This is a genomic window from Marinobacter salinus, assembly GCF_001854125.1.
Classification (GTDB): domain Bacteria; phylum Pseudomonadota; class Gammaproteobacteria; order Pseudomonadales; family Oleiphilaceae; genus Marinobacter; species Marinobacter salinus.
In genome coordinates this window covers 3,556,340-3,787,025 of the sequence record NZ_CP017715.1, presented here as the reverse complement: position 1 = coordinate 3,787,025, position 230,686 = coordinate 3,556,340, and the positions used below count along the sequence as shown (strand labels likewise).

Annotated in this window: 202 protein-coding genes (2 of these 202 cut by a window edge); 100 read left to right on the top strand and 102 right to left on the bottom strand. The window is 57.1% G+C overall.

Annotated features, from left to right (window positions below; genetic code table 11):
- From BKP64_RS17450 to BKP64_RS17435, 4 genes are all read left to right on the top strand, one after another.
- Positions 1 to 43, top strand: the final stretch of a protein-coding gene (locus tag BKP64_RS17450) for a TRAP transporter small permease subunit (protein ID WP_070972933.1). The gene continues 503 nt to the left of window position 1, outside the view; the window shows 43 of its 546 coding nt (coding positions 504-546); its start codon lies beyond the left edge, outside the window; its stop codon occupies positions 41 to 43.
- Positions 40 to 1,335 (top strand): TRAP transporter large permease, encoded by a 1,296-nt coding sequence (locus BKP64_RS17445; RefSeq protein WP_070972931.1) that lies wholly within the window; start codon positions 40 to 42, stop codon positions 1,333 to 1,335. The genes BKP64_RS17450 and BKP64_RS17445 overlap by 4 nt, the downstream gene beginning before the upstream one ends.
- Before the next feature lie 231 nt (positions 1,336 to 1,566).
- Positions 1,567 to 2,880: an SAM-dependent methyltransferase gene (locus BKP64_RS17440; RefSeq protein WP_070972929.1), complete on the top strand. Its 1,314-nt coding sequence runs from the start codon at positions 1,567 to 1,569 to the stop codon at positions 2,878 to 2,880.
- Entirely contained in the window at positions 2,880 to 4,004 is a 1,125-nt protein-coding gene (locus BKP64_RS17435; protein ID WP_070972927.1) for an NAD(P)/FAD-dependent oxidoreductase, read from the top strand. The genes BKP64_RS17440 and BKP64_RS17435 overlap by 1 nt, the downstream gene beginning before the upstream one ends.
- 44 nt (positions 4,005 to 4,048) lie before the next feature.
- On the opposite strand, the gene BKP64_RS17430 is transcribed toward BKP64_RS17435, so the two are convergent.
- Together BKP64_RS17430 and BKP64_RS17425 are read right to left on the bottom strand one after the other, a co-directional pair.
- On the bottom strand, positions 4,049 to 4,522 hold the full coding sequence (locus BKP64_RS17430) for a Dps family protein (RefSeq protein ID WP_070972925.1): 474 nt from the start codon (positions 4,520 to 4,522) through the stop codon (positions 4,049 to 4,051).
- A 170-nt stretch (positions 4,523 to 4,692) separates the two neighbouring features.
- Positions 4,693 to 6,135 (bottom strand): dihydrolipoyl dehydrogenase, encoded by a 1,443-nt coding sequence (locus tag BKP64_RS17425; RefSeq protein ID WP_070972923.1) that lies wholly within the window; start codon positions 6,133 to 6,135, stop codon positions 4,693 to 4,695.
- 169 nt (positions 6,136 to 6,304) lie between these two features.
- Here BKP64_RS17425 and BKP64_RS17420 point away from each other — a divergent pair, with 169 nt between their 5' ends.
- The gene (locus BKP64_RS17420; protein ID WP_070973758.1) at positions 6,305 to 6,976 is read left to right on the top strand and encodes a LysE family translocator; all 672 of its coding nucleotides are present in this window, start codon (positions 6,305 to 6,307) and stop codon (positions 6,974 to 6,976) included.
- Here BKP64_RS17420 and BKP64_RS17415 read toward each other — a convergent pair.
- Positions 6,921 to 7,973, bottom strand: a complete 1,053-nt coding sequence (locus BKP64_RS17415) for a 3-deoxy-7-phosphoheptulonate synthase (RefSeq protein WP_070972920.1) — start codon at positions 7,971 to 7,973, stop codon at positions 6,921 to 6,923. The genes BKP64_RS17420 and BKP64_RS17415 overlap by 56 nt on opposite strands.
- Positions 7,974 to 8,327: 354 nt before the next feature.
- On the opposite strand from BKP64_RS17415, the gene BKP64_RS17410 reads away from it, so the two are divergent.
- The gene (locus tag BKP64_RS17410) at positions 8,328 to 9,140 is read left to right on the top strand and encodes a secretin N-terminal domain-containing protein (protein WP_227515456.1); all 813 of its coding nucleotides are present in this window, start codon (positions 8,328 to 8,330) and stop codon (positions 9,138 to 9,140) included.
- A gap of 3 nt (positions 9,141 to 9,143) precedes the next feature.
- On the opposite strand, the gene BKP64_RS17405 is transcribed toward BKP64_RS17410, so the two are convergent.
- The gene (locus BKP64_RS17405; RefSeq protein ID WP_070972918.1) at positions 9,144 to 9,641 is read right to left on the bottom strand and encodes a DnaJ domain-containing protein; all 498 of its coding nucleotides are present in this window, start codon (positions 9,639 to 9,641) and stop codon (positions 9,144 to 9,146) included.
- Positions 9,642 to 9,898: 257 nt separating this feature from the next.
- Between BKP64_RS17405 and BKP64_RS17400 the strand changes: the two genes are divergently transcribed.
- The gene (locus BKP64_RS17400; RefSeq protein ID WP_070972916.1) at positions 9,899 to 11,002 is read left to right on the top strand and encodes an efflux RND transporter periplasmic adaptor subunit; all 1,104 of its coding nucleotides are present in this window, start codon (positions 9,899 to 9,901) and stop codon (positions 11,000 to 11,002) included.
- Entirely contained in the window at positions 11,002 to 14,040 is a 3,039-nt protein-coding gene (locus BKP64_RS17395) for an efflux RND transporter permease subunit (protein ID WP_070972914.1), read from the top strand. Before BKP64_RS17400 ends, BKP64_RS17395 begins: the two co-directional genes overlap by 1 nt.
- A gap of 43 nt (positions 14,041 to 14,083) precedes the next feature.
- On the opposite strand, the gene BKP64_RS17390 is transcribed toward BKP64_RS17395, so the two are convergent.
- Complete coding sequence (locus BKP64_RS17390) at positions 14,084 to 15,037, bottom strand: AraC family transcriptional regulator (RefSeq protein WP_227515455.1); 954 nt, start codon at positions 15,035 to 15,037, stop codon at positions 14,084 to 14,086.
- A 130-nt stretch (positions 15,038 to 15,167) separates the two neighbouring features.
- Entirely contained in the window at positions 15,168 to 16,850 is a 1,683-nt protein-coding gene (locus BKP64_RS17385; protein WP_227515454.1) for a putative bifunctional diguanylate cyclase/phosphodiesterase, read from the bottom strand.
- Positions 16,851 to 17,072: 222 nt separating this feature from the next.
- On the opposite strand from BKP64_RS17385, the gene BKP64_RS17380 reads away from it, so the two are divergent.
- The 5 genes from BKP64_RS17380 to BKP64_RS17360 all read left to right on the top strand — a co-directional run bounded on the left by BKP64_RS17380 (position 17,073) and on the right by BKP64_RS17360 (position 22,720).
- A complete protein-coding gene (locus tag BKP64_RS17380; protein WP_070972909.1) occupies positions 17,073 to 18,710 on the top strand; it encodes a methyl-accepting chemotaxis protein in 1,638 nt (545 codons plus the stop codon).
- Between the two features lie 48 nt (positions 18,711 to 18,758).
- Entirely contained in the window at positions 18,759 to 19,073 is a 315-nt protein-coding gene (locus BKP64_RS17375) for a DUF3301 domain-containing protein (protein ID WP_070973755.1), read from the top strand.
- Positions 19,074 to 19,197: 124 nt separating this feature from the next.
- Positions 19,198 to 20,118 carry an esterase/lipase family protein gene (locus BKP64_RS17370; RefSeq protein ID WP_070973754.1) on the top strand — a complete coding sequence of 307 codons (921 nt, stop codon included), beginning with the start codon at positions 19,198 to 19,200 and terminating at the stop codon, positions 20,116 to 20,118.
- Between the two features lie 7 nt (positions 20,119 to 20,125).
- Entirely contained in the window at positions 20,126 to 21,238 is a 1,113-nt protein-coding gene (locus tag BKP64_RS17365) for a lipase secretion chaperone (protein WP_070972907.1), read from the top strand.
- An 81-nt stretch (positions 21,239 to 21,319) separates the two neighbouring features.
- The gene (locus BKP64_RS17360) at positions 21,320 to 22,720 is read left to right on the top strand and encodes a sensor histidine kinase (RefSeq protein ID WP_070972905.1); all 1,401 of its coding nucleotides are present in this window, start codon (positions 21,320 to 21,322) and stop codon (positions 22,718 to 22,720) included.
- On the opposite strand, the gene BKP64_RS17355 is transcribed toward BKP64_RS17360, so the two are convergent.
- Positions 22,689 to 23,339 carry a response regulator transcription factor gene (locus BKP64_RS17355; RefSeq protein WP_083329252.1) on the bottom strand — a complete coding sequence of 217 codons (651 nt, stop codon included), beginning with the start codon at positions 23,337 to 23,339 and terminating at the stop codon, positions 22,689 to 22,691. The genes BKP64_RS17360 and BKP64_RS17355 overlap by 32 nt on opposite strands.
- A gap of 216 nt (positions 23,340 to 23,555) precedes the next feature.
- Here BKP64_RS17355 and BKP64_RS17350 point away from each other — a divergent pair, with 216 nt between their 5' ends.
- The 3 genes from BKP64_RS17350 (at position 23,556) to BKP64_RS17340 (ending at position 27,240) form a co-directional block, all read left to right on the top strand.
- Positions 23,556 to 24,893 carry a substrate-binding domain-containing protein gene (locus BKP64_RS17350; protein WP_227515453.1) on the top strand — a complete coding sequence of 446 codons (1,338 nt, stop codon included), beginning with the start codon at positions 23,556 to 23,558 and terminating at the stop codon, positions 24,891 to 24,893.
- A 170-nt stretch (positions 24,894 to 25,063) separates the two neighbouring features.
- Positions 25,064 to 26,359 (top strand): pyridoxal phosphate-dependent aminotransferase, encoded by a 1,296-nt coding sequence (locus tag BKP64_RS17345; protein ID WP_070972901.1) that lies wholly within the window; start codon positions 25,064 to 25,066, stop codon positions 26,357 to 26,359.
- A gap of 56 nt (positions 26,360 to 26,415) precedes the next feature.
- Positions 26,416 to 27,240 carry an inositol monophosphatase family protein gene (locus BKP64_RS17340; protein ID WP_070972899.1) on the top strand — a complete coding sequence of 275 codons (825 nt, stop codon included), beginning with the start codon at positions 26,416 to 26,418 and terminating at the stop codon, positions 27,238 to 27,240.
- 15 nt (positions 27,241 to 27,255) lie between these two features.
- Here the strand turns inward: BKP64_RS17340 and slmA are convergent, their stop codons facing one another.
- From slmA to BKP64_RS17295, 9 genes are all read right to left on the bottom strand, one after another.
- Positions 27,256 to 27,849, bottom strand: coding sequence for a nucleoid occlusion factor SlmA (slmA, locus tag BKP64_RS17335; protein ID WP_070973752.1), 594 nt, complete (start codon positions 27,847 to 27,849; stop codon positions 27,256 to 27,258).
- Between the two features lie 90 nt (positions 27,850 to 27,939).
- Entirely contained in the window at positions 27,940 to 28,749 is an 810-nt protein-coding gene (locus tag BKP64_RS17330; protein ID WP_070972897.1) for a thiazole synthase, read from the bottom strand.
- A gap of 83 nt (positions 28,750 to 28,832) precedes the next feature.
- Complete coding sequence (gene thiS, locus BKP64_RS17325; protein WP_070972895.1) at positions 28,833 to 29,033, bottom strand: sulfur carrier protein ThiS; 201 nt, start codon at positions 29,031 to 29,033, stop codon at positions 28,833 to 28,835.
- Between the two features lie 46 nt (positions 29,034 to 29,079).
- Positions 29,080 to 29,451: a DUF423 domain-containing protein gene (locus BKP64_RS17320; RefSeq protein WP_070973751.1), complete on the bottom strand. Its 372-nt coding sequence runs from the start codon at positions 29,449 to 29,451 to the stop codon at positions 29,080 to 29,082.
- A 28-nt stretch (positions 29,452 to 29,479) separates the two neighbouring features.
- Positions 29,480 to 30,280 (bottom strand): symmetrical bis(5'-nucleosyl)-tetraphosphatase, encoded by an 801-nt coding sequence (locus BKP64_RS17315; RefSeq protein ID WP_070972893.1) that lies wholly within the window; start codon positions 30,278 to 30,280, stop codon positions 29,480 to 29,482.
- Positions 30,273 to 31,106 carry a 16S rRNA (adenine(1518)-N(6)/adenine(1519)-N(6))-dimethyltransferase RsmA gene (rsmA, locus tag BKP64_RS17310; RefSeq protein ID WP_070972891.1) on the bottom strand — a complete coding sequence of 278 codons (834 nt, stop codon included), beginning with the start codon at positions 31,104 to 31,106 and terminating at the stop codon, positions 30,273 to 30,275. The genes BKP64_RS17315 and rsmA overlap by 8 nt, the downstream gene beginning before the upstream one ends.
- The gene (gene pdxA / locus BKP64_RS17305; protein WP_070972889.1) at positions 31,103 to 32,113 is read right to left on the bottom strand and encodes a 4-hydroxythreonine-4-phosphate dehydrogenase PdxA; all 1,011 of its coding nucleotides are present in this window, start codon (positions 32,111 to 32,113) and stop codon (positions 31,103 to 31,105) included. The genes rsmA and pdxA overlap by 4 nt, the downstream gene beginning before the upstream one ends.
- Entirely contained in the window at positions 32,110 to 33,453 is a 1,344-nt protein-coding gene (locus BKP64_RS17300; protein WP_070972887.1) for a peptidylprolyl isomerase, read from the bottom strand. Before BKP64_RS17300 ends, pdxA begins: the two co-directional genes overlap by 4 nt.
- Before the next feature lie 61 nt (positions 33,454 to 33,514).
- A complete protein-coding gene (locus BKP64_RS17295) occupies positions 33,515 to 35,836 on the bottom strand; it encodes an LPS-assembly protein LptD (RefSeq protein WP_083329327.1) in 2,322 nt (773 codons plus the stop codon).
- A 253-nt stretch (positions 35,837 to 36,089) separates the two neighbouring features.
- Between BKP64_RS17295 and BKP64_RS17290 the strand changes: the two genes are divergently transcribed.
- Genes BKP64_RS17290 through BKP64_RS17280 form a run of 3 tightly spaced genes read left to right on the top strand, consistent with a single transcriptional unit; the run spans position 36,090 to position 38,576 of the window.
- Positions 36,090 to 37,127, top strand: a complete 1,038-nt coding sequence (locus tag BKP64_RS17290; protein ID WP_070972885.1) for an aminoglycoside phosphotransferase family protein — start codon at positions 36,090 to 36,092, stop codon at positions 37,125 to 37,127.
- A 5-nt stretch (positions 37,128 to 37,132) separates the two neighbouring features.
- A complete protein-coding gene (gene murU, locus BKP64_RS17285) occupies positions 37,133 to 37,813 on the top strand; it encodes an N-acetylmuramate alpha-1-phosphate uridylyltransferase MurU (protein ID WP_070973749.1) in 681 nt (226 codons plus the stop codon).
- A 4-nt stretch (positions 37,814 to 37,817) separates the two neighbouring features.
- Positions 37,818 to 38,576 (top strand): co-chaperone DjlA, encoded by a 759-nt coding sequence (locus BKP64_RS17280; protein ID WP_070972883.1) that lies wholly within the window; start codon positions 37,818 to 37,820, stop codon positions 38,574 to 38,576.
- Positions 38,577 to 38,588: 12 nt separating this feature from the next.
- On the opposite strand, the gene BKP64_RS17275 is transcribed toward BKP64_RS17280, so the two are convergent.
- Positions 38,589 to 39,521 (bottom strand): DUF3530 family protein, encoded by a 933-nt coding sequence (locus BKP64_RS17275; protein ID WP_157755438.1) that lies wholly within the window; start codon positions 39,519 to 39,521, stop codon positions 38,589 to 38,591.
- 135 nt (positions 39,522 to 39,656) lie between these two features.
- On the opposite strand from BKP64_RS17275, the gene rpe reads away from it, so the two are divergent.
- From rpe to trpC, 6 genes are read left to right on the top strand one after another with little or no spacing between them, the layout of a single operon-like run.
- Complete coding sequence (gene rpe, locus BKP64_RS17270) at positions 39,657 to 40,343, top strand: ribulose-phosphate 3-epimerase (RefSeq protein ID WP_070972881.1); 687 nt, start codon at positions 39,657 to 39,659, stop codon at positions 40,341 to 40,343.
- Positions 40,340 to 41,029, top strand: a complete 690-nt coding sequence (locus tag BKP64_RS17265; protein WP_070972879.1) for a phosphoglycolate phosphatase — start codon at positions 40,340 to 40,342, stop codon at positions 41,027 to 41,029. Before rpe ends, BKP64_RS17265 begins: the two co-directional genes overlap by 4 nt.
- Before the next feature lie 31 nt (positions 41,030 to 41,060).
- Positions 41,061 to 42,548, top strand: coding sequence for an anthranilate synthase component I (gene trpE, locus BKP64_RS17260; protein WP_070972877.1), 1,488 nt, complete (start codon positions 41,061 to 41,063; stop codon positions 42,546 to 42,548).
- A 15-nt stretch (positions 42,549 to 42,563) separates the two neighbouring features.
- Positions 42,564 to 43,142: an aminodeoxychorismate/anthranilate synthase component II gene (locus tag BKP64_RS17255; protein WP_070972875.1), complete on the top strand. Its 579-nt coding sequence runs from the start codon at positions 42,564 to 42,566 to the stop codon at positions 43,140 to 43,142.
- A 32-nt stretch (positions 43,143 to 43,174) separates the two neighbouring features.
- The gene (trpD, locus tag BKP64_RS17250) at positions 43,175 to 44,203 is read left to right on the top strand and encodes an anthranilate phosphoribosyltransferase (protein WP_070972872.1); all 1,029 of its coding nucleotides are present in this window, start codon (positions 43,175 to 43,177) and stop codon (positions 44,201 to 44,203) included.
- 12 nt (positions 44,204 to 44,215) lie between these two features.
- Positions 44,216 to 45,037 carry an indole-3-glycerol phosphate synthase TrpC gene (gene trpC / locus BKP64_RS17245; RefSeq protein WP_070972869.1) on the top strand — a complete coding sequence of 274 codons (822 nt, stop codon included), beginning with the start codon at positions 44,216 to 44,218 and terminating at the stop codon, positions 45,035 to 45,037.
- Between the two features lie 53 nt (positions 45,038 to 45,090).
- Here trpC and BKP64_RS17240 read toward each other — a convergent pair whose 3' ends face one another.
- The 5 genes from BKP64_RS17240 to BKP64_RS17220 all read right to left on the bottom strand — a co-directional run bounded on the left by BKP64_RS17240 (position 45,091) and on the right by BKP64_RS17220 (position 49,003).
- The gene (locus tag BKP64_RS17240) at positions 45,091 to 45,702 is read right to left on the bottom strand and encodes a DUF4202 domain-containing protein (protein WP_070972868.1); all 612 of its coding nucleotides are present in this window, start codon (positions 45,700 to 45,702) and stop codon (positions 45,091 to 45,093) included.
- A gap of 47 nt (positions 45,703 to 45,749) precedes the next feature.
- Positions 45,750 to 46,415 (bottom strand): glutathione S-transferase family protein, encoded by a 666-nt coding sequence (locus BKP64_RS17235; protein ID WP_070972865.1) that lies wholly within the window; start codon positions 46,413 to 46,415, stop codon positions 45,750 to 45,752.
- 37 nt (positions 46,416 to 46,452) lie between these two features.
- Entirely contained in the window at positions 46,453 to 47,070 is a 618-nt protein-coding gene (locus BKP64_RS17230; RefSeq protein WP_070972863.1) for a glutathione S-transferase family protein, read from the bottom strand.
- A 96-nt stretch (positions 47,071 to 47,166) separates the two neighbouring features.
- Complete coding sequence (locus tag BKP64_RS17225) at positions 47,167 to 47,901, bottom strand: alpha/beta fold hydrolase (protein ID WP_070972861.1); 735 nt, start codon at positions 47,899 to 47,901, stop codon at positions 47,167 to 47,169.
- A gap of 1 nt (position 47,902) precedes the next feature.
- Positions 47,903 to 49,003 carry a M14 family zinc carboxypeptidase gene (locus BKP64_RS17220; RefSeq protein ID WP_070972859.1) on the bottom strand — a complete coding sequence of 367 codons (1,101 nt, stop codon included), beginning with the start codon at positions 49,001 to 49,003 and terminating at the stop codon, positions 47,903 to 47,905.
- Positions 49,004 to 49,297: 294 nt separating this feature from the next.
- Between BKP64_RS17220 and BKP64_RS17215 the strand changes: the two genes are divergently transcribed.
- The 10 genes from BKP64_RS17215 to modC all read left to right on the top strand — a co-directional run bounded on the left by BKP64_RS17215 (position 49,298) and on the right by modC (position 58,831).
- Positions 49,298 to 50,275 carry an ABC transporter substrate-binding protein gene (locus BKP64_RS17215; protein WP_070972857.1) on the top strand — a complete coding sequence of 326 codons (978 nt, stop codon included), beginning with the start codon at positions 49,298 to 49,300 and terminating at the stop codon, positions 50,273 to 50,275.
- 106 nt (positions 50,276 to 50,381) lie between these two features.
- Positions 50,382 to 51,416 (top strand): ABC transporter permease, encoded by a 1,035-nt coding sequence (locus tag BKP64_RS17210; RefSeq protein WP_070972855.1) that lies wholly within the window; start codon positions 50,382 to 50,384, stop codon positions 51,414 to 51,416.
- Positions 51,417 to 51,426: 10 nt separating this feature from the next.
- Positions 51,427 to 52,485 (top strand): quaternary amine ABC transporter ATP-binding protein, encoded by a 1,059-nt coding sequence (locus BKP64_RS17205; RefSeq protein WP_070973747.1) that lies wholly within the window; start codon positions 51,427 to 51,429, stop codon positions 52,483 to 52,485.
- A 179-nt stretch (positions 52,486 to 52,664) separates the two neighbouring features.
- A complete protein-coding gene (locus BKP64_RS17200; RefSeq protein ID WP_227515450.1) occupies positions 52,665 to 53,420 on the top strand; it encodes a substrate-binding periplasmic protein in 756 nt (251 codons plus the stop codon).
- 95 nt (positions 53,421 to 53,515) lie between these two features.
- Positions 53,516 to 54,283 (top strand): glutathione S-transferase family protein, encoded by a 768-nt coding sequence (locus BKP64_RS17195; RefSeq protein WP_070972851.1) that lies wholly within the window; start codon positions 53,516 to 53,518, stop codon positions 54,281 to 54,283.
- A 99-nt stretch (positions 54,284 to 54,382) separates the two neighbouring features.
- Entirely contained in the window at positions 54,383 to 55,354 is a 972-nt protein-coding gene (locus tag BKP64_RS17190; protein WP_227515449.1) for a sterol desaturase family protein, read from the top strand.
- Entirely contained in the window at positions 55,317 to 56,267 is a 951-nt protein-coding gene (locus BKP64_RS17185) for an alpha/beta fold hydrolase (RefSeq protein ID WP_070972847.1), read from the top strand. The genes BKP64_RS17190 and BKP64_RS17185 overlap by 38 nt, the downstream gene beginning before the upstream one ends.
- Positions 56,268 to 56,325: 58 nt before the next feature.
- Positions 56,326 to 57,054 (top strand): molybdate ABC transporter substrate-binding protein, encoded by a 729-nt coding sequence (gene modA, locus BKP64_RS17180; protein WP_083329326.1) that lies wholly within the window; start codon positions 56,326 to 56,328, stop codon positions 57,052 to 57,054.
- 20 nt (positions 57,055 to 57,074) lie between these two features.
- Positions 57,075 to 57,752 (top strand): molybdate ABC transporter permease subunit, encoded by a 678-nt coding sequence (gene modB / locus BKP64_RS17175; protein WP_070972845.1) that lies wholly within the window; start codon positions 57,075 to 57,077, stop codon positions 57,750 to 57,752.
- Positions 57,749 to 58,831 carry a molybdenum ABC transporter ATP-binding protein gene (gene modC / locus BKP64_RS17170; protein WP_070972843.1) on the top strand — a complete coding sequence of 361 codons (1,083 nt, stop codon included), beginning with the start codon at positions 57,749 to 57,751 and terminating at the stop codon, positions 58,829 to 58,831. The genes modB and modC overlap by 4 nt, the downstream gene beginning before the upstream one ends.
- A 73-nt stretch (positions 58,832 to 58,904) precedes the next feature.
- On the opposite strand, the gene crp is transcribed toward modC, so the two are convergent.
- On the bottom strand, positions 58,905 to 59,546 hold the full coding sequence (gene crp / locus BKP64_RS17165; protein ID WP_007153756.1) for a cAMP-activated global transcriptional regulator CRP: 642 nt from the start codon (positions 59,544 to 59,546) through the stop codon (positions 58,905 to 58,907).
- Between the two features lie 275 nt (positions 59,547 to 59,821).
- Between crp and BKP64_RS17160 the strand changes: the two genes are divergently transcribed.
- From BKP64_RS17160 to BKP64_RS17145, 4 genes are all read left to right on the top strand, one after another.
- Complete coding sequence (locus tag BKP64_RS17160; protein WP_070972841.1) at positions 59,822 to 60,244, top strand: OsmC family protein; 423 nt, start codon at positions 59,822 to 59,824, stop codon at positions 60,242 to 60,244.
- 261 nt (positions 60,245 to 60,505) lie between these two features.
- Positions 60,506 to 61,300: an adenosylmethionine decarboxylase gene (gene speD / locus BKP64_RS17155; protein WP_070972840.1), complete on the top strand. Its 795-nt coding sequence runs from the start codon at positions 60,506 to 60,508 to the stop codon at positions 61,298 to 61,300.
- 154 nt (positions 61,301 to 61,454) lie between these two features.
- A complete protein-coding gene (locus BKP64_RS17150; RefSeq protein ID WP_070972837.1) occupies positions 61,455 to 62,057 on the top strand; it encodes an FMN-dependent NADH-azoreductase in 603 nt (200 codons plus the stop codon).
- Positions 62,058 to 62,095: 38 nt separating this feature from the next.
- Entirely contained in the window at positions 62,096 to 62,941 is an 846-nt protein-coding gene (locus tag BKP64_RS17145; RefSeq protein ID WP_070972835.1) for a pirin family protein, read from the top strand.
- 6 nt (positions 62,942 to 62,947) lie between these two features.
- On the opposite strand, the gene BKP64_RS17140 is transcribed toward BKP64_RS17145, so the two are convergent.
- Positions 62,948 to 63,814: a phosphoribulokinase gene (locus BKP64_RS17140; RefSeq protein WP_070972833.1), complete on the bottom strand. Its 867-nt coding sequence runs from the start codon at positions 63,812 to 63,814 to the stop codon at positions 62,948 to 62,950.
- A gap of 20 nt (positions 63,815 to 63,834) precedes the next feature.
- On the bottom strand, positions 63,835 to 67,602 hold the full coding sequence (locus tag BKP64_RS17135; protein ID WP_070972830.1) for a DUF1631 family protein: 3,768 nt from the start codon (positions 67,600 to 67,602) through the stop codon (positions 63,835 to 63,837).
- Positions 67,603 to 67,782: 180 nt separating this feature from the next.
- Between BKP64_RS17135 and BKP64_RS17130 the strand changes: the two genes are divergently transcribed.
- On the top strand, positions 67,783 to 68,853 hold the full coding sequence (locus tag BKP64_RS17130) for an aminopeptidase (RefSeq protein WP_070972828.1): 1,071 nt from the start codon (positions 67,783 to 67,785) through the stop codon (positions 68,851 to 68,853).
- Here BKP64_RS17130 and argA read toward each other — a convergent pair.
- The 7 genes from argA to coaBC form a co-directional block, all read right to left on the bottom strand.
- Positions 68,827 to 70,134: an amino-acid N-acetyltransferase gene (gene argA, locus BKP64_RS17125; protein WP_070972825.1), complete on the bottom strand. Its 1,308-nt coding sequence runs from the start codon at positions 70,132 to 70,134 to the stop codon at positions 68,827 to 68,829. The two genes, BKP64_RS17130 and argA, sit on opposite strands and share 27 nt — an antisense overlap.
- A 31-nt stretch (positions 70,135 to 70,165) precedes the next feature.
- Positions 70,166 to 71,335, bottom strand: coding sequence for an acetylornithine deacetylase (gene argE, locus BKP64_RS17120; RefSeq protein ID WP_070972823.1), 1,170 nt, complete (start codon positions 71,333 to 71,335; stop codon positions 70,166 to 70,168).
- A gap of 27 nt (positions 71,336 to 71,362) precedes the next feature.
- Positions 71,363 to 72,613: an acetylornithine deacetylase gene (locus BKP64_RS17115; RefSeq protein ID WP_070972821.1), complete on the bottom strand. Its 1,251-nt coding sequence runs from the start codon at positions 72,611 to 72,613 to the stop codon at positions 71,363 to 71,365.
- 24 nt (positions 72,614 to 72,637) lie between these two features.
- A complete protein-coding gene (gene argB, locus BKP64_RS17110) occupies positions 72,638 to 73,534 on the bottom strand; it encodes an acetylglutamate kinase (RefSeq protein ID WP_070972819.1) in 897 nt (298 codons plus the stop codon).
- Positions 73,535 to 73,580: 46 nt separating this feature from the next.
- Positions 73,581 to 76,214: a phosphomannomutase/phosphoglucomutase gene (locus tag BKP64_RS19700; RefSeq protein WP_070972817.1), complete on the bottom strand. Its 2,634-nt coding sequence runs from the start codon at positions 76,212 to 76,214 to the stop codon at positions 73,581 to 73,583.
- A gap of 101 nt (positions 76,215 to 76,315) precedes the next feature.
- Complete coding sequence (gene dut, locus BKP64_RS17100) at positions 76,316 to 76,777, bottom strand: dUTP diphosphatase (RefSeq protein ID WP_070972815.1); 462 nt, start codon at positions 76,775 to 76,777, stop codon at positions 76,316 to 76,318.
- A gap of 36 nt (positions 76,778 to 76,813) precedes the next feature.
- Positions 76,814 to 78,016: a bifunctional phosphopantothenoylcysteine decarboxylase/phosphopantothenate--cysteine ligase CoaBC gene (gene coaBC / locus BKP64_RS17095; RefSeq protein WP_070972813.1), complete on the bottom strand. Its 1,203-nt coding sequence runs from the start codon at positions 78,014 to 78,016 to the stop codon at positions 76,814 to 76,816.
- 190 nt (positions 78,017 to 78,206) lie between these two features.
- On the opposite strand from coaBC, the gene radC reads away from it, so the two are divergent.
- The 3 genes from radC to rpmG all read left to right on the top strand — a co-directional run bounded on the left by radC (position 78,207) and on the right by rpmG (position 79,500).
- Positions 78,207 to 78,881, top strand: coding sequence for a RadC family protein (radC, locus tag BKP64_RS17090; RefSeq protein WP_070972811.1), 675 nt, complete (start codon positions 78,207 to 78,209; stop codon positions 78,879 to 78,881).
- A 215-nt stretch (positions 78,882 to 79,096) separates the two neighbouring features.
- Positions 79,097 to 79,333 carry a 50S ribosomal protein L28 gene (gene rpmB / locus BKP64_RS17085; protein WP_070972809.1) on the top strand — a complete coding sequence of 79 codons (237 nt, stop codon included), beginning with the start codon at positions 79,097 to 79,099 and terminating at the stop codon, positions 79,331 to 79,333.
- 11 nt (positions 79,334 to 79,344) lie between these two features.
- Entirely contained in the window at positions 79,345 to 79,500 is a 156-nt protein-coding gene (rpmG, locus tag BKP64_RS17080) for a 50S ribosomal protein L33 (protein ID WP_008173465.1), read from the top strand.
- A 69-nt stretch (positions 79,501 to 79,569) separates the two neighbouring features.
- Here rpmG and BKP64_RS17075 read toward each other — a convergent pair whose 3' ends face one another.
- From BKP64_RS17075 to BKP64_RS17065, 3 genes are all read right to left on the bottom strand, one after another.
- Positions 79,570 to 80,430, bottom strand: coding sequence for an endonuclease/exonuclease/phosphatase family protein (locus tag BKP64_RS17075; protein WP_070972807.1), 861 nt, complete (start codon positions 80,428 to 80,430; stop codon positions 79,570 to 79,572).
- Between the two features lie 62 nt (positions 80,431 to 80,492).
- The gene (locus tag BKP64_RS17070) at positions 80,493 to 81,128 is read right to left on the bottom strand and encodes a thiol:disulfide interchange protein DsbA/DsbL (protein ID WP_070972805.1); all 636 of its coding nucleotides are present in this window, start codon (positions 81,126 to 81,128) and stop codon (positions 80,493 to 80,495) included.
- Between the two features lie 162 nt (positions 81,129 to 81,290).
- Positions 81,291 to 81,899, bottom strand: coding sequence for a c-type cytochrome (locus BKP64_RS17065; RefSeq protein WP_070972804.1), 609 nt, complete (start codon positions 81,897 to 81,899; stop codon positions 81,291 to 81,293).
- A 174-nt stretch (positions 81,900 to 82,073) separates the two neighbouring features.
- Between BKP64_RS17065 and yihA the strand changes: the two genes are divergently transcribed.
- Positions 82,074 to 82,715 (top strand): ribosome biogenesis GTP-binding protein YihA/YsxC, encoded by a 642-nt coding sequence (gene yihA, locus BKP64_RS17060; protein WP_070972802.1) that lies wholly within the window; start codon positions 82,074 to 82,076, stop codon positions 82,713 to 82,715.
- Between the two features lie 209 nt (positions 82,716 to 82,924).
- On the opposite strand, the gene BKP64_RS17055 is transcribed toward yihA, so the two are convergent.
- On the bottom strand, positions 82,925 to 83,575 hold the full coding sequence (locus tag BKP64_RS17055; RefSeq protein WP_070972799.1) for a TetR/AcrR family transcriptional regulator: 651 nt from the start codon (positions 83,573 to 83,575) through the stop codon (positions 82,925 to 82,927).
- A gap of 181 nt (positions 83,576 to 83,756) precedes the next feature.
- On the opposite strand from BKP64_RS17055, the gene BKP64_RS17050 reads away from it, so the two are divergent.
- The 5 genes from BKP64_RS17050 (at position 83,757) to BKP64_RS17030 (ending at position 88,301) form a co-directional block, all read left to right on the top strand.
- On the top strand, positions 83,757 to 85,202 hold the full coding sequence (locus tag BKP64_RS17050) for a coniferyl aldehyde dehydrogenase (RefSeq protein ID WP_070972797.1): 1,446 nt from the start codon (positions 83,757 to 83,759) through the stop codon (positions 85,200 to 85,202).
- A 29-nt stretch (positions 85,203 to 85,231) separates the two neighbouring features.
- Positions 85,232 to 85,867, top strand: coding sequence for a hypothetical protein (locus BKP64_RS17045; RefSeq protein WP_070972796.1), 636 nt, complete (start codon positions 85,232 to 85,234; stop codon positions 85,865 to 85,867).
- Between the two features lie 26 nt (positions 85,868 to 85,893).
- Positions 85,894 to 87,486, top strand: a complete 1,593-nt coding sequence (locus BKP64_RS17040; protein ID WP_070972794.1) for a GMC family oxidoreductase — start codon at positions 85,894 to 85,896, stop codon at positions 87,484 to 87,486.
- A gap of 72 nt (positions 87,487 to 87,558) precedes the next feature.
- Positions 87,559 to 88,035, top strand: a complete 477-nt coding sequence (coaD, locus tag BKP64_RS17035; protein WP_070972792.1) for a pantetheine-phosphate adenylyltransferase — start codon at positions 87,559 to 87,561, stop codon at positions 88,033 to 88,035.
- A 17-nt stretch (positions 88,036 to 88,052) separates the two neighbouring features.
- The gene (locus BKP64_RS17030) at positions 88,053 to 88,301 is read left to right on the top strand and encodes a YfhL family 4Fe-4S dicluster ferredoxin (protein ID WP_070972789.1); all 249 of its coding nucleotides are present in this window, start codon (positions 88,053 to 88,055) and stop codon (positions 88,299 to 88,301) included.
- A 45-nt stretch (positions 88,302 to 88,346) separates the two neighbouring features.
- Here the strand turns inward: BKP64_RS17030 and BKP64_RS17025 are convergent, their stop codons facing one another.
- The 5 genes from BKP64_RS17025 to BKP64_RS17005 all read right to left on the bottom strand — a co-directional run bounded on the left by BKP64_RS17025 (position 88,347) and on the right by BKP64_RS17005 (position 94,429).
- Positions 88,347 to 89,636, bottom strand: a complete 1,290-nt coding sequence (locus BKP64_RS17025; RefSeq protein WP_099092567.1) for a DUF945 family protein — start codon at positions 89,634 to 89,636, stop codon at positions 88,347 to 88,349.
- A gap of 13 nt (positions 89,637 to 89,649) precedes the next feature.
- Positions 89,650 to 91,791: a polyphosphate kinase 1 gene (gene ppk1 / locus BKP64_RS17020; RefSeq protein ID WP_070972785.1), complete on the bottom strand. Its 2,142-nt coding sequence runs from the start codon at positions 91,789 to 91,791 to the stop codon at positions 89,650 to 89,652.
- A 67-nt stretch (positions 91,792 to 91,858) separates the two neighbouring features.
- Positions 91,859 to 92,875: a porphobilinogen synthase gene (gene hemB, locus BKP64_RS17015; RefSeq protein ID WP_070972783.1), complete on the bottom strand. Its 1,017-nt coding sequence runs from the start codon at positions 92,873 to 92,875 to the stop codon at positions 91,859 to 91,861.
- 142 nt (positions 92,876 to 93,017) lie between these two features.
- Entirely contained in the window at positions 93,018 to 94,055 is a 1,038-nt protein-coding gene (locus tag BKP64_RS17010) for a lipase secretion chaperone (protein WP_227515448.1), read from the bottom strand.
- A gap of 152 nt (positions 94,056 to 94,207) precedes the next feature.
- On the bottom strand, positions 94,208 to 94,429 hold the full coding sequence (locus BKP64_RS17005; protein WP_070972781.1) for a hypothetical protein: 222 nt from the start codon (positions 94,427 to 94,429) through the stop codon (positions 94,208 to 94,210).
- Between the two features lie 274 nt (positions 94,430 to 94,703).
- Between BKP64_RS17005 and BKP64_RS17000 the strand changes: the two genes are divergently transcribed.
- The 4 genes from BKP64_RS17000 (at position 94,704) to panP (ending at position 99,449) form a co-directional block, all read left to right on the top strand.
- Positions 94,704 to 95,336: a TetR/AcrR family transcriptional regulator gene (locus BKP64_RS17000; protein WP_070972779.1), complete on the top strand. Its 633-nt coding sequence runs from the start codon at positions 94,704 to 94,706 to the stop codon at positions 95,334 to 95,336.
- Positions 95,337 to 95,338: 2 nt separating this feature from the next.
- Positions 95,339 to 97,039 carry an isovaleryl-CoA dehydrogenase gene (locus BKP64_RS16995; RefSeq protein ID WP_070972776.1) on the top strand — a complete coding sequence of 567 codons (1,701 nt, stop codon included), beginning with the start codon at positions 95,339 to 95,341 and terminating at the stop codon, positions 97,037 to 97,039.
- Positions 97,040 to 97,142: 103 nt separating this feature from the next.
- On the top strand, positions 97,143 to 97,580 hold the full coding sequence (locus tag BKP64_RS16990; protein WP_227515447.1) for a DUF503 domain-containing protein: 438 nt from the start codon (positions 97,143 to 97,145) through the stop codon (positions 97,578 to 97,580).
- 192 nt (positions 97,581 to 97,772) lie between these two features.
- Positions 97,773 to 99,449 (top strand): pyridoxal-dependent aspartate 1-decarboxylase PanP, encoded by a 1,677-nt coding sequence (gene panP, locus BKP64_RS16985; RefSeq protein WP_070972774.1) that lies wholly within the window; start codon positions 97,773 to 97,775, stop codon positions 99,447 to 99,449.
- Between the two features lie 55 nt (positions 99,450 to 99,504).
- Here panP and BKP64_RS16980 read toward each other — a convergent pair whose 3' ends face one another.
- Together BKP64_RS16980 and BKP64_RS16975 are read right to left on the bottom strand one after the other, a co-directional pair.
- A complete protein-coding gene (locus BKP64_RS16980; protein ID WP_070972772.1) occupies positions 99,505 to 99,771 on the bottom strand; it encodes a hypothetical protein in 267 nt (88 codons plus the stop codon).
- 97 nt (positions 99,772 to 99,868) lie between these two features.
- A complete protein-coding gene (locus BKP64_RS16975) occupies positions 99,869 to 101,428 on the bottom strand; it encodes an inorganic phosphate transporter (protein ID WP_070972770.1) in 1,560 nt (519 codons plus the stop codon).
- A 204-nt stretch (positions 101,429 to 101,632) separates the two neighbouring features.
- On the opposite strand from BKP64_RS16975, the gene BKP64_RS16970 reads away from it, so the two are divergent.
- From BKP64_RS16970 to BKP64_RS16960, 3 genes are all read left to right on the top strand, one after another.
- Positions 101,633 to 102,730 (top strand): GGDEF domain-containing protein, encoded by a 1,098-nt coding sequence (locus BKP64_RS16970; protein WP_070972768.1) that lies wholly within the window; start codon positions 101,633 to 101,635, stop codon positions 102,728 to 102,730.
- Between the two features lie 86 nt (positions 102,731 to 102,816).
- Complete coding sequence (locus BKP64_RS16965) at positions 102,817 to 103,263, top strand: flavodoxin (RefSeq protein WP_070972766.1); 447 nt, start codon at positions 102,817 to 102,819, stop codon at positions 103,261 to 103,263.
- A gap of 144 nt (positions 103,264 to 103,407) precedes the next feature.
- Positions 103,408 to 105,915, top strand: coding sequence for an EAL domain-containing protein (locus BKP64_RS16960; RefSeq protein WP_227515446.1), 2,508 nt, complete (start codon positions 103,408 to 103,410; stop codon positions 105,913 to 105,915).
- A gap of 4 nt (positions 105,916 to 105,919) precedes the next feature.
- On the opposite strand, the gene BKP64_RS16955 is transcribed toward BKP64_RS16960, so the two are convergent.
- From BKP64_RS16955 to BKP64_RS16945, 3 genes are all read right to left on the bottom strand, one after another.
- Positions 105,920 to 106,774: an acyl-CoA thioesterase gene (locus tag BKP64_RS16955; protein WP_070972763.1), complete on the bottom strand. Its 855-nt coding sequence runs from the start codon at positions 106,772 to 106,774 to the stop codon at positions 105,920 to 105,922.
- Between the two features lie 135 nt (positions 106,775 to 106,909).
- Positions 106,910 to 108,064: an FAD-dependent oxidoreductase gene (locus tag BKP64_RS16950; RefSeq protein WP_070972762.1), complete on the bottom strand. Its 1,155-nt coding sequence runs from the start codon at positions 108,062 to 108,064 to the stop codon at positions 106,910 to 106,912.
- Positions 108,065 to 108,082: 18 nt separating this feature from the next.
- Positions 108,083 to 108,250, bottom strand: coding sequence for a rubredoxin (locus BKP64_RS16945; protein WP_048496576.1), 168 nt, complete (start codon positions 108,248 to 108,250; stop codon positions 108,083 to 108,085).
- A gap of 281 nt (positions 108,251 to 108,531) precedes the next feature.
- Here BKP64_RS16945 and BKP64_RS16940 point away from each other — a divergent pair, with 281 nt between their 5' ends.
- The 5 genes from BKP64_RS16940 (at position 108,532) to phoR (ending at position 112,759) form a co-directional block, all read left to right on the top strand.
- Positions 108,532 to 109,089 carry a hypoxanthine-guanine phosphoribosyltransferase gene (locus tag BKP64_RS16940; RefSeq protein WP_070972760.1) on the top strand — a complete coding sequence of 186 codons (558 nt, stop codon included), beginning with the start codon at positions 108,532 to 108,534 and terminating at the stop codon, positions 109,087 to 109,089.
- Entirely contained in the window at positions 109,070 to 109,651 is a 582-nt protein-coding gene (locus BKP64_RS16935) for a chorismate--pyruvate lyase family protein (RefSeq protein WP_070972758.1), read from the top strand. The genes BKP64_RS16940 and BKP64_RS16935 overlap by 20 nt, the downstream gene beginning before the upstream one ends.
- Before the next feature lie 81 nt (positions 109,652 to 109,732).
- Complete coding sequence (gene ubiA / locus BKP64_RS16930) at positions 109,733 to 110,620, top strand: 4-hydroxybenzoate octaprenyltransferase (protein WP_070972756.1); 888 nt, start codon at positions 109,733 to 109,735, stop codon at positions 110,618 to 110,620.
- A gap of 76 nt (positions 110,621 to 110,696) precedes the next feature.
- Complete coding sequence (gene phoB, locus BKP64_RS16925; protein ID WP_070972754.1) at positions 110,697 to 111,389, top strand: phosphate regulon transcriptional regulator PhoB; 693 nt, start codon at positions 110,697 to 110,699, stop codon at positions 111,387 to 111,389.
- 53 nt (positions 111,390 to 111,442) lie between these two features.
- Entirely contained in the window at positions 111,443 to 112,759 is a 1,317-nt protein-coding gene (phoR, locus tag BKP64_RS16920; RefSeq protein WP_070972752.1) for a phosphate regulon sensor histidine kinase PhoR, read from the top strand.
- On the opposite strand, the gene BKP64_RS16915 is transcribed toward phoR, so the two are convergent.
- Positions 112,760 to 113,614: a response regulator gene (locus BKP64_RS16915; RefSeq protein ID WP_070972750.1), complete on the bottom strand. Its 855-nt coding sequence runs from the start codon at positions 113,612 to 113,614 to the stop codon at positions 112,760 to 112,762. It abuts the gene before it with no gap.
- Between the two features lie 320 nt (positions 113,615 to 113,934).
- Between BKP64_RS16915 and BKP64_RS16910 the strand changes: the two genes are divergently transcribed.
- From BKP64_RS16910 to BKP64_RS16900, 3 genes are read left to right on the top strand one after another with little or no spacing between them, the layout of a single operon-like run.
- Positions 113,935 to 115,110 carry a lytic murein transglycosylase gene (locus BKP64_RS16910; protein WP_418287598.1) on the top strand — a complete coding sequence of 392 codons (1,176 nt, stop codon included), beginning with the start codon at positions 113,935 to 113,937 and terminating at the stop codon, positions 115,108 to 115,110.
- Between the two features lie 6 nt (positions 115,111 to 115,116).
- On the top strand, positions 115,117 to 116,145 hold the full coding sequence (locus BKP64_RS16905; protein WP_070972746.1) for a metal-dependent hydrolase: 1,029 nt from the start codon (positions 115,117 to 115,119) through the stop codon (positions 116,143 to 116,145).
- The gene (locus BKP64_RS16900; protein ID WP_070972744.1) at positions 116,145 to 116,831 is read left to right on the top strand and encodes a pseudouridine synthase; all 687 of its coding nucleotides are present in this window, start codon (positions 116,145 to 116,147) and stop codon (positions 116,829 to 116,831) included. Before BKP64_RS16905 ends, BKP64_RS16900 begins: the two co-directional genes overlap by 1 nt.
- Positions 116,832 to 116,840: 9 nt before the next feature.
- Here BKP64_RS16900 and BKP64_RS16895 read toward each other — a convergent pair whose 3' ends face one another.
- Both BKP64_RS16895 and pbpG read right to left on the bottom strand, forming a co-directional pair.
- A complete protein-coding gene (locus BKP64_RS16895) occupies positions 116,841 to 117,320 on the bottom strand; it encodes an asparaginase domain-containing protein (RefSeq protein ID WP_070972742.1) in 480 nt (159 codons plus the stop codon).
- A 21-nt stretch (positions 117,321 to 117,341) separates the two neighbouring features.
- On the bottom strand, positions 117,342 to 118,286 hold the full coding sequence (pbpG, locus tag BKP64_RS16890) for a D-alanyl-D-alanine endopeptidase (protein WP_070972739.1): 945 nt from the start codon (positions 118,284 to 118,286) through the stop codon (positions 117,342 to 117,344).
- A 225-nt stretch (positions 118,287 to 118,511) separates the two neighbouring features.
- Between pbpG and BKP64_RS16885 the strand changes: the two genes are divergently transcribed.
- Positions 118,512 to 121,106 (top strand): EAL domain-containing protein, encoded by a 2,595-nt coding sequence (locus BKP64_RS16885; RefSeq protein ID WP_070972737.1) that lies wholly within the window; start codon positions 118,512 to 118,514, stop codon positions 121,104 to 121,106.
- A gap of 11 nt (positions 121,107 to 121,117) precedes the next feature.
- Here BKP64_RS16885 and ilvD read toward each other — a convergent pair whose 3' ends face one another.
- Positions 121,118 to 122,794: a dihydroxy-acid dehydratase gene (ilvD, locus tag BKP64_RS16880; protein WP_070972735.1), complete on the bottom strand. Its 1,677-nt coding sequence runs from the start codon at positions 122,792 to 122,794 to the stop codon at positions 121,118 to 121,120.
- Positions 122,795 to 122,993: 199 nt separating this feature from the next.
- Here ilvD and BKP64_RS16875 point away from each other — a divergent pair, with 199 nt between their 5' ends.
- Complete coding sequence (locus BKP64_RS16875) at positions 122,994 to 125,411, top strand: phosphoketolase family protein (RefSeq protein WP_070972733.1); 2,418 nt, start codon at positions 122,994 to 122,996, stop codon at positions 125,409 to 125,411.
- 86 nt (positions 125,412 to 125,497) lie between these two features.
- Here the strand turns inward: BKP64_RS16875 and BKP64_RS16870 are convergent, their stop codons facing one another.
- From BKP64_RS16870 to ald, 3 genes are all read right to left on the bottom strand, one after another.
- Positions 125,498 to 126,109 (bottom strand): Yip1 family protein, encoded by a 612-nt coding sequence (locus BKP64_RS16870; RefSeq protein ID WP_070972731.1) that lies wholly within the window; start codon positions 126,107 to 126,109, stop codon positions 125,498 to 125,500.
- Positions 126,110 to 126,287: 178 nt separating this feature from the next.
- Positions 126,288 to 126,860, bottom strand: a complete 573-nt coding sequence (locus BKP64_RS16865) for a glutathione S-transferase family protein (RefSeq protein WP_070972729.1) — start codon at positions 126,858 to 126,860, stop codon at positions 126,288 to 126,290.
- A 23-nt stretch (positions 126,861 to 126,883) separates the two neighbouring features.
- Positions 126,884 to 128,002 carry an alanine dehydrogenase gene (gene ald, locus BKP64_RS16860; RefSeq protein ID WP_070972727.1) on the bottom strand — a complete coding sequence of 373 codons (1,119 nt, stop codon included), beginning with the start codon at positions 128,000 to 128,002 and terminating at the stop codon, positions 126,884 to 126,886.
- Between the two features lie 155 nt (positions 128,003 to 128,157).
- Here ald and BKP64_RS16855 point away from each other — a divergent pair, with 155 nt between their 5' ends.
- A complete protein-coding gene (locus tag BKP64_RS16855; protein ID WP_070972725.1) occupies positions 128,158 to 128,961 on the top strand; it encodes a dienelactone hydrolase family protein in 804 nt (267 codons plus the stop codon).
- A gap of 60 nt (positions 128,962 to 129,021) precedes the next feature.
- On the opposite strand, the gene BKP64_RS16850 is transcribed toward BKP64_RS16855, so the two are convergent.
- The 6 genes from BKP64_RS16850 to cysZ form a co-directional block, all read right to left on the bottom strand.
- Positions 129,022 to 129,717 carry a lysophospholipid acyltransferase family protein gene (locus tag BKP64_RS16850; RefSeq protein WP_070972723.1) on the bottom strand — a complete coding sequence of 232 codons (696 nt, stop codon included), beginning with the start codon at positions 129,715 to 129,717 and terminating at the stop codon, positions 129,022 to 129,024.
- A 172-nt stretch (positions 129,718 to 129,889) separates the two neighbouring features.
- Complete coding sequence (locus tag BKP64_RS16845; RefSeq protein WP_008172950.1) at positions 129,890 to 130,096, bottom strand: cold-shock protein; 207 nt, start codon at positions 130,094 to 130,096, stop codon at positions 129,890 to 129,892.
- Positions 130,097 to 130,356: 260 nt separating this feature from the next.
- Entirely contained in the window at positions 130,357 to 130,737 is a 381-nt protein-coding gene (crcB, locus tag BKP64_RS16840) for a fluoride efflux transporter CrcB (protein WP_070972721.1), read from the bottom strand.
- Positions 130,738 to 130,903: 166 nt separating this feature from the next.
- On the bottom strand, positions 130,904 to 133,354 hold the full coding sequence (locus BKP64_RS16835) for an acyl-CoA dehydrogenase (protein ID WP_070972719.1): 2,451 nt from the start codon (positions 133,352 to 133,354) through the stop codon (positions 130,904 to 130,906).
- 130 nt (positions 133,355 to 133,484) lie between these two features.
- Positions 133,485 to 136,346, bottom strand: coding sequence for an RNA polymerase-associated protein RapA (gene rapA / locus BKP64_RS16830; protein WP_070973743.1), 2,862 nt, complete (start codon positions 136,344 to 136,346; stop codon positions 133,485 to 133,487).
- Positions 136,347 to 136,363: 17 nt separating this feature from the next.
- Positions 136,364 to 137,113, bottom strand: a complete 750-nt coding sequence (gene cysZ, locus BKP64_RS16825) for a sulfate transporter CysZ (protein WP_070973742.1) — start codon at positions 137,111 to 137,113, stop codon at positions 136,364 to 136,366.
- Positions 137,114 to 137,210: 97 nt separating this feature from the next.
- Here cysZ and BKP64_RS16820 point away from each other — a divergent pair, with 97 nt between their 5' ends.
- Positions 137,211 to 137,615: a VanZ family protein gene (locus BKP64_RS16820; RefSeq protein WP_070972717.1), complete on the top strand. Its 405-nt coding sequence runs from the start codon at positions 137,211 to 137,213 to the stop codon at positions 137,613 to 137,615.
- A 430-nt stretch (positions 137,616 to 138,045) separates the two neighbouring features.
- Here the strand turns inward: BKP64_RS16820 and BKP64_RS16815 are convergent, their stop codons facing one another.
- Entirely contained in the window at positions 138,046 to 138,699 is a 654-nt protein-coding gene (locus BKP64_RS16815; RefSeq protein WP_070972715.1) for a class I SAM-dependent methyltransferase, read from the bottom strand.
- Between the two features lie 138 nt (positions 138,700 to 138,837).
- Between BKP64_RS16815 and mnmH the strand changes: the two genes are divergently transcribed.
- The 5 genes from mnmH to BKP64_RS16790 all read left to right on the top strand — a co-directional run bounded on the left by mnmH (position 138,838) and on the right by BKP64_RS16790 (position 143,441).
- Positions 138,838 to 139,941: a tRNA 2-selenouridine(34) synthase MnmH gene (mnmH, locus tag BKP64_RS16810; protein ID WP_070973741.1), complete on the top strand. Its 1,104-nt coding sequence runs from the start codon at positions 138,838 to 138,840 to the stop codon at positions 139,939 to 139,941.
- 145 nt (positions 139,942 to 140,086) lie between these two features.
- Complete coding sequence (locus tag BKP64_RS16805) at positions 140,087 to 140,920, top strand: mechanosensitive ion channel family protein (protein ID WP_070972713.1); 834 nt, start codon at positions 140,087 to 140,089, stop codon at positions 140,918 to 140,920.
- Between the two features lie 169 nt (positions 140,921 to 141,089).
- Positions 141,090 to 141,644, top strand: a complete 555-nt coding sequence (locus tag BKP64_RS16800) for an aminoacyl-tRNA deacylase (protein ID WP_070972711.1) — start codon at positions 141,090 to 141,092, stop codon at positions 141,642 to 141,644.
- Between the two features lie 85 nt (positions 141,645 to 141,729).
- Positions 141,730 to 143,025: an FAD-dependent monooxygenase gene (locus tag BKP64_RS16795; protein ID WP_070972709.1), complete on the top strand. Its 1,296-nt coding sequence runs from the start codon at positions 141,730 to 141,732 to the stop codon at positions 143,023 to 143,025.
- A gap of 50 nt (positions 143,026 to 143,075) precedes the next feature.
- Positions 143,076 to 143,441, top strand: a complete 366-nt coding sequence (locus BKP64_RS16790) for a histidine triad nucleotide-binding protein (RefSeq protein ID WP_070972707.1) — start codon at positions 143,076 to 143,078, stop codon at positions 143,439 to 143,441.
- A gap of 16 nt (positions 143,442 to 143,457) precedes the next feature.
- On the opposite strand, the gene phoU is transcribed toward BKP64_RS16790, so the two are convergent.
- The 5 genes from phoU to BKP64_RS16765 form a co-directional block, all read right to left on the bottom strand.
- On the bottom strand, positions 143,458 to 144,180 hold the full coding sequence (phoU, locus tag BKP64_RS16785) for a phosphate signaling complex protein PhoU (protein ID WP_070972705.1): 723 nt from the start codon (positions 144,178 to 144,180) through the stop codon (positions 143,458 to 143,460).
- Between the two features lie 33 nt (positions 144,181 to 144,213).
- Entirely contained in the window at positions 144,214 to 145,101 is an 888-nt protein-coding gene (pstB, locus tag BKP64_RS16780) for a phosphate ABC transporter ATP-binding protein PstB (RefSeq protein WP_070972703.1), read from the bottom strand.
- An 11-nt stretch (positions 145,102 to 145,112) separates the two neighbouring features.
- Entirely contained in the window at positions 145,113 to 146,387 is a 1,275-nt protein-coding gene (pstA, locus tag BKP64_RS16775; RefSeq protein WP_070972701.1) for a phosphate ABC transporter permease PstA, read from the bottom strand.
- Positions 146,380 to 147,768, bottom strand: a complete 1,389-nt coding sequence (gene pstC, locus BKP64_RS16770) for a phosphate ABC transporter permease subunit PstC (protein WP_070972700.1) — start codon at positions 147,766 to 147,768, stop codon at positions 146,380 to 146,382. Before pstC ends, pstA begins: the two co-directional genes overlap by 8 nt.
- Before the next feature lie 134 nt (positions 147,769 to 147,902).
- On the bottom strand, positions 147,903 to 148,946 hold the full coding sequence (locus BKP64_RS16765) for a substrate-binding domain-containing protein (RefSeq protein ID WP_070972698.1): 1,044 nt from the start codon (positions 148,944 to 148,946) through the stop codon (positions 147,903 to 147,905).
- A gap of 196 nt (positions 148,947 to 149,142) precedes the next feature.
- On the opposite strand from BKP64_RS16765, the gene BKP64_RS16760 reads away from it, so the two are divergent.
- Positions 149,143 to 149,547 carry an acyl-CoA thioesterase gene (locus BKP64_RS16760; protein ID WP_070972695.1) on the top strand — a complete coding sequence of 135 codons (405 nt, stop codon included), beginning with the start codon at positions 149,143 to 149,145 and terminating at the stop codon, positions 149,545 to 149,547.
- Positions 149,548 to 149,550: 3 nt separating this feature from the next.
- Here BKP64_RS16760 and BKP64_RS16755 read toward each other — a convergent pair whose 3' ends face one another.
- From BKP64_RS16755 to BKP64_RS16745, 3 genes are all read right to left on the bottom strand, one after another.
- Positions 149,551 to 150,543, bottom strand: coding sequence for a dihydroorotate dehydrogenase-like protein (locus BKP64_RS16755; protein ID WP_070972693.1), 993 nt, complete (start codon positions 150,541 to 150,543; stop codon positions 149,551 to 149,553).
- Positions 150,536 to 154,129, bottom strand: coding sequence for a pyruvate:ferredoxin (flavodoxin) oxidoreductase (nifJ, locus tag BKP64_RS16750; protein WP_070972691.1), 3,594 nt, complete (start codon positions 154,127 to 154,129; stop codon positions 150,536 to 150,538). Before nifJ ends, BKP64_RS16755 begins: the two co-directional genes overlap by 8 nt.
- 82 nt (positions 154,130 to 154,211) lie before the next feature.
- Positions 154,212 to 155,381 (bottom strand): MFS transporter, encoded by a 1,170-nt coding sequence (locus tag BKP64_RS16745; RefSeq protein ID WP_070972688.1) that lies wholly within the window; start codon positions 155,379 to 155,381, stop codon positions 154,212 to 154,214.
- Between the two features lie 187 nt (positions 155,382 to 155,568).
- On the opposite strand from BKP64_RS16745, the gene BKP64_RS16740 reads away from it, so the two are divergent.
- Positions 155,569 to 156,585 (top strand): permease, encoded by a 1,017-nt coding sequence (locus tag BKP64_RS16740; RefSeq protein ID WP_070972686.1) that lies wholly within the window; start codon positions 155,569 to 155,571, stop codon positions 156,583 to 156,585.
- A 40-nt stretch (positions 156,586 to 156,625) separates the two neighbouring features.
- Positions 156,626 to 156,868, top strand: coding sequence for a thioredoxin family protein (locus BKP64_RS16735; RefSeq protein ID WP_070972684.1), 243 nt, complete (start codon positions 156,626 to 156,628; stop codon positions 156,866 to 156,868).
- A 69-nt stretch (positions 156,869 to 156,937) separates the two neighbouring features.
- Here the strand turns inward: BKP64_RS16735 and arsJ are convergent, their stop codons facing one another.
- From arsJ to BKP64_RS16720, 3 genes are read right to left on the bottom strand one after another with little or no spacing between them, the layout of a single operon-like run.
- Positions 156,938 to 158,131: an organoarsenical effux MFS transporter ArsJ gene (gene arsJ / locus BKP64_RS16730; protein ID WP_070972682.1), complete on the bottom strand. Its 1,194-nt coding sequence runs from the start codon at positions 158,129 to 158,131 to the stop codon at positions 156,938 to 156,940.
- A 1-nt stretch (position 158,132) separates the two neighbouring features.
- Positions 158,133 to 159,137 (bottom strand): ArsJ-associated glyceraldehyde-3-phosphate dehydrogenase, encoded by a 1,005-nt coding sequence (locus BKP64_RS16725; RefSeq protein ID WP_070972680.1) that lies wholly within the window; start codon positions 159,135 to 159,137, stop codon positions 158,133 to 158,135.
- Between the two features lie 45 nt (positions 159,138 to 159,182).
- Positions 159,183 to 159,947: a metalloregulator ArsR/SmtB family transcription factor gene (locus tag BKP64_RS16720; protein WP_070972678.1), complete on the bottom strand. Its 765-nt coding sequence runs from the start codon at positions 159,945 to 159,947 to the stop codon at positions 159,183 to 159,185.
- A 90-nt stretch (positions 159,948 to 160,037) separates the two neighbouring features.
- On the opposite strand from BKP64_RS16720, the gene arsH reads away from it, so the two are divergent.
- From arsH to BKP64_RS16705, 3 genes are all read left to right on the top strand, one after another.
- A complete protein-coding gene (arsH, locus tag BKP64_RS16715; protein WP_070972676.1) occupies positions 160,038 to 160,760 on the top strand; it encodes an arsenical resistance protein ArsH in 723 nt (240 codons plus the stop codon).
- Between the two features lie 10 nt (positions 160,761 to 160,770).
- Positions 160,771 to 161,841, top strand: coding sequence for an ACR3 family arsenite efflux transporter (arsB, locus tag BKP64_RS16710; protein ID WP_070972674.1), 1,071 nt, complete (start codon positions 160,771 to 160,773; stop codon positions 161,839 to 161,841).
- 129 nt (positions 161,842 to 161,970) lie between these two features.
- Positions 161,971 to 162,768, top strand: coding sequence for an undecaprenyl-diphosphate phosphatase (locus tag BKP64_RS16705; RefSeq protein ID WP_070972672.1), 798 nt, complete (start codon positions 161,971 to 161,973; stop codon positions 162,766 to 162,768).
- Between the two features lie 231 nt (positions 162,769 to 162,999).
- On the opposite strand, the gene uvrD is transcribed toward BKP64_RS16705, so the two are convergent.
- The gene (gene uvrD / locus BKP64_RS16700; protein WP_070972670.1) at positions 163,000 to 165,165 is read right to left on the bottom strand and encodes a DNA helicase II; all 2,166 of its coding nucleotides are present in this window, start codon (positions 165,163 to 165,165) and stop codon (positions 163,000 to 163,002) included.
- Between the two features lie 237 nt (positions 165,166 to 165,402).
- Entirely contained in the window at positions 165,403 to 166,854 is a 1,452-nt protein-coding gene (locus BKP64_RS16695; RefSeq protein WP_070972668.1) for an NAD-dependent succinate-semialdehyde dehydrogenase, read from the bottom strand.
- Positions 166,855 to 167,026: 172 nt separating this feature from the next.
- On the opposite strand from BKP64_RS16695, the gene BKP64_RS16690 reads away from it, so the two are divergent.
- Positions 167,027 to 168,040: a histone deacetylase family protein gene (locus tag BKP64_RS16690; protein WP_070972666.1), complete on the top strand. Its 1,014-nt coding sequence runs from the start codon at positions 167,027 to 167,029 to the stop codon at positions 168,038 to 168,040.
- 4 nt (positions 168,041 to 168,044) lie between these two features.
- Here the strand turns inward: BKP64_RS16690 and thiI are convergent, their stop codons facing one another.
- Positions 168,045 to 169,499 (bottom strand): tRNA uracil 4-sulfurtransferase ThiI, encoded by a 1,455-nt coding sequence (gene thiI, locus BKP64_RS16685; RefSeq protein WP_070972664.1) that lies wholly within the window; start codon positions 169,497 to 169,499, stop codon positions 168,045 to 168,047.
- Positions 169,500 to 169,642: 143 nt separating this feature from the next.
- Between thiI and ppnN the strand changes: the two genes are divergently transcribed.
- Positions 169,643 to 171,016: a nucleotide 5'-monophosphate nucleosidase PpnN gene (gene ppnN, locus BKP64_RS16680; protein WP_070972662.1), complete on the top strand. Its 1,374-nt coding sequence runs from the start codon at positions 169,643 to 169,645 to the stop codon at positions 171,014 to 171,016.
- Between the two features lie 36 nt (positions 171,017 to 171,052).
- Here the strand turns inward: ppnN and BKP64_RS16675 are convergent, their stop codons facing one another.
- Complete coding sequence (locus BKP64_RS16675; protein ID WP_070972660.1) at positions 171,053 to 171,385, bottom strand: c-type cytochrome; 333 nt, start codon at positions 171,383 to 171,385, stop codon at positions 171,053 to 171,055.
- Between the two features lie 218 nt (positions 171,386 to 171,603).
- Here BKP64_RS16675 and BKP64_RS16670 point away from each other — a divergent pair, with 218 nt between their 5' ends.
- Positions 171,604 to 172,707 (top strand): enoyl-CoA hydratase/isomerase family protein, encoded by a 1,104-nt coding sequence (locus BKP64_RS16670; protein WP_070972658.1) that lies wholly within the window; start codon positions 171,604 to 171,606, stop codon positions 172,705 to 172,707.
- A 4-nt stretch (positions 172,708 to 172,711) separates the two neighbouring features.
- Here BKP64_RS16670 and BKP64_RS16665 read toward each other — a convergent pair whose 3' ends face one another.
- From BKP64_RS16665 to BKP64_RS16655, 3 genes are all read right to left on the bottom strand, one after another.
- Positions 172,712 to 173,356, bottom strand: a complete 645-nt coding sequence (locus tag BKP64_RS16665) for an ankyrin repeat domain-containing protein (RefSeq protein WP_335628354.1) — start codon at positions 173,354 to 173,356, stop codon at positions 172,712 to 172,714.
- 121 nt (positions 173,357 to 173,477) lie between these two features.
- Positions 173,478 to 175,631, bottom strand: coding sequence for a tRNA(Met) cytidine acetyltransferase TmcA (locus BKP64_RS16660; protein WP_070972654.1), 2,154 nt, complete (start codon positions 175,629 to 175,631; stop codon positions 173,478 to 173,480).
- Positions 175,631 to 176,008, bottom strand: coding sequence for a DUF2237 family protein (locus BKP64_RS16655; protein ID WP_070972652.1), 378 nt, complete (start codon positions 176,006 to 176,008; stop codon positions 175,631 to 175,633). Before BKP64_RS16655 ends, BKP64_RS16660 begins: the two co-directional genes overlap by 1 nt.
- A 187-nt stretch (positions 176,009 to 176,195) precedes the next feature.
- Between BKP64_RS16655 and BKP64_RS16650 the strand changes: the two genes are divergently transcribed.
- Both BKP64_RS16650 and BKP64_RS16645 read left to right on the top strand, forming a co-directional pair.
- Positions 176,196 to 178,517, top strand: a complete 2,322-nt coding sequence (locus tag BKP64_RS16650) for an ATP-dependent helicase (protein ID WP_070973740.1) — start codon at positions 176,196 to 176,198, stop codon at positions 178,515 to 178,517.
- A gap of 159 nt (positions 178,518 to 178,676) precedes the next feature.
- Positions 178,677 to 179,873 carry an OmpA family protein gene (locus tag BKP64_RS16645; protein ID WP_070972650.1) on the top strand — a complete coding sequence of 399 codons (1,197 nt, stop codon included), beginning with the start codon at positions 178,677 to 178,679 and terminating at the stop codon, positions 179,871 to 179,873.
- Between the two features lie 39 nt (positions 179,874 to 179,912).
- Here BKP64_RS16645 and BKP64_RS16640 read toward each other — a convergent pair whose 3' ends face one another.
- The 3 genes from BKP64_RS16640 to BKP64_RS16630 are packed head-to-tail and all read right to left on the bottom strand — an operon-like array spanning position 179,913 to position 183,260.
- On the bottom strand, positions 179,913 to 181,133 hold the full coding sequence (locus tag BKP64_RS16640; protein ID WP_227515442.1) for a methyltransferase: 1,221 nt from the start codon (positions 181,131 to 181,133) through the stop codon (positions 179,913 to 179,915).
- A gap of 1 nt (position 181,134) precedes the next feature.
- On the bottom strand, positions 181,135 to 182,409 hold the full coding sequence (locus BKP64_RS16635) for a D-amino acid dehydrogenase (RefSeq protein ID WP_070972646.1): 1,275 nt from the start codon (positions 182,407 to 182,409) through the stop codon (positions 181,135 to 181,137).
- Positions 182,410 to 182,426: 17 nt separating this feature from the next.
- Positions 182,427 to 183,260: a polyphosphate kinase 2 family protein gene (locus BKP64_RS16630; RefSeq protein ID WP_070972644.1), complete on the bottom strand. Its 834-nt coding sequence runs from the start codon at positions 183,258 to 183,260 to the stop codon at positions 182,427 to 182,429.
- 129 nt (positions 183,261 to 183,389) lie between these two features.
- On the opposite strand from BKP64_RS16630, the gene BKP64_RS16625 reads away from it, so the two are divergent.
- The 3 genes from BKP64_RS16625 to BKP64_RS16615 all read left to right on the top strand — a co-directional run bounded on the left by BKP64_RS16625 (position 183,390) and on the right by BKP64_RS16615 (position 187,089).
- Positions 183,390 to 184,199, top strand: a complete 810-nt coding sequence (locus BKP64_RS16625) for a TatD family hydrolase (protein ID WP_070972642.1) — start codon at positions 183,390 to 183,392, stop codon at positions 184,197 to 184,199.
- Positions 184,196 to 185,404 (top strand): HD-GYP domain-containing protein, encoded by a 1,209-nt coding sequence (locus BKP64_RS16620; protein WP_070972640.1) that lies wholly within the window; start codon positions 184,196 to 184,198, stop codon positions 185,402 to 185,404. Before BKP64_RS16625 ends, BKP64_RS16620 begins: the two co-directional genes overlap by 4 nt.
- Positions 185,405 to 185,472: 68 nt before the next feature.
- On the top strand, positions 185,473 to 187,089 hold the full coding sequence (locus BKP64_RS16615; RefSeq protein WP_070972638.1) for a Na/Pi cotransporter family protein: 1,617 nt from the start codon (positions 185,473 to 185,475) through the stop codon (positions 187,087 to 187,089).
- On the opposite strand, the gene BKP64_RS16610 is transcribed toward BKP64_RS16615, so the two are convergent.
- The 8 genes from BKP64_RS16610 to BKP64_RS16575 form a co-directional block, all read right to left on the bottom strand.
- On the bottom strand, positions 187,059 to 189,338 hold the full coding sequence (locus tag BKP64_RS16610) for a diguanylate cyclase domain-containing protein (protein ID WP_099092566.1): 2,280 nt from the start codon (positions 189,336 to 189,338) through the stop codon (positions 187,059 to 187,061). The two genes, BKP64_RS16615 and BKP64_RS16610, sit on opposite strands and share 31 nt — an antisense overlap.
- A complete protein-coding gene (locus BKP64_RS16605; RefSeq protein ID WP_070972636.1) occupies positions 189,335 to 190,294 on the bottom strand; it encodes an ABC transporter substrate-binding protein in 960 nt (319 codons plus the stop codon). Before BKP64_RS16605 ends, BKP64_RS16610 begins: the two co-directional genes overlap by 4 nt.
- 101 nt (positions 190,295 to 190,395) lie before the next feature.
- Entirely contained in the window at positions 190,396 to 191,304 is a 909-nt protein-coding gene (locus BKP64_RS16600) for a LysO family transporter (RefSeq protein ID WP_070973738.1), read from the bottom strand.
- Between the two features lie 28 nt (positions 191,305 to 191,332).
- Positions 191,333 to 191,704, bottom strand: a complete 372-nt coding sequence (locus tag BKP64_RS16595) for a PA4575 family protein (RefSeq protein WP_070973737.1) — start codon at positions 191,702 to 191,704, stop codon at positions 191,333 to 191,335.
- Positions 191,705 to 191,722: 18 nt separating this feature from the next.
- Complete coding sequence (locus BKP64_RS16590) at positions 191,723 to 192,043, bottom strand: DUF2288 domain-containing protein (RefSeq protein WP_070972633.1); 321 nt, start codon at positions 192,041 to 192,043, stop codon at positions 191,723 to 191,725.
- A gap of 87 nt (positions 192,044 to 192,130) precedes the next feature.
- Positions 192,131 to 192,544, bottom strand: coding sequence for a response regulator (locus BKP64_RS16585; protein WP_070973736.1), 414 nt, complete (start codon positions 192,542 to 192,544; stop codon positions 192,131 to 192,133).
- Positions 192,537 to 193,709: a response regulator gene (locus BKP64_RS16580; protein ID WP_070972630.1), complete on the bottom strand. Its 1,173-nt coding sequence runs from the start codon at positions 193,707 to 193,709 to the stop codon at positions 192,537 to 192,539. The genes BKP64_RS16585 and BKP64_RS16580 overlap by 8 nt, the downstream gene beginning before the upstream one ends.
- A gap of 3 nt (positions 193,710 to 193,712) precedes the next feature.
- Entirely contained in the window at positions 193,713 to 195,404 is a 1,692-nt protein-coding gene (locus BKP64_RS16575; protein WP_070972627.1) for a diguanylate cyclase, read from the bottom strand.
- 95 nt (positions 195,405 to 195,499) lie between these two features.
- Between BKP64_RS16575 and BKP64_RS16570 the strand changes: the two genes are divergently transcribed.
- From BKP64_RS16570 to BKP64_RS16560, 3 genes are read left to right on the top strand one after another with little or no spacing between them, the layout of a single operon-like run.
- Entirely contained in the window at positions 195,500 to 197,296 is a 1,797-nt protein-coding gene (locus BKP64_RS16570) for a sensor histidine kinase (RefSeq protein WP_070972625.1), read from the top strand.
- Positions 197,283 to 200,114: a PAS domain-containing protein gene (locus BKP64_RS16565; protein WP_070972623.1), complete on the top strand. Its 2,832-nt coding sequence runs from the start codon at positions 197,283 to 197,285 to the stop codon at positions 200,112 to 200,114. The genes BKP64_RS16570 and BKP64_RS16565 overlap by 14 nt, the downstream gene beginning before the upstream one ends.
- 21 nt (positions 200,115 to 200,135) lie before the next feature.
- Entirely contained in the window at positions 200,136 to 202,058 is a 1,923-nt protein-coding gene (locus tag BKP64_RS16560; protein WP_070972621.1) for a sensor histidine kinase, read from the top strand.
- Here the strand turns inward: BKP64_RS16560 and acnA are convergent.
- The 3 genes from acnA to BKP64_RS16545 form a co-directional block, all read right to left on the bottom strand.
- Complete coding sequence (acnA, locus tag BKP64_RS16555; RefSeq protein WP_070972619.1) at positions 202,045 to 204,804, bottom strand: aconitate hydratase AcnA; 2,760 nt, start codon at positions 204,802 to 204,804, stop codon at positions 202,045 to 202,047. The genes BKP64_RS16560 and acnA overlap by 14 nt on opposite strands.
- 143 nt (positions 204,805 to 204,947) lie before the next feature.
- On the bottom strand, positions 204,948 to 206,462 hold the full coding sequence (locus BKP64_RS16550; RefSeq protein ID WP_070972617.1) for a methyl-accepting chemotaxis protein: 1,515 nt from the start codon (positions 206,460 to 206,462) through the stop codon (positions 204,948 to 204,950).
- 164 nt (positions 206,463 to 206,626) lie between these two features.
- A complete protein-coding gene (locus BKP64_RS16545; RefSeq protein ID WP_227515601.1) occupies positions 206,627 to 208,345 on the bottom strand; it encodes an ABC transporter ATP-binding protein in 1,719 nt (572 codons plus the stop codon).
- Positions 208,346 to 208,594: 249 nt separating this feature from the next.
- Here BKP64_RS16545 and BKP64_RS16540 point away from each other — a divergent pair, with 249 nt between their 5' ends.
- On the top strand, positions 208,595 to 210,049 hold the full coding sequence (locus BKP64_RS16540; protein ID WP_070972613.1) for a hypothetical protein: 1,455 nt from the start codon (positions 208,595 to 208,597) through the stop codon (positions 210,047 to 210,049).
- Between the two features lie 112 nt (positions 210,050 to 210,161).
- On the opposite strand, the gene BKP64_RS16535 is transcribed toward BKP64_RS16540, so the two are convergent.
- Positions 210,162 to 211,607, bottom strand: coding sequence for a rhomboid family intramembrane serine protease (locus BKP64_RS16535; protein WP_070972611.1), 1,446 nt, complete (start codon positions 211,605 to 211,607; stop codon positions 210,162 to 210,164).
- A 326-nt stretch (positions 211,608 to 211,933) separates the two neighbouring features.
- On the opposite strand from BKP64_RS16535, the gene BKP64_RS16530 reads away from it, so the two are divergent.
- The gene (locus BKP64_RS16530) at positions 211,934 to 212,380 is read left to right on the top strand and encodes an OmpA family protein (protein WP_070972609.1); all 447 of its coding nucleotides are present in this window, start codon (positions 211,934 to 211,936) and stop codon (positions 212,378 to 212,380) included.
- 57 nt (positions 212,381 to 212,437) lie between these two features.
- On the opposite strand, the gene BKP64_RS16525 is transcribed toward BKP64_RS16530, so the two are convergent.
- The 5 genes from BKP64_RS16525 to BKP64_RS16505 all read right to left on the bottom strand — a co-directional run bounded on the left by BKP64_RS16525 (position 212,438) and on the right by BKP64_RS16505 (position 216,673).
- Entirely contained in the window at positions 212,438 to 212,842 is a 405-nt protein-coding gene (locus tag BKP64_RS16525) for an MAPEG family protein (protein WP_070972607.1), read from the bottom strand.
- Between the two features lie 2 nt (positions 212,843 to 212,844).
- Entirely contained in the window at positions 212,845 to 213,087 is a 243-nt protein-coding gene (locus tag BKP64_RS16520; RefSeq protein WP_070972605.1) for a GlsB/YeaQ/YmgE family stress response membrane protein, read from the bottom strand.
- Positions 213,088 to 213,194: 107 nt separating this feature from the next.
- A complete protein-coding gene (locus BKP64_RS16515) occupies positions 213,195 to 213,893 on the bottom strand; it encodes a lysophospholipid acyltransferase family protein (RefSeq protein WP_070972603.1) in 699 nt (232 codons plus the stop codon).
- A 48-nt stretch (positions 213,894 to 213,941) separates the two neighbouring features.
- On the bottom strand, positions 213,942 to 214,535 hold the full coding sequence (locus tag BKP64_RS16510; protein WP_070972600.1) for a class GN sortase: 594 nt from the start codon (positions 214,533 to 214,535) through the stop codon (positions 213,942 to 213,944).
- Positions 214,532 to 216,673, bottom strand: a complete 2,142-nt coding sequence (locus BKP64_RS16505) for a marine proteobacterial sortase target protein (RefSeq protein ID WP_070972598.1) — start codon at positions 216,671 to 216,673, stop codon at positions 214,532 to 214,534. The genes BKP64_RS16510 and BKP64_RS16505 overlap by 4 nt, the downstream gene beginning before the upstream one ends.
- 191 nt (positions 216,674 to 216,864) lie before the next feature.
- On the opposite strand from BKP64_RS16505, the gene pdsR reads away from it, so the two are divergent.
- Genes pdsR through BKP64_RS16490 form a run of 3 tightly spaced genes read left to right on the top strand, consistent with a single transcriptional unit; the run spans position 216,865 to position 220,932 of the window.
- The gene (gene pdsR / locus BKP64_RS16500) at positions 216,865 to 217,566 is read left to right on the top strand and encodes a proteobacterial dedicated sortase system response regulator (RefSeq protein WP_070972596.1); all 702 of its coding nucleotides are present in this window, start codon (positions 216,865 to 216,867) and stop codon (positions 217,564 to 217,566) included.
- A 3-nt stretch (positions 217,567 to 217,569) separates the two neighbouring features.
- Positions 217,570 to 219,609, top strand: a complete 2,040-nt coding sequence (locus BKP64_RS16495; protein WP_070972594.1) for an ATP-binding protein — start codon at positions 217,570 to 217,572, stop codon at positions 219,607 to 219,609.
- A gap of 15 nt (positions 219,610 to 219,624) precedes the next feature.
- Positions 219,625 to 220,932 carry a DUF3422 family protein gene (locus tag BKP64_RS16490; RefSeq protein WP_070972592.1) on the top strand — a complete coding sequence of 436 codons (1,308 nt, stop codon included), beginning with the start codon at positions 219,625 to 219,627 and terminating at the stop codon, positions 220,930 to 220,932.
- A gap of 49 nt (positions 220,933 to 220,981) precedes the next feature.
- On the opposite strand, the gene BKP64_RS16485 is transcribed toward BKP64_RS16490, so the two are convergent.
- A complete protein-coding gene (locus BKP64_RS16485) occupies positions 220,982 to 221,653 on the bottom strand; it encodes a THxN family PEP-CTERM protein (protein WP_070972590.1) in 672 nt (223 codons plus the stop codon).
- 173 nt (positions 221,654 to 221,826) lie between these two features.
- On the bottom strand, positions 221,827 to 222,600 hold the full coding sequence (locus BKP64_RS16480; protein WP_070972588.1) for an ATP-binding protein: 774 nt from the start codon (positions 222,598 to 222,600) through the stop codon (positions 221,827 to 221,829).
- Between the two features lie 129 nt (positions 222,601 to 222,729).
- On the opposite strand from BKP64_RS16480, the gene trxC reads away from it, so the two are divergent.
- From trxC to cysK, 3 genes are all read left to right on the top strand, one after another.
- Positions 222,730 to 223,170 carry a thioredoxin TrxC gene (gene trxC, locus BKP64_RS16475; protein ID WP_070972586.1) on the top strand — a complete coding sequence of 147 codons (441 nt, stop codon included), beginning with the start codon at positions 222,730 to 222,732 and terminating at the stop codon, positions 223,168 to 223,170.
- Positions 223,171 to 223,240: 70 nt separating this feature from the next.
- Positions 223,241 to 226,168 (top strand): transporter substrate-binding domain-containing diguanylate cyclase, encoded by a 2,928-nt coding sequence (locus BKP64_RS16470; protein ID WP_083329247.1) that lies wholly within the window; start codon positions 223,241 to 223,243, stop codon positions 226,166 to 226,168.
- 39 nt (positions 226,169 to 226,207) lie between these two features.
- The gene (cysK, locus tag BKP64_RS16465) at positions 226,208 to 227,179 is read left to right on the top strand and encodes a cysteine synthase A (protein WP_070972584.1); all 972 of its coding nucleotides are present in this window, start codon (positions 226,208 to 226,210) and stop codon (positions 227,177 to 227,179) included.
- 38 nt (positions 227,180 to 227,217) lie between these two features.
- Here cysK and BKP64_RS16460 read toward each other — a convergent pair whose 3' ends face one another.
- Positions 227,218 to 228,531, bottom strand: a complete 1,314-nt coding sequence (locus BKP64_RS16460) for a glycerophosphodiester phosphodiesterase family protein (protein ID WP_070972582.1) — start codon at positions 228,529 to 228,531, stop codon at positions 227,218 to 227,220.
- A 93-nt stretch (positions 228,532 to 228,624) separates the two neighbouring features.
- Positions 228,625 to 228,882: a YdcH family protein gene (locus BKP64_RS16455; RefSeq protein WP_070972579.1), complete on the bottom strand. Its 258-nt coding sequence runs from the start codon at positions 228,880 to 228,882 to the stop codon at positions 228,625 to 228,627.
- Positions 228,883 to 229,330: 448 nt separating this feature from the next.
- On the opposite strand from BKP64_RS16455, the gene BKP64_RS16450 reads away from it, so the two are divergent.
- Both BKP64_RS16450 and BKP64_RS16445 read left to right on the top strand, forming a co-directional pair.
- Positions 229,331 to 230,044 carry a glutathione S-transferase family protein gene (locus tag BKP64_RS16450; RefSeq protein ID WP_335627846.1) on the top strand — a complete coding sequence of 238 codons (714 nt, stop codon included), beginning with the start codon at positions 229,331 to 229,333 and terminating at the stop codon, positions 230,042 to 230,044.
- Positions 230,045 to 230,158: 114 nt separating this feature from the next.
- Positions 230,159 to 230,686 carry the start of a P-loop ATPase, Sll1717 family gene (locus tag BKP64_RS16445; RefSeq protein WP_157755437.1) on the top strand. Its footprint extends 993 nt past the window's final position, so only the first 528 of its 1,521 coding nucleotides appear in the window; it begins with the start codon at positions 230,159 to 230,161; the stop codon falls past the right edge of the window.

Sequence of the window (230,686 nt, the reverse complement as noted above, 5' to 3'; positions counted from 1 at the left end):
GAAAAGCTACGAAGTGGAGCACAGCGGGGAGGGCCTGGCATGATCGGTCTAATCATGTTTGGGGCGGCACTCATCATGCTGATGCTGGGCTTCCCGGTTGCCTTTACCTTTGGCGGCGTCGCGCTCTTCTTTGGCGTTTTCTCTGAAGGCATGGATCTTTTCGCGTTCATGCCCTATCGCATCATGAGCGTGATGCAGAATACCGTGCTGATGGCGGTTCCTCTGTTTATCTTCATGGGCGTTGTTCTCCAGCGCACCAAGCTGGCTGAACAACTGCTGACATCCATGGGCCGCCTTTTTGGCGGGTTGCCAGGTGGTCTCGCCATCTCAACCGTTCTGGTCGGGGCATTGCTGGCAGCATCAACCGGGGTGGTGGGCGCCAGCGTTGTTGCCATGGGCCTGATTTCCCTGCCCGTGATGCTCGCACACAAGTACGACAAGCGCCTGGCCACAGGCAGCATCTGCGCAGCGGGGACTTTGGGACAGATCGTGCCGCCGTCCATCATCTTGATCATTCTGGGCGACGTACTGGGTCTGCCGGTCGGGGATCTGTTCAAGGCAGCGGTCTGGCCGGGCATCGTGCTGATCGGCCTGTACATTATCTACATTCTGGTCATGACCCGCCTGAGGCCGGAAACCGCGCCAGCGATGCCGGAGGATCCAACGAGATCCCGCAAGCAGGAAGTCGCCTCTGCACTGCTCGCCATTATTCCTCCGCTCGCTCTGATCGTTGTTGTTCTGGGGTCAATCTTTGCGGGTATTGCAACACCTACGGAATCTTCCGCGCTGGGCGGAGTAGGCGCGGTTGTTCTGGCCATTATTTACCGCCAGTTCTCGTTCCGGATGGTCTGGGACAGCGCCAAGGACACCGTGAAGGTCACCGCCATGGTGTTCGCGATCCTGATCGGCGCCACCGCATTCTCCATGGTATTCAGCTATACCGGTGGCGACTATATCCTTGAAGGCTGGCTGCATGCGTTACCTGGTGAAAAGTGGGGATTCATCATTCTCGCCATGCTGGTCATTCTGGTGCTCGGGTTCTTCATCGACTTTGTGGAGATTGCCTTCATCATCGTGCCGATTCTGGCGCCGGTGGCAGAAGCCATGGGTATCAACATGCTCTGGTTCGCCATTCTGATCGCCATGAACCTGCAGACGAGCTTTTTGACACCACCCTTTGGTTTCTCGCTCTTCTACCTGAAGGGGGTGGCCCCGCCGAACGTTAAAACGACGGATATCTACAAGGGCATCATCCCCTTTATCCTCATACAGATACTGGTGCTGGCACTCATTGTGATTTTCCCGGAGTGGTTCGGGATGAGTGCCACGTACTGATCTTCTGAAAACCGGGCCCCGAGCCCGGTTTTTTTTATCTGCCCATTCTCGCTCTTTCCGGTTTCTGCCTTTAGGCTCATGGCTATCCTCGATAAGCCGCTAACCTGACAAAATCCAATCGTTTTCTATACTGAACAAATAGTCGACGATTCTCAGATCAGTATTCGGTGACGTCAGGGCGTCATCCGTAACAGTGACGTTGAGGTTAAGGCAAAAAGGAGAGCACGATCCATGGATCAGAGTACTGCCCAAAAATCCACGCAGGCCGAACGTGAACATAAGCCTCACGTATTGACCTTGCCACTGGAACAGACCCGGACAGACAGAAACCCTCACAGCTACGAACGCTGGCTCGTCGCCAAACTGATGAGAATGGCAGGGTCGCCGCCGGTGAGATTCCGGTTGTGGAACGGCGAATTGATTGACATCGGGGATCAGGAGGCCCGGTTCACCATACACCTCAGTGATCCCAAGGCTCTCTATTCACTGGTCACCAATCCCAACCTTGCCTTTGGCGACTTGTACAGCGCAGGGCGACTGGAAGTAGAGGGTGACTTGCCCGATCTGATGGAAACCCTGTACCGGGCGGTCCATGCTGCACGGCAAAAATGGCCGAAGTGGCTCGAGGCCCTCTGGCGAAATCACAATCCACGCCCCACCGGAATTGCTGAAGCAAAGGAAAACATTCACCACCATTACGACCTGGGCAATGAGTTCTACCAGCTCTGGCTGGACCATGCTGCCATGCAGTATACCTGCGCCTATTACGAACGGCCCGAGCTGACTCTGGAGCAAGCGCAGCTTGCCAAGCTGGAGCACGTGTGTCGCAAGCTAAGATTAAGGCCCGGCATGACCGTGGTTGAGGCCGGCTGTGGATGGGGCGGGCTGGCTCGATATATGGCCCGGCATTATGGCGTCAGAGTCGACGCTTACAATATCTCAAAAGAGCAGCTCACCTATGCCCGGGAACAGGCCCGCAAAGAAAATCTGGACCAGCTTGTCAACTTCATTGAGGACGACTACCGCAACATAAACGGTCAGTACGATGCCTTTGTGTCCATTGGCATGCTAGAGCATGTCGGAAAGGAAAATTACCTGGCACTGTCCGAGCTGATCAAGCGAAGCCTCAAACCCGATGGCATTGCACTCTTGCACAGTATCGGCCGCAATCGCCCTATGCTGATGAATGCCTGGATCGAAAAACGCATTTTCCCGGGCGCCTACCCGCCCAGCATCGGAGAGTTCATGGAAATCTGCGAGCACGGTGACTTCTCCGTTTTGGATGTCGAGAATCTCCGGCTTCACTATGCCCAGACACTGACGCACTGGATGGAGCGGTTCAGCAGCAATGAAGAGGAAGTCTCGACAATGTACGACGAGCACTTCACCCGCGCCTGGCGCATGTATCTGGCTGGTTCCATTGCGGCGTTCAGAGCCGGTTCGCTGCAGCTGTTCCAGGTGGTCTTCACTCACGGAGACAACAACCGGTTGCCCCAAAACCGTCAGGACCTTTACGCCTTTCCAGCGGCACCGGAGGAGGCCTGATGGAATATTATGACCTCATCATCGTCGGCGCCGGTCCGGCGGGTTCAACCCTGGCTCACGCTCTGAAAGACAGCGGAAAACGAATACTGATCATCGACAAACAGGACTTCCCCCGGGACAAGACCTGCGCCGGCTGGGTCACACCGGCGGTGATGGAAACGTTGCGCATTGATCTCGACGATTACGGCAACAGCCGGACACTTCAGCCGATCCGCCGGTTCCGGATTGGCATGATGGGGCAACCGGCCGTGGAAAACGACCACGGCGATATCGTGAGCTATGGCATTCGCCGCTGCGAATTTGACGCGTATCTGTTGGATCGGGTCGAGGCCCCCAAACAGCTCTCCACTCCCGTCAGGTCCATTGTTCGAAAGGGGGCAAACTGGATAGTCAACGACACCTGGGAAGCGCCCCTCATCGTGGGAGCCGGAGGACACTTCTGCCCCGTCGCCCGACTCCTGGGAGAGGGCCCCGGCAGTCACGAAACCGTGGTGGCAGCGAAAGAAGTTGAGTTTGAAATGACACCCGAGCAGGCAGCAACCTGTCAGGCTCGTGGTGACACACCCGAGCTCTGGTTTTGCAGGGACCTCAAGGGCTACGCCTGGGTATTTCGAAAGGGCAACTACCTGAACATCGGACTGGGCAGGGAAGACAATCACAAGCTGACCGCACACCTTCAGGCCTTTGTGGATGAAATGAAGGCCACAGGCCGAATTCCCCCAGACCTGCCAGGCCGGTTCAAGGGCCACGCGTACCTTCTGTATGCGCACGCAGAACGGCCACTGCTGGATGACGGAATTATGCTGATCGGTGATTCTGCCGGGCTGGCCTATACCCAGAGTGGCGAGGGTATACGACCTGCGATTGAGTCAGCCTTGATGGCGGCCGACGTGATAGAACATGCCCCCGACTATTCCGCCTCCGCCCTGCAAATATACGGAGATGCCATTGCCGAACGATTCGGCAACCGGGCAGGCGACACAGAACAGGGCTGGCAGGTACCGGACTGGGTCAAGACGCCACTGGCCAGTGCCCTGATGCGCTCACACTGGTTCACCCGAAAGGTGGTGACGGAGAAGTGGTTCCTGCATCAGGAAATACCTCCAGTAAGCCTGGCGGTATAAAAAACCGGGCTTGTTGCCCGGTCAGATCTACTGCTTCGACCAGCTTAGTGGCCGAGGTAACTGCGATACATCCACACCGTCTTTTCCTGCTGGGAAATATAATCGCTCATCAGCGCCACAGTGCCTTCGTCTTCCGCTTCACCAGCGAGGCTCAGCAGTTCACGCTGTTTGCCAATCAACTTGGCAAAACTTTCCACAATGTTTTCCATGGCTTCCTTACCATCGGAAACGTCCTTCCGCTCGGGCACTTCGGAACGCTCAATATAGGTGCTGTAGGCGTGCGCAGGACGATGGCCAAGAGTGAGTACCCGCTCGGCAATTTCGTCGATTTTCAGTAGCAGGTCATCGTAGAGCTCTTCAAATTTCACGTGCAGCTCGAAGAAGTTGTCACCCTTAATGTTCCAGTGGTACCCACGCACGTTCATATAAAAGATCTGGTAGTTGGACAGCAGATCGTTCAGCGAATCGGCAAGTTTTGCCGTCTTTTCGGTATCCAGACCAATAAAGTTCTTACCCATTGCGCGTCTCCTTGACAGTTTAGGGATTCAATATGTTTCTACTTTAGGGCATTCAACCAAGCATCGGGAAGTGTAGTTAGCCAATCCTTTTAATAGTTATTGGTTATTGATTTTTAAATCAATATTTAAACAACCGAAATTACGGGGTAACCTACTGTTTATTAAAGCTATTAAACACCGGGTCCGCAATCGGTACACCCCTCTTCAGGTGCCGGACCAATGCTGAGGTTACGGCTCAGGTCTTTCAGGGCGGTTCTCAGCCCCTCCTCGATCACCGGATGGTAAAACGGCATTTCCAGCATTTCACTTACGGTCAGTCGCCGCTGGGCCGACCACGCCAGTAAGTGGGCAATATGTTCCGCCGCCGGGCCAAACATTTCCGCGCCCATGAACAAGCCACTGCCGTGCTCCCCATAGACTCTGAGCAGGCCTCGGTTCCGACCAATCACACGACTCCGCCCCTGGTCCTCGAAGGACACCTCACCAACCGCGAAGCAGCCATGACAGCTCTCATCCACCTGGTGAATGGTCATCCCGACTGTGGCGATCTGCGGGTCGGTAAAGACCACGGCCAGAGGTGTCCGGCGCAGACCGGTCCGCACCTCCGGATAGGAGGCTGCGTTGTCGCCCGCAATCCTCCCTTCGTCTGCGGCCTCATGCAGGAGCGGCAGACTGTTGTTGGCATCACCGGCGATAAAAATATGACTCTGGCCGCAACGCAGGGTGTAAGGATCAAACAGCGGGAGCCCCTCCTCGTCCAGCTCAATGTCAGTGTTCTGAATATCAAGCCCGTCGACATTCGGCTGCCGTCCGGTCGCCGCCAGCAGATAATCGAAAACCTCGGTTTTTTCGCCGGCACCGCCATCCACGAACGTAACGGCCACGCCGTCATCAGTCCGCTCAACTCTTTTTACATCCGCATCCGGATCCAGCGGAAACTCCTCGTTAAAGGTTTTCAGCGCATAGTCCCGGATAGCGTCATCCTGAATCGGGCCAACCGCGCCGCCAACGCCGAACATCCGCACCCGGACCCCGAGTCGGCTCAGAGCCTGCCCCAGTTCCAGGCCGATCACGCCGGGGCCGAATACCGCTACCGAGTCCGGTAGGGTGTGCCAGTCGAAGATATCGTCATTCACCACCAGCCGATCCTTGGCTTCTTTGAGAAAACCGGGAACCTTGGGCCGGGAGCCGGTCGCAATAATAATGCGCCGGGCGTGAACCTCTACATTGTTACCAACCTCAAGGTGATTCGGCCCAACGAAACGGGCATGGCCCATGAGACGATGTTCCTCGGGGAATTTTTCAACGGAGCGAATCACCGAACCCACAAACCGGTCCCGTTCGGCCCGCACCCGCTCCATCACTCGCTTGCCATCAATGTTGACTCCGCCGGCCGAGACACCAAAAAGCTCACCAAGCCGCATCTGATGGGCGTTCTCCGCAGCCGCAATCAGAAGTTTGCTGGGCATGCATCCGACTCTGGCGCAGGTGGTTCCGTATTGGTCGGCTTCAATCAGCACCACCTTGTTGGTGACCTTTCGCACACGTTGGTAAGCCACCATACCGGCTGTTCCAACGCCGATAATGGCAACGTCTGCTTCTCGCTTATCCATACAACAGCCTCCTGGGGCATTCCCGGCCCACGGGAACAGGGGAAGATTCAGTGGGGCGTGACCTCATTATAGAACCCGTAACAAGTTTCATCCGCCCGTGAAAAAACCGTGGATTCAGCCTATGCTGTCAGACTTTTCCAATGACGGCGAACCTGGCGGAGACGAAAGCATGCACAATTACTGGCCGGAATTTCTGACGGTCGCGCTGGTTCACTTACTGGCTGTCGCAAGCCCGGGGCCGGATTTTGCCGTGATGCTCAGGCAAGCGCTTAGCCAGACTCGAAACCACGCTCTGTTGACGGCCACCGGCATCGGCCTGGGCATACTGGTACATGTGGGCTATTCGCTGCTTGGCATTGGCCTGCTGATCCAGCAATCCATCGTCCTGTTCAGTATTCTCAAGGTTATGGGGGCACTGTACCTCACATGGATTGCCGTCCAGTGCCTGCGAGCCCGGGCCAGTGGAGTGCATGTAGAAGCGGGGCCCCGCACAAGCCAATCCGGTTTTGCCGCTTTGCGCCTGGGGTTTCTGACCAATGCCCTTAACCCAAAGGCAACACTGTTTTTCGTTTCCCTGTTTTCCGTGGTGATCAGCCCCGGCACGCCCACCGCCCTGCAAGCGGGCTACGGCGTTTATATGGCACTGGCTACCGGAATCTGGTTCGCCATGGTTGCCATCTTCTTCACTCTTCCGCGGGTACGCAGGGGCTTCAATCGTTTCGGCCACTGGCTGGACCGGATAATGGGCGGCGTTCTCCTGCTGCTAGCCGGCCAACTGCTTCTGTCTACAGTGAGCGGATCAGAGCCTCTGTCTGATCCCAGCCCAGGCATGGATCAGTAATGGAGCAGCCATAACGCAGATCCTCACCATCGTCCTGGCGACCCGGCTCCAGGAAGCTTTCCAGCATTAGCCCCCGAATGTGTTGATTCCCGGCATGGCGCTGTGCCACCACTTTCCTGGCAATATCCAGCTGTCGCTCGGCCTGCTTGCAGGCATTATCATGGCTGCAATCCACCATTACCGCTGTGGACAACCCGGCATCGGTCAGGGTAGCGACCGCTTCCTCAATGCTGGCGGCATCGTAGTTGGTGATGCCCCGCCCGCCTCGCAGAACCAGATGTGTGTCGGGGTTGCCCCGGGTGGTAATCATCACCGGCGCACCGGTCGCGGACACACCAAGGTGATGGTGAGGATGGCTGGCCGACTTCATGGCGTTGGTGGCAACCGCAATGCCGCCATCGGTACCGTTCTTGAACCCGGTCGGCATTGGCAGACCGCTGACCATTTCCCGGTGAATCTGGGACTCGGTGGTACGGGCACCAATGGCGGTCCAGCTCACCAGATCGCCAAGGTAATCCATGGCAAACGGACTCAGCGCTTCGGTGGCCAGGGGTAGCCCCATCGCCGCCAGATTAAGGAGCAGACGACGGGAACGGCGCAGCCCCTCCTTCAGATCTCCGGTGCCGGCGCGCTCCGGATCGTAAAGCAACCCTTTCCAGCCAACAGTCGTACGGGGTTTCTCCAGATAGGCACGCATGACAATCAGGAACCGGTCGCTGACGGCATCCGACAGCGTTTTCAGCTTCTCCCCGTATTCCAGGGCCGCCACTTCGTCGTGGATGGAGCAAGGCCCCATCACGATCAGCATTCTGTCGTCACGACCGTGCAGAATTTGCCGGATCGCCTGCCTCTGTTCATCCACTTGCCCAGTGACAAAATCACTCGCTGGCATCTCCTGTTTGAGCTCCGCCGGCGAAGGCAGAACGACTTCCTGCCGGTGCAGAGCCAGAGACCCGGCATTCTGGTCAGTCACTTCAGTGTTCAAGGGCATGTTCATGTCAGTGTTCCCGTTTCCCTGCGTCAGAATCAAAAAAGCCCCGGCTGGGCTACCAGTCGGGGCTTTTTGAGTCCGGTGGCAGCCTGGGTTCTCTGCCGGGCTGCCTTCCTCGTTGTTCGTCGATGAAGATCTTACGGGCGGCCCGGGCTCTGGCTAAAATAAAAGCCATAACCAAACCACCAAGAAAACACAGCAGCAACCCTCACCGTCGATTTTTCACCGAAAGCTTGCAGAACATTCAATTGACAGGTCGTGTGTGTGGTCTTCATGCTTTCCAATATATACCTATGGTTTTGAACTTGGCAACCCCGTTGTCCGGACTTTTTCAAGTCAACAGCTGGGTCAGGAGCAGAAATGACACTGAAAGAGTCCTCTTACCTCTGGCGTGACATGAGCATCCTGTCACAGGCTCTGGCCCTGATACTGGCGCTGTGTCTGTTCCCCGCCGGCGTCCTCGCACAGACTGAAGCGCGGGTCTACGAGTTGCAGAATCGGCCGGCTGTCGATGTGGCCGGACAAATCCGTGAACTTTACCAGAACGCTCCTGTGACAGTGACAGCCCGGGGGCGACAAGTGGTGGTCCGGGGCGACGAACCGTTGCTGGACGAGATCGGAAGGCTGATTACTGCCATGGACGTTGCCCCCGCGCAGCTTCGAATCACGGTTCGATCCCGGGAAAACAGCGGTGGCAAACGCTCCGGCACCGGCGTTTCCGCCTCGGAAAGCCGGGTCGGCGTAACTGTCGAGCGCAAAGTGACCAGCACCAACAACACCCGCCAACGAACACTGGTGGTTCAGGATGGCCAGTCCGCACACATTACCTCTGGCCAGATTCGCACTCTTCCGGTGGCCATTCGGGGCGGTCGTAATCCAGCGGCCATTCTGGAGCAGGTTGAAACCCGAAGCGGCTTTCTGGTGAGCCCACAGGTTATTTCCGACCGTGCCGTTGAACTGAACATCGTCTCTTTCGAGGAGGACCCGGCGTCCCTTCCGGGCTATGAAACGGAAGCCGTGGTTACCATTCGCAGGGTGGAGCCCGGCCAATGGGTATCACTGGGCAAGACATCCACACAAGCGAGTGGCCAGCAGTCGGGCATCACTTACCACGTCAATAGCAACCGCGCCGAAAACCGGAGCTTCGAGGTGAAAGTCGACATACTGCCGTAAACCCTAGCCCCGGTATTTTTGGAGCAGCACGCTCTTGGCCTCATTGATCTTGGCGGCGAGGTAATCATTACCTCCGCGGTCCGGATGCAGCTTCTGGATCAGCCTCCGGTGAGCCGTTATAACCTCCTGTTCGCCGCAACCCTTCTCGACACCAAGCACTTCGCACGCTTCCCGCTCAGACATGTTGCCGTGGGAAGCCGCCCGCCCCGCCTGATTTTCTGTGCCGGGTTCCCGCTCCGAACCCATGCCGACGTGTTGCCGAAACATGGGTACATACTTCAGCATCGCCGGAAGTTTCCGCAACAGGGGAATCAGCGCTGCAACGGCTGCAGTAAGCACATGCACCCGGCCTGTCAGCACCATGAATAGAAGAAGAGCACCCCCGCCGACCAGTATTATCTTCCAGATCGCGGATTTCTGGCCCTCAGGCGTCAATGCTCCCCACTTCTTTAAAACGATAAAAACGGCAGCCGCCAGGGCAATACCGAGAATCCAATGCATGGGTTGATCCTTAGCGAAGGTTCGGTCGTAATTCTGTCACTTTCCCCGATCAAAATACCAGCATCGTTCATGGCGCATCAAAATAGCCGAGAAAAGGGTTAAACCCTTGAACATCCTACGCAGAAATACTGACAAACCGGTGACAAGCCCTATCAGATTTTTATAGGATGCTATGTTTTACGGAAGACACATAGTTATCAGACCTCGAAGGTCCGTTGCACTGAACCAGAAAAACCCCGATCCCCAGGACCCGAATTATGCGCACAGCTTCCCGCTTCCTGATCGTTATTATTTTCCTTGGCGTCGTCCTTGGTGGCATTTTTGGCTACAAATTCTACCAGTTCGGCCAGATGGAGGAGATGATGGGCCAGCCGCGCCCACCGACCCAGATCTCGGCAGTCACGGCTCAAACCGAGCTGTGGACACCGGCTATCAAAGCGGTTGGAAGCATTGAAGCCGTCAACGGTATTGAGGTTGCCAATGAAGTACCCGGCGTCATCGAAACCATCAATTTTGAATCCGGCGACACCGTTAAACAGGGTGACGTGCTCATCCGCATCAATTCCGCGATAGACCAGGCGGCTCTTCGCACCCGCCGGGCCGAGGCCCAGCTGGCTGAACAGGAATTCAAGCGGGTCTCGGATCTGCTGCCCAAACGGGCTGTTTCCCAGTCCCAGTATGATGAGGTCAAGGCTAACTTCGATGCCGCGAACGCCCGCGTGAACGAGGCGGAAGCCCAGCTGAGCAAGAAGGTTATTCGCGCGCCTTTTGATGGCAGGCTGGGCATCCGCATGGTGGATCGTGGCGAATACATTCCGACTGGCACGCCCATTGTCGAAATCAACATGCTTGATCCGATCTATGTTGATTACACCCTGTCGGAAAAAAATCTGCCGGATGTGGCAACTGGCTACCCGGTCGTTGCGACCGTCGCTGCAGTACCCCAGCATGGTTTTGAAGGCACGGTCAGCGCCATCAATACCTCGGTGAACCCGCAAACCCGCACGGTACGGATCCGCGCTACCCTGAGCAACGAAGAGAACCTGCTCCGCCCGGGCATGTTCGCGACGGTGATGACCCGCCAGCCCAGGGACAACGAAGTGGTGACTGTGCCGCGCACAGCAGTTTCATATAACACCTATGGCGATTTCGTTTTTGTCGTCGGCGAAAACGATCAAGGCACCCAGGTTGTCACCCGGCGTTCTGTCAGCACCGGCGAGACCCGCAACAATCGGGTTGAGATCCGCTCTGGTCTGAGCGAGGGTGAGACCGTCGTGGCCAAGGGCCTGTTACGCCTGCGAGCCGGTCAGCCCGTTGAGATCCAGGACGATTCCGGGAAGCCGCAAGAGGCGTCTGAATAATGCGATTTACCGACATATTTATCCACCGGCCGGTTCTGGCGACGGTGGTCAGCCTGCTCATCCTGCTGCTCGGTGCCCGGGCCGCCATGGAAATGGAAATCCGCCAGTACCCTGAGCTTGAGAGCACCACGGTGACTGTCACCACAGCCTATCCAGGCGCCAGCTCGGACCTGATCAAGGGCTTCATCACCACACCGCTTCAGCAGGCGATTGCCGAAGCCAGTGGCATCGACTACCTGACCTCCACCAGTTCCCAGGGCGCCTCCACCATTACAGCCAAAATGGTGCTCAACTATGACGCCAATGCGGCACTAGCCGAAATTCAGGCCAAGGTTGCCAGCCAGCGAAACGTGCTTCCTGCGGAAGCTCAGGACCCGGTGATCACGTCCACCACCGGTGACTCCACGGCCCTGATGTACATTGCCTTCTACAGCAGCGAACTGGACGTGCCCCAGATTTCCGACTACCTCACACGGGTGGTTCAGCCCAAACTGCAGGCGCTGTCAGGCGTTGGTAAAGCCGACCTTATCGGTCGCAAGTTCGCGCTCCGGGTCTGGCTTGACCCTGAACGACTGGCTGCCGTCGATATGACTCCGCCAGAAGTGGTTGCCAAGCTTCGTGCCAACAACTATCAGGCAGCAGTAGGCAACACCAAGGGTCAGTACACCGAGATCAGCATGACCAGCGATACCGACGTCGCCGACCCCGACCAGTTCCGGAACCTGGTGGTCAAACAATCAGGCAGCACCCAGATACGCCTGCAGGATATTGCCCGCGTTGAGCTGGGCTCTGAATCCTACGACCAGCTTGCCCTGTACAAAGGCGACCCTGCGACCTACGTCGCCATTGAACTGGCACCCGGCGCCAACCCCCTGACCGTCGCCGGCCTGGTCAAGGACGCTCTGCCCGACATTGAGAGCCAGCTGCCCTCCGGCCTGAATGTACGCCTCGCCTACGATGCGTCCAACTTTATTGAAGACTCTATCAATGAGGTCATCAAGACCCTGCTGGAAGCGCTGGCAATTGTGCTGGTGGTGGTGTTCCTGTGTCTGGGCTCTATCCGCGCCTCCATCGTTCCGTCCGTGGCGGTGCCCCTGTCACTGGTCGGAGGTGCCTTCGTGATGCTGATGTTCGGCTTCTCGCTGAACCTGCTTACCCTGCTGTCGATGGTTCTGGCTATTGGCCTGGTGGTCGACGACGCCATCATCGTGGTCGAAAACGTCCACCGCCACATCGAGCAGGGGGAGTCCCGTTTTGATGCCGCCATCAATGGCGCGCGGGAAATGGCCGTGCCAATCATCGCCATGACCACCACCTTGGTGGCGGTGTATGCACCAATCGGTTTCATGGGCGGCCTTGTCGGCTCCCTGTTTACCGAATTCGCCTTTACCCTGGCGGGCGCGGTGGTAATCTCGGGAATTGTCGCGCTGACCCTGTCACCCATGCTCTCAGGCCTGGTACTAAAACCCCACGGCAATCCGGGAAGGTTCGAAAGCCTGGTGGAGCGCAGCTTCAATGGCGTGTCCAACGGCTACAAGAAGGCCCTCAGCTCGCTGATGGAAACCAAGTCTGTGGTCATCTTCTTTGCACTCGTGGTGCTGGGCTCAATTTACTTCATGACAATGATGAGCAAGAGCGAACTTGCACCAACCGAAGACCAGGGCATCCTGTTCTATCAGGGCCTCGGCCCTCAAACAGCGACTCTGGATTATCTGCGGGAACACGGTGACGAAATCCAGAACCGGATGTCGACACTGCCCGGGTACGAAGAGGACTTCATGATCATCGGCTTCACCGGACCGAATGCGGTGTTCGGTGGCTTCAAGATGGCGCCCTGGAGCCAGCGGGATATTTCCCAGTTCGAGGCCCAGCCCCAGCTGGATGCGGAGCTCAAGAACGTGACCGGCCTCCAGACTGCCGTGTTCCCCAGGCCTTCCCTGCCCGGGTCCGGTGGCGGCCTGCCGTTCCAGTTCGTCATCACCACCGGCAATACTTACGAGCAGCTGAACCAGGTTGCCGACCAACTGCTGGGCAAGGCCATGGGCAGCGGCAACTTTATGTTCCTGCAGAAGTCGATCAACTTCGACCGGCCGGTCACCCGCATCAACGTGGATCGGGACCGGGTCGCTGATCTGGGATTATCGATGCAGGACGTTGGTCAGGCCCTCTCCAGCATGCTCGGCGGTGGCTACATCAACCGGTTCAGCATGGAAGGCCGTTCATACCAGGTAATTCCTCAGGTTGACCAGCAGTTCCGCCTGGACGCCCAGGCCCTGAACGATTACTACATCCGCACCGGTTCCGGCGAACTGGTCCCTCTGGGCAGTGTCGTCAGCTTCAGCCACGACATTGAGCCATCCACCCGCACCCAGTTCAACCAGCAGAACTCACTCACTCTACAGGGCGTAGTAATGCCGGGTGTCGCTGCCGGAACTGCCATGGACTTCATGGAGCAGACCGCCGATGAGACGCTCCCCCAAGGCTTCAGTTATGACTACACCGGCCAGAGCCGACAGCTGGCGACCCAGGGCAGTGCACTGGTTGTGACTTTCTTCCTGTCGCTGCTGGTAATCTACCTGGTTCTGGCAGCGCAGTTTGAAAGCTGGAGGGATCCACTCATCATTCTGGTGTCCGTGCCCATGTCGGTAGCGGGTGCCATGGCGTTTATTGTGCTTGGCTTCGCCACCATGAACATCTACACCCAGGTGGGGCTGATTACCCTGATTGGCGTGGTCTCCAAAAACGGCATTCTGATCGTGGAATTCGCCAACCAACTGCAGATTGAGAAAGGCCTGAACAAGGTCAACGCAGTTATTGAAGCCGCCGCGATCCGGCTGCGCCCGATCATCATGACCTCCCTCGCGCTGATCTTCGCCATGGTGCCGCTACTGATTGCCATTGGCCCCGGTGCGGAAAGTCGCTTCGCCATTGGCCTGACCATCAGTGCCGGCCTGGGTATCGGTACGCTGTTCACCATCTTTGTGTTGCCGGCGTTCTATATCCTGCTGGCCAGGGACCACAACAACGCGGCGCACTAACTGCGGATAGAAGCCCGGTCACCGAAAGGTGAGCCGGGCTCTATTATTTGGTGACTTCTGAAACCGCTGCGCGGTCCTGTGGGGACTTTGCATCCGCGCACAAATTCCGACGCCACTGCACGGTTTCACTCGGCAGTTCCCCAAAGTGTTCCCGGTAAAGTGCAGCGAACCGACCAAGGTGTGAGAAGCCTTCGTCGGCCGCATAGGTCGAAATGTGTGGGATGTCGCACGTGCAGTCCACCAGTCGCCACCTCACCCTTATAAGCCGGTAGCGCTGGAACAACCGATAAGGCGTCATCCCGGTTTCCCGCTTCATCAGATAATACAGATTCCGTTCGCTCACCCCGCAATGAGCGGCCAACCCCCTGAGATCAAACTCCCATTCGGGGTGCTGTCGGAACCTGTCCAACACCCGAAGCAGCCGGCGATCAAGTTTCAGACATTCCGGAATGTGCCGTCTCCCGCCGTTTCCAAGCAAGGCGCCGAGGCTCCTGAACAGCTCCGTCGTCAATGCCCGGGCATGCTGATCATTGAAGAAAAAGCCGGCCTTGAAGAGATAGTTGTCAACCAGATGGCGTATCTCGGAGATTAGCCTGTTGGGCTCGTCACCAACCGGAGCCGGCACCACTCCGGGTGCCGGCTTGAGAATAATCACCTGACTTTTTTCACCCAAACGAAGACGGGGGCGATTCCCTGCGTGCATGATCAGGAGCGGGCTCACCGGCCACCAGGAATGGTCATCCCAGGAAGCTTCGACATGACCTTCTACTGGCACAACCAGAACCGGCCCTTCCGCCTGACAACCTGAAATATCCATATCCTGGCTGGCATAAAGGCAGGCAATCCGGCCTCCTTCGACGTCAATTGCAGATAGGGCTCCAACCCTCGCCTGGTTGCCAGCGACATGGCACTCAATACTCGCGCACCCTAAAAGCAGACGGACTGCCGACAACCATTCCCGAGAGGATGCATGATTCAATCGGAGATACGATTGCAATTCGAGCTCTGGCGTTTCGACGGGCATAGGGTTCAACGCGTGAAAATGGACCCACACATGTAAGCAATCTAACCATATTCCAATAGCCACATATTGCAGAACCCCAGAAATCAACCCATTAATTGTCGTGTCATTGACACGTGTCAAAAAATAGCAACTTTATAGCATCCCAGGTCGCTGGCCTGGCCATCAGAAATCCTTGCCCACGGTGACATTTGAGATCGTTAAGCATCCGATACTGAGCCCCGTTTTCGATGCCTTCAGCGACCACCTCAAGCTCAAGAGCATCGGCAATACCAAGGATCGCCGAGACAATCCGTGAGTCAGTACCTACGCCTCCGAGACGCTTGATGAACTGTCGGTCGATCTTCAGGACATGTACGGGCAGGGTGTGCAGGTAAGCCAGTGAGGAATAACCCGTCCCGAAATCATCCACCGCCACGCTCACTCCCTGGTCACCAAAATCCCGCAGTCGGGCCAGGCACTCCGCAGACAAATGCATAAGGTGAGTTTCCGTAATCTCGATCTCCGGCAACCAGCAAATCTGACGAATGCGGGCAAACAGGACATCAAGCAACTGCTGCAGGCGTGAATCGGAAATTTGACGGGCGGATATGTTGATCGCCAGTCTGAGCCCGGAAGGGAGCCCCTCCGCGGCTTTTGGAAGATCCGCCAGAATGCAGCGAACAAGGTGTTCCGTCAGCTCATGAATATGCCCGCGTTGCTCTGCAACAGGCACAAAGTCCGCAGGTGACACAGCGCCGAACTCGGGGTGATGCCATCGCAAGAGTGCCTCCAGCCCCGCCATTTCGCCCGTCGCCAGCTGATACTGGGGCTGGTACACCACACTGAATTCATGCGGTGCGGTTTTCAGGGACGCGACCAACGCCTCCGATAGCCGCTGTTTATAATGCCCCTCCTCCGTGTCCGCGGCGCTGTACATCCGGTGGCAGGCCCGTCCCGCCATCTTGGCCATATGCATGGCACGATCGGCATTCTGGAGCAATTCACTGCCGGTCTGACCATGCCGCGGGAAAAGGGCCGCACCAACAGACGCCGAAAGGAAATATTCGCGTTTGTCCACTACAACGGGAGCCCGGAAAACCTGAGTCGTGCGTTGACAGATACCTTCCAGCTCTTCTGCCGAATTCAGTTCAACGATTGCGGCGAATTCATCGCCGGACAATCGAGCCACTACGTCACTAGCCCTCAGCACACTCCGGATGCAAAGCGCCGCTTGCTGCAAAACACTGTCACCACGCTGGTGACCATGAAGATCGTTGATTGACTTGAAAAAATCGAGATCGATAAAAAGCACGCCGAATGTACTCTGACTGGCCTCTCGCTGGGAAACCCGGGCTTTGAGAAACTCCTGGAACAGGGAACGATTAGGCAACTCTGTCAGAGGATCATAATAGGCAAGGGAGGCAAGTCGCTCGTTGCCGGCAGCGATATCACCCACATCCATGAATACGCCGACAAAAAAGCGCTGGGCATTGAACTCAACGGGATAAATTGTGAGCCACTGCGGGTAGGTTTCCCCACTCTTCCGTCGATTCCAGATCACCCCCTCCCACCGGCCATTATCATTGAGGCCTTGCCACATCACCCGATAAAACTCCCGGGAGTGCAAACCTGAACTCAACACGGAGGGTGCCTGACCAATTACCTCTCCCGATTGATAGCCAGTTACCGTGCGGAACATATGATTCACATAGGCAATTCTCGGTTCCGTAGTCGCCAGCATAATGGCACGGGGGTGATTATCCACCAGTGCCTTGAAGTTTTGTTGTTGGATTACCTGCACCGACATCTCACTCCTCTATCCCTGAACGTGAATCGACCCGCCCAATTCAGGATAAGCAGGAAATGTCGCCAACCTAGCCATATATTGCAAAACCGCTGATAAATGCGACGAAAGAACGAGAAAGCGGAATAAATGCCCTCTTTTTGCAATATCTGGATACTCGGGACGCACAATCCGGCCAATAGTGATTGTCACTACAATCAACGCACGGCGTCAGAAGGACCTTCCATGCGACGGAATGAACCTGTCACCCGGAAAGAGCAGACATACCCAGAGCACTACCACCTGATTACAACCACCGATATCAAAGGCCGGATAACAGCTGCCAATGAAGAGTTTGCGGAAGTCGCAGGATTCGAAGTGGATGAACTGGTCGGCCAGCCCCACAATCTGATCCGGCATCCCGACATGCCCCCGGGCGCTTTCGAAAATATGTGGCAAACCATAAAAGCAGGCGAATCCTGGCGGGGGATCGTAAAAAACCGATGCAAGAACGGCGATCATTACTGGGTCGACGCTTTTGTGACTCCCATTCGCAAGGACGGCCAGATAGTTGAGTTCCAGTCGCTCCGCACCCGGCCGAGCCGGGATCAGATTGAGCGGGCGGAGAAAGTTTACTCGGCCTGGAATCGTGGCCAGGTGCCCCGTCGCTATCTGGCCACAAGCCCCTCCCTGACCTGGAAACTCAGTTGTCTTTATGGATTACTGGCTGCCAGCCTCACCATATTCGGCCTTTCCGAGCTCACAGTGCCTCACATGATCGTTATGCAGGGACTGGTTTTCGCGGTCTTTGCCACTTTGTTCTGGCTCACCCGCCCGATGATGAAAAGCGCCCGGGAAGCCTGCTGCGAAGCGCATCCGGCGCTGCCCTGGATCTATACCGGAAGACGGGACGAAGGCGCCTGGATAGAGTTTGACCGGCAGAAGCGTGACGCCACACTCCGGGCGGTCTCCGCCCGAATGCACGCCAATATCGGCTCCCTGCATGGCCGCAAGCAACGAACGGTTGAGTGGGTTTCCAACTCGGTTACCAGTATCCGCAGCCAGCAGGATGATATTCAGCACATCACACGAGCCTTTGAGGAACTCGCACAAAGCGTTCAGCGCGTCAGCGAGCTCACTACGCGCACTCATGATGCGACCCGCAATGCCGGGGAATCCGGCAGTCAGTGCAGGCAACAGATGAACACAATGAACACCTCACTCTCCGGGCTGCAGGAACAACTATCTACAGCCAATAAGCGCATGGGGATCCTGTCTGAAAAAAGTGATGCTATCGGCGTTGTCCTTGAAGTTATCTCCGACATTGCAGAACAAACCAATCTGCTCGCGCTGAATGCCGCAATCGAGGCAGCTCGGGCTGGTGAGTCAGGACGGGGATTTGCCGTGGTCGCCGACGAGGTTCGTGGTCTGGCAAAGCGGACTCACGAATCAACCCGTAAGATCGATGAAATGATTGACGCACTCCAGAAAGAAACACACGGCGTGGTCAGCGTAATCAATGAAGGGGTCACTTCCTGCGAAACAACGGCCACAATGGCAGTGCATGCCAGTGAGGCACTGGAAGCCACCATGAAAGACGTCGACGTAATTGCCAGCTGTGCCCATGAGGTCGCAGGCGCGACGGAAGAACAGTCAGCCCTGAGCACGCAGGTGGAAAGGCAGGCCGAACGACTTATGGAGCTTGGCAATCAGTCCGTCCAGAGCAGTGAAAGTGCCCGCGAGGAATCCGAGCACCTGGGCAATAATGTAGATCAGGCCCAGTTGCTGACAAGCCATTTTCTGCAGATGCTCATTGACAAGCTGATACCGGGTCACCCGTCACGGAAAGACACCCGGGCACGATTCCCCGGACCGGTCCAATAAGGTAGGCTGGCGCTCCACCTCAACTTATTGTGGAAGATTGCCGATATCGTGACTCTGGGAAACTTTTTCTGGCTGTTTCTGGCCGGCTTTGCCATTTGGTATTGGTGGCGGGCCAAAGCTATCAAGGATTTTGTCCTGCAAGCCGCCCGCAAGTACTGCAAAACGATGGATGTGATGCTGCTTGACGACGCGGTCTACCTCCGCGGGCTCTGGTTCAAGCGCGACTCGGAAGGAAGGCTTCGGGTCTGGCGCCGCTTTCTCTTCGACTTCACATCAACGGGAGAGGAGCGTTATACCGGTCGCGTGATCATGCTTGGCCAGCGCATTCTCCACATGGAACTGGAACCTCACCGCTTTTCCTGATCAACCTCGCCCAAATGGGCGATATCCCGCCCGGACTTTCACGCGAATAATCACCAACGCATTAACGACCAATGGCCGCCACCATCGCGGCCGCCTACAAAAACAACAGGAGTTAATCATGCGTATTCGATCCATCGCAACCATTGCGCTGGGGCTTGTCATGCTGTCTGCCTCATTCGTCACCCACGCCGGCTACACCCAGACCCGGTATCCGATTGTACTGGTCCACGGTGTTACCGGATTCAATACCATCGGTGGCCTGGTCAACTATTTCCACACCATTCCATGGAACCTGGAGCGCAGCGGCGCGCGGGTTTATTCCGCCAGCGTCTCGTTTGTGAACAGCAGCGAGCAAAGGGGCCAGCAGCTGGCCAACTACATAAACGGCCTGGGTCACGTCAAGGTAAACCTGATGGCCCACAGCCAGGGCGCACCAACGTCGCGGGTCACGGCGTCACTCATTCCACACAAGATAGCCTCCATCACCTCAATTGATGGCGTTAACAAGGGCTCAAAGGTAGCGGACGTTGTTCGGGGTATTCTCCCGCCCGGCAGCTATGTGGAAGGTGGCGCGCAAACCATTGCCAACGCCCTCGGCGGCCTGGTGAACGCCCTGTCTGGCGCCGACAACCCACAGGATGGCGTTGCCGCCCTCGAAACCCTCACCACCCGGGGCACCACCGACCTTAACGACGCTCTCGGCTGGAAAGGTGTGAATCGCTCTTCATGTTCCGGTACCGATGAGAACGTCTGGATCAATGGCAACCGCATCAAGTTCTTCTCCTGGACCGGCCGCGCCGTCTGGACCAACCTGCTGGACATCTCCGACCCGTTCCTCGGCATTACTGCCCTGGCATTTGGCAGCGAGCCCAACGATGGCCTGGTTGGCGTTTGCGCAACCAAGATGGGGAATGTCATCGGAACCCACTACGACATGAACCATGTCGATGCGATCAATCACCTGTTTGGTGCCCGCTCGCTATGGACGAATCCGGTATCGCTCTACCGCTCCCAAGCCAACCGTCTGAAAAACCGCGGTCTGTGAGGCTGGCATGAGACATCGTCAGCTCCGGTATCGTCGATGGCTCGCCGCAACCGCACTGTCGGCCATTATGGCCGGCGGTGCGATGTGGCTGTATCCGGCCAGCAACGAACCCACACCCCTTACCGATCGCGTACAGGGCAATACCGTCGGGGCGGCAACCCAGGATACGGGTCTGAAACAGCAGACCAAACCCGATGCGGTAGCTCTTCCAGACGACCGCAACATGGAGCCTCTCAATATTGCTTCGAATACACCGGCCTCCCTTGGGCCGGATCCGTTCGCAGCTTCACTCGAAGGAACGGACATCGACGGCGCCCTCAAGGCCGATGCCAACGGTGAACTAATCGTAGATATTGAGACCCGGGATTTCTTCGATTATTTCCTGAATGCCGTTGGCGAAGTGTCACCGGAAGAGGTTCTGGAGCGCATCCGGACACTGGCCGTCACCAGCCTCCCAGCCCCGGCTGCAGAGCAGGCGATGGCGCTCCTGGACCAGTACCTTCACTACAAGCAACAGGCTATGGCGGTGGAGAGTACGCCCCTTGATTCGGCCCGGCAAAATGACCCGGCCTACCAGCAGGAAATGTTGCACAAGGCGTTTAACGATCTGAAGCAGCTCAGGCAGACCATCTTCAGTCCAGAGGCCCATCGGGCGTTTTTCGGCCTTGAAGAAGCCTACGGTGAGTATACTTTAGCCACGCTGGAGATTGCCCGCAGGACCGACTTGTCCAGTGAAGCCAAGACCTCACTGGTAGCGTGGCATCGGAACCAGTTACCGGAGCAGCTGCAACGCACCGAACGGCATCTTATGGAGAGCAATCAAGAGAGCCTGCAGCGAACAGAGATCATGGAAGCGGCAGACTCTCCAGAAAGCGCGGGGCAGAAGCTCATGGATCAGGGCATGTCCCGGGAGGCCGCTACCAGCGTGACCGCTTACTTGCAGGAACAAAAGCAGTTCGAGGCTCGTTATGAGCATTACCGCAAGGCTATCGCCCAGCTGAGAGACTCGGGGCTGGCGGAACCGGACCTGGCTGCCCAGCAGGCTCAGCTTCTGAACCGGCACTTCCCGGACTCCAAACAGCAAACCTGGGCCCGACTAAAGATGCTGGGAAGCAATTAGTCAGAGTGTGCGCCCACTCCCGCCATTACCCGGCGGGACACTTTAGACTGCTGAATGTCACCAAGCGGCATGTGGGCTTGCATGGATACCCAGATCATCAGAGTGCAGCAATCAGCCGGGTTCCGGCGACTGCGGTTCGGACCCGAACTCGAGCCGGGCTATCGAGGACTCAGAGCTGCCGCAATCCGTGATCGGGCCCGACTGGTTTCGGCCGCGGCCCTGCTGATTTTCGGAATCTTTGTGCTGCTGGACCTGGCCACGCTGCCGCCAGACCTGGCCAGGGTAACTGTCACCATAAGATTGTCAGTTACCTGCCCCGTCATTGCCCTGGTATGGTGGCTGTCCTATGGCCAGTGGCCGAACGATCGGGTTTTCGAGCATCTGTACACCCTCGCCTACCTGGCCGGCGGGCTCAGTGTTGTCGCAATAATTGCCGCCGCGCGTCTCCGGGACTTCCCGCTGCCCTACGAGGGCATGCTACTGATGCTGATGTTCGGCTACTTCGCCATGGGCCTGCCGTTTTTCGGGGCGACCTTTGCCTCGGTCCTGATCATTGCCTCGTATCTGGTCACCGAACTGGCAACCGGCCGGACGCCCGGTGTGGTCATGGCCAACCACTTTTTCGTGCTCACTGCCAACAGCATTGGCATGATGGGGGCCTGGCTAAGCGAGTACCGCCACCGGGCGCATTTCCTTGACCAGCAGTTGCTTGATCAACTGCACCAAGCCTCCGCAGAGGAGAGTGAGCGGAAAAGCCACCTGATTACCGTTGCCAGTCATGATCTTCGCCAGCCTCTGAACGTCATTGGCTTGACGCTCCAGAATCTTTCCGGGGACGGGCTCACCACCGACCAGCTAAACCTTGTACAACGCCTCCAGAGAACCGTCAGTCACTTTCAGCGGCTTTTGGGGAATGTTCTGGATATCTCGCGCATCAACGAGGGAATGATTCGCCCGGAGAACGACGTTTTTGAGCTGGAGCCGTTACTGAAACAACTGGTAGAACTCACGGAAGATCACGCCGCCGTTCAGGGCTTCCATGTGTTCGTGGCAGATTGCACGGCAGGCACCCGGGTAGTGGCAGACCCCCAACTCCTGTCACGGGTTCTGCAGAACCTGATCGTCAACGCAGTTGATCACAGCGGTGGTGATCAGGTTCGACTTTCAACAAGACGGATGGGAATGATGGTCCGTATCCGTGTTCACGATAATGGAACCGGCCTTAATGAATCGCTGCAAGGTACTGTGTTCCAGCCTTTCGTCCGGGGTGGTGGCAAGGGCCGGAACATCTCCGCTGGCCTGGGGCTTGGCCTTGCTATCGTCAAAGAACTGACCGGCATGATGAATGGTGATTGCGGTGCAAGATCCAGGCCCGGCACCGGCACGACATTCTGGATTGATGTCGTATCCGCTGACACTCCGGCGACAACCAATGCGACCACCCTACCAACTAAATCCAACCCATCTGTCGGGCCTGACTGACGCATTCAGTGCGATTATGGACCCCCAGATGGGTAAAAATCGCTTTCAAATGAGTCTTCACCGTGTGCTCGGTGAGACCGAGACTTTGGCAGATTCGCTTGTTGGGGAACCCCTGGGCCAGCAAAGACAGGACCTCCAGTTGCCTGGGTGTGAGCGCCATGGCCTGATCGGGAGATCTCGCACAGCCGGGGAAATACTCTCCACCCCGGCTGATTGTTCTGAACATGCCAGCAAGCGCGGCCCTTCCCGCCGATTTTGGCAGGAATCCGCGCGCACCCGCGGCCCTCGCGGCCCGCACCGTCGGTTCATCTTCTGAGCTGGAAATAACCACCGCGGGGATTGGCAACTCTCTGGCAGCAATCCGGGGCAACAACATGAACCCGGTTTCACCCTGCAGCGAAACATCCAGCAAGACCAGATCAACGTAATTCGGCCTCGACAATACCTCAAGGGCTTCGTCGACCGAATCGGCCAGGTCCACCGAGGTGGCCAACATGGCTTGCGTTATAAGCTCCGCCAGCCCCTGCGAGAAGAGCGGGTGGTCATCGACAATCAAGACCCGGCGTAAGGGCAGTCCCTGATCGCAAGGGGCATAGCCCATACCGCTGGCTTGGGGCATAAGATGGCTCATTCCTGACCGCGCATTTTGTGTATTTTTGTTACTGCGGACTAGCCACTATAAGGCAGTAAACCCTGCGGCACTGCGGCCTGCTTAACAGTTTTCCCGAATAAACTGAAACGCATCAGTAACCGCAAGCATCAACTGAAATATTACTGTCACATTTCTGTCGCATTCTTTGCCAACGCTAACTAATTGTTGTTACGAGGTTTTAGGATGAAACAGAGCCATTTCCCCCTGGCTATTCGCATTTTCTTGGTGTGGACTCTCACGGTAGGGCTGTGGCTCCCACAGGCTCACGGTGAAGGTATGGAGATCCACGGATCCAACACCATCGGCGCAACTCTTGCGCCCATGCTCGTCGAAGGCTATTTCCACAGCATGGGCATCAGTCCGGTCAGCACGCGCAGCAATGGCAAGGAAAACGAAAAAATTCTGACCGGTAAACGGGCCGGCACACCGATCCGCTCTTTAGTCGCCGCGCATGGCTCAAGCACCGGGTTCAAGGCCCTTTACGCAGGTCATGCCGATATCTGGGCCTCCTCCCGCCCCGCCAAACCAGCGGAAGTGGAACAAATAGCCGGGCGCGCAAATCTGAACGACGCCGACAGCGAACATGTTATTGCCATCGATGGCCTTGCTATTCTTGTGCATCCGTCCAACCCGGTGAACCAGCTAAGCATTGAGACGCTGGGCAAGATTTTTTCGGGCCAGATACGTAACTGGTCTGAAGTTGGCGGCACAAACAAAGCTATCAGTCTCTATGCGCGGGATGACCGTTCTGGAACCTGGGACACGTTTAAAAGCCTCGTGCTTGGCAAGCAGTTTGCCTTGGACAGCTCTGCCCAACGCTATGAATCCAATGACCAACTCTCCGACGATGTCAGCCGGGACCCGACAGGAATCGGCTTTGCCGGTCTGGCGTCCGTCCGTGACAGCAAGGTGCTCGCCATATCCGATGGCAATGCCCCTGCCCTCAAACCAGACCAGCTGACCGTCGCCAGTGAAGATTACCCGCTCGCCAGGCGCCTGTTTATGTATACCGCCGGGGATTCGGCCCCGCAGCAGGCGAGGGACTTTATTGAGTTTGTTCTGGGCTCTGAGGGTCAGGCCATTGTTTCCGAATCAGGGTTCATTTCCCAGAACCCGATCGCCGTCAAGCCGGACTTTGACACGGGTGTGCCCGACACGTTCAGGCGACTGACACAGAACTTTGAAAGACTGACCGTCAACGTCCGATTCTCTGAGGGCCGAACCAAACTGGACAACAAAGCTCGCCGGGATCTCCTGCGCATCGCAGACTACCTGAAACGGGAAAAGCTTTCGGCTGACGACCTGATGCTTATCGGTTTTGCCGACCTGCAGAGCAATGAACTCAGAGCGCAAATGATTTCGGAACTTCGCGCCTTGTCAGTCCGCAAGGCACTGGAGGACTTAGCGATCAATAACGTTGCCTATACTGGCTATGGCCATTACATGCCTGTGGGGAGCGCCGGTGGCAATAATGGCCAGCAGAGGAATGGCCGCGTGGAAATCTGGGTACAGCGTCGATGACCCGGCTGAAGGGTCCGGCGGAATCACCTGCGATCCACAACTTTGAAACATGGGTCTGGTCCCACTAAAGTTGGTCGTTGGTATTCGGCAATCACTTATCCCTCGCCCGGTCACAGATATGTTTCTGTTTTCTATACTGGATCATTACATCCAACCGACAGACTGGGCCAATGGACATAAACACCGATCACCGTTACGCAATTAACCTGAACGTTCGGGGAATTCAGCCCTCAGCGACCCTCCGCATTAATGAGCTCAGCAACCAGCTCAAATCCGAAGGCAAAGACATCATCAAACTGGGACTCGGGCAATCGCCTTTCCCGGTACCTGATCGCGTAGTGGAAGCTCTAAGGCAACACGCCCACGAGAAAGACTACCTTCCGGTTAAAGGTCTCAAGGGCCTGCGCGAAGCCATCGCCGGTTATATCAATCGCAGTGAGCGCATGCGCTCCAGCTGGGAAGATGTGCTGATAGGCCCGGGCTCCAAGGAGCTGCTCTTTATTCTTCAGCTGGCCTACTATGGCGATCTGCTGATCCCTCGGCCAAGTTGGGTGTCCTATGCGCCCCAGGCCCGGATCATTGGCCGTTCGGTACACTGGCTGCCTACCCACGCCGAGAACAACTGGCAGCTTACGGCCGAGGAACTGGACATCATCTGTCGGGATGATCCGTCACGGCCGCGCATTCTGATCCTCAACTATCCCTCCAACCCGACAGGATGCACCTACACCGACGACCAGTTGCTGGCAATTGCCAACGTAGCACGCAAGTACAAGCTGATCCTGCTATCGGACGAAATCTACGGGGAAGTGCACTTCGACGGCAAACACAAGTCGATCGCGCGCTATTATCCGGAAGGCACCATCATCTCTACCGGGCTGAGCAAATGGGCAGGAGCTGGTGGCTGGCGCCTGGGGGCGTTCATCTTTCCGCCAGAGTTGCGGCCGCTACTCGATGCGATGGCGATTATTGCCAGCGAAACCTTTACCTCCACCAGCGCACCGATCCAGTACGCCGCCATCTCGGCCTTCGAGGGCGGCGAAGATATCGACCATTATCTGGTGCAATCCCGCCGGGTACTCAAGGTCATTGGCGAATACGTGCACCAGCGCCTGACAGACATGGGCGCTGTGGTACAAAAGCCGGAAGGCGCGTTTTACCTGTTCCCGGACTTCTCAGGCTTCCGGGACCGGTTGGCAAAGAAAGACGTGAAAACCAGTCAGGCATTCTGCCAGGCACTGCTTGAGAACACCGGCGTGGCCATCCTCCCGGCCAGTGATTTCGGGTTTGTACCGGATCATCTGGCTGCGCGCCTGGCGTTCGTCGATTTTGATGGAGCGGGAGCCCTGAACCTGGCCGGTGGCGACCATGCTGAAAGCGAGCTCGGTGATGACTTTGTCCAGCAGGCGTGCCCACGCCTGGTCAAGGCCATGGACAAGATGCAGGCATGGCTGAACAGCCTCTGACCCGGCCGTGTTAGACTGGTGCCCTCACTCTTATCAGAGACTTCACTGGGGGCGCCGTGTCCGATTCCGTTTCTCTCCGCGACATTACCGATTTTGCCGAAACCCTGGCCCGCGAGGCTGGGGAACTGATCCGCCGTGAGCGTGACGAAAATACCCTGCGAACGGATTATAAGCAGCAGACCGAGCTGGTGACCCACGCTGATGTGATGGCCGATGAATTCATCACTGACGCCATCCGGAAACGCTTCCCGGATCACCGCATCCTGTCGGAAGAAACCATGCCGGATCTCAGCCAGGCCGAAGAACTGGAAACGCCTCTTTGGGTCGTCGATCCCATTGACGGTACGGTAAATTACGCCTACGGCCACCCCCAGGTGGCGGTCTCCATTGCCTACGCCGAGAAAGGCAGAGTCCGGGCCGGCGTGGTTCATGCACCCTTCCCCGGTGAAACTTTTCGCGCCACCAAGGGCGAGGGTGCCACCCTCAATGGCAAGGCAATTGAGCACAGTGGCGCGACCGTGCCCCGCGATTCCCTGTTTGCTACCGGCTTCCCCTACACCAAGGACAATCTGGAACCCCTGGTGCGCCGCCTTGACGCCATGATCCACCAGTGCCGCGACCTCCGCCGCATCGGCTCCGCCGCTCTGGACATCTGTTGGGTAGCCTGCGGCCGGCTGGACATCTACTACGAAAACGTCAGCCCCTGGGACTTCGCCGCCGCCCGCCTGATTGCCCTGGAGGCGGGCGCCACCGCCGGGCACTTCGGCAATGTGCCCGACGGCTATCCAGCAGATCTTTATGGTCGCGACATCCTGATTTCAGCCCCAGCCATCTGGGAACCCGTCCGGGCTATTCTTCGGGCGGCTTCCGGGTATGAGTGAAGTCTGAAATGGGCCTCAAGAGCTAGCCCATAAGCCCTCGGCCACCAACCCCCAGCTCTCTTCAAAGTCCGTGGACGGCAGGCGCGAAAACGAAGACCGGACAAACCGCTGAATCCGCCCCTCAATGAAGACCAGCACAAAGTCGGCGCCCCGTGCGGCACTGGTCCTAGGCCGCAAACCCTGCCGAATCTCGCCTTCTTTCAGAGCCTGCCGGACCTGGGTTTCAAGGCGCTCGAAGAACTGTGATGCCCGCTTGCGCAAAGCCTCATTTTCGCCCATCAAAGCGTCACCTGTCAGAACACAACACAGCCCGGGATTGCGCTCTGCAAACACCAGAACCAGATTTACCAATTGCTGCAGTCGGACTCTCACGTCTTCCTGCTCCTGAAGGATCACCTGGCACCGGGAGAAGACCGCTTCCTCGGCAAACTCGATGAGGGCTTCAAACATTTTTCGCTTGCTGGGAAAATGGCGGTATAGAGCCGCCTCGGTCACGCCAACGGACTTTGCCAGTCCGGCGGTGGTAATGCGGGCTCCCGGATCTTTTTCCAGAAGTTCCACAAGGGAGTGAAGGATCGCTTCTCTGCGGCTCGGTTTCTGATCGGTCATGACAGGACTACAGCGCTCTGATTTGTCGTTTTCGGGGCCGGTCATCTGGTGCCAGCCCTCGTTTATTCGTTGTCGGGATTGTGCCCCAGATCAGAAGAAGGTGCCATCAATAGGGGATGAAGCACTGGCGTACGGCTTTTTGGGCATCCGGCCAGCGAGATAGGCCTCACGGCCTGCTTCAATCGCAAGCCGCATGGCATGGGCCATCCTGACCGGATCCCTGGCGGCGGCAATGGCGGTGTTCATCAGCACACCATCACAGCCGAGCTCCATGGCGATGGTTGCATCCGACGCCGTACCTACGCCGGCATCAACCAACACCGGCACCTTGGCATTTTCAACGATCAGACGAATGTTGTAACGATTCTGAATGCCGAGACCCGAGCCAATCGGAGCGCCCAGAGGCATGATCGCAACACAGCCCATGTCTTCAAGGCGCTTGGCCAGAAGCGGGTCGTCCGAGCAATAAACCATCACCTTGAACCCATCCCTGATCAGCTCTTCCGCCGCGACCAGAGTCTCGGTCATGTTCGGATAAAGGGTCTTCTCTTCCCCGAGCACTTCAAGCTTCACCAGGTCATGACCGTCAAGGAGTTCCCGGGCCAGTTTACAGGTCCGCACCGCATCCTTTGCCGTGTAGCAACCCGCTGTATTTGGCAGGATGGTGTAATGATCGGGAGAGATCACGTCCAACAGGTTCGGCTCATCCGGGTTCTGTCCCAGATTGGTTCGGCGTACCGCCATGGTGACGATCCCGGCGCCACTGGCCCTTATAGCATCACCGGTCTGCGCCAGGTCACGATACTTTCCAGTACCGACCAGCAGTCGTGACTCGTATACACGGCCAGCAATTTCAAGGGGTTTGTCTTCGGGAAGCATAATCTCGGGGGTCTCGCTCATAACGTTCCTGGAATTGTTCGGTTGTATTAGCGGAAAGCTCTGGAATAGGCCGAAATCGTCCGGATCCGGCCTCGTTTTCAGACTCAGCCGCCACCAATGGCGTGGACCACTTCGACCCGGTCGCCTTCGTGGAGACTAAATTCAGGATGCTGACTACGGGGTACGATATCTTCGTTTACCTCCACGGCCAGCCGCTTTCCCGCCAGAGTCATCTTTTCAATGAGGGTCACAATAGTCGCTCCAGCCGGGAGCTCCATTGCATCACCGTTTACCTGCACCTGCATAAACTGTCTTTACCTCTGTTTTTTTAGCGCGACGGGCAAACCACCGCTATCGCTGCCATCCGGCGGCAGCCACTAACATCGCCCAGCCAACCATGAAACATACACCACCCAACGGGGTAATCGGACCTGCCCAGCGGATCTCTGTAAGCACCAGAACATAAAGGCTGCCACAAAACAGCAGTATACCCGCCAGGAAAAAACCGGCGGCCAGCCCAAGCAGTCGGCGATTCAAAGCCAGCCCGGAAAGAAGAGTTACCAATACCAATGCAATGGCGTGATACATCTGATAGCTGACTGCCGTTTGAAATACCTCAAGGCTTCGCTCACTGACAGCACCCCGGAGCCCATGTGCACCGAAGGCTCCAGCCATCACCGCAAGCAAAGCCAATGCCGCACCCAGAACCAGGGGTGCCCGCATCAGGCCGGTTGAACCAGTGTCTACGCGTTCAGCAGTCACAGTGGATCTTCTCTCCGGTATCCAGGTTCATGATGGTCAGAACTCCGCCCCAGACGCAGCCAGTATCCAGCCCGACAAATTGATCATTGCCCGTTATGCCTTCGAGCGCTGCCCAATGCCCGAACACAACCCGGACACTGTCCTGTCGCGGGAACCGGAACCATGGGGCGAATCCTTCAGGCGCCTTATCCTCAGACTCCTTGGTCGTCAGCTCCAGTGTGCCGTCTTCGGCGATGAAGCGCATCCGGGTGAAATAGTTGGTGATGATTCGCCAGCGATCCATGCCGGCAAGCGTCTCTCGCCAGCATTCCGGGTGGTTACCGTACATCCGGGCAAAGTATTCCCCGGCATCATCACCGGCAATCACCGTTTCCACTTCCCGGGCGTAGCTCATGGCTCGATCAACGCTCCAGATATGGGGAAGACCCGCATGAGCCATGACCAGATTGCGCTCGGAGTCGTGGATGCACAGGTGCTGCTGGCGTAACCAGGCAATGAGCTTGTTGTGGTCCGGCGCATCGAGAATATCCGACAAAGTATCTTTCTTGCGCGTCTGGTGCCCTCCCAGCGCTACCGCCAGCAGGTGAAGATCGTGATTGCCCAGCACCACCACTGCGGAGCTGCCCAGGCTTTCGATGTAGCGCAGGGTTGCCAGTGATGCGGGGCCCCGGTTGATAAGATCACCCGCTACCCAGAGGCGATCCCTGGACGGCGAGAAATCGACCTTGGCAAGAACATCCCGCAAACGATCGTAACAACCCTGAATGTCGCCAATGGCGTAATCAGTCATTACCTGCCTCGTTGTTACTGCTCTCTCTTACTTTTTGATCCACCAGCAGGTCCGCAATCCTGACAAAGTCAGCGAGGCTGAGGTTCTCGGGCCGCAGGCCGTCATCAATCCCCAGGCCCTGCAGCTGGTCAACGGTAACCATACCACCGAGTGCCTTGCGCAGCGTCTTGCGTCGGGCATTGAACGCGGTACGAACCACGGCCTGAAGCGTACTGAGGTCTTTGGCCGGGTACGGCAGGGTTTCATGGGGCACCAGGCGGACAATCGCGGAATCGACTTTCGGAGCCGGGCGGAAAGCACCGGGGCCCACTTCAAACAGAGGCTGAACTTTACAGAAATACTGGGCCATGATGCCAAGCCGGCCGTAATTGTTGTCGCCCGAGACCGCCGCCAGCCGCTGTACCACCTCTTTCTGCAGCATGAAGTGCATGTCCTGCACCACACCGGCCTGGGACAAAAGGTGAAAAATCAGCGGCGTAGAAATATTGTAGGGCAGGTTCCCGATGATGCGGAGGCGTTTGCCATTCTCCACCAACTGACTGAAATCGAACTTCAGTGCATCGGCCTCATGGATACGGAAATCCGGGTAGTTGAAGAACTTGGTCCGCAAGACCGGAATCAAGTCACGATCCAGTTCAACGACCTGGAGTTTCGGATTGATCGCCAGGATTTCCTCAGTGATCGCACCCAGGCCGGGGCCGATTTCCACAATAGCATCATCCGGCTTCGGATTGATTGCCCGGACAATGCGCTCAATCACACCGGGATCATGGAGGAAATTCTGACCAAATCGTTTTCGGGCCTGATGGCCGGATTTATTGCTCACGGGCGATTCTCTTGATTAGCGGCTTTCCGGCACCGGGCCATTTGTGCACCTACGCGAATGGCGGTGTGCAGGCTGCCGGCATCGGCCCTGCCAGTGCCGGCAAGATCCAGCGCAGTGCCGTGGTCAACCGAGGTCCGGACAATGGGAAGCCCCAGGGTGATGTTGACCGCACGGCCGAAGCCCTGGAATTTAAGTACCGGCAAGCCCTGGTCATGGTACATGGCCAATACGGCGTCGGCGTCATTCAGCCAGTGCGGTGTGAAGAGTGTGTCGGCCGGCAACGGTCCGGTCAGGCGAATGCCTTCCTGCCGAAGCCTGGCCAACGTCGGCTCAATAATCTCGATTTCTTCACGGCCCAGGTGTCCACCCTCCCCGGCATGGGGGTTCAGGCCCGCCACCAGGATATGTGGCCGCTCAATGCCAAAAAAGGTTCTCAGATCGGCCGCAAGAATCCGGGTGACCTGAGTTATCCGCTCAGGGGTGATAGCTGCCGAAACATCCTTCAGGGGTAAGTGAGTGGTTACCAGTGCCACTCGCAATTCGTCTGTTGCCAGCATCATGACCACACGGTCAACACCGCAGAGTTCCTGCAGAAACTCGGTGTGGCCGCTGAAAGGAATACGCGCTTCGTTGATGACTCCCTTGTGAACAGGCGCGGTCACCATGCCGTCAAACTCACCATCCAGACACCCCCGGGCAGCCGTTTTCAGGGTCTCAAGCACGTAATGACTGTTAGCCGGCTCGAGCCTGCCGGCGTCCATACTGACACAGCCGTCTACAGACAGGACCGACAGACAACCTTCGCGAGTCTCGGGTCGCTGCCCCGGCTGCCAGTCGCACAGCTTGACATCAAGCCCCATAGAGGCAGCTCGCGTTGCCAGCAGGGCCTTGCTGGCAACTATGACAATGCCCGTCTCGCGCGGCCGGGCTGCCAGACCAAGGCACAGTTCCGGACCAATGCCGGCCGGTTCGCCAGCGGTCAGGGCCAGGGTTACCAGACCACTCATGAGTTATCGTTGGCTCCTTGGGAAGCCTCTTCCTGGGCGTACTCACCCTTGAACTCCACAAAGGCTTCGTCGCGAATTTCCCGTAACCAGTTCTGCAGTTCGGTTTCGAACTTCCGGCGATAGATGGCCTGCCGCGCCTCTGACTGTTTCACTTCACCGCTTATATCTTTCTGCCGGCGCTCCTGCACTTGCAGGATATGCCAGCCAAACTGGGACCGGAAGGGCCCTCGGATCTGGCCAATATCCGCTTCCAACATGGCTTGCTCAAAAGCAGGCACCATCTGCCCCCGGCTAACCCAACCAAGACTGCCGCCATCGGAACCCGAAACCGGGTCATCCGAGTATTCCCGTGCCAGCTCGGAAAAATCGGCACCGTCCTTCAGCTGTTGGTAAAGGTCCCGGATCTTTTCCTCAGCCTGCGCATCGGTCACCGCTTCGGACGGGCGAACCAGAATATGACGCACCTTATGCTGCTGAATGACTTTCTTTTGCTCGCCTCCGCGCTTATCCATGACCATCACAAGGTGGAACCCGCTGTTGTTTTCCAGCACGCGCGAAGGTTCGCCAACGGTCAGTTCCGGGACGATCGGAGCAACCAGGGACGGCAGTTGGCTCTCGGACCGCCAACCCATGTCGCCGCCTTCCAGGGCATTACTGGCATCGGATTCAGCCACAGCAACTTCCCGGAAATCCCGACCATTGGCAATTTCCTGCCTGAGGTTCTCAGCCTTTTCGCGGGCAGCGGACACCGCAGTGTCGCTGGCGGGATCGTCGGTTTCGATAAAGATATAAGCAAGCCGGTATTCAGGATTATTGCCGCCACGGGCTTCCTGTGTACTCAGATAGTTCTCTACCTCGCGGTCGGTGACTCGCACACGGTTGCCGACCCGGCGCTGTTGAACCCGGCTGGTCAGCATTTCATTGCGTATCTGCTCGCGTGCCTGGCGGTAAGTAACACCTTCCGCGGACAACTGTTGCTCGAACTGAGCCAGCGTCAGGCCATTGCGCTCGGCGATATTGGTCATGGTCTCATTCAGCTCGTTATCGCTGATGCGCATGCCCATTTTTTCTGCCATCTGGAGCTGGATAGACTCGGTAATCAGCTGATCAAGCACCCGTTGTTCCAGAAGCTGACGTGGAGGCAGACCCGTGCCCTGGGCACTCAGCCTGGTTGTAATGGTGCTGACCCTGGTTTCAAGCTGAGTCTGAAGGATGACGTCGTCGTCCACGATGGCGACGACCTGGTCGAGTAGCTTGCGCTCCGCCTGCACGGTCAGGGACAGGGTAACTGCCACAACCATCAGCAACGTTTTTACAGCATGGCGAAGAGTCGCCTTCATAAACACCTCTTGATAATAAGTAAGCTGCGGGCATGATGTCCGCGGTTAGTCCTGAGACAGATCAGGGAGTTCCAAACCGGCGACGTTCCCGCTCATCAAAACCGTAGATAGCCTCGGAGATCCGGGCTGACGAGCCACCGCTGCCCCCCAGACCCTTGAGCTGGATCTGGAAGAGCAATCGGCTGTCCAGTTCCTGGTCGTCCGTCAGGTAGTTCTGATGCACCACCTGCACACTCCAGCAACAGTTGTTGTATTCGATACCCGCCAGCGACCCTACCGTTCGGTCTAGCCGTGAGTCGTGTACCCAGCGGCCTATCAGGCTAACACGATCCGTAACCGGGAAAACCGCCGCCACATCCGACTGTTCCAGCTCTTTCCTGCTATAGGTGTGGCCCACACTGGCAAGGTACCGGTAATCCTCCGAATGAAACACCAGCTGGCTTCGCCCTTCCTCGGTGTCACCGGTTTCGGGGTCCCACAAACCGGACGAGCGGATTTCCAGAGTATCAATCGGACTCAGGACCACCTCACCCGCCAATGGTGAGCGGCTACGGGTACTTGCGCCCTCACCGAAGAGGCTGACTTCGCGATCTTCGAAATACTGCACCTGACCAAGACTGAATCTGGCCCGTTCGGCCCCGCTGACAAGATCATTGATACGGCTGGTAAGCGCCACCGTCAACTGGTTGGTATCACCAACCCGGTCACCGCCGGTAAAGCGGTCAGGCTGGAACAGCTGATCAAAGCGAAAGGTCTGTATGTCCGTATCGAAGTTCGGAATGTCGTTCTGGTTGGCGTCTGCGTCTGCCCACGCATAATACAGCCTCGGCTCCAGGGTCTGATTGTAGGGCACATCGAACAGGCTGGACTGGCGATCAAAAAAGAGACCATTGTCCCACTCCGCCACCGGAACTGTTCGATCAAAACTGCCATCCCCGAGGGTGTAATCCTCCAGTTCGTAACGGGTGTAATCCAGACTGACCGACGGCCGGCTGAAGCCCCAGACAGTGCGCAGAGGTAGCGCCAACTCGGGAATAGTACGCAGGCGCTGACCATTGGCCCGATCAAGACCGGTGAGGTTTTCGTTGTCCCGGTAGAACATGGTGTACTGGCTCTCGACACCCGCCTCCAGCCAGCCCAGTTCCGTGACACCACCGTACAGAATTTCGGGCAACTGGGCGTATGGCTTGTCCACATCAGCGATCCGCTCAGGAACCGTCTGGTAATCGTTCAGATACGTTTCAAAGTATTGCTGGTTATCCTGATAACGTACTCCGCCCTTGCGTTGCAGGTGGGTTGTCTGATTGATTTCGAGACTGCGGTTCAGGTCGCCCAGATAATCCTCGTCACTGACCGCCGAGAAGTCACCATAGCCTGTCCAGCCCGCGCTAAACCGGGCGCGGGTCGAGGTATCGAGCCCCCAGCGCTCTCCTTGTTCCCCCGGATTTTCCTCAGCATAGGCGGAATCGTGCCCGATGTAGCCAACCTGCAAAACCGTCTCACCGAAACGACTCAGGTATCGGCCCTCCGCTTCATTAAAGAGCCCTCGGCCGTGGATATACTGCGGCGTCAGGGTGGCATCGTAATGAGGGGCAAGGTTCAGGTAGTAGGGCGCGGCCAGGAATGCGCCACTGCCTGCACTGGAGGAACCAAACTGGGGATACAGAAAACCCGTCTTGCGCCGGTCATCGATGGGAAAACTGGCCCAGGGCCAGTAAAAAACGGGAACGTCCAGTATCTCAAGCCGGACATGCCTGGCAGTGCCGTATCCTTCTGCACGATCCAGTTTGATGTCCGATGCCACTAACGCCCAGTCATTTTGCTGCGGACCACAGGTGGTGAGCATCCCGTCGCGTATCATTACCCTTTCATCGGCCAGCCTTGTCAGTCTGTCAGCACTGCCACGCATCTCTGGACCATGAAGCAGAAAGGTCGCGGTATTGATGTCAAAGCGTCCGGAATCAACGTTGTAATCAGCACGCTCACCGGTCAGCAGGAAGCCATCGCCTCGGCTGACCAGGGGACCCTGCACCGTAACCGCCCCATCGGCCTGGTTGTATCGGGCTTCAGAGCCTCGCACCTGAAAGGCGCCCTGGCGAAGCCGGACGTCGCCCTGGAGATACAGTTCCCGATCAATTTCATATCGGGCATTCAGACCGGAAGCTTCCAGTGGCGCCTGCTGACCCTCACCAGCGCCGAACACGCCTCCGACACCGTCAACCTCTCCGGATGGAAGGTAACCGCCTTCGCAGAACACCGGCAACGAGTCGCGCACCTGTGCCGGCAACTGGGATTTAGGACGCCAGTCAATTTCGGCTGCTGTCGGGGGCGACTCAGCCCGGACCTGCATCGCCACCAAGCCGAACGCTCCCGCCATCAACATCGAACCCAGCCGACGCTGCAACCGGCTGACCGGCAGATGCTGAGGACAATCGGAAGTGGGCACAGTGGCAGATTCCTGTTCCGGATGAATGGTTGGGCGGCTCTGATTTAACAGGCGACTAGTTTACACGTGCCCCCCGAGGTTGTTAACGGAAACTCCGCTGCAAAACCGTTTTACCCTCTTTATACTCCTCTGCTAACTTTCGCTGTCAGCCCCCAACCATTTTTTCTTTATCAGGATAGTAATCGGAACCATGGACATCCGCCTGCGTTTGCTGACCGAGTGGGTCAGACAGTTCCCCGGCTTTGAACAGACGAACGTCGAGCCCGTCTCCGGCGACGCCAGTTTCCGCCGCTATTTCCGGGTCAGCCGCATCGCTGCCAATGGTATGCCGGAGTCTTTCATTGTGATGGATGCACCTCCGGAGCACGAGAACTGTGGACCGTTTGTGGCCATCGCCCGGCACTGGCATCAGCATGGTGTCGCCGTTCCGGATATCCTGCAGCAAGATCTGGCCCAAGGTTTTTTGTTGATTGAGGATTTTGGCGATCAGCTCATGCTGGGACAGCTTAACGGCAACACGGCAGACACGCTCTACCGTGGAGCGCTGAGCGAACTGATTGCCATACAGCAGCTCAGCTCCCCGGTAGATTATCCGCTACCCCCTTATGATACAGCCCTGCTGGATCGTGAAATGGCACTGTTCCCGGACTGGCTTCTGGAGCAGTACCTTGGCCTGGACCTCAGCAACACTGAACGCGCGCTTCTGGATACGACATTTGCCATTCTCAGAGAGAGTGCCCTGGCGCAGCCGGAAGTGACGGTGCACCGGGACTACCATTCCCGGAACTTGCTGATCAGAGCCGGGTCGGACCGCCCGGGTGTCATTGATTTCCAGGACGCCGTAACCGGCCCCGTCACCTATGATGCAGCTTCCCTCCTCAAGGACTGTTACATCGAATGGCCGGAGGAACAGGTATGCCAATGGCTGGAGGTCTTCCGGGAGGGAAGCATACAGTCTGGCCTGCACCGGGCGGACAAGGAAACTTTCCGCCAGTGGTTCGAACTCATGGGGATGCAGCGCCACCTCAAGGCCGCCGGGATTTTCGCGCGCCTGGCACTTCGCGATGGTAAACACGGTTACCTGAATGACATTCCCCGTACCGTGGGTTACCTGTTGACCGCCAGCAGCAGACAACCGGCATTGCGCCATTTCCACGAATGGCTAAGCGATACGGTCATGCCTGAGATCACGCACCGTATTGGCCCCGCACCGGATCGGGAGCAATGACACCGTTGAGAGCGATGATTCTTGCAGCCGGCAAGGGCGAACGCATGCGGCCGCTGACTCTGACCAAACCTAAACCGTTGCTCAGTGCCGGCGGCAAGCCGCTGATTGTCCACCACCTGGAGCACCTGAACCGCGCCGGTTACCGGGAGGTGGTGATCAATCATGCCTGGCTCGGGGAGCAGATCGAGTTCACCCTGGGCACCGGGAGCCGATTTGGCCTGTCTCTCCTGTATTCCCCGGAGGGCGAACCCCTTGAAACCGCCGGAGGTATCGTACGGGCCATGCCATTACTGACCGAGACTGCATCCGACTGGTTTCTGGTAATCAATGGCGACATCTGGACTGACTTCGAGCTGGCCCTGCTAACACCTCCGCAGGAGGGAGACGCTCTCCTGGTGATGACCGATAACCGCCCACACCACCCGGAAGGTGATTTTCATCTGCAGCAGGATGGTCAACTTACGGAAGAGGGGCCGGATAAACTGACCTTCACCGGCATCAGCCTGTTGAATCGCCGCCTGTTTGAAGGGCTGGACGACCAGGCTGGAAAGCTGGGCCCTGTTCTGCGCTCAGCCATGGCGCAAGGTCGTGTCTCGGGGCTCTATCACCCCGGCGAATGGGTGGACGTCGGAACGCCGGAGCGGCTCCGGCAGCTGGACCAGGTTCTCAGAGCCCGGGAGCACTGACACCATGACCGAAAGCTCAGGACAGCCAACATTACCCGCCCGACTGGATGCCGAGTTCTCAGGCCTGCTCCGGGAACTGTCCGCCTGTGGCCATCAAGCAGTCACACTCCTGGAGCGTGCCCACCTACCCCGCTCATGCCGGCACCCACTGTTCTTTTTCCTGGGCTACATTGCCAAGGCCGAGGGCCGTGTTACCGAGGTTGATATCGGATACGCCGAGGCACTGATCAAGGCGCTTAAGCTTTCCTCAAGACAGCGACGACGGGCAATCGAATGGTTCCAACAGGGAAAATCGGCAGAAAGCATCCCGGCCATGCGAGGTCTCTCACTCAGGCTCTCTCAGTGGCTCCGACCAGCGCCCGCTCTCAGGCTGGCGGCTTGCCTGTGTCACGCGGCCCAACTCAACGGCCGACCGGCCAAACAGCGCAGGTATCGGTGCGAGGATGCCATCGCCCAGATGGGTCTGCCAATCTCGATAAGCGACGATATTTTTGAAAGTTACGCGTGCAAGGTATGGGCACCGCAGGCGGAACAGTTCGCCAGGCCCGAAAGTTATGAGCAGGCATGTGCGTTACTGGGGGTCACACGACGTGATGCACCGGATATGGTCAAGCGGGCTTATCGCAAGAAGGTCTCCGAGTGCCACCCTGACAAACTGGCACAGCAGCAAATCAGCGCAGTCGAGCGAGCTACTGCCAAGGAACGATTACTGCGTTACCAGCAAGCGTGGGAGCTGATCAAACGGCATCACACAATACGATGATAGCCGTCCGGGTTACTGAGTTTTCAGCCAGCCATTTATCCGGCTGGCCAAAGACTGTCCATCCTGTGCAGAAAGCGGTTGATGCAACGCTGCGGGCTGATGTACGAAATTTTCCAGGCCTGCGCGCAGCAGGTTGAGCGCCCACTGCCGGCCCGGCGCGCTGTCCACCGACACAGAATCATAAAGCTCCAGCAAAGGGGGCGCATTGCCCTCACCCAGCCTGGACACCAGAGTGGCCTCATCCCGGGGATAAAACACCGGAGCCACCCAGATCATTGCCCGGAGATTCTGCTGGACCTCAGACAGTGCAACAAGGTGATTGCTGGCGCGACCAATCCCCACCAGTGCAACCTTTCCGTACTCCCGATCAGCCAGTTCCGTAACGCCTGCTTCCAGTACCCGGCGGACCCGGTCTCGGTAGGCGGCCTCCGCCCCGCCTTCGGCGCTCTCAGATTCCATAACATCAATCATTACCGAGGAGGCTTCACCATCGCCGGGGCTCTTCTCCACCACCTCCGGCGGACGCTCCAGCAACCTCTGGATCGTTGGCGAAGGCGCGTCCAGACCCACCGTCAACACCGCCCACCCTCTGTCAGCGAGGTGTTCGGCCAGACTCCCGGACACACCTGAGGCGGCTGTCTCACCCGCATCCGCCAAAACCAGCAGGGCCCCTTTGGCAGGCAGCTCCCGCTCAGGATGAAACAAGCCGAGCGCACGATCACCCTCCTCCAGGTCCAACCAAACAGCGGCGTCGGGATAGGCGCGACTTAACGCCAACTCACCCAGCCCGGTTGAAACACCGGACCGCTCTTGCGCACCAGTGGCTGTGCCCGCAAGGCCTTTTGCTGACTCCTCCTGGGCCCAGGCGCCGGACCACGCAAACCAAACCCCCAGTAAAAACACCAGGCACCTGCCCTTACTCAGATCAATACCGACTCTATACACAGTTTCTGACTCTTTGGCTGCGAAAAAAACGCTCCGAACTGTTAGACTAGCACTCGTTTTTTCTATGCGGCACGGACCGCTGCTGGCCACGACATTATCAACCGATTCGCGCGCAAAGTAATTGAGAGAGCCATCATGAACCCTTACCTGATTGCCCCATCCATCCTGTCCGCTGACTTTGCCCGACTGGGCGAAGAAGTCGATAACGTACTTGCCGCCGGCGCCGACGTTGTTCACTTCGACGTGATGGACAATCACTACGTACCGAACCTGACCATCGGCCCCATGGTCTGCGAAGCTCTGCGCAAGCATGGTGTGACCGCGCCGATCGATGTACACCTGATGGTGTCACCCGTCGATGACCTGATTCGCATGTTCATTGACGCCGGCGCCAGTTACATCACCTTCCACCCGGAGGCCAGCAACCACATTGACCGGTCACTGCAGCTGATCCGCGAAGGCGGCTGCAAAGCCGGCCTGGTGTTCAACCCGGCGACCCCGCTGCACTACATGGACCATGTCATGGAAAAGCTCGACATGGTACTGCTAATGTCTGTCAATCCCGGCTTTGGTGGCCAGAAGTTTATTCCGGGCACTCTGGACAAACTGCGCGAAGCCCGTAAACGCATCGACTCCAGCAACTTTAACATTCGCCTCGAAATCGATGGCGGCGTCAAGACGGAGAATATCCGGGAGATTGCCGAAGCGGGCGCCGACACCTTCGTAGCCGGTTCTGCGATCTTCAATACCGACGACTACAAGGCCACCATTGATGCCATGCGCGAAGAGCTGGAGCAGGCGCGCAAGGTGATCGGCCAATGAGCCTGACTGGCCTGTTCAGCCCACGCTGGCCAGGTGTCGCCCTGTTTGACCTGGATGGCACCCTGGTCGACAGTGCACCTGACCTCGCCGCTGCGGTGGATCAGATGCTCGAACAGCTGGGCCGGTCTACGGCGGGTATCAATCAAGTACGCCAGTGGGTGGGCAATGGCGCCAGCGTTCTGGTGCGGCGCGCCCTGGCCGGGCAAACCGACTGGGAACCGGCCCGACCTCAAGACGAGGCCCTGTTCAAAGACGCCCTGGCGATCTTTTACCACGCCTATGGGCAGATCAACGGGCGGCACTCTATCGTGTATGACGGCGTGGAAGCCTGTCTCGGCAGACTGGCGGAGCATGGCTGCAAACTGGGAGTAGTGACCAACAAGCCCGAGCAGTTTGTGGCGCCACTTCTGGAACAGATGGGCCTGGATCACTGGTTCGACATCAGCATCGGCGGCGACACCCTGCCCGTGAAAAAACCGGATCCCACGCCTTTGTTACATGCCATGGAAGCCCTCGGCGGCACCCGGGGCACGACCGTAATGGTGGGTGACTCCGCCGCCGATATCAATGCGGCACTGGCGGCGGGTGTGCCTTGCGTGGCAGTCCGCTACGGGTATAACTTTGGCCAGCCGGTTGATGCCCTTGGTGCAGACGCGGTTGTTGATTCACTGGCCGAGCTTTTGTAAAGATGCAGATCAGACTTCAGGAAACCGAAACATGACACCCGAGCAATTCCGCGAGCTCGCCCAAGCCGGCTTTAACCGTGTGCCCGTCTACCGCGAGGTGCTCGCCGATCTGGACACGCCCCTCAGTACCTACCTGAAACTGGCCAGTGGGCCATATTCCTATCTGTTCGAATCCGTACAGGGCGGCGAGAAATGGGGCCGGTATTCAATCATTGGTTTGCCCAGTCATGAGGTTCTGAAAATCTTCGACCACCGAATCGAGGTCCGGCGTGGCGGCGAACTGGTGGAGGAGGCCGAGGTAGAGGACCCCCTGGCATTTGTGGAACAGTATCAGGCCCGATTCAATGCCCCGGATCTGGAGCAGCTGCCAAGGTTTAACGGCGGCCTGGTTGGTTACTTCGGTTATGACACCGTGCGCTACATCGAAAAGCGCCTGCGCAAGAGCTGCCCACCGGACAAAATCGGCACGCCAGACATTCTGCTGATGGTGTCGGACGAGATCGTCGTATTCGATAACCTCAGGGGCAAGCTCCACCTGATAGTGCATGTAGACCCCTCTGTTGAAGGTGCCTATGACTACGCTCAGGCCCGGATTGATGAGCTGGAAAAGCGCCTGCACCGGCAAACAGCAGACGCTCCCCGCACTCCGGAGCACCTGCGCGGCAAAACGGTAGACGAAAGTGACTTTGTCTCCGGCTTTACCCAGGACAGGTTTGAGGCCGCCGTCGGCAAGATCAAGGAATACGTGCTGGATGGTGACGTGATGCAGACCGTGATCTCCCAGCGCATGTCTATCCCCTTTGAAGCGCCGCCGCTGAATCTTTACCGGTCGCTGCGGGTGCTCAACCCATCGCCTTACATGTACTTCCTGGACCTGGACGACTTCCACATTGTCGGTTCTTCGCCGGAAATCCTGGCTCGGGTGGAAGACGAGGAAGTGACCGTCCGGCCCATCGCCGGGACCCGCAAGCGGGGCGCCACCGATGCCGAAGACAAGGCTCTGGAAGCCGAACTGTTGGCGGATCCTAAAGAGATCGCCGAGCACCTGATGCTGATCGATCTGGGCCGAAACGACGCCGGCCGGGTCTCGGAAACCGGCACCGTTCGGCTGACCGACAAGATGATCGTGGAGCGTTATTCCCACGTCATGCACATTGTCTCCAACGTCACCGGCCGCCTGAACGAGAACACCAGCTGCCTTGACGTGCTCCGGGCCACACTGCCCGCCGGCACCCTGAGTGGCGCGCCCAAGATCCGGGCCATGGAAATCATCGATGAGCTGGAGCCGGTCAAACGCGGTGTCTATGGCGGAGCAGTCGGCTATCTGTCTTTTAACGGCAACATGGACACGGCGATCGCCATCCGGACAGCGGTGATCAAGGACAAGACCCTGCATATCCAGGCCGGTGCGGGTGTGGTGGCAGATTCAGTTCCCCGCCTTGAGTGGAAGGAAACCATGAACAAAGGCCGCGCAATTTTTCGCGCAGTTGCCATGACCTACAACGATTTTAACCACTGAGGCGGGGGAAAGATTATGTTACTGATGATCGATAACTACGACTCCTTCACCTACAACGTGGTGCAGTACCTGGCGGAACTGGGTGCGGACGTGCAGGTGTACCGTAACGACGAAATCACGGTGGAGGAGATTGAGGCGCTGAACCCCGAGCGACTGGTGATATCTCCGGGGCCCTGCACACCAAACGAAGCTGGCATCTCCATGGCCGCGATCCGACACTTTGCGGGCAAGCTCCCCATCCTCGGAATCTGTCTGGGCCATCAGGCCATCGGACAAGTCTACGGCGGTGACATCATCCGGGCCGGGCGTGTCATGCACGGCAAAGTATCACCGGTGTACCACAAGGATACCGGTGTCTTCCGAGGGCTCAACAACCCCCTGCAGGCAACGCGCTATCACAGCCTGGTCATCGACCAGACAACCCTGCCGGACTGCCTTGAGGTCACCGCCTGGACCCGTAACGACGACGGCTCCGTAGAGGAAATCATGGGCGTGCGGCATAAGACCCTGCCCATTGAGGGCGTGCAGTTCCACCCCGAATCCATCATGACCGAACAGGGGCATGAACTGCTGCGCAACTTCCTGCGAAGCTGAATCAGCCAAAAACAAGCCAGAGGCCGCACAACATGGACATGAAAGAAGCTCTGAACCGGATTGCCTCCAACCTGGACCTTTCCCGGGACGAGATGAAACAGGTGATGCGTATTGTCATGAATGGCGAAGCCACCGATGCACAGATCGGGGCGTTTCTCATGGGCCTGCGGCTAAAAAGCGAAACCATCGACGAGATCACCGGAGCCACCGAAGTCATGCGTGAGCTGGCGACCGGTGTCACCGTCAATGCCGAACCGCTGGTTGACATCGTGGGCACTGGCGGCGACGGCGCCAACCTGTTTAATGTCTCCTCCGCGTCCGCCTTCGTGGTTGCCGCCGCCGGCGGTTACGTGGCAAAGCATGGTAATCGCGGCGTGTCCTCCAAGAGCGGCAGCGCCGACCTGATCGAGAAAGCCGGCATCAACCTCAACATGACCCCGGAGCAGGTCGCCCGCTGTATAGAGCAGATCGGCGTCGGTTTCATGTTTGCCCCGGCCCATCATGGCGCCATGAAGCATGCCATTGGGCCGCGAAAAGAACTCGGCTGCCGCACCATCTTCAATATCCTCGGACCAATGACCAACCCGGCCGGGGTCAAGCGCCAACTGTTGGGCGTGTTCACCCGAGACCTCTGCCGCCCCATGGCGGAAGTGCTTCAGCGCCTGGGCTCCGAGCACATCATGGTGGTCTGCTCGAAAGATGGCCTGGATGAAATCAGCCTGGCCAGCTCCACACATGTTGCTGAACTGAAAGGTGGCGAGATCACCGAATATGACATCACACCCGAAGACCTGGGCATCAAGAGTCAGTCCCTCGTCGGCCTGGCCGTGGAGTCATCCGAAGACTCCCTGAACCTTATCCGTGCCGCCTTCGGTCGCGGGCATGATGAGATGGCGGAGAAGGCCCGTGACCTGATTGCGCTGAACGCGGGCGCAGCCATCTACGTAGCCGGGCTCGCAACCACCCCGAAAGCCGGTGTCGATATGGCGCTGGATGCCATGGGCTCCGGGCTTGCTGCCGGAAAGATGTCCGAACTCGCCGATTTCTCACAGTGCTTCTGAGCGATACAGACAATGACTGACCGACACAACGACAGAACGCCCACCATCTTGCGCAAGATCGTTGAGCGCAAATGGGAAGAAATCGCCGATCGCCGGCCCGGCACCCCATTGCCCGAGCTCAAGGCACGGGCTGGCGACCAACCGCCGGCCCGCGGCTTCGCCGCGGCTATGCGCCGTCACATCGAACGACAGCAACCCGCGGTTATTGCCGAAATCAAAAAGGCATCCCCCAGCAAGGGCATCCTCCGCGATCCGTTTGAGCCGGCCGTCATCGCAGAGAGCTATGAACAAGGCGGCGCAGCCTGCCTGTCCGTGCTGACCGACAGGGACTTTTTCCAGGGCAGCGAGGCCTACCTGGCCGCTGCCAGGAACGCCTGCAGCCTACCGGTGATTCGCAAGGATTTCATGGTTGACCCATACCAGGTCTACGAGAGCCGGGCCATCGGTGCCGACTGCATCCTGCTGATCGCTGCCTGCCTGACCAGAGACCAGATGCAGGAAATGGAAGGCATTGCCCACGAAATCGGGCTGGACGTGCTGGTGGAGGTCCACGATGGCGAGGAAATGGACGACGCGCTGACTCTGAAAACACCCCTGGTGGGCATCAACAATCGCAACCTGCACACGTTCGACGTATCGCTGGATACCACCTTCGATCTGCACGAGCGTATAAGTGCCGACCGGCTGACCATCACCGAGAGCGGCATCATGACCCGGAGCGACGTGGGCACCATGACCTCCCGGGGTATTTACGGCTTCCTGGTTGGCGAGTCGTTCATGCGAGCCGCCGAGCCCGGCACGAAGTTACGGGAGTTGTTTTTCCCCGAGGACTGACTCTCAAGCTGGAGCGAGTCAGCGGGCAAGGCCTGACTTGCACGTAAAAATCATTACTCCGGTTCCGCCAGAGCCTCCTGCAACAATCCCAACAGATGCGCAGGCATGCCCTCGGCCAGCTTCAGAGCTGCCTCATGCCCCCGAGGCGACATCTTGCCCCAGGTCCGGCGCACAATCCGCAGCCACTTTTCCCGGTCGTAGTCCGCTTTCTGCTCGTAGAACTGCGCAAAATACCGCTCCAGAAAGACCATACAGGCCACGTCTTCCAGCAGCTGGGTGTCGGCATCGTTACGCAACTCCCGTTTGGTCAGGATGGTTTCCGTCTTCTCACACTGGCCGGCATCGTAACCACACTCTGCCATGATCTCTGCAGCCCGGCGGCCGTGCATGCGACCACAGGCCTGACGCCACTGGTAATAGGCTTTCCGGCCCTCTTCATAGTCACCCCGCGGCATAGTCCAGCGTTCGATGTGCTGGGCCCGGCAGGCAATCTGCATGTGTTCGGAAGGTTTGGTCTCAAGCGCAAACAGCCAGCGGGTCATATGCAAACTGTAGGCATACTCCCGCGGCAGCGATTCACCGTTAACGGTTTCCCGGTTTGGGTCGGCCCGGTTTGCGCAATCAATTTTGTTCAACGCACAGTTCAGCTGTGCCGAGGCAGTCATGCTCTACTCCTGCCGATCAGTATCGATATCACGGGTATTCCTGGCACTTATCGCGTCACCATCGTTTGCGCGTGTTTTACCAGATCGTCCGGATTCTCTACCCGCTCGGGCTTGCGAACCCCCGCCTGACAGCCGGGGCGGGCCCAAAGCTCGTCAATCCAGCGGTTCAGATGCGCCAGACCCTCCACCGAGGCGCCGGACCATTTGTGGGTGCGAACCCAGCACCAGTTGGCGAAATCGGCAATCGTGATCTCGTCTCCGGCGAGGTACCGGGATTCCGCCAGGCGACTGTCGAGAACCTCAAACAGGCGGCGACATTCGTGCTGGTAACGATCAATGGCTGGCTGGATCTTCTCCGGAAAGTACCGGTAGAACACATTCGCCTGGCCCATCATGGGGCCGACCCCACCCATCTGGAACATCAGCCACTGCAGGGCACGCGAACGCACATTCGGATCACGGGGGTAGAACTGATCATACTTCTCCGCCAGATACACCATGATGGCGCCGGACTCGAACACGACAAAATCGTCGTTGTCCCGATCCACGATGACCGGAATACGGCCATTGGGGTTCATCGCCAGGAACTCCGGCGTTTTCTGTTCACCCTTGGACAGGTCAACGGGAATCAGGTTGTATTCAATGCCCATTTCCTCAAGCAAAACGGACACCTTGTGCCCATTCGGGGTCGGCGAGGTATACAAATCAATCACGGGTATCTCCTGGCAGGCAGTTCATAGATTGACAATATCAGACCTGCGCCGACGGGCGCGATTTGATGCGATCGTACCAGGCCTGCAGGTTGGCCTGTTCCGGCTTGATGCGGATATTGATAACCCGGGCAAAAGCGATGGTGGTAAAAGCATTGATGTCTGCGGCCGTGAAACGGTCGCAACAAATGTATTCCTTGCCTTCGAGGTGTTTATCGAGGAACTCCATGAACTTCTCGACATTCTTTCCACACTCTTCCCCCCACTCAGCGATCGGATTCATTCGATCCTTGAAATAGCCGCTGGTGTGCTGAAAACACATACCGGTGGGCATAAAGAAAAACAGCTCTATCCACCGCAGCCACTGCTCCAGCTGGGCTTTTTCCAGCGGAGTATCGCCTAACAGCGTCGGTGTACCGGGATAGCTTTCCTCGAAGTAGCGACAAATCGCCATGGTTTCGGCGATGCAGGTGCCGTCATCCAGCTCCATCACTGGCACTTTCTTCATCGGGTTCCGGGCGACAAATTCCGGTGTCAGGTTTTCACCCTTCTGCAAATCAATTTCAATGAATTCGGCCTTATCCAAAAGCCCCTTTTCGGCCATGAACATGCGGACACGACGGGGGTTTGGGGCGGTTTTGGTCTCGAAGATTTTCATTATTGCAGCTCCGTTCCGGGTAGATGTTCGACAACGACGTGTAAAAGACAAGTCCGAAGCCTGCCCCGAACAAAGAGTTGCGTCAAGCAACCAACATTAGCGGATCAGCCATTCGGCCAGCTGATTGAGTATCCACTCAGGCTCGTCCAGCACCAGATCATGCCCGGCATCCGGGTGCAGCTTCAGGGTCCACTGCCAGCGCTGCTCCAGGGCAGAACTGCACTTCCAGTGCACCAACCGGTCTCCACGACTTGCCAGGAGAAGTGCATCGGTCATCGGTCGCTTCGCGCCCGGCCGGAAACGGGTTGCTGCCGCCAGCTGATTGAGGGCATTGCGCCTGCTGACAGGGCGCTGTCGCTGAATACGATACCACTGCTTGGCCAGTCCCAGGGGCACCTCCCGATTGGACGTCAGACGGAGGATATCTCTTTCCCGATCAAACAACTCCCGGCAACTAATCAGCTTGAAAATCCGCGGCCAGCTCGCCGGACGCACCCTCTGCCAGGGTGGGCTAAACCCAGAGCTGGCATTGATCAGAACCAGGTTCTGGATTTCTCCTGTGGATGCGTGCTGGGCCCAGTCCAGCGCTACCATTCCCCCCATGGACAAACCCAGAAGGCTGAACGGCTTCGGAATATGCAGCACCTGTCGGCGCACTGCTTCCCGAATACCGGCAATAGTGTCCGGGCTGGCTTCCCGAAAGTGCACCCCCGTGCCCGGCAGATCCACGGCGTGAAACCGGTGGCTTGGAAACGAGGCTTGAAGCCGGCGCGGGAAATCGCCCCAATGGGCCTGTTCGCGGGTGAGCCCCCGCAGCAGAATCCAGTCCATGTTAATGAGAGTCCCGGTACCAGTGCATTATGGCGGCTTCTCTGAGCATGGACTCCTCTTGACCGACCGGCAACCAGTTTTCATGACTCGCCGCGGCATTCACCAGGAAATCAATCCAGGTCAGATGACTTCGCAGAACGCGTTTGTGGCGGTGTGGCGCCAATGGGTTGAACAAACCGTCCAGTCTCAGCAACTGCCGGGGGCGTTTGCGAATCCATCGCCAGGACCCCATTTCCAGGGTCAGGGGCAGAAATACTCCGCTATTCTCACGATTGATTTCCTTATAGAAGTAGTCCCAGAGATCACCATGGGTCAGGTAGTGTCGGGACTGGGGCTCGAAACGGTAATCGTGATTGGGGTACGCTTTTTCCCAGGTCAGTTTGAGCGCCATCATCGACTCAATACGGCGCATGGGTCGGCGGCGATACGCATAGGGAAACCAGATCTGATCCTGCCAGCCGAAACCCGAGTGACAATCCAGCGCCACGCTGAACGGGCGACCAGGAAGCAGCTCCCGAATAACCGATTCAAGCACCTGATTTTCGGGCTCCATACCCTGCTCCGGATCGCCCGTATACCAGGGCAGTTTCGACGACAGTCGCTGGCCGCCCAACATAAACGCACTGCGATCCTGAGCCGTAATCGGAGCGTTACGCATCAGGTCCACGCCCTGGGGGTTACTACGCTGATTCAGATACATGCCGCCGGGATTGAGAATGGGCAACACCGTGATCCTGACCTTCTTCAGCAGCTGCCTCAGGCTCTCGTCCCAACGTGTCCTGGCAAGAACCGACTCCAGCCAGGCCATGACAACCTGACTGCCAATCCGTTCCAGGCCGTGAACGCCACCCACCAGCAGCACCGCCGGAACATCGGGACTGCTGGAGCCGATATCGGCACGATAGATTGGCAACGAAAGCCCCCGGAGCGGAATGCGTCCCACCACGGAAGCGGTCACCAGCTCCGGTGCTTCGGCGAGAATCCGCTCAAGCTGAACCATCTCGGGGAGAAACGAACGCAGCAGCCGACGCTGCGAACTATCCCGGGTGGCCTGCTCTGCCGGAATGGCAGCGTGGGGTGTCAGTGTTCGCAATTCGGCCATGTCAGACTCCTGCCCTAAACGGACGGAGTTTAGTTCCGAAATGCTACAAAACAGTGACGATTCTCTGCAATGCATGCCGAAATAATGTAGCCAGACACGTCATATAAATTGCCGCGCACTTGTAACTCTGCTCAGGATCCTTATGCTGGAATATAAATAGTGACGGAGAATTCATCTTTTGATGCTTATTAGCTCGTGCCGATCAAGGGTAACTCTTCACAAGATCTGTATGGATCACATCTACGTAATAACCGACATTCCTGTAAATACCTAACTCAAACTGGAGAAGTGACTATGCGAAAGCTTACGTCCTCTGTTTTGCTGTGCGCCGCCGCTGCGGCCGCACCAGCTATCGCCCAAGCCGACGAATGTGGCCAGGTCTCAATTACCGAGATGAACTGGGCCTCTGCCTCCGTTGTGACCAACGTGGCCAAATTCATTATGGAGCAGGGCTACGGCTGTGAAGTCAGTGTGGTGCCCTCCGACACCGTGCCCGCAGTGACCTCTGTTGCTGAAAATGGCGAACCGGACATTGTCACGGAGCTGTGGCTCAACTCCACCGGTGAGGTCTACAAGCGCCTGGAAGCAGAAGGCAAAGTAGAGCGTCTCGGCGAAGTTCTGACGCCCGGTGGCGTTGAAGGTTGGTGGCTACCAACTTATGTGGTTGAAGAGCATCCGGAACTGAAGACCATCGAAGGCATCATGGCAAATCCGGAGCTGGTCGACGCACAGTTTAACAACTGTCCTGATGGCTGGGGCTGCCGCATCGTCAACGACAACCTGATCCAGGCCCTGAACCTGGAAGACTCCGGCATTGAAGTCTTCAACCATGGTTCCGGCGAAACACTGGCCTCCTCCATGGCCTCCGCCGTAGGAAAGGGCGAGCCCTGGTTCGGATACTATTGGGGCCCGACCGTCCCGCTGGGCAAGTTCGATATGACTCGCATTGATCTCGGTGAATACAACGCAGAGGCGCATGCAGCCAACCAGAACCAGGATAATGACAACCCTCAGGTCTCGGACTTCCCGGCCGCACCGGTCCTGACATCGGTAACCACCGACTTCAAGGATCGGGAACCCGAAGTAGCGGACATGCTGAGCAAGATGACTTTCAAAACCGGCACAATGAGTGCGGTACTTGCCTGGAAAAGTGACAACAATGCCTCTGCTGAAGAGGCCGCGGTTTACTTCCTGAGCAACAACGCCAATACCTGGAAGGAATGGCTCAACGATTCAGCCCGAGCCAAGCTCGCGACCATCCTTGGCGGCTGATTCTTTCCACGTAAAACAGGGCCGGTACCGGCCCTGTTTGTTTTCACTCCTCATTAATCCGATGTCCGTTGACCTGGCGGAGATACGCGCAGGAACCTGACAAATCATGGCTACTTACGATTTTGTTTTCTCCTCACTCGGTCTGAAAGACTGGTGTTCCGCGGGCACAAGTGACGCCCCCATGTCGATGGCGCAGCTGCTGTCGAAAACAAAGGGCGAGCAAGACACAGAAACCTCCATCTGGGATGTGCCATTTCCCTCCATGGATGCTCTCAATGAAGCCTGCCCTGCCTTCCCCCAGTCACGGGAACTGACCAAAGGTCTCGAAGAGGGGTTCCTGGCGATCAAGGACAACCTCAGCGTGATTCTTGATCCCATCACCCAGCCATTGAGCTGGGCACTCGATGGCACACTCTATGGCATGCTGAGTGCGCCCTGGTGGATCGTCATTCCACTTCTTCTGGCTGTGGTCTACTTCGTCAGCAAATCCTGGAAGTTGCTCGGGTTCGTCGCCGTCAGTTTCGCTACGCTGGCCTTTATCGATTATTACGAATATGCCATGCAGACGCTGGCCATCATTTTTGTCTGCGCTTTCCTTTGCGTATTGCTGGGGGTCCCTATCGGCATCGCCATGTCCCGGAACGACATGATGCAACGGCTGACTATTCCGGTGCTGGATATGCTGCAGACGCTTCCCCCGTTTGTATACCTGATTCCGCTGATTTTCCTGTTCAGCGTGACCGAATCGAAGCTCTACGGCATCGCCATCATTCTCTATGCGATTGTCCCTGTTATCCGCCTGACCAACCTTGGCATCCGGCTGGTCGACAAGGACGTCATTGAGGCCGCCGACGCCTTCGGCATGACTCCCAGGCAGAAGCTGTTCAAAGTCCAGATTCCGCTGGCACTGCCCAACATCATGGCGGGTGTAAACCAGACTATCATGATGAGCCTGGCCATGGTCGTGATCGCATCCCTGGTCTCTGCGCCCGGGCTTGGCGTTCTGGTTCTGCGTGGCATCAGGAATCTGGAGCTCGGTGTCGGCCTCGTTGCCGGACTCGGCATCGTTATTCTGGCGGTTATCCTGGACCGGGTAACCAAAGCTTCTCTGGCACGTATCAATGCCGCCCAAAAGCAGTGAGGACAGACACGTGGCACGAGACATAAAGCTTTCAATCAAGAACCTTTACAAGATTTTCGGCCCCACGCCCGATGTGGCACTGGAATATGTGCGAAAAGGCATGGGCAAGGCAGAGCTGCTTGAAAAACAGAACCATGTTCTGGGCCTCCGGGACATCAATGTCGATATGCGTGACGGTGAGATCACCGTCATCATGGGCCTCTCCGGGTCGGGCAAGTCGACGCTGATCCGTCACCTGAACCGGCTGATCGAACCGACGGCCGGTGAGATCCGGTTTGATGGCGAGGATGTGCTTAAGTACGACGAGGAGCAGCTGCGCACGCTTCGTCGCGAACGCATGTCGATGGTCTTTCAGAAATTTGCCCTGCTTCCGCACAAAACGGTGCTGGAAAATGCCGGAATGGCGATGGATGTCCGCGGCTTCAAAACAGGCGACTTCGAGAGCGAGGCCAGAAAATGGCTGGCTCGGGTGGGCCTGGAGGGTCAGGAAAACCAGTACCCGCACCAGTTGTCGGGTGGCATGCAGCAGCGTGTGGGAATTGCCCGCGCACTGGTTTCCAACTCACCCATCATGCTGATGGATGAGGCCTTTTCAGCTCTTGATCCACTCATCCGTTCGGACATGCAAAACCTGCTGCTTGAGCTTCAGGAAGAGCTCAAAAAGACGATCGTGTTCATCACTCACGACCTGGATGAATCGCTGAAGCTCGCTGACCATCTGGTCATTCTGAAAGACGGCGGAGTGGTGCAGCAGGGAGACCCCCAGGAGATACTGCTCAATCCCAACGATCCTTATATCGTCGATTTTATCAGCGATATCAACCGGGCCCGAGTGCTCAGGGTGCGTTCGGTCATGACACAGCCCGACCAGGACGGTATCGAGTATGCGGGAGACATCTCTGAAAAAGACAACCTGGAATCCGTCCTTTCACGATCCAAAGGGGATACCACGCTAACCTTCCGGGTGGTGCGTGATGGTGAACAGGTGGGAATGCTGGGCATGAAGGAGCTGACCCGGGCACTTGTCCCAACAGAGGCGTCAGCAGACAAGGCCAGCAGAACAGACTGACCTGGCCTGACAGCATACAAACTCATGAGTTAGGGCTATAGTTAGGGAGCGGTCCAGTGAAATGACAAACCGGTTCCCTCCACATGTCAAGAACATGGCTCTTAGGCTTAACTCTGCTTCTGGCGGCATGCACGCCGTCAGAAGATCCGCCTCCGGCTGTCCCCGAAACTGTGTCCCGGATGGCCGATGCGGAACCGGTCAGCGCAAAAAGCCGCGAAGAGTCAGATCGTCGCAACAAGATCACCATTGCGGCAGACCCCTGGTGCCCTCACAATTGTGACGCCGGGGCCGACCGTGAAGGCTACATGATTGATATTGCGAGGGAGGCCTTTGCCCTGGCTGAACTCGACATCGTGTATGTCAACATGAGCTGGGCAAGAGCACTGCAACAGGCAAGCGACGGTTACATTGATGCAGTCGTAGGAGCGTTTGTCGGCGACGCCCCGGAGTTTGTCTTCCCGGATGAGCCCACCGGGTATTCCCAGATCTTCCTTTACACCCACCCAGACAGCAGCTGGACCTGGCAAGGGGCTGAATCCCTCAGGCATCAGACACTCCTCGCCATCAATGGTTACTCTTACTCTCCGGAACTGGACAACTACATAACGGCGCATCAGAACAACCCGGAGCAGGTCTGGATCATTTCAGGCCCCTCGCCGCTGGATCGCGCCATTGAACTTCTGCACCAAGGCAGGTCCGATGTTTTCCCGGAAGACCGGCACGTCATGACCTGGGAGCTTAACCTTCTGGGTCAGCGCAATGCACTTCGAGTGGCCGGCCAACTCAAGAAGGCCCCCGTTTATATTGCGTTTTCACCGGCCAATCCGGCGGCCTCCGAGCTCGCCAGTTTATTATCGGAAGGGACCCGTAAGCTTCAGAGGTCCGGACGCCTGGAGCAAATCCTTGCCCGCTACGGACTGTCATGGTCGAACTGAAACGCGTCATATAGCTGAACTGACAGAGCGTCGCGCCGGACTTCTTATCCTGCTCATTCAACATTATGCTGGAACACCGAAATCAGGAGACAACCATGGCCCTCAAGCTCTACCAGTTTGCCATTTCCCATTATTGTGAAAAAACGCGTTGGGCGCTCGATTTCAAAGGACTCAGTTACGAAATGGTGACCCTGCTCCCGGGCCAGCATGTTAAAACGGTCCGGAAACTAACCGGTGGCCGGACATCGGTTCCGGTCCTCGATCACAACGGCCATATTGTTCAGGGGTCGGCTCTGATCATAGACTACCTCGACGAAACCTTTCCGGACCGGCCACTGACCCCCAGCGATCCCGATGCCCGGGAGCGGGCTTTAGCGTGGGAGAAAAGACTGGATGACGAGGCTGGACCGGCCATCCGCTGCTATTCCTACCACCATTTTCTGAAACGCCCCAAAGCCGTCATCCCCATGCTGGCTGCCGGCACGCCGTTCTACAACCGGATTGCGCTGAGCCTGACCTTCAGCCGGGTAGAAGAGCTTATGCGTGACTGGATGAAGATCAACGAAAAAACGGCGAGCCGGTCCCGGGAAGTCATGGAAGACCTGTTGACGGAACTGGCAGCCGCATACAGTGAGCGACCCTTTCTGGAGGGTGGTACGTTTACACGCGCGGACCTGACTGCGGCGGCTCTGTTCGCGCCCATGTTCCAGCCCCTCGAATATCCGGTACCCTGGCCCAAGAGCAGCAAAATCCCCAACGAAATCAAGGCCTGGCTGGAGCAGTGGCAGCCGCAACTTGAAATGCTGTCCCGACTCTACAGGGATCACCGAAAAACCCCTGATGCCGGTAGAGCAATGGCGTAAATCGCCAGTGCTGATGGCGGAAAGCGACAAATGAAACAGCGGCCAACCATGCCACAATATGTCCTGAACAATAACAATTCTGACAGGTAACTTGTGGCTATGATTGACATGCTCCTGGCCGTCCTTGAGAACAGCGGCTTACTGGAACTCTGGGATACTGTCTCGCCCTGGCTGGCACTGGACGAACGGCAGCTGATCTTTGTTTTCGCGACACCGGTATTCGTCGTCGTTACAGTCTGGGAGTATGTGAGGATACGCCACAACCCAAAACTGATGGACACCCGGGAAGCTCTCCGGAATTTCGCGCTTGGGGCGGGGTATCAGGTCACCGAGCTGTTGTTCGCGGGCATCATCGCGTTTCCGGTCTATGCGCTTTGTTATCACTACCGGTTGCTTGAGCTGGAACTGAACTGGGCAACCGGCTTTCTGACCTTCCTCGGCGTCGATTTCTGCTTTTACTGGATGCATCGGGCCAGCCATCGAGTGCGCTGGTTCTGGGCCGCCCACGTTGTGCACCATTCCTCCGAGCGTATGAATTTCTCTACCGCCATGCGTCAGAACGCTACCAACATTTTTAATGGCATGTGGATGTTTTACCTGCCCTTGGCACTGATCGGCTTCAACCCTGTCTGGATCGGGGTAGCCTATGCCCTGTCACTGGTCTATCAGTTCTTCATCCACACCACGCTGATTGGTCGCCTTCCCGGCTGGATCGAACTGATCTTCAACACCCCCAGCCACCACCGGGTTCATCACGGCCGCAACCCTGGTTATATTGACCGAAACTACGGCGGCACCCTGATCATCTGGGACCGCCTGTTCCGGTCATTTGTCGACGAGGATGCCAGGGAACCGCCCGATTACGGTATTACCCGCCCGGTGTCATCAAACAACCTGTTTGTGCTCTGGACCCACGAATACGTGGACCTGTTCCGCGACATGGCGCGCCCAGGCGGACTATTGTCACGACTCAAGCACCTTTGGAAGCCGCCGGAATGGGAACGCCCGGAACCAACAGATTCAGGAAAGTCGCATGCACGAACACCCGTTAACACTGATCAGCCAGGATGATCATAGTATTTCTGGCACTGCCTTCTGCCCGGAAACCCCAGGCACCGTTCTGGTTGTCTCCCACGGGATGGCGGAACACGCCGGTCGCTACACCGACTTCGCACGCTCGCTGGCACACCAGGGCATTGCCGTCGTTACCTTCAACCACCGGGGCCACGGCCCCGAATGCCCCAAGGGTCAACTCGGCCATTACAGCGACCACAATGGCTGGGGCAAGGTAACCGACGACCTGTACCGGATTATGCTTCACACCCGGGAACGTTTTCCGGGCATACCGCTCGTACTTCTGGGGCACAGCATGGGTTCTTTCATCGCCCAGAGTTGCATCCAGGCGCATGGTGATTCGGCAGACGCCTTGATTCTCAGTGCCACCAACCGCATTCACCGCCCTCAATTGCTGGCCTCCCGGACATTAATTAAAGGAATCCGAAAGCTCTATGGTACCCGCCATCAAAGCCCGACTATTGCCAGAATGACTTTTGGCAAGTTCAACCGCCTGTTCCAGCCAAACCGAACCGAATGCGACTGGCTTAGCCGGGATACCACCCAGGTCGACCGATACATAGCGGACCCTGCCTGCGGATTCGAGTGCACCACAGGGCTGTGGCAGGATTTTGTTCAGGGTATGCTGGGGATAGACCCGACCCGGTGGCGCAAGGACCTTCCCGTCCATCTGTTTGCCGGCACGGATGACCCGGTGGGTGAAATGGGCAAAGGCATTACCCGTCACTTCCAGGCAATCCGGGACGCCGGCGTTCAACAAGTCACGCTTCGGTTGTTCACGGGTGGGCGGCATGAAATGCTCAATGAAACCAATGCCGACGAGGTCCGCAGCTACATTCAGTCCTTGTGCGAGCCCCTGGCTCAACGGCATGATGAACGAGTCACCGGAAACACGTTAGAAACCACCTGAACAACCAGAGGCGTCGCCCTTGCCATTTCTGAACAGACAACGTGCTCCCATTGCAGTTATGGTTTTTCTCCTGGGCTTCAGCAGTGCCACACGTGCAGCCGATGTCCGTCTTGCGATTGCTGCAAACTTCACTGATACCGCCCGAAAACTCATCACGGCCTTCGCTGACGAGAGCGGGCTAAAAGCGTCTCCCAGCTTCGGATCCACCGGCAAGCTCTATGCCCAGATACAAAACGGAGCCCCGTTTGATGTCTTTCTTGCAGCCGACAGCCACAGACCGGCGCTGTTGGAGAAGAGTGGTCAGGGAGTAGCCGGCACCCGATTTACCTATGCCACAGGCAAACTGGTGCTCTGGAGCCCGCAGCGCAACACATTTGATAGGCCCGAAGACTGGCTGGCATCGACAGGGTTTACGAGACTCGCCATTGCCAACCCGAAAACCGCTCCCTACGGACTGGCGGCCCAACAGGTGCTTGCCGGCCTCAATCTCTGGGAACCTCTCCAGCAGAAACTGGTGCGAGGTGACTCCATTGCCCAGACCTTCCAGTTTGTGGCCACGGCCAACGTCCAGGCCGGCTTTGTTGCACTTTCACAGGTTCAGGCCTGGGAAAGTTCAGGCGGATCCCTATGGCTTATCCCCCAGAACCTGTATTCCCCTATTGATCAACAGGCTATCCTGCTGTCTCATGGTGACGGAAATGACGCGGCTCGCCAGTGGCTATTGTTCCTGCAAAGCAAAACGGCCAGGAGCATCATTGAAAGATACGGTTATGAAACCCAACGCTGATCGGTAACCTGGTCGATATCATGCATGCATATTGGGAGCCTGTGTGGCTCACGCTCAAGCTTGCCGGTTGCACCACGGCCCTGCTCCTGGTGATCGGCACGCCCATAGCCTGGTGGCTGGCAAGAAGCCAGCACTGGCTGAGGCAGCCTGTTGCGGCCATCGTGGCTCTGCCACTGGTATTGCCGCCCACCGTTCTGGGCTTTTACCTCCTGATTCTGATGGGCCCCGAGGGCCTTGTCGGCAGGCTGACAGAACAGCTGGGGCTGGGTCTGTTACCCTTCACCTTTGAAGGCCTGGTGATTGCCTCCATCATCTATTCACTGCCGTTTACCGTCCAGCCACTGCAAAACGCCTTTCAGGCAATCAATGAGCAACTTCTTGAGGTCGCGGCCACCCTGCGAGCCTCCCCCGTGGACCGTTTTTTTTCGGTGGTGGTGCCACTGGCTCGCCCCGGCTTTCTTACCGCCTGCGTGCTGACGTTCGCGCATACCATTGGCGAGTTTGGCGTGGTGCTGATGATTGGCGGCAACATACCTGGCGAAACCAAGGTTCTCTCCGTGGCGATCTATGATCACGTGGAGTCCCTGGAGTACACCCAGGCTCATTGGCTCGCGGCAGGCATGGTCGTTTTCTCGTTTGTTGTTCTGGTGACACTGTATTCACTCAATGGTCGGTTACAGTCAGGGATGGTCAAATGACTACGTCACCGGGGATACATGCGCGCTTCCAGTGCCACTTCGATCGCTTTCATCTGAATGTCAACCTGAAGCTGCCCGGTAGCGGACTCACTGCCCTGTTCGGTCATTCCGGCTGCGGCAAGACGACCCTGCTGCGCTGCATGGCGGGCCTTCAGGTGGCGACAGGAGCCATGTCCGTCAATGGTGACGAATGGCAGAGCGATTCCTCCAGCCGTCCCGTCCATCAGCGCCCTCTGGCCTATGTGTTTCAGGAGACAAGCCTGTTCCCCCACCTCTCCGTAAGACGAAACCTGATGTACGGCTATCGAAGGGTCCCGCAGGCGGAACGCCAGATTTCGTTCAATCAGGCGGTAAACTGGCTGGGGCTCGCCAACTTTCTGGAGCGTATGCCGGCAAAGTTGTCGGGGGGAGAGCGCCAGCGTGTGGCCATTGCCCGAGCATTGCTAACCAGCCCCAACCTGCTGCTGATGGATGAACCGCTGTCTGCGCTGGACCAGACCAGCAAGCGGGAGATCATGCCCTACCTGGAAGCCCTGCGGGACAATCTAGCCATTCCCGTAGTCTATGTCTCTCACTCCAGGGCAGAAGTCGCAAGGTTGGCGGATCACATTGTGATGATGGATAACGGTGCCGTCGTCGCCCAGGGTCCCCTTCAGGAAATTCTCGCAAGGACCGATCAGCCATTTGGTCTGGAGGAAGATGCCGGGGTCATTATCGAAGCGGTAATCACTGAGAGGGATGATCAATGGCATCTGTACCGCGCGGATTTCAACGGTGGCCACCTTTGGCTCCGCGCAGACCAGGGCATGGAACCCGGGCGACGGGTTCGTCTGCAGGTGTTGGCTCGGGATATCAGCCTTGCCCTCCGTGAACAGACCGACCAGAGTATTCAGAACCTGATTGCCGCCAACGTTGACAAAATCGCCTCAAACCTTAGACCGGGAACCTCCATGGTCCGCCTGGTGGCCGGGACAACGCCATTTCTGGCCCGCCTTACCAGTCGGGCCGTCCACAACCTGCCCATCAAGCAAGGCCAGCGTGTCTGGATGCAGATTAAATCGGTAGCGATCGTGGACTGACAGAAGCCCGGGGGACGCGAAAGGCCGCTGGTTCAGCGGCCTTTAGGGGAGATCAGGAGAGCATCCGCGAAACTTAACGGGTGCCGTAAACCACCATGGTTTTGCCCTTGACCCGCACAAGCCCCTGGTCCTCCAGGGTCTTGAGCACCCGGCCTACCATTTCACGGGAACAACCGACAATGCGGCCGATCTCCTGTCGGGTAATCTTGATCTGCATGCCGTCCGGATGAGTCATGGCGTCCGGCTCCTTACACAGATCCAGCAGCGTGCGCGCCACTCGCCCGGTCACATCAAGGAAAGCCAGGTCTCCAACCTTGCGAGTGGTCTGCCGCAGTCGGGACGCCATTTGCTCGCCAATGAAGTAAAGCACCCTGGGATCCTGCTGGGCTATCTCACGGAATTTGGTGTAGGAAATCTCCGCCACCTCACACTCGGTCTTGGCCTTTACCCACGCACTGCGGGAGTCCATGTTGTCGAACAGGCCCATCTCACCGAAGAAATCGCCGGCGTTCAGGTAGGCCATGATCATCTCGCGACCGTCATCATCTTCGATGATAACCGTGACGGAACCCTTGACGATGTAGAACAATGAATCGCTCTTGTCACCCGCGTAGATAATGGTGCTCTTGGCTGGGTAACGGCGGCGATGACACTGTGAAAGGAAATAGTCGAGATGCTTGGTCTTCTGCTCAACCGGCTTGACGATAGTGGCCATAATGCGAGTCGTGCCTCCTCAAATACTGGCGGGTTCCGATGATTGTTATGCACCCGGTTTTCCCTGCGGGTTCGTTCATTTTTATTCACAAACACCGCAACTTATAACAAGAAGCCCTGATTTGGGCAACCGGAAAGAGTATACAAGATGTATCCGGATCCGCTGAGGGACAGCTGTCCGATCCGCCCGACTGTGCTAGCATCCGCCCTCATCACCCTGTATCGGTTGCCGGTGTCTTCCGGCTCCCGGGCACATTGACTCGGAGATCAAACGCGATGAAAGCAACCGTTGACTGGACCGGCAATGCCAGCTTCAAGACCACCAGCGGCAGTGGCCACAGTGTCCAGCTGGATGGCCCACCAGACCACGGTGGAGAAAACCTCGGGCCACGCCCCATGGAAATGATGCTGATGGGTCTGGGTGGCTGTTCTTCGTTTGATGTTATGAGCATTCTCAAAAAAAGCCGACAGGACGTTACGGCCTGCCATGCGGAACTGGAAGCCGAGCGCGCTGATGCCGTGCCAGCGGTGTTCACGCGGATCCATCTGCACTTTATTGTCACAGGCCACAACCTGAAAGAAAATCAGGTCAAACGGGCCGTCAGCCTGTCAGCCGAGAAATACTGCTCGGCCTCGATCATGCTTGAGAAAGCCGGCGTGGAAATCACCCACAGTCACGAAATCCGCGACGCCCAGTAAGCCGGATGGAATCAAAGCCGTGAGCTGTCTCCCGGTGCCTCCACAGAGCCTTGCCTGACAGCCGGGAGGCGACAGCAATCAGGGATGCTAAAATGTCGTGGCGAAAACTATCCAAGGTCACTTTCGGTGTGCATAATACGCACCCTCTCCGCCGGTCTGCGCAAAAGGTGAACAACCGGGTCAGTAGTCGGTGGCGGCCTCAGCAGAGCGCGTAACGGCAGTTCTGCAGTCATTCATCTCCATATCCCGGAGGGGCTGAGCATGGAATCCAAACTCCAGCTGCACGGTTTTAACAACCTGACCAAATCCCTGAGCTTTAATATCTACGATATCTGTTATGCGCAGACCGAAGAACAACGCGAAGCTTACATCGATTACATTGACGAGATGTACAATGCCGAGCGTCTGACCCAGATCCTGACCGATGTGGTCAAGATTGTCGGCGCTAACGTGCTCAATATTGCCCGTCAGGACTATGAGCCCCATGGTGCGTCAGTCACCATGCTGATCGCCGAGCATGAATTGACCAACGGCGAGGAGCCGGATAACGAAGAGTCGCCTGGCCCCCTGCCAGACACCATCGTGGCCCACCTCGACAAGAGCCATGTCACGGTGCATACCTACCCGGAGAGCCACCCTCACGACGGTGTCAGCACCTTCCGGGCAGATATCGACGTTTCCACCTGCGGCCTGATCTCGCCACTCAAGGTTCTGAACTACCTGATTCACAGCTTTGACTCTGACGTTGTCACCGTGGACTACCGTGTGCGCGGCTTTACCCGCGATGTGGACGGCACCAAGCACTACATTGATCATGACATCAATTCGATTCAGAACTACCTGACCGAAGATACCCAGAATGCGTATCAGATGATTGATGTAAACGTGTACCAGGAAAACCTGTTCCACACCAAAATGATGTTGAAGAACTTCAAGCTGGACAACTACGTTTTTGGTGTCAACGCCAGCGATCTCGACCCTCAGGAGGCACAATCCATCGAAGACCGCCTGCGCCGGGAAATGCTCGAGATCTTCTACTCCCGGAACGTGGAATAACCCGCCCCGGAACAGGCTTGCCGCGCCCTTCGGGCGCGCGCTCCTGCCATCATCAAATAATCTGAACAATCTTTCCAAGATTCTCCGATTTCATCTTTGCCGCCCGTGCAGTTCAATACCTCCCTATCAAACGATTTTCCCGGAGGCATTGATTATGAATAACGTACTCGTCATCACCGCAAGCATCTTTGGCCAGGATGGCCAGTCCTCTCAGCTGGTCAGGAAGACCCTCGCTCAGCTTCGTAACATCCATGGTGAATTCCAGACAACCTATCGCGATCTGGCAGCCGAGCCTGTCCCACACCTGGACGCATCCCGATTCGGAGCCTTCCTTGCCAGCGCCGACGACCGGGACGGCGACCAGCAGCGCGTCGTCGATTACTCAGATTCACTGATAGAAGAGATTGAAAACGCGGACGCCATTGTCCTCGGTGTACCCATGTACAATTTCGGCATTCCTTCGGTCCTGAAAGCCTACTTTGACCACATTGCCCGGGCCGGCCTGACCTTCCGTTATACGGAAAACGGGCCCGTCGGCCTGCTGGCGGATCGTCCGGTTTATATTCTGGCCGCACGCGGAGGCATTTACGCCGGCACCCCGAACGACTCGCAGACGCCGTATCTCCGCTCTTTTCTCGGCTTTATCGGCCTGAAGGATCTCCACTTTGTGTACGCTGAAGGCCTGAACATGGGCGACGAGCAAAAAGAGAGCGCGCTTCAGGACGCCAGTGCCAATATCGAAACCCTCACCGCCTGAACTCGCGGTCCTGCATCCTTTGTGAAAGGAGATCAGTCATGACAGAACGTACTCTCAGGCAAGTCATACCGGGTGCTGAGACATCCGACGGGGCGGGTGTTCGCATCAAGCGCTCGCTGGGGCAGCATCCATCGGCACGACTGGACCCTTTCCTGATGCTGGACGAATTCGGATCCGCCGATGCTGCAGATTATATTGCCGGCTTTCCTTCCCATCCTCACCGTGGCTTCGAAACCGTGACCTACATGATCGAAGGCCACATGCTTCATGAGGACCACCTGGGTAATCGGGGGGATTTACGCAACGGTGGCGTGCAGTGGATGACCGCCGGTCGGGGAATCATTCATTCGGAGATGCCCCAACAGGAAGAGGGCGTCATGCGCGGCTTTCAGCTCTGGCTGAATCTGCCTGCTGCCGAGAAGATGACCGACGCGGGCTATCGCGACATCCAGCCCGAGGACATCCCTGACATCGCCTTTGCCGGCGGCCGGATCAAGTTGATCGCCGGCACACTGGTGATCGAGGATAACCTCCACCAGGGTGCGGTGACCGGGCACAGTACCCTGCCGCTCTATGCGGACGTCCACCTGAAAGCCGGCAGCCAGATTACCCTGCCGGTGCCGGTAACCCATAACGGCATTCTGTATCTTTACGAGGGTGCGGCAAGCCTGGGCGACAGCCCTCTGCAACCGAATGCCGCCAGTGTCCTCGAAGATGGTGACCACATTCGTGTTGCCGCCGGGCCAGAGGGCGCGCGCCTGCTGTTGATCGCGGGTAAAGCTATTGGCGAACCAATCGCTCAGTACGGTCCGTTTGTGATGAATACACGTGAGGAAATCGAGCAGGCATTGCAGGATTATCGGAACGGCCAGCTTACTGCGTAGAAGTCGTCAGGCAAAAGGCTTTCTGGCCATCAGGCGCTGGACCATGGGTCGCACCAGCAGATCCATGGCCAGCGCCATTTTTGTACCGGGTATCACCAAAGTGTCATGACGGGACAGACTGCTGTTGCCGATGACCTGGAGCAGGTATGGAAAGTCTACCTCGGACGGGTCCCGGAAGCGGATTACCAGCATGCTCTCATCTTCCGTCGGCACGTCCCGGACCACAAATGGATCGGACGTGTCCACCAGGGGAATGCGCTGGAAATTGATGTGCGTGTGGGAGAACTGCGGCACGATGTCGTGCACGTAATCGTCCATCCGGTTAATGATGGTCTCCACCACGGCTTCCTGGCTGTAGCCCCGCTTGTTGGTGTCCCGATGGATCTTCTGGATCCACTCCAGATTGACGATTGGCACCACACCAATCAACAGGTCCACATACTGGGCAATGTTGTAGGCATCGCTGACCACGCCCCCGTGCAACCCTTCGTAAAAGAGCAAGTCGGTGTCGGCCCGCAGCGGCCCCCACGGCGTGAACGTGCCGGGCTTGTGACCAGCAGCCACCAGCGCCCGGTCTTCGTCATGCACATACTGCCGATAACGACCATTGCCGGTGTGGCCGTAGTCGTAAAACAGGGCTTCAAGCTTATCAATATGGTTGGCGGCCAGAGCAAAGTGGTTACGCTCGCCAAACTGGCCTTTGGCTGCCAGCCGTGCCATCTGCTCCCTGTTATAGCGGTGAAAGCTGTCACCACTGACCATCGCTGCCTGCAGCCCTTCACTGGCAAACATTCGACTGAAGATCTGGCCGGTTGTGGTTGTTCCGGCGCCGGAAGAACCGGTGACAGCAATAATCGGGTGGCGCTTGGACATAACAGGAATTGGCCCGAAGTTCAGGTGAGACTATCAAGTAACCGGGGTTTCTCGATGACGAAGCCCTGAGCATAATCAACACCCAGTTGCGTCAGCATATCCAGAATATCCCGGGATTCAACCTTGGAGGCAATGACTTCCCGTTTCATGTAATGCGCCATTTCCACCATCGACTGGACCATGGCACGATCCGTTTCACTGGTGGTCAGCTGCCCTGTAAACGCACTGTCTATCTTGATCAGATCCACCGGCAGTGCCCGCATGAACTGGAATGAACTTGGGCCGCTGCCGAAATTGCCCAGACAGAACCGACAGCCCAGCTCCTTCATTTCCAGAACAAAGTCAGCAACCGCTTCCACATCGTTAATGGCAGAAGCTTCCGTGAGCTCGAACCAGAGCCGTTCGATGGGCGCTTCTTTCTGGCTTAGCTTTTCATAGATAAATTCCAGCAGAGACTGGTCATTCAGGGAGTAGCCGGACAGGTTAATACAGATTCCACCGAGGTGACGCGGATCGGGCGCCTTTTCCTGCAGCCAGTCGAGCATATGCCCCACTACCCAGCGGTCCACCGCCTGCATACGATCGTACCGCTCCGCCATTCTGACGAAATCCCGACCGGTTATGAGGGTGCCAGCATCATCGTACATGCTGATCAGCACCTCATACTGGGGAGACATGGAGGTTCCGGCGTGCAGCGGGATTATTTTCTGACACCGCAGCAACATGCGCTCTTCGTTCAAATCGCTCAGGCCAGCCACCTTGGCAGCAATCTGTTCCTGGCGCGACTGATCCCCCGCATCCAGCGAGTATTCGGCAACCTTTCCATGCCCCTTTTGTTTGGCGGCGGCCAGCGCCTGCTCTGAGGCCCTCAGCCAGCGCTCAGCGCTAACCAGGGCGGGCAACTCAGGCACCACGCCAGCGCTGGCGGACAGCTGGTAACTGCGGCCATCGAAAGCGAATTCCGCATCCTCAATGGCTTTGATCAAGCCGTTAGCAACCTGCAGTGCATTTTCGGCCGGAACCAGCATGGCAAACTCGTTACCAGCCAGGCGGGCCAAGGGCATGCCGTCCTCGACATGAAGGGCTAAAATATCCGCCACCTTTTTAAGGGTCGCATCGCCGGCCTGATAACCGGCCGTGTCATTCAGCAACCGGAATCGGCGCAAGTCCAGCCTTACCAGCGCTCGCTCATCCTCATGCCGGGCCAACTGCTGATCCAGCATGCGTTCGAACTCGCGGCGCCCCAAAATCCCCGTCAGCTCGTCGTGTGTCGACGCCCACGACAACTGATCGTAAACCTTGCTGACCATCCGATCGATACTCTCATCAACCAATGGCCGCTCGTACTGGCTATCCGGAACAATGATGCCTTTCCGCATCTGTCGGGCCAAAGCCTCGAGCTCAAGCTCCACCACACGCATGCCCTGATGGTTCACGAATACGAACCGACTGAAACCACGGGCAATCCACACCAGCCGGATATACTGTGGCTCCTCCGGCTTTTCCTGGTCCCTGAGCCAGTCACCGGTACGCAGTTGCTGGACCCGGTTGATCCAGCGCTGAAGGCTGCGCTGTTCGCGCTCGGACACAACCTTTTTGTCTTTCTTTTCAACCGGTACCGCTGGCACCTCCACCAGCTCGGGAGATTTATCAGGACTGCGTACCAGAAACTGTTTTAACTCGTCCCGGATCTGGGAAGACGGCATGTGATTGCTCGAAATAGAAGCCAGGCCATCCTGAATAACTCGTAGCAGTTCCGGCAGATTGATGTTGCTGTCCGGATCATCGGCAAACGACAAAAGGGAATCAATGACTGCAAGGTAGTCACCCCAGAGCTGGCTATCCGGCCCCTGGCGAATCCAGGTCAATGACAGCAGATCACGCCAGCCCCCATCAAGCAGACTCAGAACGGCCTTGGGAACCTTCCTGCCAGCCAGCTTCTGATTCAGAACTTCAGTAACTGCTGCCTTGGACTCGGCGACTTTCTGCGCCCCCTCGGCCGCAGCGGTGACCCGTTCCACGTTTCGTCGATACACCAGGTTTTGGCGATCAATCAGGGAATCGAGCTCCTGCACTGTCTGCTCAAATACTCCGGTATCCTGCTCAAAGTCCGTGGAGATACGCTGAACCAGCTCATCCACTCTTCGCTGCACAACCGGGTTGATTCGACCACCTTTGACACCCAGCTGTGCAAGCCGATTCATAACGCCACGCACCGGGCTGTCCTGATCATCAAAAAAAGCAGGATCTCGCATCACCACTTTCAGAACGGGGACCTCCAGTTGCCGCATCCGCTCCTGGGCGTATTCGCTGAGCTTAGGGCTCTCAACCACAGATCGGAAGAAGCGGTCCACGACATCCAGCGTACCCTGCTGCTCTTCGTCCAGTTTGTTATCACCATGCTCACGAACCTTCTCTACCACCCGCTCCTTGAGGGGGGCTATCGCCACTGACGGATCCGCAGCCTGCACCTGCAGTTGCTGAAGTTCTCGCTGAAACTCACCGGCGGAGATTGGCCTGGCATTGGGAGGGAACGGGACGGGCTCGGAGTCGCCCCGGGCAGCTCGGCTGGCAGTCAGGGTTCCGAGCAGGTTGCGAACAGTGGCAAAGGCGGTTTGGGCCGCTTGGGCATAACCACGAAATTCTCCACCGGCACGGCTCCCCCTGGCCCGGCCGGAACTCTCAGCGCCGGTCTTTTTCTGTGCCGCCACTTCCGGTTTTTCTTCCCGGGCGGACGCCTTTTTGGCCGGTCCGGATTCGGTCGCGGCCTCTGCCTTGGATTCCGTTTTTGTGGCCGCCTTGTCACTGAGATATTTGCTAAGGTCAAGATCCGGCAACACGCCATGCCGGATCAGAATATTGTTGAGCTCTTGATACAGCGGCCCAAGGTGTTGCAAAACACTTTGCTCAAAAACCTTCAGGCAGACCTTCTCCACTTCCCTTGAGGCCTTGAGCTGATTCAGACCGGCATGGAAGGACTCGCAAACGAGGGAGGGGCCAAGCGGATTGTGGTGGCCAGTAGCATTGGCGACGCCGAGATTATCCAACCGCAGTTTTAACTGAAGCAGATCTCCACGGTACTGAGTGTCTGCCTTGGTGACCATGACCCGGATCGTGAGCCAGTCCTCGAACTCCCCTTTGTCCACCACGGAAAGCTCAGAACCGGGAAAGCCTTTCGGGGCTGGTTTCAGGGGTGATTCAAGGGTGCGAGCCATCTGGTGCCAGATGACGCGCTGGCGCGCCTGGAGCTGACCCGAGGCGTCCATAAGCTCATTAGCCAGTTGATCATTTGGAGCCTTCTCGGCGGCTTTTTTAAGCCCTGCCACCATTTGCACCAGGCAGTCACCCATCAATGGTTCAATGAACTGGATAACGGCCTTTGCACATTGATGCAACACAAACTGGACGCGATCACTCGGCGCCTTCAGGGAGGAGCGGTCCTGATTACGGGAACCACCGCACTGCTGCAGCATGGCGTCCACCGCCTGGGGGTTGGGCCGCGTAAAGTTGACGCCCATGGCGCCATCAATGCGACGAACAATACTGACATGCAGCTCGTGGCGACGCTGCCCGTCAAGGCTTCGAAAGCGCACCAGAAGTTCTGACGGGTTGCCTTTGGCGAGCGCACGGTCCAGCTTGCGGGAGGTCTCGCCAGAGTAGCGGACAAACAGCCCCTCAGCACAGAAGTCCGCAATCTGGCAAGGCCAGGTTTCACCGCCGCCCAGATCGATCTGGGCGGCCAGTTTGATGGCTTTGCGGGGGCTGGTACGACGCTCTCTCGGATCCATGAACTACCTGATATTTCGCAAAGCCGGAACAAACGGATGGCAACATTCAACACTGCCCGACTTACATCCCTGAAAACGGTGACAGCTGTCACCTGCTACTGTAAAAACCATATCTGTAATTCTGTAATATAGCCGCCTGATTCCGACAGACAACCAACCTGATAATAACATTCCGCCGCCATGAGACAGCTTAGTCAGATATATCTTCTTTTGCTACTGGTATCAGGCCTTAACGGATGTACGACCATTGGCTACTACAGCCAGGCCATTGACGGTCATATGTCACTGATGCTGGCTGGTGAGCCAGTGGACGAACTCATTTCCTCCAACACCGTTTCTCCAGAGCTCCAGCGCAAGCTCCTCACCGTCCGGCGGGCCCGGTTATTTGCCGTCGACACGCTCGAGCTGCCGGCGGGAGGCGCGTTTACCGATTACGTGGAGCTCGACCGCCCCTGGGTTGTGGTCAACCTGATCGCCGTACCGGAGTTTTCACTGGAGCCCCACCGATGGTGCTACCCCGTTCTTGGCTGTCAGGCCTATCGAGGTTATTTCAGTCTCAAGGACGCACAGCGGGAGCAAGCGGCATTCAGGGAGGACGGTTACGATACCTTTATCGGCGGCGTAAGCGCCTATTCCACGCTCGGGTGGTTTGATGACCCTGTCCACTCCGGTTTTACCCGCCTGTCCGAGGAGCGCATGGTGGCACTGATGTTCCACGAACTGGCTCATCGAGTGATTTACATTGACGATGACACCGCCTTCAATGAAAGCTTTGCCACGGCGGTTGAACTGGAAGGCCTGCGACTCTGGCTAACGCTGGAAGGCAATTCTGCCGCCTTTCAGCGCGCACTTGAACGACTGCAACAGCGAGACCAGACAGTGGCACTGGTCCAAAAGGCCACCAATGAGCTCGCACAACTCTATCGCCAGCAGGAGAACCTGCCCCTCCAACAGCTTCGACAACGCAAATCGGACATACTGACAACTCTACTCCGAAGCTACAACCAGCTTTCAGAGCATTGGAACCAGCCTGGGCCTCTGGGACGGAGCCCGGCTGCGCTGAACAACGCAAACCTTGCGCTGTTCCAGCAGTATAATCAGTACGTCACGGGATTCCGTCAGCTACTGCGGGATAACGGAGACAACTTTCCCGCCTTCTATCGATCTGTCGCGAAGCTTTCCGAGAAGCCTGCGGACGAGCGCATACGTGCACTCAATACGCTGTCAGAGAGGTTTGAAGAATACCTTTGAATTACGCTGGCTATTGTATGATGCCAGCTTCGGGCCCGGCAACGCATTGACTGTGGAAGGCAGAAATCCACGCTCCCGAAACCAGTGTTCAGCCTGTGTCGTGAGCACGAACAGCTTCTGAACCCCCTGCCCGCGAGCCAGTTTCTCCACCATCGCCAGAATCTCGTCACCTCGACCCCCACGACGATAATGCGGATCCACAGCAAAGCAGGAGAGCTCTCCGGCGCCTTCATCAGGATAACTGTAGAGGGCCGCACAGCCGACAATGGTGCCGTCACGTTCCACCACCACAAACCGGTCAATCTCGGTTTCCAGCATCTCACGGGACCGACGCACCAGGATACCCTGTTCTTCCAGAGGCTGGATCAGCTCCAGAATACCCCCTATATCCTCGGCTTTCGCTTGCCGGATCTGTTCGTAATTATCACCACTGACCAGAGTGCCCGAACCATCACGGGTGAACATTTCTTCCAGCAGCGCGCCATCCTTCACATAACTGATAATATGCGCACGTCTTACTCCCTTCACGCAGGCGTCACAGGCCGCCTGCAACAACGACGCATCATGGCCTGTTACAGTTCCTGCCGCTAACCGCTCGGAGGCCTGGCGAGCGGTTAGCTCGCGAACCAGAGTGCCGTCCTCATCCACCAGTCCCTGATCATCGATAAAGACCATCAGCTTTTCCGCCTGCAGCGCTGCCGCCACCTGGCTACCCACATCTTCATAGGAAAGGTTGAACGCGTCGCCAGTGGGGGAATAGCCCATCGGAGGCAACAGAACAATATGCCCCAACTCCAACAGTTTCTCGATGCCGGCAACATCAACACGCCGAAGCTTGCCGGTATGGCCAAAATCAATGCCGTCCAACACTCCCACCGGTTTGGCCGCAACGTAGTTCCCGCTACTGACCCTGATCCGGGCATTGTGCATCGGTGAATTCACCAGCCCCATGGACAACTGGCTTTCCAGGTAGGCCCGTAACCCGCCAGTGGCTTCCATAACCATCGGCAGGTGGTTTTCCGGAGTAATCCGCAAACCTCGGGCAAACGACGACTCGATGCCCGCCTGATCCAGGCGCGACTGTATCTGCGGGCGTGCCCCATACGCCACCACCAGACGCACCCCGAGGCTACTCAGCAGCGCGATGTCATGCACAATATTAATAAAATTCCCGTGCTCAATAGCGTCTCCGGGAATTGTCAGTACCACCGTTCGCCCACGATGGGCATTGATGTAAGGGGAGGAATGGCGGAACCCATGCAGCCAGTCGTTTGATTTCAACCCTGTCTCCAAGTCAGTCGTTACAAGCAGTTTACAGGCAAAATTGGCGGATCAGGCCCTTGAGGATTCTAACCGTTGGTTCCAGCTGCGAGAGCTCCAGAAACTCGTCCGGCTGATGGGCCTGATCAATCGATCCCGGCCCCATGACCAGAGTCTCAAGCCCCAGCTTCTGTAACCAGGGAGCCTCGGTCGCGAACGCCACCGCATGAGCAGCATGCCCTGTGAGCTTCTCACAGGCCTTGACCAAAGCAGCGTCAGCCGGCGTCTCAAACGGAGGAACGCCATCAAACAGCGGCTCGAATACCATGGACAGCTCTCGCCTCTCGGCAACCGGCTGGACCTTCTCCAGAATCGCTTGCCGCAGCGACTCCATATTCATGCCCGGTAAAGGCCTCAAGTCAAAATGCAGCTCACATTCGGCACATATGCGGTTCGGGTTATCACCACCGTGGATACATCCCGGGTTCAGTGTCGGTACCTGAACTTCAAAGTTCGGATTGCGGTACTTTTCCTGCCACTGGGCGCGCAGGTTCAGCAGCTCTGTCAGCGCTTCATGCATTCCTTCAATGGCATTGCGGCCCAGCGCCGGGTTCGAAGAATGGCCGGACTGGCCCTCAAATTTCAGGCGCTCCATCATGATACCTTTGTGCATACGCACCGGTTTCAGGCTGGTGGGCTCGCCAATCACCGCATAACGGGCTTTGGGCTTGCCGGCGTCGGCCAGTGCCCGCGCTCCATTCATGGAGCTTTCTTCGTCGGCAGTCGCCAGAATAATCAGCGGCTCCTTCAGTTCCTGGCCGGCAAACTCTCTGGCCGCATCAATGGCAAGTGCGAAGAAACCTTTCATGTCGCAAGTGCCCAGGCCATACCAACGGTTATCCCGCTCGGTAAGCGTAAACGGGTCACTTTGCCAGCGCTTGTCATCAAACGGCACAGTATCCGTATGGCCGGAAAGCACCAGCCCCCCGGGGCCAGTGCCCAGAGTGGCAATCAGGTTGTACTTGCCCGGCATACCCGGCACTTCCATGATTTCGGTCCGGAACCCCAGGGGTTCCAGCCATTCCGCCAGGACTCTTACCACCGCCTCGTTGCTATGATCCCAGTCGGCGGAAGCGCTACTGATAGATGGCAGGGAAATGAGGCGAGCGAGCATATCCTTGATGCCAGGCACCGCCGCGGTATTAACTGCGGACTGCGACATAAATTCCTCTCAGACCCCCACTAAGGGTCATTGCGTGCGGCCGCGCCGCCAAACCTCGAATTTGGCAATGGCGCGCTGCAACATAGGATAAGCCACTTCACCTCCGGCAACCACTCGGGCCACCTCAAACTCGCGATCACTGACACTCACCAGGCGCCCTTCCACCACGTTGTCGTTGGAGAGCGTTACTCGAACCTTTCGCCCGATCCAACTACCGGCATTCTCCAGCGTGTCAGCGTACCAGCCTTCAACCTCAGGGTTCTCCCGGGGCGCAATCGGCTCAAGAGCCTCCTTTGAAGTTTGCGGGGCAACCGTAGCCACCTCCTGCAAATACACATCGGGCACCACGGCACCATTATATTCAACGTTCCAGCCAGAACCCGAAGCCTCGCTGGCAGAGGCGTAAACCGGAATACCAAAGGCCGGTGCACCTGGCTGAATTGCCGCGGTAAGCTCCCCGCCCTCCAGCAGCCACTGCCGATACAGGGCCAGCAACTGCTTACTGGCCATCAACCCCCGGGCTTCGAGCCCCTGACGAAATGCATTCAGAGCCCGACCAGCCCACTCTGGCGGCTCAAGACCTGCCTCCCGGGCACAATAGGCCGCGACCCGCCGCATCAATCCGCCGTCACGGAGCGTGACATGCATGGGCTCAGGAGAGCTGGCCAGGGTGTTATCAGGCTGGCCGGGATCCAGGCGGCCCCCAGGCCAGTCCATATCAATACTGCCGGTACCGGCAGTGCTGAGCTCCGCATGAAGACCATCCGGACTCTGGCGAAGCATAAACTCTCCGGCAAGACCGGTAATACCCATGCGCATCAGGTCACCACTGCCAATCTGCTGTCGGGGATCCGGTGCGCAGGAAAGAACAAAGACCGCAGGTTCACCCTCACGGTCGTCGCCATCGGCGGTTACCCAATTACGAAACATAGTTGCTTCAAGCAGGAGCCCAAGCCCCTCGGCCTGAAACTTCCAGTTACCAGGCAGCCGGGCGGGATCAGCAAGTGAGGTCAGCAAGTCAACGGGTGATCCGGCGTCAAATTCCATCCGGCCAATTTCAAGCGGCCGGTTCAGCCGGAAGTCCTGCCAGCTGCTGCCAGCCAGCACCAAATGGCCGTCGATACCTGAGCTGATGGTCCCTCGCTGGAGAACCCCCCATGCATCAAGCGCCGTTCTCGCCTCGGCCAGACGCTGGTTCGCCAGCCACCAGACCGAGGCTTTAAAACCCACGAAACCGATAAGAACGAGAACGATCAGCATTGTTAGCAGGCGCTTCATCCGGGAACTCCTCAGGCAGCGCCGTCAGTTTCGAGATATCAGGGTACCGACACCCTCATCGGTGAAGATTTCCAGCAAGCACGCATGGGCAACCCGGCCATCGATGATGTGGGATGTCCGCACACCGTTTTCAACGGCGTTCAGGGCACAACGTATCTTAGGCAGCATGCCGCCATGGATGGTGCCGTCCTCGATCAGGTCGTTGACCTGCTGTGCGGTCAGCCCCGTCAAAACCTTGCCCTCTTTGCTCTTCAGGCCAGACACGTTCGTGAGCAGAATCAGTTTCTCTGCCTTCATTGCCTCGGCCACCTTCCCGGCAACCAGATCCGCATTAATGTTGTACGAGGCGCCATCAGGGCCAACGCCAATCGGCGCAATAACCGGAATCACATTGCTGCGGGTCAGCATTTCAATCACGTCTACGTTCACACTGGCGACCTCGCCGACATGACCGATATCGATAATCTCAGGGCGCTCCAGCTCCGGCGAACGATCAAACACTTCCAGCTTTCGGGCACGAATAAGGTTGGCGTCTTTGCCGGTCAGCCCAACCGCTGTACCACCCTGGGCATTGATCAGAGACACAATTTCCTTGTTAACCTGCCCGCCAAGAACCATTTCAACAACGTCCATGGTCTCTGAGTCGGTCACACGCATGCCGTTAACGAATCTGGACTGAATGTTCAAACGCTCCAGCAGTTCCCCGATCTGAGGACCACCACCATGAACCACAATGGGGTTGATGCCCACCAGTTTCATCAACACAACATCGCGGGCGAAGCTACTCTTCAGATCTTCATTCTCCATGGCGTTACCGCCATATTTGATCACCACGGTCTTACCGGTAAACCGTTGAATATAGGGCAGACCCCGGCTAAGAACTGAAGCCACCTGCATTGCTGTTTCACGATCCAGCGCCATGTTGTTGCCTTAATAATCCGTAGTTAAAACGTTAAATAACCAGCGATCAGAAAGTCGCTGTAATATCGGGAGCCACTTTCTTCAGCTGCTCCCGGAACAGATCTTTTATCCGCTCCAGCGCCTCTTCGGTCTCTGCCTCAAACCTCAGAACCAGCATAGGCGTGGTGTTGGACGCCCTGCATAAACCCCAGCCATCGGCATAATCAACGCGAATCCCGTCAATGGTGCTGGTATTGCCATCACCAAAGTCACCACTCTGACCAAGACGCTCTATGATTGCGAATTTGCTGCTCTCGGTCACTTCGACATTCAGCTCCGGGGTACTGATGTCCTCCGGGAAGTCTTCAAACACTGCCTCGCTGTCTCGGTCTTCAATACCCAGAATCTCCAGCAGGCGCGCGGCTGAGTATAGCCCATCATCAAACCCGTACCAGCGCTCACCAAAGAAGATATGGCCGCTCATCTCACCGGCCAGCAAGGCACCGGTTTCTTTCATCTTCGCCTTCATCAGCGAATGCCCCGTTTTCCACATGATCGGGCGGCCACCCGCCTCAGAGATCACACCCGCAAGACGGCGGCTGCATTTGACGTCGTAAAGCACATCCGCTCCGGGATTTCGGGACACCACATCGCGAGCGAAAAGCATCAACAGCCTGTCCGGCCAGATTATCTTGCCCGTATTGGTGACGACACCCAGGCGGTCACCATCTCCATCGAACGCCAGCCCCAGGTCAGCGCCCTCTTGTTTCACCTTGGCGATCAGATCCGCCAGGTTGGCGGGTTTACCAGGATCCGGATGATGATTCGGGAAATCACCGTCCACGTCACAATAAAGGGGCACTACCTCACAGCCCAGCTCTTCCACCAGCATGGGCGCGAGTTCGCCCGCGATACCGTTGCCGGCATCGACCACCACCTTGAGGGGTGCGGCAACGGCGATATCGCCGACAATACGGTCAAGATAAGCGCGACGAACATCTTCCGACGACTGACCGCCCTGACCACTCACGAAATCGCCGGTTTGGGTGCGCTGGTAGAGTTTCTGTATAGCCTCACCAGAAAGCGCTTCACCGCCCAGCATGATTTTGAGGCCATTATAGTTGGCGGGGTTATGACTGCCGGTCACCATAACGCCGGAGCCTGTCTCGAGAGCATGAGTGGCAAAATAAAGCACCGGCGTAGGTACGGCACCCACGTGAATGACATTGCAGCCAGTACTCATGATACCTTGCGCCAGGGAGTCGGCCAGCTCAGGACTGGAGTGACGCCCGTCATAACCAATACAGAGCTCAGTGATACTCCGCTCCATGGCTTCCGAGCCAATAGCCCGCCCGATGATCCGAACAACATCCGGCGAGAGGCTTTCATCCACAATGCCACGGATATCATAGGCGCGGAAAATATCCGGAGACAGCTCAACCTGGGGCAGGTCCATTTCTTCGACCTCGGGCGTACCGCCACTACCAGATACCGCGCCATCTCCACTGCCAAAGCCCAGTACATCTTCGTCGCCGTCCAGCATGTCAATATCCGGCATATCCTTGTCCTGGAACAGCGGCTCCTCCGAGTCGGCAGCCGAAGACTTATTGGCCGCGCGCTGCTTTGGCTTGGCCGTTCCAGCCGCTTTGACAATTCGCTTTTCGACGACCTGGGAAAGCCGGAACAACACCTCACCGGTAGAGGCGATCATGTCCCATCGAAACGCCGGAAGCTTTACCCGTTCGCCGCCAAACACCTTGTGGGACCACTGAATCAGAGCCGTCACATCTTGCCGCAGGCCGCGTTGGGCCCCGCTGAGCAAAACCCAAACAACAATTGCAGCGACCAGTGCCGGAACACCAACCAGCAAGGCGATCATGACAATATCCACTGGCGGTGCCAAAGACCTTGCCGGGGTGTAGGCCACCGACCAGTCGGGGTTAGACAATGAGCGGGTTTCGGCTGCCCCCGATGCACTGCCGTTACTGACCACGGTCTTCGCCGCGCCAGAGACAGTCTGGACAAGTGCCAGCTGGCCGCCAAGCCGGGAATTGACCACCTGCAGCAATGGCCGCAACTGCGTCGCATCAAACACCACCAGCAGGCTGCCAACTACAGCATTGCTGACGGGATTACGAACCGCTGTCGCCATCTGGAGAAACCAGCGGTTATCCCTCGGGAAGGCGTCCGGATGCTGGGCCTGACCGGTTTCCGCCTTTCGGGCCAGCTCAAGACCGGCAAAACCAAGAAGCGAATCACCGCTGGCGGCCCTGGGAACCATCCGGTAGGGGAACAGGTGCACGCTCTCTATACCGGGCAAAGCATTGGCCAGTACCCCTTCTGCCGTCACAATTCCACTGCTGTCAGACACCGCATTAATGACACCAGGCCGGCTCGCAAGACTGTTTACACTGCTTTGCATCAGCTCCAGATACTGGTTGAGCCTGAGGACAGCGGCGTCAGCCTCAATCGCTTTCTGAACCTCAAACTGCTCTCTGGCCGACGGTTGAACGACCAGAAATTGAATCAGGGCAGCAGCGATAACACCAGCCAGGACAACCACCAGTGCCTGACTGCTAGCCACGGAATTCAGACGTTTCAGCTTGGGGCCCGCAGCCTTTGCTTTCCCGGTTTTTGCCCCTTTCCCGACGGGTTTCTTATCACCGGACGTGTCGGAAGTCTTCTTCTTACCCAGCTTCATAGTCCATCCTGCAGTCGTATTTTTTCGGCCCGGACAAGGCATTTATCCGCAAAGTATCAAAGTATAGACGCCGGCCAAAGGTTATGCGTGGCCGGAGACTGTCACTGCGAACCTGTTGAACCAAAACCGCCCTCACCGCGCAGGCTGGCATTGAACTCTGAGACAACCTCAAAATCCGCCTGAACGACCGGTACCAGCACCAGTTGGGCAATGCGCTCGCCAATCTCGACAGTGAAGGTGGTTTGGCCCCGGTTCCAGCAAGAAACCATCAGCTCGCCCTGGTAATCCGAATCAATCAGCCCGACAAGGTTCCCCAGCACGATGCCATGTTTATGGCCGAGGCCGCTTCTTGGCAGGATCATGGCTGCCAGAGACGGATCGTCAATGTGAATGGACAGGCCGGTTTTTATCAGCCGGGTATCGCCCGGCTCCAAAGTCAGCGGCTGATCCAGGCAAGCTCGAAGATCAAGGCCCGCGGAACCGTCCGTCGCATAGGCGGGAAAAGCGATCTGGTTTCCGATGCGGTCATCCAGCACCCGCACCTGCAGTTTTTTTCTGGTCATGAACTGTCCTTTTTGAAATGGTTCAGGGGCAACGGGTCAATCCGCAGCCCTGTCCAGGTGCTCGCCAATCAACGCAACAAGGCGCGCAGCGATCTGTTGTTTACTGTCCGGCCCGATAGCTTCCTGACCATCAGGCCAAAAAACAGTGACCACATTATTGTCACTATTGAAGCCCATTCCCGGCGTGGACACGTCATTTGCCACAACCATCTTCAGCTTCTTGCGCTGCAGTTTTTCAGTAGCGTAACGAGCAACATCGCTGGTTTCGGCAGCAAACCCGACGGTAAAGGGCGCGTCCTCGCGGGCAGCAATGGTGGCAAGAGTGTCAGGATTGCGCACCAGCGGCAGGGACATCTGCTCACTGGATTTCTTGATCTTGTCGCCGGCACAGGTTTCCGGGCGGTAATCTGCAACGGCAGCCGTCGCAACAAAAAGGTCACAACCCGCATCCACAGCAACCGCAGACTCACGCAGCATATCCTCGGCGGTCAAAACGTTACGAACCTCAACCCCCACCGGAACCGGAATATTAACCGGACCACTGATCAGAACCACTGTTGCTCCGGCATCGCGAGCGGCGGCAGCGACGGCGTAGCCCATTTTCCCGGAGCTGTGATTGCTGATGTAACGAACCGGGTCAATGGGCTCACGGGTGGGACCAGCGGTAATAACAACCCGCTTGCCCGCCAGCGGTCCGTGACCATTTTCATGGTCAATAAGCCCCGCCAGTACCGCCGGCTCCAGCATTCTCCCCGGCCCGGTATCACCACAGGCCTGCTCCCCCTGATCCGGTCCCCACAGGCTGACCTGGGGATCGGCCTGCAGCAGCTCAATATTCCGCCGGGTACGATGGTTCCCCCACATCGCCTGGTTCATGGCCGGAGCAACAGCAATAGGCGCTTCCGTGGCACAGCACAGGGTCGTCAGCAGGTCATCTGCCATGCCTTGGGCCAGCCGGGCAATAAAATCGGCTGATGCCGGAGCGATCACGACCTGATCCGCCCATTTAGCCAGCTCAATGTGCCCCATCCCCGATTCCGCCTCAGAATCCAGCAGCGAGGTGCGCACCGGTTCACCACTGAGTGCCTGAAAGGTTAATGGGGTAACAAACGCCTCCGCACCCCGTGTCATCACGACCCGCACACTATGCCCCGCCTTCTTGAGGAGGCGGACCAGTTCCGCGCTCTTGTAGGCAGCGATGCCACCGGTTATCCCCAGCAGAATTCGTTTGGCGGCCATACAGGCTCCGTATCATTGCAAAAAGAAAGGCGTATAAGATAACACGGTCCGACAGAGCAGACAGCCTGCCAACCCTCCCGGGACGTTTACCATTTGTTTCTTTTTAAAGTAACCTTTGTAACTGTGAGACACAGATCGCGGCGCAGGATGCGCCATGGAATCGCCAGACCCCCTACGCAAGGAAGCCCGAATGCCCAATCCCGAATGGCCCACGGACGAACGTCCGCGGGAACGCTTACTGAACCATGGGGCGCCGACCCTCTCCGATGCCGAACTCCTGGCAATCTTCCTGCGCACCGGCACCGCCGGTGTGCCCGTGATGGCGATGGCCAGGTCATTGATTGATGACTTTGGCGGCCTCAGAGGGCTAATGACTGCATCCCAAAGCCGATTTTGCCATGTAAAAGGGCTTGGCACCGCCAAATACGCTCAGGTACAGGCCGCCATGGAAATGGCGAGGCGCGTCATGGACGAACCCCTGCGCCAGGGTGACCCGCTGCGCTCACCGGAAGACACCCGTCGCTTTCTGACCAGTCGCCTAGGCACTTTCCCCCACGAGGTATTCGCAGGCCTGTTCCTCGACAACCGACACCGTATCATCCACTACCGGGAGCTGTTTCGCGGCACCATTGATGGCGCCGCGGTTTACCCCAGAGAAGTGGTACGCCAGGCACTGGAAGATAATGCTGCAGCGGTTATCTTTGCCCACAACCACCCCTCCGGCGTCGCGGAGCCCAGCCAGGCAGACATTTCCCTCACCCGCAGACTGAAAGACGCACTCGCCCTTGTCGACATCAGGGTTCTTGACCATATGGTTGTGGGGCACGGTGAGGTAATATCACTGGCTGAACGGGGGCTAATGTAAGTGCCTGGACGCCACCGCCAAAAAACTGGCCAAATTCCCAACAATTTTTTGCGTTGGGGGTCTGGTTCTGGTATAAAAGCGTCCCTTTCTGGCGGCGTCTGGCAAGCAGCGTTCAGTTTAGAGGCGCGAACAGGAGCGTAAATGCTCCTTAGCAACCAGAGACGCATTTAAAACGAATTCGTATATTAAGACCATTGCTCAGGTCGGAGGCAAGTATGTCCAGAGTTTGTCAGGTTACCGGTAAGCGTCCGGTCACCGGTAATAACGTTTCCCACGCGATGAACCACACTCGTCGTCGTTTTCTGCCGAATCTGCAGAACCACCGTTTCTGGGTTGAATCCGAGAAGCGTTTCGTGAAGCTGCGCGTATCCACCAAGGGCATGCGCATCATCGACAAAAATGGCATTGACGCTGTGCTGGCAGACCTTCGTGCCCGCGGCGAGAAATTTTAAGGAGCCGCATCATGCGCGAGAAAATCAAGCTGGTATCTTCAGCAGGCACTGGTCACTTCTACACGACCAAAAAGAACAAGCGTAACACTCCGGAAAAGATCGAGATCAAAAAGTACGATCCGGTTGTCCGCAAGCATGTTGCGTACAAGGAAGCCAAGATCAAGTAATCATTGATCTTGCATCCAAAAAAACCCGGCCATGTGCCGGGTTTTTTATGTCTGACTCAAAATACAAATCTAAAAGGTTTCCAGATATCCCTTGGGCAGCGCCACATCCAGGGCAATTGGCAAGTGATCCGATACCGGATAACTCACCACTTCCGAGCGCCGGATTTCCAGCGAAGGACTGACCAGAATATGATCCAGCGCCTTCTCGGGGCGCCAGCTCGGGAAACTGTGCGCCGTATCCGGCAGCGGAACAAGATCCGTTTCCTTCAGCGGCGTCTGCGTCAGCAACTCCTCCGCGTGATTGTTCATATCACCCATCAGCACGACGTGCCGATAGTCCGCTATCTGCTCCCTGATATAGCCCAGCTGCCTTTGCTGTGCTGCCTTGCTGAGCGAGAGATGCATAAGCACGAGCACCAACGGATCATCTGCGGAACCGTAGCGGGCGATAATTGCACCGCGTCCGGGAATAAGGCCTGGCAATTTGTGCTCGGTAACATCCAGCGGACGAAAACGGCTCAGAAGACCATTACTGTGCTGGGCAATCTGGCCAAGGTTTCGGTTAAGCTGCTGGTACCAGTACGGAATGCTTGCCGCTTCGGCAAGGTACTGCACCTGATTGATATAGCCACTACGCAGACTGCCTCCATCACACTCCTGAAGAGCAATGACGTCGTAATTGCGAATCAGGTGGGCGATACGATCAAGATTTTCGATCCGGCGACGGTGGGGCAGAATGTGCTGCCAGCTTCGGGTCAGATAGTGGCGATAAGAGGCGGTGTGGATGCCGACCTGAATATTGAAAGTCAGAAGGCGAATGTGACGATGGGGCTCGAATTCCGGCACATGATCCGACCCTGAGCAGGCTCCACGTGGTTCATTGGCCGACCTGACAATACCAGTAAGCTGTTTTCGGATTCGTTTGTACATATCGCCGGCCCCATCGCGCCTCCGGGTGCCCGCCACAACCAGGCGGCAGGCACGCAGTCTTACTATTCTCCTGTTCCACGCTCCTTGGCAATGAGGTAATCAACGACCTCCAGAACAGCCTCATGACCGCCAGCCATGGAGGCGCTCACCTTGTACTTGCCATTAACCAGCATAGTCGGTACGCCAGTGATTCGCGCACCGCGGATTTTCGATTGCGCCTGTTGCATACGGGCGTTCACACCAAAGCTCTCGTAATTCTGAAGAAACGCTTCAGCGTCCACGCCATAGTCGGCAACGAAATCTGCCAGCGCTTCCGGCGTATTCAGCGGGCGCCGCTCGCCGGCCAGGGCGTCGAAAAGAGCATCGTGGACCTTGTCGAGCTCTCCCATGGCCTCAAGGGCATAGTATGTGCGAGCGTGAGGTTCCCAGGACCGGCCAAGGGCCGCAGGCATCATTACAAAACTCACGTCATCAGCCAGACCTTTTTCCCAGGCCTCGACAATTGGCTTGAAGGTGTAGCAATGGGGGCACCCGTACCAGAACACCTCGGCCACTTCGATCTTGCCGTTACCGTCTGTACGCACCGGTGTATCCAATACCTGGTAGTGCGTTCCCTCTTCCCAGGTCTCAGCACTGGCGGGTGCGCCAAGCGCGAAAACTGCTGCCAGGAAGGCCACCTTTCCGAGTGTTCTGATCATTAAGCATCTCCGGTCTCGTGAATTCGTAAGTGTGAGGGATTATGACTCAGGCAACCCGGAAAGTTCCATACAAGCTGCCAAAAGAGACGGTTACAGACCGTTAAGCAATAAAAAACCCCGCATCTCGCGGGGCTTTCTGAGGCACCATCAAGGTCCAGTCTTTCAGTTCAGGCCGGACACGTAATTGGCAACGGCTTTAATCTCTGCATCCGTCAGCTTTGCAGCCACGTCCATCATGATGGCCGCGTTGGCACCAGCCGCCCGGGTTCCGTCACGATATGCCTGCAACTGCTTGGTCACGTAATCCGCATTCTGACCACCCAGACGCGGGTAGCCGCCCGGCTCGTTGCCAAGGCCCTTGGGGTTATGGCAGCCGGCACACGCAGGCACGCCCGAAGCCATATTGCCACCCCGGTAGAGTGCCGCTCCCTGATCGATCAGATCAGGGTCAGCCTGGCTGACAACCATATCCTGGCCATCAAAATAGGCCGCCAGATCCTGCAACTCCTGGTCAGACTTGCCGTCCAGGAGACCGGTCATTTCGGGAATCGCACGATCACCCGATTGAATGGCCACCAGCTGATTATGTAAATATTTTTCGCCCAGGCCCGAAAGCTTGGGATAGGCACCCATGATCGGCTTCTGGCCACCCTGACCATGACAACCGGCACATACCGCTGCGTTCTGTTCGCCCGCTTGAGGATCTCCTGCCCCGTGAGCCATCGCTGTGAGGCTAACACCGAGAACAACTCCTGCGATCAGTTTTTTCATGCTCGCTCCGCTTCTCTCATCTTAAAGGTATTCTTCGTTATGCAGCCGGCAGGCGCTGACCAGTCAGGCTCAAAACCGGGGCTGACAGCGGTCACGCGCAGCGCGCCGCCCGGAATTGGTGTAGCATTATACATTAATCCCTGATAACTGAAATCCAAAGGAAAGCCAACCACTGTGGACCCTGATCTGACTCAAAAAACCATCTCTTTTAACAGTGCCCGTTTCCTGATCAGCGCTTCCAGGTTAGACGAGTGCCCGCCGGATTTCGGCGCTGAAGTTGCCTTTGCCGGCCGCTCCAATGCCGGAAAATCCAGTGCGATGAATGCGATCACCGCCAACGGCAAGCTGGCCCGGACGAGCAAAACGCCGGGGCGTACCCGCCTGATCAACTTCTTCTCACTCAACCGCGAAGGCTGCCGCCTGGTTGATCTGCCGGGCTACGGCTACGCCAAGGTCTCCCGGGACATGAAGGACGACTGGCAACGGCACCTGGGGCATTACCTGAACGACCGACGCTGCCTGCGCGGCCTCGTGCTGGTGATGGATATCCGCCACCCGCTAACCGAATTCGACCAAATGATGGTGGAATGGTGTGAACATAACAACCTTCCCCTGATGATTTTGGCGACCAAGGCAGACAAACTGAAATTCGGCCAGGCCAAGACCGCCATGCTGGGCATCGCGAAAAACCTGAAGTCGTTCTCGTGCGTTGAACATCTCATTATGTTTTCAGCCACCTCAAAGCAAGGTGTTGAGGACTGCCGTGCGGCACTGACAGATTGGCTGGAGGCAGAAGATACCGAAGAGACGCCCTGAAAAAGGACAAAAAAAACCGGTCTGCCAAAGAACAGACCGGTGAAACGTCAGGGTTTGCGACGTGCTAAAACCTGAGAACTCACTCAGGAGACGCAAGGAATGTCCGGATTCCCAACGTCACCAAATAAGACCGGCCTGTTCGGGCAAAGTTCCCCAATCGATCACATTTTAATCAACTCTACGCCAATGGAGGACGTTGAAACGCCCTTTTACCCCGGCAAGGACGGTCGGTACTTTTCTCTCAGAGCCATAACCTGCTCTCGATAATCCGCCATCAGATAAGGAATCTCGAGTGTCAGAACCTGATAAATGCCCTGCTTCAGCTCATCCAGTGTGGGGTTGGCGGAATCTTCACTAGCGTGTGCGGTTTTCAGGTACGCCATCCAGTTGGTAATAACCAGCCAGACATTGAGCGACATTGCGGCACGAAGATCCTCCGGCTGAGCCTCGATAATGCCCGCTTCCGCCAGCTTCTCGAAAATACGGCTGATGGCAGCCAGGCACCGGTTGGTAAAGTCCCGGTAGTCCCGACGCAGGCGCTGATCACTATCCAGCAGATACTCCAGATCACGGTGAAAAAACCGGTAACTCCACAAGCCGTCAAACACCGATTCCAGATAAAACGTCATGTCTTCCAGCGTCATTGACCGGTCTTCCGGAATATCCAGGTAGAAGTCCACCAGCTTTTCATATTCCAGGAAAATCTCGTAAATGATGTCCGACTTGTTACGGAAGTGGTAGTACAGGTTGCCCGGCGAAATCGCCAGGTGGGCGGCAATATGATTCGTGGTTACGTTGCGCTCCCCGCGCTCGTTAAACAGCTCAAGGCTGGAGAGCAGAATTTTATCTCTGGTTTTCATAGACTCGCCGGCATTTGTTTTTCGCGGATGCGAGGATGGCCCGATAGGCCAGCGGACCTCACTTGACTACTTAGAGTATATACTCTAATAATACCCCATAGCGCAAATTGAGCATTTTTTCGCCACCACACAACAACAGGTTGCCGGCCAGATGAGACGGTGCCGTATAAGGGAGAACACCATGGGAGCCACTGTCGTCCAGCTTACCGAGAGCAAAAAGCAAATCCAGCACACCCACAGGGTCTTCGACGATCAGAAAAGCGCATTTCGCAACAATCCGATGCCGTCCCTGACCGAACGACAGGAAAACCTGAAGCGATTAAAGCGAGCCCTCCTGACCAACCAGGACCGACTGCTGGAAGCTATTGATCGCGATTTCAGTTGCCGCTCCCGGGACGAGTCCCTGATCGCAGAGGTTATGCCTTCCATTCAGGGCATCAACTACACCCTGAAAAACCTCAACGACTGGATGAAGCCTTCGAAACGCCATGTCTCCCTGCTGTTTCAGCCAGCCAGCAACAAAGTCCACTATCAGCCCAAGGGTGTTGTCGGGGTGATAGTGCCCTGGAACTATCCGCTCTATCTCGCCGTCGGACCGCTGGTGGCTTCGCTCGCCGCTGGAAATCGCACAATGATCAAGATGTCTGAATACACGCCTCACACCTCGGCGTTATTCAAGGAAATCATTGAGGCCTCGTTCCCGGAAGAACTTGTGTCGGTCATTACCGGGGAGGCGGACGTCGCCGCAGACTTCTCTTCCCGGCCCTTTGACCACCTGCTGTTTACCGGCTCTACCTCAGTCGGAAAACTGGTCATGCGCGCTGCGGCAGAGAACCTGACACCGGTTACACTGGAACTGGGCGGTAAATCACCGGCCATCGTATCGCCGGATGTTCCCATGGAAGACGCGGCCCAGCGCATCGCCTTCGGCAAGGCCTTCAATGCCGGCCAGACCTGCGTTGCCCCAGATTACGTGCTCTGCCCGGCCGACCGCACCCAGGCGTTCGTCGACGAGTTCCGTACCCGCTTTTCGGAAATGTACCCGAGCCTGCGTGACAACGATGACTACACCGCAATCATCAACGAGCGGCAATATGAGCGGTTGCAGAGCTACATTGAAGATGCCCGCACCAAAGGCGCCGAAATCATCGAGATAAATCCGGCGCGGGAAAACCTGAAGGACGGCACCCGAAAGATTCCCCTGACGTTGATCCTGAATACCACACCGGACATGAAAGTGATGCAGGACGAGATCTTCGGCCCACTGCTACCCGTTGTCAGCTATGGAGGTCTGGACGAAGCGATTCACTACATCAACGACCGCCCACGGCCACTGGCGCTGTATTTCTTTGGCTATGACAGAGCCGAGCAACAGCGTGTGGTGGACAAGACGCACTCCGGCGGCATGTGCATTAACGATGCACTGATGCATGTTGCTCAGGATGATTTGCCTTTCGGCGGCATCGGCGATTCCGGCATGGGCCACTATCATGGCCGGGAAGGCTTTTTGACCTTCTCCCACCACCGGGCCATCTTTGCCAAACAGAAGTTCAACAGTGGCAAATTTGTGTATGCACCGCACGGAACCGCAGCCCACAAGATGGTATATAAGTTCTTTATTCGTTAACTCTGGTCAAACAATAACAAGAGACCACCATGATCGACGATCAAGCCAACTCACATACCGATGGGCTCACCAATACCGGCCGCCGCAACTTTCTGAAAACCGGGATGGCCGGTACCCTTTTCCTGGGCACCGTCAGTATATCTGCCAGCCTGAGTGGCTGCGCCACAGCCCCTGCCGGCCGGCTCAGTGCCGTTGGCACCCGCATGGATGCCCGTTACCGGTTCCGTTTTCTGACCCGGGAAGACATTCAGCTCTTCGAGGCCCTGCTCCCTGCCATCATTGGCCCCGGACTTCCGGAGCAACCCCTGGCGCGCCGGACGGCGATCGCTTCCAGCATTGAGCGTATTGATTCCGGCATCTATAATTTCGGTCCGGCCAACCAGCGCGAACTTCGCCGCTTGTTCGACCTGCTCAATTTCGGACTGACCCGCGTAACCATTGCACGGGTCTGGTCAAGCTGGCCGAATGTCACTACCTCTGAGGCAGACGCCTTCCTGGAGCGCTGGCGTACCAGTAGCCTCGGGCTGTTCAACAATGGCTACATCGCCCTTACCAAAATCAGCAATGTGGCCTTCTATGGCCACAGGGACCAATGGCATCTCTCGGGCTACCCGGGGCCGCCCCAATACGCTGTCGAGGCCCTGCCCCAGTTCAACAACGCCTGACCCCACGCCGATTTACGGAGCCAACCATGTCGTTAACCGATCGTATTGCCCAGGGCCTTGCATCAGGCTGGAAAGTGACTGACGGCGCTACCCTGACCGAGAACCAGACCCACGAGGCAGACGTGGTTGTTGTCGGCACCGGAGCGGGGGGAGGCACCACCGCAGAAATCCTGGCAAAAAGCGGTCTGTCGGTGATTCTGGTAGAAGAAGGACGGCTGTATTACCAGAAAGACTTCAAAATGGATGAACTCACGTCCTACGCCAACCTTTACCAGGAAGGCATGAGTCGGGTCACCAAGGATGGCGCCATCGCCATACTGCAGGGTCGCTGTGTCGGCGGATCCACCACCGTCAACTGGACATCCAGCTTCCGCACTCCTGACGAGACCCTGACCTATTGGTCAGAAAAATTTGGTCTGGACAACCTGACACCGGATGCCATGGCTCCCTGGTTTGAAGGGCGCGAAGAGCGGCATTCCATGGCACCCTGGCAAGTGGCCCCCAACGTCAACAACGACGTCCTGCGCCAGGGCTGTGAAAAGCTCGGCTACAAATGGCAGATCATTCCGAGAAATGTTAAGGGCTGCTGGAACCTTGGTTACTGCGGTGTCGGCTGCCCCACCAATGCCAAGCAGGGGGCCCTGATGACCACTATCCCCGGCGCCCTGGACAACCAGGCCCGGTTATTCCACGGACTTCGCGCCGAACGCCTGGTAATGAATCAGGACCGAATTGAGCACCTGCAGGCGAGCGCCATGAACAGCGATGGCGTCGAGCCGTCCGGAGTGACAGTCACCTTGAAGGCTCGCCATTTTGTGGTGGCGGCCAGCGCCATCGGCTCGCCGGGGCTGTTGCTACGCTCGGAGATTCCCGATCCCTTCCGGAGGATTGGCAAGCGGTCGTTCATCCATCCTGTCAATGCCACCGTCGCGCAAATGCCCGAAAAAGTAGATCCGTTCTATGGTGCACCCCAGTCGATCTATTCCGACGAGTTCAACTTCAAAAACGGCGTTAATGGACCAGTCGGATTCAAGCTCGAAGTACCGCCCTTGCATCCGGCAATGTCTTCCGGGGTCATTCCTGGGCACGGGCGAGCCCAGATTGACGCCATGACCGGCCTGCCCTGGACCCAGTCCGTCCTTGCCCTGATCCGGGACGGTTTTCATCCGGAGAGCCCAGGCGGCACAGTATCGATCAGGGACGACGGTAGCCCGATGCTGGACTATCCGGTGACAGATTACCTCTGGAAGGGTTTAAGGGAAGCTTTCTACACCATGGCCGAAATCCAGTTTGCCGCTGGTGCGAAAAAGGTACGACTAGTGCACCTTGACTCCGACTGGTACGACAACTGGGCAGACGCCAAAACTGCCATCGCCAATATCGCCATGGAGCCCCATCGCGTTCGCTTGTTTACCGCCCACCAGATGGGTGGCTGCGGCATGGGATCCGATCCGGAGAATTCAGTGGTGAATGGCTTTGGCGAGCACCACCACGTGAGCAACCTCAGCGTTCACGATGCCTCCATCTTCCCGACCAGCATTGGCGCCAACCCCCAGTTGTCTGTCTATGCGCTGGCAGCGAGAAACAGTTCCCGACTGGCTCACCGTTTGGGCCGTTAATCATCAGCCCATAACCTACAGAAAACCGGCGAATGCTGATATTCTAGGCGCCTGTAAAGAAAGGAGCTGTGCATGTCGAAAGTCATCTACCCGGGCACCTTCGATCCTATTACCAACGGCCACACCGACCTTATCGAGCGTGCCGGCCGCATGTTCGACGAAATCGTCGTTGCCATTGCCTATAACCCGAAGAAGCAGCCCCTGCTAAATCTCGAAGAACGCTGTGAACTGGTTCGCCAGGCTACTGCCCACATACCCAACGTCAGCGTTACCGGCTTTAGTAACCTGCTCGCAGACTTTGTGCGTGAACAGGGTGCCACCGTGATTCTCCGTGGCCTGCGCGCTGTCTCTGACTTCGAGTATGAGTTCCAGCTGGCCGACATGAACCGCCGACTGGCCCCGGAAGTGGAAAGCGTCTTCCTGACACCCGCTAACCACCTGTCCTACATCTCTTCGACCCTGATTCGGGAAATTGCGTCACTGGGTGGAGATGTCTCGGAATTCGTCGACCCCGCCGTAGAGGCCGCACTGAAACAGAAGTTTAACTGAGCCCGAGGAAACAGCAGATGGCCCTGATCATTACTGACGAGTGCATCAACTGCGACGTCTGTGAGCCCGAGTGCCCCAACGAGGCAATCTCGGCGGGTGACGAAATCTACGTGATTGATCCGAATAAGTGCACCGAGTGCGTCGGGCATTATGATGAGCCCCAGTGCCAGCAAGTGTGCCCGGTGGATTGCATCCCCCTGGACCCGGCTCACGAGGAAAGCAAAGAGCAGTTGATGGAAAAATACCACCGACTGACCGGAAGCTGATTAAAAAAGCCCCGCAGAGGCTCTTTTATCGCTCGAATCCAGAAGCTAGAGCAACGGAGGGAGAGGAATCTCGACACCGTTTATATCCACCATGAGATCCCTCATGGTGGCCTTCATCTCCAGTCGGCCTCCATCCTGAACCAGCAACCCCTGTTTGACCATGGGTGCCAGCTGCATCCTCAGTTCCGGATAATTCTCAGCCAGTGCCACAGGCAGGCTCAGGTTCATCTCACCCGTCAAGCGCTGCATCACCATCAGCATGCCCGCCTTCTGCTGCCCGGTAAGCTCCGGGTGGCGGATCACTGCATTGCCTTGCACTTCGCCTTCAGGTGTTGCCAGGATCAGCTCGGGGAACCCGATGGAAAAACCCGCAGCGGCAAGATCCCGCACTGACCTGTTCACCTTCTCCATGGCAGCCAACTGTTGCTCCGGTTGCACAGCACCAGTGGTTTCCTGCTGAAGCGCTATGGCCTGCAATTCAGACATACCCTCAGTGACGTCGTTCCAGCTTTGTACATCCAGATTATCGAGAGACAGCACTAACCGGTGAGGGCCGTAACTCTGGTTTTCCCGGGCAACCTCTTGCACGTCAATCGCTGCCCTGGAATCCAGCCGCGCGCCTCCATCCCTTGCCTCGCTGGTGCTGGTCAGGCCGAAACCGCGAAGGGTCAAGGCGTTGCCATCGGTCAGTGCGACTGTCGCAGAACCGATTTCCAGCTCTCCATTTCCGGTCCAAAGACCGCCAAGCAGATGTGCCATTGTCTGCTCCATATGGATATCGGAGATCCGGATATCCATATCAGGTCCGGAAAGGCTGACCGCCGGCCATACCAGAAGCGCCTCGGCGGAAGACCCCGAGTCACTGATTTCCACCCTCGCCAGCCCACCACTGGAGTTCAGGGACTCTCCGGTTTCGGTATCGGTAATGGTCATAACCGGAGCAACCAGCTCGACAATCGCCGTTCCCCATATCCGCGTTTCAAGAGTCAGCTTTGGCAGTGCATCCGGAAACCAGTCCACACCCTCCGGAGCCCAGCCCCCGGCAGGTTCAAAATCGAGCAGGCTGCCAGTAACTCCGTGACTCACATAGCCACGATAATCGACCTTATGGGGCTCACCGGTCTCAGGATTCACGATCCTCAAAGACCCTTTCAGCTCGGCTCCGAGGAAGCCCCGGCGATACTCCCCGGTCTGAAGCTGGACAAATGGCTGGGCGCTATTCACTTCCTGTGTCACGGCCTGCCACTGTTGTTCTGTAACATACCCCACGGCCCAGGGCATGGCACCCGCTACAACCAGCACACCGGCTCCAGCAATCATCCATCGTTTCTGCAAGGGTTCTCTCCGTTCAGGTTTTACCGGTTAACCGCTCAAGCAGCACCAGTTGCGAAGCCAGTCGATCTTCACCTTCAGCAGGCTGATTCTGGACATAGCTGCCATCCGGGTGCAGCACCCAGGACTGGCAGTTGTCCGCAAGATAGGTATCCAGATCCTCACGGACCCGCGCCAGGAGGGCGGGATCCTCAATCGGAAAGGCAGTTTCGACGCGGCTCAGCAGATTGCGCTCCATGGCATCCGCACTGGAACAATACACATCCGGCCGGCCATTATTTCCGAAATAGTACACCCGGGTGTGCTCAAGGAAACGACCAATGATGGACCGTACCCGGATGTTATCCGAGAGCCCCGGCACTTCAGGCCTCAGGCAACAGATTCCCCGAACGATCAGGTCGACCTTCACGCCGGCCTGCGAGGCCCGGTAAAGTGCCTTGATAATTTGGGGCTCCGTCAGCGCGTTGAACTTGAAAATAATCCGGCCTTTCTCGCCAAACCCGGCTTCCCGGTCAATCAGGCTTAACAGGCGGGAGTGCAGGGTGAACGGTGAATGGAAGAGTTTTTTGATCTTCAGCGCCTTGCCCATTCCCGTCAACTGCTGAAACAGCTTGTTGACGTCATCGCCAATGGACTCGTCACAGGTCATGAAACTATAGTCGGTGTACAACCGGGCATTGCCAGCGTGATAATTGCCCGTGCCGAGGTGCACATAACGGCGCAGCCGCCCTTCCTCGCGACGCACAATAAGAATCATCTTGGCGTGAGTCTTGTAGCCTACCACCCCGTACACCACGATCACCCCGGCCTCCTGCAGACGGCTGGCCAGCTCCAGGTTTTCCGCCTCGCTGAAACGCGCCCGCAATTCAATAACTGCGGTTACTTCCTTGCCGCGCCGGGCCGCATCTGCCAGCGCTTCGACAATTTCGGAGTCCGCGCCGGTCCGATAGAGCGTCTGGCGAATGGCCAGCACCTGCGGATCCTTTGCGGCCTGTCGCAGCAGATCGACCACCGGACTGAAATTTTCATAGGGGTGCAAAAGCAGGATCGGTCTCTTGCGGATGCTCTCGAACATCGAATCCTTGCTGCGAATCTGCTTGGGAATGGATGGTGAAAATCCGGAATAGGTCAGGTCCGGACGATCGACCAGACCACTTACTGCCATCAGCCGCGTCAGATTAACCGGGCCATTAACCTGATATAAATCACGTTCGGTCAAACCAAATTCGGTCAGCAGAAACTGCATCAGTTCTTGCGGGCAGTTGTCCGCCACCTCCAGACGAACGCCATCGCCAAAGCGACGACTCAGCAGTTCACCACGGAGGGCCGACGCCAGGTCTTCCAGATCGTCTTCCAGCTCAAGGTCGGCATTCCGGGTCAGGCGGAACTGGTAACAGCCCTTGACTTCCATGCCCGGGAACAGCTCATCGGCGTGGGCGTGGATCATCGATGACAGAAACACCAGATTTTCACCGCCCTCACAGATGTCATCGGGCAGGCGCACCAGCCGGGGCAGAGAGCGAGGGGCAGGTACAATTGCCATGCCAGTTTCCCGGCCAAAGGCATCTTTACCATCCAGCTCTACGATGAAGTTCAGGCTCTTGTTGACCAGTCTTGGGAATGGATGAGACGGATCCAGCCCAATGGGACTGACCACCGGCAGGATTTCGTCGTCAAAGTAGTTCCTGACCCATTCCGCCTGGGCCGGGGTCCACTCCCTACGACGAACGAAATGAATGTTTTGCTGCTCCATCTCCGGAATCAGGACATTATTGATGATGTCGTACTGTTCGTGGATGTAATCGTGGGCAACCCGGCTGATTTCCGCCAGCGCCTGCTCAGGCATCATGCCGTCCATGCCCACGGTTTCACGACCGTATTTCATCTGCTGGCGCAAGCCGGCAACGCGGATCTCAAAGAATTCGTCCATGTTACTGCTGAAAATACAGCAGAAGATCAGGCGATTGATCAGCGGATGCGTGGTGTCCAGTGCCTGCTTGAGCACACGATAATTGAACTGGAGCTGACTCAGCTCCCTGTTGAAATAATTCTCGCTGGCGTCAAGGTTCACCTCCTCCCCCGTCGGCGGTATATCTACCGGGGCGGGAACGCTATGTTCACCCTCCGCTGTCAGGCTTTTCACTGTTTCCGTCGTCATGATCCCTCAATTCCAGTCGACGCAGCACCGGCCGAACCCCGGCACTGCTTGAATACCATTTTCCTGCTCAGTACTTCCGCTGTCGCATCAGCCGAGCTGCACGCACCGCAAAATAGGTCAGAATGCCATCGGCGCCGGCGCGACGCATGGCCATCAGGCTTTCCATCATCACCGCGTCACCGTCCAGCCAGCCATTCTCGGCAGCGGCCATGTGCATGGCATACTCGCCACTGACCTGATAGACAAAGGTGGGCACCTGCAGCTCTTTCTTGACCCGGTAGACAATATCGAGATACGGCATACCGGGCTTGATCATCACCATGTCTGCCCCCTCGGCCAGGTCCATGGCTACCTCATGGATGGCCTCATCGCTGTTGGCCGGGTCCATTTGGTAGGTCGACTTGTTGCCCTTGCCCAGGTTACCGGCGGATCCGACTGCATCACGAAAGGGTCCGTAATAACTGGATGCATACTTGGCAGAATAGGCCAGGATCCTGGTATTCACATAACCCGCCGACTCAAGCGCCTCGCGGATGGCGGCAACGCGACCGTCCATCATGTCAGACGGCGCGACTATATCAGCGCCCGCATCCGCATGAGACAGGGCCTGGTTAACCAATGCCTCCACGGTTACATCGTTCAGTACATAGCCGTCATTATCGATGATGCCGTCCTGACCATGTGTCGTGAACGGATCCAGCGCCACATCAGTGATCACACCCAGTTCAGGCTGAGCTTTTTTCAGTGCGCGGACTGCCCGCTGAGCCAGGCCGTCGGAGTTCCAGGCTCCGGATCCGGAGAGGTTCTTCTGTTCGGCCGGCACAACCGGAAACAGTGCCACTGCCGGAATACCAAGCTCCACCAGCTCAGCCGCCTGCTCGACCAGAAGGTCAATACTCAACCGTTCAACACCAGGCATGGACGGCACTTGTTCTCTCTGTTTATCCCCGTCCAGGACAAAAACCGGATAAATCAGATTGTCCGGCGTCAGTTGATGCTCCCGTACCAGGCGGCGCGAAAAATCGCTCGCGCGGTTGCGGCGCGGACGGGTAGCGGGGAAAGCGCGGGGAGTCGGACTCGACACAGATAACCTCCTGGTAACACGACAGGGAATTCAATGGATGATGGCTGCGCCCAAAAAGGCGCTCTGTACCCCCATCATACACTCCTGAAGCCGCCGGATGCAGACTCCCCCATCAGCATAGGAACAGCGTATGACAAGATGGTTACCGGATGGAATCGAGCGCCTTGGCCCGAACTTGTTCAGTCTCGCTAAAATGCTGGCCCCGAAGGTGACCGATGGCAGCCTCAAGCTCCGGACCAGCCAGCCCGGACATCATCAGTTTTTTGCGGTCTTGAGAATACGCTTGCCAGCGCTGATCCCAGGCTTGTTGCTCTCGCTCCAGTTCGGCAAGGCGTTTTGCGGTATCCGTGCCGAAGGCCTGTTCTCGCCAGGCCTGGAGAGCTTCCGGGTTATCCGCCATCTCCCTCCGGGCCTGCTCATAATCGGCGAAGCGCCGGGTTTCCTTGCGCGCGGCCCTCAGAGGCTCCGGCAACGCAGCTTCCGCCCGGGCCAGGGCTTCTTGTTTCTGCTGTTTGCTTAACGTGTCATTGCCGGCAATACGCAGTTTCTCGATCTGGAAACGGTCGACAGCCTCTTCCTGGGCGAAAAAAACGTCTGCGGTTTCGCTGTCGAGCCACGAACGACGCAAAGCCTGAATCTCTTCCATTCGTTGCTGCATTTCAATGGGGGACAACCGGGTACTGTCACCAAAGGCTGACTCAAGATCGGATACCGCGAGTTTGTAATCAAGGTAAGCACCGAGTGTCTCCAGCGCCTGACTCCGGGCCGGCTCCTCAAGAATCGATAACGTGCTTTCAATTCGGGCAACCAGCTGTTGCAGAGATTCCTCACCCAGCGCGGACAGGTAGTACTCGAACATCTGCCGTAGCTCCGCCGTCGGAATCAGGGCGCCGCTGCTATCCACTTTAGCCCATCCCGCGGGCACGGACGTGCCTGAAAGCGACTTCGGCAACCGTCTGGGCGGCGCCGCTTCATTGACCTTACCCACCAACATGGAAGGTTGCTCAACCGGCGCGACCGGTTTTGCACCCCGATCCGGTGTAGCCGGTTTCACAGCGACCGACACCGGTGCCTGTGGCGACTCACTGGCCGGGCCTCCTGACAGCAACCAGAAAACAGCAACCGCTGCTATTATCAACGGGATGAAAATCAACGGCCTGGCAAGCGTTTTGAAGGTCACAGAAAGTCCGGATATGTCAGTGGCTTACTCCGCGTCAGGGCAGCTCCGGACACGGTAACGTTGCACGAGAATAAACCAGGGCGGCAGGGACTGCCGAGAACGACGTCAAAAACAGAACCGGGACACAAGGTCCCGGCCTGTTCCGACCCAAATCAGAGGGAACGGTTATTGAAGCCCACATCCACCTTGCGGGAAGGATCAGAGCGGAAGGAGGTGTCTACCTCCTGAATCCTGCCACCCTGAACCAAAAAGGCTTCGATATCCGCTTGCAGCTGCGCACGCACCCGTGCACGACCGGCAACAGAATGAGTGTCATCACTGTCGCCGCCCCAGCTCCCGGACTGTTCCAGATTGCTTTCGTCGAATTCACTCATGGCCTCTTCTCCATCAACGAAAACAGTGTCATTGAGTGCCGTAACCCCGCCGGGCGACTACACTCCGTCTCGACGAATGGCCGTCGATGGCATCGTCTTGGCGTCTTTATAATCCGGTTTTCGTGGTGACGCTATTTCCCGGCAACACCTTTTTTGTGTTTTTTTGTAACCGTTTTTAAGTTTCTGAATTTTAATGGCAAAATAAGCCAACAGGGAAAAGATGCTGAATTGACACAAAGAATGAATAATGATTCACTACTTATAGGGGGCCGGTATGGCCTATCGTGAAACCGAGAAAATGCGTCAACGCAAGGCCCAGGCGCGACAACGGATAATTGACTGTACCTTCGAATGCGTTGCCGAAGGTGGGTTCCGTAGTGCGCGGATCACACGGATAGCAGGCCTGGCCGGCGTCGCCACGGGCACAATCTATCGGCACTTTGAGTCACGGGAAGACCTCTTTGCCGAAGTATTCAGACTCGCGACACAGCGAGAGGTGAACAAAGTTGCGGAGGCGCTCACCACAACCGGAAATGCAACAATCCGGCTGGAGGCCGCCCTCCGCCAGTTCGCCGAGCGAGCCTTGCGAGGCCCGATGATGGCCTGGTCACTGATCGCCGAGCCAGTCGACCCAAAAGTCGAAGAAGAGCGACTGGCCTACCGGAAGGCCTACGCGGACCTGTTCGAGCAGGCAATCCTCGAAGGTATTGATGAAGGGTGTATTCCCGATCAGAACGCCCGCCAGAGCAGCACCTGCCTGGTCGGTGCCATTGCGGAAAGCCTGGTGGGGCCGTTATCACCGACCCAATCCGGCCAGGCATCCAGAAATTTGAAAGACAACAATGATTTACTGGTCGGCACCATCATTCGCTTTTGCATGCAGGGACTGACCGGCACAAGGAGATGAACATGAAGCCAGGGCAGCTTTACCCCGAAACCTCCACGAGTTCAGCCGAAGACCGTTACCTGGCGACCACCCACGAGGTATTCAACCAGCCCCCTGCCCTGGAGAACTACAATCTCTTCGACCAGGACACGGCTCTTCAGGAAGCCACAAACAGAGAGGGCGCCACCGCCGCAACGGATGAGTTGAGGCGGTTTGGTGCACTCGCCGGTACCGCAACAACCATTGATCTGGGTTTCCGCGCCAATAACAACAAGCCGGCTTTCAGCCCCAACGACCGGTTCGGCCATCGCATTGACGAGGTGGATTTTCATCCTGCCTATCATGAGCTGATGAACATCGCCCTGGAAAACGGCCTGCACAGCAGCCCCTGGACCCACCCGGGCACGGGCGCCCATGTGGCCCGTGCCGCCAAGTACTACATGCACTCCCAGGTAGAGGCGGCCCATTGCTGCCCGGTCACCATGACCTTTGCGGCCATTCCGTCCATCCGGAAACAGCCGGAACTGGCAAAGGCGTGGGAGCATCGTATCCTGGCCAATAGCTACGACCCCCGCAATGTTCCGGATAGCCAGAAAGCCTCGGTCACTATTGGCATGGCCATGACTGAAAAACAGGGCGGCAGCGACGTTCGCGCCAATACGACCAAAGCCTGGCCAGTCGGAGCGGAAGGGCCGGGTCAGGCGTATGAACTTGTTGGTCACAAATGGTTTGTGTCTGCTCCCATGTGCGACGCTTTCCTTGTGCTGGCGCAGACGCGCGGCGGCCTGTCCTGCTTCCTGATGCCCCGCTGGCGCCCGGATGGCAGCAAGAACCCCTGGCAGGTTCAGCGCCTGAAAAACAAAATGGGCAACGTCGCCAACGCCTCAAGTGAGGCAGAGTTACGCGGTGCGCTTGCCTGGATGGTCGGAGAGGAGGGCCGGGGCGTTCCCACCATTATTGAAATGGTCGCCATGACCCGTTTCGACTGCATGATCGGCAGTTCCGCCGGCATGCGTCAGGCCGTGGCTCAGGCCACACATCACTGCCGCCACCGCAGCGCTTTCGGCAACCGCCTGATCGAACAGCCGCTGATGCAGAACGTTCTCGCCGACCTGGCGCTCGAAAGTGAAGCCGCGCTCGCTTACACCATGCGCATTGCCCGCGCTCTGGACAACCAGGACCGGGAACACGAACGCCTGCTGTCCCGCCTTGCCACCCCGGTCGGCAAATACTGGATCTGCAAACGTGCTCCGAACCACGCCTACGAAGCCATGGAATGCATCGGTGGCAGCGGCGTAATGGAGGACTGCATCATGCCCCGCCTGTTCCGGGAGTCACCGGTCAACGCCATCTGGGAAGGCAGCGGCAACGTCCAGTGCCTCGACACCCTTCGAGCCCTGCAAAAAGAACCGGAAACCCTGGACGCCTTCTTCCACGAAGCTGCCGAAGCAAAAGGCGCCGACCGCCGCTTTGACCAGTTTCTGGCCCAGCTTCAGCACGACTTCGCCGATATCAGCGATTTCCAGTACCGGGCGCGCAATCTGGTCGACCGAATGGCCCTGACCATGCAGGCCTCCCTGCTGCTTCGCCACTCGGACAAAGCCGTGGCAGACGCGTTCTGCGCCTCACGTCTGCAGTCGGGAGGCGGCATGAACTACGGCAACCTGCCCTCAGCCACCGATCCGGTAGCCATTATCAAACGGGCAACGCCTGTAGTAGGCTAGCAAAGGCGTCCTCAGGGTCATTATCGAACCAGCCCTGCGGACACCAACTGAACTGTTCGCGAACCGGCGGAAACGGGCTTTCCAAAACTGTGCGGAGCCATGGATGGCGGAGCCCAAGCGCCACATGGATGTGCCGCAAGGAGCGTGTTTTGGAAAGGCCGTTTCCGCCGGTTCCAGCACCAAAGCCGGAACATCCATGTCTGAAGCTCTGAGAAAACTGCTTAAAGAAGGCAACACGCCTCAACAAACCGCTATCACGCCCCACGTAGGTGTCCTGACCCTGCATTTCCAGCTTTATGGCTGCGAAGACCTCAAAGCCAAACGCAAGGTCTTCACAGCCCTGAAGGCCGTCTGGGGCAAGGAATCCGACCTGGCCGTGGCGGAAACAGCCGATCAGGACGCCCTTGATTGCGCCACCTGGACCATCGCCGCCCTGGGCACTTCCTCCCAGCAGATCACCCAGCGCCTCGACCAGGTGGAGAAAGCCATCCAGGATCGGGTCGATGCTGCCATACTGGATATACACCGGGAAATTCTCTGACCCCCGAAACGCACCGGGATGGGGCCTGTAGCGTAACGCTTCACCACGCCGTATACTACGCCCCCTCAGGGATGCCAATACGCCTGCCAGCGACAGGCGGCCAGTTTTCGATGCCGGACACCTATTCCGGCTGTATCCGTTTGGGCATCCGGAGCCGGCCCTGCGGATGACCACTTATTATGTGTGGTGCCTATGACCGGAAAGAAAAAATCCGCTCAGGCCTCAGTCGAGGCCATGTATCGCGTGTTCACGGTGCCAGAGGCGCCGGAATCGACGCTGAGCCGGATCGACCAGAACATCTCCAGCAATCTTGCAGGGTTCCTGCAGGAGCATATTGTCGCGGTTGAACGGGATCTGTCGGACGTCGAGAAAGACTTCTCCGACTATGCGATCCCTGAAAAACCCGTGTTCGTGTCCGAGCAGGCCCAGTTTCTCCTGGATAAGCTGGTCGCCAATTCCGTTCATACCGCCTCCCCCGCATTTATCGGACACATGACCTCGGCACTGCCGTATTTCATGCTGCCTTTGTCCAAGATCATGATCGCGCTGAACCAGAACCTGGTGAAGACGGAGACGTCCAAAGCGTTCACCCCAATGGAACGGCAGGTCCTGGGCATGATTCACCGCCTCGTGTACGAGGAAGATGGCGCCTTTTACCGAAAATGGATGCACAACCCCCGCTATGCCTTGGGCGCCATGTGCTCTGGCGGCACCATTGCCAACCTGACGGCACTCTGGGTCGCACGCAACCGCGCCTTCCCGGCCGAAGGCAGTTTCCGCGGCCTGCATCAGGAAGGCTTGTTCCGGGCCCTGAAATACTATGGCTACGAAGGTGCGGCGATCGTGGTATCCCGCCGGGGCCATTACTCCCTGCGCAAAGCCGCAGATGTACTCGGCTTGGGCCGGGAGTCTCTGGTGCCGGTAGAGACGGACGATGAAAACCGCATCCAGCCCGACGCCCTGCGCGACAAGTGCCTGGAACTGCAGCGCCAGAAGATCAAGGTCATGGCGATCTGCGGGGTGGCCGGCACCACCGAAACCGGCAACGTAGACCCGCTCGACGGAATGGCGGACATCGCCCGGGAATTTGGCGCCCATTTTCATGTAGATGCAGCCTGGGGCGGCCCGACCCTGTTCTCCCGAACCCACAAGCACCTGCTGCGGGGCATCGAGAAGGCCGACTCGGTCACCTTCGACGCCCACAAACAGCTTTATGTGCCCATGGGCGTGGGCCTTGTGGTCTTCAAGGACCCTAGCCTCGCCAGTGCGGTCGAGCATCATGCCCAATACATCATCCGGAAAGGCTCGCGGGACCTGGGCAGCACGACCCTGGAGGGTTCCCGTCCGGGCATGTCCATGCTGATTCATTCGGGGCTGAAGATTCTGGCTCGGGAAGGCTACGAGATTCTGATAGACCAGGGCATCGAAAAGGCCCGGACCTTTGCCGGGCTAATTGACGCAGAACCAGACTTTGAACTGGTTACCCGGCCAGAGCTGAACATCCTCACCTACCGCTACTGCCCGGAGAATGTCCAGCAGGCCCTGGCCATAGCGGACCCTTTGCAGGCGGAGAAGCTCAACACCTGCCTGAACCGCATCACCAAGTTCATCCAGAAAACCCAGCGGGAGCGGGGCAAGGCTTTCGTCTCACGGACGCGCCTGGAACCGTCCCGCTACTACCACTTCCCCTGTATCGTTTTCCGGGTGGTGCTGGCAAACCCGCTGACCACGAGGGAGATTCTGACGGACATTCTGGCTGAGCAGCGGGAACTGTCAGCGGAAGAAGGGATTCAGGACGAGATGAGCATTCTGCACCAGATGGCCGATGCGGTACTGAAGCAGCACCAGCCAGGTGCCAGACAGGCCTGAACTGAAGTAGGCCTGTCTGTGTAAAACTGCAAGGGAGGCAAACTTGGCGGCAGCCTCAGTAAAGCGCTTCTTCGTCGTCCAGCACTTCGTGGATGATATCGAGGAACATATGATCCGCCTCACTCCAGCTCTCCGGAATCCGGATGGTAGTGTTCGCGCTGATTTCCCGGGCAATGATCTCGTTAGCATTCGGCTCATTGCGATGCTTCCGGGCAATCTCCATGGATTTGACGGCGATCGTCGGCTCGCTCAACACCTTCTTGATGAACACTCGCAGCTCATCGATCATCTTGGCCTGACGGCTCTCAACAGATGTACTCATACTTCATTCCCCGGAAAAATGGATGCAAGGGGGGTCAAGGACCCCACATTACCAGAATAGTATGGCCAATATGGCTGGTTGCAACCAGCCATAGGAATCAGATCAGCAAACCGCGCAGCGTGAAGAACAGAATTGCCGCCATAATGGCAGAGGCGGGCACAGTGACAATCCAGGCCGCCGCAATCTTTACCAGGTGAGAACGTTTGACCATCTCTTCCCGATAGATTTTTTTCAGACGCTTGCGCTCGGATTTCGACAGGGGTACCTGTTTTTTCTTCTTGGCCTGTTGGAGCAGACTTTCCATTTCCTCCACGGACGCATTGCGGAAGTCGTCCAGGAAGGGCCTGAGGCGCTCCTGCTCGTCCGGGCCATGATGCTCCATGATCTTGTGCAGTTGGGTTGCATAATTGGACTTCAGATACTCTCTCAGGAACCCGACTCCAAACACGCCACCAATGGCGATATGAGTAGAACTCACGGGCAAACCAAGCTGAGAGGCAAGAATGACGGTCAGGGCCGCCGAAAGCGCCACGCAAAATGCACGGGTTTTATCCAACTCGGTAATTTCGCTACCTACAGTCTTGATCAGACGCGGGCCAAACAGCATCAGGCCTACCGCCAGCCCCAGCGCGCCAACCATCATGACCCAAAGAGGAATGCTGGCAGACGTCACCACACTTCCCGATGACAACGCATCATTAATGGCGGCCAACGGCCCGATAGCATTGGCCACGTCATTGGCGCCATGGGCAAAGCTCAACAGAGCCGCCGCAAAGATGAGAGGCCAGGTGAACAGTGCACTCACGCCACTCGGACTGTTTTCCATGGTCGCCGCGCGGCGGTTTACCATGGCTCGAACCACCACAAAAACAACGGCGGCCGCTGCCAGGCCAACCAGGGAAGCCTCAAGAAAATCCACCTTGACGATTTTCTTTACGCCCTTGACCATCAGGTAGGTACCAAAAGCCCAGGCCATGATCGCCACCAGCCAGGGCACAAAGGTGCGTGCTGCCGGCACAACATCCTGCCGATAAAGCACTGACTTTTTGATCATCAGCAGGAAGAGAGCAGCGAGAGCGCCCCCCAGAACCGGAGAAATAACCCAGCTGGCGGCAATCTTTCCCATCACAGCCCAGTCTGCAATTCCCCAACCACCAGCCGCAACGCCGGCGCCGAGCACACCCCCTACGATGGAGTGTGTTGTGGAAACAGGGGCGCCCATCCAGGTAGCCAGATTGAGCCAAAGCGCGCCAGCGAGAAGAGCCGCTGTCATCAGCCAGACAAAGGCCGGCCCGTCCCCAAGTGATGACGGATCAATGATGCCACCCTTGATGGTGGACACCACTTCCCCGCCTGCAATCAAGGCTCCGGATGATTCAAAGATGGCAGCCAGAACAACCGCTGCCCCCAACGACAGCGCACCGGAACCGACCGCAGGACCAACATTGTTGGCCACGTCGTTGGCCCCGATATTAATGGCCATGTAGCCGCCAATAACGGCGGCTGCCATAAGCAGCATGCTATTGGGTGTTCCTTCGCTGAAAGCACCAACGGTCAACCAGATGCCGAGGAGAAACAGAAGGCTGATCCCGACCCTGTATCGCTCCGTGGAAGGGCTGGTAAGGATAGTGTCCAGAAATCCGCTTGAACGGGCCATAACAGATAAGGTCTCGTTTGGTCTGAGTGGGATAACGATCGGAGTAACGCGCCGCAACTATAAAATCTTTGACATAAAATTGAAACAATAGGCCCAGAATGCGATCAAGTCACACAATTACACCGAAGGGATGCAAAGCCACAGGGAATTGACTCATAATCCCGGAAAGAGTGTCAAAACTACAAGAATTCGCACAAGGCTCCCATGACCGTAACGACCTCAACCAGTCATCAGGCAGCTGGCGCGCGCGAGGAGGCACAGGTTTCCCGACTGCTGACCTGGCTTTCGATAATGGCCATCAGCTTTCTTATCGGCATCGGCAGCAAGGCCTGGTTCGCAGGACACCATACCCATGCCTGGGTGCTCTGGTCCTTTGTCCTCCTGGTTGCCGCCAACATGGCTTACTTCGCCAAAAGCGGTAATCGCTCCCGGCAAATAGGAGGGCTGCTTTCGGTCGTAGGGCTTCTTTTCATGTATCTGATTGCGTCGGGCGGAGAAAGCAACACGGGACCCCTGTGGTTTTATGTATTCCCACCGCTGCTTTTCTTTCTGACCGACCTGAAAACCGGAACCGCAGTCCTGCTGTTCTGCTACCTGATTGCAGTAATCGTGTTCCAGTTTCCGGGGTTGCCCCTGATCACCGCCGAATACAGTATGGATTTCAAGATCCGGTTTTTTGCCACACTGACCTTCGAGTCCATTCTGTGCTTTGTCCTTGAGGCGAGCAGACTGAAAGCCCGGAATGAGTTGGTTGAGCTGGCGGAAAACCACGAATACGCAGCCAAAACGGATGAGCTTACCGGCCTGTCCAACCGGCGCGACATGCAAAACCGGCTGCTGAGTGAATTCTCCCGCTACCAGCGTTCCGGGCACCACTTTTCCATTGTTCTGATCGATCTGGATCTGTTTAAAAGTATTAACGACCAGTTCGGTCACGATGCCGGCGACGATGTACTCCGGACATTCTCGGCACTGATGCAAACCATCATTCGTCAGACAGATATCGCAGCACGCTGGGGTGGTGAGGAGTTTCTTATATTGTTGCCCGACACATCCTTGCTTCAGGCCCTGACTCTTGCCGAGCGGCTGCGATCAGAGACTGCCAGAACGGTATTTTCATTCCGGGACTCAAGGCTGCCAGTGACCATTAGTGCTGGTGTCTGCTCAATCGCCAAGGCCTGCTCGGTAGATGACCTACTCAAACAGGCCGACGTCAACCTTTACAGCGCCAAAGAAGCCGGCCGTAACCGCATCGCTCCGCGCGTCCGAAGCCATATCGCGAACGAGGCCGACCGGGCCTGAACTTGAGTAACCCGTTGCCTGCCATTATGATCGGTCGTCAACTTCCCCCTGCAACAATCGGGGTATAACAGGCGGACGGAAATAACATGACAGGCATACGCATTCTGGTGGGCAGTGTTTATGGTGGCGCGCTGGTGACTGCCCGGGAAATCAAGAAAAACCTTGAGTCCGAGGGGCACTCGACCACGGTGCTCGAAAATCCGGTACTGGAGGACATAACCAGCAACGATGATGCTCTCCTGGTATGCACGTCTACCACCGGGCAAGGTGAAATCCCACCCAACCTGCTGCCATTTTACGCCACCCTGCGAGACCAGTTACCCCAGCAACCGGGTCGGCCCTTCGGCATCATTGTCCTGGGCGACAGCTCCTACGGCGATACCTTCTGTGGCGCAGGAAACCTGATGGAAGAGGCGCTCTATGAAACGGCGGCCAGGAAGGTCGGTAGTACCCTGAAAATTGATGCCCTGGAAACCATGGAACCGGAGAGCGAGGCGTTGCCCTGGGTCAGGGATTGGCTTGGGCAGCTGTGACGCAAAGTAACACAAAGCGCACAAACATCGGCTGTTGACGCTTGAGCCACCATTGGCGACACGCCATAATCGGGGTCATAACGAAAAAAACGGTGTCCAGTGAACCGATCCCCTTGGTCCAGGCTTCTGATAGCTGTAATTCTATTGTCAGGCCTCTCCGCCTCATGCATCGGGGCAGAGGTTTCCTATACTCCTGACATCGATTTTATCCGGCAAGCCCCTGATGAAAACCTTACCTATGAGGAGGCCTTCGCGTCTGATCGATGGCAGGCGTTAACGTCGAACAGCCCCAATTTCGGTTATATCCGGGACACTCTCTGGTTACGGATCCAGGTCGCCGGCCCTGCCTCAATCAACCTCCTGGAAGTCCGGTATTCGCAGCTGGACAAGCTCACGTTCTACCTGCTGGAGGACGGCCAACTGGCCCGACGCGTCATAACCGGGGACCAGTATCCGTTCAGTCAGCGCCCGATTCTCCACCCCCATTTCCTTTTTCCATTCGAACGCAAGTCTGGTCACGACTACCACGTCCTGCTGGAAGTCGAAACACAGGGAGCCATGCAGATTCCGCTGCGGTTGTGGAACGCACAGTCGTTCTTCGAAAGTTCTTTGACGGAAAGCCAGCTGCACGCGGTCTACTATGGCATTCTGATTACTGTTATCTGCTTCAATTTGTTCATTTTTGTTGCCCTGCGAGAGCATGTGTATCTGCTGTATGTGCTTTCTACACTGGGGTATCTGCTTCTTATCGGCAGCCTGAATGGCACAACCTTCCAGTTGTTCTGGCCTGGCAGCCCCGCCACACAGAATCAGGCGATGCTGCTGACGGTGCCGTTCGCGATGCTGTTCTCGCTTCTGTTCTCGCGATCCTTTCTCAAACTCAAAGCCACAGCACCGGCACTCAATCGGCTGGTCCTGTTTACCATTAGCCTTAATGCCATCGTCGCACTTATTACCTTTTTTACCGATTACAGCACCGGCAGCCGCCTCACCGTGGCACTGGCCATTCCAAGCTGCCTGTTGCTAACAGCACTTGGCCCACTGCAGTGGGTTCGCCGGAATCCCCAGGCCGGCTACTACACTCTGGCCTGGGGGGCATTGACACTGGGCAGCGCCATTACCGCTGCCAGCAAGTATGGCTTCCTCCCGAATACCTTCATCACCATGTATGGCATGCAGATCGGGTCTGCGCTTGAGGCTATCCTGCTCACTCTTGCGCTTGCGGCACGTCTCTACCAACATCGACAGGATAGAGTAGAGGCCCGGGAAGCGGAGCTCCTGGCGATGGCGGCGAGGCGTTCAGCCGAGCTGAAACTGATGGATCACGCCCTGCATAACCCATTAACGGGATTTCCGAACCGCGCCAGCTTTGAAATGATGCTCAACGATCTGATGATGCGATGTCCGGATAAGCGCTATGCCGTAGGCATCATCCACCTGAGCAACCTCCAGTCTGTGACCAAGACGCTGGGACATAGCAACAGTGACCGCGTCCTTGAGCTGGCGTCCAAACACTGCAACACCGTGATTCGCGATATCCCCGGCGCCATTCCAGTGGAACAGAACGACACCAGGAGCTTCTTTCTGGCGTCTCTGGATCCACAGACCTTTGCCTTTGCTGTTGATGCCGACCTGGGCGAAGCTGCCCCCCGGGCCATCATCCGGGGGCTGGACGACCTCCACTACCCAATTGAGTACCTCGGCATGCAAGTGCCTCTGGACCCCCAGGTTGGCATCGCGGTTTTCCCCGAGCACGGGACGGACGCCAACACTTTGATACGCAGGGCCGCCATTGCGGAGAGTTCAGACCATGCTCGGGAGCGGGGCATGGCCTATTACAAGCCTTCGAGGGACTCCTACAGCGCTGATCGCCTGACCTTGGTGTCGGAACTCCGCCATGCGCTCCAAAACAACGATCTTGCGTTATTCCTGCAACCCAAACTGTCGCTGAAAACCGGGCAAGTCGTCGGCCTGGAGGCCCTGATTCGCTGGCCAGAGCGAGCACAAACGGTTCGGCCAGACGAAATCGTGATTCTTGCCGAGCAAACGGGGCTGATCAACCCCCTTACCCGCTGGGTTCTGGAGCAATCTCTGAGTCTGCGAACACGATTGATGGAGCACGGGTGGGAGCTGGGCATGTCGGTAAACATTTCTCCCAACAACTTGAGAGAACCGGATTTTCCGCTTTTTGTGCAGCGACTGATGAGTCGATTTCACACCCACGAGGGCACTGTCACCTTTGAGGTGACTGAAACCTCAATGATGCAGGATCCAGCCAACTCGCTGACGGCACTCAATTCGCTCAGCGCCGCTGGTATCCCAATATCCATAGATGATTTCGGCTCCGGCTACTCCTCACTGTCTTACATCAAACAACTTCCGGCCAGTGAAATAAAAATAGACAGGTCACTGGTCTCGGACCTTGCCAGTCAGTCGGAATACCGTGTGATTGTCCAGACCACCATCGACATGTGCCACAGCCTAGGTTACCAGGTGGTGGCCGAAGGTGTCGAAGATGAAATCACAGCTGAGCTTTTGCGGGACATGGGCTGCGACATGATCCAGGGGTATCTGCTCACGCCACCACTGCCTTTTGATGAAATGCTTGACTGGCTACGTGATTCGGGTAGCCAGCAACGGATGCTGGGCTGACAGGTCAACGCTGACGGATCAGTGCTTCTTGCGTGGTGGACGCCACCAGCACGCCGTTCTGATTGAAAAAGTTACCTCGATTGAACCCGCGCCCTGCAGACGCACTGGGGCTGTCCTTGTCGTAAAGAAGCCATTCGTCCATTCGAAATTCGCGATGAAACCAGATCGCATGATCAAGGCTGGCCACCTGCAGATTTCGGGTATTGAACGTCACGCCATGAGGGTTGAGAGACGTTCCGAGAAAATGAAAATCAGAGGCGTAAGTCAGCAGGCACTGATGCAGAACCGGATCATCCGGCAGCTGTCCCTGGGCCCGGAACCAGCTCTGCTTGTGGGGCGGTCGTTTTTCGGGCTTGAAGGGGTTCACCGGATCCACCGGACGAATCTCAATAGGCCGGTCCCGAGTCAGGGACTTCCGCATTTTCTCGGGCGCGTGTGGGGCGATAAGTTTGCCCCATTCATGCTCGGACTTCAGAGTCTCAGGGGCCGGGGCATCCGGCATTTCGAACTGATGCTCGAAGCCCTCTTCCTCGACCTGGAACGACATGGAGCCGGTCAGGATTTCCTTGCCAGCCTGACGGGCAATAACCCGCCGAACAGAAAAGCTACCGCCGTCACGCACCCGCTGAACCTCATAATCGATAGGCATGCTGTGGTTGCCAGGGCGGAGGAAATAGGCGTGCAGAGAATGACATGGCCGGCCCTCCACGGTTCTGCTGGCAGCCATCAATGCCTGACCCAGAACCTGGCCACCGAACACGTTAGGAAAACCCAGGTCTTCACTGTCGCCCTGAAAATGATCATCACCAATAGGCGAAAGATCCAGCAAATTCACCAGCTTTTTAGTTACCTCAAGCATGCCTGCTCCTGTCAGTTCGTTAGCACACGAATGAGTTTTCTACCTCAAGCCGGATATTTTCGCAATGAAAAGCAACGAAGGTACAGCCAGATCAGCCCCCCCGAGAGGTACGGGGGACAATCTTGAAGACGGACATCAGCCATGGATAGGCGGCACTTCTTTTGACAGTGCCTGTTTTTCAACCGCGAAACGGCCCGTTACCGCGAAACCGAGAATTTCACCGTTCCCGTTGAGAAAAAGCGCTTTCACATCGGTACCGTCCTGCTCCACCTCCCAGCGACCATCGGCCTCGGGTGGTGGCGGACAAACGGCCGCAGGACAGCAGGGCGTCTTGATCATTACCGGCATTGTTCCGTAGCTAACCTCAGTGCGCTCTCCAGTCAGTGTTTTCGCCAATGCCCGGGCACAGGCCATCAAAGGCAGAACATAAAGCAGTACATGACCATCCACCTCGGCGCAGTCGCCCATGGCGTAGATATCTCTTGCCGAGGTCTCCAGAGCACGATTGACTACGATTCCGCGCCCGGTTTCGATGCCAGCTGCTTCCGCAAGCCCAATGCGAGGGTGCAGGCCAACTGCAGATATCACCAAGTCAGCGTCAACCGTCTCGCCATTGGCAAGGGTGAGACTCACGCCGTCACCGGCACGGTTGATCCGTTCAACCACGGTTTCCAGATGGAACCGAACACCCAGATTTTCCAGTTCGGCCTGAACTGCATCCGCGGCAGCGCCCGGCAACAACCCCGGCATCACCGCTTCGGACGGTGCAATAACATCCACCTCGTAACCTCCGTTACGAAGGTCGTTGGCGAACTCACAGCCAATCAGCCCCGCTCCCATGATGGCCACGCGTCGGCCGCCAGCCCGGGCTTTCCGGAAAGCCCGGTAATCCAGCAGGTCATTGATGGAAAACACATGCTCCTGGCCATCGCCATCGATGGAAAGTCGAATCACATCCGCGCCCCAGGCCAGCACAAGCTTGCTGTATTTGAGCCGTTCATCCCCCAGAATCAGTTCATGGGCCTCAGGATCAATGCCAGTGACCGTCGTGAAGGTCCGCAGTTGCAGGCCAAGCTGCTCCGCCATCGCATCAGTGGATGCCTGGGCAAGCCCGTCCGCATCCTTGTCCTTGGTAAAGCCCGTGGACAGCATGGGTTTGGAATAACTGACCCCATCATCGGCCGTCACCATCATGATCGGTGTGGCCTTGTCCTGTTTACGAATTTCTCTCGCCAGTGAATAACCGGACAAGCCGGTGCCGACAATGACAATGGGGGCATGCTCAGTCATAACCTTACTCCGTGGAAATCAGCTAATTTCTATCATTTCAAAGTCTTCCTTGCCCACACCACAGTCTGGGCACACCCAGTCTTCTGGTACATCTTCCCACTTGGTACCCGGCTCAATACCGTCTTCCGGCCACCCTTCCGCCTCGTCGTAAATGAGGCCGCAAACCACACACTGCCACTTCTTCATACTCACTCTCCATATGTATTCCGACGCCATGGTAATTGTCTGACAATCACACAGGCAAGCGCTTGATCAGGTTTCCCGGGCCAAAGACATCACACCCGGGACTGAAAGGTCAGGAGGCCATCATACCCATCGCTCCGGGATTGACCAATGCCGGGGCGGACGAACATTCCCGGAGTTTTCTGCCAATAGCCACAATTACAGATCCGCGGGCTCCCGACTCCCCTCCCTTCCACGTCCTCTCTCCGGTATAATCGCCCGTTTTATGACAGGATCCGACCGTTATGACCGATACCGTCGCTGAATTGAATCAGGTTATGGCCGAAGCCGACTGCCTGGTGAATGAACAGCAAGTGCAGGCTGCCATCCGAAACATGGCTGACGATATCGCTGCCCGCCTCAGCAACAGCAACCCCCTGCTGTTCTGTGTAATGAATGGCGGGCTTATTCTCACCGGGCAGCTTCTGCCCCAGCTCAAGTTTCCGGTCCAGGCGGAATACCTCCATGCCACCCGCTACCGCCAGGAAACCACGGGCGGAATCCTTGAATGGAAGCTTCGCCCCGAAGCCGACATGAACGGTCGAACCGTGCTCATTCTGGACGATATCCTTGACGAAGGTACGACTCTCTGTGCCATTGCAGATTACTGCCGGGCTCACGGCGCCAAAGAAGTCCTCACCGCTGTACTGGTGGATAAAAAGCACGATCGCAAGGCAAAGCCAGATCTGAAAGCCGATTTCACCGGGCTTGAAGTGGAAGACCGTTTCCTGTTCGGTTACGGCATGGATTACAAAGGCTACTGGCGCAACGCCCCCGGTATTTATGCCGTTAAGGGACTTTGACATCGCCGGGGGGCAGGCAAACGATGTCCTGGACAGGCGATGCCTCAGCATCCCTCCCACAAACTGGTACCGCTCCCTCGCTGCTGCCGGGCTGAGAAATCCCGACGTACACGGGCCTGCCCGTTACTGGCTGCAAGTGGAGGGGTCCTTCACCCGGGCGCTGCAGAGACGGTGTGCCCGATCATTCCATGTTGAAGTAGGGTACGAGGGCTTCTCCCTCCCAACACGGGAGGAGGCCATGCATCTGGGCATTCCCTTCCGGCAATTTGCCTGGATTCGCGAAGTCCGTCTGTGCGGCGATGACAGTCCCTGGGTGCTGGCAAGGACCATCATTCCTTTGGCCTGCCTTGAAGGTAAAGGCCGACGCCTGCGATATCTTGGCAACAAACCGCTGGGTGCCTACCTCTTCAGCAACCCGGACTGGCAGCGTGGGCCGCTGGAAACGGGTCTCTGCAACAACACCATTCCGGGCCAACCCCGGATTGCCCGCCGGTCGGTTTTTTCAAACTCAGGCAAATCCCTGCTGGTTGGTGAATACTTTCTCCCCGCTCTCTATTGCTAGCAGCAGCCTTTCAACAGCATCCTGCCAGTGGCTATAATCCCTGCAGTTTCACCCATGCGCGCTACCGAATGGATACGCTCTATGCTTCCCAATGTCATGCCCGACCCTGTCCAGGCCCGGATTTCAGAGTACGCAAGGCTGCTGAGAATTGACCGCCCGATCGGCAGTCTCTTGCTGTTATGGCCAACTTTCTGGGCGCTGTGGCTGGCTGGCGATGGCAACCCCGACATTGGCAACATCATCATTTTCACGCTTGGCGTTTTCTTCATGCGAGCCGCCGGTTGTGCCATCAACGACTTTGCTGACCGGGATTGGGACCGGCACGTAAAACGCACCAAGGATCGCCCGCTCACCGCGGGCCGCATAAAAGCCTGGGAAGCGATCGCACTGTTCGCCGGTCTGTGCCTGATTTCTTTTCTGATGGTTGTTCTGTTCACCAACACCCTGACCCTGTATCTCTCCTTTGGCGGTGCCCTGCTGGCGTTTATTTATCCCTTCATGAAACGCTACACGCATTTGCCACAGCTGTTTCTCGGCATCGCCTTTTCCTGGGCAATTCCCATGGCCTGGGCGGCTCAGGCCAACGAACTCAGTCAGGTAACCTGGCTGCTGTTCACGGCCAACGTACTCTGGACCGTGGCCTACGACACCTTCTATGCCATGGTCGATCGGGACGACGATCTCAAGGTCGGTATCAAGTCGACCGCTATCCTGTTCGGGGATGCCGATCGCGCCATCATTGGCATTTTGCAGGCCATGGTGATCCTTATTCTCATCATGGTGGGCAGCCGTTCCGGGCTGGGCACCTTCTACTATCTCGGGCTGGCTGGCATGGCCAGTCTGTTCATCTTTCAGCAATACCTGGCCCGCTACCGAGAGCGGGCGCCTTGCTTCAAGGCATTCCTGAATAACAACTGGGCCGGACTTTCAGTATTCGCCGGTCTGGTCATCGATCTCATGATTCACTGACCCTGTCATATACTTGTAATACTTAGACGATGTAATGAGTCAGCAACAAATCAAGGTCTGACACAGGTTATAGCTTATGTCTGGAAAAACCGTCCTGATCGTCGATGACGAGGCCCCTATCCGGGAAATGATCGCCGTGGCCCTCGAAATGGCAGATTACGACTACATAGAAGCAGCGGACGCCCGGGAAGCCCACGCCCTGATTGTCGACAAACACCCGGATCTTGTTCTGCTGGACTGGATGCTTCCGGGCACCAGCGGTGTCGAGCTGGCCAGACGCCTGAAAAAAGACGAGGCCACCGCAGATATTCCCATCATCATGCTTACTGCCAAGGTGGAAGAAGACAACAAGATCCAGGGTCTTGAGGTCGGGGCGGATGACTACATCACCAAGCCATTCAGCCCGAGAGAGCTTGTGGCGCGCCTGAAAGCCGTGCTACGCCGTGCCACACCGCCGGGCGTCGATAGCCCCATCGAAGTCGACGGGCTCACGCTTGATCCGGTAGGTCATCGTGTCACCACGGAAGATGGTGCACTGACTATGGGGCCGACCGAATACCGTCTGCTCCAGTTCTTCATGACACACCAGGAACGGGTATATACTCGCTCTCAGCTTCTCGATCAGGTCTGGGGTGGCAACGTATACGTAGAGGAGCGTACCGTTGACGTGCACATTCGCCGGTTGCGAAAGGCGCTGGGTGACCATCACGACCACCTTATTCAGACGGTTCGTGGGACCGGATACCGCTTCTCGACCAGAGCCGCTTAAGTAACCCCGGCCAGCTGAGCATCAGCCCCGGACACGACACAAGGCAGCTTTTGATGCAGCATAACTGGTCACGATACCTGCGGATCATTGTCATCGGACTGGCGGCGGCAACCCTGGTTGGGCTTTACTTCGGTCAGCCGCTTTACGGACTGACCGCAGGCCTGATTGTCTATCTTTGGTGGACATTGGTTCAGGCCAAACGCCTCTATCAGTGGCTGGGCAATCCCGCGGCCGCTGACGACGCACCCCAAAGCATCGGGCTTTGGGGTGATATTTTCGACAACCTGCACAAGCTGCACCAGAGCCATCTCAGAACCCAGGACCGGCTACGGGCGCAGATCAACCGGGTGCAGGAATCCACCAATGCCATGCGTGATGGCGTCATCATGACCGACGCCAAAGGCGCCATGGAATGGTGGAACGGTTCTGCGGAATACCTGCTCGGGTTCCGCCGCAACACGGATCACGGTCAGTACATTCACAACCTGATTCGCACCCCTGCATTCAAAACCTACTTCGATTCCCGTGATTACCGTGAACCGCTTGAGATCCTGTCTCCAGCCAAACCCCACATACACCTTCAGGTCCAGATCAGCCTGTTCGGTGATGACGATCGCCTGATCGTAGCCAAAGATATCACCCGCCTGTATCAACTGGAGCAGATGCGCAGGGACTTCGTGGGCAACGTTTCCCACGAAATGCGAACACCACTCACAGTCATCAGCGGGTATCTCGAGACCCTGGTAGATAACGCAGAGGACTTGCCGCCGAAATGGCGACGGGCCATCAACACAATGTCAGCCCAGTCATCCCGGATGGAAGCACTGATAACCGATCTGATCTTGCTGTCGAAAATCGAAACCGGGGAACAGACTGTCAACGACTCACCCACCGACGTGAATCTGCTCATTGAACAGATCTGTCACGATGCCAAGGCACTGAGTGGTGAGAAAGAGCATGAGTTCTCCATCAACGTGAAGGATCGCCGGCTTCTCAAGGGCGATGAAAGTCAACTGCGGAGTGCGTTCTCAAACCTCATCTTTAATGCCGTAAAATACACGCCAGCCCGTGGACATATTACCGTCACCTGGAGTGCCGATCGCGAAGGTGCGCATCTGTCCGTCAAGGATACCGGGATTGGCGTAGACCCAATTCACATACCCCGCCTGACGGAACGGTTCTATCGGGCAGACCCCAGCCGACACAAAGACACGGGGGGGACAGGCCTTGGTCTGGCCATCGTCAAACATGTCCTGCTTAATCACGACGGCAACCTGGAGATACGCAGCCACATCGGCGAGGGCAGCGAATTTATCTGCCACTTCCCTCGGGAGCGGCTGGTGGAACGCGTACCGGAGAAGACTGAGTAATCAGTGTGTTCCGGATCGGAACCGGGCAACAAAACGGGAAAGGTCTTCCATTTTTTGCGGATCTTCATCGACAAAACGGATGGTAACGCTGACGAAATCCGTGTCCTGGCGCTTGTCGACTGCCTGAAGCTGATGCACGTACCCATTCAGGCGAGCCATCTGCCCCTCTCCGGTCTCGATATCAACAACCGCCTGATCCAGAATACCGGGAAACACCTGATTCCGCTTGGCAATAACCCGCACCTCTGTCAGGTTGATGTCTTTGACAACAGACGTCAGGGTACTTTCCGCAAACCGTACCGAGGCCATTCTCATAGCACTCCTGGCGGCCGCAGGCTTCTCGCCCGCCGGAGACAAAAGCGTACTCTCGCTTTCCGGCGAGGGCTCCCGCTTTTGCGTCAACAGCGTTGCAGATTCCTTGAAGGCGTCTGCCGGCCCCTCCAGACTTTTTCCTTTCTGGCTCATGGCATGCCTGAGCCTGTTCCCCATCACCTTGATGATCTTTTTGCTCAGGCCTTCGGGACTGAACGGCTTGCCAAGATACTCGGAAACACCTTCTTTTACGGCCTCGATGACATGATTCTTGTCGCCCCGGCTGGTAATCATTATAAACGGTACATTTTGGTACTGGGGTTGCTGACGCATCCACTGCAACAGCTCAAGCCCCGTCATTTCCGGCATTTCCCAGTCACACAGGACCAGATCAAAGGTCGTACGGGACATCAGCGACTGGGCACGCCGGCCGTTCTGGGCATCCGTTGTTTCGATGACCGGGAAACGCTGGCGCACTGTTCGCTTGACCAGATCCCTCACAAAGCTGGCATCGTCCACCACCAGCGCTTTCAGCATTGCCATGTCTCAGACCTTCAGTTGTCGACAACCCCTGTAATGTCGACCAACTATAGAACAAAGCCCGGCTCCGGAAACCCTGTTGCTACAAAAAGACGACAAACCAGACAACTAAAGCGACAGAAGGGAACTGCGAGGTTAAACAATTGTCACTCGGAAGGACCCCGGGTGGTATTTCTGACGTTCCAAAACGCGCTACCATGGAGGTCCGGTATATCCACACCCCGTTACCCTGACCGAGGTTTTGCGTGCTGAACATTTTTGCAAGGATTCTGCCCGGCCGGAGCGTATTTTTTCGCCTTTCGCTTACCGGCCTTTTGACCACCCTGGCAGTCCCCGTCCTGGGCCAGGAAAACACTACAACCTCAACGGATAGCGGTTTCGCCGAATGCAAGCTACGTCTTCAGGAAAAGGCCATCGCCGCCGGAGTCAGCCGGACGACAGCTACGGATGTCATGGCACAGGCGGAGCACCTGGACAGGGTGATTGAGCTTGACCGTCGTCAGCCGGAATTCACCACTACCTTTGCCGACTATCTCAATCGGCGGGTAAATGATGACCGAGTGACCAAAGGCCGAAAACTGCTGGAAGAACACCAGCCATTACTGGCAAGGGTTACCAGGGAGACGGGTGTACCAGCGCCTTACCTGGTTGCCTTCTGGGGCCTCGAGACCAACTTTGGCAGTTATTTCGGAAAGATGGCCGTTCCGAGTACCCTGACGACCCTGGCCTGCGATGATCGCAGGCGCACGTTCTTTACCGAGCAACTCATCGCAGCCCTTCGCATCATTGACGAGGGCGCCATCCCGGTCGACCAGATGGAAGGGTCCTGGGCAGGCGCCATGGGCCATGTCCAGTTCATGCCGACGGTCTTCCTGAAGCATGCCGTGGATGCCGACGGTGATGGCCGACGGGATCTGTGGAACAGCCTGCCGGACGCGATGATGTCAGCCGGAAAATTCCTTGAATCGATGGGGTGGGATGGCAACTACCGTTGGGGCCGAGAGGTGTTGTTACCCGGAAATTTTGACTATTCGCTGGCAGATGGCCGACGCCTGCCGTTAAAACAGTGGCACGAACTGGGGATCACCGACGCCTTTGGTCATGCCCTCGCCGAAGAGCCCATCGAAGCCGCGCTGGTGGTGCCGGCTGGCCATCAGGGCCCTGCCTTCCTGGCCTACCATAACTTCAAGGTCATCATGGGCTGGAACCGCTCCGAATTCTATGCCATTGCTGTGGGACATCTGGCTGACAGGGTGGCGGGCGCCGGCACGTTACAGAACCCGCCACCAGAGGATGTTCCTGCCCTGTCCAGAGCCTCCATAATCAGCCTTCAGGAAGCACTAAACCGGCGTGGATACGACAGCGGCCGGCCCGACGGCATCATGGGACCTGGCACGCGCTCGGCGATACGGCACTTTCAGGCGTCCTCCGGTCTTGTTGCTGACGGCTACCCCGGCGAAGAAGTGCTGAAAAAGCTGAATATTTCGACAACCCGGTAGCGCATCATGGATTCCATTACTCAGATAGCCCTTGGCGCCACTCTGGCCGGAGCGGTCGCTGGCAAGACTCTGGGGCGATCTGCATTGGCTACCGGCGCCGTACTCGGCACCCTGCCAGATCTGGATGTAATGATCGATTACGGCTCTGCGGTTGCCAACTTCACCCAGCACCGGGGTTTCAGCCACTCCCTGCTCATCCTGGCCCCACTCGCGGCACTCCTCGCATGGGCACTGTGGCGCTGGAAGCCCCAACCCGGTTACGCTCGATGGCTGGCACTGACCGGACTGGTTCTACTCACCCACCCGATACTGGACTCATTCACCACCTATGGCACGCAACTGTTCTGGCCTTTTGGACCGCCGGTGGCCATCAGCAACATTTTTATCATTGATCCACTCTACACTCTTCCGTTGCTGGCAGGATGCATTGCCTTTCTGATTCGTCCGCCGGCAACGACTGCTCTTTCGGCCGGATTACTGGTTTCAAGCCTGTACCTGGTCTGGACGTTATTCGCTCAACAGGTCATGACCGACCGGATTCGTCCGGCCCTTGCAAATGCGGGGCTCGAAAACCCGAAAATCCTGATTCAGCCCATGCCATTCAATACCATACTCTGGCGGGCAACGGCGCTTACAGACAACCATCATGTGGAAATTGTGACGGGATTTTTTGATGGTGATATTCCCTTGAACCTGGAATATTTCCCGCGCCGCCCGGAGCTCGCCGACGCCGTCTCCAGTTTTCCCGAGGCCCAGCGGCTGGAGTGGTTCACCCGTGGATTTCTGTCTTACGATCGATCCGGTGACCAGATAACCGCCACGGATATCCGACTGGGCATTCCGGGCGCACACCCTTTTACCTTTGTGATTGCAGCGGAAAATGGCGACAGGTTTCAGCCCCTGGTCAGTGTTCGAGAGGCAAGGCCGCCGATTAATCCCGAAGCACTCACACGCTTGTGGACGCGACTAACCGGTGAAACCCCGGTGCTTTGCCTGGCTGGCCTGACTATACCTGCTCCGGGACAGCGCTGCTGATGCGGCTGGATCAGTTTATCTCCACCAGCACCGAACTCTCCCGCAAGGATGCCAAACGGGCCATCGGCGGAGGCCGGGTATGCGTCGACGGCGCCCCCTGCAAATCCGCCAACAAAAAGATCCTGGACAGCAACACAGTCACTCTGGACGGGGAAGTCTGCACGCTCCCGGAAGAGCGCTATCTGATGATGAACAAACCCGTGGGGGTGGTCAGCGCAACCCGGGACAGTGACCACCCGACGGCGCTGGACCTGCTCCCCCCGGCCATAGCCCGAAACCTCCACATAGCCGGGCGGCTGGACGCAGATACAACAGGATTATTGCTGCTGACCACGGACGGCCAATGGTCGCATCGGATCACATCACCACGGGTAAACTGCCCAAAAACTTACCGGGTAACCCTGAGCGCCCCCCTGGACGAGTCTGCAATCCGGGAACTGGAACATGGGGTGGTCCTGAAAAACGATGTGATACCGACCAAACCGGCGCAGGTAAACGTACTGGAAGACCGACTGATAGAGCTGACGATATCAGAAGGCAGGTACCACCAAGTGAAACGCATGATGGCTGCTGTAGGGAATAACGTAAAGGCCCTGCACCGCGATCGCATTGGCAGGATAACCCTGGACCCGGCTCTCGGACCCGGCGATTACCGCGAGCTCACAACGGACGAAATCGGCCTTTAGAGCTGAAGGTCAGATCCGCTCAAAACGCTGGGCCTTGAGGTTCTTCCGGACAGCCCCGGCCTCAAATACTTCTCCATTCATGGCGAGGTACACGCCAGGTGGAAGCAGCTGCACTGAAGCCCAGGCAAAGCCTATATTGAATACCGCATCGGTGCGTCGCATTCGGGCCGGCTGCATCGCGCCTGTGAGGACGATGACCTTGTCTTTCAGGGAGGACAGGACGGATGCCGTATCGGCCATGGTATCGGTGCCATGGGTGATCACGATGCGCTCGCAATCGCAGGCTTCCGCTGCCTGCAGAATCACATGGCGGTCTGCATCGTCTATTTCCAGGCTATCCTTACGCATCAGCTCACGGAAACGGTAGCCTTCGTGGATGTTGGACTCCGACAACAGCTCAGGCAAGAGCGAATGGCCAATCTCAAACTCGCTGTTGGCGTCGTGATAGACCTTATCGATGGTGCCACCGGTGGTAAATATCTGGATCATGACGGCTGCTTCCCTTCCGGGTCAGTTCACACTGACGCTACTGTTCTTTGCCGCCGCATAGGCCGCGTTTTTTTCCCGCTCATAGCGGCGAGCGGCTTTTGCCACTTTGCCACTGGCACCCGTATCCAGCCAGCGGCGAATACGGCCCGCATCCCCCATGGGAGAACGGGTTCCCATGGAATCAAGTAAAACGGTAATAACCGGCTTGCCGTTCATCTCAGAAATCATCACAAGGCAACGACCGGCTTCCGACAGATAACCCGTTTTGCTCAGACCCACGCCCCAGCTTTTCCTGTGTACCAGGGCATTGGTATTGCCGAACGACAAGCTGTAGCGGGGCTTACGGAAGTGGGCCCGGAAATACTCGGTTGTGGAGTATTCACGGATTTCAGGATGTTGGGCAGCGGCATTCACCAGCTTGACCAGATCGGCTGCAGTGGAGCGATTCTCTGCAGAGAGGCCCGTGGGATCAACATAGTGGGTGCCGGTCATGCCCAGCTCCTCTGCCTTGGCATTCATCGCATCGATAAAAGCATCAAAACCGCCGGGATGACTGCGAGCCAGGGTATAAGCAGCAAAGTTTTCCGACGACATCAGGGCAATCCTGAGGACATCGGCCCGGCGCATCCTGGAATTAACACGGATCCGGGTATAGGCGTTAGCAGCGGCAGGCGTGTGGCGTTTTTGAAAGGTCAGCCACTCATCAAGAGATTCACCGGAATCCATTACCACCAGGGCGGTCATCAGCTTGGTAATGGATGCAATGGGCACCGAACGATCGGCGTTCTTGCCAAAGACCAGTTCATCGTCACCCATCCGCGCTACCGCAGCATTCACAGAGGCAAGGCTCGGCCCCTGCTGGGAAACCGGCTGTTCGGTACTGGACGTTTTCTGGTGGGCGGTGAGTGCCGCGGGCAAAAACAGAAGAAAAAAAGTCACCAACGACACGGGGCCAAGCATTCTCATTTGTCCGGATCCTGTTACCTATCTGACACCGGAACCACTATACCAGCGAATGCGGGAGTTGATCAGGTCAAAAATGTCATACCCTCACTTAAACACGAAATGCAAAAAACATTAAAATGCAGTAAAATACTCGAAAAATCATTGTGTTACATATATTTTCAAATTGTTATCAGACTGTAATCATCCGCTTTGGCGGCCATCACCGCGGCATGGATTTTGTCTCGAATGGACTCAAGCATAAAACAGACAGGCCATTCGTGGCCGCCGAAACGCTCAGGACTGTGGAATCTGCGGGGATGCACTCCTTTCCTGCTCTTGTTCGTCTCCCTCGGCTATGGGCTGATCACCGCCTCTCTGCAACTGCCCGAGGGGCTCCTGTCCCCTTCATCGTTTGAGGTCATATCGCCAACAGTCTCCGGGACGTCCCTGAAACTCAGAACGGAATACCTGATTGCCCCCCTGGAGCAAGTGCTCGAAAAGAAACTCTGGCAAAAGCAACGCTGGCAACCCGCGCCTTCACAACATTCCGGCATTGGCTATCTGGATGGCCCTGTCACTTTCCGGGTGACGGTGGAAAATCCCGGCACCAGATCAGTAAAAAAATGGGCGGTGATATCCGCTCCCTACCTTGATCGAATCAGGCCAGCCATCCTCAAGGACAACGGTTTTTTCGAGCGATTAGCCGAGATGGGGGATCTGTATCCATTCAGTAACCGACTGATTGAACTCCCCCAGTGGATCTGGCCTGTCACCCTGCCTCCGGGCACCCACACACTGCTGTTCGAGGTTCAGAATGCGGGCCCCAGCCTGCTTCCGATTGCCATTCTCGAACCAGAAGCCGTTATCAGCAACAGCGCGGAAACCCTGGTCTGGAAAGCGTTCATCACCGGCCTTCTGGCTTTTGCCTTGTTGTTTAACCTTAGCATCATGCTGAAATTCAGACGTCCCGGGCTCGCCTGGCTGAGCGTACTGTTGCTGAGCATAATATACACTCAGTTGGTCATGGAGGGGTTCGGACTCTGGTTCCTGTGGCCAAACCAGCCCGCTATGAACGCGCTTCTGAACACCTGCCTGCCCCTATGCCTGATCGCCCTGTGCCAGTTCACACCTCATTTCATTGTCGTATCGAAAACCTCAAGGCGGGCGCTCAACGTCATCAGTGCTCTCGCTTTCCTTTATCTGCTGGCAATACCGATTAACGCGCCTCTGCTGGGGCAGGGTTCCTTCCTGCTACTGGCAATGACTGGAGGCGCGGTGATACTGGGCCTGGTAATGAGGAAGTTCCAAAGCCACGCTTCTGCCCGCTATTTTGCGTTTTCCATTCTCGCTATTCTACTTGGCTCATTAATATCCGCACTCAGGACCATCGGCTGGGTTCCGGTGAACAGCCTGACTGATTCCGCCTTTTTCCTGGGTGCTGCGGCGGCCTCATTGATCCTGACCAGCGGCGTGGGGCGGCAGATGCTTGAGGAACGCAAGAAACGGATGAGCTCCGACAGCCGCGCCCGGCAGGAACAACAACTGCGAACCGTCATTGAGCAGGACTATGACCGCCTGCTCAAAACCCATAGCGTCACGGGAAAACCCAATCGCGCTATGCTGGAGGAGTCGCTGGACGCCCTGGATAGCCGGCAACACCCCTACACCGTTGGTTTGATCCAACTGGTACGCTTTAACGAAATTGAGCAGGCTCTGGGCTATCGAACGGCGGAGGATCTGCTCAAGAATTACCTCAGGCAGCTCAACAGCTTTCTGAAACGGATCCTGGGCGAGCGCCTGGTCATGATTAACGGCTATGCGCTTGCCAGCATAGATATCAGCAATCACGCGTTCGCGTTTCATCGCAGCGACAGTCCAGGTTCGGACACGGAATTACTGCAGGAGCTCATGGCCTGGCTGGACGAACATTACCGGGAGGGGCGGTTTTCGTTCTCCTGGAGTCCATCGGTGGGCATTGCCCATGCCCCGGAACATGGTGAAGACGCATCAGGAATTCTGTCATCCGCCGGCTTCGCCTCACTGGATAGCCGCCAGCCGCTAACCGTTTACGATCCAGCCGTTGCTGAGTGGCAGTATCAGCAGCAAATGCTGATGCTGGATATTGAGGAGGCATTACGCAACGGTGACATTTGGCTGGAATACCAACCCAAGGTAAACATCCGGGACGCCCGTGTCAGCTCCATGGAAGCCCTGATCCGCTGGCAACACCCTGAATTCGGTACCGTACCACCGGATAACTGGATCCCTCTCGCCGAGCAAGTCGGCATGATCCATCCTGTCACCCTATGGGTCATTGACCGCGCCTGTCGCGACCATCACGATTTACGGTCCGTTTACGGTGACGGTATTGCCGTCGCGGTGAACATCTCTGCAAAGGACCTGTCCCACCCGGTTTTTAATGAGGAAGTGGAGTCGATTACCCGTCGCCACGGCATGGAACCTTCCGACCTGATTCTTGAAATAACCGAAACAGCCATGATGGCCGACGCCAGTGCAGCGCGAAAAATGATCCGGACATTGAGCCAAACGGGTTTCAGGATTGCCCTGGATGACTTCGGAACAGGTCACTCATCCCTGGCAACCCTGGCCACGTTCGAGCTCGACGAACTGAAAATCGACCGAAGTTTTCTCAAGGGCATTCTCCATTACCCGGTACCGCAGCGGATATTCCGCGCCGCACTGGACCTAGGTGAGGCACTGGATCTGGATGTGGTAGTGGAAGGCGTGGAAGATGAAGCTGTCGCGGCCTGGCTCCTGCAATTCCCCGGCCTCCACGGCCAGGGCTATTACTGGGGACGACCCGAAAAACTGGTGACCTAGCCCTGCACCGCTCAGGGCAGGTCTGTGACTGCACCCTCCGAGGCAGATCCAACCGTACGCGCGTATTTCGCCAGTACTCCCCTGCTAACCCGCGGCTCAGGCGCACGCCAGTTCTCGCGTCGGCGCTCAAGTTCTGGCCCCGAAACTTCCAGCTCGATCCGGTTGCTGACCGCATCAATGGTTATGGTGTCACCTTCTTCAACCAGGGCGATAGGGCCGCCCTCGACGGCTTCAGGTGTGATATGGCCGACCACAAAACCATGACTGCCCCCGGAAAAGCGACCGTCGGTAATCAGGGCAACGTCGCTTCCAAGTCCCCTTCCCATGATGGCTGAGGTCGGGCTTAGCATTTCCCGCATACCAGGCCCACCTCGAGGTCCCTCATAGCGGATAACCAGCACATCACCAGCCACGACTGAACCGTCCAGGATCCTGGCCTGTGCCTCCTCTTCCGAATGGAACACCCGCGCACGGCCGGTAAAGTGCGTCCCCTCCTTGCCCGTGATCTTGGCGACGGCACCTGTGGGAGCCAGGTTGCCGTATAGAATGCGCAGGTGACTGTCCGCTTTGATGGGATTATCAAAAGCATGAATGATGTCCTGGCCTTCCGGATAGGGCGACACGTCGGCGAGATTCTCTGCCAGGGTCTGCCCGGTAACGGTCAGGCAGCCACCATGAAGCAGCCCCCGGTCTAGCAACATTTTGATCAGTGGCTGAATACCACCAATTGCCACCAGTTCCGACATCATGTAATGACCGCTGGGGCGCAAATCCGCCAGCACGGGGACCCGTTTACCGATGACAACAAAGTCCTCAAGGGACAACTCAACACCCACGGTACTCGCCATGGCCAGTAGGTGCAGCACCGCATTGGTGGAGCCACCCAGTGCAATGACCACCGTAATCGCATTCTCGAACGCTTCCCGGGTCATAATGTCAGACGGCTTGATGTCCCGTTCAAGAAGGTTCAGGACAGCGGCACCAGCCGCTCGGCAATCTTCAGCCTTGGTGGCAGACACAGCATTCTGAGCCGAACTTCCCGGCAAGCTCATTCCCATGGCCTCAATGGCCGACGCCATGGTGTTGGCTGTGTACATCCCCCCACACGAACCGGCGCCCGGGATCGCGGTTTCTTCAATCTGTTTAACCTCGATCAGATCCAGATTACCCTGCGCATGAGCTCCAACAGCCTCAAAGACGGAAATGATATCCGTATGATTCTCACCAGGCATAATGGTGCCACCGTAAACAAACACCGATGGCCGGTTCAGCCGCGCCAGCCCCATCATGCACCCGGGCATATTCTTGTCGCAGCCACCAATGGCTACAAGTCCGTCGAACCCTTCGCACCCGGCCACCGTCTCTATGGAATCCGCTATCACTTCCCGGGATACCAGGGAATACTTCATGCCTTCGGTGCCGTTGGCGATACCATCGGACACTGTAATCGTATTAAATATTAGTGACTTACCTCCCGCCTCGTCGGCGCCCGCAGCCGATTCTTCGGCAAGCCGATTGATGTGCATATTGCACGGCGTCAGGTTACTCCAGGTGGAAGCGATGCCTACCTGTGGCTTGCGAAAGTCATCATCGGTGAAGCCAACAGCTCTCAACATCGCACGACTGGCCGATTTTCCGATGCCATCAACTACCTGTGATGAATAACGGCGGCGTTTGTCCTCAGTCATCGCGGGCTCCTTATACGAGTTTCTGGAACCCTCAGGCTGGCAGAATCAACGCAGGTCAGCAACGCTATTCTGGGCATTCCACAACGATGGCCTTGCCTAAATGACCCAACAAGATGCAGTCCCGACTGACCTGCATCAATAGTGAGTCTATTCACACCTTTTACAATCATCTTTCATATTAGAGCCATGGAGGCGGACCATGCCATCGCCAACCCAAACCGAAGCGGCAACCAGCGCCGCAACGACCTGTCCCGAGTTCGCACTCTGGCGGAAGGGCTATGGCGTTATCCAGCATTCCGAATCCACCTGTTTTCATGCAGAGAGCCTTGCCGAGCGACTCGTCAAAGCCGGCTTGCAGCCGGACACGTCGACGGTTTTTCGCAAGCTGGCGGCACTGGACAGACTGACCAGTGCCGGACTCTGGCTGGTCGTACACATGACCTACACAAACCGGGTGGATACGAGCGGTAAGGCCCTGACGCCCCAGGACTTCAAAGCCAATCCCGAGGGTCATACCGGTGGCGCACTCAACATGGTGCCTGGCTACGCTGCATATCTGGCACTCAATAACCTGACAGGCCGCACTCGTAGCTGGCTGATGGGCCAGGGGCATTGTGTTGCCGCCGTAGATGCCATAAACGTTCTCACGGGCAACCTGCACCCGGAACAACAAAAACGCTACGTGGCACCTGAGGGCTTATCCCGTTTGGCCTCTGACTTTTACAGCTACCGCCAAAAGCCCGACGGCTCCGTGAGCGCACCGCTTGGCAGCCATATCAATGCGCATACTGCCGGAGGCATCCTCGAAGGTGGCTACCTGGGCTTCGCCGAACTCCAGTACGCCCATATGCCCCTGCCGGGAGAGTGCCTGGTCACTTTCCTCTCCGACGGGGCCGCCGAGGAACAACGCGGCAGTGACTGGATACCCAGGTGGTGGAGAGCCGACGATTGCGGTCTCGTTCTACCGGTAATGATCGCCAACGGCCGTCGAATTGACCAACGAACCGAACTGGGAACGCGGGCGGGACTCGAGCGTTTCGAGTCGCACCTGGCAGAACGGGGCTTTGACCCTTATCGCTTTGACGGTCGGGATCCGGCGGCCTTTGTCTGCGCCCTGTTCGAAATGGAGCAGACCCTCAAATATAACGCAGACCGGGCCTTCCGGGGAGAAAGCGACTACCCCGTGCGTATTCCCTATGGCATTGCTGAAACCGTCAAAGGTTTTGGCTTCTATGGCGCCGGCACCAACGCGGCCCATAACCTCCCTTTGCCCGGCAATCCCCGGATAGATACCCGGGCCAGGGAACTCTTTCATGATCATTCAGCCCGGTTGTGGGTCGACCCAGCTGAACTCAGACAGTGCACAGACAGCCTGAATGAGCATGCCATTCAGGGACGGACACTGGAACGGGATCACCCACTTGCCAGGCGTAACCCTCCCGACCCGGTCATTCCCCGGCTTCCTGCGAACAGTGACCGCACCTCACCAATGCGTGCGGTTGATGATTTCTTCCGCGCCCTGGTGGCCGAAAACCAGCATCTGCGCGCACGAGTAGGTAATCCGGATGAACTGGCAAGTAACCGACTTGGCGGTGTCCTTTCCGATCTCAAACACCGGGTGCTCGACCCGGAAAATGATCTGGAATCGGTTCAGGGCAAAGTGATTACGGCCCTCAATGAGGAGGCAGTGGTCTCCGCCTGCCTGGCAAACAAGGCAGGGCTCAACCTTGTAGCCAGCTATGAGGCCTTCTGCGTCAAAATGCTTGGCGCCGTGCGTCAGGAGCTGATTTTTGCCCGTCAACAGAAGGAGGTGGATCGCCCTGCCCGCTGGTTGGGTTTTCCCATTATTGCCACGTCTCATACCTGGGAAAACGGAAAAAACGAGCAGTCCCATCAGGACACCACGTTTTGCGAGAGTCTTCTGGGGGAAATGAACGACGTTGCCCGGGTGCTGTTTCCAGCCGATTACAACAGCACTCTGGCGGCACTTCCCGATGTATACACGGCCCGGGGCAAAATCACCTGCATGGTCATTCCGAAACGGGAGCGGCCCTGTGTCTTTGACTCCGAGGAGGCCCGGGTCCTCGCCCGTCACGGGGCTCTGGTGGTTGACGAGGACACCTCCGAGGGAGAGCCCCTTATGCTCATCGCCAATGGCGCCTATCAGTTATCCGAGGCGATTCGGGCCTGTGAGCGGCTACGGGATACCGGCACGCCCTTCCGGCTGGTTTACGTTCAGGAACCGGGAAGATTCCGGCAGCCGAGAGATGCCGCCGAAGCGGCGACCTGCCTGTCCGAATTTGAACGCGAGCGCCTGTTCCCCCACCGTATTCATCGGCGGGTTGCCCTGACCCACATGCGCCCGGAGGTTTTTCGGGGCCATATGTACCCCCTGTTTCCGGATCCTTCGCGGGCGAGGGTACTCGGATACACTAATCGCGGCGGTACCTTGAATGAGGCCGGCATGCTGTTTGCCAACCGGTGCTCTTGGGGGCACGCCCTGGCGGCCTGCGCGAGCGTCATGGACAGACCGCCCGGGGAATGGCTTTCCAGTGCAGAGCTGGCCGCTGTGGAAGGACGCGGTGACCCGTCAGTAATCACCCGCGGGCTGACCTAGGGTCAGACCTCGCCGATCTCGAAGAGCGATTACCCAACACAGCTTCGAACCTACCGATTCACTGCGCCAGCGATCATCCCGACGGTTTAGCCACTCACGAAGACCGGGCCAACACCGAGATTCCAGATAATGACCGAACCTACCCGGGTGGATACCAGTATCACCAGAGCGACTGTCAGCAGTGCCCCGGCGTACATAACCGCCCGCTCCTTCTCAATCCCCATGACAATTGGCAGACCGTCGTACATCAACCAGGCGCCGTAGCACGCGGCAACAAGGAAAATAATGGCATTGAACCAGGGCACCGGGTAGAGGAGCGCAAAGCCGGCGAGAAACATCGGTGTGCAGGAGTATGCTGCCAGCGCAATCCCATTGGATGGAACGTGCTCTTCCCTCGCGCCATAGGTTCTTGCCATCCAGTTGATCGCATAACCAAGTGCAAACACACCCACGAGCATTGCCAGGTATGTCAGCAAGCTCAACTGCAAGGCACTGATTTCCGTCAGCTTGATCAGCCGTTCGTTGCCTACGGTCCAACCAAAATAGGCGGTCGAAATGTAGGCGCAAATTGGTCCTATCGCCGCAAGAATCACCACATAGGTGACGTAGACTCGACGAGGAGTTTCATGTTCTTTACGTATGGAAGCCCACTCTTCATCAGGATGGGTGAAGAGACCAAAAGCATGTGACAGGAGCATGGATGACCCCCTTCCTTCGCTGTTGTTGGAGTTATTGGATACGGGCTCCGAACCAAGCCGGATCAGCAACCGTTCCTATTCTTAACTATAGTCAAGAACGATGAAGAGGAAAGGGAATTGACGACTTTTTGTGCTGCCAGACAGACACGGAGGCCGGCCCGAGGCCGACCTCAAGCGATCAGGACTGACGAGGGTCCGTCTCGGCAACCCAAGGCTGATCCTTACGGCTGTCGCGGAACGAAAGCAAACTCTCTATACCGGCCCAGTCCACCAGGTCACGGAATTCGAGCCAATCCACCAGGCAATACAGGCAGATCGCGGGGTAATTCCAGATTTCAAATTGACCCTCATCAACCATAGCCGCGAGTGTTCGCAGCGTGGTCATGATTCGCTCTCGCTGAAGGTTGTAGAACATCAGGTCCTGACTTGTGTCGATCCCTGACTTCTCCGACAGCAGCATGGTGACAGCGGAATCATTGGCACCGTCAATCATGGTCAGTTGGTTCTGCTGGTCCCAGGTTAGAGGATCGCTCCCCTGTTTTGCGCTGAGGTAACGGGCGATAATTCTGGAGTCGTAAATCTCCTGCCCATCGTCCTCCAGAACCGGAATTTTGAGTGTCGGGTTATTCCGTCTGAGTTCGTCCCGGCCTTCACCGTAAATATTCAGGTCAACGAACTCATAAGGTTCTTCATCCAGCAAAATGCGAACACGCCGAACATAGGGTGACGTGGTGGATCCGATCAGTTTCATGGTATCTCCGAGGTTTTCACGGCTCACAATCCCAGCAGGGATTCAGGATCAGTGTATGGGTGCCCGGTGGCTTCCGCCACTTCTTTATAGGTCACTTTACCGCCAAATACGTTCAGCCCGGCCATCAGGTGAGGGTCTTCCCGCATAGCCTGGACTGGCCCCTTGTTGGCAAGTGCCGCAACGAACGGCAGCGTCACGTTATTAAGTGCCAGGGTGGACGTTCTCGCCACAGCACCGGGCATATTGGCGACGCAATAATGTACCACACCGTCCACGATATACGTGGGGTCGTCATGGGTAGTCGGTTTTGACGTCTCAGTGCACCCACCCTGGTCAATCGCCACATCCACGATCACACTGCCCTCGGGCATTCGCCGAATCATGTTCCGGGTGATCAGCTTGGGCGCCGACGCTCCGGGTATCAATACGCTGCCGATGACCAGGTCGGATTCAATGATCGCCTCTTCAAGTGTTCGTACCGTGGAGAACAGTGTACTTATCCGGTTGCCATAGAGATGGTCCAGATTGCGCAATACCTCCATATCCCGATCCAGCACTGTCACCTGCGCGCCCATTCCGATGGCCATGGCAACCGCATTCTGCCCGACCACACCCCCGCCCACCACAGTGACCCGGGCAGGGCTGACACCAGGCACGCCCCCCAAAAGTACACCACGACCACCCGCGGACTTTTCGAGACAATGGGCTCCTGCCTGTATCGACATCCGGCCCGCCACCTCAGACATCGGCGCCAATAACGGTAAATGACCCCGCCGGTCAGTAACCGTCTCATAGGCAATGCAGGTTGCCCCGGATGTCACCAAATCATCGGTCTGCACCTTGTCCGGTGCCAGGTGAAGATAAGTAAACAGGGTATGGTCCGGCGTTAGCATGGCCCGTTCGGCCGGCTGGGGTTCCTTGACCTTAACGATCATTTCTGCAGCACCGAACACCGCCCGGGGGCTCTCCAGAATCTGTGCACCAGCCTGACTGTAGTCGTTGTCGGAAAAACCGATGGCAGAACCTGCGTTCGTCTCCACGAATACCTGGTGCCCGTGACTGCACAGTTCATGTACTGCGGCCGGCGTCATGCCAACCCGGTACTCCCTATTCTTGATTTCTCTGGGCACACCAATTTTCATGGAACCTCCAATGCTTGTTACGGTTCGTGAGTTCATCCCTGAAGTGTAGTAAAAAGGTTCAAGGCCGGAGGACGCAATTGAAGGCATCGGTTTACCGGTTACGGGCCTTACAGCCCGAACAGAACCAAACCTAACCACAAGGAGGAGGATCCACCATGAAGATATTGAAAACAGCTTCTGTGATAGCAGCGCTCTCTCTTTCTCTGGCAATCGCACAGGTGCAGGCAGAAATGCGAACCGAAACCATAGAGTACAAGATTGGCGACCAGGACTATACGGGCTATATGGCTTGGGATGATGAACGCGAAGGCAAGCGGCCAGGGGTTCTCGTTGTCCACGAATGGTGGGGGCATAACGAATTTGCCCGCGATCAGGCGGAAAAACTGGCAGCCGCCGGCTACACCGCCTTCGCGCTGGACATGTATGGTTCCGGCAAAGTCGCCGACCACCCCGACACAGCGCAGAAGTTCATGCAGGAAGCCACCAAAAACATTGACCAGGTAAAGGCCCGGTTCATGAAAGCCATGGAACTGCTGCAAAACCACAAAACCGTGGACGACAGTCACATCGCGGCTCAGGGCTATTGCTTCGGGGGCGCCGTTGTATTGAACATGGCCCGGTTGGGCGTAGAGCTCGATGGCGTGGTGAGTTACCACGGCGCTCTCGGGAGCCCGCTAACAGCCGAGCCTGGCAAAGTCAGGGCGCGGATCCAGGTGTACACAGGCGGTGCCGACAAAATGGTGCCATCCGATCAGGTCGCAGATCTGGTAAAAGAAATGCAGGATGCGCAGGTGGACCTGACGCTGGTTACCTTCCCGGGCGTCATGCATTCCTTCACCAACCCCGGCGCCGATCGGTTTGCGGCAGAGTACGGGATGCCTGTTGCCTACAATGAGGAGGCAGCCAACCGCGCGTGGCAGGGAACCTTGCGCTTCTATGAAGAGATCTTCGCGAAATAACCCGTCAGCCAGATAATTGCCCCGGCCCGAAACCCGGGCAATTATCTGGCCAGACTAGAGCTAGAGGCCTGAAGCGATGGTGTCACGCACCTCTGTCATCAGGGCTTCAACGGATTTGCCAGCGGTCTCCACCGGCGGATGGATGATGAGTTCAATATCGCCACTGGTGAAGGCTGCATGCCCCTTGGCCAAACGATCGTGAGACCCCCGGATGGTAACGGGCAAAATCGGCAACCGGCCATCCCTGGCAATCACGAACCCCCCTTTTTTAAACGGCAGTAATGTGCCGTCCCATGACCGTGTGCCCTCTGGAAACAAGAGGATACCCGTTCCATCCGGTAGCTGACCGACGCCTCGCTTGATGCTCTCGAGGGCATCACTTCCTCGGGAGCGATCAATAAACAGGTTACGGGATGTTTCGAGAGCCAGACCAAACAGGGGCACCTTGCGCACTTCCTGCTTGATCACCCAACGATACTGCAGCCCCAGGGCCAGCACCAGGGCAGGGGGGTCGAGATAGGAGGCATGATTACTGAGTATGACGTAACGTTGTCCCGGGCGGATATTTTCCCTACCACTGACTCTCAAGCGGATTCCGCACATTTTCAGGATGACCCAGGCAAAGACCTGGGTTCCTTGAAAGGCAGCGTCACCCCGCTTCCCGATCAACGCAGCAATCACAATGGGCAGAAACAGAATTAATGTAAGCAGAGCGGCCCAGAACAGAACCCAGAAGGCCTTGAAGGTTTTTAGCATGAACAGATCCCTGCCAGTCTCAACATCCGGTTAAATGAGCAACAGGGTGCTTAAGATTACACAGCGAGGCAAGAACCACAAAGGCATATTGGGGCGCCGCGTCTCTGGTTCAGGCATAAAAAAAGGCAGCCGAAGCTGCCTTTTTGGCGGTTATCGCTTAATCCATCAGGGATTAAAGAGCAACAACGTTTTCCGCCTGAGGACCTTTCTGGCCCTGGGTAACGGTGAACTCGACTTGCTGACCTTCGGCCAGAGTCTTGAAACCGCTTCCCTGAATAGCGCTGTAGTGAACGAATACGTCCGGGCCGCCTTCACGAGTGATAAAGCCGAAGCCTTTTGCTTCGTTGAAGAACTTAACAGTACCGGTAGTAGTAGACATACTTAAACTTCCTGAAATCAATCATTTAATCTGCCGCCTCACACCTTCATGGTGCAGGTCAGCGTTTACGGAAATACAGAACTCGCGGAATCAAAAACAGGACGGTCACTACTAACTGCGGAGGTACGTCTTATTCATGAAATGCTTTACTGAATCTTTCCTACGTCTTGAACTCTACTACTGAATTTCAGGATTGCCAAGTGGATTTGAAAGAATTTGTATAGGTAGTGTCACCGACCTGGCCGGGGCCGGAAAACAAATCACCCGCGCACTAGTCCAAAGGTGTAAATCCCCAGAGCGGTCATCAGCAGTGAGCCTATAACATGGGCCAGGATGCCGGTGATCGCCATGGCCCACTTACCTTCCTGGATGGCGGCAAACATCTCCAGCGAAAAGGTGGAGAAGGTAGTCAACGCACCACAGAGGCCGGTTATGGCAAACAGGCGCCACTCCGGCGCCAGGGCGCTGCCGTGGCTGAAATAGCCAATAAGCAGGCCAATCAGCCATCCTCCGGAAAGGTTTGCCAGCAGTGTGCCAAAAGGAACCGCGTGATAGCTGCTGTTGAGCCAGAGGCCCAACGCCCACCTCAGATTGGCGCCTACAACAGCTCCTGCGCTTACTGCCAATACTGAAAGCCACATCCGGTTTGACGCTCCTCTTCCGTTAAATCTGGCCGCATGCGCGCGGCTGGCTTTGGTTCGTTGAGTATGCCGACAATCATCTTTCAAGTTAAGGATTCATAACCAGATACAAAAAAAGAGGGCACCGATTGATGCCCCCTTTCTCAACTGCACAAACCCGGACTCATCAGGCCGGGTTGTGATCGATTACCGTATCCTTGTTGCGGGCAAACTCATCAAACGGGAAATCGTCCACCGTGAGAATTTCCAGCACCACGGTCTCATATTGCCGCATAAAGTCCGCCTCTTCCTTGGTGTAAACACCCGCTTCCAGAGCCGCCTCGAAACGCTCTTCCGGGTGCAGGGCGGTCATCGGCAGCTCACCCTTGGCGTACGCCTTGGTAACCTTGCGGTAAAGCTGTTCGGCCTTGTCGTAATCTTTCAACAGACCATTGTAGCGCGCCAACGGGTTCTCCACCGTGCCTTCGCCATCTGTTGTCCACACCCCTGCAAGCAACTTGTTGCGGATCGGCGTGTCAGTAGAGATGGCTCGGGCCAGCTTCCGGGACAGGTCGTCATGGGGCGCGCCCCAACGACGACCCAGCGGCATGGTGATCGCCCTCAATGCTACGGCTACAACGCGGTTCGGGAGGTTCTGAAGGAATTCATCCAGGGCGTTTTCGGTGCGGTTCAACAACAGTCCAAGACTGTACTCCATCACCTCTTTTTCGCCCTCCACAGGCTGCCCTTCGTGCCAGTTTTTCAGCACCATCGATGCAAGGTAAAGGTTGGAGAGCATATCGCCGAGCCGCGCGGACACCAGCTCCCGCATCTTCAGCTCACTGCCCAGTGTCGTCATGGCGGCATCTGAACACAGGCCAAAGGCAGCACTGAAGCGGGCCACCGCCTGGGCGTACCGGCGGCTGGCGCTATCGAAGGGGACATCGGCGCGGCCCAGGCCCAAGGCCTGAGTGAAGGCGCGGGCAGCATTGCCGAAGATCAGGCCCGCGTGCCCGAAGAAGGCTTCGTCAAAGGCCTTGATGTCGTCATTATCCTTCGCCGCAAGCTCCTTCAGCACATAGGGATGGCAGCGAATCGCACCCTGGCCGAAGATCATCAGGCTGCGGGTCATGATGTTGGCACCCTCCACCGTGATGGACACCGCGGCTCCGCTGAAGCCAATACCCAGATAGTTACGTGGGCCGAGGGTAACCGTCTTGCCGCCATGCACATCCATGGCGTCGGTGAGCACACCGCGCTGGAACTCGGTCAGATGGTATTTGAGTATGGCCGAGGGCACGGCCGGCTTTTCACCCCGGTCGATCATATTGGCGGTGTGATTGACTGCCGACTGGGCAATGTAGGTCTTGCCTGCAATGCGGGCCAAAGGCTCCTGCACACCCTCCATATCCGCCACCGGCGTATTGAACTGGCGACGAACACGGGTGAAGCCACCGGCAGTACCGACCGCATAGGCGGCAGCCCCGGCGGCGCCGGAAGGCAGGGTAATGCAGCGCCCAACCGAGAGGCATTCCACCAGCATGCGCCAGCCCTGCCCTGCCATTTCCTGCCCACCAATGATGTAGTCCAGCGGAATGAACACATCCTTGCCCTTGATCGGGCCATTCAGGAATGGGGTGCCAATGGGGCAGTGACGGCGACCGATTTCCATGCCCTTCGTGTCCCGGGGGATCAGGGCACAGGTGATGCCATAATCTTTCTCTTCGCCCAACAGCCCGTCAGGGTCGAACATACGGAATGCCAGGCCGACCACGGTGGCAATCGGAGCCAGGGTGATCCAGCGCTTTTCAAAGTTGAGCTCAAGACCCAGAACTTCCTTGCCGTCGATCTTGCGCTTACAGACAATGCCGGTGTCCGGCAGCGAGGTGGCGTCCGATCCGGCACGGGGGCCGGTCAGACCGAAACACGGTATTTCCCGGCCATCGGCGAGCCGTGGCAGGTAATGATTCTTCTGCTCGTCTGTGCCGTATTTGACCAGCAACTCGCCCGGGCCGAGGGAATTCGGGACACCTACCGAAACCATCAGCATTTCATTCGCCGCGAGCTTTTGCAGCACCGCAGTCTGGGCCTTGGCAGAAAAGTCGAGACCACCGTACTCTTTCGGGATGATCATGCCGAAAAACTTCTCTTTCTTCAGGAAGTCCCAAAGCTCCTCAGGCAGGTCAGCGCGCTCTACAGCCAGATCCCAGGCATTGCACATGGAAATGGCCTGGGTGCACTGGTTGTCGACGAACGCCTGTTCTTCCTCGTTCAAACCCGTGTTGCGGTTAATCAGGAGCTTATGCCAATCGGGCTGACCGGTAAAAAGTTCGCCGTCCCAACCGACGGTGCCGGCTTCAAGGGCAACCTTCTCGGTCTCGGATACTTTCGGAGCCACTTTCTTGAAGGTGCTGAAAATTCGGGGCGTCAACCAGCTCTGGCGGAATCCCGGCAGACCGGCGACGGCAGTTGCGGCGGCACCGGCAAAAAGAAGCAGGGCCAACCAGCCCGACGCAAAAATCAAGGCCAGCAGACCAACCACCGCCATCACAACGATGGCCGGCATGGCGCCAGACTCACGTCGCATGACCATCAGCAGGCCAGCCAGCGCTACTACAAACAAAATGAAAGTCATCATCGGTTCTCTCTGTCATCCATGGTTCGGGAATATTAAAGACTACAATTCGTTACGTTTACGGTAGCGTATCGGATGAAAGCTGAACAGCCAGGGTTTCACAATCCGGCGGCTGCAGCGATCACAAATCCGGTCATGCCGTCACAATCACCCGGATTCCTTCCAGTGCCAGACTGGCCTGACCTATCGCCTCCCTCGCTGCTGCCAGCTGGCGCCGAAAATAGTCAATTTCCTCGTCGCGAATGACCGGGTTCACCTTCTGAAGCGCTTCCAGCCGGCGAATCTCGGGGCTGAGCGTCGCGTCAAGCCGTTCCAGCGCCAGTTTCTTCATGGGTTCCAGGTGAGGCTCAGATAGTCGTTCGACGTGATCCACCATGGTCTCAACCTGGGGTCTTATCTGGGGCACAATAGCCTGTGCCGTGCGGCGGCGGATATTGGAGCTCATGTCGTTAAGACGGTCGTGGGGCAAGGCAGCAGACAGGTCCTTACCATTTACGTCCACTAACAGACGCAACGGAGATACTGGCAGATAACGGGTGAGCTGAAGCGAGTCCGGTGCCGGACAATGAACGGTGAACAGAGCCTCCATCAAAAGAGTCCCCGGCGGCAAAGCTTTCACCGACAGACTGGCCAGAGCCGCTTTGCCAAGACCGGAGCTGGTGACCGAATCCATCACCCCGGTTACCATCGGGTGTTCCCAGCTCATGAAGGCAAGATCTTCCCGCTCCAGGGCCTGCTGGCGACTCCAGGTAACGGTCACGCCATCCTCGGGCAACTCGGCAACGTGGCCGGCATGGTAGTGTTCACCAGGCCGCAGCACATCGGAGTGTTCGCCGTGATCCTCTACATCCACGCCCAGAATGTCGAAAGCTTCAATCATGTAGTCCCGGACCTGAGCAGAACTTTCCTCGCCTTCTATCTCGGTAATCAGCTGGTCGGCCACATCCCGTCGACAGGAGTTCAGTTCAATCAGCGCGTCGCGCCCATTCTGAAGCAAAGTGCGCAGGCGCCCTGCCTCTTTCGCTGAAGCGGACAGCAACCGGCCAACCGCCGAGCCATCTCCATCAATGGACTGCTGCCACTGATCCTGCACTGTCTCCTGCACAGCAACGCCGACAGCACAGCTCTCTGCAAATGCGTTCAGGCCTTCCTGGAACCAGCGGTACTGGACCTCCTGAGCGGTATCCTGGAGGTAAGGAACGTGAATATCGATAATATCTGTCTGCCCAATGCGATCAAGCCGGCCAATACGTTGCTCCAGCAGATCCGGGTTTGCCGGCAAATCGAAAAGCACCAGATGGTGGGCGAATTGGAAATTACGGCCTTCACTGCCGATTTCCGAACAGATCAGTGCCTGGGCACCCTGCTCGCTGTCGGCAAAATAGGCCGCCGCGCGATCGCGCTCGACGAGGCTCAGGTGTTCGTGGAACGCGGCACTGCGGATACCAGCGCGAAGCTGGAGGTAATGCTCCATGGCCATAGCCGTCTCGGCACGGGCGCAGATCACCACCACCTTGGCCGGGCGCAGGCTGACAAGTTTCTTTTCCAGCCAGGCGACACGGGGATCCTCCGCCAGCCATTGCTCTTCAGGCACGGACTGCTCCGGTGACAGGCCCGCAAGTCCCCAGGCGTGGCCTTCGTATATACCGGGAGCAGGCATAGGTTCGGGTTGAGGCCGGCGTTCCGGAAAGCCCTGAATGGCGGCACGGGTGTTGCGAAAAAGCACACGACCAGTGCCGTGGCGGTCCAGCAAGGCATCAATGACGGCCTGATACGGGTTATCGCCGGCCAACAACTGGTCAAGCTCATCACCCAGCCACACCTGAAGTGCTTTGCGGTCATCCCCGGTGATCTCTTCCGGTTCATTCTGCAGACGCCGCACGACGTTATTGATGGCTTCGTATTGTTTCTCCTCCTCGCGGAACGCTTCCAGGTCATGAAAGCGCGCCGGGTCCAGAAGCCTGAGACGGGCAAAGTGACTCGCCACACCCACCTGCTCAGGGGTTGCCGTCAGCAACAACAGGCCGCGACTCGCCGCCGACAGCTCCTCAACGATCCGGTATTCAGTGCTGACCTCTTCCGGGCTCCATGCCAGGTGGTGCGCTTCATCCACGATCATCAGATCCCAGCCTGCGGCAAGGGCATCCTTGCGGGCCTGACTGCTCCGAGTGAAGAAATCCAGACTGCAGAGCACCAACTGTTCTGTCTCAAACGGGTTAACCGCGTTGTCGTCACCAAAGATGTGATTTACCAGCGCATCGACATCGCTTTCATCCTCTTTCAGCGCGTCATAGCGGCCCTGATCAATGATGGAAAAACGCAGGTTGAAACGGCGTAGCATTTCCACAAGCCACTGATGGATCAAGGAGTCCGGCACCACAATCAGCGCTCGTTTAGCCCTGCCGGTATGCAATTGGTAGTGCAGGATCAGACCGGCCTCAATGGTTTTCCCCAGTCCGACTTCATCCGCCAGCAAAACTCGGGGAGCATGCCGCCTGGCAACTTCCTGCGCAATGTAGATTTGATGTGGCAAATGCTGGGTCCGGGCCCCTATCAGGCCCTGGGCTGGCGAGGCTCGGAGCCTGTCCATGTTCTGTAACGTTGCCACCCTCAGTCTAAAGGCGCCATTGCGATCAAACTGGCCGGCAAACAGGCGTTGTTGAGGCGCGGAGAAATTTACCGAACTGCTTAGCTTCACCTCGGAAATCTGGTGGATGTTCTCGGCGTCATCTGCGTGGTACATCAGCACACCACCGATGTCTTCTACCGCACGCACCACATACTTCTGCCCGTCGAATGTTTCGATTTCCTCACCAATCTGATAGATGATGCGGGAGAGCGGCGCGTTATCGATGGCATAGGTGCGCTCTTCGTCAGCGGCAGGAAAGCCCAGGGTTACCCGGCGCCCCGAGATATCGGTAACGATACCCAGGCCGAGGGCCGTATCACTGTGGCTGACCCAACGCTGACCAATAACAAAATCCGATGTATCCAAGAAACCTCCAGACAAATTTATTTCCGGGTAGCGCCGTTTTCACGCACCCAATAAGCGGTTGCACCACATACCGCTGCGGGCACCACAACTAGATTCAGGATCGGCACCATGGCCGCAAGCGCCACAGGGAGCCCAAAGCCAAACGCGGACAAACGCGTTTCTCCCAGCAGGCTACGCAGAGCCCGGAAGCTGACTTTATGATTATCCGCCGGGTAATCCACATATTGCAGAGCCATCATCCAGCTGTTGAACAGAAACCACAGCACTGCCGCCACCAGATTCACCACAGGAATGAGACCAATGACGAACAAGCCAATCGCCCGCGGCAGGTAATAGACAATTTTTTGAACCTCGCGCCAGAGAGCACGGGGAATATCCTTGATAATGGCGCTCCAGCTGTCGTCGGTACTTACCTCCTGACCCGTGAGATGCTTTTCGGTCAGCTCAGCCAGGTAGCCATAGAAAGGCGAGCCAATCAGGTTGGCCACAATCACAAAGCCATAGGCAAGCATGAGCAGAATGACACCGCCATAGAGAATCCAGAACAGCCAGTCAAGAGACTGGAGCCAGGACCAGTCTGGCAGCCAGTTCATCGCAGTGGTGATCAGCTCGGAGAAAAGGTCAGCAAGGAAGTAGAAAAGAAGCCCGAACAACAAGACGTTGATGACCAACGGAATGACGACGAAAAGCCTCAGGCCGGGCTGTCTGATCAGCTGGAACCCCTCTCCCAGATAGCCAAGTCCACGAAAAAAATTTCCCTTGAGCATTACCGGCAGGCCCTCCGCTCCGATGACATTGACGGGGCGCAAAGCATATCATGTTGGAAACGTTCCCACAGCCCGAGAGCACTTACGGAAACTCCCCATGGCAACACTGAAACATCGTGCACTGAACCTGCTTCATTTCAGGCCGCTCTGGCGCACAGCCCTTCTCATCTCTCTGGCTGCCATCGTGTTTCTGGCGACCACGGACAATCCCTACCCGATCCCGTCCTCACCAAGTGACAAGATCAACCACCTGATTGCGTTTCTCGAACTGACACTGCTGACCCGCCTGTCCTGGCCGGAGGCAAAAGCCTGGCAGTATGCGCCACTGCTGCTGGCATTCGGTTTTGCCATTGAAGGCGTTCAGGCCACACTCCCTTATCGGGATTTCTCGATGGCAGACCTGGCGGCCGATGGTGTCGGCATCGTGATCGGAATCCTGCCTTGGCCGGGGCTGCGCAACCTGGGCAAACCGGACTTGAGAAATTCGCCGGAATCCATGTGAGATATTTCCTACAGGCGCGTGCGATCCTGCAGTGAGATCACGTACGCAACGACGACCCACAGCCCAAATAAACACTCAAACAACTGATTTTTATAAGTTAATATTAAAGGCCCCGGCTCATCTTTCAAATGAGGACGGCTCAGTTCACACGTTTGTAAGACCCGGGTTGATATAGTGATCACATCAAGGATGGCAGGGAACTGGAAGACGCACTGGATGCACCCCGGCATGGAATGCAGGGAGAGGCAGGGACACAGGGACGCCTCGCTTAAAGGATAATATGCGGAACGCTGGCTCGGAAGCCGGCACCAGGGAGTGGCTCAGGGATCTCGCAACATGGCTGTTGCCCAATGCGCAAGGATGCGCCGACCTGTTTCGACAAAGGGTGACCTAAGGGTCGCCCTTTATTTTTGCCCTTTCGAAGGTGCTCTCATGCCTCGGCCACATAAATCCTCACCCGGTTAAATTCCTCAAACTCATTCAGGTCGGGCCAGGTCCTCGCCTCAATCTCGGCGTACTTTCTATATGCGTCATCACCCAGATCCCGGACTCTTGAGTCCGCCAGCAACACCCTTGCTGCCACCTTCTGAAACACTCCTAGAAACGGCCGGTTTTCCGGATCGTACAAGACATCTGCCGCAGTGATGACATCAATTCCTTCGGGGCGTTCATGCCAGTCACTGCACAACGTAACCGACTCACCGTTCAAGGTCGCGTTGGCCAGAACCGCATCCAGCGCGCCCGGATCAATGTCGCAGGCGATTACTTCGCGGGCGCCTGCCCTTGCCGCCGCAATCGCCACGATGCCGGACCCGGAACCAAAGTCCAGCACGGTTTTACCCGCTACCCACTCCGGATTGTCCAGAATCCAGTTTGCCAGCACCTGACCACTGGCCCAGCAAAACGACCAGTATGCGGGTGCCGCTACCACCGACTGGGCCTCCTCATGACTCAGGGGGCCTTCGAGTACCGAAGGGTCGAACAGATAGAGCGCCAACCGCGGGCAGCCTGAAGGCCGGGAGGCTTCAACCCGCCCTCGGCTGAGCGTTTTACGCAAGTGCGCGTTAAGACGTTCCGGTGACATCGCAACTCCTGACTCAACGTGTATTCCCGAAAGACCACATTGTAGTCATGCTGCCGCCAGCAAGCAGTGCCCAGCAAGCAGAAAAGCCCCATTTCCGCTATACTGCGGCCTCACTTTGGCAACCGGCTGAACGCTGAAATGGCACGCAGACCCGACACCGACGATTACCTTTCCCTTTTCCTCAATGACATTCCCCTGATGGATGTCCGGGCACCCGTGGAGTTTTCCAGGGGCAGCTTCCCCTGCGCCCAGAATGCTCCGCTGATGAATGATGAGGAGCGCCACCGTGTGGGAATCTGCTACAAGGAAAAAGGCCAGGACAAAGCCATTGAACTTGGGCACCAGCTGGTTCGTGGCGACATCAAGGCTCAGCGCATTGAGGCCTGGAAACGCTTCGTTTCACAATACCCTGAGGGGTATCTTTTTTGTTTTCGGGGCGGCCTTCGGTCACGACTTACCCAGCAGTGGATCCGGGATTCCGGCATTGATTACCCGCTGGTAACGGGTGGTTACAAGGCGCTGAGACGGTTTCTGATCGATCATCTCGAGCAGCTGATTGAAAGCAGCGAATTCCGGATTCTCAGCGGCCGGACCGGAACGGGAAAAACCAGGGTGCTTCAGCAACTGCCGAATCCCATCGACCTTGAAGGCCTGGCCAATCACCGGGGCTCCAGTTTTGGTCGGCAGGTGACGCCCCAACCCACACAGATCGACTTCGAAAATCGTCTTTCCGTTGCCATGCTCAAGGCGCGCCACCTGCAAAGCGGGCCCGTGTACCTTGAGGACGAGAGCCGGCTGGTCGGGCGTTGCGTCTTGCCAGAGCGTCTTCGGGAGCGAATGTCAGAAGCACCGTTGATGATTCTTGAGCAGCCGATGGAACAGAGAATTGCCATTATTCGCGAAGACTATGTCGAAGGCATGGTTGCGGACTATATGAAACGTGATGGCGAAGAGGCGGGCTGGCTGAACTTTCGCGACTACCTTCTCAGTGCCCTGGACCGAATTCGAAAACGGCTGGGTGGCGAACGGCATAAACAATTGCGTGCCTTGATGGAACAGGCATTGGAGCACCAGGAGCGCAGGGGCGATGTCAGCGGCCACGACGCCTGGATCCAGTCCTTGCTCAGCGACTACTACGACCCGATGTACGATTACCAACTCAGTCAAAAACAGGGGCCCATTCTTGAGCGCGGAGGCCCGGACATACTCCTCGACTGGTCCGGTAAAGCCCTGACAGCGTAAGAACGCAGCGACCTGGCTACTGAGGATGTCGCGCGCCCGGAACATTTGTCTGCTATAAAACCCTTAGGCGAAGCCGGTTGCACTCAGGTTTTGCCCACACACCTGTTACCTACCCGAAAAATACGAAAATACAAGGAGTTCCCTTATGGATGACCTTTTCGGAGCTGAAGGAAACGCTTCACAGCTGATGGATCAGGCAATCACCCTGATCATGGCCTATGCCCCCAAAGTGGTGCTGGCCATCGTTACGCTTGTTGTCGGCCTCTGGCTAATCAACAAGTTCATTGCCGTCCTGGATCACAAACTGGGGCAGAAAGACCCCACGCTGAACAAGTTTCTTTGTGGCCTGTTCAGCGCCATTCTCAAGATCCTGTTGTTGATTTCCGTTGCCTCCATGGTTGGCATTGCTACCACCTCCTTCATCGCCATCGTTGGTGCCGCCGGCTTGGCGGTGGGTCTGGCACTTCAGGGTAGCCTGGCGAACTTCGCCGGCGGGGTACTGATCCTGATCTTCAAGCCATTCAAGGTAGGCGATGTCATCGATGCCCAGGGTTATCTCGGCTCGGTCCGGGAGATCACCATTCTTTACACCATTGTGGACACCTTCGATAACCGCCGGGTCGTCATTCCCAACGGCCAGCTCGCTAATGCCAGCCTGACCAACATGAGCGCCTACGAGACCCGCCGTTGCGACATGTCCTTCGGCATTGGCTACGGCGATGATATCGACAAGGCCAAAAGTGTTATCAAATTCCTGATTGAAGAGGATGACCGGGCGCTGTCAGATCCGGCACCGATGATTGTCGTTGGTGGTCTGGGCGAAAGCTCTGTAGACCTGACTGTGCGGGCCTGGACCAAATCCGGTGATCTCTGGCCGTTCTACTGGGATATGCAGGAAAAGGTCAAAAAGGCCTTTGACGCCGAAGGCATCAGTATTCCATTTCCTCAAAGGGATGTGCACATGCACCAGAGCGAGTGAAAAGCCGGAACCGTTTCTCATTGATACATCTGGTTACTCGCAAACTGCGCAGCCTCTACTAAGCTGACGATAATGGCGGGGTTTTCCGACCTCGCCAGGCCATCGGAGCCAGGCGCATGGAGAATGAATGGCTCCGGAACGCTGTCATTGCTGGTAGGAGGTTGTCACTATGCCGGTACAGCAGTTAAAGGAATTCCTCGACGGGGCAAATGTTGAATACATGTGCCTCTCACACCCCCCTGCGTTCACAGCCCAGCAGCTTGCTCATCACGTCAAAATTGCCGGAGACCGCGTCGTCAAGACTGTGATCATCGAACTTGACGGGAAAATGGCCATGCTGGTCATGCCGGCCACCTGGCGCATTCGCTGGGACCGGCTCTCCCGGATTCTCGACACGGATTTCATCGATCTCGCCGATGAACAGGAATTTGAGGACCGCTTCCCTGACTGTGAGGTTGGCGCCATGCCTCCGTTTGGCAATCTTTTTGGAATGTCTGTCTATTGCAGTGAAGCTTTGACGGAACAACCCGAACTGGCCTTTGCTGCGGGCAGCCACACCGAATCCGTTCACATGAAGACGACGGACTTCTTGAATCTGGTGCAACCTATGGTGCTGAATCAGGGGTTTGTAAAACCAGGCGCCCAGAAACCCGCCTGGCTGACGAAGCGCAGACGACAGCCGGCAGATGCCGGCAAGCAGACAGTCTCTGGCATGGCCGGTTAAAGGGCTGTTCGACGCACGCTTGACTCGGGCCGCTTGTCTGATCCGTTCCATCGCGTAAACTGGTGGCATCAGACAGGAACCCGATATGACGCAAGCATTTGATGTAGTAGTTGTCGGCGCCGGGATGGTCGGCGCCGCCCTCGCCACAGGCCTCGGCCGGGACGGCCTCAACGTCGCTATGGTCGATCGTGCGCCTGCGCCCGACTTCGACCCTGCAGCCGCACCCGACATCCGTGTTTCAGCCCTCAGTGCCGGCAGCGAACGTTATCTGCGAACTCTGGGGGCCTGGCCGCATATTCTCGACATGCGGGCCACACCCTATCAACGCCTGGCAGTATGGGATGAGACCCGACACCCTCTTGCCACGCTGATACCACGGACCCTGACAGAGGTGGAATTTGATGCTGCAGCCTTGGGCGCCTCTCATCTCGGCCACATCGTCGAGAACTCGGTAACCCAGCAAGCACTCTGGCAAACCGCTGGGGCCGAATCCTTGGTTACTGTCATTGCCGGCCAAAGCGTCTCGACACTGGAGCAAACCCGCCAAACCGTTACCTTGACTCTGCAAAATGGCCAGGCTCTCGAGGCGAAACTTGTGATTGGTGCCGATGGCGCACAATCCAGGATCCGTGACCTGGCGGGTATCGGCGTAGCCCGCAACCAGTACAATCAACAAGCCATGGTCATTTCCGTCCGTTATCAGGGCCCGGTAGAAAACGTCACCTGGCAGGGGTTTCACCCAACCGGCCCGAGGGCGTTCCTGCCGCTGCACAGCGCCGGCCCGGATCACCCGGGAGAAAGCTGGGGCTCGCTGGTCTGGTACGATGCTCCCGAAGAACTCGCGCGCCTGAAGGCCCTGCCCAGCGAACAGCTGATGGCCGAAATCCGGAAAGCATTCCCTTCTGAACTGCCTTCACTGACCCATATTGATGCTTGCGCCAGCTTCCCCATTGCCCGCCAGCACGCCAGACATTACTTTGCCGGCCGTGTGGTGCTGGCAGGCGACTCAGCCCACACTATCAACCCTTTGGCGGGCCAGGGTGTCAATCTGGGCTTCCAGGATGCCCAATGCCTCCAGGCGATGGTGAAAGAAGCCAGGCGCGCCGGTGATGACCTGGCAGATCCCACATGGCTCGGAAAGTATGAACAACAGCGGAGGCCCGCAAATCGCCGGATGATGATGACGATGGACCTGTTCTATCACCTGTTCAGCAACCGCATCCCGCCGGTTCACCTGCTTCGGAATCTCGGCCTGGGTGCGGCCCGGGCACTGCCCTTTGCACGTAACCGGGTTGCGCGGTACGCCATGGGAATTGATGAAGAACTGCCTGTTATAGTGAAACAGCTAGCGGCCAGGCTGCCGGGTATTGATCAGCTTTAGCGAGCCGGGAACAGAAAGGCAAAAAAACCGACAACGAACAAGGAGCAACAATGTCTGAAACGATTTTCACCAAAATCATTAACCGGGAAATTCCAGCCGATATCGTTTACGAAGATGATCTCAGCCTGGCGTTCAGGGACATCAATCCACAGGCCCCCGTGCACCTGTTGGTGATTCCGAAAAAGCCCATTGTCTCAATCAATGAGATCGAAGAAAGCGATCGCGAATTAGTGGGGCACCTGTACTGGGTGGCAGGAAAACTGGCCAAAGACATGGGCTTTGACCAGGACGGCTACCGTACCGTGATGAACTGCGGGGAAAATGCCGGACAGACAGTGTTCCATATCCATCTGCACCTACTGGCAGGCAAGCCCCTGGGCTGGCCTCCCTATACGGACAAAATGAAGCAGGCCTGAAAAGGGGGGTGGGGCTTCAGCGCCCCACGACCTTTTCAGCCTCTTCTACAGGCGTATGCCGCACATCCTCGCCCTTCACCATAAAGATGACATTCTCGGCAATATTACAGGCATGATCTCCTACGCGCTCCAGAGCGCGCAGCACCCACATCACTGACATGCAGCGAGAGATATTGCGGGTATCCTCCATCATGAAGGTCAGAAGGGTACGGGCAGCCGCCTGATACTCCTCGTCCACTCGCTTGTCTTCTTTCATGATCCGAAGGGCCTGCTCGGAATCCAGGCGGGCAAAGGCGTCAAGAGCATCATGCAGCATGCTCAGGACATGGGAGCCAATATGGCGCACTTCCACGTAACCCCGGGGCGCCTGACCTTCTTCACTAAGTTTGATTGCAAGTTTGGCGATCTTCTTCGCCTCATCACCTACACGTTCCAGGTCGGCGACCATCTTGATGACAGAAATCACCAGGCGCAGGTCCCGGGCGGTCGGCTGACGACGGGCAATGATCAGGGTCGCCTCTTCGTCTATGTCCATTTCCATCTTATCGACTTTCTTGTCATTGGCGCGAATTTCATCGGCCAGGTGACCATCGCCGTCGACCAGTGCCTGAACGGCACTATCTACCTGCGCTTCAACCATACCCCCCATTTTCAGGAACTCGGTCTTGAGATCCATCAGTTCATCATTGAACTTATGGGAAATGTGATCCCCGTATACATCGTCCTTCTTTGTAGGCATACCGTTCTTCTCCAATGTTCCTCTGGTCCGGAATTAACCGAAACGACCTGTAATATAAGATTCAGTGAGCTCGTGTTCCGGTGAGGTAAACACTTTGTTGGTCTCGTTCACTTCCACCAGATGGCCCAGGTGGAAATAAGCCGTGCGATGGGATACACGCGCAGCCTGCTGCATGGAGTGCGTTACGATCACGATGGTGTAACTCTCTGACAGCTCGGCGATCAGCTCTTCTATCTTGGCCGTCGCAATCGGATCCAGAGCGGAACAGGGTTCGTCCATCAGGACTACTTCCGGGCTCACGGCGATGGCTCGGGCGATGCAAAGGCGCTGCTGCTGACCACCGGACATGCCGGTCGCAGTCGCGTCCAGGCGGTCCTTGACTTCTTCCCAGAGGCCCGCCTTGCGCAGACTGTTCTCGACAATCTCATCAAGGTCCGACTTGCGGTTGGCCAGCCCGTGAATACGGGGGCCATAGGCAACGTTATCGTAGATCGATTTCGGGAACGGATTGGGTTTCTGGAACACCATCCCTACCCGCGCACGCAACTCCACCACATCCCGCTTGTTATCATATATATCCAGGTCGTCCAGCTGCAGGGAACCTTTTACCTTGCAGATCTCGATACTGTCGTTCATGCGGTTCAGACAGCGCAAGAAGGTCGACTTACCGCAGCCCGATGGTCCGATAAAAGCGATGACCTCATTCCGGGCAATATCCAGGCTGATTTTTTTGATCGCACGGCTCTCTCCGTAGAACACTTCTACGTCCCGAAGTTTAAACTTCGCATTGTCCGAAAACGGCTTGCCAACTGTTTTGCCTTCCTCAATAACAGTTTCCGCAGGCTTGTCTTCCTGTACGGGGACGGCAGCCTCATCCGGCTGAGACGCTTCACTGGTAATGGTTGAGTTCATGGTATTCATCTTGATTCTCCTTACCACCGGCGCTCGAGGCGCTTACGCAGCCAGACAGCCAATGCATTCATACTGATCAGGAAGGCCAGCAACACCATAATGGCGGCTGACGCACGTTCGATAAAGGCGAGTTCAGGGCTTCCGGCCCACAGGAACACCTGCACAGGCAAGACCGTAGCTGAGTCGAAGAGGCCTTCCGGAACATCCACAATGAAAGCCACCATACCGATCAACAGCAACGGTGCCGTTTCACCCAGGGCCTGTGCCATACCGATAATCGAGCCGGTAAGCATACCGGGCATGGCAAGCGGCAAGACGTGGTGCAACACTACCTGCATTTTGGAGGCACCGATGCCCTCAGCTGCTTCGCGGATGGATGGCGGGACACTCTTGATCGCGGCACGACTTGAAATGATGATGGTTGGCAGTGTCATCAGGGTAAGCACCAGACCGCCCACAACCGGAACCGAACGTGGCATGCCAAACAGGTTGATAAACACCGCCAGACCCAGCAGGCCGAAAATGATGGACGGAACCGCCGCCAGGTTGTTGATGTTCACCTCAATAAAGTCGGTGAACTTGTTCTGGGGTGCGAATTCCTCCAGATAAATGGCGGCAGAAACGCCAATCGGGAAGGACAGGATCAAGGTGATAAACATCGTCAGCAGAGATCCGACAATCGCGCCCAAGATCCCGGCCTTGGATGGATCGCGGGAATCACCGCCGCTAAAGAATACGTCGTTGAAAGAGGTTTCTATCGCCCCCCGCTCCCGGAGCTGGTCTACCCAGACCTTTTGCTGATCGTCCAACTTGATGGAGTAGCCACCGTCCCCCGCATGCTTCACATACACATCCACATCTGTGTGCGATAGGAACGTCATGGTTCTGGTACTACCCAACCAATCCGGGTGAGCCTTGAGTTCGTCCCTCAGTGTCACCGAAGCATAGGGATTAATCAGCCCGCGAACGGCGTCGCGATCTTTCTCGGTAGCGCCCGGTATCTCCTTGATCAGCGCCTGAACCAACGGCTCCACAAAATCTGCCATTTTGAGCTGTCGAGCGTCTGTGGGGTCATCCAGGAACATCATTTCACCATCGAGATTGACCTCCATGGTGATGGTCGTTTTCAGGAATCCAGTATACCCCTTACCGATAATATCCGTAAAGAGAATCACCAGCGCGGAAAGCGCAATGGCGATGGCCAGAATCCCATAGGCGCGAAACCGACGTTCTTTCCGGTACCTGCGCTTGAGCGACTGGCGGACAAGCTCCGCCTGAGAAGGTTGATCAGTCATACTGTTCCCGATATTTACGGACAATTTTCAGGGCAATTACGTTGAGCAGGAGCGTTGCCAGGAAGAGCATGGCGCCAAGTGCAAAAGCCGCCAGCGTCTTGGCGCTGTCGAATTCCTGATCACCCGTAAGCAACGTGACAATCTGCACTGTTACCGTGGTGACGGTTTCCAGAGGGTTTGCCGTCAGGTTTGCCGCGAGGCCAGCTGCCATTACCACGATCATGGTCTCACCGATCGCACGGGAAACCGCAAGCAACACACCGCCCATGATGCCGGGAAGCGCGGCCGGAAAAATGACCTTCTTCATGGTCTCGGACTGGGTTGCCCCCAGGGCCAGTGAACCGTCCCGGAGCGTTTGAGGTACGGCGTTGATCACATCATCGGACAGTGACGAAACAAACGGGATAATCATGATCCCCATCACACCGCCGGCCGCCAGTGCAGTTTGAGAGGAAGCTTCAATTCCCAAGGAAGCTGCGAGATCACTGATAAAAGGCGCAACCGTTAGTGCCGCAAAAAAACCATACACAACGGTCGGAATACCAGCGAGCATTTCCAGCAAAGGCTTTACCACACCCCGAACGTTTCTGTTGGCATACTCCGAAAGATAAATGGCCGAAAGCAGACCAACCGGCACCGCTACCACCATTGCAATTGCTGAGATCAGCAGGGTACCTGTGAACAGGGGAATCATGCCGAAGGCACCCTCGGCAGCTACCTGATCCGCACGAAGTGCAGTCTGTGGGCTCCATTGGGTGCCAAAGAAAAACTCAGTGAACGGCACCTTCCCGAAGAAACGAATAGTTTCAAACGCTACTGAAAAGATGATGCCCATGGTAGTGAGAATGGCAAGGGCTGCGCTGGAGAAAAACAGCCATTTAAGGATGGACTCCACCTGCGAACGGGCATTGAGCCGGGGCCGGATTCGAAGCCAACCAAGAAACCCCGCAAGGACCGCGACCGAGATGACCAGCGCCGACATGAACAAACGGCTCTCTGCCCGCAGTGCAGTCAAACGCTCTGCCGCCGCCGCGATAGGGGGTTCCACGAATCCCGCTGGCAGCGCTCCGCTTGCCACGTTGCTGATTTTACTCAACATCAGACTCGCCTCCCCGGCACCGGAGGGAACCATCTCAGGCGGAAGGGACCCGACAACCATTAGCTGAATCACCTTACCCTGGAACGCAGCCCAGAGGCCCAGAACAATCAGGGCGGGGATGCCACACCAAAGTGCGGCACGAGCACCGTAATAGAACGGCAGAGACTTGAGATGACGAATCCCGCCCATTGGCATGGCCAGCGACCGGGACCGGGAATAGCCCAGGCCGTAAGCCACGAGTGCCAGCACCAGGATCAGTAAAAGAAGATTAGCCGGTTGCATGAATATTCCTGTCTTCGACTTCAGATAGGCGCACAGTTTACAGGTTCAGGCCTGAACTGACACCGGCCTTCCTAACGTGCAAAAGGGCGCGAGTCTCAAATGAGACCCGCACCCCTGTTTTCCGGACTTCTGGATTATTTGAGTTCGTCCACAGTCAGGTTAGGCATGTTTTCGGCCTTGTCCATCAGGTTCATCAGCTGCTCGCGCGGCGGGATGATCAGACCTACATCCTTGAGGTAACCGTTCTGGCCCAATGCGGCGTTGCTAATAAACTCATCAACGTACTCCTGGATACCCGGGACCACCCCGATGTGAGCCTTCTTCACGTAGAAGAACAGTGAGCGGGCTACCGGGTACTCGTCCGCTGCGATGCCTTCGGCGGTCGGAATCATACCGTTCAGGGTGGCGGCCTGCAGGCGATCGGAGTTTTCTTCCAGGAAGCTGTAGCCGAATACACCATACATGCCAGTATCGCCGATCAGCTTCTGAACGATCAGGTTGTCGTTCTCACCGGCTTCGATGAACGCACCGTCTTCACGAACACTTTCGCAAATTGCGCCATGCTCGTCTTTGCTCAGGCTCTCGGCTTCAGGTAGTTCGTCACAACCAGCAGCCAGTGCCAGCTCGTTGAAAGAATCACGGGTACCGGATGTCGGAGGCGGTCCCATCACACGAATTGGCTTGTTCGGCAGGCTGGAGTCAACATCGCTCCAGTTTTTGTTCGGGTTGGCAACCCACTTGCCATCAACGGGAACCTTGGAACCCAGAGCCAGGAAAAGCTGCTTCAGGGAGATGTCGAGATTCTCGGCCTTGTTGGAGCTGGCAATTACGATGCCGTCGGAACCGATACGGAACTCGGTGATGTCAGTCACACCGTTCTTCTGGCACAGCTCAAACTCAGAGGTTTTCATACGGCGGGAAGCGTTGGTGATGTCCGGGTTCTGGGTGCCGATGCCCTGGCAGAACAGCTTCATACCGCCACCCGAGCCGGTAGACTCCAGTTTCGGGGTGCTGAAATCCGTTTTGGTACCGAAGCGCTCGGCAACGACCGTAGCGAATGGGTAAACCGTGGAAGAACCTACGATGCTGATCGTGTCGCGAGCCATTGCCGGCGCAGACATGGCGGCAACAGAGCCGGCCAGTGCAACTGTAGCGAGTGCTTTGTTCAGTTTCATCACGTCGAGTCTCCATTATTTGGTTTGGACGTTTTTGTCGGATGTTCTTAACCGATGAGTGAAGACTAATTGGACTCTATGACAACTTTGTTACAGCTATTGAAATATAGCGTCTTATCCACGAATTCGCTTGCAGAGCTGCCGCAGGCCGCTAACATGCGTGTTAAAACAATTCCAGAATTAATAAAAGGCAGGCTCCATGACAGCATTAGATGACGACAAACCGACGCCACACGGTGAACTGGCACTCCAGATTATCCCTCTTCCTTCCGACACTAATGCCAACGGTGACGTTTTTGCCGGCTGGCTAGTCAAGCAAATGGACATCGCCGCTGCCACCATCGCCGGACGGATTTCCCAGGGTCGAAACGCCACCGTGGCCATGGACCGGATGGAATTCCTGTCGCCGTTAAGGGTTGGTTCCCAGGTGGGATGTTACTGTGAGCTGGTTGATATTGGTCGCAGTTCCATGAAAATCAATGTCGAGGTCTGGACCCTGGACCGCACCGCCAAGAATCCCCGCAAGGTCACAGAAGGTCTGTTCGTCTATGTCGCCATTGATGAAAATGGCCGCATTCGGGAAGTGCCCGAACAAAGCCTCTGAACCTCATTTCCAGCCATGTAACAACCGGGCGTAGTTCAATCGTTCCCAAGCCTGGGCGTTAGGGGCGTTTTCCAGGGACAAAACGCCCCGGGCCTCGGCCAGTGAGCCATAACCCATTCCGGACAGCCTGCGCTTCATTTCTTCGGTGACCCTGGCAAGCGCCTGAGGCCCCTCAGCAAGAACGGCTGAGACGACCTGCACGGCAGTAGCGCCAGACAGGATCGCCTTGGCCGCGTCATCACCGTTATGGACGCCGCCTGAGGCCGCCATTTCCAGAGTTGTCCGGCCAAACAGCGTTGCCATCCCGTGCAAGCGTAGCGGCAGTTCGGCACTGGAAGACAGCACAACTTCCCGGCTAAGGCTCAGCTCGTCCAGGTCCATATCCGGTTGATAAAACCGGTTGAACAACACCAGCCCCCGGGCACCCGCCGCTTCGACGCCAGCAACAAACGCCGGTAACGCAGAATAGAAAGGCGACAGCTTGACGCTGACCGGAATATTCACCTGCTCAACCACAGACTGGACCACCGCCAGCTGGCGCTGCTCAAGACTGTCCGCCGTGTCGGAAGGATCCGTGGCCAGATCGTAGAGGTTCAGTTCAATGGCTTGTGCACCGGCCTGCTCCAGCTCCCGGGCATGCTGGGTCCAGCCGCCGGGGGATATGCCGTTGAGCGAGGCAATCACGGGTACGTCCAGAGCATTACGAAGCAGCTCCAGTCGCCGGCAGTAACTGCCGGACCCCATCTCAAACACCTCGGATTCCGGAAAAAACGAGCGTGCCTCGGCGTCCATGTTGATACGGGAATCAATAAACCGGTGTGCCGCCATCTGTTCTGCCACCAGCTGCTCTTCGAACAGCGAATGCATGACCACGGCACCGGCCCCGGCCTCAACACAGGCTTTCAGGGCGTCCAGGTCATCGGTCAGCGGACTGGCGCCAACCACCAGGGGAGAGCGGAGTTCCAGCTCCAGCCAACGGGTTGTCAGCTCAGTCATGACGTTCACCCTTTTCTTTGTCAGCGTCGGAAGATTCGTGGGGCTCAAAGTGGATCCCCGCCAGCTGCTTGTAGAGCTCCCGCTGTTCAGTCGCTGCGTCAGAAGCTGCCGCCACGAGCTGTTCGTAGCGTTCGGGATCTCTCAGTTCCAACATCCGGAAGCGCGCTTCTTCCTGCATGTACGCTTTCATGGTGGTTTTCTGACGCAGGGAGTCCAGCTGCAGGGGCGGCAGCCCTTCGTGAATGCGTCGGGGATCGAACCGGTAAATTGGCCAGGCCCAGCTGTCCACCGCCCGCTTTTGTTGTGCCGGGGAGTGCACCAGGTCGTAGCCATGGGCAATGCAGGGACTGTGGGCAATGATCAGCGCAGGACCGTCGAAGCTCTCGGCTTCCTGTAACGCTTTGGCGGTGTGATTGCTATGAGATTGCATGGCGATCTGGGCCACGTAGACATGGCCATAACTCATGGCAAGCAGCCCGAGGTCTTTCTTGCGGGTTGCCTTGCCGGCGGCCGCAAATTTAGCAATCGCCCCCATCGGCGTGGCCTTGGATTGCTGACCGCCGGTATTGGAATACACCTCGGTATCCAGCACCAGCAATTTCAGGTTCTGGCCCGAGGCCAGGGCGTGGTCGAGACCGCCGTAACCGATGTCGTAGGCCCAGCCATCGCCGCCAATTACCCAGACACTTTTCGGGCAAAGTTCATCAGCCAGGCTCTCGAGCTCCCGGGCCTCCGGACCTTGCCGGTCTGCCAGCCAGTTCCGGAGCTGCTCAACCGCTGTGCGCCTTGACGCCATAGCAGACTCATCAACAGTGGTGCAGGCACTGGTGAGCTCAGAGTAGAGCCCGTCGGGCAATTGCCCTTGTACCTGATCCAGCAGCTGCCGGGCCCGACCCACGAGTTTGTCGAGACCCAGGCGCATACCCAGACCCAGTTCCGCCGCATCTTCAAACAGGGAATTATTCCAGGTGGGTCCCCGGCCGTCAGCATTTACCGTATATGGCGTGGTGGGCAAATTGCCGCCATAGATCGAGGAGCATCCGGTTGCGTTGGCGATCAGAAGCCGATCGCCAACCAATTGGGTCAGCAGCCGGATATAGGGCGTTTCACCACAGCCGGCACAGGCACCGGAATACTCGAACAGGGGAATCAGCAGCGGCAGGGATTTGAAGTCCCGGGGAATTCGGTCTCTGGGCACATCCGGAAGTTGCCGGAAAAACGCCAGGTTCTCCGACTCAACTTCACGGTACTGCTCAATAGGCTGCATGTTGATGGCTTTGCGCTTGGGCTGGGTCCTGTCCTTTGCCGGGCAAACCTCCACACACAAGCCACAGCCGGTGCAGTCGTCCGGCGCCACCTGTATGCGGTAGTCGAGGCCTTCCAGATCAGATGTGTGGGTTTCCGGCACCACCTCGAACGCCTCCGGCGCCCCCTTGACGGCCTCCGGTTCAAACACTTTGCTGGTGATTGCAGTGTGGGGACAGATCATTGCGCAGAAGTTGCACTGCACGCACAAGTCGGATTCCCAGATAGGAATTTCCAGGGCGATGGTTCGCTTTTCATACTGACTGGTTCCCGTTGGCCAGGTACCGTCCGGCGGAAAAGCACTGACCGGCAGTTTGTCCCCCTGCCCTTCCAGTAACAGGCGGGTAACTTTCTGGACAAAGTCTGGTGCATTCTTCGGCACTCTCGGCGGTCGGGTGCGGGTGGCCGTTACCCTGTCCGGTACCGGCACCTCGTGCAGGTTGTCCAGCGCCGAATCCACCGCTTCCACGTTGCGGCGCACCACTTCTGGCCCGCGGCGGCCCCAGGTTTTGCGGATGGATTCCTTGATGTGGGCAATGGCCTCATCCCGCGGGAGGATATCCGCCAGGGCGAAGAAGCAGACCTGCATCACCGTGTTGATCCGCCGTTCCAGCCCCGCTTTTTCCGCCACCTCGGCGGCATCAATCACAAACAGCCGGGCTTTACGCTCAACAAGCACCCGCTGGACCTCCACCGACAGCCGATCCCAGACCTCCTCTTTCGGCCAGGGCACATTGAGCAGCACTGTTGCGCCCTCGGCGGCATGTTCCAGCACATCAAAACGCTCCAGGAACTGGGGCGCATGAATGGCCACAAACTGGGCCTTGTTGATCTGATAGCTGGAGCGTATTGGCAGCGGGCCGAACCGCAGGTGGGATACCGTGGTGGCGCCGGATTTCTTGGAGTCGTAGACGAAATGGCCCTGGGCAAACAGGTCCGTGCCCTCGCCCAGAATCTTGATGCTGGCCTTGTTGCTGCTGACGGTGCCATCAGCGCCCAGACCGAAAAACAGCGCCCGACGGGTTTTCGGAGACTCGATATCCAGTTCGCTATCAACCTCCAGCGAGAGATGGCTGACATCGTCCCGCACGCCAACGGTAAAACGGGTTTTCGGCGCTTCGGCTTTCAGTTCGTCGAAAATGGCACAGACCATGGCCGGCGTGAACTCCCGGGAAGACAGGCCATAGCGACCGCCGATTACCCGGGGCGGCACCTTGCGCTCGCCCCGGCTGTAGGCTTCCATCAAGGCACCGCTGACCTCCAGCAACAGCGGCTCGCCCTGGGCCCCGGGCTCCTTGGTTCGGTCCAGTACCGCCAGTTGATTCACGGTGTCAGGCAAGGCCTTCAGGAAACGGTCCGTGGCAAAGGGGCGGAACAGGCGTACCTTGAGCACCCCCACCTTTTCACCCCTCTCCAGCAGCCATTCCACCGTCTCATCGGCGCATTCGGCCCCGGAGCCCATCAGGGTGACCACCCGCTCGGCCTCGGGGTGGCCGACATAATCAAACAACCGGTATTGGCGGCCAGTGATGCCGGCAAACCGGTCCATCACCGCTTCCAGTTTTTCCGGAAACGCATTGTAGAAAGGATTGATGGCCTCCCGGGACTGGAAAAACGCGTCCGGATTCTGGGAGGTACCTCGAACCACCGGCCGATCCGGTGTCATCCTACGGCTCCGGTGCGCCTCCAGCCCCTCATGGGGCACCAGGGCTTTCAAGTCCTCGTCCCTGAGTGACACAATCTTGTCGATTTCATGGGAAGTGCGGAAGCCGTCGAAAAAATGCATCACCGGTACCCGGCTTTCCAGAGTTACCGCGTGGCCGACGGCCGCCAGGTCCTGTGCTTCCTGAACGGAACCTGAGGCCAGCAAAGCAAAGCCCGTGCCTCGGGCGGTCATTACGTCGGAATGGTCACAGAAAATGGACAGGGCATGAGTGGCGACACTGCGGGCAGCAATGTGCATGCAGAATGGCGAAAGCTCACCGGCAATCTTGAACAGGTTGGGCAGCATCAGCAGCAGCCCCTGAGAGGCGGTGAACGTGGTTACCAGCGAACCCGCCTGAAGTGCCCCGTGCATGGCACCCGCAGCACCCGCCTCGGACTGCATTTCCACCACACTGGGCACCTGACCCCAGAGGTTGGGTTTGCCCAGAGCTGCCCAATCATCGGCGTGTTCGCCCATCACCGAGGCTGGGGTGATCGGATAAATAGCAATAGTCTCGCTCAGGCGGTAGGCCACCGAAGCCACGGCTTCGTTGCCATCGAGGGTGCGGAATTCCATGGCCACAACTCCTTGTGGTTCAGGCCGAAAGATTTTTCTGAGTCTAGGTAGCGACCGTGACATCTGCAAGCCGTCTTCGGTTTTACCCCTTGCCGCGAGAAAGCGACCACAAACCGAGCACGGGCCCGGGCACGAGTATCAGCACGACCCAGACCTCCAGCTGATGCCACAAGCCACTGGTCAGCCAGATGGCCGGCAGTGTCAGGCCAAATCCAACCGCGTTCATCACCGCCAGGGATGATCCCACCGTTTCCCGTGGTGCCGTCGCCGCGGCCAATGCCGAAAACTGAGGCGAATCCGTGATCACCGCAATGCCCCAGACAAGCAGCAGCGCCATCAGAAAAACCGGGGGAAGCCCGCTCAGCCAGGGGTATAACAGGCAGACAAGTCCTGACACCATAAGTGCCCCCCGGGCCACCCGCTCGCTACCCACAGTACGACTGAGACGGCCGCCGCCGACGCAGCCAGCGGCGCCGATGCCGATCACCGCGAACGCCAGCCAGGGCACCAATGCCTCACCCTGCCCCAGTCGCTGCAATTCCCGACCAATCAACAGCGGCGTCAGGGTCCAGAACGCGTAGAGTTCCCACATGTGGCCGAAATAGCCGCCGGCCACCGCCCGAAACCTGGGTATTTGCAGGGCTGCCAGCCCCTGACTCAGCGGCAGCCGGCCACTGCTTTTCGGCAGGTGCGGCCCGTCTCCCAGGAGAAACACCATTGCTCCACCGGCCAACGCCAGACATGATGCCGCGATCAATGGCCACTCCCAGGCCATACCCAGCGTTGCTCCCCGCATCAGGTGTGGCAACGCCGTTCCCAAGGTGAGCATGCCGACCAGCCAGGCAAGGGCTGCGCCCGCGTATTTCGGAACCCAGGCAATCACCATTTTCATCCCCAGGGGATAGATGCCCGCCAGGCACAGACCAGTGGCAAATCGTAAAAGGAAATCGAGAGGAGGCAAACCTGCAGCGAAAACAAACCCGCCGTTGACCAAAGCACCCAGGAGGCTCGACACTGCAAAGATCCGGCTGGCACCAAACCGGTCTGCCAAACCTGTTACAGCGATGGTCAGAGTACCAACGATAAAACCGGCCTGGACCGCAAGAGTCAGCCTGCCCAGATCGGTTTCCGTGAGCCCCAGTTCTCTTGCAAGCGATAACCATACACCGTTAACACTGAACCAAAGGGAAGTGCCGAAAAGCTGGGCCAGCACGATCACCGGCAGTGGGAAACGCCGAAGCAAATCCATCATTATCGTTATCTTCTCTGTTGAGTGACGCCCCTCAAGACTATAGCGAGGTCTTCCAGAGAGCACATGCTACTTTCGTTTCTTGCTATAGATCAGCCGGGTTGTCCGAGAATGGGAGTATTCTCTCAGGAAGTTGTTCGTCATATATTCAGCAATCGTCTTCCTTCGGCAAGCGAAAGATGCCCTAAACATGCTTGAACTATTCACTCACCTGGCCAACTGGCTGACGTACGACCTGATGGGTCTGAACCCAGGCACCAAACTGGGCACCTCGGTTCACTTTTTTATCGAGGACACCACCAAGATTCTGTTTCTTCTGGTGGTAATGATCTATGTGATAGCACTGGCACGGGCTTCCCTCAACCTGGAGCGGGTGCGCGCCTACATCCAGCAAAAGAACCAGATGGTCGGCTATGTTTTCGGTTCCGGGTTTGGTGCCATTACCCCGTTTTGTTCCTGTTCCAGCATTCCGCTGTTTCTGGGCTTTACCAGCGCAGGCATTCCAATAGGTATCACCATGGCATTCCTGTTTACCTCGCCCATCATCAATGAAGTCGCGGTGATCATGCTCTGGAGTCTGCTGGGCTGGAAGTTCACCCTGGCCTACATTGTTGTCGGCATGGCCGTGGGAGTCATCGGCGGCATGATACTGGATGCTGTGAAGGGTGAACGCTGGCTGAAGGACTTTGCTGCCAAGGCCTATCAGAAGGCAGCCGAGCAAGCCAGAGATGCACCTGAAGGTGTGGTCGTGCCCGAAGCGCCAAAGCTGACACTTGCTGAAAGGCATCAGTTTGCCAAAGGCGAACTGATGGACATTGTCGGCCGCATCTGGAAGTGGGTGCTGATCGGCGTTGGCCTCGGAGCCGCCCTGCACGGCTTTGTACCGGATGACTGGTTTGCCGAAAACCTCGGTTCCGGCCAGTGGTGGAGCGTTCCGGCCGCGGTTTTTGCCGGCCTGCCCCTGTACTCCAACGCCACCGGCGTGATTCCGGTCATGGAAAGCCTGATCATCAAGGGCCTACCCGTGGGCACCACCCTCGCCTTCTGCATGAGCACCGTAGCGGCGAGTTTTCCGGAATTCATCATGCTCAAGCAGGTCATGACCTTCCGCCTTCTGGTCATGATTTTTGCCATCCTGCTGGCCAACTTCATGGTAGTTGGCTGGGTGATTAACATCGTCAGTCCCTGGCTATTTGCCGGATTCTGACTATCAGTGACTGAAAGCCGTATCTGACAGGAGAACGACTATGAAAACCTTCGAAGTGCTTGGTACCGGTTGCAAAAAATGCGTTAACACTGCTGAAAAGATTGAGACGGTTGCCCGTGAGCTTGGCCAGAAAGTAGACGTGGTAAAAGTTACCGATCCGGCCAGAATCATGGAGTACCAGGTGATGTCGACGCCAGCTGTGGCGGTTGACGGCAAGTTGGTTCATAGCGGCTCCATTCCGGAGCACGACAAGATTGTTGGCTGGTTCGACGCCGGAAACTGAACGGCTGAACTCGCGAATGGCAATCACTCGACGGGCACCGAACCCACGAAAGCGAAGGGTGCCTTTCATTCAGGCCATCACGGGCCGCCTCTCCGGCAGCATCAGGGATAACAGTGCTGCTATTGCCACCAGCCCGGCGGATATCCACAGACAGGCTCCCAGCCCATAGGACTGGTAAATCCAGCCAGACAGGATGGTACCAAGAAGCCGGCCGGCAGCATTGGACATGTAGTAAAAACCCACATCCAACGACACGCCATCTCCCCGTGCATAGCTGACAATCAGGTAGCTGTGCAGGGAGGAATTGATAGCGAACAGCACCCCGAACAGCAGTAATCCACCAACAATCACAACCTGTGGCGACCAGCCCGCCATCAAGCCCACGGCAATCCCGGCCGGGATCAGCGCCAAAGTGGTAGCCCAGAGCACTGCCGATTGCTTCCCTTTCATACTACCGGTAACACGAGGCGCGATCGTCTGGACAAAGCCATAACCGATAACCCAGAGGGCCATAAAACCGCCCACTTTCCAGAAATCCCAGCCGAACACCGTATGCAGGTACACCGGAAGTGCGACCACGAACCACACATCCCGGGCGCCGAACAGGAACATTCGCGACGCCGATAGCACGTTAATGGCACGGCTTTTTGACAGGATCTCTCTGAACTTCGGTTTGGCTTTGCTCTTTCCCAGCTCCTGCTTGAGCAGGAACAGGCTCGCCAACCAAACCAGGCCCAGAGCAACGGCCATGAAGACCACCGCGCCCGTGAAGCCGGCTGTCATCAGCAGCACGCCGCCGAGAAAAAATCCGACACCCTTCAGGGTGTTCTTGGATCCGGTCAGGATCGCTACCCATTTGTAAAGCTTGCCCTGATGCTCATCCGGTACCAGCAACTTGATGCCGCTCTTGGCGGACATCTTGTTCAGGTCCTTGGCAATGCCGGACAACGCTTGCGCCGCCATTACCCAGGGTACCGTGAGCATCGCCGCCGGCACTGCCAGCATGCCCAGCGCCACGATCTGCAGGAACAACCCGATATTCATGGTGCGGTTCAGCCCCATGCGGGCGCCCAGGTAACCGCCGACCAGGTTGGTCACCACCCCGAAGAACTCGTAGAAGATAAACAACAGGGCGATTTCGAGGGGCGAATAGCCCAACTGGTGGAAGTGCAGCACCACCAGCATCCGCAGGGCGCCATCGGTGAGGGTGAAGGCCCAGTAGTTGCCGGTGATCACCAGGTACTGTCGGATGGCAGCCGTCATATCAGGCAGCACCCACCCTGCGCGCCAGTTCGGCGGTGCGATTGGCGTAGCCCCACTCGTTATCGTACCAGGCGTAGATTTTCACCTGGGTGCCGTTGACCACCATGGTGGACAGGGCATCGACGATGGACGATCGCGGGTCGGTTTTGTAGTCAATGGACACCAGTGGGCGCTCTTCGTATCCCAGGATGCCTTTGAGCTCACCTTCAGCGGCTTCTTTCAGCAACTGATTCACCGCTGCACGGTCGGTCGGTGTCTCCACCTCAAACACGCAGTCGGTCAGCGACGCATTGGTGAGCGGCACGCGCACGGCGTGGCCATCGAGGCGCCCATTCAGTTCCGGGAATATTTCGATAATCGCCGTCGCCGAGCCGGTGCTGGTGGGAATCAATGAGCTGCCGCAGGCCCTCGCCCGGCGCAGATCCTTGTGGGGCGCATCAATAATGGTCTGGGTGTTGGTCAGGCTGTGAATGGTGGTGATGGAGCCGTGCTTGATACCCAGTTTTTCATGAATCACCTTCACCACCGGCGCCAGGCAATTGGTGGTGCAGGAGGCGGCGGTCACAATACGGTCTTTGGCCGGGTCGAAAATATCATCGTTCACACCAACCACAATGTTCTTGGCCCCCGCCTCCTTCACCGGTGCCGTGACCACTACCCGTTTCACACCCTGGTCCAGATAAGCCTGCAGGGCGCTGACCTTCTTGTTCACACCACTGGCCTCGATCACCAGATCGCAGCCGGACCAGTCGGTTTCACCGATGGCGCGGTTGTGAGTCACCCGAATACATTGGCCCTCGATGACGATGTCCGTTCCGTCCGCAATGGCTTCCTGGCCCCAGCGACCATGGATGCTGTCAAAGTTAAGCAGGTGGGCCAGTGTGGCGGCATCGGCACCCGGGTCGTTGATGGCCACAAACTCCATATCTGGCCAGCCCCAGGCGGCCCGCAAGGCCAGACGACCGATTCGGCCAAATCCATTAATGCCTACTTTGATCTTGCTCATGGTGTGCTCCTGATGAAACTGTTCGTACATTAGACCGCGTGAGGATTACAGGCATTGGACAGACGGGCGGCCTGCCATGGCCTGTAACCGTGCAAGCGGGTTCTCTATCAAACGGCCGTTATGGCTGGCGATTTCATCCAGCACACGGGCCAGCCACTGCGGAATGCCCGGGCTCAGGTAATAATAGATCCACTGACCCCGACGCTCCGTGGCCAGCAGGCCAGCGTCCCGCAACGTCGCCAGATGCCGGCTGACCTTTGGCTGGGGCGCTTCAAAGGCTTCGGTAAGTTCGCAGACACAGAGTTGCCCCTGGCTGCGGATCATTAACAGCGCCGCAAGACGGAACTCGTCGGCCAGTGACTTGAACACCGTGACCGGGTCATAGCTGGCGGGTTTCGGGCCGGTTTCTTTCTGATGTACCAGTGCGAACAGCGCAATGCGCTCCCTGATTTCCTTGAGAGTAAGGGCAAAAGTGGCGTGGCGGTTTGCCGGCACCGGATCGGCAAAATCCCAGGCAATCTGCTGGGCAGGCTGACAGACCGTACCGCACTCGTTCGCGGCTTTCTCGCACAGGGTGATCACGTAATCCCAGTATTGCCCCTGCACATCGGCCAATTGCTTGCTATGCAATCCTTCAGTGGAGATGCCGGCTTCCTCAAGCACCTGCAGTGCCATCGGGTGGGGCCTGGTTGGCTCGGTGCCGGCGCTGGCCACTTCAAACCGGTCTCCGGCAATGTCCCGGAGCAAGGCTTCTGCCATCAGGGAACGGGCACTGTTGGCGGTACAGACGAACAAAACGCGGCGTTTCATATCCCAGATTCCGTATATTTGATTTCATGCATATCTGTTTTTGTGCATAATAGATCCGGCATCTCCACGAGTAAAGGAATCCGGCAAAAAATGAGCACCCAGGACCAGGACCTCCCCAACGTCGAACCGGAATTATTCAACGCTCCAACAACGGGCCAGCTCTTCAAGGCAAAGCCGGCGTCACATCCGCCACGGATTCTGTTGCTGTATGGCTCATTGCGGGAACGCTCGTTCAGTCGACTGGCCGTTGAAGAGGCTGCCCGATTGCTCGAAGCCATGGGCGCGGAAACCCGGGTATTTAACCCAAGGGGTCTGCCTCTGGCCGATGCGGAAGATGCCTCTCACCCCAAGGTGCAGGAATTGCGGGATCTGGCCCAGTGGTCTGAAGGCATGGTGTGGTGTTCACCAGAGCGTCACGGCGCCATGACCGGCATCATGAAAACCCAGATTGACTGGATCCCGCTGTCCATTGGCGGCATGCGTCCCACCCAGGGCAAGACCCTGGCCGTAATGGAGGTCTGTGGCGGCTCCCAGTCCTTCAATGCCGTCAATCAGCTGCGGGTGTTGGGGCGCTGGATGCGGATGGTCACCATCCCGAATCAGTCGTCGGTGCCCAAGGCGTTTATGGAGTTTGACGAGAACGACCGCATGAAACCCTCGCCCTATTACAATCGCATCGTCGATGTGATGGAGGAGCTGGTGAAATTCACTCTGCTGATCCGGGACCGGAGTGACTACCTGACCGACCGGTATTCCGAGCGGGTGGAAAGTGCCGAAGAAGTCTCCAAACGCGTCAACCAGCGGTCCATGTGAGGGAAAGGCAATGAGCAGCAATACCGAAATCACCCAGGCGGAAGGCTCCGGCGAAGGCATGGACCTGTTCGGCAGGTACCTGTCGGTGTGGGTGGCTCTGGCCATCATCGCCGGCGTCGCCCTCGGCCAGTTCGCGCCCGTAGTGCCCGAGACTCTGTCCCGCTTCGAATACGCGCAGGTCTCTATCCCCATCGCCATTCTGATCTGGGCGATGATTTTCCCGATGATGGCGCAGATTGATTTCAGTGCGGTGGTCGGTGTTCGGAAAGAACCGAAAGGCCTGGCGATCACTACCATCGTCAACTGGCTGATCAAGCCCTTCACCATGTTTGCCATTGCCTGGTTTTTTCTGATGGTGGTGTTCGAGCCATGGATCGCGCCGGGACTGGCCAGCGAGTACCTGGCCGGGGCGATCCTGTTGGGTGCAGCGCCCTGCACCGCCATGGTGTTCGTGTGGAGCTTCCTGACCAAAGGCGATGCCGCCTACACCCTGGTGCAGGTATCCCTGAACGACATCATCATGCTGTTTGCCTTCGCACCGATTGTTGTTTTCCTGCTGGGCATTTCCGACATCCAGGTGCCCTGGGATACCGTGCTGCTGTCGGTCGTCCTGTACATCGTGATTCCGCTAACAGCCGGCTACCTGACCCGTCGCGCCCTGATTTCGCGCCACGGTCAGCAGTGGTACGACGATGTCTTCATGAAGCGGCTCAGCCCGGTCACCCCGGCGGCGCTGATCGTAACCCTGGTGCTGCTGTTCGCCTTCCAGGGGGAAGTGATCCTCAACAATCCCCTGCACATCGTGTTGATTGCCGTGCCACTGATTGTTCAGACCTTCCTGATTTTCTTCCTGGCCTATGGCTGGGCGAGGCTGTGGAAAGTACGCCATTGCATCGCAGCACCGGGCGCCATGATTGGCGCCAGCAACTTCTTCGAACTGGCCGTGGCCGCGGCCATCGCACTGTTCGGCCTGCAATCCGGCGCAGCGCTGGCCACAGTGGTTGGTGTGCTGGTGGAAGTGCCGCTAATGCTGGTTCTTGTCCGTATTGCCAACAAGACCCGGGACCGTTTTCCCGAATGAAGCCATGTTGCCAGTGCCGAAGGAAATATCCCGGCACTGGCATCAAGGGCATCATCTGTTCAGCCCACCCCCACCCTGCTAATATCGCGGCCACAATTCTGACGCACTGACTCTAACGGAATCCTCGTAATGGACGTTTTCCAGGCTCTTTTCCTTGGCCTTCTCCAGGGACTGACCGAATTCCTGCCAATTTCCAGCTCCGCCCACCTTATCCTCACGCCGGTGTTCTTCGGCTGGAATGATCAGGGCGTAGGTTTCGACCTGTCAGTGCACTTTGGCACGCTGTTGGCGGTGGTGCTTTATTTTCGACAGGATGTTTTCGGCATTGCGAGAGACGGCCTGATTTCAGTCAGTCGCCGGAAAATTGTTGGCCAGGGCGCCCTGGCCTGGTACCTGGTTATTGGCACCATCCCGGCGGGTTTGGCAGGTCTGGCCCTGCTGGATATGATCGACAATGAACTGAGGGCGGTGGAAGTTATCTTCTTCACCACTCTGTTCTTCGGTCTGCTGCTCGGCCTCGCCGACTGGCTACCCAAACGCCAGCGCACGCTCGACAAACTCAACTGGAAAGACGCTGCACTGGTCGGCATTGCCCAGGCCATGGCCCTGGTTCCCGGCACCTCCCGCTCGGGCGTTACCATCACCGCCGGCCTGTTCCTCGGCATGACCCGGGAAACCGCGTCCAGGTTCTCTTTCCTGCTGGCGATTCCCATCATCGTGCTGGCGGGGGGTGTGAAACTCCTGGAAGTCGCAACGTCGGATGTTGTCGTGGACTGGAGTGGTTTCTTGATCGGCGGCGTAACATCTTTCCTGATGGCCATCACCGCTATCCACTTCTTCCTGAAGTGGCTCAACAAGGTGGGCATGTGGCCGTATGTTATTTACAGGATTGTTTTGGCAGGGGTTATTTACGCAGTTCTGATGTAAAGGCGGCAAGCACTCTGTCTGAAGCGCAGGGTTGGGTAGGCCTTTCCAAAACTGTGCGGAGCCATGGATGGCGGAGCCCAAGCGTCACATGGGTGAGGCCGAGCGCTTATGAAGCGAAGCTTCATGCGACAGCCGAACGACTGCAATCTGTGATTGCAGTCCGGACCCCGGAGGGGTGCCGCTAGGAGCGTGTTTTGGAAAGGCCTACCCAACCCTGTGCGCCCCCCGAAACTAACAGGCTTCCAGGGGCGCATAAGCCAGCACCAGCCACTTGGCACCGTCATCGAAGTTCACCTGCACCCGCGTATGATGCCCGGTTCCCTCAGCGTTCATAACGATACCCTCGCCAAACTTGGGGTGACGCACCCGCTGCCCGAGGCTGAAGCCGGACTGTTTAGCCGAGTCCTGACTGAACAGGCCTTCATTGGGCCGCTGAACCATGGCCGGCCGCGTGACGGTATTTCTCAGGCGCACTTCCTGCAGACAATCAGCCGGGATCTCCCGAACAAACCGGGATAACGCATTGAATTTCTCCTGGCCATAGAGACGGCGGGATTCGGCATAAGTGAGCACCAGCTTTTTCATAGCCCGGGTGATCCCCACATAGGCCAGCCGACGCTCTTCTTCCATTCGCCCTGGCTCTTCCAACGACATACCGTGGGGAAACAACCCCTCCTCAACTCCGGCCAGGAACACCAGAGGAAATTCGAGGCCTTTGGCGGAATGCAGGGTCATTAACTGCACGCTGTCTTCATGGGCTTCTGCCTGGGATTCACCAGCATCCAGAGCAGCCTGAGCAATGAATTCCGACAGTGGATCCAGGCCCTCTTCCACTTCAAAATCAGAGAGAGCGTTCACCAGCTCTTCAAGGTTCTCGACCCGGGCCTGCCCCTTTTCACCCTTTTCGCTGGCGTGATAACCCTTCAGACCGCTGTCTTCAATCGTTTGCTTCATCAGGCCCTGCAGAGAGGCATCGCCCGCCATGCCTGACAAGCCCTCAATGATCGCTATGAACGACTGCAATCCGGTCTTTGCCCGCCCCTTTACCTGGCCGGCTTCCAGCAAGCGCTCTGCCGACTCCCAGAGCGAAATACTCTGCTCGGTTGCGAATTCCCGAAGTTCCGCCAGACTCTTGGCGCCGATTCCCCGGGGCGGCACATTCACCACCCGCTCAAAGGCGGCGTCATCCCGGCGGTATTGCACCAGCCTCAGGTAGGCCAGTGCGTTGCGGATTTCCTGGCGGTCGTAGAACCGCAGGCCGCCGTATACCCGGTATGGAATGCCCTGGCGCATCAGGGCTTCCTCCAGCACCCGCGACTGGGCGTTAGAGCGGTAAAGGATCGCAGCTTCACTTCTCAAATTACCGTCCATTACCCAGGCGGAAATACTGTCGGCGATGTAGTTGGCTTCATCCTGCTCATTGAACGCAGCGTATAAGCTGATGGGCTCACCGTCCGGTCCGTCGGTCCAGAGTTCCTTACCCAACCGCCCCTGATTGTTCGCAATGACTGCGTTGGCCGCCTTCAGAATCATCTGGGTGGAGCGATAGTTCTGCTCCAGCCGCACCAGCCGGGCATTGGGAAAATCCCGCTGGTACTGCTGGATATTCTCGATTTTAGCGCCACGCCAGCCGTAGATGGACTGGTCGTCGTCGCCCACCACCGTCAGTGGCACGCGATTACTTGCGAGAACCTGCAACCAGGCATACTGGATCGTGTTGGTATCCTGGAACTCATCCACCAGAATATGCTGGAAACGCTTCTGGTAATGCGCCAGCAATTCAGGCCGGTGCAGCCAGAGCTCATGGGAGCGGAGCAAAAGCTCGCCAAAATCCACCAGGCCACCCTGCTGGCAGAGTTTTTCATACTGGCGGTATATCTTAAGCATGGTCGAGGTAAAGTGATCGCCCGGATTGTCCTGAATATGATCCGCCCTCAGCCCCTCGTCCTTCTGGCTGTTGATGAACCACTGGGCCTGCTTCGGTGGCCAGCGGCTCTCATCAATCTGGTTCTCCCGCATGACTCGCTTGACCATTCGCAGCTGATCGTCGCTGTCCAGCACCTGGAAATTCTCAGGCAACCCGGCGTCCTGGTAGTGCGCGCGCAGCAGACGGTGGGCAATGCCATGGAAAGTACCAAACCACAGCCCCCGGGCCGGAATGTCCATCATCTGCTCGATGCGGTAGCGCATTTCCTTGGCGGCCTTGTTGGTGAAGGTCACCGCGAGAATCCCGGTCGGCGGCACCCGGTCAACCGTCATCAGCCAGGCAATCCTGTGCACCAGCACCCGTGTCTTGCCACTGCCAGCGCCCGCCAGCACCAGCAGGTGATCATTCTGGGCGGTGACGGCCTCACGCTGGGCATCATTGAGAGGATCGATAATGTGGGAGACATCCATAGGGAAACGTTCGCTACTGGTTAAATAAACAGGAGTGGAAGTATAACAGGAGAAAAAACGGATTTCCGCGGGCTTGGGTTAGCCCTCTTGCTGATGGCGAGTCGCACGAGGGCGGGACCCTTTCCAGGACACGCTACGAGCACATCCATGTGCGCTTGGGTGTGGCCATCCCTGGCCACACAGTCCTGAAAAGGGCCCCGCCCTCGCGCTTTCCGTGTTTGAGAGAAAGCTGTTCTGTTAAAAGCCTCTGGGCACTGTTTGCGCTTCTACGAACTCGAACAGACCTTCCAGACCACCCTCACGGCCAATGCCGGAGGCCTTCATGCCACCGAACGGAGCTTCAGGCGTGGGGCCAGTTCCGGTGTTCCAGCCACAATGGCCGAAGCGCAGGCCCGCCGCAACGCGCTGGGCGCGCTCGGCATCCGCGGTGAATACATAGGATGCAAGTCCGAATTCAGTGTCATTCCCGGCTTCAATGACTTCTTCCTCGGTCCGGAACAGCGCCATGGGCACCAGCGGTCCAAAAGTCTCCTCACGGTAGCAGCACATGTCACGGTTAACACCGGTGATCACGGTCGGCGGGAAGAACAGGCCATCGCCAAGTTCCTCGGGTTTTTTACCCGCTACCAGACCCGCACCTTGCTCCAGCGCGTCTTCAAGGTGTCGCTTCACCTTATCGAAGCCCGCCTTGTTGATCAGCGGCCCTATATCCACATCAGCGTTAATGCCGTCACCGACGGTCATCTTGTTCACCCGTTCAGCGAGCTTCTCGCCAAAGGCATCGGCCACTTTTTCATGCACGAAAATCCGGTTGGCACAGACACAGGTCTGCCCGCCACCGCGGAATTTGTTGGCGATCAGATTGTCAGCGGCCGCGTCCAGGTCGGCGTCATCGAAGACAATGAATGGCGCATTGCCACCCAGCTCCAGAGCCAGCTTTTTGACCTGCTCGGCCGTATCAACGATCAGCTTGCGGCCCACTTCGGTTGAGCCGGTGAAACTCAGCATGGGCACATCCGGGCTCTCGCAAAGAACCTTTCCGATGACGCTGGCCTTACCCATGACCAGGTTTACCATGCCATCCGGCATGTCCGTGTGCTTGTCCATCAGGCTGAACAGGGCAACCATAGTGAGCGGAGTCTCACTGGCAGGTTTGATCACCGATGGGCATCCGGCGGCAAGCGCCGCCGACAGCTTCTTGGCAATCATGCCAATCGGGAAATTCCACGGTGTGATCAGACCGGTGACACCGACCGGGCGGTAGTGAACGGTCCAGGTACAATCCTTGGGCTTTTCCGGGATAGTATGGGCATCCAAAGCCTGAATGTGCTTGGAGCAATAGTCGAAGAATCCGGCCGCGTAATCGACCTCGCCCTGGGCTTCCTGCAGCGGCTTACCGTGTTCCATACACAGGATGCGCCCCACTTCTTCCTTATTGGCCCTGAGCGCGTCCCGGATATCCTCCAGCCATTTCCTGCGGGTCTCGATCGAATAGGGATTCGTTAGTCGGAGCGCCGACTTACCTGCAGCCACGGCAGCCTGTACTTCATCCTCAGACATGGAGGCCGCCTGCGCAATCACCTCACCCGTAGCCGGGTTGTAGACATCAAAGGTGTTGCCCCGTGCATTATCAGTCCAGCGACCGCCGATGTAGCCAGTCAGCTTTTCCAGCAGTGGTGACTCGATCATCTCGACTCCTCTCCTGTAGGTTGCGTTATCCCTAGCGGGACAGTGTTGCGTCCGTTGAATATGTCTTCCATAGTGGATGCTGAATCACTGGCTGTAAAGTCAATGGCCAGGCTTTTGATCACCCTCCGACTGTGCCTATACTCGGAGCATCAATAATCAACGAGGTCGGATAATGAAAGCGTTTTTCCATCCCGCTCAGGATCAGCATATTCCCAAGACCTACTTCACCCGAGGGCAGATGCGCCAGCCCCAGGAGGTACCTGACCGCACCGGCCAGATGCTGGAAGGTTTGAAGGAAATGGGGGTATCTGTTCTGCAGCCATCAGATCAGGGCGCAGCACCGATCTCAAAGGTACATGATCTGGGCTATCTCCGATTCCTGGAATCGGCCCATCGGCGCTGGATGAAAATGGACGACTGGGGCGAAGAGGTTATCTCGAATATCTTCGTCCGGTCCCCCAATCACCTGACGGGCATTCTGGCTGAGGCCGCCCGTTATCAGGCTGACGGCAGTTGCCCGATTGGCGAAAATACCTGGCATGCGGCTTACTGGTCGGCCCAGTCCGCCCTGGGCGCTGCCGATGCACTGATGGCCGGCGACCGCACCTCCTATGCCGTTTGCCGTCCTCCGGGTCATCATGCCAGGAAAGACGCTGCCGGAGGATTCTGTTATCTGAACAACGCCGCCATTGCCGCCGAACACATGAAGAGTCGTTTCCCGCGCGTTGCGATACTCGATACCGACATGCATCACGGCCAGGGCATTCAGGAGATTTTCTACGACCGCAGCGACGTGCTCTACATATCGATTCACGGTGATCCCACGAACTTTTACCCGGTCGTGACCGGCTATGAAAACGAACGGGGTGAAGGCGACGGTTTTGGTTACAACATCAACCTGCCGATGCCCCACGGTTCGTCCGAAGATGATTTTTTTGACAAGCTGGACGAGGCTCTGGCCGCAATCAAGCTGTACCAGCCGGATGCCCTGATCCTTCCCCTGGGTTTCGATATCTACAAAAACGACCCTCAAGCAAAAGTGTCAGTATCTTCCGAAGGTTTCTGCCGGTTAAGCACACACATACGCCAACTTGGCTTGCCAACGCTTGTGGTACAGGAAGGTGGCTACGACCTGGACACCCTCAGTGAGAACGTCCAGCAGTTTTTCAAGGGACTGGCCGGATAAGTAGTCAGGAGGGAGGCACGTAAACCTTGATGTTCTCGTGCCCTTCCGCCCTGAGATGTCCGGCGTGCATACGGCTCATCGTGCCACGGTCGCAGTAGAGCAGATACTGGCGATTGTCGGGCAGTAGCGGAACCTGCTGGCGCAACTCATAGAAAGGAATCTCAATCACGTCGTTACTGGTGAGCGTCAGAGGTGACTGCTCACCCTCAGACGGGTGGCGCACATCGATAATGACGTCATCAACACCCGGCGTTTGCACCAACTCGACCTCTTCCGGCGTCTTGATGGTTTCCAGAAGGCGGTTTACCGGCGTTTCTTCACGGGATTCCAAGGCATTGGCCAACGCAAGCGGATCCATCGCGCCCTCATCCTCTTCGACCCTGTGGAGTCTGGCCCGGGTTGCCGGTTTCTGTGAAATAACGCCGCAATACTCCGGCATGGTCCGGGCGTAAGGCTCGGTGCCAATCTCACGGGCGATATTGATGATGGCTTCCTTGTCCATGGAGATCAGCGGACGTAAAACCACCTCGTCACTGGCCCGGTCCACCACATTAAGGTTGGTCAGGGTCTGGCTTGACACCTGGGCGACAGCGTCACCGGTAACCAGGCCTGCAACATTGTTGGTTTTGGCGATTTCGGCGGCAGCCTTGAGCATCTGGCGCTTCAATACCACCCCCCAGTGACGGTGATTCACTGAACGCATGATTTCGGTAACCACACCATCAAAGGGCACAGAGATAAACTTGGCGCCGTGGGAGGCGCCGTAACGGTCCCAAAGGTAGTGGACAACCTGTCGTACGCCAACTTCGTGGGCAGCGCCGCCGAGGTTGAAAAACAGGAAATGGCTCCGCAGCCCCCTGCGCATCATCAGGTAGGCAGCAACAGTGGAATCATACCCCCCGGAAACAAGTGTCATTACATTCTCTACACTGCCCAGCGGATAGCCACCAAGGCCCCGATGCCTGCGGTGGGCGATGTGGAAATACTGGTCCCGCACTTCGATCCGCACTTCCACCTGTGGCGACTTGAGATCAACACCGGTGGCTTCTGATGCCTGCATCAGAGCCGCGCCAGCCTCGCGCGCCAGATCGTTGGACCGGAAGTTGTGATCACCGTGGCGCCGGACGCGAACAGCAAAGGTTTTTCCATTCAGTCGGTGGGCGAAAGCTTCCACGGCTTTTTCGGCAATATCATCGACACTGACAAACGGAAATACACCGATTTCCTGAATGGTGGAAATGCCCGGAATGCGCATCAGTGCCTCAATAACAGAACCGGAAAGGCCACGGTCATCCGGGTACTCCACCTCCACACGATCCCAACTGCCATCAACAACGATGTCATGATCCAGGCGCGCCAGAAGTTTACGAATGTTCTGCCGTAAATGGCGCATCTGCTGACGGCGAACGGGCTTGCTCTTGATAGCGACTTCAGGAGCGGGACGAATCAGAATTTTCATAGATTGAGATTTATGTCGGGTGGCGAAATTACAGGAAAGCGCTTAGTGTACCTTTTTGGACCATTGCCTCAAAATCCGGCGTTACCGCAAGATGCCAATCTGAACCTTCTGCGGCCCGGATACAGTCAGGAGCTCTACCGTTCATGCAAGAACAGACCATCAATGCCCTCGTATCACCCGAGGGCAGCCTGGAAATCCTATCCAACCATGAAGTGAATCGCCTCAAGGACAGAAGTGAAGGCGGTCTCTACCGGCTGTTTCGCCAATGCGCGCTCGCCGTTCTTAATACCGGGGTCGAAACCGACGACTGTAAAGCGCTCATGGAGTCGCACGCAGACTTTGATGTGCGTCTGGTTCCCCAGCCGCGAGGACTGAAGCTGGAACTGGTCAATGCACCAGCCCATGCTTTTGTCGATGGCGAGATGCTTCGTGCCATTCGCGAGCATCTTTTTTCAGTGTTGCGGGACATCATCTATTCCTACTCCATTCCCCAGACCGTTGCCGGTTTTCGTCGCGACAACCCGGAAGACCTGACCAACCTGGTATTCCACATCCTGCGCAATGCCGGGGTGCTGGAAGCCGGCCGGCAGCCAGACATGGTTGTTTGCTGGGGCGGGCACTCTATCAGTCAGAACGAATACCAGTACAGCAAGGAAGTCGGACACCAACTCGGGCTTCGGGCATTGAGCATTATTACCGGCTGCGGCCCCGGCGCCATGAAGGGTCCTATGAAGGGGGCAACTATTGGCCATGCCAAGCAGCGGGTCAGGAATGGCCGCTATATCGGTATTACCGAGCCAGGCATCATCGGTGCCGAAGCTCCAAACCCGATCGTCAATGAACTGGTGATCATGCCCGATATCGAAAAGCGCCTGGAAGCGTTTATCCGCTGTGGTCACGGTGTCATTGTCTTCCCTGGCGGGGTCGGTACTGCCGAGGAAATCCTGTATCTGCTCGGTATCCTGTTACACCCGGACAACTCAGATTTACCTTTCCCGGTGGTCTTTACCGGCGAGCGGGAAAATGCGGAATACTTCGAGATGATCGACAAGTTCATCCGTAACGCGTTAGGCGATGCGGCCGCCAACAAATACGAGATCATCATTGACGACCCGGCACGTGTGGCACAAACCATGAAGGCCGGCATGCATGAAGTGGAAACCTTCCGCAGAGCTATGCAGGATGCGTACTACTTCAACTGGATGCTTAAGATTGATCCTATCTTTCAGATGCCCTTTGAGCCGAACCACGACAACATGCGTGCCCTTGAGCTGCATCGCGATCAGCCGGTGCACTTGATAGCAGCCAATCTGCGCAAGGCGTTCAGCGGGATTGTGGCAGGTAACGTGAAAGAAAATGGTATCCGGCAGGTGCAGGAAAAAGGTCCGTTCGAAATTTCCGGCGACCCAACATTAATCAAGCCACTGGAAGCAATGCTGGAGCAGTTTGTCACCCAGAACCGAATGAAACTTCCAGGTTCTTCGGCTTACCGCCCCAGCTACCGCATTGTGAGCTAAGCGGTGTGCGCTTAACTCACCGCCGGCAGTCTCCGCTTACTTGCCGCCAGCCGGGAGGCTGGCGTAATACGCTGCCAGGTTGGCAATGTCGGTCTCACTCAGTGCGGCCGCCTGGCCCTGCATGATCGCGGCCTGACCGCCGGACCGCTGCTTGTTCTTGTATGCCGTAATGGCCAGTTTCAGGTATTGCTCATTCTGGCCCGCCAGATTCGGGTAGGTCGGAATCTGGGCCACGCCGTTCTGGCCATGACACGCTGCACATACAGCCGCTTTGGCTTTGCCGGCTTCAGCATCGGCAGCCGATGCAATCGTGGAAATACTCGCACCAAGCGCAAAAATCGTTGCAACGGCGTAGTGTTTAAAATTCATTATCATTATCCTCTCGTCATCGTTGTTAACGTTTGCTTCCGGCATTTGAGCCGGACAGTAAGCCGAATTGCACTTATATCACAGCCGCGGCCGAGCACAAATGTGATAAAACAATATCACCCGTTCGACGTTCGTCCTCTTTAACTGCGGGAGTATTGTGAGAAAGTACGTCAAAGCCGCTGGCTCAGATTAGCTTACCAATACCGGAGACTCTCTCTATGTCCATAGAGGCCCAGGAGCTGATGTGCCAGGAAGGCCACATCGGCCTGCTGACACTGAATTCCCCAGCCACCCTGAATGCACTTTCAGAGCAGATGATCGTTGATGCCCAAAATGCGCTTGATCGCTGGGCTGATGATGACCGGATACGCCTGGTGGTTGTTCAGGGTAGGGGCGATCGGGCATTTTGTGCCGGCGGGGACATTCGGGAACTATACAGCGGTATCAAGGGACCTCATGCTTCTGAGGTTCCCGGGCGATTCTTTGCCCGTGAATATCGACTCGATTACACCCTTCACCGGTTTCCGAAACCTGTCGTGGGTATAGCCCAAGGTGTGGTGATGGGGGGTGGCCTCGGACTGTTTTCCGCTTGTCGATACCGGCTGGCTACGCCGGATATCTCACTCGCAATGCCGGAAATATCGATTGGACTGTTTCCCGACGTTGGTGCCAGCTGGTTTCTTAATCGATTACCGGGGCGCATCGGTTTGTTCATGGGCCTCACCGGTGCCCGACTGAATATTACCGACACCATTCGGGTTGGACTGGCAGACATGGTATTGCTCCCCGAGGACAAGGGGGCACTGCTCACCCAATTGCAGGAACAGCGCTGGACCGGAAAGCCAGCCGCCGATGACAACCGACTGTTCAGACTGCTTGCACAGATGCACGCACCCGATTACCGCGCGCTTCAGCGCAGCAACCTGGAACGACACGAACAAGACATTGCCCGGCTGTGTGCGGGTGACGAGTTACCACAAATCGTAGACCAGCTGCTGTCTGCGGAGATCGACAGTGAGTGGTGGAGCGCAAGCATCAGCAATCTCAGGCATGGCTGCCCGGTATCCGCCTGGCTGGTCTGGACCCAGCTGAAAAAAGCCCAGCAGATGTCGCTCAAAGACGTTTTCCGTATGGAGCTTGCCATGGCGACGGAATGCACACGCCGACCGGATCTTCCTGAAGGCATCCGGGCTTTGGCGGTGGATAAGGATCGCCACCCCCATTGGTCATTTGAGAGTGTCAGCGCTGTACCCATGGAGGTCGTGGAAGCCCATTTCCAGCCTGAATGGGACGATGAAACTGACCCTATGCAGCTGAACTGACCTCTTAAAGCTCGGCTCCCGCCTGGACCAGTAGCATTTCCAGATCGCGATTGTTATTGGCCCGGGCCATATCCAGTGCGGTATTGCCCTCTCTACTACGATAATTAACGTCTGCACCTGCTGCCAGGAGCATCTCGGCGGTCAAAAGGTCGCCACTCGCCACAATCTTCATCAGCAGAGACTCGCCGCCCTGGCTGACATTTACGTTGGCGCCTGCCGTCAACAGCACTTTTATCACCGAAAGGTGGCCATGTTCAGCCGCACGCATCACCGGCGTGTAACCGTTCGAGTCGAAAGCATTAACGTTGGCACCTGCCGATAACAGCAACTGAACCAACCTGCGCCCTCCCTGTGCAGACGCCACCATCAGCGGCGTCTCGCCGCCGGAAGCTGTCAGATCCGGAGCTGCGCCCTCTGAAAGCAGGTACCAGGCTATCCGGTCCTGGCGGGCAAAAACCGCGGCCATCAGCGGCGACCCCTTCTCGGTGAGCGTATTGACTGACTCACCAGCCCTTACCAGTGCAGTGACGCGGTCCAGATCACCCGACTGGGCGGCACCCATGAGAGGTGTTCCTGCTTCGGTGGCAACCCCATGTTCTAGATTGGTCGGCTCCGTATGTGAAGCACAACCCGCAACCCAGGGGAACATCAGAGAAAAAACAATTAAAAAGCAACGGGGGGCGCCGGTTCCCTTGGCCATAACGAACGATCTCGGTCAGATTGGTTTGGCCTATTCTGGGCAGCAGACGGCGAGATTTAAATCGAGCGGTTCACAACTCCGGACCGTTTTTCAGAAGTTGACGTGTGAGCCCGCGCAAACGGTCCTCACCCTCTCGCTGGCCGAGACACAATCCTTTCGCCTGTAACTCGCGCCAGCTCAGTTGCTGGAGAACCGCACAACACCAGAGTGCTGTCTGGTCTTGTTGCATTATCCAGCCCATAACCCCACGGGTCATGCTGAGTTTCCGCAGAACCGGCAAACTCAGCAAAAAGCCCCGATGTCCATAGGCGAAGCTGTGCAAATCTCGACGGTCCTCATCGTTCACCCGGCAGAACGCAGGCAATTCAGCGGTCAGTTGCGCCAGCAAGCGAGGTTCAAGCAATGGCCAGGCCAGGGGAACCAGCGTCAGCCAGTGGCCCGCCAATCGATGCCGCAGGCAATTAACCAGGTCAGTTCCTGAAGCACTCCGTCCCTGCAGCATCTGCAAGGGGTACTCACCACTGGTTGCTTCCTGCCTAAGCCCCACTCGCACAAGCGCCAGGCCACAGGACTGCCAAAAGGTCAGCAAGTCGCCGTTGCTGCCATAACTGGTGCCCAGTGTATCCAGCCCCTGCTCGCGGGCGTAACCGCTTGCCACTGCAACAAGTTGCCTGCCAATCCCCAGTCTGCGGGCACCATCAGCCACGGCTATCCGCACCACCCGAAGGCAACTTTGGGTTGCGGCCTCCGGGAACCCGCTGTGCGTCGCAAGAGACTGGGGCAACATATGACCCCGGATACGCCGGTTGCCTAGGGTCACCTGCTCAGCAATATCCGCTGATAGGCCACCTTCAACGGCGCCCCACAGAATACCCACGACCTTGTCGCCCATCCGTGCCCGCCAGCTCTTGGCTGCGGGGTCATCCATCCATTGGCGGAGGTCCGCGGGCGTGGTCCGATAGTGCGCATCCACGAGCAACCCGAACGCCTCCGAGAGTTCCGAGTCGGACGCCTCCGATGGCTCCCAAGGCTCAACAATCAATTCACTGGGTTCCGCACAAACAGCGTCGGATTCACCGCCGTCTGCCGCCAGCAGGAACAATCGGGAGACCAGGTTTTCCAAAGGGTCTTCCTGGGCCCAGCGCACCGGCTCCATCAGCGTAAAGCTCTGCCATTGGGGCGTTTCACGATCGAGCACCTGCCTGAACCGGATGGCAAAGCCCCGGCCCGCCCCCTCATAACCGTGAACGGTCGAGGCAAACACAACCCTCGGCCAGCCCAGAAGTATCTGTTTCAGCAGGGGCGCCGGCACCGCGGCGGCTTCATCCACCATAACCACTTCGGCGTCGGGCTGCCGGGCCAGCAGCTCACGAACCGGCAGGAATCGCAGACTTCCACCACCGAGAGTTTCAAGGGCATCACTGTCAGTTTCCAACAGCTCAGCCCCTAGTGCACTGCGGGCATGGCTGAACAGAGTTTCCACGTTCTCCCACGCTGGCGCGGTTACCAGGACTTGCCGGCGTCCCTGCTGAAGCAACTCCGCTGCCGCCATCCCAAGCGCAGCCGACTTGCCTCGGCCACGGTCGGAAGTCACAACCAGAGGACGGCGGCGACGACCCAGACCAAAATGGACCAGTTGCTTGACCAGTGCAGTCTGAGCCTTGGTCGCTCCCACGGCAAAATCCGTAACGGCGGCGGATACAGCAGGCAGCTCAGGACAGGGGTTAGTGGCAGGGTTAATTCGAAGGACCCGGGGATCCTCCGCGAGGATTTGCGACAGTCGGCCAGCAAACGGGTGCTCTCTACTCTGATCCAGACCCGTTCTGGCATAGTCCGGGTCTTCGAAACGTTGCCACTGGCCAAGCGGCGGCATAAGCCAGAACAGCAACCCACCCGCTCTGAGCGTTCCGGCAAGCGCAGCAAAGCCATCCGGCGGATTACCGTTCCAGCCATCCCAGACCACGATGGAGGATTCCCGCCCCAGCCATTGCCGGGCATGCTTTGGTGCCAGCGTTGTCAGCATCCCATCGGGGCAGTCTGATTCAGGACCAGTCCAGACACCGGGCTCGGTTGGTATTGCCGGCAACAGAGCTTTCAGCCAGTTCAGCGATTCGGTACGGTCGCCTTCGATCAATACCAGGCGACGCTCTCCCCTCTGCGCCAGCTTGCACTGGAACGTCCTCCAGGAGTCGAGATATGCCGCCGTGAGCCCACACGGGGTCATTAGCTGAGATCCACCGAATGGCGTTTCAGGTCGTTCAAGTCACACATTTCGAGCGTTGCCTGATGGGTCGCCCGGAGCCGAACCCTCGGCGCTGAGCCCGCCTCAAACGCTTCCTGCCAGCGTGCCGCGCAGAGACACCAGCTATCCCCGGCCTTCAGGCCAGGAAAACCGAAGTCCGGTCTGGGGGTACTCAGATCATTGCCCTTGTTTTTGGAAAACTCTAGAAACTCATCGGTGACCACTGCGCACACCGTATGAAACCCCAGGTCATCCGGGCCGGTGTTGCAGCAGCCGTCCCGGTAGAACCCGGTTTTCGGGTCGGTGCCACAGGTTTCCAGCTCTTCACCCAATACGTTTACGGATTCGGATATCTGCATAACTTCGTCCTCTGCTCCAATAGTTAGCGGCCTTTTGGTTGGGCTTTCCAAAACTGTGCGGAGCCATGGATGGCGGAGCTCAAGCGTCACATTGACGTGCTTGAGCGGGTTTTGGAAAGCCCAACCAAAAGGCTGCGGCCAACCAGGAAATGGTAGTCGAATGACTTTAAATTACTTTTCGCCAATTATGCGGGACAGGTACCCGCACTACCAGTTGGTCAGTACAATACGCGTTATGCCAACCAAACCCCAACAGTCTGCCCTCCTTGATTTGCCAGCCTTCCTCACCGACGAGCAGCGGGCCATCATCACCGCCGGTTATGAACACTCTGTGATCACCGCCGTGGCCGGCAGTGGAAAGACCTCCACCCTGGCCTGGCGGATTCGCTATCTGCTGCAGCAGGGCCACGATCCGGACCGCATGCTGGTTCTGATGTTCAACCGAAGTGCACGGGTGGATTTTGAACGCAAGCTGCAGGAGGTGTGCAGCCAGAGCGGACTGGTGCTGCCGGAGATCCGGACATATCACGCCATGGGGTTGCGTCTGTACAAACGGTTCGTACGTGAAGGCTATCTACCGGGGTTTTCCGACAAGATCCTGACGGAGCAGGAGGTCAGCTTTCAGGCCTGGCAACTGACCCGGCGCCTGGCCCCGGAAGATCTGGCCGATGAGATCCGACGCAACAAGAAGGATTTCGTGGAAACCGCCACTGGCTTTATTGATCTGGTGAAAACCACCCTGTCTCCGGCCGAAATCGTGTTCGAGGAACTGGGCTACGCTGAAAAACACCGCTACCTGATTGACCTGTTCCACAGCTTTGAGCAGTGGCGAAAGAGCCAAAGCCGGATCAGTTACGCCGACATGCTGTATGAACCAGTGATGGCGATTCACCAGAACCAGCAACTGCAACGACTGGTGGGCAACAAAATGGACCTGATCCTGGTGGATGAGTATCAGGACACCAACGAGATCCAGCATCTTCTATTGCGCTATGTTGCAGGCGACCGGGCCAGGGTAACCGTGGTGGGCGACCCGGATCAGACCATATACGAATTCCGGGGCGCCAAGCCCGAGTTTATCCTCAAACGTTTCAGCGACGAATTCGAAAGCCCCCTGGAGCAGACGCTTAGCTACACATTCCGCTACGGCCACCGGGTCGCCTTGCTGGCCAACCATTTGATCTGCCACAACACCGGACGAAAGGATGTGCTGTGCCATTCACACCCATCAACCCCGGCAACAGACATTGTCCTGCACAGGGTGGAGAATGACAGCGATGCAATCATCAGGATTCTTCAGCAAACACCAACAGCCGCGCTTGGCGGCACGGCCATTCTCTTCCGTGTCTGGAGCCAGAGCGTTCCCATTGAACTCAAGCTGCTCGCCCGTGAGATCCCCTACCGCATAGATGCGGGCAAAGGCGCCCTGTTCAGCCGGGAAGTTCAGGCAATTACCTCCGTGCTGATGGTGGTCACGGGGAGGCTGGCAAACCTCCCGGATGACGACCGCCTGGAAGTTGCACGCCACCTGTTGCGCTTCCCCCACGTGGGGCTCAAGGAACCGGAGCTGGAACAGTTGGCCCGCTTTTTATCCGGTTTTTCGTCCGATTGGCACGGTCGGCTCCTGGCTATGGATTTCGATGCCCTTTCCCCCATGGCCGCCCGCAAATTGCGCAAGCTCGGTGAGGTGTTGGGGCAGTTGCGCGGTTACCAGGGCCCGGTCGCGGGTCTGATCAGCGTCTATGCCGAGCACACGGATCTGTACGAAGGCATCCGTAGCCTCGCACTGACCCACGAAAGTGCCGATGAACGCATCGACACTCTTCACGGGTTTCGCCAGTACCTGAAAAGTCTGGACGTAAATCCGGAAGGTGCCCTGGATCACCTGAAAGCACTCAAGCAACAGGCAGGCGAGAAGCACCAGGGCGGCGTGCTACTTTCAACCATCCATAGAACCAAGGGCCTGGAATGGCCTCGGGTTATCATCCCGGGATTGCAGGAGAAGTACCTGCCCTACAGCCCGAAACCCCAGGATGACGCCCGGACCGTACTGGAGAGTGAGCGACGATTGCTTTACGTTGCAATGACCCGATCCCGCAAGCAGCTGCACCTGATCAGCCGTCCGGTAAGCAACCAGCCGCATCTGGAAGGAGACCAGGGGCCAAGCCGGTTTGTCGAAGAGTGTTGTTTCGATCTGGCCAATGAGTTCGGGGGCTGGCTGGATCAACGAATTCAAGAGCCGGGCCAGTCAATACGGCTGGGGCCTCCGTTGACCCCGATCAGCCAACGATACGCGGAACGGGAGGGGGTGACACTGGAAGGTCAGGCCGCAACCGTAACCGATTCCGTGGAACCCCTTTGGTACCGGGAGCGTGTAAGTCACGCCATTTTCGGGGCAGGAAGCGTCATTACTGAAGATGAGAGTTCGTTCGAAGTGCGTTTCGATAGCGGAGACACACTGAACTTCAGCAAAAAAAGCGCGCACCTGTATTTCACACCCCTGGCCTGAATCAACTAAACCCGGTAATGAGAAGGCTGCGTATAATTCCTGACGTAACAACCTGTATCATTTTTTTGTCTTTTTTGGCCTACTGGCCTAAATTCCGAGTAAACAAGAAGTTACTTAAAAGCACACACGCTGTAAAAACAATCGAACAGGAGGTTCTGCATGAACATCATGCGTCCGTTTGCGATGGCCGCCATCGCTGCTGCAGTAGCAACGCCGGCAATAGCTGCCGATCGCCAGGAAACTATTTACATCAACCCGTTCGCCGGCTTCCAGCTGTTTGACGACAAACGGGACCTGAGCGAGACCGGCACCTTTGGTGTTGGCGTAGAATACCGCTTCAAGCCCAACTGGGCGGTGGAAGCCCTCTATTCCCGGGCAGACGCGGACCGCAAGTATGTTCCGGGCGAATCCGAGTTCGAGGAAATTCGTGTGGACGGCACCTATTACTTTGCCGGCCCGGACGAGACGTGGAACCCATACGTCTCCATGGGTGCCGGCAATGCCGACTTCGGCACTGACGCCAGTGGTCCGCGTACTGCCGGCAGCAACCATGATGAAACCCGCGTCAATGTCGGTACGGGCTTCCGCTACAACATCAGTGACGGCGTTTCCCTGCGTGGTGATTTGCGCGAGTTCCACGGTATTGATGAAAGCACATTCGACACCCAGGTGTCCCTCGGCGTGAGCTTTGCCTTCACCCGCACAGTGGCTGGACCAGCGCCTGCCGATAGTGACGGTGATGGCGTGCCTGACAGCCGTGACCAGTGCCCGGGTACTGCCGCTGGAGCAGCAGTAGACGGTACCGGCTGCGAACCAGACAGCGACATGGATGGCGTGGTCGATGCCCGTGACGCCTGCCCGAACACCCCGCGTGGTGTCGAGGTAAACAGCCGCGGCTGTGAGCTCGACAGCGACAACGATGGTGTCGTAAACAGCGTCGACCAGTGCCCCGATACCACCGCTGGTGCTGACGTCGATGCCACGGGCTGTGAAGGCGTCACTGAAACCATCCAGACCTTCGAGATCGAAGTGCAATTCCCGACCAACAGTTCGGTTATTGGTAACGCCTACGACGATGAAATTCGCCGCGTCGCTGACTTCATGCGGGCTAACCCGGAAACTACGGTTGAAATCGCCGGTCATTCCGACAGCCGAGGTGATGCCGATTACAACCAGTTCCTGTCACAACGTCGCGCTGAAGCCGTCGCCGCCCGTCTGACCGGTGCACTGGGAGTTGATCCTGCCCGTGTCAGCTCTGTAGGTTACGGTGAAGAGCAGCCGGTTGCTTCAAACACAACCGCTGAAGGCCGTGCCGCCAACCGTCGGGTTGAGGCACGCATCCAGGTTCAGCGCTGATCGGTTGAGCGATTCCTGAGCAATGAATGAAAGGCGCCCTTAGTGGGCGCCTTTTTTTGTGGCATCAATCAGCAGGTTTCTCGGTGTCAGTGAGCGGGCACAGAACTCACCCAGTCTCACACGATAGCCCTGCTCTTCCAGAAAAACGGCGTAGTCCAGGACGATCCAGAGCTCCAGGGGCCGACGGAAAATATGGCGAAGCAGTTCATGACGCCGTACCTGCTTCAGCCGCCGGGCGCCGAATGCGGACCAGTGATTAAAGTCCGTGTCTGGCGGTACCGTCAGCTGTTTCTCTTCCGCAGCCCAACGGCAGAACGCTTCAAAGTCTCCGTGAACCAGTCGTGAAGGGTGTGGGGGTACCGGCAGATACTCGTTGCATCCCCTCAAGTGTCGCTGAAGACCATCAAAACCCAGGCGCCACTGGCTGACACGACGGGTCTGTTCCCGCACCCTGGCCGGTGCCGTTACGGTTTCCCGGACTGCCAGTCGAATATCGTTTCGGGAGACTGTTAACACACCCGGATAGCCCGCTGCACGAACAGACATTGGCCGATAGCGGCTCACTCCACCCAGGTGATAACAACACGGAGAAATGCTCAGGCGGGCCATTCCCGCCTGACTACCTCGCCGGATCAACTGTCGATGCAGCTCACCACAGGCGTGCAACGCGACACCGTGGGCGTTCGCCGGCAGGGCGAGATTCTCGGCCATGACATCCTGGCAATGCAGGGAAACCGGATCACCAAACCGGGCTGCTAATCGGTTTCCATCCCGCACAAGCCCGGCATTCCATTCGTAGCCCTCTACCCGCTCCGGGCAATGGGGCGCCAATGTTCGTGACAGATGGCCCTTACCGCAGCACCAGTCCAGAACCGATTGCCTGAGGGGCTGCACTGCTGCGGTAAGGGCCCCGGACTGGAGCCGTTTACGACCGGGCATGTCAACCGCCCTCACCTCAGGCAGTGTCACTTCCTCAACCTCGGCTTCAGGCCGCGACAGCTCTGGCAAAGACACAAGATCTTCATACATACCCAAGGCAGGCAGATGCCAGCTCACCAGTTTGGCCAACTCTGCAGGGGCATCATCCAGAGCATTGCAATGGGCGTCGCTCCAATCAGCGACCATACAAGCCAGCTCCGGATATTGCAGGGTCCACTCGGGCTCAGCCTCCATAAACGGTGCCGGCTGCCAAAACCCTTGATGCTGCAATAGCCAGTCATTCAGCTGCTGCCAGCGGTTGTAAAACAATTCAAGATTCAACTTATGACTCGCTGAAACGGCCGGGCCTGAAAGCATCAAGACATACCGATGGCTCTTCTCCGTCGATCACCTGGGCGATCAGGTCGGCGCTGCCCGCCGAGAAGGTCCAGCCAAAAGTACCGTGCCCGGTATTGAGGAACAGGTTCTCCCTTGGACCTCGGCCGATGATCGCGGGTCCATCCGGTGTCATCGGACGAAAACCTGTCCAGGTTTCCGCCGTAGCAAGATCGGCACATCCCGGGAAACGGGATTCTACGGATTTTCTGATGGTTGCCAACCGCTCTTCCGGGATGCTCCGGTTGAAGTCCGCGAGCTCAACGAAACCGGTCGCACGAAGCCGGTCACCCAATCGCGTCGAGACCACTTTGTAATTATCGTCGTGGATGGTTGATACCGGGCCTCGCTTCGAATCTTTCATCGGGACGGTCAAGCTGTAACCCTTCACCGGATAGATGGGCAGCTCCAGCCCGAGTGGCTGCACCAGATGGTTGGACCAGCATCCGGCACTGATCACAAAAGCGTCGGCTTCGAGAGTTTCCATTGCACCATCGGCGGACCTGACAATGATGACACTTACCTTGTGCTCATCGGCAACAAGTTTTTCCGCTTCCACGTTGTAACGCACCGCCACGCCATTTGCTTCACAGGCTTTCGCCAGCTCCCGGGAGAACTGATGGCAGTCGCCGGTGCCGTCGGTGTCGTAACTCAGGGCACCGAAGAGCGGGCCATTGCCGACCATGCCAGGTTCGGCTTCGCGAACCTGTTCCGCGGTCAGCAAACGGGAGGGAATGCCCAGCTCCTTCAGCAAATCATGGGTGGCACGATAACCTTCCAGTGCCTCCGGCGTGCTGGCCAGGTGCAGCAGGCCCTGGTGGCCGCCATCAAAGGCCAGGTCCAGGTCCTTCTCCAGAGCAAGAAACCGTTCCCGGCTGTGAATCCCAAGGCGCAACATGGCCCGTCGATTCAGACCGAAAAGACCCGGCGACCAGGCATAACGCAAGGTCGCAAACACGAATTTCAGCGCTTCCACCGAAGGCGGTAAACGCATTTTCAGGGGGCCATCCTGCTTCAGCAACCAGGGCAGTGCCTTGAACACCATTCCGGGGTCTGCCCAGGGGTAAACCACACCATAGGAACGCTGGGCCGCATTGGCCTTGCTGGTCTCGTTCCCGGCTATTGGATGGCGCTCCAGCACAGTAACCTGGTGGCCCCGGCGATTCAGCTCGTAGGCCGTGGTCATCCCCACCACGCCGCCACCGACTACAACAATGTGCATGCATTCCTCCACTGTGGTTATTTCACGCCGTTTTTCGCCAACAGGCGCCGGTATTCTTTCAGCACACTTTCATCTTCCTTCGGGTAATTCGGCGCCAGTTGCTGAAGCTGCTCCGCCAGCACTGCCGCAACAATGGCGCGGGCCTGGGGTTTCCGGTCACCCGGCACGATGAACCAGGGTGCCTCCTTCGTATGGGTCGCGGCCAGGGCTTCCTCGGCGAAGGATTCGTACTGGAGGCGCTTTTCCCAGCCATCGATATCCGACTTATCAAACTTCCAGCGCTTCCGGGGTTTGTCGAGGCGTTTCAGGAGGCGCTGACGATGCTCATCCTCCGACAGGTTGAGCCAGATCTTGATGACCGTGGTGCCCTCTTCCACGAGATGATTCTCGAAGTTCCGGATGGAGCGGTAACGGTTCTCCCAGTTATAGCTGTCAGGCTCATGGACTGGCCATACCCGCTCAGCGATCACAGCCTCATGATGGCTGCGGTTGAAAGCCACCATCTCGCCAAAACCGGGTAGAAAAGGCGTGACCCGCCATAAAAAATCATGGCGGATTTCAGCGCCCTTCGGCCGGCTGAACGACCAGGCATGGAACCCGGCGGGGTCCGCAAAGGTCGCCAGGGTGCGGATCAGGCTGTCCTTGCCGCTGGTATCGGGCCCGTGGATGACCAGCAAAACAGCCCCGGCCTGATTCGCCCACAACCGGCGCTGGTACTCACCGATCTGGTCCAGGCTGGCTTCCAGCCCGGGTAGCTTCGCTTCGTCGTTGTCCAGCAACGTCGGGTAATCCCGGAACCGGGGTTTCCGGGAGTCGAAAAGAAAAGAACTGGCAAACGCCGAAAGCTTCATCAAGGTGCTCCGTGCAACTTCCTAAGGAGGTAATACAGGTCAACAATCGAACAAGCTGGTAAACTTGCCAAACTGAATTCACAGGATAGCAGCCTAAACGCAGGTTGCGATGGAGTGTAGTACCCGACAATGAGTAAAAAACGTCGTGAGATTCCCGTATTTGATCACCCGATCATCGAGACCCACTGTCACCTGGATTACCTCAAGGACCGTCCGCTCGAGGAAACCCTGGAACAGGCACAAGGGGTCAATATCGAGAAAGTGATCACCATCGCGGTATCCCCGGACAACCTCGCCAGGGTGCGAGAGCTCAGCCAGGTGGCGCCCTGGGTTTACGGCACTCAGGGGATCCACCCCCATGATGCTGAAAGTTACTCCGATGATGTGGAAGCGGAAATCCGTGCCCACGCCCGGGATGAGAAGATCGTTGCCGTGGGCGAAATCGGCCTGGACTATTTTTACGACAACGCCGACCGCGAAGTACAGCGGCAGGTATTTCGGCGCCAGCTGCAGATCGCCTGTGACACAGACAGGCCCGTGGTTATCCACAGCCGCGAAGCGGACGAGGACACCATTGCCATTCTCGGCGAGTTCGAGGATACGCTCAAACGCAGGGGTGTGATCCACAGCTTCACTTCCGGCCCCGGGCTTGCCCGGTATGCCCTGGATCAGGGCTGGTGCCTGGGCTTCAATGGCATCACCACCTTCAACAAGGCCGAGAATGTGCGGGATATCGTCCGCATGGCACCGCTCGATCAGATCCTGCTGGAAACCGACTCACCGTTCCTGACGCCAGTGCCCTACCGTGGCAAGGAAAACGCACCGTTTTACCTGCCCTTTGTCGCAGAGAAAATCGCTGAGGTGAAAGAACTGCCCCTTGATGAGGTAATCCGTACAACATACAACAATAGCTTGCGGACTTTTTTCCCGACCGAATGATCAAACGCGTACCCATTGCAGCCCTCAAGGTCGGCATGTATATCACCGACCTGAACAACGACTGGATTCCCCACAACACCCAGCGCAAGCGGGGTGTTATCAAAAAACAGGAAACCATCGAGAAAATCCGCCAGATGGGCGTGGAATTCGTTTATATCGATGCTTCCAAAGGGATCGACACCCAGGACTCCGAAACCGCGGCCGAAGTGGATCGCCGTAACGAGTCGGCCCTACAAAAAGCCGGTGAGCAGTCGCCGGGGCTGCGGCCGCATGTACCGCTTGCGGAAGAAATGGTGATTGCCCAGCAGATTCACAGCCAGGCTCAAGGGCTGGTCGGTGAGTTTATGAATCACGCCAAGGTTGGCGGTGCCATTGATGTTGCACCTATTCATCAGTTGGCGGACGAACTCCAGCATTCTGTGCTCCGCAACGCCAATGCGCTGAGCTGCCTGGGCCGAATCCGGGAGAAAGACAATTATTTGCTGGAGCACTCGGTTAACCTGAGTGTGCTTATGTCCCTGTTCGGGAATTACCGTAGTCTGTCTTCAGATGTGCTGCACCAGACCATTGTCGGTGCGCTGCTCCACGACCTCGGCAAGATCCTCACACCGGACGAGATATTGCATAAACCCGGCCGTCTGACGCCGGAAGAGTTCGAGGTGATGAAGCTCCACGCCCGCCATTCCCGCGACATTCTGGCGACCACCGAAGGCATTGGCGAGCTGACGGTCATCACCGCCGCCCAGCATCACGAGCGCCTGGACGGCACAGGATACCCGGAAGGCCTGAAGGGCGATGAAATCTCGGAATACGGTCGAATGGTGGCGATCAGCGATGTCTACGACGCCATCACGGCAGACCGGGTCTATCACAAGGGCATGACGCCAACACAGGGCCTCAAGAAGCTTCTGGAGTGGAGCGGCAGTCATCTGGATCCGGCTCTGGTCAAACAGTTTATCCGTTGCCTTGGCCTTTATCCGGTAGGCTCTCTGGTGCTTCTGGAAAGTGGACGTCTTGGCGTAGTGGTCGAAGCCAACGAGAGCGACCAGAGACTGCCGACAGTGCGGGTGATGTACCACACCAAATTCCGCATGCCGATCACGTTGGATACCATTGACCTGGCTAAACCGGGCACCCAGGATCGTATCCTGCGCGCCGAGGATCCGAAGGAATACAAGGTCGATGTCCGGAAGTTCCTTCTCTGATCAATAGCAGCATGATTCGCTCTGTGCTCTGCTAAGCTTCGAATAATGTCTCGACTTAACCTTAAAACATGACGTCAACCCTGTTCCAGATTCTCGGCGGACTAGCCCTGTTCCTACTGGCCATGGAAATGATGACCAACGGTCTGAAAAGCGCCGCGGGTCATCACTTGCGCCACATGCTCGGGCACTGGACCCGAACGCCACTGAGCGGCTTCGGCGCGGGCATCCTGATAACGGGCATCGTTCAGTCTTCCAGTGCTGTTACCGTCGCCACCATCGGTTTTGTGAACGCAGGTTTGCTGAATCTTGCCCAATCCCTCGGCGTTGTCTTTGGCGCCAATCTGGGAACCACAATGACCGGCTGGCTGGTCAGCCTGGTTGGCTTCGGGTTCAAGATCGAAGCCTTCGCCATGCCACTGCTGGCGACAGGAGTGGCGATAAAACTGCTAAGCCGTGAGCAGAGAAACCAATCACTGGGGGAGGCGCTGGCGGGATTTGCATTGTTTTTCCTCGGCCTGTCGGTCTTGAAAGACTCCCTCGGCCAGCTGACCGTCGGCCTTGATAGCGCGGATGTTCTCGGCCAGGGGCTCATGCTGCCGCTATTCGTTCTGTTCGGGTTCCTGGCAACGGTTCTTACCCAGTCTTCCAGCGCTGCCCTCGCCATTATCCTGAGTGCTGCAGCCAGCAATCTTCTCTCCCTTCAGGATGCGGCTGCGGCAGTTATCGGCGCTAATCTGGGAACCACATCCACGGCGGCAATTGCGGTGCTCAAGGCAACGGCGAACGCCAGGCGACTCGCCCTTGGTCACGTAATCTTTAACCTGGTCACCGGTGCCATTGCGATACTGATACTGCCCATAATGCTCTGGCTGGTCGCCGCTGTGACCAACTGGCTGGAGCTGAATACCAACGCCGCCATGTCCCTGGCCATCTTCCACACGCTTTTCAATCTGCTTGGCGCCGCCATCATGCTGCCACTACTGCAGCCACTCGCGAGAGTATTGGGGCGCATGTTTCGGAGCAAGGAGGAAGACAATGCCCAGCCCCGCTTTCTTGACGATACCCTGATCAACACCCCGGAACTGGCTGTTGGCGCTGTGGATCAGGAGATGAAGCGACTGATCGCACTAATAAGAGGCCTGTTGCGCGTCTGCGTGGACAGGGAGGCTCTGAAACCGGCCCAGCTCGAACCGAAAACGGCGGCCGCCCAGAGCCTGAACGAGGCCATAAGCGATTATATTTCCCGGCTCCGGGCGGAAAAAATGCACTCGTCCACCGTGGACGCGCTGACTCTCAGCATTCGCACCTGCCGCTATCTGGCCGAGGCCATCGAGCTGGCGCCCGCCCTGCTAAGGCTTCGCGAAGCTCAGGACAAGCCTGACCTGGCTCCCTTGAACGCCGCCCTTGATCGATATCTGGACACGCTCCGGAAACTCATAGCGTCTGACAACGAGCAACCGGACACCTTTGCCGAAGCCGGGCGAATATACCATCAGCTGAAATCTTCGCTGCTTGCAATGATTGTCCGCGGAGATGTTCCCACTGGGACCGGTGAGCGGTCACTGGACGACCTCAGCTCGGTACGGCGGTTGTCTGATCAGTGGAACAAATCCCTGTCCTGGCAGTCAGCAACAGCTCTGCTTGACCGCCCAGATCAGGAATCGCCATCAGAAAACGGGCAATAGCGGTTTTTGCCCTGCTGCTTCGCGCGATACATAGCCTGATCCGCCTGGCGTAATAACTGATCGCCATCCAGTTCCTTATCCTGCGGGAACAGCGTGTACCCGATGCTTGCCGAGACCTCGACACTGTGGTCTGCCACCCAGGCCGGTTCAGATACCATAACCAACAGTCTGGACAGCAGACTCTTCAGTATGGCCTCATCCTGCACGTTGACAATGATGGCAGAGAATTCATCCCCTCCCAGTCGAGCAAGGGTATCCTCTTCTCTCAAGGCAGAGCGCATTCGCGATGCAATCTCAACCAGTAGCTGATCACCGGCATCGTGGCCAAACGCATCATTAACAGGCTTGAACTCGTCCAGATCAATGTAGACAACCGCCAGCATATAACCCTGCCGCCGGGCCTGCGCCATGGACTGATGCAGTCGGTCAGTAAAAAGAACACGGTTTGGCAGGCCGGTGAGAGCATCATAATGCGCCATGGTGAGCAGCTTCTGTTCTTGCTCCTTGACGCGGGTCACGTCGCTGAAAATACCGACAAAGTGGGTAATGTCACCGTGCTCATCCCTAACCCCGCTGATCGTGAGCGTCAGGACAAAAGGCTCCCCGTCACCACGCCTGGCGGAAAACTCACCGGACCAGAAACCATGACTTTTTGCGCTGTGGAACACCCCACTACCCTCATCCATCGGCAAAGGAGGATGGCCACCGATTGCGTGAGAGCGTGATCTTCCGGTGATGATGACGTAGGCATCGTTGACATCAACCACAATCCCATGGCTGTCGGTGATAAAAATCGCTTCCCTGGCATAGTCGAAGACACTGGCAGCAAGACGCTGCCGTTGCTCGGCCTGCTTCCGTTCGGTTACGTCGTACCAGGAGCAGAGAATGACAGGCGCTTGCTCATCCTTTTCATGGATCGGAGCGATGGTCATATCCACCCGGACATCGGAGCCGTCAGACCGGCGAAAAACCCACTCACCCTGATCCACGCCACCATGGATTACCTGGGACAGAACCCCCTGCATTTTCTGTCGGGAGATTCGTCCATCCGGTTGAAGCTCAGGCGAAAAGGTGGCGATATCCTTGCCCAGCAGGGATTCGCGCGATGAATAGCGGAGAAGATCCACCGCAGCACGGTTGGCATCCACAAACACGCCCCCCTGAATTATCAGCATTGGTTGCGGCCAACCAAGAATCAGGCGCCTCAGACGCTGTTGTTCGGCAGCCAGCTGACGTTTCCTCTTGCCCAGCCACAGCGCGCTGGCGATCAGCAGGATCACCAGTACCAAAACGGTAAAGACCCAAAGCCGGTATTGCTGCAAGACATCAACCCAGGTTACCTCGGGCACGGCATCATACGGGGCAACCCGGAGCTTCCGTGCCAGGTATTCCACCGACTGATAATCCGCAGGTGGCGAAAAGCCAGCGATACCGGCAGCAATGGCCGCCGGATCGTCTGACTCGAGGGCAAATAACGCCGAAGCCACACGGCGAACAAGACGACCATCCACATGTGGAAGCGCCACCAGTGGCCATTCCGGGTACAAGCGGGTGGATGCCCTGAAAGGAAAGCCAGCCAGATTCTGCTGGTTTATCACCTGCACCTGATCAGCAAGGCCAGGATTCGCCAGGACCATCTGTTCAATGATGCTGGTTCTCACAAAACCCACATCCGCATCGCCCGACAGAACCGCCCGGACGACCCGATCGTGACTTCCCATCAACTTGATGCGGTTTGTGCGACGCACATCCACGCCCGCCTCTATCAACTCGAGCACCTGACTCTGATACCCGCCCAGGAAGTGCACGCCGGGCGACGCGATGCTCTTGCCCTTGATGTCGGTGAGCCGGGTTATATCTCTGCGCCCGGCGGTGGTAATAATCACCCCCCCCAGGCTTGAAGTTGTGGTTCCGCTCCAACTGCGAACCATCGTGGCAAGGACACCGGTCAGGCTTCTCTCACTGCGAATAACCAGGAAATGACTCGGATTTGTCAGAAAAAAATCCAGTCGGTTGGCGGCAAGCGCCCGATTCATGTCCTCCTGGGCGAGAATCTCAAGCTGAACTTCCTGGCCGATCTTCGTGGACAAATAGGTAGCCAGGGGTTGATAGCGCTCACGCATGATGTAATCAGGACGGTATGCAAAAACACCAAACGTCAGGAGGTCGTCCGCAGCGACCACTGGGGGCGCCAGCAGGCTCCCAAGCAAAAGGGGAATCAGTGCCAACCGGGAAAAGATCGCTCTCAAGACACGCTCCGGGGCAAGAACGATGGATCACAGAGTCTACGGGCGTCGGGTAGTTCGGAGATCATCCCCTCATCGACCATCATCCGGCCAAGAACAAACGCCACGGTTTCCAACCTTCCCGCTGCAGCAAGATAGCGCTGATTGGCCGCGAGATCCGGAAGCATGACGTTGGCCAGCGCACGCTCAACCGCTGCGCGCGGGGTGTTCTGCCGACTGGCAACTCGGTAAACAGAGTCATGCCGGCTGCGCACCAGGTGCCGCATCCCGGAGAAATGGGCAACCAAAAAGGCCCTGACCGCATCCGGATTGTTGTCCGCCACTGCCCGGGTGACCACCAGAACATCGAAGATGGTCTCCGGTATGTCGCTACTGTCGAAAAGCCTGACGGCACCAAGGCTCTCAAGCCTTGAAGCAAGCGGTTCGTAACAGACGGAGGCATCGACTTCGCCGCGCTTCCAGGCGTCCAGATGCTGACTCACCGGCAGGCTCACCTCAGTAATGTCGTCACGGCTGAGCCCTGCACGTTCCAGGATTTTTAACAACATAATCCCCGAAACCCCGGAGAGCTCAACCGCAATCCGCAGCCCCCTAAGTCCTGACAATTCGCTAATCGCAGGCTGGACCATCATAACATCGGCACCCGCGGATACGTCCGCCACAGCAACCACCACGATATCCAGTCCGTCATCCTGAACCCTGAGAGCCTCATCAAGAGTCAGGGCCGCGCCATCAAGCGTTCCGTCCAACAGACCCGACATTGAGTCAACGGCTGTAACGCCCTTTACCAGACTGACCGATGCGGGCAACCAACCGAACTCTTCAGCCAGATAGAGCGGTTCATAGCCAATCCAGGGATGTACCCCAACATAAAGCGGCCGGGATCGCCCACACCCACCCACACCGGCGATGGTGATACCCGCAGCAATGGATAATCCGAGGAAAGAACGGCGATGCATCCAGGCTCCCTGGCACTTCCTGAGTTAACTTTTCTTCATAAACTTGAACGTATAGTGCCATCTTACCGATAAAACCGCAGCTTGAATTGCCTTGCGGCAAATTATCCCAAGGACAGGAATACCGCCATTAGCACCGGCGACAGGAATGACAACAGGAAACCCGAGGCAATCGCGACAGGGACACACGCCAGTCCGCCGCTGTTGCGGATAACCGGCAGGGTGAAGTCCATGGCAGTGGCGCCACCATAGCCAATGGCCATGGCTGGGCGAGCGGCAATCAATAGTGGAATGATTGCCAGTGCGATGATCTCCCTCAACACGTCGTTCAAGAAGGCAACACCGCCCCAGGCAGGCCCCAGGGCCTCTCCAATGACGATTCCGGACAGGGAGTACCAACCGAAACCGGACGCCAGCGCCAGCACATCGTGCCAGGGTAACGCCAGTACAGGGATTAATAGAGCACCCGCAGCCAGGGAGCTGATGGTCAGGGCCAACGCAATCCCGAGACCCTGTCGGTTCATGAGCAGTTTGCGCAAGGAGAGGCCGGCATTCCGGAGCTGGAGGCCAATAAGGAACAGCAAAAGCATCAGGGACCAGGTGGCCAGATCTTCAGTCATGGGCAAGGGTGGCAGCAACAGATAGCCAGCCAACACCCCCACCATAACCGCCAGCGTGGGCTTAAGCCCCGCCATGAAGAGTCGCAGGTAACCAGGGCTGACGTTGGCCAGGCTTTCCTCCCTGGCCATGGGCTGCCATCGATGGAACAGCCACAGGCCCGCCATGTTGGCGATAAACAACACGACCACCAGTGCCAGCACCTGGGTTGCCATTCCACTGAGCTGAGCGGTCAGCCCTTCCATCTGCCCCAGTCCCAACCCCAACAACGCGAGTATGAAGTAAACCAGACCTTCCACCGAGTGGTGAACAATCGTCAGTAAGCGACGATTCTGTAGGGCCAGTGCAAATCCCAAAAACAATGGGGCAAGAATGAGCAATGCGCCGGTCAGCATAATATCCTCAACAAAAGGAAACGGGGAATCAGACGAGGGGGTCAAACTGGTCAGGGCTGAGCACTTCCGGATAGGGTCCGGGAGCCGGATCGCTGCTAATGGAACGCGCCAGCCTCTGCGCCGTTACTGACCAGACTACATGGTCAGAAGGGCAGGGTTCATAACCATTGCCCATAAGAGCGCCGGCTGTACTTCGCAATATCGACTCAGCCCGGGCCAGAGTTTTCCAGGGTCCCTGGCAATGCTGACGCTCCGGTTGGCCTCGATCCGGGCCATTGAGCGCTACCAGTGCCCAGGCATCCTCTCCCACAGGCTTGATAAAAAGCTCCAGGCGGTAACCACCCCGAACCATCACCAAAGCCTTAAAGGGCCCGCGACCATGAAAATAGTGCAGGTTCATGACCACCACCCCTCAAAATCAATGGAGAACACGACCCGACCGATCCTGAACCAGCACCCAGGGTGCAATCACTACGGCCCATAACTCCGCATTGCGGTCGTACCAGGCTTGAGCAAGGTCGGCAGCGACATCGCCGACCTTGCTTTCCTGCATCCATTGCTGAAAGCGCGTTTTATTATCCGAAGCCAGTTCAGCCGCCACCTCCAGGATATCAAGCTCCGGAGCTACGCGAACGACCTGGCCACGAGCAAAATAGGTTTGCAGGTCATGCCAGTGAATGCGGGAGGTTTCCAGATTAAGCTTTGCTTTCAGCTCATCCCGGGAAGGTACAGACGACATGGTGGGCCTCGAAAATCCTGGTGGAACATTTGCCACAGATTAACCGAATCGGCTGTGTTGACACCAGTGCAACCGGAGGAACAGGCGTCAGTCTGAACGGATGCCAGGGTCCAGAGCATGCCAAATCTCGCGAATCCTGTCCGACAACGCCATCGGATCAAAGGGCTTGGGTATCACGTCGGCAGCACCCTGTGCCAAATACCCGTCAACTTCCTCAGGCTGAACCTTGGCTGTCATGAAAACTGCGGGCGTCCTCGCGAAGTCCGGGCACTGACGAATGGCCTGAAGGGTGGTTGGCCCATCCATCCCGGGCATCATCACATCGAGCAGAATCAGCTGCGGACGAAACGTTTCAATGGCATCCAAAGCACTTTGTCCGGATGGACAGGTTTTCAGAATAAATCCGCCAACCGCCTCAAGCGCCAGTTCGGCGACGGCTCGTATGTCCTCTTCGTCCTCAACCAGCATGATCCGCTGAAGCGAATCGTCTAACTCAGCCATCTGTCCCGCCATCATCCTGACTTCCCTGTTGATTCATTGAGCTCGACCATTCTTCCAGGCCAAGCTGCCGCAATAACCTTCCACACTCGGGACTCTGACCCTCGGTACTGGCGAGCAAGGCACCGGCCCTCATGATCAAACGATCCTGGGTAACGTTTTCCCGGGACAGATAATGCACCGCACCGATCAGCTGCCTAAGCTCCAGAGGCAGACGCCACTGGACTTTCAGCCGGTTGCCATAGGGTTGAGCCCAATCCCGGATACCCTGATCCACCTCGTTTTGTGTCAGCTCACCGCCCTGCCTCAGGTATTGATCCATCACCTTCAAAACAGCAAGCTCACCCATTCGGCTAAGCAAACCAGCCGTAAAAAACGGCGTTGCCCTTTTGCCAAGCGCAAGAGCGACTCTATGAACCTCAGCGGCCGCGCATTCCGCCTGTTTCTGATAAACCGCCGCACATTCGGAGAGCAGGCTGGACGAAAACGCTGCACCAACATCCAGCGAGAGGGCAAGCCCCTGATTCAGCGCCATAGGTACCCCCATAGAGGAGATGGCGTCACGAACATTCGCCACCGGTTCGCCAGTGCGGCGAAAAGACGACCGGTTGGCAACATCCAGCAAACGGGCACACACAGAGGCATCCGTCTGCCAGCGCTCTGCCAAATGCGCTGCGGACAACTCGTCCGAGCGTGCCATGAGCGCCAGAACACTCGCTGCATCAGTCTTTGCCGGCAGTTGAATAACAGTCTCCAAGCCTCCGGACAGCATCTCCGACAGCGAACACACCGGTCCCTCCGGCAGAGCCTTGCCAATCATTTCGATCAGTCTTTCATGCAGCATCTCGACCTTGAAGGGCTTGCTGATGTACCCGTTGATCCCATAATGCGCAGCCTTGAGAATGGATTCCCGGTCGGCGCGACCGGAAATCATGACAACAGGAATGTCCTTGTCATTCGCCCGGACCTCTCGGATAACCTCCAGGCCGGAGCCATCAGGAAGATTCCAGTCAACGACAAGCAGTCCCGGATTTTTCCAGCGCAAGCTCTCCATCGCTTGCCGGACATCCGGCACCTTCCGGACGGTCATGGCGGGGTGAAGGCCCGCGACAACGGTCTCCAACAGGTCTGCCATCAAATCATCGTCTTCAACAATCAGGGCATCCATAACTCAGCCGCGGCCCCCTGACTTTTCTGACGGATCAGTGCTTGCGGCAACGCCGTTTCGCCCGTTCTGCTTGCGACGGTATAGCGCCTGGTCAGCGGCCTCAATGGCGTCGCCGCTGGTAGCATACTGATCTAGAGGCGCAAGCCCCACACTCAACGTCACAGTAAACTCCTGACCTGCTCCGTTAAAGGCTATCTGCGATACCTGGTCACAAATCGACTGGAGCACCGCACGGGCGTTCTCAATGGGGCAATCCGGCAGGGCCACCACAAATTCCTCGCCCCCGTAACGACCGATAATATCGGATTTTCTCAAACGGTGGCGCAAAAGACTGGCGAGGCCCTTGATTACCAGATCACCAGCCCGGTGTCCGTAGCGATCATTTACCTGCTTGAAGTGGTCCAGGTCGAGCATGGCTACGACAGCGTTCTGTTTCAGGCGAAGACAGCGGGCGTGTTCCTTCTGGATTTCCGCTTTTGCCAAAGAATGCTTTAACAACCCAGTCAGGCTGTCTCTGGAGGCCAGTTTGTCCAGTTGTCGGGCACGGTAACACCTGACCGACACGGCTCTGAGCAAAAAGGCGTCCGATACCGGTTTGGTAAGAAAATCGTCACCGCCTTTGGACAAAGCCTCAACCTGAAACTCCCGATCCTCCTCGGAAGACAGAAATATGATTGGCAAACCGAGCCACTCAGGATCGAAACGGAGCATGCGCGCCAGGTTGATACCGCTGAACCGGCCCATTTGCATGTCCATCAAGACGATATCCGGCCGGAATTCAGACAACACACCCAGTATGGTTGCGGGATCATTAACCCGTCGGACGTCCAGCCCTCCCCCTTCCAGCACCAGGCCATAGTGCTCAAGCAACTCGGGGTCATCGTCCACGATCATCACGCGGCCGGCCCCGCCCTCTTCACGCTCGGTAATGAGTCGCTCTATATAATCAGCCAGAAGGGGCACATCGACAGGCTCGCAGAGGAAACCGTCAACTCCCCGTTCCGCCAGGCCATAACGCTCGGAAAAAGAGTCTTCTGAACCAATGCATATTACGGCTGAATCGCTATCGAGTGCCTGGAGACGGACGCCCTCGCCGAACATCAACCAGTCCCGCGCCACGATAGCTGACAGCGCTTCTGCGCGGCTTATGACGGCCGTTTCAATAGAGGCTTCAACAACCGTTCGGAAACCGTGGAGCCCGAGATCCCGGGCGAGTTCCTCGGCCCGGGATCGGTCAGGATCGGCAATCAGCACCAAAGGCTCTTCGCGTCTCCTGGCAATGCCGGGCGTCAGCGACAGGTCTGCCGGCCCCGCCTCATTCGATTCCTGGTCAAGGAACTCGACAAGGCGCATCACCCCGGCACCGAACGAGTCGCCCACCATCGAGTCAAATTCGGCTCTGTCTATGCCGGCAGCCGAACGACCGGAGCACGCTTCAGCCAAAGGTTTGATTGCCAACTCAAGACGCCGCGCCTCTTCACCGAGTGCGCCATAGCCAAAGGTTCCCGCAGAACCCGCCAGCCGGTGCAGGGACTGGTAAATGGCAGCGATGTCACCCGACGCAAAAGCAGTGTCGCTACGAACCCTTTTCAAAGCGGCCTGCAACTGAACAAGGTCCGCTGTGGCTTTTTCCTTGAACCGCTGCTTCAGAAGTTCAAGTTTTCGCGCGACTTCAGAATTTTTATCTTCAACCATGGCACTTCAGTGTAATCTGGATCAAGATCTGATTGTGACAGACTCCGGCACAGATCAAAGCGATATTTCAACCCCAGAGCCAGAAGGAAGTCGGTTTGCGTTCATTTTCACTGGGCACACGCCTTGCCCTGATCGTACTTGCCGGAACCATTGCCACTGTCGGCTCTGTATTGCTGATTGCCTACAGTGCTCTGGTCGAAGATTTTGAATTCATTCTTACCGAGCAACAGCTCTACGAAACCAGGCGAATTTCGGCCGAAGTTGACCAGAAACTGCAGCTAAAGCTGGATATTCTTTCGGACTCGGCCAGCATGCTCAGCGATGGTCATAAACTTCACTCCCTTGAAGAAATCGCCGTTCAGCTTGACCGCCAGAGACTTTTGAAGACCCTGTTTCCTGACGGCATTCTGGTGCTCGACGACAAGGCAACCGCCATTGCAGAGAGCTTCTTTGTCCCCGGCCGTATCGGGACCAATTACGCCGATCGGCAGCACTTCAAAAGGGCCATAAAAACCCGCGAGCCAGTCATTAGCCGACCGATTATCGGCCGAACCACAGGGGTCCCCCTGCTCTCGTTTGTCGCGCCCATAGAAACGGATGACGGCGATCTACTCGGCTTTCTGGGCGGCACAATCAACCTCGGAAAAACCAGCATCATTCCGAAAGACATGCTCCGGGAGATCGCCAACGACGATGCCATTTTCAACGTCATTGATACCGACAATTTCCTTTACGTTGAGGGCGGACCATCCTCGGGCGAAGGCATCAAGCCCTTGCCCGAACCCGGTGAAAACCCATTGATTGATGCTGCCTTGTCGGGGATTAGTTTTGGGCATATCAAGGGGCCCGATGGTCGCGAAATCATTTACGCCACCAGCCACCTTCAGAAACTCGGGTGGCAATTCGTCCGCGCCGTTCCTTACGAATGGGCAACAGCACCGGCACAGCAATCTTTTTTCCGTTTTTTCGGAATCAGTCTGGGCATAGCGATGATCATTGCTGTAATCAGCCTGCTGATCAGCCGCTCAGCGACCAAACCTCTTGATCGCATGACCCGCAAGATCGAAAACATGGTCCGAAATCCGTCAAAAGCTGCACGACTGGACCCCCGCGGTCCCAGAGAAGTCCGCAATCTTGCCCTGGCCTTCAATCGCCTGATGGATGAGCGGGATGCCATCAGCGAGATGAAAGAGCACTTTGTCTCCAATGTCAGCCACGAACTTCGTACTCCCCTGACATCCATGAACGGTGCACTGCGACTGATAGAGTCCGGTGCCGCCGGAGACCTGCCCGAACGGGCGAAAACGATGAACGGCCTGGCACTTCGAAACGGCGAGCGGCTGCAACTGCTGATTTCAGACCTTCTGGATATCAGCAAACTGTCCGCCGGCCAGATGGCCCTGTCCCTGGTGCCACAGGCATTGAAGCCCGTCATCGAATCGGCCGTTTCAGGAAATCAGACCATGGCCACCGAGCATCAGGTATCGTTAGTCGGCACCAGTGACCCGGAGCTCACCGTCGTCGCAGATGGGCACCGCCTGAGACAAATACTGGACAACTTCATCAGCAACGCCATCAAATTCTCACCGGCACAGGGGCGGGTATTGGTTCAGGCAGAAAAGGCCAGGCCAGGCTTCGCAAGAATCGTTGTCAGGGATAGCGGTGATGGCGTACCGGACGCCTTTGTTTCAAGGCTGTTCGAGCGCTTCTCCCAAGCTGAAGCGGGAACCACTCGATCAGCCAAAGGTACCGGTCTTGGGCTTGCCATCTGCCGGGAGCTCGCCGCGCTCATGCAGGGCCACATTGGCTACTACTATGACCAGGGTGCGAATTTCTGGATAGAACTGCCCCTTGCCGGACACGAGGACGTTACCAACCATGCAAACGCCTGACTTTCCCAGCCATGAGCAAGCTCGGCAATCCGCCCTAGATCAAGCAGGGTTGCTCGACTCCAGTCCGGAGGAGCGATTCGATCGCTTCACCCGCATGGCCTGCAAAATGTTCAACGTGCCGATTGCCCTGGTCAGCCTTATTGACAAAAATCGCCAATGGTTCAAATCCTGTCAGGGCCTTGCGGTTCCAGAAACACCCAGAGACATTTCGTTTTGCGGCCATGCCATCCTTCATTCAGATCTCTTTATTATTGAAGACACCCTTCACGACGACCGGTTCAGTGACAACCCGTTGGTTAAGGAGGCTCCGCTCATTCGGTTTTATGCAGGGGCGCCGCTGCACAGCAGTGATGGGTACCGGCTCGGCACCCTCTGCCTGATCGACAGGAAGCCCCGCGCATTCAGTGACGAGGACCAATCCCTGTTACGGGAACTGGCTGATTGTGTAGAACGGGAGATCAATTTACAGGCCGCAACCGAGTTTTACCGGGATCTGAAGCAAAGCGAGCGTCGGACCCGGGCCGCGATTGATGGCACCCGTGTCGGCACTTGGGAATGGAACGTGCAAACAGGAAACACAGTGTTCAATGAGCGCTGGGCACAAATCTGCGGTTACCGGCTGGAGGAGCTGGAGCCCGTCACTATCCAGACCTGGCTCAACCTCGCCCATCCTGAAGATTTACCCGAATCGGAACGCCTGCTGGAAGCTCACTTCGCCGGGAAGATCGATGAATATGATTATCGTTGCCGGATGAGACACAAGGACGGCCACTGGGTCTGGACCCATGATCGTGGCCGCGTATTCGAGTGGACCTCCGACGGCAAGCCACTGAAGATGTATGGCACCCATGCCGATATCACCGAGGAAATGCGCAACCTCGAACTGATTCAAGAGCAGAATACCGCCCTGGGCATTCTGAACGATCTGGCTATGGACCCGGAAAGCAACGACGAGGAACGCATTCGCAAGGCACTGCGACTCGGTGCCGACTACCTCAACCTGCCTTTGGCAATCATCAGTGAAATCACCAGTGATGTGTATACCATACTCTGGTTTGACGCACCGGCAGGTTCAGGACTTCAGCAAGGCCTGAGCTTTCCTCTCTCCGACACTTATTGCTCCATTATGGTCGAGCAAAACGAAAGCCTCGCCATTTCCCACATGGGGGGCTCACCCTACCGAAACCGCCCCTGTTACGATCAATTCGGCCTGGAAAGCTACCTGGCTGCGCCGATTCAGCTCCATGACCGGCTCTTTGGAACCCTGAATTTTTCCTCGCCGTCGGAGAGAACCGGTGGCTTTTCCGATACCGAGATCACCTTTGTCAGGTTGCTGGCCCGCTGGGTGGGCGCCGTGATCGAGCGGAAAATCAGCACCCAGACATTAAGCAAACTGGTCGAGCAAACACCCGGCATGCTTTATCAGTTCCAGTTGCGGCCCGACGGCACTTCCTTTTTTCCTTTTTCAAGCCCTGGCATCCAGGGCATCTATGGCGTTACACCGGAAGAAGCGCAAGAGGATGCAGCCCCCGCATTTGCGAAAATCCACCCCGACGATCTCGGCACGGTATCGGACTCCATTACAGCCTCAGCTGAGCAACTCACGCTCTGGCAGCACCAGTACCGGGTAAAATGGCACGACGGGGGATGGCGATGGGTCGAAGGACATGCCACGCCGGAGCTACTGGCCGACCGCAGTATTCGATGGCATGGCTACATTACCGATATCGACGACAAGAAGCGCACGGAGTTGGCTTTGCAGGAGAGCGAGCAGGAATTGCGGCGGCTTTTTGAACTATCCCCCATCGGTATTGCCCTGACCGATTACCGAACGGCCAGCTTCGTTGATTTCAACGACGCGCTCCTTAAGCCTACCGGGTATACCCGCGAAGAACTGATGGTAACGCCCGGAGGCCGGCTGATACCGACGGAAAATTTCGAAGAAATCCGCAATGCCGCCATCACTGCCCTCAGGGAAACCGGTCGTTTTGGCCCCATTGAACAGGAAATCAAACGCCGCAACGGCTCCACCTACCCTGCCCTGATACAGGGCGTGCGCATATTTGCTGCCTCCGGCCGTCCACTGGTATGGACTCTGATTGAGGATATATCGGAACGGAAAAAAATAGAGCGTATGAAAAATGAATTCATTTCGACCGTCAGCCACGAATTGCGCACACCGCTCACCTCCATCGCCGGATCCCTGGGCCTGATTGCCGGTGGTGCTCTCGGAAAGCTCCCGGAACAGATTCAGCGGATGGTTACAATCGCCGCGCGAAACAGTGATCAACTCAAGCAACTGATTGATGATCTGCTCGACATGGAAAAGCTGGTATCCGGCAAGATGACCATGCGCCTGCGTGCCCAGCTCGTCAGCCCAGTTATCCGGGACACCATCGAGAGGCTTCAGACTTATGCCGTTGACCGCGGGATAACGGTTCGTTTCGAGGACCGTCATCCGGAGTGCAACGCAGTCATTGATCATCACCGGCTCGAGCAGGCTCTGGCTAACCTGCTTTCAAATGCCATTAAATTTTCCCCTGAGTGCAGTGAAGTCATCGTGGCGACATCCATGAACGGAAACCACCTGAGAATTCAGGTATCGGACCAGGGGCCTGGTATACCGGAGGCTTTCCGGCCCAGAATTTTTCAGAAGTTTGCTCAGGCAGACAGTTCGGACACCAGAAAAGACCGCGGTACCGGGCTAGGACTTGCCATAACCAGAGAAATCATGGCTCAGATGCACGGTAGTGTGGGGTTTGAGTCGGTTGAGGGCCAGGGTGCTACTTTCTGGCTTGAAACGCAGCCCGCATTGTGACCCTTTGAGACGTTGAGAACGATGACAGTAAAAAACGGGGACGGTTTATTTCACACGCTCGTCTGGGGCTCCAGGCTCAGCATTTTTCTGCTGATGCTCATTGTGGCATTCACCCTGGACTCCGCAAGTTCCTCCCGCCACCAGGTTCAAGTCCGCCAGCAATCGCAGGTGAAGCTTGACGAGATCAGCCTCGCACTGCAAAGCACGATACTCCAGAACATTCAGACTGTCTGGGGCCTGGCGGCCAACGTGTCTGTGCAACCTGACATCAATGAACAGCAGTTCCGCCAGCTTGCATCGGTCATCTTCCAGTTGGCACCGGAACTGCGGAATATCGGCCTCGCGCCCGGTTTCGTTATTCGTCATATATATCCACTAGCCGGTAACGAGGCGGCTTTGGGGCTTGACCTGACCCGGCAGAGCCTGTCTGAACAGCAGGTAAAACACCTGCTTGATAGCCGCCGCGCCATTTTCAGCGGACCAATCAATCTGGTTCAGGGCGGCCAGGGCCTGGCCAGCCGGATTCCTATCTTCGAAAATGAAACGGGCAAATTCTGGGGGGTGATCTCTGTAATTCTCGACATCCAGCGGCTCTTCGAAAAAGCTGGCCTGGAAGCACTGAAAGGCGACCTGAATTTCGCCATATCCACCTCAGATAATATCGAAAATACCGACGCCGTCTTTTTTGGCCCCACGGAGTCGCAGTGGACATCGCCGCTTGCCAGCACGGTGAAAATGCCCGGCGTGACCTGGACTCTTTTTGCCGAACCCGTCCAGAGCTGGCCGAACCACCCGGAGGATCCGTGGCTGATACGGAGCGCGCTGGCGTTGATGGTGCTGATCATTACTGGCGGAGCATTCTGGCTGACAAGCCTGCTTTTGAAAGACCGTGAAATGCAGCGGCGTTTCTGGGGTCTGTTTGAACTGGCTCCCATTGGCATTGGACTGTACAGCGCCCATCGGAAAGTATTGCTTCGGGCCAACCAGACCTTCACCCGCAGTTTTGGCGTCGCGGCCCAGTCACTGGACTACTTTGAACGAGTATTCGATCAAAATGGGCAACAACTGCCCGAAGGACTTGGTATTCAGGAAAGCCTTAGAAAAAACATCCGGTTCAGCGGGCTGACGGGGTATTTCCCGGGCCCGGATCAGTCATTGCTCCCCGTGATGCTCCAGGGCCTGAAGCTCGACGCCCATGACAGCGAAGCGGTTATCTGGCTGATCACGGAGGACATTTCTGATCAGAAAAAAGTGGACCGGATGAAAAACGAGTTTATCTCCACTGTAAGCCACGAATTGCGCACACCACTGACCTCCATTTCCGGCGCACTGGGACTGCTCGCCAACAACGCCGCCGGAGAACTGCCTGACAAGGCCTCCAAGCTGGCCCAGATCGCCTACCGGAACAGTAGACAACTGACGTTTCTGATCAACGATTTGCTGGATATCGAGAAACTGGTTGCCGGCAAAATGCCCTTCCGGCTGGAAAACTGCCCCTTGGCTGACATGGTTCGGGATTCCATCGAAAATATTGAATCCTTCGCGCGCGAGCGTCAGGTCGACCTGAAGGTGGGCGAGCTGGGACCGGTGTGGGTTCGGGTGGACCGGCAGCGACTGGAGCAGGCCATCTCAAATTTGCTATCCAATGCCATCAAATTCTCTCCGAGGGGATCGGCTGTAGAAATCCACACCCAGTCCACAGGGGAGAATATCCGGCTTTGCATCCAGGATCAGGGCGACGGCGTATCTCCCGACTTCCATGACCGGATATTCAAAAAGTTCTCGCAAGCCGACGGCTCGGACCGAAGAGATAAGGGCGGTACTGGCCTAGGCCTGGCCATCACAAGGGAGCTGATGACCAATATGGGTGGGACCGTGAATTATGAGTCGCCCCCCGGCAGGGGGGCAACATTCTGGCTGGAACTCCCTGTCACGCTGACTTGAGCATTTCCCGCACAACATAGTGCAGGATGCCGCCGTGCCTGAAGTATACCGCCTCGTTCGCGGTGTCGATGCGAGACTTCAGCTGACAACGCTCGGTTGATCCGTCCGGGTATTTCACAGTCATTTGCAGGCTCTGGCCCGGCGTGATTTCGCCGGAGAGTCCTTCGATGCTGATGGTTTCCTCACCCGTGAGCTTCAGGCTCTTGCGGTCAGTCCCTTCCGGGAACTGCAACGGCATTACGCCCATTCCAATCAGGTTGGAACGGTGAATCCGCTCGTAGGATTCAGCCACCACAGCTTTGACCCCCAGCAGGCGAGTGCCCTTGGCGGCCCAGTCACGGCTGGAGCCGGTACCGTATTCCTTGCCCGCGATGACAACCAGTGGTGTGCCCTTTTCCTGGTACTTCATGGCAGCATCGTAGATGGCCATCTGCTCACCCGTGGGCACGAACCTGGTGAAACCACCTTCCACGCCATCGAGCATCTCGTTCCGGATGCGCACATTGGCAAAGGTACCGCGCATCATGACCTCATGATTGCCCCGGCGTGAGCCGTAGGAGTTGAAGTCTTTCGGTTCCACACCGTGTTCCTGCAGATACTTGCCCGCCGGGGTATCCGCCTTGAAGGAGCCAGCCGGCGAAATGTGATCGGTAGTGACCGAATCACCCAGCAGCGCCAGGATGTTTGCATCCTTGACATCATCGATGGCGTCCGGCTCTTCCCTCATGCCCTCGAAGAAGGGCGGATGCTGAATATAAGTGGACTTATCGGACCACTCATACACCTTGCTCTCCGGGAATTTGATCGCCTGCCAGGTGGCGTCACCGTCAAATACTTCTCCGTATTCCTTGCGGAACATGTCGGTCTTCACTTTCTCGACGGCTTCCGCAATTTCCTGCTGGCTTGGCCACAGGTCTTTCAGGTACACGGGCGCACCATCCGAGCCGACACCAAGAGGGTCTTTGGAAAGATCAAGGCGCACATTGCCCGCCAGGGCATAAGCAACAACCAGAGGCGGCGACGCCAGCCAGTTGGTCTTCACCAGCGGATGAACCCGGCCCTCAAAGTTCCGGTTTCCGGACAAAACGGAAGCCACCGTAAGGTCACCATCGGTAATCGCCTTCTCCACAGCATCCGGCAGCGGCCCGGAATTACCAATACAGGTGGTGCAGCCGTAGCCCACCAGATTAAAGCCAAGCTTGTCGAGATCATCGTCAAGCCCCGCAACTTTGAGGTAGTCGGTGACTACCTTTGAGCCCGGTGCCAATGAGGTTTTCACCCAGGGCCGGGTTTTCAGGCCCTTGGCGACCGCTTTCTGAGCTATCAGGCCAGCAGCCATCATCACGCTTGGGTTGGAGGTATTGGTGCAAGAGGTGATAGCGGCAATGACCACAGCCCCCGGATCGAGGCGGGATTTCTCACCTTCCATCTCCAATGGCTGGCTGGCCGCGTGCTCATAGCTGTCATGAATACCGACCGCCGTCTGGCCACCCTCGGATTCCAGGTTGCTTTTCCGGTTCTCAGCCGGGCCCTCGGCGGTTTCCATCAACAGCTCGAATGACGCCTTCATGTTCTTCAGGGCAACCCGGTCCTGGGGGCGTTTCGGGCCCGCCAGACTGGCTTCCACCTCGCCCATGTCCAACTCGAGCTTATCGGTATACACCGGCTCATGGCCCGGCTCCCGCCAGAGCCCCTGAGCCTTGGCATAGGCTTCAACCAGTTCAAGCTGATCCTCTTCACGACCGGTCAGACGCATATACTTGATGGTTTGGTCATCCACCGGAAAGAAACCACAGGTCGCGCCATACTCGGGGGCCATATTGGCGATAGTAGCCCGGTCCGCCACTGGCATGTCTTTGAGACCATCACCGTAGAATTCGACGAATTTTCCCACCACGCCTTTCTTGCGCAGCATTTCGGTCACCGTCAGCACCAGATCCGTAGCGGTAATGCCTTCGCGGAGTTTACCGGTCACCTTGAAACCCACGACCTCCGGAATCAGCATGGAGACTGGCTGCCCCAACATCGCCGCTTCGGCCTCTATACCGCCAACGCCCCAACCCAGAATACCCAGGCCATTGATCATGGTGGTGTGGGAATCGGTACCCACCAGAGTGTCTGGATAGGCGACCGTTTTTCCGTCCTGGTCTTTCGACCAAACGGTCTTGCCCAGATATTCCAGGTTGACCTGGTGACAGATACCAGTACCCGGCGGCACCACCCGAAAGTTATCGAAGGCCTGCTGACCCCAGCGCAAGAACTCATAACGTTCCTGGTTACGCTCCATCTCGATGGCGACATTGTCTTTGAAAGAAGATGCATCGCCGAATTTATCCACCATGACCGAGTGATCGATCACCAGGTCGACTGGCGACAGCGGATTGATCATGGCCGGGTCCTTACCCGCTGCTTCAACAGCAGCCCGCATGGCAGCAAGGTCCACTACCCCGGGCACACCGGTGAAGTCCTGCATCAACACCCTGGCCGGGCGGAACTGGATTTCAGTGTCAGAACGGCGATCCTTCAGCCATTGCACCATGGCGTCAATATGGCTGCGGTCAACGGTGACGTCGTCCTCGTTACGGAGCAGATTCTCCATCAGGACCTTGAGGGAAAAAGGCAGCCGGTTCAGGTCACCCAGAGTACCCGCTGCCTTTGGCAAGCTGTAGTAATGGTAGGTCTTGCCACCCGCATCCAGGCTGGACAAGGTATTCAGGCTGTCTTTGCTGAGACTGTCGTTCGACATGTGGTGCCTCCTTTTCGTCGTCGTCCGAATATTCCGGAAGGCCGAGCGATGATAAGTCACCTATAACTATTGCACCGATCGACCAGAGTTCAACTGCAGCCCCGTGAATGTTCAGAATTCTCCCGGTGAATATCAGACTGAAGTCAAAGGCCCTGATAACCCCGGACGAGACCATCAACGTCACCGATGACCTGCTCCAGTTGCCGGGCCATGGTCCGGGTCCGATCCGCTGCCTGAACAACCTCGGCGTTCTGGTCAGCCACGCGCTGAACCCCCTCGTTGATTTCAGACGAAGCGGTCGCCTGCTCTTCGGCTGCCGCGGCGATCTGATGATTCATGTCGTTGACATTAGCGATGGCCATCTCGATGTGATGAATGGCCTCCCCCGCTCTGCGAACCGATTCGCTGGTCTCAACAGAGCGGGTCTGGCCTATTTCAATAGCGGCAAAAGTGGCTTCCGAAACCGATGCCAGATCATCAATGGTACTGCCAATCTCACGGGTAAAGTCCTGGGTTCGGCGCGACAGGTTCCGGACTTCGTCGGCGACCACCGCGAAACCGCGACCGTGCTCACCCGCACGCGCCGCTTCAATCGCTGCGTTCAGCGCGAGCAGATTGGTTTGATCAGAAATGTCGTTGATGGAGCTGATGAACGCCCCGATGGACTTCACCTTGTCTACCAGCTCGGTCACCATACGGGACGAGTCGCCCAGGGCCGTGTTTGTGGCGTCCGTTAGCTGCACAGAGTGCTCGACGTTTGTTCGCCCTTCTGAAGCCGCCTCCGAAGCACGGCCGGCCGACTCAGAGGCGGCGTGCGCGTTCTGCGCCACTTCATGGATTGTAGCCGACATCTGGTTCGTGGCAGCGGCGGCTTGGTCGGTCTGGCGATGCTGCTCCTGGACAACGCGGCTGGTGCGGTCGCTGACGCCGGTGAGCTCGTCGGCACTTTCACGCAGTTTTCCTGACAACTCCCTGACTTTTCCAATCAGGCTGGTGAACTGGTCCATCATTTCATTGAAATAACTGGCGGTCAGGGCGTCACCGGTCCCGTCCAGGCGGCCACTGAGATCCTTGTTGGCGCCAAAATTCCGCACGATGCCAATGAGCTGAAACGACTGATTCCGCTCCATCGCCATCCGAAGCGTAAAAAATACCAGAGTGCCGGCTTCAAATACCACAAATGCTGCGTGCAGGAACGCCATGCCATAGGTCGCTTCGTGGTTAAACAGCATGACCGGCATGGTTCCAACCGTGGCCCCGGCCTGCTGCAGGGCAGTGAACACCAGATGATGGACAGCAATAACGCCGGCGGCGACCAGCACCGGCAACCAGTCACGATAGATGATGACCAACGCCAAGGCTGCGAAGATATGAAAGTGCATCTCCACGCGACCCATCTGACTCTGAATCATAATGGCCGACCAGGCCATAAGGCAGGCTGCAAAAAATGCGGAGCAGGCCCTCTGCCCTCGCAGCAAAAAGTATCCACCCGTGACTGCGATGCCGAGCAGTACCGAAGCCATTACCGCGAACCCACCCGTTTCGAATTCCAGAGGGATCAGAAAGGCAACGACGGGAACATGAGCTAACAGGATATAGAACAGATAGCTGTCGTTACGCAGTCGTTCCTGGTGGGCATAATTAACAGATTCAGACATTTTTCAAAACCTCGGATTCGGCGCGGCGGGTATTGAGAGTCCGTTCAACAGCCAGCAATAAGTGCGTCACATGTCGCTCTTTCGCGCATATATACGAGCATCTCCGAAGGCAGATCAGATATTGATGGAAATAAAAACCACCATTAATAAAGAAGATCCGGCGATCACATCTGCCGGTCACCGTAAAGCTGCGCGTAGAGGCCATCCCGCTGGATCAGCTCATCATGATGACCTTCCTCAATAATACGGCCGTCCTCGAACACGCAGGCGCGATCAGCCTGTTTCACGGCACTAAGACGATGCGCGATAATCAGGGTTGTGCGCTGGCGCAGGAAGGCTTCGAGGTCCCGGTGCAACTGGTACTCGGTTTCGGCATCCAGTGCCGAGGTTGCCTCGTCGAGAATCACCACTGAGGGATCCGAGAGGATCATCCGCGCGATGGCGAGGCGCTGACGCTGGCCACCTGACAGGCGCACGCCCTGGCGGCCGATCATGGTGTCGAGCTGGTCAGGCATATCAGCCACGGTTTTATCCAGCTGGGCAATCCGCAGGGCGTGCCAGAGCTCCGCTTCAGGCTTCTCGCGTCCCAGGGTCAGGTTCTGGCGCACGCTATCATTGAAGAGAGCTGGATGCTGAAGCACGGTGGCAATATGTTCCCGCAAGCAAGGCAAACCAATGCGCTGGACCGGCACCCCCTCAATCAGGACCTCACCACGCTGGGGCGTGTACATGCCAAGAATCACTTGCACAAGCGTCGACTTGCCGCCACCGCTGGCGCCGACCACCGCGACTTTTTCACCCGGTTTCAGGTGCAGGTTGATCCCTCTCAGCACCGGTTCGCCGTCGTAACTGAAATGAATGTCCTTGAGCGTCAGGCCAACGGTGTGGCGACCCCGAAACGGATTTTCCAGTGCCGGATAACGTGGCTCTTCCTTGAGTTCCAGCAGGCGGTTAATCCGGCCGAGAGCAGCGTTGGCGGCAAACCAGGCATACTGCATGTTCAGCATTTCCTGAACCGGCGTCAGCATGAACCAAAGATAGCCAAAGATAGCGAACATCATGCCGATGCTCAGATCACTGAATAGCACAGTGACCATGGCTGCGCCCCTGAAGACATCAACCCCGAACTGGAACAGGGCAAAGCTGGCCCGGGAGGCTGCATCGCTTCGCCATTCAAACTGGATTGCGTGATCCCGCACGGTCCGCGCCCGATCGATCAGCTGGCGAAGATAGTGCTTTTCCCGGTTGGCGGCCCGGAGCTGGTGGATGGCATCCAAAGTCTCGGTGAGGTCGCCCTGGAACACCTCATAAGCCGCGTTCTCACGGCGCTTGAGCTCCTTGACCCGCTTGCCAATCAGGATGGTAGCCAGGATCACCAACGGGTTAAATAGCAGGATCAGCAGGGCCAGTTGCCAGTGCACCCACAGCAACACGACCGCGGTGCCGGCCACAGTCAGGCTCGCAACCAGAAACCGGCTGATGGTGGTGCCCAGAAACTGGTCCATGGTATCCAGGTCGGTGATGAAGTGACTGCTGATCCCCCCGGAGCCCCGGGTTTCATATTCCGACATTGCCACCCGCTGCAACCTGCCCAGCAACCGGGACCGGATCCGGAACACAACGTCTTTGGACACCTTGGAAAATTCCCGCGACTGCAAGACGTTGAACGACAACGCCGCCAGCCTCAGGCCAAAAGCCACAAGCACCATCATGCCGATGTAAACCACAGGTTGATGCCAGGAATCCGGCAGCAACCGGTCCATCACCGGCAAGACAGGCCCGGCTTCTCCCAGCAGCACCTCATCCACCAGCACCGGCAAAAGCAACGGCACCGGCACACTCATTACCGTCGCCATGATCGCCAGCAGGTTTGCCTTGACCAGCCGGGGCTTGTGCTTAAGTGCGAGCGCAAAGACATCACGCCAGTGGTAGTTGCGCTGGGTGCCGTCGTTATCGCGAAACTGGCCTGATGGCGGTTGCTGGCCCAAGAGTCCTCCGGTTTGAATATCTGCCCTGACCCATACGTCGGGGTGCCCACAATAGTCTACCTGTTAACCGGTTAGCTGCGGTGACTGATGACTTCTGTCATGATTGGCCAACGATTTTCTGACGGACCAGGACAAAGGCCAGCTGTGAAACACGATTGTCATTACCACCCCGGCACACCCGCCAAATGGCACTGCGGCGAATGCCAGACGCATTATTGCAGTCGCTGCATGCCCGATGCCGATACCCGACAGCGCCGGGCACTCTGCCCCCATTGCAGCAAGGCCATGCGTTACCTGGGTGCAGCTACGGAGGTCGTTCCGTTCTGGAACCGGATTGGTGCTTTTTTCCGCTACCCGTTCCACAGTGACCCGTTGATCGTCATTGCTATCTGCACGCTGGTGCCGGTCATTGCACCAGCCAACCTGATCGGCCTCATCATAGGCCTGGTGCTGGCCCTGGCCCTGTTCAAGTACACCTATGCCGTTATCAATCACACCGCTGAAGGTCACCTCAAGCCACCACCGGTTTCGGTAGCCTTTACCGGCAGCGGCTTCGACATTGTCATTCTGCAGTTACTGGTGTTCGTGCTTATGGGCGCACTGGTGACCACCGCCGGCATGCTCGGCGGGCCCATCCTGATGCTGCTGGCACTCGCCTTCGTGGTACTCGCTCTGCCGGCAAGCATCATGGTTCTGGCCATGGAGCGTTCCGTGGGTCCGGCCGTGAATCCGATGAACCTGGCGGTGCTGATCTCCCGGATCGGCAGCCCCTACTTCCTGCTTTATGGCTACCTGATTCTGATGACACTGGCGTCTGGAGCAGCGCAGGACTTCGCCATGACCCATTTCCCAACCTGGGTCTCACAGCCCCTGTCAGGGTTCCTGAACAGTACCTTTACCCTGATCCTGTTCCACATGCTGGGTTACCTGCTGTTTCAGTATCAGGAAGAACTGGGCTTTGCCTCTGACCTGCAGGATGACGTCCAGGGCCAGGATCACCACCAGCGTGATCGCAGCGCCCGGTTTGATGCCGACATCGATATGAACCTGAAAGACGGCAACTACGACCGCGTCCAGACCATGCTGAAAGAGGCCCTTAAACGCGACCGGGACAATAGTCTTCGTATCGGCCAGCTTTATCAGCTGTTAACGGCCAGAAACGATGTCACCGAGCTTTATCGCTATCACCCGCGCCTACTTGGCTGGCTGGCCGACCGTAACGATGGTGAGGGCATGGCTGCCTTGTTGGCAGGTCTGCAACAGGGGGAGCCCGGTTTTCAACTGGAAGAGCCTGAACTGGCAGTAAGGTGTGCCCGTACGCTCTATCACGGAGGGCAATTTAAACCGGCCTTGCGACTGCTCCAGGATTTCCATAAGCGATTTCCGGACAGCGAGCAACTCGCGCCGGCCTACCTCCTGGTAGCGCAGACGCTGGCTAACGGTCTGAATCAATGGGAAAAAGCAACGGCGTTCCTGACCTTTATCCAGAAACGTTGCGTGAATCATCCCCTGCACGAGCAGATCGCGACGTACCTGGAGCAGGCCGAAAAACGGGAGCCGTTAAAAGGGCCCAAGGCGAATTTCGCAGTAGAAGACTAGGGCAAGAGGGCGAGGCTTCCCAAAACCGTGCGGAGCCATGGATGGCGGAGCCGAGCGTACAGGGACGTATTCACAGCGTGTTTTGGGAAGCCTCGCCCTCTTGCCCGTACCACTAAATCTGCAGCAACTGCCGGTAATGGCGGGCCTTTGGTCCCATCTGCCGCTTTTCGAATTCCGCCACCAACAGCCGGCAGGCTTCGGAAGTCAGTAACTGGTCACCGGTACTACGGAGCCGTTCAAAGGCTTTCTCAGCCGACTTCAAGTCATGCTGCTTGAGGCTTGTGAACAGCACCCGGTTATGGTCTTCGGCGCTTAACGGCTGGTAGCTCTCACCTTTACCAAGGTACTCCTGCCACACCGAAACCATCTGCTCCGGCTGGTGGCGACCAAGGGCATCGTTCATAAGTTCACGAGCACGATCCCGATATTCCGGTCGGTCCGGTCGCAGTTTGGCAAGTTGATACAGGTGTTCCAACAAGATGGGGCGTTCCGGGTAATGCTCGCGCAATGCTTCGAACTGCCGTTTCGCCAAATCAAACTCCATACGTCCGAGACTGGCCATGGCCTGGGCATAGCTGCTGGTGAAACGGGCGTCCTGTTCGTCCTGCTCCGGTTCGAAAAACTCTTCGCGTACCTGCAACCAGCTGTGTCCGAGCATCCAGACCATCCCGGCGCCGGCCAGCAAACCACCGGCATGGGCCATATAGGCAATCCCGGTTGCACCGGCAAACCAGTAATCGTAGATTTCCTTGCCCACCCAAACCGGAAGCATGGCGATTGCCGGCGCACGGAAGTAATTGAAGTAAACCCCGAGAAAGTAGAAGAACCGGATTTTCTGCAGGCCATAGATGGCGACATACATGCCCATCAAGCCGGAGATAGAACCGGAGGCACCGACAAGAGGTACGTAACTGCCGGTCGAAAAAGCCGTGAAAACCAGTCCGGAAAGAGCGCCACACAACAAGTAGGCCATCAGGAAGCGCCCGGGGCCGAGGGCTTTCTCTACGGTAAACCCAAGCAGAAACAGGAACACCAGGTTACCGATAATGTGCCCCCAACCTCCATGCAGGAACTGGTAGGTGACCAGGGTATAAAGCGACAGCTCGGCCGGTATCAGCCCAAGCTGGAAAGAGCTCAGCTTGCCAATGTACTGCTCCTCGATCGGCCCGCGCAGTTCGTTCCAGCGCTCCTGCTCTGCAGGCGTCCAGATCACGCCCTGGTTCTGTTTGAGGTACTGATAAAACTCCCGGTCCATCAGCAGACTCACAGCAAGCCAGAATTTCTCGTCACCCTCCTCGAGTTTCTGGAATTGCTGCAATTCACGGACCCGGTCCGCAGCCCCTTCAAACTGAATTTGCCGTTGCAGATAGTCTTCATAGGCCGGAGCTTCCAGGGATTGCAGCCCAGATTTAACGTACTGTTCGACGGCCTGCTCAACCTTCTGGCTGTCGCCTCCCTGGTAAAACAGGAAAACCATGACACAAGCCATCATCAGGCCCAGGGTGACCCAGGGCGGGCGTTTCCAGTTAACGGCGTTCTCGGCAGGAATAATCAGCATGGGCGGTCACAATTCATCACAATCTGTCCCTGAAAACCTGCTTTTTACCACAGTAAGGCCTTCTTTTCGCGCTCAAATGGTATTCAGCGAAAGGAAGAAGCGGGTACAAGTGAAGAAATGTGCCCGTGCCCACAAACGGTGAGCAGTGTTCTGCGTCGCGATAAACAGTGTCATGCAAAGGTCACAGAAATGACATTTAATCAGTGGCACTTAACGATCAGACCAGCACTCTATCGACCATTCGCCAATTGTCGTTATTCCCGCACCGGCCAATAGTAATCGGGAATAACAAAAAAAACCGGACACTGGAACCAAGGATACTGCAAATGACCGTACTCGTTCTGGACAACCCGGACCTGATTGCCAAAGCAGCGATCGCCTCCGGATTTTCCGCCTCAGAGCTTGCCACTGATGTAAAACGACCTCACCGGATGAAGTTTCACTACGGTTTCAATAAACACGTCCTGGACACCGGTGACGTGGCTATCCTGAAACAACATGCCAATTACCTGCGGCAATATCCGAACATAAGCGTTCGCGTTCATGGCCATTCGGACAACTTTGGCGGAGAAGACTACAACCAGTTTCTGGCGAGGTTGAGGGCGAACGCAGTGGCTCGTTTTCTGATGGAGGAAGGCGTCCGGGAGTCCAGGATCATCCTCAAGGCCTGGGGCTCCAGCCGCCCCCTGGCCACGCCGGACGATCATGCCGCAAACCGGCGGGTAGAGCTGGAATACGTAACGCAGGAAATGGCCCAGGCGCTCCAGGGCTAATCAGTCAACGGCTGGAATCAGAACGGGGCCGCCGGGCCCCGCTCGCGGCAAAGTGGATTAACCGCCGTAGACTTGCCATACGTTCCAGAACAGCAAGAGTGCGGTCAGCAGAATGGCCAGCCATGTCAGAAGAATCCCGCTCATGCGAGCCCAATGCGGGCCACCACGACCGTTAATCATTCCCCAGGCATGCAAAATGCGCCCGACGACCAGCCCCATTCCGACCCAGTAGACCAGGCCGCCGGAAACGCCATTGAGCTCGGCAATCGCGAGCATGATCAGTCCGAGCGGTGCATACTCCACCAGATTGGCATGCGCCCGTACCGCTGATTCAAAATCACGGTCATCGGAAACGCCAAGGCCCTTTCTGTATTTAAGCCGGAACTTGACCACGTGCGCCGAAAGCACCAGCAAAAGAATGCCGAGAACAGCGGCGAACACTCCGGTAACGGGTACGATCATATTCAGGCCTTTTTGATTGCGCTGACGATAGCGAGTAACAATATGGCGCCAAACGTCGCTGTCACCAGCTCACCAACCGCGCCATGAGCCATCAGGCCAAGAAGTCGGAACACGAAACCGCCAATGAATGAGCCGACGATGCCAATACCAATATTGGCCAGAACACCGAACCCACGACCCTTCATAATCAATCCGGCCAGCCAGCCGGCCACACCACCGATAATCAGAAACAATATCAGGTTCATTTCATGCCTCTCCCTGAGGGTCTTTGAACGAAATGGTAAGACTCGCAAAGACTGCCCTGTTTCCGCTGGTGCTTCAAGGATTTCCCACGGGGTGCCGATCAGGCCCTCTACAGCGTGGCGATGGTTTCCGCCATCTGCTGGTGGCAGCGGGCCATCAGGTCGGGGATGTCGTCGGTGGTCATGCCGGTGGTTTCAATCGGTGGCAGAATCCGGACAGGTACCGGCTCTCGCCGCCCACTCCAACCAATGGTTTTGTCTTCGTACTGGCGAGCACAAACGATGGTAATCGGAGCGCCGGAGGCGATGGCAGCGTGGAACGCGCCCTTCTTGAATTTTTGCAGGCCGCGACCACGGCTGCGGGTTCCCTCCGGGAAAACCCAGAGGCTTTTGCGATCACGGGCAAGAGCATCACTGGTTGCCTGCATAACCGCGATAGCCTTGTGTGAACGGGCCCGGTTGAGAACCACGTTACCACCCAGCCAGAACACCTGACCGAAAAATGGAACCCACAGCAGCGCAGATTTACCCACCGTTACCGTGCGCGGAGGCAGCAAATCCCCCACCACAAACAGGTCATCATTGTGCTGGTGATTGGCGATCACGACCGTTGGCCGATCTTTAGGCATGTTTTCCCACCCTTCGAGAGGCCGCTCCATGCCCAACAAAACGCGCCCAAAACGAGCCACAGACCTGCCCAACAAACGGTTATTGTCCGGATTGAAGGGACGTGCGACGTAAAGTACCAACGCAAACAGGCAGATCAGCGGAACGCTTAACCATGCCAGAAATTTTCTCAAAGCACCCATGAAACACAACTCTGTCACCAAATTTTGGCGCACAAGTGTACGCCAAACTCATGTCCCGGCAACAGTGTCAATTGGATCACGATCACGGGACAGGCCTGCGCGGGCCTCCACCACATAGCGTAGCGGGCCACCCGCATTCATGCTGTCAAAGGGATAGCATGTCACCAGAAGCAGGGCATCATCTGCCAGCTGCCGGGTATCAATCCGCTCCGACCGGCTGTCGACAACGCGGGCCGTCAAAACCCGGTAACTCTGCCAGTCACCATTACGCCCCTGGAGTCGCAATTCACTCCCTGCCTCAAGGTACTGTAGTTGCTGAAAATGGGTATCGCGATGGCCGGCAATGACAATCGGGCCAGCACCGCTCTCGCTGCCCAGAACCTGCCCCGGCCCGAATGCCAGGCTTTCGCCATGTCCGCCTGCCAGAACAATCATTGAGCTGCCAAGGGTTGGCACGGTCAGTCTGGCAACAGGCCAGGTATCTGCCCAGGGCCAGGGGCGGGTTTGGGTTTGCCGGGCCTGACTTTCTGCCCAGGCCATTTCCAGTAGCTCCTGCGCAACTACAGCTTTCAACGGAATCCAGAGCCCGAACACCAGCACAGTGGCGGACGATGTTAAGAGCAACAGTAACAGGCGGCTCATGCGGTGGTCCTCCGCTGCAGCAAACCGATAGCGACGGCAAACATCAAACCGGTCAGGCCCAGCGCCGTAAGCAACGGGGCAATGGTGGCTGTTTGGGGGTAGCGCAACATGCTGCTCGCGCTGCCCGCCGGCAGCAAGGTTGGCAGGGAATCCGTGGCGAGAGGTTCGGATATCGGCCTCGCAGGCGTCGCATCCACGGCCACAAAGCTCGTATACGGCGACATCAGGCCATGCCCGGTGGCCAGTGCGGTAATAAACGGTTTGTCCGGCTCCTGCCCGCTTGTTTTCGCCTCATCCAGCAAACTGTCGATTTTCTCCCGCGCCCAATGACGATGCAGGCCACTGGCCGATGCCGCCTGTTGTAGATCCAGCGAACGCTCCCAGATTTTCCCGCCAGGCAACTTTCCCGATACTTTCAGCAGCCCAGCGGGCGCCACTCCCTGAGTAACCTGCACCAGAGGCGCACCCTGAAACAGGTCTCCCGGTCGTGCGGGCAAACTCTCAGTGCTGTTCACAGCACCTCCCCCACTCTCGGCGGGGGACGGCCATTGCACCTGAATATCGGTCAACACCGGCGCCTCCATGGCTGAAAAAAGCGCCTCAAGGGGGCCACTGACATCCGAGGCATCCTGAATGGAGGTATAAACCCCACGGCCCCATCGGGCAGCCTCTCGCATGAAGTGCATGTTGGGTGCCGAGCCAATGCCTACGGTAAACAAGCGGCGGTCACCGAGCTGTTGGCGGATCTGATCGAACAGGGCAGCCTCATTGCCCACCGCACCGTCGGTAATAAATACTACCTGCCGGACCAGACCGGCAGGTTTCTCGCTTTGACTCTCCTGTGTTTGCAGCGCCATCGCCAGTGCGGGAGCCATTTCCGTTCCGCCGTCCGCGTGCAAGCGATCCACGTAACCACGGGCACGAGCCAGGTTGTTGCCATTGGCCATTTCAGGCTGCATGAACAAGGCGTGGGTCTGGCTATTGAACCGAATGACATTGAACCGGTCGTTGGGCCTGAGCGTGTTCAGCCCCCGCTGAAGGGCGCTCCTGGCCTGCCGGATGGACTCGCCCGCCATGGAGCCCGAGGTATCAATGACGAACACCAGTTCGCGGGGCAATACCCTCCCACTGGCCTTCCCGGGGACTACCATCGCCATGAGGTAATCCTTCTCATGCCAGCGCTGGTGGAAAACCGCTGCCGTTGGTTCCTGTCCGGCCATGGGTTGCCAACGCACGACAAAGTCCCGGTTCATCAGCATCTTCCCTCCCTCGGGCTGCACTTCCACCTTCTGGCCATCCAGCCGTGTTTCCAGCCGGTGGGTGGGACTGAACACCCTTGCCAACGGCAGACCTGCATCAATCGCCATCCGAATCGACGCCCGATGACTGATGTCAGACACATCTCCAGCACGGACCGTGTAAGGACTGATCGCGCCGGCATCCGGTACTTCGTCAGTAGGCACCGCCCAGCCGCCCTGCCATTCCTGTGGCTGTTCCGTTATCGGCTTGCCCGGAATGTACCGGGGCATCAGCGTTGTCGGCAGGCGCAACTCAAACACGCCCGACCGGTAATCGACCGGTTGCTGGAAGCGGAGCTCGACAGCGATCGTTTTACCCGGCGGGATGTTCGCCACCCGCGCGGTAAACAAATTCGAACGTTGCTGCTCAACGCTGGCAGCGTGACGGCCCGACGCTTTCGCTGTTTCATAGGTTTTACGTGCTTCCGCCCTTGGCCGCACCTTGCCAACAATCGTTCTCTCGCCAACCTTCATGGTCAGCCCGTAAACACTGGCATTGTCCGGCAATGGAAATACAAACACGCCCTCCCGCCAGCGGTCACTGGCGTTGCGAAACCGACGGGAAAGCCGGCTCTCGGCGATCAGTCCATTGACGCGGACATCAAATTCACTGTCCAGAATGATGGCCGGCTCCTGCCAACGGCCGCCATCGTCCACAAACCTCAGCAGACCCGCGGACTCTGTGCCGTCCTGTCTCGCTTCGGCATATAACGGGTGCACAAACAGCATCAACAGAACCGCCAGCCAAAGACTTATACCCTCAAACAGGCGTCGCAATCGACGGTGCTGGTTATCCGTGAGGGTGGGAGTGAGCTTGAAAAGACTGCCTGAGAGCATCATGTCGGGATCCTTTTACTGCATGATTGGGCGATGTGCCGCTATTTCAGCAATCCCGCAAGTTCCTGAGGTGGCAAAAGCGGACTTTCCGGCCGCGAAAAGTGATCAATTATGACATCACACGGCTTCGCCCTTGTTCTCCTCCCCCGCCATGTTTAAATAGAGCTTCATTACCAAGCCAAGCTGTCGTATTCATGAAAAAGCACATTGTTCTGATCGAGGACGAACCCGCCATCCGCGACAACTATCGCGTCGCTTTTGAACGCCGGGGATACCGGGTGTCCGTCTATGGTGACCGGTCATCTGCCTGGCAGGTGTTGCGGCAGGGACTGCCGGACCTGGCCATTATTGACGTTGGCCTGGGCGACGAACCTGAGGGCGGCTTTGCCCTGTGCCAGGACCTCCGGGGACTGTCTCAGACCCTGCCGATCATTTTTCTGACCGCCCGGGACAGTGACATTGATTCAGTACATGGCCTGCGGCTTGGCGCCGACGACTACGTCACCAAAGACATGAGCATGGACCATTTGCTGGCGAGGATAACCGCCCTGTTGCGACGGGCCGAGGCCTGGGCGGAAGCCCTGCAAAAACCGGATGAAGTGTTGCAACGAGGTCGCCTGGCGCTGAACGTGGACCGGATGACGGTCGCCTGGGACGACCGGCCCATCGACCTGACCGTCACTGAATTCTGGATGCTGCACTCACTGGTGCAGCATCCAGGCCATGTGCGGAGCAGAGACCAGTTAATGGAAGCCGCCAGCACAGTGCTGGATGACAATACGGTGACCTCCCACATCAAGCGCATTCGACGGAAGTTTGTTCAGCTGGACAGTACCTTTGATGGCATACAGACCGCCTATGGCATGGGATACCGATGGAACGCACATGAGGTTTGACTGTTGACCCTTAAACGCCAACTCCTCGTTGCCAGTCTGCTCATGCTGTTTATTCCCTGGGCCGGCCTGCAATTCGTGCTGGAGCTTGACGATGCCTTGCGCCAGCAAGCCCGCGAGCAACTCCGCGAGCAGGCCCAACGGCTTGCACAAGCCGTGGGCGATGAGCTGATCGGGCAGACGCCGGTAACGGCGGACATCCCGGCAATCTATGTCGAGCCGATCGATCGTGAGATTAACCTGGACGGCTATGCCGACGACTGGCCCGGCTTCGAAGAAGGCGAGCAATTCCAGACATGGCAGGCAGCGGGGCAGGCTCCACAGCCGGGTGAACCCATGCTCCAGTGGCAGGCGGCTTCCGATGGCCGACATACCTATTTGCTGATTCGGGTCAGCAACAGGCAACCGGATCGTTTCAATCCTGCATCCCCGCAGCAGCCCTATGATCGCCTTGAGCTTTGGCTGGAACCCTCCGGCAGTGACGTCACCCAGAGCGCTTTGAGACACTCCTGGCTTATCCGCACAACCCAACCAGGCGATGTCTACGGCCTCACGGGCAAACGAGCTGACCGGGCCGACTATCGTGTTCACGGCTTCTGGCCGCAAACCAACAAAGGGTGGCAACTGGAACTGCGACTGCCTTCTCCTCCGGAGGGAAGCCGCCTCGGGTTCTCCGCCCGCTGGTCGGAAAATGACGGAATCACCGGCGTCTCAACCTCCCTCAATCCGCTTCCGATTCTGGTCAGTCGAAACCGAGGACTGGAACGCAAGCTTCAACCTCGCCTGAACAAGGGGCAAAGCGTGCGGGTGCTGGAGCCAGGAGGCTGGCTAACGGCCAGGCAGAACGCCCCCTCAAGGGAGCCTTCTCCGGAGTTTGATCAGCTCAGCCCTCTGCAGGTTGTGGAGCAGATCAGCCTTAACGCTCTCCGGGCCCTGATCCAGATTTACCAGCCGGACCCGGTGGCGATCCGCTCAGACACTACCCGAGTGACGTTGGACGCGTTGCCACCCGACGGGCTGGTAAAGCATGAGGATGGCAGCGCCTGGCTGATGACCAAAGAGCCTGTGTTCGGCGGTCGCCAGCTGGTTCTGGAACAGTCACTGGACCAGTTGCTAACGCTCTCAGGCTCAACGCTGGGCTCCGTTATTGCCCGTAGCACCCTGATCATCGTCGGCCTGACCCTGGTCCTTCTTGGCTATGCCAGCTGGCTATCCTGGCGCATTGCACGCCTGCAGCGTGCGGTCAGCGCCAGCATCGATGAAGATGGGCGAATCACTGGCACACTCCCGGTTTCCCGGGCCCAGGATGAGCTGGGGCAGTTACAGCGTCATTTCAGCCAGATGGTGGATCGCCTTCACGGCTATAACCGTTATCTTGAAAGTTTCTCAAGGCGTCTCTCCCACGAACTGAAAACGCCGGTTGCCGTGGTCCGATCATCCCTTGAGAACCTGAGCCACAGCGAGTCTGAAACCGAGCGCCAGCAATACATTGACCGGGCGGCCAGCGCCACCGACAGGCTGCGCCAGATTCTGAACGGTATGAGCGAAGCGGCGAGGCTTGAACAGAGTTTCGACCACGCAGACAAGGAAGTATTTGACCTCGCTGACGTTGTCGCCCAGGCCACCGATGCCTATCAGGCCCTGGACGAACAACATCGGATTCGTTACACCGGACCATCGAGCGGTTGCAACATGACCGGCTCACCGGAACTTATGGTTCAGCTTCTGGACAAGCTGGTGGATAACGCCCGGGATTTCGCACCTGTGAACGGATTGATAGAAGTAGACCTTGAGCACACGCCCGGCGAACTGTGCCTTTCCGTGTTCAACCAGGGTCCGCCTCTTCCCGAGGCACAGGCAACGGATATCTTCGGCCCGTTCGTGTCATTCAGGGACGGCAGGGAGGAAGGCCATCTGGGTCAGGGATTGCTCATCGTCCGGCTCATCGCCGACTACCATGGCGCGAGGGTTGATGCGTCCAATGCCGTCCAAGGTACCATTGACGGGGTTCGTTTCCGCGTTATCATCCCTGCAGCCAATACTTGAACACAGGACACCGCCGTGAGCGCACGACTGGAATCTTTAGACATCCATCCCCTGCGGGATGATCTATACGACGAGCTGCACTCACGCCCGTTCCAGGTTCTGCCAACGCCGGCCCGCGTTACCCAGATAGCGGTCCTGACAACGCCAGAACAACGGCGACAGCAGTTCTTGCACCTGCAGGAACTGCACCGCCTCCTCGGCCACCCATGGCCGGAACAGGAGGTAGGCTGCTTCGAGCAGACATTCGGCACCCTCCGTGTGCGCCGGGAAATGCACATGGAGTTTGCCACCTATACCTTTACCAATCTTGCCATCAGTGACGATGCCCCCTTTTCAGAAACCGGAATTTCACCCTTGCCGGAAGGCTGGCTGGAGGCGCTCGCAGGCACCTTGGTAGCAGCCTTCCACCTGGACATTCGCCCGGCTACCGAAAATGCCAATGACGACCTGGCCTACGTGCGCAAGCATTTCGAAGGCATGAGGCTGGTTGGCAGCAGTCCCCAGGAGGGCGCCGCCCGAGTTTGGGGCACGTTCAAGCTGCACAGTGACGGTTTTGGCCGATTCATGGTGATGAACCATCACATGTCAGACAGCCAGCTGGGCCGGCTGACCCAGCGCCTGATGGAAATTGAGACCTACCGGTTAATGTCCCTTCTGGCGCTCCCGGTGGCACGGGAAATCACGCCATCCCTGAACGACATGGACCAGAAACTGGCCATCATCACCCAGGCGCTTGCAGACAATCAGGACGTCGACGAACAGAAACTGCTGGCCCAGCTGACCAATATTGCAGCCCGGATTGAAGCCTTTCGGGCCCACTCCACGTTCCGATTCTCCGCCACCCGCGCCTATCACCGGCTGGTATTGACCCGGCTTGACGAACTTCGGGAAGACGAACTCTCCGGCCACCTGACCATTACCGAATTCATGACTCGCCGGCTGACCCCGGCGGTAAAAACCTGCGAAGCCGTCAGTGAGCGGCTGGAAGACCTTTCAAAACGCGTGGATCGTGCCTCGGACATGATGCGCACACGCGTGGAGCTGGCGATCCAGAGCCAGAATCAACAGTTACTGACCTCCATGGACCGGCGCTCTAAAATTCAGCTGATGATGCAACATACCGTTGAGGGCTTCTCAGTAGTCGCGATTTCCTACTACCTGATCGGCCTGCTGAAGCTGGGACTGGACTCCATGTATGACGCCGGATTCAGCTTTAATAAGTCACTGATACTCGGCGTCGCTATCCCCACCACCATGATCCTGGTGTTTTTTGGCGTTCGCACCATCCACCACCGGTTCCTGAAGCTGGCCAAACGGCAATAAAAAACGGAGCCCCATCAGGTCTCCGTTTTTTCAGGCTGGCGAGTCAGTGTCAGGCTTTTTTACGGCGGGAAAAACCCAATCCAGCCAGACCAAGCCCGAGTAGTGCAAGTGTTCCGGGCTCAGGCACTGCAGCGGTGAAGCGTGCCCTGAGCTGGGCAGTATTCGCCTGCCCCTCGATGGTGCTGAACGACGTAGTGGGATTCCCGTTCTGAAGGAAACCAATGAGCTCCATCGTGTACAGCGTTCCGTCAATTACGAAGGTATCGCTGGTGACGAGATTCTGGAAATTCACGATGTCATTGCAGCAATTGCCACCGCCGGTGTTGGGGGTTTCGTTATGCAGGAACGTAAACGTGAAGGGGCCGCCATTGGTAGCGGGATTCCCGTCAATATCCAGATTCACCGAGATATTCAGCTGGGCTTGAGTAATCCCGGAACCAGAACCGATCGGGTAGTTGAAGTGGGTGATATCACCAACCGTGAAAATATCATTGATATCCAGGTTATTAACCGGCGCATTGCCGTCAAACCGATACCCACTCTGTTGGCCTGAGGTGATGCCCCAACGAATTTCGTTGGTGCCAATACCGGATACATTCGCGCCACCGACAACATTATTCCAAATGCCACCGACCGTGTTTACGTTGATAACAGCGGCTGACACCGGAAGTGAGACGGCCGCAGCCAGAGCCGCTGCAGTCAGGGTTTTAATAGCATTCATCGCGAGTTCCTTTTGCTTGTTAGTTGACTTGCCATTAAGAACGCAGCCAAAAACGAGCCAGCAGGAACAAAATGCATGTGAAATAATCGGTTATTAATTGATCAGTTTTCTAAGGCCACCAAGCCTCCGCTGAGATGTAAAGAAACTGGACAATAGAGTTCATGCCAAAGCCATCAGGACGCACGGCCGACCTGACGAAAAAACTGCTGTGCCGTACGTCCATTACGCACGCCCTTGCCGGTGGCGAACCGGATGGCTTCCCGGTGCAGGTTGTCACGGTCCTCGACTTCCGGGAACAAGGCGTCCACCGCCTGCAGGTAGACGTCCTGTGAAAACGGATAGAACGACAGCTGTAGACCAAAGCGGTCGGCCAGCGAGACTTGCTCCTCAATGGCCTCAGCCGGATGCAGCTCACCGTCTCGCATCTCGCTCTTGAGGTTGTCCGACATGAACTCCGGCATCAGGTGGCGACGATTGGAGGTGGCGTAGACCCGGACGTTCTCCGGTGGCAGTTCCAGCGACCCTTCCAGCACACTCTTTAACGCCTTATAGCCCGACTCCCCGACGTCGAAGGACAGGTCATCACAAAAAATGACAAAGCGGAAACTCAGGTCGCAGATATCGTCAACAATCTCTGGCAGATTCACCAGGTCGTCCTTGTCTACTTCAATCATCCGTAATCCGCGCTCACTGTAGCGGTTCAGCAGCGCCTTGATCAGCGACGACTTGCCCGTTCCCCGGGAGCCCCAGAGCAACACGTTATTGGACGGTTCCCCGGCCAGAAAACGCTCAGTATTCCGGGCCAGCGCCTGTTGCTGTTGGTCGATGCCTGTGAGGTCATCCCATTTTACCGGGTCCAGCCGGCGGACGGCTCTCAGCCCGGAGCGATGACGACGCCAGACGGCCGCGGGCGTGGCTCGCCAATCAAAGGTTTCGTTCAAAGACATACATTCCTTTCCTGTTCCGTCCGGTATCAGCTTGTGAAACACTGACCATTCATTGATTCCCGTTTATAAGACAGACTTTACCTCAAATCGACGGGAAGTCGGTCACTAACATGACTGGAGAGAAACCCTATGTCCGATCCACTTCAGATCAAATGCCCCCATTGCCTGAGGACCAACCGGGTACCTGCGTCACGGCTTGGTGAACGACCCAATTGCGGCGCCTGCAAAAAGCCCCTCCTCAATGGCGATGTTGCCACATTGACCGATGCCGCCATGTCAGCCTTCGCAACCCAGTCCGACCTGCCAGTACTGGTGGATTTCTGGGCCAGCTGGTGCGGTCCCTGCAAGACTATGGCACCGGAATTCCAGCAGGCGGCCAAACACTGGGCGGGGAAAGTCTCCTTCGCAAAACTGAACACCGAAGAAGCTCCCCAGGCTTCCGGGCAGTATGGCATTCGAAGCATTCCGACACTGATCCTGTTCCGGGGTGGGCGGGAAGTAGCCCGCCAGAGCGGCGCAATGCCTGCATCACAACTGTCCGCCTGGCTGAACCAGCATCTGGCGGGGTAATCATTTTGGGCAAAACCGGTTCCAAAGGCTACACTTGAACGAGTGGCAGTAGCGGACTACCGGCAACCCGATGAGTGATTTTTTCCCTCCCCGTCGTTCGACCATTCTCATCTGGCTGGGGCTGCTCTGCCTTACGGTCCTGGCCTTTTCGTCTCCGGTTAATGGTCAGGACAGCAACGAAGCGGCATCAAAAACCGCACTCACCATCGGTATACTGGCTGATGACAAGCCCTACTCCTTCTTCGAGGAGCGCACCCCCGCCGGCTTTTCGGTGGACATTCTCAGGGAAATTGCCGCCAACAGCGGTCTGACGTTCGAATTCCGTGCCGGAACCTGGCCGGAAATCTACGCGGCCTTCATGCGCGGTGAACTGGACGCGATTGACGGCATTTCCTATCGGTCGGAGCGTGCTGAAGAGATCCTGTTTACGGATCCCTACCACATCCGCCAAACCTTTCTGATGCAGGACAGCGCACACCCGGTTGGCCAGGTGAAAACGCTGGGCGATCTCAAAAGTCTGAAAGTTGGTGTGGTGAAAAACATCTACTACCGAGGCCTTCTCGAAGAGAGCGGTGTTGACCTGAACACCTATGACTCAATTGCCAGCATGGTCCGGGCTCTCGCCTTTGGATGGGTCGACGTCATCATCGGGCCACAACTCAGCCTCGAATATCAGGCGACTCATGCCGGTTTTCGTTTTCTGGAGATCGCAGGCCCGGCTCCGCTGGGAAAGTTAGCTGAGGAGGATTTCCGCATAGGGGTTCGCAAGGACCTCCCTGACCTCTTTCAAAAAATCCAACAGGGGCTCAATGCCATTCCCGACGACCAGAGAGCAGACTTGCTCGAACGCTGGCAGGAATTTGGCGGTGCAAGCCTTACCGAGACGAAGAGTTTCACTCCGAGTACTCGCCAGAGCAGGTTTCTTAAAGAGCTGGGGCCGGTGCGTGTCGGCGTTATGCGGGATTATTCCCCCTTCAGCTTCCGGGACGCCGGTAAACTTCAGGGGCTAACGGTAGATGTCCTGGATCGCCTGGCAGACCTGACGGGATTGCAGGTCATACCTGTGGGTGGGCAGTGGTCCGACCTCCTGCCAATGCTCGAAGACGGTGAGATAGATGTGCTCGCCAACATGTCCAAAAATCCGGAACGCCTCTCGTTCACCCGTTTTACCGAGCCTTATTACACTATCCCCAACGTTGCCTTTACCAAAGACAAGAGTCTTCAGTTTACGAGCCTCAAAAGCCTGAAAGGGCTCTCGGTCGCCCTTGGCTCCGATATCTATTACGAGGATCCGGTAACCCGCGAGCTGGGTGCCGGTGCCCGGGTCTTCACCTCCCAGGAAGCCATGTTCGAAGCACTCGCAGACGATCGGGTTGATGTGGTACTGGCTGCACTTCCAAACGGTAACTTCTGGGTACGGGAACTCGGGATTCCAGGGGTCCACATTGCCGGTGAACTGGCCCTTGAGGGTCAGCCTTCCGGCGAAGATCTGCGCTTCGGCGTGCGAAGCACCCTCGCGCCATTAGCGGACATCCTTGATCAGGCGCTCGCTGCAATCAGCCCGACAGAGATGAATACCATTGAAAACCGCTGGCTCGGTGCGGGCAGCACCCTGAAACTCAGAGCCGACGAAAAAATCCGTTTCTCACCGGCAGAAGAGGCGTGGCTTGACGACCAGAACCACGATATCAGCTACTGTATCGACAACAACTGGCTGCCCCTGGAGGGCGTGGATGCCTCCGGGAACCACACGGGCTTGTCCGCCGAGGTGATCCGGCTCTTCCAGCAACGAGGCGATATTCATTTCAGCCACGTTGCCACCACATCCTGGCCGGAAAGCCTCGAAGCGGTAAAGTCGGGTGCCTGCGACATGCTCGCTATGGCCATGAAAACACCGGAACGCACGAACTACCTGAACTTTACCGATCCCTACCTCCAGGTGCCCAACATCATCCTCGGGCGTATTGAAGCTCCGTTCATCGAGAATGTTGGCGACCTTCGCGACAAGAAAGTCGCCATTGTCAAGGATTATGCCTTTTCAGAGCTCTTGGAGAACCGGTACCCGGGCCTGAAACTGGTTGAAGTCACAAACGAGACCGAAGGCCTGCGAATGCTTCAGGACGGCCAAATCGAAGGCTATGTCACAACCCTGGCCACGGCGAGTTATTACATGCAGCAACTCGGGCTGGCAGACGTCAAGGTGATTGGCCGGATTCCCGCCGACTGGTCTCTTTCCATAGCCACCATCAATGACGAACCGATCCTCCTGGGCATCATGCAAAAGCTCGTCAACAGCCTCACCCCGTCGGAACGACACAACCTGCAAAGCTACTGGCGCAACATTCGCATTGAGCAATCCGTAGACTACTCACTGGTGTGGCAGTTGCTGGCGGTGGTTGCTCTGATCACGGCCATGCTGGTTTACTGGAATCGCAAGCTGGGGCGGCTCAACCGGCAACTTGAAACCGCTAATGAAAGCCTCGCCCGACTGAGCGTGACTGACGACCTTACACAGCTTGGAAACCGGATCTATTTTGACCGGGAATTCCGAAAGAGCTTCCAGTGGTGTCAGCGGCATGGCACCGGCTTTGCAACGGCTATGGTCGATGCCGATTTGTTCAAAAACATCAACGACACCCATGGCCACGAGGCCGGTGACCTTTGCCTGCAGTCGCTGGCAAACACCATGAGAGCTCATTTTCGACGGGAAACCGATCGGTTGGCCCGGTTCGGAGGCGAAGAGTTCGTTATTTTTACCAGTTATGAGGCCAGACAGGACATCATCCAGCGACTCGACAGCTTCCGAAAAGCCGTGGCAGAAAAAACCATCGTGTTTTCAGGAAGTGAGATCCAACTCACCATCAGTATCGGACTGGCCACTGGTATCCCGGGGCCGGAAGACTCACCCGCACAGTTCCTCCGGCTTGCGGACCAGGCACTGTATGCCGCCAAACGTAATGGCCGGAACCGGCTGGAAGCTCGCGCAGCCAAAAACTGAGCGATAATAGGATTGCGAAAAACGACAAGGAGCCTCCCCATGGCAAGGATCTACGAAGACAACTCACTCGCTATCGGCAACACACCATTGGTGCAACTCAACAGGGTCGCTGATGGCGCAACCATCTGGGCAAAAATTGAAGGCCGGAATCCGGCGTATTCTGTTAAATGCCGAATCGGCGCCGCCATGATCTGGGACGCGGAAAAACGCGGCACCCTGAAGCCGGGCATGACCATTGTGGAGCCAACCAGTGGAAACACCGGCATAGCCCTGGCCTTCGTGGCCGCTGCCCGTGGCTACAAGCTGGTTCTTACCATGCCCGCCTCCATGAGCCTTGAACGACGTAAAGTCCTGAAAGCGCTGGGAGCAGATCTGGTACTGACCGAACCCGCCAAAGGGATGCCCGGTGCAATCGCCAAAGCCGAAGAAATCTTCTCCTCGGATCCGGACAACCATTTCCTGCCGCAGCAGTTTCAGAACCCGGCGAATCCGAGAATCCACGAAGACACAACCGGCCCGGAGATCTGGAACGATACCGATGGCGAAATCGATATCTTTGTGGCCGGCGTTGGTACCGGCGGCACCCTGACGGGCGTTGCCCGCTATATCAAAGGCACCCGGGGCAAGAAAATCACCGCCGTTGCGGTGGAACCGACAGACTCACCGATCATCACCCAGACGCTGAACGGAGAAGACCCGAAGCCCGCGCCCCATAAAATCCAGGGCATTGGTGCCGGATTCGTTCCCAAGAACCTGGACCTTGAACTGGTGGATCAGGTGGAAGCCGTGTCTAACGAAGAAGCGATGAGCATGGCGCACCGGCTGATGCAGGAAGAAGGCATTCTCTGTGGCATTTCGTGTGGAGCAGCCGTTGCCGCCGCGGTGAGAGTCAGCAAACAACCCCAGCACAAGGGCAAGAATATTGTGGTGGTTCTTCCGGACTCTGCGGAACGCTACCTATCGTCTGCGCTCTTTGCAGACCAGTTTGGCGAGCTGGAAAACGTACAGTAAGGGCGTGTCAGGCGCAGCCTTCGGGCTGCGCCCTCAAATCAGTTTCTATCCGCCAGCCCCATGCAATTCGCATAGAACGTGGTCGTCGCCGGCCAGTCCGAGAAGATCCCGATAACGCCCACATCCCTCGCCAGCACGTCGATCACCGTGAGCACATCGCCATCATTGTCGATCGCATCGGTGACCGTCTGATAGTACCAGCCGCCTCCCTTTGCCAACGGGCCGCTACGCTCAACCGTCCAGGCAATCAGATCGAGACCAGCAGTGCGCGCGTTCTCTGCGTACTCAGAGGGAACTATCTCGCCATAACTATCGAGTGTCAGCATTTTCCAGAGTGCCGGAGCCATAACGTTCACACCCTGCGCTTTCAGACTTTCCATGTAGGCCAATGAGGTGTTCCCGGTTGTGGGTGCTGACTGGTCAAGGAATACCGCCTGCCGGCCAAACCGGGGCGTTTCATTTACCCAGTAGAGCACATCGTCCAGATTGAAAGACTGGGGCCAGACATCCTTCGGCTTCACCCCCGCATCCACATAGTCCTGAATCATCTGGCGGGCATAGTCCTGCTGGCTGTAATCACCCTGAAACGGCATATCCACCACCGGTGATTTCAGCTCCGGGGTGAACTTCACGCCCAGCGCCTTGAACAGCTCAATGCTTTCCCGATGTGTCATCAGGGTGCCCCGGCTGGCGTAGAGGTCCGTGCGCCAGTCTGCGGTTCCGGCCAGATACGCCTCTGGCGTGGTCGCCATGGGATTAAACGAATCCATCTTGCCCTTCAGCGATTTGAACTCCGCCAGGGTAATATCGCTGGTCCGGCATTCGGCCTTGGCGGGCGTACCGGAGGCCGGATCTGCCGGCACGAAAGGCTGTGTGCACTTGGCATTCAGCTCGGGAACCGCAACGATGTTGGTGGTGGTGTGGAGATCGTTCTGGGCGTGCCGGCAAACCAGCTCACGGTCCTTGGTGAACGCCACATCACACTCAACGATACCCGCTCCCATCTGCGCAGCGGCAACGTAGGACTCAAGCGTATGCTCGGGGAACTGCAGCGGAGCACCACGGTGCCCGATGGAAAAGTCTGAACGTTTGAGGTGGCGCGCGTTGCAGGACTGCAGGCGTTCCTTTAGCGGGCCCTCGTCCATGTTTTCAACCAGCCAGAAAGGCCGTGGCCCAAGGTGAATGGGCGTTTTAGCGCCAGCGCGTTTGTGCCAGGCCCCTGAGGGAATCTCTTTCCAGTCATCAAGCCCCGGCGGAACCCAGGATTCCTGCTGGGACTTGCCAGAGGCGGCATGCGCCAGAGAGAGGGCGGCTGTACACAATGACAGGCCCACGATGATGCGTAACTTCATAACCAGCTCCTTGTGAAATGAATGATACTGCATCATCAGTGTTCACAAGGAGGGTTACGACGTAAGGACGTTTCTGTGACAGTGCGGCGATGCTCAGCTCGCTGTCGATGCCTCGTATTCACGAATCATTGAGAACAACTGGTCTTTCAGGTTCAGTCGCTTCTTTTTGAGGGTTTCGATGTACTCATCGGAGGTGTTTTCAGCACCCGATTCAATGCGATGAACTTCATGGTCCACCTCATGGTATTCATCAAACAGCTTCGCGAAATGATGGCTGCTGGTTTTCAGAAGGTGAATAGCTTCTTTTGAAGCCGGCAGTTCGTGAATCAGATCGTGCTTTTCGAGGGACATTCAGGAAGTCTCCATGACTTTGAGTGATTTAACTTACCTCAGTGTATGGCTCACTGTGCGTATGGGTCTTGATCCTCGTCAAGCGCGGGCGCTGATCACAAACAGGTAGGTACTATCCGCTTCCCACGGCCTTTGGCAGCCTTTATGTGGGCCTAAGCTAACGCTGGCCTGCTCCCCTCCCATTGTTCCAGAAACCAAATAGGATTCGCGGAGTTATACGAACGCGTTCGCAAAACTCCAAAAATCCGAGCGCGAAATAAAGGTAACCATCTGATAGGGTTGAAAAGGATGAATATAGGGGAAGGAGTTATACGCCCGAGGTTAGGTGCATGGGTGGGACACAACAGAACCTATGACTGTGGCGGTAGCAATCGTGAGAGTCATTCAAGGCGATGTTTTTAAAGATTAAATAGAAACCTTGCAAGCTATTTTCCGTGGATTTTCACGAATGAGGGATATACGAAAGCGTTCGTATAATAAGCTGTTATGCCTCTTGGAGTATATGTCATTGAATCGGTTAGTTATTGGAAATAAGAATTATTCGTCGTGGTCTCTAAGGCCTTGGTTACTCTTGCGCGAGTTCGGCATTCCTTTCTCTGAAGTAAAAATTCCTCTTTACGCGGAAGGAAGCAAAGAGACTTTGCTGAGATACTCCCCTTCGGGCAAGGTGCCTGCTTTCTGCCACGAAAATATTACGGTTTGGGACTCTCTCGCAATATGTGAATTCGTGGCCGATCTTTATCCCGAAAAGAATATTTGGCCGCCAAAACTCGAGGACAAAGCGCTTGCTCGCAGCGTAAGCAACGAGATGCACTCAGGCTTCTTTGCCATCAGAAATTCCCTGCCTATGAATTGTCGTAAACAGATGGTCTTCCACCCTATGACGGAGTCTCTGAAATCTGAGATAGATCGAGTTTGCGAAATATGGCGCGTCTGCCGTAGCCGGCACTCAGAAAAAGGGCCGTTCCTATTCGGTGAGTTCAGTATTGCCGATGCGATGTATGCGCCAATTGTTCTTCGTTTTAACAGTTACGGAATTACGGTCGGGAGTACAGAAAGCGAATATATGAGTACAGTACTGTCTCTAAGTTCATTAAAAGAGTGGATAGCTGAAGGCGTCGCTGAGAAGGAATTTCTAGCCGATTGTGAAGTTGATGCATAACCAGTGCAGGCACGGCGACGCCCATTACATTGCGCCTTTGGCTCCACTCCATGGGCTCGCATGCTGCAAGCGTTGGGCGCGTAGCGAAGAGACAAAGTAAATTTGGGAGGAAGGATGCCACTATTTGAAGAACTGGGATTCAAATCCCACCCGTTTCTAAAAACAAACGCAGATGAAGAAGACTCCTTACAGTCATATTTCGTGCCACCGCCTTACTTCGATGCTGTCGTTGGTGATCCGGCATCTCCGAGTTCTTCAGTTGTCCTCGCACCACGAGGAGCCGGAAAGACTGCCCAAAGGCGTATGGTCGAAGCCGCAGCAGAGAAAGGCGGTTTTCTTGCTGTTACGTATGACAGATTTGAGTTTGGTGCCGGCCAAAAAGTTACAGACATTACGCTCCAGTACCACTTGCGAAATATCATCACACGAGTTCTCTTGGCGTTCCTGTCTTACCTGAGCGAGAGAAAAGACGTCGTTGAGTCTTTGTCAAAGGGCGAAAAAGACCAACTTGCTGTGTTTGTTCAAGCTTATCTAGGGGATTTGACAGGCGATGGCATTCAAGAATTATTAAACGAGCTCAAGAGTCTGCCCGAAAAATTCAAAGATTTTTGGCGCGAACATGTTGGGTTCATGGAATCTGCC

Coding starts and splice junctions, on each gene's coding strand:
- BKP64_RS17445 (WP_070972931.1), top strand. CDS start 40: ATGATCGGTCTAATCATGTTTGGGGCGGCACTCATCATGCTGATGCTG.
- BKP64_RS17440 (WP_070972929.1), top strand. CDS start 1,567: ATGGATCAGAGTACTGCCCAAAAATCCACGCAGGCCGAACGTGAACAT.
- BKP64_RS17435 (WP_070972927.1), top strand. CDS start 2,880: ATGGAATATTATGACCTCATCATCGTCGGCGCCGGTCCGGCGGGTTCA.
- BKP64_RS17430 (WP_070972925.1), bottom strand. CDS start 4,522: ATGGGTAAGAACTTTATTGGTCTGGATACCGAAAAGACGGCAAAACTT.
- BKP64_RS17425 (WP_070972923.1), bottom strand. CDS start 6,135: ATGGATAAGCGAGAAGCAGACGTTGCCATTATCGGCGTTGGAACAGCC.
- BKP64_RS17420 (WP_070973758.1), top strand. CDS start 6,305: ATGCACAATTACTGGCCGGAATTTCTGACGGTCGCGCTGGTTCACTTA.
- BKP64_RS17415 (WP_070972920.1), bottom strand. CDS start 7,973: ATGAACATGCCCTTGAACACTGAAGTGACTGACCAGAATGCCGGGTCT.
- BKP64_RS17410 (WP_227515456.1), top strand. CDS start 8,328: ATGACACTGAAAGAGTCCTCTTACCTCTGGCGTGACATGAGCATCCTG.
- BKP64_RS17405 (WP_070972918.1), bottom strand. CDS start 9,641: ATGCATTGGATTCTCGGTATTGCCCTGGCGGCTGCCGTTTTTATCGTT.
- BKP64_RS17400 (WP_070972916.1), top strand. CDS start 9,899: ATGCGCACAGCTTCCCGCTTCCTGATCGTTATTATTTTCCTTGGCGTC.
- BKP64_RS17395 (WP_070972914.1), top strand. CDS start 11,002: ATGCGATTTACCGACATATTTATCCACCGGCCGGTTCTGGCGACGGTG.
- BKP64_RS17385 (WP_227515454.1), bottom strand. CDS start 16,850: ATGTCGGTGCAGGTAATCCAACAACAAAACTTCAAGGCACTGGTGGAT.
- BKP64_RS17380 (WP_070972909.1), top strand. CDS start 17,073: ATGCGACGGAATGAACCTGTCACCCGGAAAGAGCAGACATACCCAGAG.
- BKP64_RS17365 (WP_070972907.1), top strand. CDS start 20,126: ATGAGACATCGTCAGCTCCGGTATCGTCGATGGCTCGCCGCAACCGCA.
- BKP64_RS17360 (WP_070972905.1), top strand. CDS start 21,320: ATGGATACCCAGATCATCAGAGTGCAGCAATCAGCCGGGTTCCGGCGA.
- BKP64_RS17355 (WP_083329252.1), bottom strand. CDS start 23,339: ATGCCCCAAGCCAGCGGTATGGGCTATGCCCCTTGCGATCAGGGACTG.
- BKP64_RS17350 (WP_227515453.1), top strand. CDS start 23,556: ATGAAACAGAGCCATTTCCCCCTGGCTATTCGCATTTTCTTGGTGTGG.
- BKP64_RS17345 (WP_070972901.1), top strand. CDS start 25,064: ATGGACATAAACACCGATCACCGTTACGCAATTAACCTGAACGTTCGG.
- slmA (WP_070973752.1), bottom strand. CDS start 27,849: ATGACCGATCAGAAACCGAGCCGCAGAGAAGCGATCCTTCACTCCCTT.
- BKP64_RS17330 (WP_070972897.1), bottom strand. CDS start 28,749: ATGAGCGAGACCCCCGAGATTATGCTTCCCGAAGACAAACCCCTTGAA.
- thiS (WP_070972895.1), bottom strand. CDS start 29,033: ATGCAGGTGCAGGTAAACGGTGATGCAATGGAGCTCCCGGCTGGAGCG.
- BKP64_RS17320 (WP_070973751.1), bottom strand. CDS start 29,451: ATGCGGGCACCCCTGGTTCTGGGTGCGGCATTGGCTTTGCTTGCGGTG.
- BKP64_RS17315 (WP_070972893.1), bottom strand. CDS start 30,280: ATGACTGATTACGCCATTGGCGACATTCAGGGTTGTTACGATCGTTTG.
- pdxA (WP_070972889.1), bottom strand. CDS start 32,113: ATGAGTGGTCTGGTAACCCTGGCCCTGACCGCTGGCGAACCGGCCGGC.
- BKP64_RS17300 (WP_070972887.1), bottom strand. CDS start 33,453: ATGAAGGCGACTCTTCGCCATGCTGTAAAAACGTTGCTGATGGTTGTG.
- BKP64_RS17295 (WP_083329327.1), bottom strand. CDS start 35,836: ATGTTGATGGCGGGAGCGTTCGGCTTGGTGGCGATGCAGGTCCGGGCT.
- BKP64_RS17290 (WP_070972885.1), top strand. CDS start 36,090: ATGGACATCCGCCTGCGTTTGCTGACCGAGTGGGTCAGACAGTTCCCC.
- BKP64_RS17280 (WP_070972883.1), top strand. CDS start 37,818: ATGACCGAAAGCTCAGGACAGCCAACATTACCCGCCCGACTGGATGCC.
- rpe (WP_070972881.1), top strand. CDS start 39,657: ATGAACCCTTACCTGATTGCCCCATCCATCCTGTCCGCTGACTTTGCC.
- BKP64_RS17265 (WP_070972879.1), top strand. CDS start 40,340: ATGAGCCTGACTGGCCTGTTCAGCCCACGCTGGCCAGGTGTCGCCCTG.
- trpE (WP_070972877.1), top strand. CDS start 41,061: ATGACACCCGAGCAATTCCGCGAGCTCGCCCAAGCCGGCTTTAACCGT.
- BKP64_RS17255 (WP_070972875.1), top strand. CDS start 42,564: ATGTTACTGATGATCGATAACTACGACTCCTTCACCTACAACGTGGTG.
- trpD (WP_070972872.1), top strand. CDS start 43,175: ATGGACATGAAAGAAGCTCTGAACCGGATTGCCTCCAACCTGGACCTT.
- trpC (WP_070972869.1), top strand. CDS start 44,216: ATGACTGACCGACACAACGACAGAACGCCCACCATCTTGCGCAAGATC.
- BKP64_RS17240 (WP_070972868.1), bottom strand. CDS start 45,702: ATGACTGCCTCGGCACAGCTGAACTGTGCGTTGAACAAAATTGATTGC.
- BKP64_RS17230 (WP_070972863.1), bottom strand. CDS start 47,070: ATGAAAATCTTCGAGACCAAAACCGCCCCAAACCCCCGTCGTGTCCGC.
- BKP64_RS17225 (WP_070972861.1), bottom strand. CDS start 47,901: ATGGACTGGATTCTGCTGCGGGGGCTCACCCGCGAACAGGCCCATTGG.
- BKP64_RS17220 (WP_070972859.1), bottom strand. CDS start 49,003: ATGGCCGAATTGCGAACACTGACACCCCACGCTGCCATTCCGGCAGAG.
- BKP64_RS17215 (WP_070972857.1), top strand. CDS start 49,298: ATGCGAAAGCTTACGTCCTCTGTTTTGCTGTGCGCCGCCGCTGCGGCC.
- BKP64_RS17210 (WP_070972855.1), top strand. CDS start 50,382: ATGGCTACTTACGATTTTGTTTTCTCCTCACTCGGTCTGAAAGACTGG.
- BKP64_RS17200 (WP_227515450.1), top strand. CDS start 52,665: ATGGCCGATGCGGAACCGGTCAGCGCAAAAAGCCGCGAAGAGTCAGAT.
- BKP64_RS17195 (WP_070972851.1), top strand. CDS start 53,516: ATGGCCCTCAAGCTCTACCAGTTTGCCATTTCCCATTATTGTGAAAAA.
- BKP64_RS17190 (WP_227515449.1), top strand. CDS start 54,383: ATGATTGACATGCTCCTGGCCGTCCTTGAGAACAGCGGCTTACTGGAA.
- BKP64_RS17185 (WP_070972847.1), top strand. CDS start 55,317: ATGCACGAACACCCGTTAACACTGATCAGCCAGGATGATCATAGTATT.
- modA (WP_083329326.1), top strand. CDS start 56,326: ATGGTTTTTCTCCTGGGCTTCAGCAGTGCCACACGTGCAGCCGATGTC.
- modB (WP_070972845.1), top strand. CDS start 57,075: ATGCATGCATATTGGGAGCCTGTGTGGCTCACGCTCAAGCTTGCCGGT.
- modC (WP_070972843.1), top strand. CDS start 57,749: ATGACTACGTCACCGGGGATACATGCGCGCTTCCAGTGCCACTTCGAT.
- crp (WP_007153756.1), bottom strand. CDS start 59,546: ATGGCCACTATCGTCAAGCCGGTTGAGCAGAAGACCAAGCATCTCGAC.
- BKP64_RS17160 (WP_070972841.1), top strand. CDS start 59,822: ATGAAAGCAACCGTTGACTGGACCGGCAATGCCAGCTTCAAGACCACC.
- speD (WP_070972840.1), top strand. CDS start 60,506: ATGGAATCCAAACTCCAGCTGCACGGTTTTAACAACCTGACCAAATCC.
- BKP64_RS17150 (WP_070972837.1), top strand. CDS start 61,455: ATGAATAACGTACTCGTCATCACCGCAAGCATCTTTGGCCAGGATGGC.
- BKP64_RS17145 (WP_070972835.1), top strand. CDS start 62,096: ATGACAGAACGTACTCTCAGGCAAGTCATACCGGGTGCTGAGACATCC.
- BKP64_RS17140 (WP_070972833.1), bottom strand. CDS start 63,814: ATGTCCAAGCGCCACCCGATTATTGCTGTCACCGGTTCTTCCGGCGCC.
- BKP64_RS17135 (WP_070972830.1), bottom strand. CDS start 67,602: ATGGATCCGAGAGAGCGTCGTACCAGCCCCCGCAAAGCCATCAAACTG.
- BKP64_RS17130 (WP_070972828.1), top strand. CDS start 67,783: ATGAGACAGCTTAGTCAGATATATCTTCTTTTGCTACTGGTATCAGGC.
- argE (WP_070972823.1), bottom strand. CDS start 71,335: ATGTCGCAGTCCGCAGTTAATACCGCGGCGGTGCCTGGCATCAAGGAT.
- BKP64_RS17115 (WP_070972821.1), bottom strand. CDS start 72,613: ATGAAGCGCCTGCTAACAATGCTGATCGTTCTCGTTCTTATCGGTTTC.
- argB (WP_070972819.1), bottom strand. CDS start 73,534: ATGGCGCTGGATCGTGAAACAGCAATGCAGGTGGCTTCAGTTCTTAGC.
- BKP64_RS19700 (WP_070972817.1), bottom strand. CDS start 76,214: ATGAAGCTGGGTAAGAAGAAGACTTCCGACACGTCCGGTGATAAGAAA.
- dut (WP_070972815.1), bottom strand. CDS start 76,777: ATGACCAGAAAAAAACTGCAGGTGCGGGTGCTGGATGACCGCATCGGA.
- coaBC (WP_070972813.1), bottom strand. CDS start 78,016: ATGGCCGCCAAACGAATTCTGCTGGGGATAACCGGTGGCATCGCTGCC.
- radC (WP_070972811.1), top strand. CDS start 78,207: ATGCCCAATCCCGAATGGCCCACGGACGAACGTCCGCGGGAACGCTTA.
- rpmB (WP_070972809.1), top strand. CDS start 79,097: ATGTCCAGAGTTTGTCAGGTTACCGGTAAGCGTCCGGTCACCGGTAAT.
- rpmG (WP_008173465.1), top strand. CDS start 79,345: ATGCGCGAGAAAATCAAGCTGGTATCTTCAGCAGGCACTGGTCACTTC.
- BKP64_RS17075 (WP_070972807.1), bottom strand. CDS start 80,430: ATGTACAAACGAATCCGAAAACAGCTTACTGGTATTGTCAGGTCGGCC.
- BKP64_RS17070 (WP_070972805.1), bottom strand. CDS start 81,128: ATGATCAGAACACTCGGAAAGGTGGCCTTCCTGGCAGCAGTTTTCGCG.
- BKP64_RS17065 (WP_070972804.1), bottom strand. CDS start 81,899: ATGAAAAAACTGATCGCAGGAGTTGTTCTCGGTGTTAGCCTCACAGCG.
- BKP64_RS17055 (WP_070972799.1), bottom strand. CDS start 83,575: ATGAAAACCAGAGATAAAATTCTGCTCTCCAGCCTTGAGCTGTTTAAC.
- BKP64_RS17050 (WP_070972797.1), top strand. CDS start 83,757: ATGGGAGCCACTGTCGTCCAGCTTACCGAGAGCAAAAAGCAAATCCAG.
- BKP64_RS17045 (WP_070972796.1), top strand. CDS start 85,232: ATGATCGACGATCAAGCCAACTCACATACCGATGGGCTCACCAATACC.
- BKP64_RS17040 (WP_070972794.1), top strand. CDS start 85,894: ATGTCGTTAACCGATCGTATTGCCCAGGGCCTTGCATCAGGCTGGAAA.
- coaD (WP_070972792.1), top strand. CDS start 87,559: ATGTCGAAAGTCATCTACCCGGGCACCTTCGATCCTATTACCAACGGC.
- BKP64_RS17030 (WP_070972789.1), top strand. CDS start 88,053: ATGGCCCTGATCATTACTGACGAGTGCATCAACTGCGACGTCTGTGAG.
- ppk1 (WP_070972785.1), bottom strand. CDS start 91,791: ATGACGACGGAAACAGTGAAAAGCCTGACAGCGGAGGGTGAACATAGC.
- BKP64_RS17005 (WP_070972781.1), bottom strand. CDS start 94,429: ATGAGTGAATTCGACGAAAGCAATCTGGAACAGTCCGGGAGCTGGGGC.
- BKP64_RS17000 (WP_070972779.1), top strand. CDS start 94,704: ATGGCCTATCGTGAAACCGAGAAAATGCGTCAACGCAAGGCCCAGGCG.
- BKP64_RS16995 (WP_070972776.1), top strand. CDS start 95,339: ATGAAGCCAGGGCAGCTTTACCCCGAAACCTCCACGAGTTCAGCCGAA.
- BKP64_RS16990 (WP_227515447.1), top strand. CDS start 97,143: ATGGCGGAGCCCAAGCGCCACATGGATGTGCCGCAAGGAGCGTGTTTT.
- panP (WP_070972774.1), top strand. CDS start 97,773: ATGACCGGAAAGAAAAAATCCGCTCAGGCCTCAGTCGAGGCCATGTAT.
- BKP64_RS16980 (WP_070972772.1), bottom strand. CDS start 99,771: ATGAGTACATCTGTTGAGAGCCGTCAGGCCAAGATGATCGATGAGCTG.
- BKP64_RS16975 (WP_070972770.1), bottom strand. CDS start 101,428: ATGGCCCGTTCAAGCGGATTTCTGGACACTATCCTTACCAGCCCTTCC.
- BKP64_RS16970 (WP_070972768.1), top strand. CDS start 101,633: ATGACCGTAACGACCTCAACCAGTCATCAGGCAGCTGGCGCGCGCGAG.
- BKP64_RS16965 (WP_070972766.1), top strand. CDS start 102,817: ATGACAGGCATACGCATTCTGGTGGGCAGTGTTTATGGTGGCGCGCTG.
- BKP64_RS16955 (WP_070972763.1), bottom strand. CDS start 106,774: ATGCTTGAGGTAACTAAAAAGCTGGTGAATTTGCTGGATCTTTCGCCT.
- BKP64_RS16950 (WP_070972762.1), bottom strand. CDS start 108,064: ATGACTGAGCATGCCCCCATTGTCATTGTCGGCACCGGCTTGTCCGGT.
- BKP64_RS16945 (WP_048496576.1), bottom strand. CDS start 108,250: ATGAAGAAGTGGCAGTGTGTGGTTTGCGGCCTCATTTACGACGAGGCG.
- BKP64_RS16940 (WP_070972760.1), top strand. CDS start 108,532: ATGACCGATACCGTCGCTGAATTGAATCAGGTTATGGCCGAAGCCGAC.
- BKP64_RS16935 (WP_070972758.1), top strand. CDS start 109,070: ATGCCGTTAAGGGACTTTGACATCGCCGGGGGGCAGGCAAACGATGTC.
- ubiA (WP_070972756.1), top strand. CDS start 109,733: ATGCTTCCCAATGTCATGCCCGACCCTGTCCAGGCCCGGATTTCAGAG.
- phoB (WP_070972754.1), top strand. CDS start 110,697: ATGTCTGGAAAAACCGTCCTGATCGTCGATGACGAGGCCCCTATCCGG.
- phoR (WP_070972752.1), top strand. CDS start 111,443: ATGCAGCATAACTGGTCACGATACCTGCGGATCATTGTCATCGGACTG.
- BKP64_RS16915 (WP_070972750.1), bottom strand. CDS start 113,614: ATGGCAATGCTGAAAGCGCTGGTGGTGGACGATGCCAGCTTTGTGAGG.
- BKP64_RS16905 (WP_070972746.1), top strand. CDS start 115,117: ATGGATTCCATTACTCAGATAGCCCTTGGCGCCACTCTGGCCGGAGCG.
- BKP64_RS16900 (WP_070972744.1), top strand. CDS start 116,145: ATGCGGCTGGATCAGTTTATCTCCACCAGCACCGAACTCTCCCGCAAG.
- BKP64_RS16895 (WP_070972742.1), bottom strand. CDS start 117,320: ATGATCCAGATATTTACCACCGGTGGCACCATCGATAAGGTCTATCAC.
- pbpG (WP_070972739.1), bottom strand. CDS start 118,286: ATGAGAATGCTTGGCCCCGTGTCGTTGGTGACTTTTTTTCTTCTGTTT.
- BKP64_RS16885 (WP_070972737.1), top strand. CDS start 118,512: ATGGACTCAAGCATAAAACAGACAGGCCATTCGTGGCCGCCGAAACGC.
- ilvD (WP_070972735.1), bottom strand. CDS start 122,794: ATGACTGAGGACAAACGCCGCCGTTATTCATCACAGGTAGTTGATGGC.
- BKP64_RS16875 (WP_070972733.1), top strand. CDS start 122,994: ATGCCATCGCCAACCCAAACCGAAGCGGCAACCAGCGCCGCAACGACC.
- BKP64_RS16870 (WP_070972731.1), bottom strand. CDS start 126,109: ATGCTCCTGTCACATGCTTTTGGTCTCTTCACCCATCCTGATGAAGAG.
- BKP64_RS16865 (WP_070972729.1), bottom strand. CDS start 126,860: ATGAAACTGATCGGATCCACCACGTCACCCTATGTTCGGCGTGTTCGC.
- ald (WP_070972727.1), bottom strand. CDS start 128,002: ATGAAAATTGGTGTGCCCAGAGAAATCAAGAATAGGGAGTACCGGGTT.
- BKP64_RS16855 (WP_070972725.1), top strand. CDS start 128,158: ATGAAGATATTGAAAACAGCTTCTGTGATAGCAGCGCTCTCTCTTTCT.
- BKP64_RS16850 (WP_070972723.1), bottom strand. CDS start 129,717: ATGCTAAAAACCTTCAAGGCCTTCTGGGTTCTGTTCTGGGCCGCTCTG.
- BKP64_RS16845 (WP_008172950.1), bottom strand. CDS start 130,096: ATGTCTACTACTACCGGTACTGTTAAGTTCTTCAACGAAGCAAAAGGC.
- crcB (WP_070972721.1), bottom strand. CDS start 130,737: ATGTGGCTTTCAGTATTGGCAGTAAGCGCAGGAGCTGTTGTAGGCGCC.
- BKP64_RS16835 (WP_070972719.1), bottom strand. CDS start 133,354: ATGATGACTTTCATTTTGTTTGTAGTAGCGCTGGCTGGCCTGCTGATG.
- cysZ (WP_070973742.1), bottom strand. CDS start 137,113: ATGCTCAAGGGAAATTTTTTTCGTGGACTTGGCTATCTGGGAGAGGGG.
- BKP64_RS16820 (WP_070972717.1), top strand. CDS start 137,211: ATGGCAACACTGAAACATCGTGCACTGAACCTGCTTCATTTCAGGCCG.
- BKP64_RS16815 (WP_070972715.1), bottom strand. CDS start 138,699: ATGTCACCGGAACGTCTTAACGCGCACTTGCGTAAAACGCTCAGCCGA.
- mnmH (WP_070973741.1), top strand. CDS start 138,838: ATGGCACGCAGACCCGACACCGACGATTACCTTTCCCTTTTCCTCAAT.
- BKP64_RS16805 (WP_070972713.1), top strand. CDS start 140,087: ATGGATGACCTTTTCGGAGCTGAAGGAAACGCTTCACAGCTGATGGAT.
- BKP64_RS16800 (WP_070972711.1), top strand. CDS start 141,090: ATGCCGGTACAGCAGTTAAAGGAATTCCTCGACGGGGCAAATGTTGAA.
- BKP64_RS16795 (WP_070972709.1), top strand. CDS start 141,730: ATGACGCAAGCATTTGATGTAGTAGTTGTCGGCGCCGGGATGGTCGGC.
- BKP64_RS16790 (WP_070972707.1), top strand. CDS start 143,076: ATGTCTGAAACGATTTTCACCAAAATCATTAACCGGGAAATTCCAGCC.
- phoU (WP_070972705.1), bottom strand. CDS start 144,180: ATGCCTACAAAGAAGGACGATGTATACGGGGATCACATTTCCCATAAG.
- pstB (WP_070972703.1), bottom strand. CDS start 145,101: ATGAATACCATGAACTCAACCATTACCAGTGAAGCGTCTCAGCCGGAT.
- pstA (WP_070972701.1), bottom strand. CDS start 146,387: ATGACTGATCAACCTTCTCAGGCGGAGCTTGTCCGCCAGTCGCTCAAG.
- pstC (WP_070972700.1), bottom strand. CDS start 147,768: ATGCAACCGGCTAATCTTCTTTTACTGATCCTGGTGCTGGCACTCGTG.
- BKP64_RS16760 (WP_070972695.1), top strand. CDS start 149,143: ATGACAGCATTAGATGACGACAAACCGACGCCACACGGTGAACTGGCA.
- BKP64_RS16755 (WP_070972693.1), bottom strand. CDS start 150,543: ATGACTGAGCTGACAACCCGTTGGCTGGAGCTGGAACTCCGCTCTCCC.
- nifJ (WP_070972691.1), bottom strand. CDS start 154,129: ATGGAATTCCGCACCCTCGATGGCAACGAAGCCGTGGCTTCGGTGGCC.
- BKP64_RS16745 (WP_070972688.1), bottom strand. CDS start 155,381: ATGATGGATTTGCTTCGGCGTTTCCCACTGCCGGTGATCGTGCTGGCC.
- BKP64_RS16740 (WP_070972686.1), top strand. CDS start 155,569: ATGCTTGAACTATTCACTCACCTGGCCAACTGGCTGACGTACGACCTG.
- BKP64_RS16735 (WP_070972684.1), top strand. CDS start 156,626: ATGAAAACCTTCGAAGTGCTTGGTACCGGTTGCAAAAAATGCGTTAAC.
- arsJ (WP_070972682.1), bottom strand. CDS start 158,131: ATGACGGCTGCCATCCGACAGTACCTGGTGATCACCGGCAACTACTGG.
- BKP64_RS16725 (WP_070972680.1), bottom strand. CDS start 159,137: ATGAGCAAGATCAAAGTAGGCATTAATGGATTTGGCCGAATCGGTCGT.
- BKP64_RS16720 (WP_070972678.1), bottom strand. CDS start 159,947: ATGAAACGCCGCGTTTTGTTCGTCTGTACCGCCAACAGTGCCCGTTCC.
- arsH (WP_070972676.1), top strand. CDS start 160,038: ATGAGCACCCAGGACCAGGACCTCCCCAACGTCGAACCGGAATTATTC.
- arsB (WP_070972674.1), top strand. CDS start 160,771: ATGAGCAGCAATACCGAAATCACCCAGGCGGAAGGCTCCGGCGAAGGC.
- BKP64_RS16705 (WP_070972672.1), top strand. CDS start 161,971: ATGGACGTTTTCCAGGCTCTTTTCCTTGGCCTTCTCCAGGGACTGACC.
- uvrD (WP_070972670.1), bottom strand. CDS start 165,165: ATGGATGTCTCCCACATTATCGATCCTCTCAATGATGCCCAGCGTGAG.
- BKP64_RS16695 (WP_070972668.1), bottom strand. CDS start 166,854: ATGATCGAGTCACCACTGCTGGAAAAGCTGACTGGCTACATCGGCGGT.
- BKP64_RS16690 (WP_070972666.1), top strand. CDS start 167,027: ATGAAAGCGTTTTTCCATCCCGCTCAGGATCAGCATATTCCCAAGACC.
- thiI (WP_070972664.1), bottom strand. CDS start 169,499: ATGAAAATTCTGATTCGTCCCGCTCCTGAAGTCGCTATCAAGAGCAAG.
- ppnN (WP_070972662.1), top strand. CDS start 169,643: ATGCAAGAACAGACCATCAATGCCCTCGTATCACCCGAGGGCAGCCTG.
- BKP64_RS16675 (WP_070972660.1), bottom strand. CDS start 171,385: ATGAATTTTAAACACTACGCCGTTGCAACGATTTTTGCGCTTGGTGCG.
- BKP64_RS16670 (WP_070972658.1), top strand. CDS start 171,604: ATGTCCATAGAGGCCCAGGAGCTGATGTGCCAGGAAGGCCACATCGGC.
- BKP64_RS16665 (WP_335628354.1), bottom strand. CDS start 173,356: ATGTTCCCCTGGGTTGCGGGTTGTGCTTCACATACGGAGCCGACCAAT.
- BKP64_RS16660 (WP_070972654.1), bottom strand. CDS start 175,631: ATGACCCCGTGTGGGCTCACGGCGGCATATCTCGACTCCTGGAGGACG.
- BKP64_RS16655 (WP_070972652.1), bottom strand. CDS start 176,008: ATGCAGATATCCGAATCCGTAAACGTATTGGGTGAAGAGCTGGAAACC.
- BKP64_RS16650 (WP_070973740.1), top strand. CDS start 176,196: ATGCGGGACAGGTACCCGCACTACCAGTTGGTCAGTACAATACGCGTT.
- BKP64_RS16645 (WP_070972650.1), top strand. CDS start 178,677: ATGAACATCATGCGTCCGTTTGCGATGGCCGCCATCGCTGCTGCAGTA.
- BKP64_RS16635 (WP_070972646.1), bottom strand. CDS start 182,409: ATGCACATTGTTGTAGTCGGTGGCGGCGTGGTGGGGATGACCACGGCC.
- BKP64_RS16630 (WP_070972644.1), bottom strand. CDS start 183,260: ATGAAGCTTTCGGCGTTTGCCAGTTCTTTTCTTTTCGACTCCCGGAAA.
- BKP64_RS16625 (WP_070972642.1), top strand. CDS start 183,390: ATGAGTAAAAAACGTCGTGAGATTCCCGTATTTGATCACCCGATCATC.
- BKP64_RS16620 (WP_070972640.1), top strand. CDS start 184,196: ATGATCAAACGCGTACCCATTGCAGCCCTCAAGGTCGGCATGTATATC.
- BKP64_RS16615 (WP_070972638.1), top strand. CDS start 185,473: ATGACGTCAACCCTGTTCCAGATTCTCGGCGGACTAGCCCTGTTCCTA.
- BKP64_RS16605 (WP_070972636.1), bottom strand. CDS start 190,294: ATGCATCGCCGTTCTTTCCTCGGATTATCCATTGCTGCGGGTATCACC.
- BKP64_RS16600 (WP_070973738.1), bottom strand. CDS start 191,304: ATGCTGACCGGCGCATTGCTCATTCTTGCCCCATTGTTTTTGGGATTT.
- BKP64_RS16595 (WP_070973737.1), bottom strand. CDS start 191,704: ATGAACCTGCACTATTTTCATGGTCGCGGGCCCTTTAAGGCTTTGGTG.
- BKP64_RS16590 (WP_070972633.1), bottom strand. CDS start 192,043: ATGTCGTCTGTACCTTCCCGGGATGAGCTGAAAGCAAAGCTTAATCTG.
- BKP64_RS16585 (WP_070973736.1), bottom strand. CDS start 192,544: ATGGCTGAGTTAGACGATTCGCTTCAGCGGATCATGCTGGTTGAGGAC.
- BKP64_RS16580 (WP_070972630.1), bottom strand. CDS start 193,709: ATGGATGCCCTGATTGTTGAAGACGATGATTTGATGGCAGACCTGTTG.
- BKP64_RS16575 (WP_070972627.1), bottom strand. CDS start 195,404: ATGGTTGAAGATAAAAATTCTGAAGTCGCGCGAAAACTTGAACTTCTG.
- BKP64_RS16565 (WP_070972623.1), top strand. CDS start 197,283: ATGCAAACGCCTGACTTTCCCAGCCATGAGCAAGCTCGGCAATCCGCC.
- BKP64_RS16560 (WP_070972621.1), top strand. CDS start 200,136: ATGACAGTAAAAAACGGGGACGGTTTATTTCACACGCTCGTCTGGGGC.
- acnA (WP_070972619.1), bottom strand. CDS start 204,804: ATGTCGAACGACAGTCTCAGCAAAGACAGCCTGAATACCTTGTCCAGC.
- BKP64_RS16550 (WP_070972617.1), bottom strand. CDS start 206,462: ATGTCTGAATCTGTTAATTATGCCCACCAGGAACGACTGCGTAACGAC.
- BKP64_RS16535 (WP_070972611.1), bottom strand. CDS start 211,607: ATGCTGATTATTCCTGCCGAGAACGCCGTTAACTGGAAACGCCCGCCC.
- BKP64_RS16530 (WP_070972609.1), top strand. CDS start 211,934: ATGACCGTACTCGTTCTGGACAACCCGGACCTGATTGCCAAAGCAGCG.
- BKP64_RS16525 (WP_070972607.1), bottom strand. CDS start 212,842: ATGATCGTACCCGTTACCGGAGTGTTCGCCGCTGTTCTCGGCATTCTT.
- BKP64_RS16520 (WP_070972605.1), bottom strand. CDS start 213,087: ATGAACCTGATATTGTTTCTGATTATCGGTGGTGTGGCCGGCTGGCTG.
- BKP64_RS16515 (WP_070972603.1), bottom strand. CDS start 213,893: ATGGGTGCTTTGAGAAAATTTCTGGCATGGTTAAGCGTTCCGCTGATC.
- BKP64_RS16510 (WP_070972600.1), bottom strand. CDS start 214,535: ATGAGCCGCCTGTTACTGTTGCTCTTAACATCGTCCGCCACTGTGCTG.
- BKP64_RS16505 (WP_070972598.1), bottom strand. CDS start 216,673: ATGATGCTCTCAGGCAGTCTTTTCAAGCTCACTCCCACCCTCACGGAT.
- pdsR (WP_070972596.1), top strand. CDS start 216,865: ATGAAAAAGCACATTGTTCTGATCGAGGACGAACCCGCCATCCGCGAC.
- BKP64_RS16485 (WP_070972590.1), bottom strand. CDS start 221,653: ATGAATGCTATTAAAACCCTGACTGCAGCGGCTCTGGCTGCGGCCGTC.
- BKP64_RS16480 (WP_070972588.1), bottom strand. CDS start 222,600: ATGTCTTTGAACGAAACCTTTGATTGGCGAGCCACGCCCGCGGCCGTC.
- trxC (WP_070972586.1), top strand. CDS start 222,730: ATGTCCGATCCACTTCAGATCAAATGCCCCCATTGCCTGAGGACCAAC.
- BKP64_RS16470 (WP_083329247.1), top strand. CDS start 223,241: ATGAGTGATTTTTTCCCTCCCCGTCGTTCGACCATTCTCATCTGGCTG.
- cysK (WP_070972584.1), top strand. CDS start 226,208: ATGGCAAGGATCTACGAAGACAACTCACTCGCTATCGGCAACACACCA.
- BKP64_RS16460 (WP_070972582.1), bottom strand. CDS start 228,531: ATGAAGTTACGCATCATCGTGGGCCTGTCATTGTGTACAGCCGCCCTC.
- BKP64_RS16455 (WP_070972579.1), bottom strand. CDS start 228,882: ATGTCCCTCGAAAAGCACGATCTGATTCACGAACTGCCGGCTTCAAAA.
- BKP64_RS16450 (WP_335627846.1), top strand. CDS start 229,331: ATGAGGGATATACGAAAGCGTTCGTATAATAAGCTGTTATGCCTCTTG.